Here is a 195814-nt window from a genome sequence, read left to right on the forward strand (position 1 = left end):
GAAGAGAGCTTGTAAAAGCTATGAAAGAAATAGTTCCTAGGCAGCTTTTTGAAGTGGCTATTCAAGCTAGCATTGGAAATAAAATCATAGCAAGAGAAAATGTAAAATCTATGGGAAAAAATGTTACTGCAAAATGTTATGGTGGAGATATTACAAGAAAAAGAAAACTGCTTGAAAAGCAAAAAGAAGGTAAAAAAAGAATGAAAGCTATTGGAAAAGTGCATCTACCACAAGAAGCATTTTTAAGTGTTCTAAAAATTGATTAATAATTAAAATATTTAATTTTATAAAAGTTTTTATTTTTTATATATTTAAAAAATGGCTTGAATTTTGCTTAGTTTTTAAATACAATTAAAATTATAGAAAGTTAAGGAGATATGATGTTTATTAGGCTTGTGATTTTTATAGCAAGTATTTTTATCTTAAGTGCTTGTGCAAATCGTCAAGATACTTTTGCTCAAGTAAATCAAATTTCTAAAAATTTAGACTGTAGTTCTTGTGAAAGTCCAAGTGGATTTGAAGCCAAAATCAAAGGACTTTTATATATTAGTGATGTAGGGATTGAGTGTTGTGCAAATAAAAGAACTCTTGATACTGGTGTAGCTTTAAAAAAAGTTTATTTACATAGATTTTATGATTTAAATGAGGATAAAAAAACCTTATTAGTCAATGATCAAAAATATTTTGTTGATGCTAAATTTAATGCTATTTTTTATATTTATCTAAAGCAAGAACTTGAATCTAGAGGAATTGTAGTATTAGAAAATAACAATGATAATTCCCCTTATGTAACAAAAGTTGATTTAGCTTTTATTGATTATAATTCTAAAAAAGATTCTACTGGACTTCATTCTAGATTAGTTGGTGTTTTATCCCTTTATGATGTAAATAAAAATAGAAAATTTACCATACGCACAAAACAGGATGTTCAAGGTTTTGATAATTTAAAAGAAATTACTTTTTATACCCATCTTTTAATTAAACAAATGGCTAATAAAGCTGCAAGTATTATTGCTTCGCTTTGAAATGTTTTAATTGCGGGGAATTTACTCTTTTAGGATTTTGCGATAAATGTAAAAATAACTTAAAAGAGTTTTCCTTAGGTGTGAGAGTCCTTGATAAAAACTTTAAAGTTTATTCTTTTTATAAATACGAACAGATTAAACATCTTTTATATTCTAAACATCATTTTTATGGGTATTTTGTTTTTAATATGCTCGCAAAATTAAGTTTTAAAAAATTTAAAAATTTTTTTAATCCAGATTTAAAAATTAATGCTATAGCCTTAGATGATAAGGTTGAAAATATGCTTTATTCTCATTCAGCAATTTTGCTTAGATATTTAAAAAGTAAAAGTATTCAGCCAATTTATAGTGCACTTCATGCTAAATCTAATGTAAAATATTCAGGAAAAAATATACAGTTTCGTCAAAAAAATAAAAGAAATTTTAAACTATTGAAAAAAATTAATCATCCTGTTATTTTAGTTGATGATATTGTAACTTCTGGCTCTAGTTTATTAGAAGCTAAAGAGCTTTTAGAAAAAAATAAAATTTTTGTTCTTTTTGCACTTGTTTTAGCTGATGCAAAAGAATAATTTGATACAATAGTGTTTTTTGGCTTTAAGGATTTTTATGGAAAATATTTTTAACAAAGATTCTGATATTGATCTTATTGATATAGAAAATTCTATCAAAAGTAGCTATCTTGATTATTCTATGAGTGTTATTATAGGTCGCGCTTTGCCTGATGCTAGAGATGGCTTAAAACCTGTTCATAGAAGAATTTTATACGCAATGAATGAACTTGGTGTGGGCAGCAAAAGCAAACATAAAAAATCAGCACGCATTGTAGGGGATGTAATCGGTAAGTATCATCCTCATGGAGATAGTGCCGTTTATGATGCTCTTGTAAGAATGGCTCAAGATTTTTCTATGCGTTATCCAACCATAGATGGACAAGGAAATTTTGGCTCTATTGACGGAGATAGTGCTGCTGCTATGCGTTATACTGAAGCTAAAATGACAATTTTAGCAGAAGAGCTTTTAAAAGATATTGATAAAGATACAGTTGATTTTATTCCAAATTATGATGGAACAACTAATGAACCAGATATACTGCCTTCTAGGGTTCCAAATTTATTACTCAATGGATCAAGCGGTATTGCAGTGGGTATGGCAACAAATATTCCTCCGCATAGTTTAAATGAGTTAATAGATGCAATTTTGTATTTAATTGATCACAAAGAAGCAAGTTTAGAAGAGTTAATGCAATTTATCAAAGGTCCTGATTTTCCAACTGGTGGTATTATTTATGGAAAAAAGGGGATTATAGAGGCTTATAAAACAGGTAGGGGTCGTGTTAAAATTCGTGCTAAAACGCATATAGAAAAAAAGGTTAATAAAGACATTATAGTTATTGATGAACTTCCTTATCAAACAAATAAAGCAAGACTTATAGAACAAATTGCTGACTTGGTTAAAGAAAAACAAATTGAAGGAATTTCAGAAGTTAGAGATGAAAGTGATAGAGAAGGGATACGTGTTGTTATAGAGCTTAAACGTGAAGCAATGAGTGAGATTGTTCTAAATAACCTTTTTAAATCTACAACAATGGAAAGTACTTTTGGTGTAATTATGTTAGCAATTCATAATAAAGAACCAAAAATATTTTCTTTAATAGACCTATTAAATTTATTTTTAACACATAGGAAAACAATTATCATTAGAAGAACAATTTTTGATCTTCAAAAAGCAAGAGCTAGAATGCATATCTTAGAAGGCTTAAAAATAGCATTAGATAATATTGATGAAATTATAGCGTTGATTAAAAATAGCCCTGATAATGCAAAAGCTAAAGAGGAATTGATTGCTAGATTTAATTTAAGCGAAATTCAAGCAAGTGCTATTTTAGATATGAAACTTGGACGCCTTACAGGACTTGAAAGAGAAAAAATTGAAAATGAGTTAAAAGAGCTTATTTTGGAAATAGATAAATTAGAAAAAATTCTAAAAAGCGAAGTTTTATTAGAAAATTTAATTAAAGAAGAACTCAAAGAAATAAGATCCAAATTTGATGTTCCAAGAATTACTCAGATTGAAGATGATTATGATGATATTGATATTGAAGATTTAATACCAAATGAAAATATGGTTGTAACTATAACTCATCGCGGTTACATTAAACGTGTGCCAAGTAAACAATATGAAAAGCAAAAGCGTGGCGGCAAAGGAAAACTTGCAGTTACCACTTATGATGATGATTTTATAGAAAATTTCTTTACAGCAAATACACACGATACATTGATGTTTGTAACTGATCGCGGTCAACTTTATTGGCTTAAAGTTTATAAAATTCCTGAAGGAAGTCGAACAGCAAAAGGAAAGGCTGTTGTAAATCTTATCAATCTTCAAGCTAATGAAAAAATTATGGCTATTATTCCTACTACAGATTTTGATGAAAGTAAATCTTTATGTTTCTTTACTAAAAATGGTATAGTAAAAAGAACAAATCTAAGCGAATATCAAAATATTAGAAGCGTTGGAGTAAGAGCTATTAATCTTGATGAAGATGATGAACTTGTTACTGCTATTATTGTTCAAAGAGATGAAAATGAAATTCTTGATAAAAATGATGAAAAAGCTATACAAGAAGAAATTAACACTTTAGAAGAGAATTCAGAATTAAGTGATAATATCCAAGGAAAAATGCTTTTTGCTGTGACTAAAAAAGGTATGTGTATTAAATTTCCTCTTGCTAAAGTTAGAGAAATTGGTCGCGTAAGTCGAGGTGTGACCGCAATTAAATTTAAAGAAAAAAATGACGAATTAGTTGGAGCTGTTGTTATAGAAAATAATGAGCAAGAAATTTTAAGTATAAGTGCAAAAGGTATAGGCAAAAGAACTACTGCTGGAGAATATAGACTTCAAAGCAGAGGTGGAAAAGGCGTTATCTGTATGAAACTTACAGATAAGACAAAAGACTTAATTAGCGTTGTAATTGTAGATGAGACCATGGATTTAATGGCTCTAACAAGTAGCGGAAAAATGATACGCGTAGATATGCAAAGCATACGAAAGGCTGGAAGAAATACAAGTGGAGTTATAGTTGTAAATGTAGAAAATGATGAAGTTGTTAGTATAGCAAAATGTCCAAAAGAAGAAAGTGAAGAAGAAGATATAAATTTAATTTTGGAATAGTTTTTGCTTTTTAATTTAGAATTACAATATATTGAAGGTGTATATATGAAAAATTTATTTTTTGTGCTTGTTATAGCAATGGTTTTTGGTGGATGCGTTCCTAATACAACAAAAATGAACAATACAGCTGCAACAAATAACACTGCTGCAAATAATAATCCAGATATTATTGTTCAAAAAGTAGATAAAGATGATGTAAGAAATATCATCAAGGAAGAAAAAATGCTAGCACCTGATGTTAGCGAAACAGAACTTAGTTTCACAGCTGTTGGAGAAGGAATAGCTCCTTTAAATACTGTATCATCAGCGCAAGCTTTAGCACTTGCTAAAAGAGCTGCAATTACAGATGCTTATAGACAACTTGCAAGCAAACTTTATGGAGTGAAAGTAAATGGTAAAGATACAGTAAAAGATGCTATGTTGAGAAGTTCAACAATTACTGCTCAAGTTAATGGACTTATAAAAAATGCAAGCGTAATTGATGAGAGCTTTAATCAAGGACTTTATCGAGTTAATGTAGAACTTAAAATAGACGCAGACAAGTGGAAAGAATTATTTGCTTATTAATTTTATTAAATTTAAGATTATTTGCCCAAGATGAATTTATATTTTGGGCTGAACTTTCTAGTAGAAATTTAGTTCTTTTTCATCAAAGTCAAAATATATCTTTGGCAATGACAAAAAGTGATAATTTTTTTAGTGATTTTGTGTGCGAGCTTCCTTATACTCAAAAAGACTATATTAAATTTCCAAAAAATTCTTTAGGACTAATCGATGAAGATATGCCAAAAAAAATTAAATTGGATTTTTTAAATTCTCATAAAAATGAATTAAGTGAATGCTTTATAGGGGCTAAAATTCAAATAAAAAGTTTTACTCAAACAAATCTTTTAAAAGCTCAAAATGAAATTTATATAAAAATTTTACCACTTCGCTTTAGTGTTGATTTTGGTTCAAATAGTGCACTGATTTATTATCTTAGAAAAAAATAAAACATATCAACAGATAAACTTTCTAAATCTTTAATTAAAATATAAAATAGTTAGCAAAAAGTATATTTTCTATATTTAAAAATATTGTTTTAAATATAGAAAATAATTAAAAAAATTAATAAAAACTTAATTTTACCTTTTTTAAAGTTCTATTTTGCTAATATCTAAAATAAAATTTATAAAGGTTGATTATGAATTTAGTTATAGTCGAAGATGATATCAATATGCGAAAATCTCTTGAAATTGCTTTGGCTGAATATAAAGAATTTACAATCAAATCTTATAAATCTGCTACCGAAGCTCTAAAAAAACTTGATGACAATGTAGATTTAATTATTACAGATATTAATATGCCTGGTATGGACGGACTTGAATTTATAAAAGCTTGTCAAAATAAATATGATTTCATCATAATGACGGGTAATGCTACCTTAAATCGTGCTATTGAGTCGGTAAGGCTTGGAGTGAAAGATTTTTTAACTAAACCTTTTGATGTCGAAACATTAATACAAGCCATCAAAAGAGCTAAGGTTATCCAAGAAAAAACAAAAAAAAATCCAAGAAAAAAAGAAAATTTAAATAATGACACTAAGGATTTTTTTGCTACTTCTAAAAATTTGGAGAAAGTTTTAGATTTGAGCTTAAAGGCAGCTAAAACAGATGCCTCTGTCATGCTTTTTGGAGAAAGTGGAGTTGGAAAAGAAGTATTTTCAAGATATATTCATAAAAATAGCAAAAGAGCTAATATGCCTTTTGTAGCCATTAATATGGCTGCTATTCCTTCAAATTTAATAGAAAGCGAACTATTTGGTTTTGAAAAAGGAGCATTTACTGATGCAAATGCATCTAAAATAGGACTCTTTGAGTCTGCTAATGGTGGAACACTTTTTTTAGATGAAATTGGAGAAATGCCTTATGAAATTCAAGCAAAACTTTTAAGAGCATTACAAGAAAAAGAAATTACAAGATTAGGATCTACTAAAAGCATTAAAATTGATATTAGAATTATTTGTGCAACAAATGCCAATCTAGAAGAAAAAATTCAAAAAGAAGAATTTAGATCTGATTTATATTATCGTTTAAATACCATTCCTATTAATATTCCTCCTTTAAGAGAAAGAAAAGAAGAAATACTTGATATTGCTAATAAAATTTTAGAAAATACTTGCAAGGAATATGATTTTAAAAATAAAAAATTTTGCAAAGAAGCCAAAGAAGCTTTGCTTAATTATGATTATCCAGGAAATATTAGAGAGCTAATTTCTATTGTTCAAAGAGCTTGTATTTTAAGTGAGGGTGATGAAATAATAGCTCAAGATCTTTTTTTAGAGGCTAGAAAAGTAAAAAAAGAAATTAAAAACCTTGAAAAAGATTTAATTAGCGAAGTTCTTCAGAGTGTTGATTTCAATGCACAAGAAGCTGCTGATATTTTAGGAATGAAAATTTGTATCTTAGAAGAAAAAATTCAAAAATATAATATAAAAAAAGGATAAAAAATGCTAAAAAAGCAAAGAATTGCTATAGTTGGTGCTACAGGTGCCGTTGGAGAAGAAATTTTAAATGTTTTAGATGAACTAGATTTTCCAGTAGAAAGCATATTGCCTTTAGCTAGTGCTAAAAGTGTTGGAAATGAAGTCGAATTTAGACAGAAATATTATAAAGTTCAAGAATTAAATGAAGAAGTTTTTAAAAATAATAAAATTGATATAGCTTTTTTTAGTGCAGGGGGTGAAATTTCTAAAAAATATGCTAAAATAGCAGCAAAAAACAAAGCCCTTGTAATAGATAATACAAGTTATTTTAGAATGGATGAAGATATCCCCTTGGTTGTTCCTGAATGCAATAGTGAAGATATAAAACTTTATAAAAAAACTGGGATTATAGCAAATCCAAACTGTTCTACTATTCAAATGGTGCATATTTTAAAGCCTTTAGATGATATCTTTGATTTGCAAAGAGTCGATGTAAGCACTTATCAAGCCGCAAGTGGTGCAGGCAAAGAAGGAATGAAAGAGTTAGTTGAAGCAATGCAAAGTTTTTTTGCTTTTAAATTAGACGAATTTCAAAGCAAAACTTTTCCTTACACTTTAGCCTTAAATTTGATACCTCAAATCGATGAATTTGTGGATAATGGCTATACAAAAGAAGAATTAAAAATGATCAATGAAACTCAAAAAATTCTACATAAAAAAATCGATATTTCTGCCACTTGCGTTAGAGTTCCAGTTCTTAGAAGTCATAGCGAATCTTTAACGTTACACTTTAAAAATGAAGTTAGTGCAAATAAAGCAAAAGAAATTTTAAAAAATGCCCCAAGTGTTGTTTTAATTGATGATATAAAAAATAAAAAATATCCTATGCCGCTTTTTACAAGTGATACTAATGAAACTTACGTTGGACGTATTAGAGAAGATATTAATCATAAAAATATTTTACATCTTTGGTGTGTAGCAGATCAAATTCGTGTAGGTGCAGCAACAAATGCTGTAAGAATTGCTCAAAAATATTTAGAATTAACCAAATGGAATTTTAAAGGAGTATAATGCTAGAAAAATTTTTTGAATCTTTGCTTGTCAAAAGTCGAGTTGTTACAATTTTGCCCGTTATTTTTGGGTTAATTGGATCTTTTGTTTTATTTATTATTGCAAGCTATGATATTTTAAAAGTTATTCTTTTTACATACCAGTATTTTTTTGTTGCAAATTCTCAAATTGATTTACATGATGATGTTATAGGGTTAATTATTGGAGCTGTTGACTTATATTTGATGGCACTTGTTTTATTTATTTTCTCCTTTGGAGTATATGAACTTTTTATAAGTGAAATAGAAGAATTTAAGCAAACAAAACAAAGTAGAGTTTTAGAAGTTCATAGTTTGGATCAACTTAAAGATAAACTTGCTAAAGTTATTATCATGGTTTTAGTGGTAAATTTCTTTCAAAGAGTATTGCAAATGAAATTTAGCTCTCCTCTTGATATGAGCTATCTTGCAGGTTCTATTTTAGCTTTATGTATCGGACTTTATTTTTTACATAAAGGTGGTCATTAATCAGTGGTTATTTTTTTTTGCTATAATCAAAACTTATTTTTAAAGTGATATTGATGAAAGTAATATTTATCTTAATAAATTTATTATCTTTTTGTTTTAGTGCTCCTTTAGATGAAATTTTTAAAGATATCAATGTTTCTGGAGTGGTGCGTTATAGATATGAATATCATAAGATGAAAGGTTTCGATCAACAACAGCAAAAATATCATAATAAAACAAATATTGAATTTTCTATAAAATAAAGGTTTTGTAATATGCTTAGATTGATATTGCTAGTATTGGTTTTTAAAGGTTTGCTTTTTGGTATTAGCTTAAAGTCTATTTTTGATTATACTTTTAGCACAAATAAAGAATATAATCCTGAAAAAGGAGAGGAAATTTATTTTCAAAAAAAATGCAATATTTGCCACGGTAACCAAGGAGAAAAGATTTTTTCTAATTCTAAAAAGTTAAAAGATATGACTCCAGAGCAGATAAAGGCTTCTTTAATAGCTTATACGCTTGAATCATCAAAAAAAAGTACTCAAATGGCTTTATATGCAAAAGAATTAAGTCATGATGATATAGATAATATAATTGCTTATCTTAAAGGCGGAGATTTTGCTTTTAAGCTTCAAGAAAAAGAATTACTAGAAGAGGAACCTGCCAAAAAAACTAAACACGGAACTTTTATAAAATAGTATTTAAGGAAATTAATTAATGAAAAAGAATATTTTTATATTATTTATTTTATTTTTTAACACTTGTATCAATGCAAAAGAAATTCGCTTAGGTGTTGCTTTGCCTCTTACAGGATCTGTTGCTGCTTATGGACAAGATATTTTATCTGGGATAGAAGTAGCAAGTAAATTAAATTCTAGACTTTCAAATGGAGATGAAATAAAAATTATTCTTGTCGATACCAAAGGAGATAAACTTGAAACATCAAATGGGCTCAATCGTCTTATCTCGCAAGATAAAGTTTTAGGACTAATTGGAGAAGCAACAACTCCAAATACCATTCAGGCTATTTCAATTGCTGAAGATAAAAAAATTCCTATTATTGCACCAGTAGCTTCTGGAGATAAGCTTTTAAATAAAAAACAATATGCAAGTAGGGTATGTTTTAAAGATAGCTTTCAAGGAGAAAAATTTGCTTCTTATGTTACTAATGAGCTAAATTTGAAAAATGTTGTAATTATCATTGATCAAGGAAATATTTATTCTTTAGGTCTTGCTAAAGCCTTTGAAAAAGCTTTTAAAGAGCATGGCGGAAAAGTAATTAAAAAACTAATTATCAATTCTGGAGACAAGGATTTTAGGGCTATAGCTTCTCAATTAAAAAGTTTAAATCCTGATTTTGTTTATATGCCTATTTATCACCCTGAAGCAGCTTTAATCGCAAGACAGGCCAAGCAAATTGGATTTAATAAAATCTTAACAGCTGGAGATGGGGTAGCAAATCAAACTTTTATAAAACTCGGGGGAAATTCTGTAGATGGAGTAATTTTTACCGATAGTTTTGATTTTAATAATCCTACAACAGAACTTGGAAAAAAATTTATATTAGCTTATGAAAAAGAAAAAGGAACTAAAGAAGTTCCAGCATTCTCGGCTATGGGCGCTGATGCTTATTTTGTAATGGTAAATGCTATGAATGAATGTATTGATAATCTTAATACAGAGTGTATTAATAATAAAATTCATCAAACTAAAGAATTCCAGGGTGTTAGTGGGATAATTAGTATTGATGAAAGTGGAAATGCAATTCGTTCTGTAGTGATTAAAGAAATTAAAAATCAAAAACAAGTTTATAAAACAAGTATAAACCCATAAATGTCAAAAGGTAAAATAATGAAAAAGATTTTAGTTTTAATAAGTTTTTTAACTTTATCTTTAAATGCAAAAGAAATCAACTTAGGAATTGTCCTCCCATTAAGTGGCTTAACGGCTGCTTATGGACAAAGCGCCCTAGAAGGTATCAAACTTGCTAATTCTTTAGAAAATACACTAAAAAATGGCGATAAAATAAATTTAATTATCATTGATACAAAAGGAGATAAAATAGAAGCTTCAAGTGGAACCAATCGTCTTATCTCGCAAGATAAAGTTTTAGGACTTATTGGAGAAATGGTTACAGCTAATACTTTACAAGTCATGAAAATAGCTGAAGATAATAAAATTCCACTTATTGCACCTGCTGCTACTGGAGATAGATTACTAGAAAAGAAAAAATATTCAAGTAGAGTTTGTTTTAGTGATAATCTTCAGGGCTCATCTATGGCTAAATACGTTTATAATACTTTAGGTTATAAAAATGCTGTAATTATAGTTGATCAAAGCAATGATTACTCTTTGGGTCTTGCTAAAGCTTTTGAAAAAGAATTTAATTTAAATAATGGTAAAATTTTAAGAATCATTAGAATTAATTCTGGAAATAAAGACTTTAAAGCTATTATTACTCAAATTAAAAGTATTAATCCTGAATTTATATTTTTACCTATTTATTATACAGAAGCATCCTTATTTGCAAGACAAGCTAGAAATTTAAACCTTAATACTCCAATGGGTTCTGGAGATGGGGTAGCAAATCAAACTTTTATTGATTTAGCTTTAGAAGCAAGTAATGGTTATATTTTTACCGATAGTTTTGATTTTAATAATCCTACAACAGAACTTGGAAAAAAATTTATATTAGCTTATGAAAAAGAAAAAGGAACTAAAGAAGTTCCAGCATTCTCGGCTATGGGCGCTGATGCTTATTTTGTAATGGTAAATGCTATGAATGAATGTATTGATAATCTTAATACAGAGTGTATTAATAATAAAATTCATCAAACTAAAGAATTCCAGGGTGTTAGTGGGATAATTAGTATTGATGAAAGTGGAAATGCAATTCGTTCTGTAGTGATTAAAGAAATTAAAAATCAAAAACAAGTTTATAAAGATATTATTAACCCTTAGGAATATTATGGATTTAACTTTATTTTTACAACAGCTTATTAATGGTTTAAGTTTAGGAAGTATGTATGCACTTATTGCAGTAGGTTATACTATGGTTTATGGTGTTTTAAGGCTTATTAATTTTGCTCATGGCGATATTATGATGGTAGGTGCATATATAGCACTATTTGGCATGTTAAATTTTCAAATCCCTTTTTTAGGAGCTTTATTTTTAGCAATGATTTTTGCTGCATGCGTAGGTATTGCAACTGATAAAATAGCTTATAAACCTTTAAGAAACGCACCAAAAATTTCATTACTCATAACAGCAATTGGTATAAGTTTTCTTTTACAAAATCTTTTTAATATGTTTTTTACATCAACCCCAAAGGCATTTCCAGTTCCAAGTATTTTTGAAGAAAATATCATTTTTTTTAATATTAGTATTACTTTTGGAAGTTTACTTGTTCCTATAATAACTTTCATCATCTTACTTGTACTTCTTTTTATCTTGCATAAAAGTAAGTATGGCATTGCTATAAGAGCTTTAGCTTTTGATATTCAAACTGTAAATTTAATGGGTATTAATGCAAATCGTATTATTGCAATTGTTTTTGCATTAGGTTCTTCTTTGGCAGCTGTTGGAGGAGTATTTTGGGCTACAACATACTATTCAATTGAACCTAGCATGGGAACTTTAATAGGTCTTAAAGCTTTTGCAGCTGCTGTATTAGGCGGTATTGGTTCGATTGTTGGCGCTGTACTTGGAGGACTTATCATAGGACTTACTGAAGTAATAGTTGTAGCCTTTTTTCCAGATCTTTCCGGTTTTAAAGATGCATTTGCTTTTATTTTTTTAGTTTTTATATTAATTTTTAAGCCAACAGGAATTTTGGGCATTAATTTTGAAAAAAGTAGGTTTTAATATGAGTAAGACTAAAAGTTTACATATATTATTTTTGATAATTTCAATTTTATTTGTATTTTTATCTCCGCAAATTTTTAATGATTATGGCATGAATATTGTTAATCAAATTGCTATTTTTATTATTTTTGCAGTAAGTTACAATCTTATCAACGGTGTAACAGGTCAATTTTCTCTTGAGCCCAATGGTTTTGTAGCAATAGGTGCTTATGTAACCGCATTAATGCTTTTAAGCGCTGAAGCTAAAAATGAACAATTTTTTCTTGATGGTCCTAATTCTTTTATTTTAATGATGCATACAAATTATTTTATTGTTGCTTTATTACTCTCTGGAATTTGCGCTTGTTTATTATCTTTAATTCTTTCTTTTGCTGTTTTTAGAGTAAGGGGAGATTATTTGGCAATTGTGACTTTGGGTTTTGGTATTATTATTAAATTATTAGCATTAAATTTTTATTCGATAACGAATGGATCGCGTGGTTTTGTTGATATACCGCAATTTTCAAATATCTTTTGGACAGGATCTATTGCAATAATTTCAGTTATTTTGATTTTAAATATAGTTTATTCTAAATACGGAAGAGCTATGAAAGCTATTAGAGATGATGAAGATGCAGCTAGCGCCATGGGAATTAATACTTTTTGGATTAAAACTTTAGCTTTTGGAACTTCAGCATTTTTAGAAGGCGTTGGTGGCGGATTATTGGTTTGTTTGCTTACAACTTTAACTCCAGATCAGTTTGATTTTTTATTTACTTTCCAACTTTTAATCATTATAGTACTAGGGGGTCTTGGATCTACAACAGGAGCTATAATAGGTGCTATTTTGGTTATTGGAGGAAGTGAATGGCTTAGATTTTTAGATGAAAGTATGAATATTTTTGGATATCAAATTGAAGCTATGCCAGGTTTTAGAATGGTTGTTTTCTCTCTTATTTTGATTCTAGTTATGCTTTTTGCTAGGAAAGGTATTATGGGAAATAAAGAATTAATTGATATTTTATTTTCATTTAAAAAATATCTAAAAAGGAGAAAGAAGTGATTTTAGAATTAAAACAAATTTCTAAAAATTTTGGCGGTGTTCAAGCTATAAATGAAACTTCTTTTAAACTTAAAGAGGGTGAAATTTTTGCACTAATTGGTCCCAATGGAGCTGGCAAAACAACTTTATTTAATATAATTACTGGAAATTATAAACCAACAAGTGGAGAAGTATATTTTCAAGGACAAAGAATTGACAAATTAAAACCTCACAAAATAGTACATTTAGGGATTGCAAGAACTTTTCAGAATATAAGACTTTTTTCGAGTATGAGTGTGCTTGAGAATGTTTTAATAGGCTTTAATCATAAAATGAAATATAGCATTTTAGAGGCTTTTTTACATCTTGGAAGGTTTAAAAAAGTAGAAAAAGAATTTAAAAATAAAGCTTATAAAATTTTAGAAGAACTTGGAATTGAAAAATTAGCTGAAGAAAAAGCTACAAATTTAAGCTATGGACAACAAAGAAAAGTTGAAATTGCAAGAGCTATGGCAACAGGACCTAGACTTCTTTTGCTTGATGAGCCTGTTGCTGGAATGAATAGCTCAGAAAGCGATGATTTAGCTGAAGTTATTTTTAAACTCAGGAATGATTATAAAATAAGCATTTTATTAATAGAGCATGATATGAAATTTGTTAACAAACTTTGTGATAAAGTTTTAGTTCTTGATTATGGAAAGACAATTTTTGAAGGAAAGCTAAATGATGCTGTTAATCATAAAGAAGTTATTGCGGCTTATTTAGGAGATTTTGATGCTAGTAGTTAAAGATTTACATGTTTATTATGGTTTAATTGAAGCAGTAAAAGGAATTGATTTTAAAGTTGAAACTGGTCATATAGTTTCTCTAATAGGATCTAATGGGGCTGGTAAAACTTCTACTCTAAATGCTTTGCTTAATTCTGTAAAAAAAACAGGAGAGGTGAATTTTTTAGGTTATGAAACTTCAAGACATTTAACTTATACTCTAGTTCAAAAAGGGATAGCTTTAGTTCCAGAGGGCAGAAGAGTTTTTATTAATCTTAGCGTAGAAGAAAATTTAAAAATAGGGGCATTTAACAATGCTGAAAATTATGAGCATTTACGAGAACAAATGTATAAGCTTTTTCCAAGACTTGCCAATAAAAAAAATACTTTAGCTGGAAATTTAAGCGGAGGAGAAGCTCAAATGTTAGCAATTTCAAGGGCTTTAATGAGTGAACCTAAACTTTTAATGCTTGACGAGCCTTCTTTGGGTCTTGCTCCTAAAATAGTAGCGGAAGTGTTTGACATTATTATTCGTTTAAAACAAGAAGGAATTACCATACTTTTAGTTGAACAAAATGCTTATTCTGCTTTAAAAATTAGTGATTATGCTTATGTTTTAGAAAATGGACAAATAGCTATGCAAGGAATTGCAAAGGATTTAATCGGAAATGATGAAATTCGTAAGAAATACTTGGGACTCTAAGGATAAAAATGAAAAATATTATTAAAAGCATTGGGGATTTAAAAATTTCTATTTTACTTTTTTTACTTTTTGCGCTTTTTTGCGCTTTAGCAACCTTTATTGAAAGTTCTTATGGAACTCCAACTGCTTGGGCTATGATTTATGGAACTCTTTGGTTTGGTTTAATTCAATTTCTATTGGGAATTAATTTATTTTTTGGAATGCTAAGATATAAAATGTTTCAAATTAAGAAAATACCTTTAATGGTATTTCATTTTTCTTTTTTATTTATCTTAATAGGCTCCATTATGACAAGATATGGAGGTTTTGAAGGTTTGCTTCATATTAGAGAAAATGATTCAAACTCATATATTGAAAGTTCTAAATCTTTTATTAAATTTTCAGCACTTAAAAATCAACAAGTTTATGGAATAGCATCCGATAAGGATATAGCTGTTTTGCCTTTTGCTAATTCTTTAAAGCTTGAATTAAATCTTGATAAAGATAAAGCAATATTACAATATAAAGATCTTATTTTAAATGCCAAAGTTTCTTATATAGAAGATCTCAATTCTTCTAATGCTTTATTAGTGTTAATGTTTGCAAAAGATGGACAAAATCAAGAAATTAAATTAAAACAAAATGAAGTTAAAAATATAGATGGTATTAATTTTTCTTTTATGAATGATGAAGTTAGAGCTCCTTTTGTTAAAATTAATAAAAATCTAGAATTAAGCTCTAGTGAAAGATTGAATTTTTTAAGTATGCAAGATAGAATCAATTCTCATCTTGAAGTTAACTCTAAAGCAAATGCTAAAGAAAAAAGGCTTTATGAAATTAATAATCTAAGTTTTGTTATAAAATTTGCTTCTTTACATGCAAAAGAAATTATAAATGGGGATAATAGACCGCAAGATGAAAGTTTTTTAATTTGGTTTAAAAATATTTGGCTTGAAATCTTTAGAACTTTAATTATTTCTTGGTTTGGAGAGCCTCATAATTGGAAAGCATCTTGGTTAGAAAATTTTAAATCCTTTGCCATGAGCACTCAATATCAAGCACTAAACTTAAATGGAAACAATGCTTTGAAACTTGAACTTTCATATCAAGGTCAAAAACAGGAATTTTACGTTTTTGAGTATGACAAACCAAAAGTTATTGAACTTAACGGACAAAAATTCTTTATTTCTTGGACAACCTCTTTTCAAGAATTACCTTTTTCGATTTATTTAAAAGATTTTATAATTGATAGATATCCAGGTTCTATGTCTCCAGCTTCTTACGCAAGTGAGATTAAAATTGAAGATAATAATATAAGTTTTGATTATAGGGTTTTCATGAATAATGTTTTAGATTACAGAGGTTATAGATTTTATCAAAGTTCTTATGATCAAGATGAAAAAGGAACAATACTTTCAGTTAATAAAGATCCTGGAAAAATTCCAACCTATATTGGATATTTTTTATTATGTTTAGGAATGTTTTTAAATTTTTTAAATCCTCATTCAAGATTTAGAACTTTAGCAAAACTTATCAATCAAGATGCTCTTAAAAATTCTGCAAAAATTTTATTGTTCGCTTTTTTATTTTTGGGTATTAATAAGCTAGAAGCTTTTGAAAATAATATAAGCAATATACCAGTTATCAATAAGGAACATGCTCAAAAATTAAGTCACCTTATAGTTCAAAAATCTGGTGGAAGAATGGTTCCATTTGATACTTTAGCTAAAGAAGTTTTAGAAAAAATTTATAAAAAAACAACTTACAAAAACCAAGATGCAAGTGCTGTTATGCTCTCTATGCTTATTGATGTGCAATCTTGGGCGAGAGAGCCTATTATCATTATGCCTAAAAACAAAGCAATTAATGAAGAAATTTCAAAAATATTAAATATTCCTAGTAAGCCATATATTAGCTATATGGACTTTTTTACAAAAGATAATAATTATGCTCTTTTAAAATATGTTGAAAATGCAAATCGTAAAAATCCAAATACTAGAGGAGTTTTAGATAAAGAAATTATCAAGCTTGACGAAAGAGCAAATATAGTAAATTTAATCTTTAGTGGAGAATTGTTTAAATTTATTCCTCTTCAAAATGATAAAAATAATACCTGGGTTGCGCCTTTTTCAGCAATGCAAGTTACCAAAGGAGAAGAAAATTTAATCGTTTTAAATTTGATAAAAAATTATTTCTTATCCGTTGAAGATAGTATTAAAACAAATGATTGGTCTAAGGCACATGAAGCTTTAGAATTAATTGAAAAATATCAAGAAAAATTTGGTGGAAGCATTATGCCAAATCAAACTAAAATTTCTATAGAAATTTTTACAAATCATTTACAATTATTTGTAAAATTGATCCCTGTGTACTTACTAGCGGGTCTTTTACTTTTAATCTTAGTTTTAACTAAAATGTTAAATTCTAATATTAAAATTAATTTAATATTTAAAATTGTATATATTTTAAATATTATAGTCTTTATTATTCATAGTATAGGATTATGTTTAAGAGCTTATTTAGCTGACCATGCTCCTTGGAGCAATGCTTATGAAAGTATGGTTTATATATCTTGGGCTTTAGCTTTATCTGGAATTTTCTTTTCTAAAAAAAGTCCTATAGCTCTTTCTTTAACTTCAATTTTAGCAGGTATAGTTCTTTTTGTGGCGCATTTAAGTGAAATGGATCCTCAAATTACTAATTTAGTGCCAGTCTTAAATTCTTATTGGCTTACAATTCATGTTTCTGTTATTACTGCAAGTTATGGATTTTTAGGACTCTGTGCTTTACTTGCTATTTTTACATTAGTTTTGATGTGTTTTTTAAAAGATGGAGGCAAATATAACGCAAATATCTTAAGAAATATTACAGAAGCAACAAGAATAAATGAAATGGCAATGATTTTAGGACTTTGCTTACTGACTGCTGGAAATTTTTTAGGTGCTATTTGGGCTAATGAAAGCTGGGGTAGATATTGGAGCTGGGATTCTAAAGAAACTTGGGCATTAATTAGCATACTCATTTACGCAGCTATACTTCATATTAGAATGATTCCAAAATTATGCAATCAGTATAATTTTGCAGTTAGCTCAATGTTTGCTTATTGGGTAATTATTATGACATATTTTGGGGTAAATTATTTTCTAGTTGGTATGCACTCTTATGCCGCTGGAGAGGCTGTTCAAATTCCAAGTTATGTTTATTGGGGATTTTTTATGATGATAGTTTTAAGTTTGTTAGCTTATAAAAAGCGTCATTTTGTTAGCAAATTATAATGCATCAAGTATTTTTTATTGTTTTAATAGCAGCTATTTTACTTTTGATTTTTTTAAGTATAATAGCTTATCTTATTATCAATGATGGCAAAAAAAATAAAAAACTCAAAACATCAAATAACAAAGTTGCAAAAAAAACTAAGGTATTTGATACAGATTTAGACAAAATGATAGCTACTGCTAAAGATGCCTCTTTAAGTGATGAAGATTTAAAAGCCCTTGCTCAATTATTTATGAGTGTACATAAACTCGGTAGCAAAAAATCCAAAGAGCTAGATGAAGCAACAAAAAAGAAATTAGATTTTATTGCAGCTCTTAGCTCCAATAATAGTGCAAGCCCTCAGACTATAAGTTTTTTAAATAAAGAGTTAAAGAAAGTATCTGCTTCTTATAAAAAAGAAATTGATGCTTATGAACAAATGGGTCTTGCTAAGAGAAAAATAAAAGAAGATAGTGGTGCCTCATAAATTAATAGTATTTTTAACATATAAAATTAATTCATCAGCACCATTTGGTTTTATTTTATCTGTTAAATTTGTAGATATTTTTTCTAAATTTAAATTTAGAATTGCTTGAAGTAATTTTTCTTCATCTAGATCTGATTGTAAAAAAATTTCACATAAATTTTGATCTTTTAAAAATTTAGCATTAAAAAATTGATGATCTTTAGCTGCATAAGGGTAGGGTATAAAAATAGCTGGAATAGTGCTAGCACAAAGTTCAAAAAGCGTACTTGCCCCAGATCTTGAAATAGCCAAATCCGCCTTTTCTATCTTAGCACTTATATTGTTATCAAAAGCAAAAAGATCAACTTTTATGTCTAATTGTTCATATTTTTTTTTACAAAGTTCTAATTCATTTTTTCCACACTGATGTATGATTTTAATACCTTTTTCGTTAAGTTTTATAGCTAAATTTAGAGCTAAAGAATTAATAAAGCTAGCTCCTTGAGAACCCCCTAAAAATATAATTGTTTTAAGTTCTTTTCTTATTCTTGCAGTTTGAAAAAATTTTTCATCAATAGGATAAGAACAAAATATAGGTTCAAAAGAGCTAAAAAAAGCTTTAGAAAAAGGTTTTAAAAGAGAATTTAATGCTCCTTTTTTAGAATTTTGCTCATGAATAAAAAGAGGAATATGATTTATAATTGCCCCAAAAGATGCTGGAGCAGAGCTATATCCACCTACACTAAAAACAGCTTTTATTTGATGTTCTTTAAAAATTTCACGACATTTTGTACTTAATTGCAAAATCTTAAATAAAGATTTAAATTTAGCCATTTTTTTTTGGTTTACAACACCTTTTGAGTCCAAAAAATATTTTGCCTTAAAATCTAACTCATTTTCAAACCAAAGTTTATCTTGTCCATGAGTACTTCCTATATAAATACATTCTATATTTTGTTTTTTAGCACTTTGCAATAAACATTTTGCTATATTTAAATGTCCTCCAGTGCCTCCACCTGTAATTGCTATCATAATTTTACCTTTTTAGAAATCATTAAAACATAACCAATTCCTATACAAATAGCCCACATAGAGCTTCCTCCATAACTAAGAAGTGGCACAGCAACACCTTTTAAGGGAGTTAAGGATATAATACCAAAGGCATTCATAAAAAAAGAAAATAAAAGAAGCAAAGCAATGCCTGAACAAAAAATAAAATCTTGTTTTTTATCACATCTTCCGGCAATTCTAAAAATTCTTAAAATCATCCAAAGATAAATGATACAGATACAACCCAATCCAAAGAGTCCAATTTCTTCAGTAATTCCAGACAAAACAAAGTCTGTATGAACTTCACTTAAAAAACCTAATTTAAAAATTCCAAGTCCAAGACCTTCTCCAAAAAATCCTCCATGTGCTATAGCATTTAATGAATGAGAGATTTGATAGGGCTCATTATTAACACTTACTCTTAAGCTAGAAGCAATCCAATTAGGCAATAGAGGTAAAAAAGCATCTTGTATATTTCCCCACCAGCTAATAATTCTCTGAATTCTTCTTTGATTGCTAAAAATTACCATAATGCCTATCATAATAATAATAATAGTGCTAAAAGCAAATAATCTTTTACTTGTTCCAGCAAAAAAAGCCAAAGCAAGAATAAGAAAAAATGAAATAACACTTTGTCCTAAATCATTTTGTGTTATGTAAATATAACCAATTACTATACTAGCAACAATACAATAAGGCAGTAAAATCAAAATTTCATGTTTAATAGCTTTTTTATTGTCATCTATTCTTCTTGTATAAGACCAAGCAAGAAAATAAATAAGTCCTATTTTAAAAAATTCGACTGGGGATACCGAAATAGGTCCTATTCTAATCCATCTTTTAGCCCCACCACTAGCCGTAGCTAAAGCAGTTGGTAAAAAAGGCAAAATAATTATACAAAGAAAAGAAACTATAAGTAGAGCTAAAATAATTCTTTTTGCATTATTAGAATTAGGATTAAGGCGTGAAATAAAAAACATAATCAAAATTCCACTTATCCCAAAGAAAAGTTGTCTTATAAAAAAATGAAATTCACTGTATTCAAAATAAAGCACAGTAAAAGCAGTTAATGAGTAAGAAAAGACTATGCCTATAATAATTAAAATAGAACTTAAATAAAATAATTTTTTATCAGCTAACATTGGTTACAGCTTTAAATATTAAAATATTTTTAATTTCTAATATCATTATTTATAGATATACTTTCATTGGAAATTTATTAAAACATTTATTATATAAAATTATTACTAATATTTTTATATAATAGATTTATTATTTTAATTAAAAGGCGAATAAATGATACATAAGATTTTAATTGCAAATCGAGCCGAAATCGCCGTAAGAGTTATAAGGGCTTGCAGGGATTTACACATTAAAAGTGTTGCTGTTTTTACAGAACCAGATAAAGAATGTCTACATGTTAAAATTGCAGATGAAGCATATCGTATCGGAACTGATGCCATAAGAGGATATTTAGACATCACAAGAATTATTGAAATTGCCAAAGCATGCAAAGCTGATGCCATACATCCAGGATATGGATTCTTAAGTGAAAATCATGAATTTGCTAAAGCATGTGAAGATGCTGGTATTATTTTTATAGGACCTAAATCAGAAGTGATATATAAAATGGGTAATAAAAATATTGCAAGAGCTTTAATGAACTCTAATGGAATTCCTATAATCCCAGGAACTGAAAAATTAAATAATTATTCTTTAGATGAAATTAAGACCCTTGCACTAAGAATAGGTTATCCAGTGATTTTAAAAGCTAGCGCAGGAGGAGGGGGACGAGGAATTCGTGTTGTATATAAAGAAGAGGAACTTGAAAGTGCTTTAGAATCTTGCAAAAGGGAAGCTTTTAATTTTTTTAAAAATGATGAAATTTTTATGGAAAAATATATCATTAATCCACGACATATTGAATTTCAAATTTTAGGGGATAATTACGGCAATATTATCCATCTTTGTGAAAGAGATTGTTCTATACAAAGACGCCATCAAAAAGTAATAGAAATAGCTCCTTGTCCAGGAATTTCAGATAATCTTAGAAAAACAATGGGTGTTACTGCTGTTGCTGCGGCTAAAGCAGTAGGATATACGAATGCAGGGACAATTGAATTTTTACTTGATGATTACAATCGTTTCTATTTTATGGAAATGAATACAAGAATTCAAGTAGAACATCCCATCACAGAAGAAATTACTGGGGTTGATTTAATAGTACGTCAGATTCGTATAGCTGGTGGAGAGATACTTGATATTGAGCAAAGTGATATTAAGCCTAGAGGATTTGCTATAGAAGCAAGAATTACTGCTGAAAATGTATGGAAAAATTTTATTCCAAACCCTGGAAAAATCAACGAATATTATCCAGCTCTTGGGCCTTCTGTAAGGGTTGATAGTCATATTTATAAAGACTATATTATTCCACCTTCTTATGATTCTTTGCTTGCAAAGCTTATCATTAAAGCAACAAGCTATGATTTGGCCGTTAATAAGCTTGAAAGAGCTCTTAAGGAATTTGTAATTGATGGAGTTAGAACTACTATCCCTTTTTTAATCGCCATAACCAAAACAAGAGAATTTAGAAGAGGATATTTTGATACATCTTTTATCAATACCCATATGCAAGAATTACTTGAAAAAACAGAAGATAGACATCAAAATAACAAAGAAGAGGTTATAGCTGCTATTGCTGCAACTCTTAAAAAAATTAGAGAAGAAAGGGAACATATATGAATTTTTTAGATGATTTAAAATGTATCAAAAAAGAAATGCAAAGAGAAAATAAAAATTCTGTTTTAAATCATAAAAATTTAAAAAGTACTCAAAATAATGAAAAAAAAATAGATAAACAAGATAAATTTCTAGAAGAGGTATTTTTAAAAGAAAAAAAGCTTATTAATGAATTTCAAGAATTTATTAATAATTCTGACATTAAGAAAATTTATTAATGGATGAAATAGCTTTTTGCACCTTAGAAGATCTTTGTCCATATCTTAATGATAGAAATTCAAGAACAGAATATAAATATATTTTCAATTGTTCAAAAGAACTAAATCAAGAATTAATTTCTAGAGGTTGGAGGCGTTTTGGTAAATATTTTTCAAGGCCAATTTGTCAAAATTGTAATGAATGTTTAAGTTTAAGAATTAAAGCCAATTTGTATAAATTTTCCAAAAATGAAAGAAGAATTATTTCTAAAAATTCTCAAACTAAAATTATACTAAGAAAGCCTGCCTTAAGCAATGAACACCTTTTCTTGTATGAAAAATATCATCGCTTTATGGAAAAAAAGAGATCTTGGAAAAGATATGATTTAAATTTCAGACAATATTACAATCTTTATGTTGATGGGGCATTTGATTTTGGCTATGAATTAGCTTTTTATCAAAACAATCAATTAATTTGTGTTGATCTAATAGATATTTTAAATGATGGAATTTCTAGTATTTATTGTTTTTATGATCCTGATTTTTCGCACTTATCTTTAGGAAAATTCTCCCTTTTTAATGAAATAAAACTTGCACAAAATGAAAATTTAAAATATATTTATTTGGGATATTTTGTAAGAGAGTGTCAATCTTTATCCTATAAAGTCGATTTTACACCAAATGAAATTTTAAAATCTACTAGCACACCCAATGAATGTGCTAATTTATGGGAGAGTGAAGATGCAAGTTGTTCAAACTTTAGAATCGATAAATGTTAATACTGACGATATTACCGTTTTTCATTATTTTAAAGATTTGATTACTAAAAATTTCTCAAAAGTAATAGGAAGAAAAAATAAAATTTTTTCTTTTTTTGAAGAAAATGAAATTCCACAAAGAAGATATTTTTTAAAAGTTCTTGACCAAAAATACAGAAAAAATACTAATGAAAGTATTCAAAATTTGGATAAAGCGCATTTTAAAACTTTTAGATTAAATTTTAAGCAAAATAATATGCTAAAGCCTATAATTTTCATAAAAATAGATTTTATACCAGGAAATATTCTTATGAAATTAAGCTCCAATGAAAAACTTTTCATTGTTTATGTTAAAAATTTTTTTAAAGATTTTAAAACAGAATACAATGAATTAAACTGCACACTAAGTCTTGAGTATAAAAATGAAAATACTTTAGAACTTTTTGAACTTTTTGTTAATGAAAATGAACACTTAAAATATTGTATAGATTTTTGCATCAATCAAGAAGAGTATAAGCAATTTCGTCAAAGTGTTAAAAATAAAGAAAATCTCAAATGGAAATTTAATGCATTGGCTAAGCTTTTTAATAACTATTTTGAAACTCTACAATGCACTCCGCAAAATGATTTGAGTGAAATCAGACAAAAATATTTAATGCTGGTTAAAATATACCATCCAGACTTCAATCAAAATAAAAGCAAAATAGAAAAATTCCATGCAAGAGAACAATTTGAAAAAATTCAGATAGCTTATGATAATTTAAAAGCGTTATATAAAAATAACGCTTAATTTAATCCATTTGTCTTCTTAAGAAAGTAGGAGTTTCTAAGGCATTGATCATTTCTTCATCATAACCCCCACTTGCTTTTCTAATAATATAAGAGTTTTTCTTAGGAGCATTTTCTTCGTTTATTTTATTGGTATTATTAGTATAAGTTTTATCCTCAAAGCCAGTAGCAATAATAGTAACTTCAACTCTATCTTCCATATTATCATCTGTTGTTGTACCAAAAATAATTTTTGCATTTTCATCAACAATTTCTTCTATACTACTTGCTGCAGCCGAGATTTCTATTAAAGAACAATTTGAACTAGTTCTAAAATGTAAAATAACCCCTTTAGCACCCTTAATATCCATACCATCTAATAATGGAGACTCGATTGCATTAGCTAAAGCTTCTTCTACAGCATTTTCACCCTGAGCACTTCCTACGCCCATTAATGCCAAACCTCTATGACTCATAATGGTTCTAACATCTGCAAAATCTACATTAATATCCCCATTATCTAAAAGTATAGAAACCATACCTTTAACAGCGCGAGCTAAAATATCATCAACGAGTTTAAAAGCATCTTTAATTCCAATTTTTTTATCTGCAATGCTTAAAAGTTTTTCATTTTGAATAACAAGAATAGAGTCGCTTTCCTTTTTAAGCTCCAAAAGACCACTTTCGGCTAATTTTTTTCTTTGTTTTCCTTCAAATTTAAAAGGCATAGTAACTACAGAGACAGTTAAAGCGCCAATTTCTTTTGCTGCTTGAGCTATTACAGGGGTTGCACCTGTTCCAGTTCCTCCACCAAAACCAGAAGCAATAAAAACAATATCACTTTGACTTAATGAAGTTTTAATTTCTTCAAAACTTTCTCTAGCGCTCTCAGCGCCAACCTCAGGAAGCATTCCTGCTCCAAGGCCTTTTGTCTTTTTTTCTCCTAACTGAATTTTAGTTTTTGCTAAAGAGTTTGATATTGCCTGTGCATCTGTATTTGCGGCGATTAAATCCAGATCATTTAAACCCATTTTTACCATGTGGTTGATCATATTTCCACCACCTCCACCGCAACCTATAACTTTTATTTTAGCACCTTTTGAATGTTGCATTTCCTCTACTAAATATTCACTCATAAAAGTTCTCCCTTAGAATTGATTAATAATTTTATGCCAAAGATTAGTAAAAATACTTGGTTTTTTTTCTTTTATATCTTTAGAATCATATTCTTGTTCTTGCATAAAAATTGTATCATTTTCTTGTAAATTTTTACTAAAATTTTCATCTTTTATTTCATCTATATCTTCAATAGCTATACTTTGTTTTATTTGTTTGTTAAAATTTTCAATTTCTCCTTTATATCTTAATTTTTCATTAGAATCTAATTCATAAGGTGTAAAATATCCAGCACCATAAAGACATAAACCTATAGCACAGGTATTTTCAGGATCAGAAAAAATTTCATTAAACCCACTAATAAGCTCTTTTCTAGCTGTTGCCAAACGCACTGATTTATTATCAAAAGTTGCTGGAGCAAGTTCATCAATTCCAGCTAGTTTTGTCATTCCTCCAGTTAAAACAATGCCACCACCTATTGAATTTATATAGCGATTATCACTTAAAATTTTTGCTAAAATCATTAAAGTTTCTTCAGCTCTTGCATAAATAACATTCGAAATTACATCTAAAGATACTTCATTAACTTTTCTTTCATCTCCCATAGAAGGAATTTGTATCAAAGCATTTGGTTGTTGACTTAAAGATATATAATTTAATTTTATCTTTTCAGCTTCTCTTAAAGGAGTGTGCAAGGCCATAGATAAATCTTGAGTTATATTAATCGATCCAATCTGCAAACAGCTATTGTATCTTATAGAATTTCCAGCATGGACAATCATATCACAAATTGCACCGCCCATATCAATAAGTACAGCCCCCAATTCTTTCTCGCTATCATCTAAACAAGCTATAGAAGATGCATAACCTGATAATACTATATTATCAACTCTTAAATCTGCTAATTCTACAACTTTTTTAAGATTTTTAATATGAGATTCTTGAGAAATTACTATATGAGTAGAAACTTCTAAACGGTTTCCATTCATTCCCAAAGGATCATCTACAAATTCATGATCATCTACTTTAAAATTATAAGGTAAAACATGAATTATTTCATAACCATTTGGCAAATTAGCAGTATGCTTGGCAGTACCAACAGCGCGATGAATCTCTTTAATAGTAATTTCACCTTTTGGAATATTAACAACCCCTGTGCTATCAACACTTTTAGTATAAGCTCCAGATATAGACACTACAACCTTATCATAATGCACTCCAGACATCATTTCGGCACTTTTTACCGCATCTTCTATCGATTTTGAAGCAAGTTCTATATTAGTAATCGCACCTTTTTTTACTCCATTAGTTTTTGCTTTTGCAAACCCTATAACTTTAAGCCCTTCATCGTCTTTTTGAGCAATAATTGCACAAGTTTGTGTTGAACCTAAATCAATTCCTAATATATTCAAAATTAATTCCCTTTATAATAAATTTTTATTGGATATTCTTTTTTTAATTGTTCCACTAGTTCTTTTTTAAGTTCGTTGCTTTTTAAAGTTTTTAAATTTTGTTCTAATATATTTTTATATTCTTTAAAATTTTCTTCATTAAATAATTTCTGTTTATTTATTTTATAAACAACAGCTTTTGTATCGCTTAAAATAACATATGAGCTATTTTGATCCGAATTAAAAACATTCATTAAAAAATAATTAAATTCTACATCATTTAAAGTATTTTCATCTAATTTTTGAGAATTTCTAGAAGAATCTCTACTTACAAAACCTATATTGCTACCTTTAAAATTACCTATTTTATTTTGAGCTATTTCTTGAATTTTCTTTCTTGACTCTTGATTTAAATATTGCTCTAAAACATCATTTCTTGCTTCTTCGAAAGTTTTTAATCTTATAGGATCTACTTTATTTAATCTAAGAATTATAAATCCGTCCTCAAATTCAAAAGGTCTAAGAATTTCATTTTTAGTTGCTTTTTTTAATTTTTCAATTGGATATTTTACATCATCTTTTGTAATATTTAAATCTGTTTGAAAAGAAATTTTTCCAGATTTTAAGTCTAAAAATTTTCTATTAGCAATATTTTTTAATTCGTTTAAACGATAATCTTCTAAAATTTTTTCTTTAGCATTATTAAAGTCTAATATTTTTCCATTAGTATCTTTATATTTGAATTTATTATCCTTATCGTTATAAAAATTATAAAGTTCTTCATCACTATATTGTTTCATATTTTCTTTTATATAGTAAGATGAAATTTCATATACTTTTTGCGTTTTATAATTTTCTTTTGATTCTTGCCAAAGCTTTTCAAGTTCATTTTCTTCAATTTTAATTTGATTTTTATCATAATTTATTATTTCAATACTCAATAAATCTTGCATAAAAAAACTTGAACTTAACATTTTTAACTCTTGATCTTGATTTGCTAAATTAAAAATATCATTAAGTTTATTAATAAGCAATTCATTATAAACACTTTGTTCATATTCTTTTGGAGAAAGATTATTTTGCCTTAAAATATTATAATAAAATGTTTTATTGAAATCTCCTTGTTCGTCTTGAAAAAATTTAGTTTTTATTAATTCTTGTATTATTTCTTCATTGCTAACATCCAAACCTATATTCTTTGCAAAATTAAGCAAAAGTTTATCTTCTATAAGGGTATTTAATGCAACAAGGTCAATCTGTAAATCTTTGGCTTTTTGCTCATTAAGAGTATTGTTACTAATTTGATTGTAATAATTATAAATTTGATTGTATTTAGTATTAAATTCGCTAAATGTAATCTTTTCATCTCCTACAACGGCAACAGACGAATTACGATTTAAATTAAAATCATAAGCACCCCAACCAACAAATCCAGCTCCAACAAAAGCAATAACACTAATCCATATAGTAACAACAAGATATTTTTTATGATGCTGCATCCAAGTAAGCATAAAACTCCTTGACAATTTTTATAGCTTGTAATTGTATCAAATTAGTGTTTAAGTGTAGTTTAATTTTGTAAATAATTTAGTATTTTAAAGTTTTTTTCGTTATAATTAATTTTAAAAATTATATATTTTATATTAATCAGGATCTAAAATTTGCATACACCTCATATACCTGTTTTACAAGAACCAATTAATAATATCTTTAACACTTTAACACAAGGTATATTTTTAGACTGCACTTTAGGATATGCTGGTCATAGCAAAATGATACTAGAAAAACATCCAGATATCTCTTTAATTGCCTGTGACCAAGATAAAACTGCCTTAGACTTTTCTTTTGATTCTTTAAAAGAATTTAAAAATAGAATTACACTATATCATTGTAATTTTAACGAAATTTTAAAAAAAGTTGATGCTAAAAATATTAAAAATATAAGAGGAATTTTGGCAGATATTGGAGTTTCTTCTTTGCAACTTGATCAAAATGAAAGAGGATTTTCTATAAATTCAGATTTTTTAGATATGCGTATGAATCAAGATGAAGCTTTGAGTGCATTTGATGTAGTCAATTTTTATCCACAAGATAAATTAGCCTTTATTTTTAAAGAGTATGGAGAATTAAATGATGCTTGGAATTTGGCGCAAAAAATTATCAAAGCAAGAAATAAAAAACAGATTACAAGTGCTAAAGAATTAAAAGAAATCATAGGTTTAAGTAAAATTAATTCAAGAAAAACTCAAAAGGTTATATTAGCCTTTCAAGCTATACGTATAGAAGTAAATAAAGAATTAGAAGTTTTAAAAGATTTCTTATTTCAAATTGAAAATTTAAAATTACAAAATTGTATTTTAGCTATAATTAGCTTCCATTCTTTAGAAGATAGGATTATTAAGAACTTTTTCAAAAAATGGGAAAAAGATTGCATTTGCAATGACAAACTTTTTAAATGTGAGTGTGGCAAAAAAAATAGTCTAGGTAAAACTATTAATAAAAAAGTAATTACAGCAAATCAAGATGAGATAAGATTAAACCCAAGATCAAGTTGTGCTAAATTACGAGCTTTTTATTTTAAATAATACGGATTTTTAATGATAGATGAAAATTTTTTAAAAGAAAAACAAAATATTCGTCAAAAAATGCTTAAATATTCAAGAGCTATTAATCAAGGAGTTCCCTTAGATGATGAATTAAAAGATGAGCTTAGCGATACTGATGATATTTTAAGACGTAGATTTAATAAAAAAAGACGTCTAAATATTTTAGAAAAATTTAACGAAGAAATTGAATCATCTTCTGTTAAACCCAAAAAAGAAAATATTTATTTAAAAGAAGACCTAATCAATGTTAAGCTCGAAGAAAAACCCTCTTTAACAAAAAAAATATTTTTACATTTTAAAGAAAAAAAATCAAAAAAAGATACACAAATCAAAGCTAAAAAAATATTATTTTCTAATTTTAAAAAAGACAAAAAGAAAGATATATTAGCACCAGAAAAACATTTCAATAAAGAACAAAAAAAACAAATAAAAAATGATAATAAAATATCAAATCAAATTTCAAAAACAAATTCTATAGCCAATGATATCAAAATTCAAAAAATACCCCCTATAAATAAAAATGACATAAATAAATCTTTATCTAAACAAGATCTAAACCTTAAAGAAGAAGACAATGAAAAAACAAAAAATACTCTCTTAGAAGGTTTTAGTGATGCAACTAAAGAAGATAGAAATTTAAATTTCAATCATTTATTTTTTGTAGCTTTATTTATTAGTATTGTTTTATTTATATTTATTCCTCAAATTTATATTAGAAATCAGATTTATTATTTAAGTAGAGAAATAGCCATTTTAAGAGCTGAAGAAAGCGTTCTTAATGAAGAAAATAAAGAGTTGAAAAGAAATTTGGAAAATATACGTTTTCAAAACCAAATTTTAGACTATTTAGAATAATTATTAAACAATTCGTTCAATAATATATTTTCTAAGTGAATTTTGAGAAATTTGTTCTTTTAAGGCTTGTTTGTATATATTTTCTATGATTTTTGAGTATTTTTCATAAGAAAAACAAGGAAAATGATTACTCCATGCTTTTTTAATTAATTTTTTAGTTATAATTTTTCTTATGTAAATTTTGAATAAATCAAAACCAATAAAAATACAAGAAGTTATAAAAACTGCACTAATAATGCTTATATGAAAATCAAGTAAAGTAAAAAAATAATGTGTTGTTAAAAGTAAAGGAAATAAAATCAAAATACATAAAATTCCATAATAACAATAACAATTTAAATTTTTTATTTTGTAATTTAATTTTGAACAATCAATCATCATTCCTTCATTAAATAAAACATTAGCTTCTAGCAAATCTTTAAAAAGTACAGGTTGATCTGAAACCTTAAAAAGAAAATTAAAACTAAATTGCTTAAATTTATCCATAGGTGCAAACCTTACTTTTAAGTAAAAATGCAAATATTATAATTGCTAATTGTAAATTTAAGCTGTAATTTTTAACAAAATTAATAATTTTTTGTATTTTTAATGAATTATTTAAGCCTTTATCTAGATTTTTTTATTATAATTAGCTTTTTAATATAATTATAAGGATAAATAGTGCTTCTTACAAAAGCTAGTGAGTATGCTTTACTTTCTTTAATTTATATTTCTCGTCAAAACAAGTCACAAGATGTAGATCATATGTCTAGTGAGCTTAACATTCCTAAAAGTTTTTTAGCTAAAATTTTACAAACCTTAGCTAAAGACGGACTTTTGATTTCTTTTAAAGGCGCTAAAGGAGGTTTTACTCTTGCAAAAAGCCCAAAAGAATATACTCTTAAAGAAATTATAAATAGTGTAGAAAAAAAGGAAATAAGTGTATTTGATTGCAGTGGCGGGATCTGTCCTAATAATAAAGAAGAAAATTGTTTTTTAATGCCTGTGCTTGTAAAACTTCAAAATAAAGTTGATGATTTTTTAGAATCTATTACTTTAGCAAGTATTATAGAAGATAATGGCAAAAAATAAAATTATTGATCTTGTTTTTCCTTTTTTAGGACCCTTAATTGGTCCTGTTATTAAGGCTAAAAGTCTTACTATTGTTGGATTTATAGTTTGTATTTTAGCAATTATTATAGTTCCTCTACCAGGACCTATACTTGATTTTTTTTTAGCTTTAAGTATTGCTTTATCTGTATTGATTATTTTAATTTCAATTTATATTCCAAAACCTACGGATTTAACAACATTTCCAACTCTTATTCTTATTATTACCCTTTTTAGACTTTCTTTAAATATCGCAACAACGCGTATGATTTTAAGCGAAGGTCAAAATGGCCCAGAAGCCGTAAGCGAAATTATAGCTGCTTTTGGAGAATTTGTTGTTGGTGGAAACTATGTCATAGGCGTAATAGTCTTTTGTATCTTGGTTTTAATTAATTTTATGGTTGTAACCAAAGGAAGTACAAGAGTTTCAGAAGTTCAAGCAAGGTTTACTCTTGATGCTATGCCAGGAAAACAAATGGCTATTGATGCTGATTTAAATGCTGGGTTAATTGATGAGCAAACCGCTAGAGCAAGAAGACAAGAGGTTATTGCAGAAGCAAATTTCTATGGCGCTATGGATGGTTCTTCCAAATTTATAAAAGGTGATGCTGTAGCTGGAATTATAATTACAATTATAAATTTAATAGGTGGCTTTTTAATTGGATCTTTTCAGCATGATTTATCTTTATCGCAAGCTGCTTCAACCTATACAATTTTAACCATAGGCGATGGACTTGTCTCTCAAATTCCAGGTCTTATAACTTCAACTGCTACTGCAATCATCATCACACGAGCAAGTAAAGATGAGGATAATTTTGCAGAAGGAACACTAAATCAACTTTTAAGCGAATATCGAACTCTTTTAATCGTTGGTTTTGTGCTTTTTATCTTTGCTTTAGTTCCAGGTTTGCCTCACTTTTCTTTAGGATTTATGGCATTTGTATTTTTGGGACTTGGATATCTAACAAAGCAGGTTAAAGAAGGAAAGATTGATGTAAAAATGACCAAAAAGCCTGCAACAAATAATACAAATAATACAGGTTCAGCTCCAATAGCAGCAGCACCTAAAAAAAGCGAAGAAGAAATTATAAAAGAAGAAGAACATAAAATTAACGATATACTAAAAGTAGAAATTTTAGAACTTGAACTTGGCTATGGTCTTATAAAACTTGCCGAAAATGAACTTACAGAAAGAATTCGCTCTATGAGACGTAATATTGCCCAAACTTTAGGTTTTTTAATGCCTAAAATCAGAATAAGAGATAATTTGCAGTTAAAACCTAATGAATATAGCTTCAAACTAAAAGGAGTTCCTATAGCTAGCGCAGAAATTTATCCTGATAAATATTTGGCCATGGATAGTGGTTTTATAACAGAAGAAGTTGAGGGTATAGCCACAAAAGAACCTGCTTTTAATTCCGATGCACTCTGGATTGATGCAAATTTAAAAGATGAGGCAACTTTAAATGGATATATAGTTATTGATCCAGCTAGTGTTATTTCAACACATATGAGCGAATTAATAAAATCTCACGCTTCAGAACTTCTTACAAGACAAGAAGTTCAAAATTTACTTGAAAAACTTAAAAATGATTATCCTGCTATTGTTGAAGGCGCTTTAGCTTTAGCTCCTGTAAGTTTAATACAAAAAGTTCTTAAGGATTTATTAAGAAACCAAATTCCTATTAAAGATATGCTAACTATTTTAGAATCAATGAGTGATATTGCAGAGGTGAGTAAAAGCTTTGATATGATTATAGAGCATGTAAGAGCATCTTTAGCTAGAATGATCACAAATATGTATCTTGATGATAAAGGAAATTTAGATATTTTTATTTTAGATTCTGCTACATCTAGCATATTGATGGAAAATGTCCAATTTAGAGACGGAAGCTATCATTTACCACTAAGCGTAGCTCAAACAGGTGCTCTAGTAGACACCTTAAGATCTGAGGTTGCTGCAGTAGCCAATGGAAGAATTAAACCTTTTATACTTTGCGTTGAACCACAGCTTAGAAAATTTATAGCTGATATTTGTTTTAATTTTAATATTAATATTGTTGTTTTAAGTTTTGCAGAAATCGCAGAAAATACAAACTTTAATACCGAAGGTATTATTAAAATAGAACTCTAAGGAAAATAATGAAAATTTATCATCTCTCTCATACAGACTTAGACGGTTATGCATGTCAATATATTGTTAATTTTTATTTTAAAAATGTAAATTTTTATAATTCAAATTATGGAAAAGAAATTAATGATAATTTTAATAATATTATAAAAGATATACAAGAAAATATGGGAGAGAATGAAAAAATACTTTTGCTTATTACTGATTTAAATTTAACTCTTTCACAATGTAAAGAATTTGATGAAGTATGCAAAGAAAAAGATATTAAAATTTTATTATTAGATCATCATCAAAGCGGTTTGGAATGTATGCAAAAATATTCATGGTATTTTTTAGATAATTCAAGATGTGCTGCAAAAATTGTTTATGACTTTTTTAGTAAAATCTGTTTTAATGATGAAAAAATGAAAGATTTCATTAATATAGTAAATGCTGTGGATATCTGGCTTAATAAAGATAAAGATTTCGAACTTGGAAAAGTTTGCTTAGGTCTTATTGCAAATGCAAAAGAGATTAATCGCGTAATGTTTAAAAAAGAACATATTTCTTATATGTTTTATCTTTTAGATCGTGCAAAAACTTTTATACAAAAAGAAAGATCTCATATCTTACTTGATAATGCTTTACATTTCATCAAAAAGGATTATTTTATAAAAGATAATGATGATACTTTAGCAAATTTAATTTCTAAATTTATTGTCGAAAAATTGCAAGATCACAAAGAAGAATTTACGATTTTTTATGAAAATCATAAAGGACTTTTAACTTCAAATATAGGCAATACCTCAATAATAGGAAATGAATTTTTAATTAATAATCCAGACTACGACTTTTTTCTTGATGTTAGCTCGAAAAAAACTTTGAGTATTAGAGCAAATGGGAGTTTAGACGTAAGTTTAATGGCTAAAAAATTAGTCGGAGGAGGTGGTCATAAAAATGCTAGTGGGGGTTTATTTGCTAGTTTTAAAGATAGTACAAATTATAATTATATTAAAGCTCAATTTATAGATTTAATTAAAAGCAAAGAGATTAAAAAGGAAGAAAATGCACAAAAATAATAAAGAACAAGAAATAGAGGATTTAACTTATGAACTTAACATTGTTTTAGAAGCAATGCTTTTATATGCCGGAGTAAAAAGAAATAAACTTGATAAAGCAATTGAAATTTATATAGAAAACATTGATACAATTTTAGAACATTCAATTAATGAAGGTGTAGATGAGATTTTAGAAGTTGTCGAATATCTTAGAGCGCACCATAAAGAACTTTTTATATAATGAAATATTTATTTTTTTTAATTGTATCTTATAATTTTATTTTTGCCAATATTTTTGAAAGTTTAAAAGATTTTGCTTACGATAAAAAGATTAATCAAAATATTAGCATTAAAAAAGCAGAGATTTTAAGTTTTTATGACAATAAAAATCCTTGTATTGAACTCTTAATTACAGACAATGAGGTAAGTATTTTAAAAACATTTGACTCTTGTAAAAAATTAAACAATGCCACTTTTTTAGAATTTTTAAATAAAGACTTTCTTTCTCTTTATCAAGACAAACAACTTACACTAAAAAAAGAATTAAAAAATTTAAAAAATGCTATGCAAGATATTATGATTTATTACAAATTACATTACTCATTTTCTAAAGATATTAAGGATATGAGCAAAAATCAAAATTTAACTATTTTAAATATAGATGAAAAAGAAGGCGGAGTTTTATTATATAAAATAAACAATCAAGCTTGCATTGGTATAGAACTTCAAAAAATAAACAATAGAATGGCTATGAAAGTCTATGGAATAGAAAATTTAGATAGACAATGTAAAATCTTAATTGATTCACCTTCTTTTAAAAATCTTTCTTACTCAAAGAAAGATTTTAATTTGTATTACTTAGAATAAAAAACACTTTTAATTTTTAAAAATAAAATTTGAAAAAAATTCATTTCTTTTTTTGATAAAACATTAAAAACACATTGATCTAAATCTTTTTTTTCTTGAAAACTTAAATTTTTCACATCTTTCCTTTATAAAATACTGCTTAATGTATTGTATCTAAATAAAACTTTGCTATATATAAAATGTATTGATTTATCTTAATTTTAATTGACTTTTTTTCTTTAAAGTTCTATACTTTATCTATTCACAAAAACAAAAAAAGGAGCTTTCCATGAAAAAAACTTCTATAGTATTAGCAGTTTTATTGGTTGGAAGTTGTGCTTTTGCACTTGATAAAAATTTAGCTAAAACCAAAGCTCAAACAGGTGTTAATTTACCAGAAGCTGAGTGGAAGCTACCCGAAGCCTTAAATGAAGATGGTACAATAGATGAAAGTAAAATGCCAAAGTCGAAATATTCTGAAATGGTAATTTTAGGAAATAAAGTTCTTAACGAAACTTCAAATTACTTAGGTCCACAAGCAAAAGATAAAAATAAACGTTTTGCTGGCAATAATCTTTCTTGCTCAAGTTGCCATGCTGCTGCAGGAACTGTTCAAAATCAATCAGGATTTGTAGGAATTTGGGCAAGATTTCCACAATATAATGCAAGAGCAGATAAGGTTATTACTTTAGCTGATCGTATTAATGGTTGCTTTGAAAGATCTATGAATGGTAAAAGAATGCCTGAAAATACCCTAGAAATGAAAGCAATGTTAACTTATATGCAATGGCTATCTCAAGGCATTCCAACTGGTGCAAAAACAAAAGGACAAGGACTAAAAAAAATAGATTTTATTGACAGGGCTGCTGATCCAAAAAAAGGTAAAATTGTATATAATGAAAAATGTATAGTTTGTCATCAAGAAAATGGACTTGGAGTTAAAAACGAAGACAAAGTAGGGGCTTATTATATTTATCCGCCTTTATGGGGAAAAGATAGTTATAATACTGGAGCCGGTATGTATCGCTTAATCAAGGCAGCATCTTATATTAAAGAAAATATGCCAAAAGGAAATGCTGATTTAACCTTGGAAGAATCCTATGATGTAGCAGCTTATATAAATTCTCAAATGCGTCCTATTAAAGCAAATAGAGATAAAGATTTTCCTGATAGAAAAGTAAAACCTCTAGATATGGATGTAGGACCTTATGATGATAGCTTTTCAACTACTCAACATAGATATGGACCTTATAAAACTATGATTAAAAATTGATAAACTTTCCTATTAAGTTTTAAAAAACTTAATAGGAACTTAAATTTATTTAGCATTAAAAGCTTTTTCTACATCAAAAGGCATAGCCTGATATCCTGTATTTGTTCCGCTAAATTGAATTTGAACAGAAGGATTTTTAGATCCCCAAATAAATTCATCAATTTCTGGTTTAGGATCGCCAATGCTTATACCCTTACTTAAATCAAAAGCCATTCCAGCAGTTGCACTATATACCATTATGGAATTTTTATCTTTTTGGTATTCTACCAAAGATGTTACAGGAGAAAACCATTCGTTGCCTCTTTCTTTTCCGTATTCCCAAATTTGCTCTACTGTTTTATTTTGTTGATCAATCTTATATATAACAGCACGAGAATATTTTTGTGATGCAAAAGGTGGTTGTTCAGCTCCTCTTGCATCACCATTATCAAAAACACTTAAATATAAATAACGCTTATTTGATTTTGAGTCAATTCTCCAAGCTGTATGCTGAGTCCAAGTAAAATCAAATCCACCTTTTTCATTTTCATATCCTGGACACTTAGAATACTCATCTTCACAAACTATTTTAGCGCCATTAGAATTTATAGGTTGTAAAAGATATTGTTGAAATTTTTTACCCCATCCCTTATGAGCTCCTAATATCCATTTGATTTTTTTATCTCTACCTATTTTAACAATAGCACTTTGATGGCGACTTGAGATGATAATACTATCATCACTTGGATCATAATCTACACTATTAACATGTGCCCAGTTTCTACCTACACCTGTTCCAGCTATATCGCCAAATTGATTATTTTCATCCATTTTTGCAAGCTCTTCATCACTTAAAGTCACTCCAGCCTTATTGGCATCTATATTTAAACACACGGCTCCTTGATCAAGGGCTTTTATGATAGTACTTCTATAAGGATCTAAAATATCATATAATCTCCAATCATCTACCACATTGCCATTTTGATCAACTTCAATTACAACATCTCTAACGCTTCTTACATTTTTACCATCAGCTCTTTTGACATTTGCAGATGCTACGCGTAAAAGATAATGTCCATTTTGCATATTGTCCATAGCATGAGAAAAATCAATATAACTTGAAGGTAAGGTTCTATTAAAAATTTCTCTTCCCATAACATCATATTTTACATATCTTTGACCAAATCCCCAGGTTAAAGCCCCATCGTTATTTTGCTTAAAACCCATCATAATGCCACGATTATAAATATTATTCCAATCCATAAGTTTATCATTATCAAAATACCATCTAATTTCACCTTTGGTATCAATAATAAAAACATTGGAATTTTCATCCCACTCTAAAGCTCCTCCAGCTGGATTATTCCAAACAGCTTGAGAGCCTTTTCCAGATTGTTTTCCTGGTGCATTATTTACAAGATATAATCTATCATTAAATTTTTTATCCATTTTTATAATTTTAACATTTGCAAAAGGCGAACCTGTTTGAGAAGTATTTCCACTTGGCATTATACTTACCCCTGGAGTAGTTATCTTATAAACTTCATCAATAATTTTTTCACTTTTATTATTGGATATCTTTGTATAACTTACTTTTACACTATTTAAATAAGAGGGATAAAGACCAAAAATTGGAATTCCTCCATAAGTTTTAGCCATATTTTCGCTCACACTATAAGAAATTGTTTGACCATTTGGCTTAGGAAGTATAGTAACTTTTATATCTTTTAAAATATATCCACCATCCATTATAACAGCAGTTAAAGGAGATAAATTATAAGGATTAAGCTTTACAGCACCAATTTTTCCTTGAATTTGCCAATCCATCTTTGCCCCGCTAGGACCACCCATTGCTAATGAAATATTTGGAATAATTAAAGTTATACCTGCTAAAACCATTACACAAAAAGATTTACTTAATTTCATTTTATATCCTTATTTTCTTAAAACAATGACACAAATTTATGCATTGTTTAAAAATAAACTTATCTTACAATTCTCATTTATGCTTACCAATTCAACTGGTGTTCTTGGTTTTCCAGTGATTTTTAATGTAACAATAAATATAAAAATAATTACCGCTAAAACTCTTGCTCTTTTTTTATTTAAAACAAAAGAAATAAACATCAAAAAAAGTATCAATAAACAACATATAAAAGCTATAAGACAACAAATTGCCATATTTAAAAATTGCCATTTTGGAATCAAATACCAACCATTACTATAAAATCCATCTTCAAAATTAGGTGGATTACCAACAAAAAATTTTTGGATAAAATCAAGATTAGCATAAGCTGACTCAGGGACAACCGGAGTATCCATTCCACACTCTCCAGTGGGTAAAAACCAACTTGGAAACCACTCATGCAAAGGTAAATTAAAAGGATAAATAGGAGTTTCCCTACACCCATCAACGCCAGCAAAAGGATTTTCAGAATGAACAACTTCATGTATATGATTGAGCAATAAACAATGCTCAAACCCAAGCCAAATTCCATAAAATCCAAAAGTGTAACCAAATATTTTAGCAATATCACTTTTAGGATTGATAAGAACTATAATGGCGCCAAGAGCCATAACAAACATATCAAAACGTATATAAACACATTGTTCACAAGGTTCCATAAAAAGGTATTCTTGGAAAAGAAAATGAGCTATAAATGTAAGACCTAATGTTACAAAAAGCATTATAGCCCAAGGAATCCTAGTATCTTGCCATTTATAAATTTTCTCCAATAAATTACAGGACATAATACACTCCTATAATTTACTAAGTTCTTCTATAGCCTTGATAAGAGCTTGTGGAGATGTAATTGCTTGTGGTGTAATTTGATATTTTCCATTTACTACAAAACCTGGAGTTCCATAATTTTTAGAAATATCATTTGCATATTCATATGATTTTAAAATTTGATTTGCCTCATCAGTTTTTAAAAAATTTTCTAAATCATTTTTACTTACATTCATAGCTTTTAATCCAACTTCATAAAAAGCCTCAGGATTTTTTCCATTTCCCCATCTTTCTTTCTTTTTAAAATAAGCATTAAAATATGCATCAGAAACTTTATAAGTAAAACTGTTTTTATCTGTTTGATCTATATTTTTTTCTTTGTCTTTAAAAGACGCAAAAGCAAAAATCTCATTAGCTTGTTTACCGTAATCTCCCATAGATCTTACAGGATAAAAACTATAATTTAAATTTGGAAGTTTTTCTTTAATTTTTTCAAGGGTGTTAAATTTGTGATGATCATAACAATGAGTGCAACGATAAGAAAAAACTTCTATAACAGAATTTGGAACATTAGGAATAGGGGAGTTTAATACTATATATTCCTTTCCTTCGGTAAGGGCATTAGCATTAAATGCAACTAAAAAAACCGTAATGGTAGAGAATTTAACAATCTTGCTAAAAATCTTCATACAATCTCCTTATCCTTGTAAATTTCAGTCTTAATAAATATATTTTAAACAAAAATAAAATAATAATTTAAAAAACTGTTAATATATATTTTAAAACTATTTACTTAATATAATATTAAAAATGATTTAAGAAAATTAAAAAAATATTTTTTTGAATAAAAATGTTAAAAAATATTTTAAAAATATTACATTATTTTTTATGGATAAATAATTTTACTCCAAAAAGTAAACTTTGCATAATCCCTAAAAAATAATATTTCATGTTATTAAAATAGAGTGTTATTTTATAATTATTATAAAAGTTTGAAAATTATAGTTTTCAATACAAAATAATAATTTTATAGTATTTTTACTTTTTATCATATTAATTTACATACTTAATGTCATTTACTTTAATATATTTTTAATTATCAAAGTAAAAAGAATTTATAAATAAAAATAAAATATATAAAATCCTAAAAATTTAAACTTTTTAAACTTTGCAAATTTAAAAATACTAGCTCTTATAAAATATATATGGAAAAATTTCAAAAAGAAAAAGATATAATAAAAACAACAATTTAAAATCATATCCTTAGGAAAAATCCATGAAATACCCTTTAGATTGTGAGGAAAATTTTGAAAAATCTTTTTTATTTTGGCTTTGCAAATATGTCAAATTTAAACTTAATTCTCTTTCTAATAAGGAGCTTAAAAATCCACAAAATTTAGCAGAAGTTAATTTTGCTCTTACTAGAGGGGTAAAAAATATACAAGAACTTGATGCTCTTGTTAAAAAAGCAAGAAATGCTGGACTTAGCGGAGTAAATACGTATTTTAATCCTTTAAAAAAATTCTTTGAATATATAAGTTTTTATAAACTTTACTCCTTAAAACAAATTGATGAGGAGCTTATAGTTGAGATTCTAGCAAGTATTACAGGAACACTTTCTGATGCAAGTAAAAAAAATTATCGTATTGCTATAATTAATTTTTTTGATTTTTTAGATAAGCAAAATGAAGAAGATTCAAAATCCCATATTTTTGATATAAATCTTAAAAACTGGGCAGGTATTAAAGGACTTAGCGGGGTTAAACTTCCTGAGTTTATGAGCGAAGAAGAAATTAAAAAATTTTTAAAAGCTATTGATACAACGGATTTTAAAAACAATACTATTCGCAATAGACTTATTATTAAAATTATTATTTTTACTGGTATACGCGTAAGCGAAGCTATTAATATAAAAATGGGTGATATTAGCGAAGAAAATGATTTATATCTTATAAGAATTCGCGCCAAAGGTAATAAATATCGCATAGTTATGATCAAAAAAGAACTTATAGAAGATTTGCTTAAAAATGTAAGCATTAATTATCTAAGCAAAGACGCCCTGCTCTTTGTCAATCGCAAAGGAACAGTCCTAACTCAAGCTTATGTAAGTCGTATAGTAGAACAAATTCTATTTAAGGCTGGAATTCGCAAGCAAAAAAATGGAGCTCATATGTTAAGACATACTTTTGCTACTTTACTTTATAAAAAACAAAAAGATTTAGTATTGGTTCAAGAAGCTTTAGGACATGCAAGTTTAAATACTTCAAGAATTTACACTCATTTTGACAATGACAAATTAAAACTTGCTGCACAAGTTGCAAAGGAACTTAGTGAAAAATAAAAAAGATTTTGCTGTTTTTGGGGATTTTTTATATTATGATTTAAAATACACCTTAAAAGCTTTCAATCAAAAACAAAGTAAAAAGATATTTGCTTTTGTAGAAAAACATAAAGATAAATTTTATTTTTTAGCTTTTTTTAGGTATGAGTTTTATAAATATTTAGAGGATAAACACTATAAAAGCACCATTCCTTACTGTTTATTTTTTGCTTACAAAAAAAGAAAGATATTTAAAGCTTTAAAGATAGATGAAGAAAAATATATGCCTAGTTTTATAAAAAAACTAGATAAAAAAGAATATTATAAAAAATTTAATAAAGTAAAAGAAATTATTGCAAAAGGACAAAGCTATCAAGTAAATCTTACTCAAGAACTAAAACTTTTTAGTCATCTTGATTCTTTTGATTTGTTTAATCTTTTGCTTAAAAAGCAAAATACGAAATATAAAGCTTATATAAAAAACGATCTTTTAGAACTACTTTGTTTCTCTCCTGAGCTTTTTTTTAAAACCGACAAAAGAAAAATTATTACAAAACCTATGAAAGGAACCATACAAAGAGGAAAAGACGAACAAGAAGATAATAAAAATAAACTATTTTTAAAAAATGATATTAAAAATTTAAGCGAAAATGTTATGATAGTAGATTTATTACGCAATGATCTTTCAAAACTTATCAAAAAACATAGCATGCAAAGCAAACTTTTTAATATAGAAAGCCACCCTACCCTTCACCAAATGACCTCTCTTATCAAAGGAAAACTGAAAAAAAATATTAATATTTATAAAATTTTCAAAGCGCTTTTTCCTTGTGGATCTATCACAGGTGCCCCAAAATTAGAAACTATTAAAGTTATAAATAAACTAGAAAAAAGACAAAGAGGAATTTATTGTGGGTCTATAGGTTTAATCCATAAGGATAAAAGTATTTTTAATGTAAGCATTAGAACCTTAGAAAAGGAAAAAAAATATTTTAAATATGGAGTTGGAAGCGGACTAGTTTGGGACTCTAATAAAGAAGAAGAATTTAAAGAACTTGAACTAAAAACCAAATTCTTAAACACCTATAATTTTTATCTTTTTGAAACTATGCTTTATAAAAATGGTAAAATTTTATTTTTACAAGAACACATAAAAAGACTATTAAAATCAGCACAAATTCTAAATTTTAACACTCAAAAACTAAAAAAAGATTTCCAGCAAACCTTAAATCAAGATCTAAATTTAAATATTTTTAAAAAATTAAAACTTTTGGAACTTGATAATAAAATTTTCAATGAAGATCATGTCTTTTTTCAATCTTTTACTCTTAATAATTTTCATCAAAATGAAGGAATTTTAAAACTTATTTTATATAAAGATGGGCGTTATAAACTAGATATAAAAAAATTAGATTATTCTTTAAATAATAAGCTTATTTTAAGTAAAGAAAAAATATTTTCTAAAAATGATACACTCTTTTTTAAAAGCTCTTTAAGAAAATTATACAATGAAAAATCTACCCTATGGAAAGAAAAAAAGTGTTATGATATAGCTTTTTTTAATGAGAATAATGAACTTTGCGAGGGTAGTAGAACTAACATACTAATAAAAAAAGATCAAATTTTTTACACCCCTACTCTAAAAAGCGGACTTCTTAATGGAATTTATAGAAAAATTTTACTTGATTTAAAAATAATAAAAGAAAAAAAACTCTTTAAAGAAGATTTAATAAATGCTGATGAAATTTATTGCATTAACTCTGTAAGAGGTTTAAAAAGAGTGGTATTATGAAGCGTATTTTAATTATTGATAATTATGATTCTTTCACTTATACTATAGTTTTTTACTTAAAAGAATTAGGCTTTAAATGCAAAGTAATTAAAAACGATGAATTTAAAAAAGTTAAAAAGCTTGATAAATTTCATTTTTCACACTTAATTATATCTCCTGGTCCAAACTCTCCCAAAGAATCAAAACTAAGTCTAAAAGCTATCAAATATTTTAAAAAAAAGAAAAAAATTCTAGGGATATGTTTAGGACATCAATGTATTGCAGAAGCCTTTGGAGGAACAATTGCTAAATTAAAAAATCCACAACATGGCAAAACCACTCTATTAAACCATAATCAAAAAGATTTATTTAAAGGTATTAAAAATGATTTTGAAATTTGTCTTTATCATTCTTTGTATGTTAAAAAGCTTTCTAAAGAATTAACTATCATAGCTAAAAGCAAAGAAGATATCATCATGGGAATAAAACATAAGCTTTATCCTATTTATGGCATTCAATTTCATCCTGAGGCTATATTAAGTAAAAAAGGTAAAAAAATTCTTAAGAATTTTATAAATCTTTAATGAAACTCCTTATAGACTTCAGAATTAATTTTTAAGGCAGGGAAATGAAAATATTATTTTCTCCAAGCGAAAGCAAGAATGAAAATTGTACTGATAAACCTTTTGATAAAGATTCTTTTATTTTTAAAGAATTATTTGATTATAGAATGCAAGCTTTAAATTCTTTTTTTGATTATATTAAAAATACTTCTATAGAAGATCTAAAAGAATTTTTTGGCATAAAAGATGAAAAAGAGATTAAAAAATTTATACAAAATTTATACAATCAACCCACAAAAAAAGCCGTAGAACTCTATAATGGTGTCTCATATGAGTATCTTGATTTTAATACTTTAGATAAAAAAGCTAAAGATTATATTTATAAAAATACTTTAATCTTTTCAAATCTTTTTGGTGTAGTAAGAGCTGATAATCTTTTGCCTTTTTATAAATTTAAACAAGGTGCTAAATTGCCTAGCTTATCTTTGGAAAAATTTTATAAACAGCATTTTTCAAAAGCTTTAGATGAATTTTTACAAGATGAAACAATTATTGATTTAAGGGCTGGATATTATGATAAATTTTATATTCCAAACAAACAATTTACCACTTATAAATTCATAAAAAATGGTAAAATTGTAAGTCATTTTGCAAAAGCTTATAGAGGAATGTTGTTGAGAATTTTAGCTCAAAATGATATACAAGATAATAATACGCTTTTATCTAAACTTCCTTTAAATTTAAAACTAAAAGAAATTAAATACATTAATCTAAAAGAAGAAATTCTATTAGAAATTATTGATTAAACAAGGAGAAAGAATGGGATTTTTATTAATTTTAATAGTGCTTATATTTTTATTTATACTTTTTATAATTATAAATCGCTATGAACGTAAAATTAAAATTTTCACAAAAAATATACAAAGTATTAAAGAAAAAATAAAAGAACTTGAAATAAAAATTGAAAATAATAGCTCACTAATAGAAAAAAATCGCTCAAACATAGAAGATATAAATAAAATCAATCAATCATCATAGCAATCAATTCCAAAGGATGTTTAAAAATAGTTTCAATTTTTTCTTTTTCTAAGGAATTTGAAATTTGCATTCTACAAGCAGAACATTCAGCGCTTACAAAATGAGCTTTTGTTTCCTTAATATCAAGAGCTTTTTTGCTTGCTATTTTTAGGCTTTCATTATATAGGTTAATTTGAGTATTTATCCCACCAAAACCGCAACATGAATCACTTTCATGCATTTCCTTTAAAATAAAATTATTTTTTAAAAGCTCTCTTGGCTCTTTAAAAATACCTTGAGTTTTTTTAGAATGACAAGGATCGTGATAAGTAACGATAAAATTTGTTTTCTTTTGTTTGTTTAATAACTCTTTTAAAGAAGTGTTGTGATAAAAATACTCCGTTGCAAGATAAATTTTAGAAGAAATTTTTTTTGCTCTTTTTGCCCACTCTTCTTGGTTGACAGAATTAAAAAAATATTCATAGTCTTTTCGAATCATCGAAGAACAAGTTGCTTCAGATATAATGATAGCATCTAAATTTTCAAATTTTTTTTCAAAATACTCTATATTTTTTTTCGCAAGTTTTTCTACGCTTTTAAAATCTCCGCTAAAAAAGTGTGCTACAGCGCAACAATTTTGTTCTTTTAATAAATCTATATTAATTTTTAATTTTTTAGCTATTTTAAGAACGGCTTTAGCGCTTTCATCATAAAAGTAATTTTGCAAACATCCTACAAAAAAACCTATGGTTTTTTCTCCTTGATTATCAATAAAATTTGTATTAGAATTTAAAAAACTTTTTTTGCCAAAAGAAGGGATTAGGCGATCCTTTTTAATAAAGGGTGTATTAATTTTAGACTTCATTCCTAAATTTTTATCCTGTATTTTAAAAATACAAGGTTCAAAAATATAACCTAATTTTGCAACAAAATCCAAAACTTTTCTATTTCTTAAAAAAAATAAAATTATTTTTTTATATAAGGATAATGATTTATGGAAATTTTTATGACGAAAATCCATTATGGCTTTATCAACCTTTAAATCAAAGGGGCAAATTTCAGTACAATTTGCGCATAAAAAACAAGAATCAAAAACATTTTTTAAATCATCATTATAAAGAATTTCCCCTTTATTATAGGCAGATAAAAGCTCCAAAAAACCTCTAGGATTGTGGAGCTCATCTTTTTTTATTTTATAAATTGGGCAAGTTGGAATACATTTACCACATTTAACACAAGCATTAGAAATTTCATTAAACATCATTATAAAGTTTTTGAAAAAACCTTTTTATCTTCATCTATTTTTTTCAAATAAGCATCAAAACACATTGCAATATTTCTTATAAGCAAAACGCCTGTTTCATTTATTTTAATCATTTTAGCATCCATTTGAATAAAATCCCTATATTCATCTAAATTTGCTAAATCTTCTTTAAAATATTTAAAAAAATCAATATTAAATTCTTTTTCAATCATTTCTATATCTAGATAAAAATTCGCCATTAAACTCATAATAACAGCTTTTCTTATTTTATCATCTTCGTTTAAAATAATACCTTTTTCAAAAGGCAATTTTTTATTATCAATAGCTTTTTGATAATTTAACATATCTTTATAATTTTGAGCATAATAATTCTCGCCTTCTCCTATACTCGTTAAACCAACACCAATCAAATTAGCACCTTTTTTAGTCGTATAACCTTGAAAATTTCTATGTAAAGTATTATTTTGCAAAGCTTTAAAAAGTTCATCATCACTTTTTGCAAAGTGATCCATTCCTATCATTTTATAGCCATTTTGGGTTAAAAATTTTTCACAATACTCTAAAATAGAAAGCTTGATATCAGGAGTTGGCAAAGTCGCTTCATCAAATTTTCTCATATTTTTCTTAAGCCAAGGAACATGGGCGTAATTAAAAATAGCTAAACGATCAGGGTTTAGCATAATGACTTTTTCCAAGGTTTTAGAAAAACTATTTAAGTCCTGATAAGGCAAACCATAAATAAGATCAACATTTACAGATTTAATCCCTCTTTTTCTTATCATATTAATAGCATTTTGCGTCAATTCGAAGGGTTGAATTCTATGAATTTCTTTTTGAACTCTTTCATCAAAATCTTGCACGCCAAAACTGATACGATTGAAATGATTTTGCGCCAAAATATCAGCTTGCTCCTCATTTAAAAATCTAGGATCAATCTCGCAACTAAGTTCTGCATTTTCATCAAAATTACTAAAAATACTTTTAATCTTTAAAATTAAATTCTCTAGTTGTTTGGCACTAAAAAAAGTAGGAGTTCCACCTCCAAAATGCATTTGAACAACTTTACGCTTAGTATCTATTATATCTTTTAATAATTCAAGTTCTTTAAAAAGATATATTAAATATTCTTCTTTGCTCTCTTCTTTTGCGGTATAAATTACATTACATCCACAAAAATAACAAGCACTTCTACAAAATGGTAAATGAAAGTATAAAGAGATATCTTGTTTTTGCTCCTTTAAAAATCGAATATATTCTTCATATTTAAAATTTGTACCAAATTCAACCGCAGTAGGATAAGAAGTATACCTAGGTCCAGCTTTAGAATATTTTGTAAAAGCTTTATAATCTCTCATTTTCTAACTCTTTCCATCATAGCTTCCATATCAACAAAAAGATTTGGATGATCTTTTTTTATATCAGCTATAAGTTTTTCTAGATCTATATTAATTTCTGTCAAACCTCCATTTTTTGCTCTTTTTTTAATTTCATCCATAGCAACTGTCCAAGCATCATTAAAATCAATTGGAATTTGCTGATAAATAGCTTTTTCAAGTTTTAATTCAAAATTTTCTTTTTGTGTTTGTTTTAAACTTTCTAAAATATTTTTTAAACTTTTTAAAGATATAAGAGTATGGATTTCATCGTTTTCATCTACCATAAACCAAGGCTCTGGATTCTCAAAGCTTCCATTTTTTAAAATTAAAATTTTTTCATTATTATCAGTTTCTTTAAGCTCTAAAATAGTTTGTTCTTCTTTTTTTAAGCCTAAATTTTGAGAAAACTCATCAATACGTTTTAAACAAATAGCATGTTTATTTGATTTCATTTAATTTCCTTTATCTTGTAGAAGTTTAGCTAATTCTTTTGCATGATAAGTAATAATAAGTTTTGCTCCAGCTCTTTTAAATGCAATCATGGTTTCTAAAACAATTTTATCATAATCAATCACTCCGGCTTTTTTACCTGCTTGTAATAAGGCATATTCGCCACTAACATTATAAACACAAATAGGCAGTTTTGAACTTAAGCTTAATTCTTTAACAATATCAAGATAAGCCAAAGCTGGTTTTATCATTAAAATATCTGCGCCCTGCTTTTCATCTTCTAAACTCTCTAACAAAGCTTCTTTAGCATTAGCATAATCCATTTGATAAGTTTTTCTATCTCCATAGCTTGGAGCTGATTGCGCAACATCTCTAAAAGGACCATAATAGCTAGAAGCAAATTTAGTAGAATATGCCATAATAGGTAAATTTTCAAAACCATTTTCATCTAAAGCTTTTCTTAAAGCATAAATAATACCATCCATCATACCACTTGGTGCTATCATATCTACCCCTGCTCTTGCATGCACTAAAGCTTGTTTAACCGAAATCTCTAATGTAGCATCATTATCTACACTTTTTGTTTTTATATCAATAATACCACAATGACCATGATCTGTATATTCGCAAAAGCAAAGATCGCTTATGACAATCAAATTAGGAAATTCTTTTTTAATAGCTCTAATACTTGTAGCAATTAATCCATTATCATCTAAAGCATCACTACCACAGCTATCTTTTTTGCTACTCTCTAAAACTCCAAAAAGTATAATAGCCTTAATGCCTAATTTTTCAATTTCTCCACACTCTTTTAAAATTTCATCTAAACTCATCTGAAAAACTCCTGGCATTGAAGGAATTTCTTTTTTTATACCTTTAGAATTTACAACAAAAAGCGGATAAATTAAATCATTAACACTTAAAAAATTTTCTCTCATCATCGATCTTATGTTTTCATTCACTCTTAATCTTCTAAATCTTTTAAACATAATTTTTCCTTTTTTTGATACAATATTAGCATAAAATTTATTACAGAAAGTATTATAAATGGATATAAAAATTTCAGAAATTGCAAACTTACCAACAAAATGGGGTTTATTTAAAATTCAAAGTTTCAAAGAAGATGACAAAGAGCATCTTTGCATTTTTAAAGATACTCCTAAAGATATTTTAAATTTAAGAATTCACTCAGAATGCTTAACAGGAGATGCTTTAGGAAGTTTAAAATGTGATTGTGGAGAACAGCTTGAATTCTCACTTAAATATATACAAGAATCAGGTGGAATGGTTATGTATCTAAGACAAGAAGGAAGAGGTATTGGACTTTTTAATAAAGTAAATGCTTATGCTTTACAAGATAAAGGGTTTAACACTATAGAAGCTAATCATCAATTAGGCTTTAAAGCAGATGAAAGAACCTATGACATTGTCAAATTTATTTTAAATTTTTATAAAATTTCAAAAGTAAATCTAATAACCAACAATCCACAAAAACTTGAATGCATTAAAGACAGTATAGTCGCAAGAGTTCCTATACTGATAGAAACCAATCGTTTTAATGAAGAGTATATTCATATTAAACAAACTCAAATGGGTCATCTTAAATAAATGAATTTATATTTAGAAAATTTAGATTTTTTAAAAGAATATGATATCAAAAACTTTGAAAACAGAATTCAAATTTATAAAGATCTCCTAAACAGATACAATCGTATTCACAATTTAACCCAATTTAAGACTATTGATGAAAATATTATCGATAGTCTTAAAATACTAGATTTTAAAGACTTAAATTTTGCTAAAAATATTATAGATATTGGAAGTGGAGCTGGATTTCCTGCCATTTTTTTAGCTTTTATTTTAAAATCTCAATTTTATCTTTTTGAACCAAGTGCCAAAAAAGCTGCTTTTTTAAGAAATGTTAAAATAGAATGCAAATTGGACAATGTTTTTATCATAAAAGAAAAAATACAAGATTATAAATCACAATTAATAGCAGATATTATAACCTCAAGGGCTCTTTGTGATATTTCTTCTTTGTTAGAACTTTGTAAAAATTTCTACAATAAACACACTCTTTTTTTACTTTATAAAGGAAGTAAAGCTTATGAGGAATGTAAAAATCTAAAAGAATATGAAATTATAGAAAGAGATTTTAGAAAATATTGCCTTTTTAAAGGAATTTCACCACAAAATTCCTTTAAAAGCTAAAGTTAAAAAATATCCTACTACAATCAAAGAAAAAGCTAAAATTAATGCTAAGGCAAATACCTTAAAACCACTTTTTAAAAATTTTTTAAAATCTATTTGAAGTCCTAAAGCAGCCATAGCATAAACAATGCAAAGAGTACATAATAACTTTCCAGTATTAATAATAAAATTTGTATCAATTCCTAAAAAATGCTCTTGTTTTGATAAAAAAGTATTTACAGCAATCATAATTAAAAAAGCAAAAGCAAAATAAGGGATAGTGATTGTTTTTGAAGTTTTCTTAGAATTTTCATGTCTAGTTTTTGTAAAAAAATATGTTACAATCAGCAAAAATGGAACAAGTAAAATAACTCTCATCATTTTAATAATAATAGCTAAATTTGCTGCACTTTGATTAAAATTCGACATATCCTTTGCCATTTCAGCAGCACCAACGACATTAGCAACTTCGTGCAAAGTAGCTCCCATATAAACACCCATAGCATTTTGATCAAAATAAGGAATCAAATCAAATGAAAACATTATAGGATATAAAAACATAAATATAAGGCCAAAAATTACAACTGTTCCAACAGCTAAAATTCCTTTAAAAGGATCAGATTTCAAAGAAGACTCAAGAGCCAAAACAGCAGCCGCACCACAAATTGAACTTCCAGCACCCACAAGCATAGAAGTTTCTTTATCAAGTTTAAAAATTTTTATCCCTATTAAAACAGAAAGTAAAAAAATAATTATAATAATTAAAAGAGAAAGTAAAAATCCCCATAAACCTACGCTTAAAAGTTCTGTTAAAGTTATATTAAAGCCATATAAAACAATACCAAGTCTTAATAATTTTTTAGCACTAAAATGCACACCTGATTGAAAAGTGTGTTGGTATTTAAAAAACCAAGGGGAGAGCAAAACCCCAATAATAATAGCAAAAGCAGTAGCAGCAAGATGTGTAGAATCTTTAATGCTTTGCAAATTAGAAAGATACATTGAACAACCGACTATACAAGAAACAAAAAATAGACCTTTAAAATTTGATCTTATTATTATTAAACTTTTTGTTAAAATATTAACTTTCATCAATATATTCCTTAATTAAATTTTTGACTATTATATTTTTTTTGTAATAATTGTAAAAATATATTATTTTAATATTTATAATAATTTTATTTAATCTTTAAAATTTTTATAAATATTTAATGGAGTTCTCAATGAAAATTAAAGATATGGAAATTTTTTTAGATCTTTTGAATACACAAAGTCCCACTTTGACTGCTAGTAATTTTTCTACTTCTCAGCCTAATGTTTCTATTATTGTTAAAAATTTAGAAGAAACTTTATCAACAACGCTTTTTGAACGCTTAGGAAAAAAATTACTTCCCACATCCAAAGCCTTACTTATAGGAAAAATATGGTTAAAACTCATTGAGGACTATTATAAAAGTTTAGAAATAGTCAATGATGATACAACTTTATTGGGTGAAATTAATATCGCATCAACTCAAAGTATATCAGAATATTTTATTAATGAAATATTGTTTAAATTTAAAGATAATTTTCCTAAAGTTAATTTACATCATCAAACCCAAAATACACAAAAGAGCCTTCATCTTTTAAAAAATGGTTTAATAGAAATGGCTATTATAGAAACAACTATAACACAAAGCTACATAGATCATGAATCTTTTGTAAAAAAAGAATGGTATGAAGATGAATTAATTATTGTAAGTGCTGATAAAAAATTAAGTAATAAAGAATTTTACATTGATGAGTTATTAAATAAAAAATGGATTTTCAGAGAAAAAGGTTCTGGTTTAAGAGATGCCTTTTTAAAAAAAATTGGGCATATATCTAAAAATTTTCCAATTTTTCTAGAACTTGATAGAACAAATGCCATTAAAGAGCTTATCCTAAAAGAAGACGCTATTTCATTTTTTTCTAAAAAAGCTATTGAAAGAGAGTTGCAAAATAACATACTTTATCCAATAAAAATAAAAAATATTGATTTAAAAAGAAAATTTTATGCAGTGAAAAGAAAAGATTATCATTTTAACAGGGCTTTAGATAAATTTGAAAATTTTTTATTTGAATATAAAAATTTATAGGCTTGGTTATGAAAATATAATATAATTATTTTACTATAAATTAATATCTAAGGTATAAAAGTGTTATTTTTTGGTCATAAACTTATAAAAACTAAATTTTTTTTTCATGTGAAAGAAACATATTTTCAAAATAATGCTATAAATTATTTTTTTTATAACGAAATTTTAATCGAAAAGGCTAAGAAAAATAATTATGAATTTGCAATTCTTGCTCAAAAAAAAGATGATTTTTTTCTTTCAAATGCACTTGGGGCAAAATACATTATTTGCAAAGATGAAAAATTAGCCAAATTTGGAGCTAAAGCAGCTGAATTTTATCTTTTTGACTCCAAAATTTTATTATTGGTTGATAGTTTTAAAAATCTTGATCAGGTATTTAAACTTAAAGTAGATGGTGTTATTTTAAAAACTTTAATAAATTTTTATTCCAAGGAAGATAATGACTTATTTAGAAATTGAAGGTGTTAATTATTTATCAGGTAATATAGAAATTAGTGGAGCTAAAAATGCTGCTTTACCTTTAATTGTCTCAAGTATTTTAGCAAAAAATGAAGTTAAAATATCTAATGTTCCTAATGTTGCTGATATTAAAACTTTATTTAACCTTCTTCAAAATTTAGGTGCTTATTGTGAATTTAAAAATAATAACGCCATTATCAATACCAAAACCCTTAAAAAAACTATAGCAAAATATGATATTGTAAGAAAGATGAGAGCTTCGATTCTTGCCTTAGGGCCATTGCTTGCTAGATTTGGAAATTGCGAAGTTTCTTTGCCAGGAGGATGTGCTATAGGACAAAGACCTATAGATTTGCATCTTTTAGCACTTGAAAAAATGGGAGCAAATATACAAATAAAACAAGGTTATGTTGTAGCAAGTGGCAATCTTAAAGGAAGTGAAATTATTTTTGATAAAATTACCGTTACAGGAAGTGAAAATATCATCATGGCAGCAGCACTTGCTAAAGGCAAAACAAGACTCATTAATGTTGCCAAAGAACCAGAAGTTATACAGCTTTGTGAAGTTTTAAAAGATAGTGGATTGGAGATTAATGGTATAGGAACTGATGAGATAGAAATTATAGGCACAGATAGAGAACTTTTAGAATTTAAAGATATACAAGTGATTCCAGACAGAATAGAAGCTGGAACTTATCTTTGTGCTGGAGCTATTGTAAATTCTCAAATTTCAATTTCTAAAAGCAATCCATCGCATCTAAGTTCTGTATTATCAAAACTTGATCAAATGGGTTTTAAAACTTTAATTGAAAAAGATGTTATAACCCTACTTCCAGCAAAACAAATTTATCCTATTGAAATTCTAACAAGCGAATATCCAGGTTTTCCAACAGATATGCAAGCACAATTTATGACTTTGGCTTTAAAAGCTAATGGGACAAGCATTATTGATGAGAGATTATTTGAAAATCGATTTATGCATGTTAGCGAACTTTTAAGAATGGGGGCTGATATAAAGCTAAATGGTCATATTGCTACTGTTGTTGGAGGAAAAGAACTTAATGCTGCTGATGTAATGGCAACTGATTTAAGAGCATCGTCTGCATTGATCTTAGCAGCACTTGCAGCAAAAGGAACAAGCAGAGTGCATAGAATTTATCATCTTGATAGAGGTTATGAGAACCTAGAAGAAAAATTTAAATCACTGGGTGCAAAAATTACAAGGCTAGAAGAATGAAAAATATTTTTCAAACTTTAGAAATTTTAGAAAAAAATATTAAAAGCATAAATGAATTTGAAATAGTATCTTTAGAAAATGCTAAAGATCGTTTTTTATTTGAAGATATTAAATCAAAAAAAAATCTTCCCTCTTTTGATAATGCAGCACTTGATGGATATGCTTTTAGATTTGAAGATAGGTTTAATGCACTAGATATAAAAGGCACGATTTTAGCAGGTGATAGAAATGATAAATTTATAAAAGAAAATGAATGTTATAAGATTATGACAGGGGCTAAAATTCCTAATAATGCTGATACTATCATTATGTTAGAAGATGCTCTTGTTGAAAATAACAAACTTATCATAAACAAAGATATTAAAAAATATAACGCTTATCGTTTTAAGGCAGAAGAGCTTAAAGAAGGTGAGATTATTTTAAAAAAAGGGGAAAAACTAAATAGTGCTAAAATTACCCTACTCGCTTCTCAAGGAATTTACAAAATCAAAGTTTTTAGAAAAATTAAAATAGGAATTTTTTCAAGCGGAAATGAACTTAAAGAACCTTGGCAAGAATGCGATAAAGATGCAATTTATAATGCAAATGCTCTTGGTGTTTTTTCACTTCTTTCATCCCCTAGTTCTGAGATTTCTTACCTTGGAATTATTAAGGATAATTTTTTAGATACAAAAGAAGCTTTAGAATTTAATGATTTTGATCTTTTATTAACAAGCGGTGGAGCAAGTATCGGAGAAGCTGATTTTATGGAAAAAACTTTAAAAGAGTTAAATTTTAATCCCATTTTTGAAGGGATAAAAGCAAGACCTGCTAAACCTAGTAAGCTTTATTGCAAAAATAAAAATTATATTTTAATCCTTCCTGGAAATCCTATGGCAGCTTATCTGTCTTGCTTTATTTTTGCTTTAAAAATAATACATCTTTTTTGCTCCAATTTTCAAAGTCATTTAAGCATCGAAGCTAAAATGGGAAAAGATTTAAAACTTAAATCCGGCAGAAATAATCTAATATTAGGAAATTTAGAAAAAAATTTATTCTATCCTATAGATCAAAATTTCGGATCAGGAATGATTACGCCACTTATAAAAAACAATTTTTTATTTATAAGTCATGAAGATCAAGAGTGCATTAAACAAAATGAAAAAGTTAAAATAATACTACTTTAATTTTTTCATTTCTTTGGTCTAAAAATCTTAATAACTTCTTCATTTGCTTCAATATAAGCTCCTCCTATTAAATCTATACAATAAGGAATAGCTGGAAAAACAGGCTCTAAACATTCTAAAATTGCCTTTGGGTTACCTGGTAAATTAAGTATAAAAGTTTTATTTCTAATTCCTGCAGTTTGTCTTGAAAGTATAGCCGTTGGAACATATTTTAAACTCTGCATTCTCATAAGCTCTCCAAAACCTGGCATCATCTTATCGCATACTGCTTCTGTAGCTTCAGGAGTTACATCTCTTATAGCAGGCCCTGTTCCACCACTTGTAACAATAAAATCACATTCTTTTTCATCGCTTAAAAAAAGTAATTTTTTTATAATTAAATCATAATCATCAGGAATCAATTCCTTATGAAAAATAATCTCATTTTTTATATACGAACTTAAAACTTTTTCAATTTGCATAGTTGCTTTATCTTCATAGATTCCACTACTTGCACGATCACTTAAAGTTAAAATTCCTATGTTAATTTTTTGCATTTTTTCTCCTATAACCAACCTTTTTTCTTAAAAAATACCACAGGCAAAATAATAGAAATAATCATAATAAATAAAACCATGGGATAAGCATATTCTAAATCAAGTTCTGGCATATTTTTGAAATTCATACCATAAATAGTTCCTATTAAAGTTGGTGGCATCATAGCTACCGTAGCAACTGTAAAAAGTTTAATAATTTTATTTTGCTCTATATTGATTTGGCTTGCTAAAATAGTCTGAATATTATCTAAGATATTTAATTGAGAAACGCTAAATTCAACTAAAGAATTCAAGTCTTTCAAAACTATTACTAAATTCTGTTTAATATCCTTATCTATTTTATCGCTCTTTAAAAGCGAAGTCATGGTTCGCCTTTTATCAAATAAAGAATCTCTTACTTCCATATTTAACTCTTGTAGATTAGAAATATCCTTTAACATTTTATCATAACTATACTCATCCTTTTTCTCCAATACACTAATTCTTAATTTTCTTGCTTCTTTATCAATCCATTCTAGTAAATCAGCATCTTTTTCAACCCTTACTTCAAAAATTTTATCAATAATATCAAAACCATCTTCAAAATTTTTAGGACTTGCTAATATCCTTGCTTGTATTTCTGTAAAAGTGCTAAATTCACTATATCTTATAGTAAATAAAATATTACTTCTAGTTATAAAAGTAACAATCTCTGTATTAAAATTTATATCTTTTCTTTTATTGTTATTTAATTCTTTTATTAAAAAATGTGCATTTATTGTAATTGTAGCACTATCTTCCCAATACTTTGCACTAAGCTCAATTTCTTCTCTTTCCTCTTTGCTTGGAAACTCAATATTAAATTTTGATGAAATATATTGCACTTCATCAATGCTTGGATAAATAAGATCAATCCATAAAATATTATTTGGTAATTCATCCTTGCTAAATTCAAAATCAATTCTTTTAACCAAGGTATTTTGCTTGATATAAATATGCAGCATCTTTTTTCCTAAAAATTTACAAAATAAAATAATTCCAAAAAAATATCATTATTTATACCCTTATTTAATTTAAATTTACATAAATAACATATCATTTTATTTCAATATTAAAGGAGTAATAATGAAAAAAGCAATACTAAAACTTTGCCTAATTGCCCCATTAAGTCTTTTAGCTAATGCTAAAACTATCGAAGTTTACGAAAGCCCAACTTGTGGTTGTTGTGATCTTTGGGCATCTTACATGCAAAAAAAAGGCTACAAAGTAAATATTCACAAAACAAATGATTTTCTAAATATTAAAGAAAAATATAAAATCAATCCATACTATCAAAGTTGTCATACAGGTATTATTGATGGTTATGCTATTGAAGGACATGTTCCAGAAGATGCTATATCTTGGCTTTTATCTCATAAACCAAAAGACGTTATAGGAATTTCTGCCCCTGGTATGCCGCAAGGAAGTCCAGGAATGGAGCAAGGCTATGAAGAAGAATATCCTGTTATTCTAATGCTTAAAGATGGGTCATATAAAATTTATGCATACTATAAAGGTGATAAAATCGTAAGAAAGGTAAAATAAGCTTAGCAAAAAATGCTAAGCTTATTTTTATGAAAGATTAGTAGCAAGTCCACCTAATGATGTTTCTTTATATCTATAATCCATATCTTTCCCTGTTTCATACATGGTCTTAATAACTTCATCAAGAGTAACCATAGGGGTGCTTTTTCTAGTCATAGACATTCTTGCAGCTGAAATTGCCTTAATCGCTCCAAATGCATTTCTTTCTATACAAGGAATTTGAACAAGTCCAGCAACAGGATCACAAGTAAGTCCTAAATGATGCTCCATTGCAACTTCTGCAGCATTGCAAGCTTTAAAAGCATTGGCTCCTAAAACTGTTGCCATAGCTCCAGCAGCCATAGAGCTAGCACTTCCTATTTCTGCTTGACAGCCAGCTTCAGCACCACTGATACTTGCATTTTTCTTATAAAAAGATCCAATCAACATAGCGGCAAGTAAAAATTCTATAGCTTTTTCATCATTAAAACCTATAGTATGGTTTTTAAGATAAAGCATAACAGCTGGAACAACAGCACATGCTCCATTAGTAGGAGCTGTTACAACTTTTGCTCCACTAGCATTTTCTTCTGCAATAGAAATGGCATATAAAGAAATAAAATCAATGATACCGATAGGATCAGTAGTCATTTTTACTCTTTCTTTTAAACCTTTAGCTCTCCTTCTTAAGTGAAGTTTTCCTGGTAAATATTCTTCTGTCGGATGCGTACCATTATAATATGCTTCTTGCATCACTTCCCAAATTTCTAAACAATATGTTCTTATTTCTTCTTTTGTATGAAATTGTAATTCATAATTGTAAGAAAGTTCATACAAATTCCAATTATTTTTTTCGCAAAGCTCTAGTGCTTCTTGAGCATTATTAATTTCTAAATCAAATTTCTGTTTTTGTGCTTGTATCCCAGAATTTCTTTTTTCTAGCTGTTCTTCGGTTAAAACAAAACCACCTCCGACAGAATAATAAATTTCTTCATCTACAAGTTTATTTTCTCCATCAAAAGCTTGTATTTTCATTCCATTTTCATGTAAAGGTAAAAATTCTTTTGAAAAAATTAAATCTTTATCATAAAAAAATTCAATTTCTTTTTTTCCGCAAAGATTGATTTTATTATTCTCTAGAGCATCTTTATTAACTTGATTTTGAATTTGAGAATTTATACTTTTTGCCTCTAAGGCATTCAATCCCCAGATTACAGCTTTATCACTTAAATGTCCTTTACCAGTTAAAGATAAAGAACCATAAAGAGTAATTTTAAGTTTTTGAATATTTTCTAATTTATGTTCAATTTTTTTACAAAATAAATTTCCTGCCAACATAGGTCCTAGAGTGTGAGATGATGATGGACCTACACCAATTTTAAAAATATCTAAATTACTCATGTGTTTTACCACCTAAGATAAGAGTCCATGAATTGCAGCTGAAATTGCAATAAGACCGATAATAACAATAAAAATATCTAAACCTTTACTTCTAAATTTTTTCAATAAATCAAAACGATAAATACAATAAACTGGCATTAAGAAAAGTAATATCGCTAAAACAGGTCCTCCAATAGACTCTATAATTCCAATAGCACTAGGATTTTTATAAGCTACAAACCAAGCAATAAGAAAAGTAAAAATACCTGTAATTGTATTAGCAATTTTTCCTTGAATCTTACCATCTGAAATTTTATATAATACCCCATTTAAACCCTCTTGGGATCCAAGATAATGGCCTAGAAAACTTTTACTCATCGCAACAAGTGCTATAATCGGCGCAATATACGCTAAAAATACTGCTTCAGGAAAACGGTTAGCTATGTAAGTTAAAATATTAACGTTTTGTGTTTTAGCTTGAGTAAAATCCTCAGGAGTCAAACATAAAGCACAAGAAAATACAAAAAACATTACCACTACAACCATTAACATAACAGAGCGTGAAATAATTTTAGAAGCTTTAGCTTCTGCTTGATCTCCATATTCTTTTTTACAAAAACAAGCTAAAGAAGAAATAATAGGAGAATGGTTAAAGCTAAAAACCATTACAGGAACTACTAACCATAAAGTAACCCAAAAATTTGCTTCACCTAAAGAACTAAAACTAATATTTTGAAAAATAGCGCCATTCCAATGAGGAATTAAAAATAAAGAAATCACAACAAGCATAAGAATAAAAGGGAAAACCAAAAGACTCATAGCTTTAGTTACAATTCCTTCACCAAGTATCGAAACAAGCATTAAACCAGCTACAATAAAAAATGAAATTACCAATCTTAAACCATTGATATATTCTGCTTCCATTCCAATTTGATTGATTAAAAATTCAATTAATGTGGTTGTTAAATTTGCACTATATACCAATAATATAGGTAAAATTGCAAAAAAGTATAAAAGAGTGATTAAAAAACCTCCGCCTTTTCCAAAATATGTTTCCGCAACAAATGTAATATCATCTCTAGGATTTGAGCTTGATAGTACAAAACGAGAAAGATTTCTATGAGCAAGATAAGTCATAGGATATGCCAAAACAAGTATAACAAGCAAAGGGAATAACCCACCTAAACCCGCATTAATAGGCAAAAATAAAACTCCTGCACCAATAGCAGTTCCAAATAAAGAAAGAATCCATCTTAGATCATGTCCTGTTAATTTACAAGAATTCATACTTAATTTCCTTTTTTGTTAAATATCATTTTATTCTATCAAATTATTAATAAATATAAAATGTTTTTTTGTATCATTTTATTAAAAAATGTAACTTTTTGAAACAAAATATATAAAATTTATATATTTTGTTTAAATTTATTTAATATATATTTATTAAATATTTAAAGATAAAATCTCAGCTTTATTATTAATTACAGCAATGCAGTGTTCATAATGCGCGGTATTAAGTTCATCTATGCTTCCAGCATCCCATTTCCCATTAAAATGTTTTGGCTCTCCTGCTTTTTGACAAATCATAGGTTCAATACAAAAAACCATGCCATTTTTAATTTTAGGACCACTTTTGGCATTAGCTCCATTTTCAAGATAATTTAATATTTCAGGTTCACTATGTGGCTTTTTTCCAATTCCATGCCCACAATATCCTCTTAATGGAACAAAACCTCTTTTTGTTATAAATTCCCCTAAAGCTGCAGAAAGCTCCTTAAAACGCATTCCCTGATAAATTATATCAATAGCATAATATAAAGCATCTTTGGCGCAAGAAATTAATTCTTCATCTTTTAAAGAAATTTTACCTATAGGGATAGTTCTAGCAGCATCTCCATAATATCCATCTAAAAAAGTTCCAACATCAATACCTAAAATATCCCCTTCTTTAAGAATTTTTTCATCAGGAATACCATGAATACAAACTTGATTCAAAGAAGTGCAAATTGCACCGGGAAAACCATAAAGTCCCTTAAATGAAGGTTTAGCTCCATTTGAAAGTATAAAATCCTCAGCTATTTTATCAATCTCTTTTAGGCTCATACCTGGTTTAATTTGTTCTTCTAGAAAATCTAATGTTTTAGCTACTATTTGATTTGCTTTTCTTAATTTCTCTATTTCTACAGGTTTTTTAATCTCTATCATCTTATTCCTTTTTTTAAAAATTAAGCCATTTTTTAGCAATAAATTTTAAATAATCGACATTACTAGAAGCATAAAATTCAATTTTAGTTTCTTTATAAATTTTCAAGGTATAATGATTTTTTAAAAACTCTACCATAGAGTCGCCAGAATGTATTAATTTTATATTATTTTCAAAATAATTTTCTAAAGGATTTGAAAGAAAAGGAAAATGAGTGCAGGCTAAAATAAGAGCATCTGGATTTTGAATATCTTTAAAATAATAATTAAATACACTATTTAAAACCTCTCTTTCAAAAATTCCTTCTTCTACTAAAGGCACAAAAAGTCCTGTTGCTAAAGCTTGAATTTGAGTAAAACCTTCCAATGTTAAACGTTTTTGATATTCTTTTGAATCAATTGTTGCTTTTGTTGCAATAACTAAAATTTTTTTATTTTTATCTTTAATCTGTTTTTTAGTCTCATTAATGCCAGCTTCAATCACTCCAAAAATAGGAAAAGAACAATTTTGACGTAAGGCATCTAAAGCATAAGCACTTGCTGTATTGCAAGCAATGACTAGAAAATCAACTTTATGCTGTTTAAAAAATTCAAGCGCCTCAAGACAAAATTTAATAATAGTATCTTTATCTTTTGTTCCATAAGGAACACGTGCTGTATCTCCATAATAAATTATTTTTTCAAATAATTTTGAATTATACAAAGATTTTAAAACGCTAAGACCTCCTATACCACTATCAAAAACTCCAATTTTCAAAACTAAAAAACCTTTAAATTGTATCGTCTAGCACCAATATAGCGTTTTTTCCAATATGCATTATTCAAAGAAGCTTCCTTAGCTCCACCTTTGGTTGATAAGTGAATAAATTTATCTTTACTCAAATAAATTCCCACATGCATTCCATTTGGCCCTCTACCTGTTTTAAAAAAAACTAGATCTCCAGCCCTAAGATTCTTTCTAAGAACACTTTTTCCTGATTGAAGTTGCATTTTTGTAGTTCTTGGTATATAAGCTTTAAATTCAAGCAAAACACTTTGAGTAAAACCCGAACAATCAGCACCTTTTTTCGTTGTTCCACCAAGCTTATAAGGAGTTTTTTTCCACTCTTTAGAGACTCTTTGAAGTTTAGTCTCAATGGTATTATGATTTACAAATCCTAAATTACTGCTACTAGTTTGATGAATACTACATCCAGAAATAAAAAACAATACCCCAAAAAGAAAGCTTAAAAATAAAGTTTTACCCATTAAATTTCTTTTTTAGAATTAGCAAAAAATTTTAAATATATAAAACCAAAAATTCCAGAACAAAAAGAAGCAATCAATATAGATAAATTATCAGCGTAATGAAAAATATCACTTACTTCATAGGCTAATCCATCGATAAATAAACTCATTGTAAAACCAATACCTGTTAAAATACAAACTCCATAAAGTTGTTTCAAATTAGCCTCATGAGGCAAAGTAGCTAACTTAAATTTTATAGCCAAATAAGAAAACAAAAACACACCGACTTGCTTTCCTAAAAAAAGTCCCAAGAATATACCTATACTCACTCCAGAAAAAATAGACCCCATAGTAATATTTGATAAATTTACTCCAGCATTAGCAAATGCAAATAAAGGTAATATAATAAAAATTAACCAAAATCTTAAACTTTCATCAATTTCTTTTAAGAAAGGTTGCCCTTCTTTTGTTTGCATTGGAATAAAAAAAGCCGTAATGATTCCAGCTAAAGTAGCATGAACTCCACTTTTTAAAACGCTTAACCAAAGAATAACTGAACATATAAAATAAAAAGATTTTCTCGTATTTCCTAATAAATTTAAAATAAACATAACAAAAATAGCAATAGCCGCTATAACAAAAGCAACAACAGAAAGTTCAGTTGTATAAAAAATAGCTATAATTAAAATGGCTCCAACATCATCAAAAATAGCTAAAGATAATAAAAACACCTTTAAAGATGGTGGAATTTTTTTACCAACCATCATTAAAATAGCCAAAGCAAAAGCAGTGTCAGTAGCAGTTGGTATAGCCCAACCCTTAAGAGTGTAAGGATCTGTTATGTTGATAAGAACAAAAATAGCTGCAGGAACTATAATACCACCCAAAGCAGCAAAAAATGGCAGAACAATATTTTTAGGATTTTTAAAATCTCCTTGGATAAATTCTTTTTTAAGTTCAAGTCCTATTGAAAAAAAGAATATAGATATTAATCCATCATTTATCCAAAGCAACAATGGTTTATCTAAAGCAAAATTCCCTACATTAAAACCAACATTTACATTAAGAAATTCTCTATAGTGTTCACTTAAAAAACTATTTTGGACACATAAAGCAAGAATAGTACAAATTATTAGTAAAAATCCGCCAAAAACTTCACTAGATACTATTTTTTTTATCTTATCCAAAGTTTCATTCATTATTTACTTACCATTTTTAAATAAATATAACCATATATAGCACTTAAAAAACTTGCAATCAATATGGCCAAACGATCACTATGCTCAAAAATATCACTATTTTTATAAGCTAGTCCATCTATAAATAAACTCATTGTAAAACCAATACCTGTTAAAATACAAATACCATAAAACTGTTTATAGCTTACATTATCTGGCATTGTTGCTACTTTAAATTTTATAGCCAAATAAGAAAACAAAAATACCCCAACTTGCTTACCTAAAAAAAGTCCTAGAATAATACCAAGGCTTACAGATGAGAAAATAGAAGATAAATGCATACTTCTTAGATCTACTCCTGCATTAACAAAAGCAAATAATGGCAAAATAAAATAGATTACCCAACAATTTAAACTTTCATAAACTTTATGCAAATAAGGTTTTTTATCTTTTGTATCTAAAGGGATAAATAAAGCTATAATAACTCCTGCTAAAGTAGCATGGACTCCACTTTTTAACATAGCTACCCAAAGAATAACTCCAATTAAAACATAAAAAGGAAGATGTGTAACATGAAAATAGTTTAAAAAAAATAGAGCAATAATACATATTAAACAAATAATAAGCGCAAACAAAGAAATTTGATCAGTATAAAATAAAGCAATGATAATTATTGCTCCTAAATCATCAAAAATAGCCAACGAAAGCAAAAAAAGTTTTAAACTAGAAGGAATTCTATTGCCCAAAAGCATTAAAATTCCTACCGCAAAAGCAATATCAGTAGCAGTTGGTATAGCCCAACCTTTCATTGCATATTCATGAGAATAATTGATTATTGTAAAAATTAAAGCTGGGACTATCATTCCACCCAATGCACCAAATATAGGCAAAGAAACAGATTTGATATTTTTAAGCTGTCCTCTTAAAATTTCATATTTTAATTCAAGTCCAATACATAAGAAAAAAATAGCAATCAAACCATCATTAATCCATAATACTATAGGCTTTGAAAGCTTAAACTCATTAAAACCTATGCTAAATTGTATAGACAAAAATTTATCATACAAGTCTATAAAAGAAATATTTTTACAAAATAATGCAAAAAAAGTGAAAAATATCAATAAAACTCCAGGAAATGTTTCACTTAAAATAAATCTTTTTATAGCCTGCATTTTATTTCCCAAAATAGCAATCAAGCATAAATATCAAGATTAGAATTTGAAATTGAGTTAGAACTACTTGAAGGAGCAGAACTTTGAGGATTTGCCATTTCTAAACCATCAATAAGTTCGGCCATTAAAGCTTCATTAGAATCCATTGTTTTTTTTAAAAGCGATGTATTAATCGTTGTCATTAAAGAAACATTACTCATATCTGAAATCATTTTTTCTCCTTTATTTGGACTTATAGACATATCGGAATTTTATCATATTTTTTAATTCTTTTTAAAAAATTATAACTATTTTTTTAAAAAAATATTTTTAAATTTCATATGCTTAAAAGCCTTATAATTATAATGTTACAATTTGTAAAATTATAATTATAATCTTTAAAATATAATTTTACAAAACTAAATATTCATCAAAAAATATTTAGTCTTTTAATGATTATTATTTATTATAAATTTTAATTTATTATTTTTTTCATTTAAATAAAAAATCATTTTTATTTATAAAAATTTAAAATAGTTTTTTACCTATTTTTTTCATTTAAAATAACTAAAATTTGCACAATCAAAGAAAAAACCATGGCAACATAAATATAAGCTTTATTAATATAAATATCAAAACTTTGAGCTATTAAAACAACCCCTATCATCACTAAAAAAGCTAAAGCTAAAATTTTAATACTTGGATATTTTTCTACAAAATCTGCAATAGGTTTTGATGCAAAAAGCATTACTAAAACAGCTATAATTACAGCTAAAATCATAATACTAATATCTTGAGCTATCCCAACAGCAGTTATAATACTATCAAGAGAAAAAATAATATCCATAATGGCTATTTCAGCAACTATAATCCAAAATTTTCCCGCTGTAACTTTTTGCGTCTTTTTATCATCTTCTTTGTGAGTACAAAAAATTTGTTCTTTGATTTCTTGAAAAGATTTAATAACTAAAAATAACCCTCCAAAAAATAAAATCAAATCTCTCCAAGAAATTTCTTGATTAAAAATACTAAATAAAGGATTTGTAAGTTTCATTATCCAAAAAAGAGATAAAAGCAATAATATTCTTGTAATCATTGCAAAAGCTAATCCAAAGATTCTTCCCTTATTTCTATATTCTTTAGGAAGCTTATTGACTAAAATTGTTAAAAAAATAACATTATCAATTCCTAAAACAATTTCTAACGCACTTAATGTAACAAGAGTTACCCAAGCATCAATACTAAAAATCCAATCAAACATTATTTTCCTTTAATATTTTTTCACTTGTTTCTATAATAGCCTGAATTAGAATTTGATGTTCAAGAATATGAATTTTATCTTCAAACTCTTTAAAACTCAAATTTTTCTTTTCAAATGCCTTTTGTGCAATAATCTCTCCTCCATCTAAGCTTTCATCAACCCAATGAACACTTACTCCAGCTACTTTCATATCGCTTTCATAGCTTTGTTTGATAGCATTTGCTCCTTTAAAAAGAGGAAGCAAAGAAGGATGAAGATTGATAGCTTTGATATTTTGAGTAAAAACAGGACTTAAAATTCTCATAAATCCAGCTAATATAGTCAAATCTATCTTACTTTTTTGTATTTCATTCACTAAAACTTCATCAAACTCTTCACGTTTAGTATAATCATTGTGATCAATAATTATACTCTTAAGATTATATTTTTCTACTCTTTGTATGCCAAATGCATTTTTATTATTGCAAATACAAAGTACAACTTCAAAATATATGCCTTTTACCTTTTTTTTGTGAAGTTTTTTTAAAATATTTTCTAAATTGCTCCCATTTCCACTAAAAAGAATAGCAAGTCTTATATGCATTTTAAACCTTTAATAAGTTTTAAAGCATCAAAGCTATTTTGATTAAATTTATATTTCTTAGCTACAAGTGCATGAGCTAAACAAGCATTTTTTGCTGCATCCAATGGAGAAAAATTAGCACCTAAAAGTGCCGCTATCATACCGCTTAAAACATCACCACTACCGCCTTTTGCTAAATTTGCATTTCCTAAATTTACAACAAAAAGCTGATCTTTTTGCATTATAATAGGATTGGCTCCTTTTAAAAGTAAAACACATTCAAAAGTATTAGTAAATTTTCTAGCATAAAAAAAACGATTTTTTTGAATTACACTTGTGCTGATGTCTTCTTTAAAGCAAAATTTTAAAAGTCTTGAAAATTCTTTAGGATGTGGTGTTAATATCACATCTTTTCTTTGCAAAAAATTTAATATATTTTCACTCAAAAAACAATTTGCATCTAAAACTAAAGGAATATTATCTAAAATATTATCTTTTAAAATATCTAGATTATTAAGACCCATACCTAAGGCTGCAACATTAGCTTTAGGTTCTATTTTATCTTTTAGCATTATAAGCGGAGAAAAAGTTTTTTTAGCTACTAAAGAAACAAGACCTGCTCCAAAATTTAAAGCTCCAAGTGCAGCTAATGTTCCAGCACTTTCATTACCTGCGATATAAATATGTCCAAAATTTGCCTTATTAGAATTTACTTTTCTTTTTATGATATTTAAATCTTTTTCTTTAAGTAAAAAACCTTGCGGGTCTTTAATAAATTTTTTATTTGAAATACCTAAATTAGCAATTTTAATTTTTCCAATAAATTCTTTAGCAAAATCTTCTAGTAATATCTCTTTTAAAGCACCCATACAAAGCGTAATATCTGCCTTAAAACAAAATTCCATACCCAAACCACTTGGGATATCGCAAGCAATTTTTAAAGCTTTGCTTGAATTGACTTTTTGAAAAATTTCAATAGTTTTTGTATTTAATTTTCCTTTAAATCCACTCCCGAAAACAGCATCAACTATAATATCAAATTTATTGAAATTTGGTTCTTTTTTTAAGAACTTAAAACCATAATTTCCTAAAATTCTACTTTGTTTTTTAAAATTCTCATTTTCCCTAAATTCAAGCTTAAAAGCCTTGCATTTTTTCAAATGTCTTATAGCCACAAGCGCATCACAAGCATTATTGCCTCCGCCTAATAAAAAAAGAACTTTAGCTTTATTGAATTTCTTTTGTTCTTTTTTTATAAGTTTAGCCAAAGAAATTCCAGCATTTTCTAATAAAATATCTTCATTTAAACCATTATTGATAGCATTTTGATCCAAAATTTGAGAGTTGTTATAAATAGCTTTCATTTATCTTTTTTAACCAAAAAATAAATATTTTTTTCTCTTTCTTCTTTAAATTTTTCCATTCTAGGAAGAAAATGTTGCATCAAAGCTCTAAAATTTTTAAAACCATAATTTTGCGGATTAAAGTCTGAATACTTGCGGTTCATATTCATTCTTATTTGAGCATACTCTGCTCTTGTTTTCTCTTCTATTAATTGTTCTATTATATTGATTAAGACTTTTAAATCATTTTTATCTAGAGTATTTTGATCTTTATTTTTATCCTTATCAAGATAAAAAAATTCATTAAAAGCATTTACATAAGATTTTATAGATTGTTTTAAGCCTATACCTATAACTTGTTTTTTATTTTCTCTTAATTTTTGTATCAAACTTGTATAATCACTATCACTAGAAACAATAATAAAAATATCAATATCTTTCTCGTAAAAAAAGCTTAAAATCTCTGTTATTAAATACATATCGCTTGAATTTTTTTGCGCCCTAAAGTTAAATTGTTGCATAGCTATAATAGAATGATCGCCTACTTTTTTCTTCCAATTTTGCACACTTTCTTTGGTCCAATCAGCATAAATTCTTTTAATTACCAACTCTCCATAATTTGAAGCTATATTAAAAATATCATCAGCATACTTTTCTGGAATATTTTCAGCATCAATAAAAACAGCAACACTTTTATTTTCCATTTTTATCCTCTCATTCTAAAACTTAAAGCTTCTAAAACATGATTTTTAAGAATTATTTCACTCTTTGCCAAATCAGCACAACTTCTTGCAACTTTTAAAGTTTTATTTACTCCTCTTTGAGAAAGATTATATCTTAAAGTTGCTTTATCAAGTATCTCTTTAGCTTCATCATCTAAAATGCAAAATTTCTTCAAATCTTCATCTTGTAGCTTTCCATTAAATTCTTTCTGACCTCTCTTCTTTTGAAATAAAAAAGCATCAAATATCATATCATTCATTTGCTTAGAGCTTAAATCTGCTTTATCATTAACATCTATTTCATCCATAGCTACATACAAATCTATCCTATCTAAAATAGGCCAAGAAATTTTATTTTTATACCTTTTAATTTCATTATCGCCACAAACACAACTTAAGTTTTTAGAGAATAAATTACCACAAGGACAAGGATTTAAAGCGGCAGCAAAAATAAATTTTGTTTCATAACTCATCTTAGAATTTACTCTTGAAATATGAATTTTGCAATCCTCTAAAGGCTCTCTTAAGCTTTCGATAATTTGCTTACTAAAATGCGGAAATTCATCAAAAAATAATACCCCTCGATTAGCTAAAGCAATTTCCCCTATCCTAGCTCCATTAGCCCCACCTCCAAATATACTTGCCCTAGTACTTGTATGATGTGGATTTCTAAAAATTCTTGTTTGATTTAAATCGCAATCTTTTGAATACAAGGATTTATAAGCACTTTGTATTAAAATTTCATCAAGGCTTTGTGGAGGCATTATATAAACAAGCCTTTTAGCACACATAGTTTTTCCACTCCCTGGACTTCCCTCAAATAAAATATTATGCATTCCCAAAGCAGCTATTAAACAGGCTCTTTTGGCTTGTTTTTGTCCTTTAATATCTTTAAAATCATACTCAAAAATTTCATTTCGAATATATATTTCTCCATTTAAAGAAAAAGAATTTTTAAACAAAGGATGTAATTCTTTAAATCTAAATTTTTCATATTGTTTTTCTTTAAAAAACTCTACTGCATCACTAATATGTTCTATGCCATAAATTTCTAAATTTGGGATCATAGAGGCTTTAGAGGCTATGCTTTTAGGAACAATAACCCTTGCTTTTTTAATTTTAGCACTTAAAAATAAGAGTAAAGAAAAAAGCTCATTTGTACTTTTAACACTTCCATCTAGTCCAAGTTCTCCAACAACAAAAAAATCATCTAAATTTTCATTTTGCAATAAGATAAGAATAGCTATCACCAAATCAAAATGTGAACCTTTTTTTGGTATACCTGAAGGGCTTAAATTGATTGTAATTTTCTTTGAAGGAAAAGCAAAATTACAAGTTACAAGGGAAGCTTTAATACGCTCAACACTCTCTTTAATTGCTGTATTTGCCAAACCAACTATAGTAAGATTTGGAATTCCTCTTGTAAAAGTTGATTCAACATCTATAATATCTAAATCTTCATTAAAGCTTATGCATTTTAAAAATTTCATTTAGATTTTTTTTGTTTTTTAAATTCTTTATCAAATTTTTGTCTTTTCAAAAAAGAAAGTTTTTCTATAAACAAATGTCCATCTAAATGATCATTTTCGTGCTGAATTGCTACAGCTAAAAAACCTTTAGCTTCAAGCTCTTTATAATCTCCATAACGATCTTGATATTTAAGTAAAATATGTTCATACCGCTCTACTTTTTCAAAAAAATCAGGAACACTAAGACAACCTTCTGTGCAAATAATTTTTTCTTCGCTTAAAAATGTAATTTTTGGATTTATAACTTCAATTAAATCTTCTTTTTTTTGCTCTTCATTTTCATCTAAAATATTTACAATAAAAACCCTTAAAGGAACATCTACTTGTATAGCTGCAAGTCCTACACCATTGCTTGCTATCATAGTTTCATACATATCATCAAGCAAACAGTGTAATTCTTTATCAAAATTTTCCACAGGTTTAGATTCTAAAAAAAGATTTTTATTGGGATAAGTTATAATTTTTCTTACCAAAATAACACCTTAATTTTTCTTTTCTAAAACTTTATCAATAAGCCCATATTCTTTAGCTTCGTTTGAGCTCATAAAAAAATCTCTCTCAGTGTCTTTAACAATTTTAGCTAATTTTTGTTTGGTGTTTTTAGCCAAAATCTCATTGAGTATAGATTTTAATCTTAAAATTTCTTTTGCTTGAATTTCTATATCACTTGCTTGCCCTCTAGCGCCCCCCAAAGGCTGATGTATCATAATCCTTGAATTTGGTAAAGCAAAACGCTTACCTTCTGCTCCACAACTTAATAAAAATGCTCCCATGGAAGCAGCTTGTCCTATACAAATAGTACAAATATCAGGTTTTATATAGTTCATAGTATCATAAATACTAAATCCGCTTGTTATTACCCCGCCTGGAGAGTTTATATAAAGATAAATATCTTTTTGAGGATCTTCAGCTTCTAAAAAAAGAAGTTGTGCAACTATAGAAGAGGCTAAATCATCATTAATCTCTCCGCTAAGCATAACAATTCTATCTTTTAAAAGTCTAGAATAAATATCATAGCTTCTCTCACCTCTACTTGTTTTTTCAATAACATAAGGTATATAAAGACTCATTATTTTTCAACCTCTTTTTTAACTTTTTTATTGCTTTTTGGTATAAAAATATCGCTAAAAAGTTTTTCTTCAATTAAGGCCATTTTAACAGCAGGCAAGGCACCTTGTTTTTTATAATTTTCTAAATGCTCTTTAGGATTCATGCCATAACGATAGGCTTCAAAATAAATCGCTTGAATAAGTTCTTGGTCGCTTACTTCAATTTTTCTAATCTTAGAAAGTTCATCGATAATAAAAGTAAGTTTAACGCTTTTTTTGGCTTCATCTTTAAAACTATCTCTTTTTTCTTTATATTTTTCTTTATCATTTTTAAGTTCTTCTATTTCTTTTTCACTGAATTTTGAAAAAGCACTTCTAAATTGCATATCTATTTCTTGCTCAACAATACCCTTTGGCAAATCAAACTCAAACTTCTCAATCAAAGCATCAGCAAATTTAGCTTTTAATTCATCATTGACTAATTTAAAAAGCTTTTCATTTTTAATTTGTTCTTTTAATTTTTCATCAAGCAACTCTTCTGTTGGTTCTTTTTCATTAGGAAGAAGAAGTTTAAGATTTTTCTCATCAAGCTTTGGTATATTTAATTCTTGAATTTCGTGAAGTTTTACCTTAAAAACAGCTTCTTTTCCTGCTAAATTAGGTGCACCATAATCTTGTGGAAAAGTAACTTTTATATCTTTTTCCTCTCCTGCTTTTAAGCCTATCATACCCTCTTCAAATCCTGGAATAAATTGCTTAGATCCAATTTCTAAAACATAATCTTGAGCCTTACCTCCATCAAAAGCTTTATCATCTACAAAACCCTCAAAATCAAATTTAGCAAAATCACCTTCTTTTAAGGCTCTCTTTGTTTTAATCGCTTCTGGGGTCGCAAATCTTTTTAAAAGTTCTATTTTTTTATCTTCGATCTCTTTTTTACTTACTTTTGGAGTTTGATATTCTGGTATTAATTTTTCATAGCCATCAAGTTTTAAAACAGGTTTAAATGAAAGCATTAATTCAGCTTCGATTTCACCATCTTTTCTATCAAATTTTTCAAAATATGGATCCCCAATAAGATCTTTATTTTCTTTTTGCAATTCTTTTAAAGCGCTATCAATAGCATATTTAAAGAGGTTTTGTTCAGCATCTTTTATTAATTCTTTTTCATAGCGTTTAAGCACAGCACTAACTGGGACATGACCTGGCCTAAATCCATCCATTTTAATATTTTTAGAAGCTTTTTTAGCTAAATTTTGAACTTCGTTTTTAATGCTTCCTAAAGGGATTTTTACATTAGCAATTGCATTAACAGAATCTAATTGCTTTGCTTTAATTTCCATAGTTATTCCTTCAAAAATAAAAAGTTAATTATTGAAATATAACAAATTTTTCCTTATTACTTGCATAAAAATTTCAATATATTTATGATAATATTATAATTAAATTTCAACATAAATTATATCATTTTAATTATTTTGGAGAAAAAATTGCAAAAAAAATTTGAAAATTGTATTACAACTATGTTAGAAATAATAGGCGAAAATCCGCAAAGAGAGGGTCTTTTAAAAACTCCGACAAGAGTTTTTAAGGCTTATGAATTTTTAACCAAGGGTTATAATGAAAACATTGACAATATTTTAAACGATGCTCTATTTGAAAGCTCAAATAATGAAATGGTTTTAGTAAAAGATATAGAATTTTATAGCCTTTGCGAACATCATCTTTTGCCTTTTTTTGGTAGAGTAAGTGTAGCTTATATTCCTGATAAAAAAGTTGTAGGTCTTAGTAAAATTCCGCGTCTAGTAGAAATGTTTGCAAGAAGACTTCAAATTCAAGAACAACTCACAGAACAAATCGCAGATGCTTTAATGAATAGCGTTAAAGCAAAAGGTGTTGGCGTTGTGATAGAAGCAAGACATATGTGCATTGAAATGCGTGGAGTGCAAAAAGCAAATTCTATTACTAGCACTTCAGCTTTAAGAGGCTTATTTCTTAAAAATGAAAAAACGAGAAAAGAGTTTTTTTCTTTGATTAATTCCCCAAAACAAGTAAGATTTTAATGGAACTTAATAAACTAAGACAAAAGCTAAAAAATGAAAATTTAAATTCTATTTTTGGAGAAATTACAAAAATTTCTGCTACGAGTATAGAAATCAAAGGATTAAAAACTGGTATTGGGGATATTATAAAACTTATTTCAAATGAAAATGAGCATCTTCAAACTTTAGCTATGGTAGTGGAAATTAAAGATAAATTTAGTTATTTAAGTCCCTTTAGTTTTATAGAAGGCTTTAAAATAGGCGATCGTGCATTTTTAAGTGATGCTGGTATGCAAATTGGGGTAAGCGATGAACTTTTAGGGCGCGTAGTAGATCCTTTTATGAGACCTAAAGACGGCAAAGGGGCTATTGAAGCAAGTAAATTTATGCCTATAATGAGAGCTCCTATTGATGCGATGAAAAGAGGGCTTATCGAGGAAGTTTTTCCTGTTGGGGTAAAAACTATTGATGCACTTTTAACTTGTGGTGTAGGACAAAAATTAGGAATTTTTGCAGGAAGTGGAGTTGGTAAATCCACTCTTATGGGTATGATAGTTAAAAACTCCAAAGCACCTATAAAAGTTGTTGCTCTTATTGGAGAAAGAGGACGCGAAATCCCAGAATTTATTCAAAAAAATTTGGGCGGAAAATTAGATGATACCGTTATCATCGTTGCAACAAGTGATGATAGTGCTTTAATGCGAAAATATGGTGCTTTTTGTGCAATGAGTGTAGCAGAATACTTCAAAGAACAAGGTAAAGATGTACTTTTTATAATGGATAGTGTAACGCGCTTTGCTATGGCGCAAAGAGAAATTGGATTAGCATTAGGGGAACCTCCTACAACCAAAGGCTATCCGCCAAGCGTTTTAAGTCTATTGCCTCAACTTATGGAAAGAGCTGGAAAAGAAGAGGGCAAAGGCACGATTACTGCATTTTTTACCGTTTTGGTTGATGGTGATGATATGAGTGATCCTATTGCAGATCAAAGTCGCTCTATCTTAGATGGACACATTGTTTTAAGCCGAGAACTTACGGACTTTGGAATTTATCCACCTATTAATATACAAAATTCAGCTTCAAGAGTTATGGGTGATATTATTACAAATGAACATAAGCTTTTGGCAAGAAAATTTAAAAGATTAAATTCATTACTTAAAGAAAATGAAGTTTTGCTACGTATTGGAGCCTATCAAAAAGGAAGCGATAAAGAACTTGACGAGGCTATAGCTAAAAAAGATTTTATGCAAAAATTTTTAGGGCAAAATCCTGAAGAAAGTTTTGAATTTAATGATACTATAGAACTTTTAAAACAAATAGATACTTCCATAGCTATGCCTAATAATCAAAATCTTGGTAGCTCAAATGCAACACTTCCAAACCCTAATCAAAAATAGTTTTTAATTTTGATGTAAAATTTTATGTGCATTTAAAGCTTGAAATAAATCATTATCATTTACCCAAATAAGTTTTTCATTAATAGAGCAATCCCATTCTAAAGGCAATGGCTTTAAAGTATCCCTAGAAAGAAATTTTTTCCAATATTTTCTAATTTCTTCGTTCTTTTTTTCATATAGTTGCCATATATCCCCATCATAAACATAGCTCTCCCATTCTATAAAAGGAACTAATTTCACAAAAAAATCATTCTCATATCTTTGAGAAAGTATCCCTTTGGAATTTATACTATTTAAATCTTGTTGATAATTTTTAATAATAACATTCATTCTAGAATCTAAAAGCTCATCTTTATCTAACAATGATAATACTTCTTTGGAATAATAATTGATAAAAAAATTTTTCCCATACTCGTTAATAGCATCAATCATTGTATCTTTATAAACTATGTCTTTAAAATTTTTTAAATAAGGATTTAAAATACTATTTTTAGAATCAATAGTATAATCATATCCTGAAAAAAAATAAGTAAAATCCATAAAAGCATAATCAGCATTCATTCCATTACAAAGCAATAAAAATATATCTTTAAGCTCCTCTAAAATTTTATTTTTATTATCCATTTGATCGCTAGGTTTTTTATGTAAAAATTGATTCTTAAATTTTGTATTATAATTTTTAACAAGATAATCAAGCATCTGCTTTGTAATATTATAATTTAACACCAAACAAGAATTAAAATAAACATCACTCGAATTAAAAAATGGGGCTAAGTTTTTATTGGAAATAAAAGTATTAATCTCACTTTGAGAAAAATTTTTTCCACTTGCATTCCAAAAAGGAAAATTAGGAGAAAAATTATATAAACTCCCTATTCTTAAAGATTTATCTTTTAATTTTTGATAAAGATGAAATTTGCTTTGATCTTGACACAATTTATCATAAATTTTAAGATATGATGCTTCATTAAAATCAAAATAATCATCCTCTCCATGCAAATTAATGGCTCTAAATTCATCAATTTTAAAGTATGAATTTAGTTGCATTAAAGCATTTAAAATTTTCTCCAAATTGACATTATAAAATTTTCCTAAATTTTGATTTTTAAATTCAAACCACTCTCTCATATCAAGGCGATGAGAATTTAAACTCCAAGCTTTAAGATTTTTTTCATCACTAAAAGAATTTTTTGAAAAAAATAAAAAAGAAATTTGATTGCTTGTTTGAAATTCTTCTAAGTATTTCATAAAAACTTAACTTTTATTTTTAGATTTCATAAATTTATCATTAATCATTTTAGCTATATTTATCATATCTTCACGCTCTAAATCATCTTCTTTTATACCTTTATTTTTTATATATTCATCTTGAAATTTAAAGATTTCATTTTCCATTTTTTTTAAACTTTTAGCCCCAAATTCTAATAAAATTTTTTTAATCTTAGAAATTTGACAAACTTCCATAATACAAATCAATCTTGGCCAACGAACGTGGTTTGGATTTGCTCCAAGCTCCAATAGAGCTTTAACAGTATTATAATTTTGCTCATCATCACTTTCTACAACATCCATTAAAGGAGTTGATCCTGCAAAATAAAATTCTTCCTCCCATTCTTTAGATTTTTCATTGAATTTTTGATAAATTTGACTTTGTATTTCTAAATTTGCGCCATATTTTAATGCAAGCTTTATTTCATCTATTTCCCCTCTTCTAGCCCAATTATGCAAAATACTATCTCCTAAGTGGTCAAAAACATTAAATGTTGCTCCTTTTGTTACAAAATATTTTATTACTCTTTCATCAAGTCCTACTTGATCCATATAAAAAGTCAATGCATTATAATTATCCTTTACATGTTCAAATTTAAAATTTGGATTTATACCACAAATATCTATAAGATAATCTAATAATCTTGTATCTTTTCCTTGTTCTATAGATCCAGCAGCAGCATTAGCAAGAATATTATCACAAGAAAATAAAGGAGTTTTTATACCCTCCTCTTCACACAATAATTCATAAAAACTTTGTTTTATAGGATAATCTTTTAAAAAATTTACAGTTTTTTCAAAATCATTCGCAAAAACCAAATCACAAAGCTCATCTCTTAAATTATCTATTTCTTCGCTACTTAAAGCACTGATTTTTTCTCTAGCTTCTAATTCTCTTTTAGATACTCCCTTAATACTCATCTACTCTCCTTAGCTTGGTATTTGCAATTGCTGATCTTTGTTTAATTCATCTTCTATGCTTAATGGATTATTTAAATTTAGTCTTTTAATTACTATTTTATTGGGAACATTATTTTTTAAATGATCCAAATAAATTTCTTTAAAAATAGTTTTTATACTCCTATGCATGTGTCTATGATAGATAAAACCTTTTCTACTTCCTAAATCCCCTTTCACAAAAGCCCTAAGATTTAAAAAAGAAAAATTAGAATTTTCTTGTTTGAGTTTATTAATAAATTTTTCATTTTTTTCTTTATCAATAGCTATGCTATCGCTTAATTTTGTATAATGATTGCATAAAAATATATAATCTAGTTCATATTCTTGTGCAAGTTTTAACTCAAAGCTTATTTGTTCTGTTAAATCTTGCTTTTGAACGTTTTTAACTTCGATAATACTCCTTTTATCATTTACAACAACCAAAAAATCAGGAATAGTAAAGTTATAACTATTTTGATTAAAATTTGCATCAAATTTTCTTCTATTGGATATATATCTTGTTGATCCTCTACTAAATAACATAGAAGCTGCATACTCTCCTAATTCTCCTATATCTTTTGAATTAGGGCTCTTCTCTTTTAAAGATTCATTTTTAGATTTCTTAATCTTTTTTTGAGTTTTATTTTCCTTTTTCTCTTCATAGTCTTTTATTTTTTTATCAAAACTTTTAGCATATTCATATTTTCCCATTTGAGAGCTTTCTCTTATGCTTTTGAATTTTTTCTTGCTTACTACTCTTTTTAGAACATCTACGCTATAAATTCTGTCTTTATTGATACTATCAAAAAGTTCTTCTTGTCTTTTTTTAGCATAAATTAATATACCTTTTTGTTGTTGTTTTTTAATCTCCTCTTGAGAAAGGTTTTCTTCCTGATTTAAAATTGTTAAAAATTCTTTTGGACTTTGAAGATTTAAAGCATCATTTTGAATTTGAGCTATTTTTCTTTGAAAAGTTAATGTTTTTTCTTTTGTTTTTCTAAGCTCTGTTAAAATAATAGCCCTATCTTCTAAAGGAATAGGATCAAAAACAAAACCTCTTTTATTTTTTTGTTTAGGAATCAATCTTACAATCAAACTTCTAATACCTTTTTCAAATTGTTCTGCTAAAAAACTACCAGGGATAATAGCCTTGCCATCTTTTACTTCAAAGCTTTTAATTTCTTTTTCTTCTTTAGTATATCTATCATAAAAAATATCAAATTCATTACCTTCATCAAATTTTGATTTTAAATCACTTCCCTTTTTTTCTTCGAAATTTTCATTTAATGATGTATCATTTATCTGAGAGTCTATCTTTTCTTTGTGCTTAATAACATCTTTAATATCGATGTCTAAATTTGCATTATCTTTAGCTTCTATAGAATCTTGTTTATAAAGTTCCATTTCTTTTAAAACAATACTATTTCCATCTTTTTTCCTAAATTCAAATTCTTTTATTTTTTTTGAATTTGTGCTTTTTCCTTTTTTTCTTTTTTGTACAGGCTCTTTTGCTTGCATCTCTTTTTCTTTAACCAAAAAATGCTTGGGTTCATAAAAAGCAAGTTTGCAATTTGATAGTATAAAAACTTTTCGAAACTCTTTAACTAAAAAAACGATATCATTAAATTCTATCAACTCAGGCATAAACAATTCCTAATTTAATCAATCCTTAAATCTCCACCTTTAATTCTAAGCCCTTTAGAATCTATAATTACTTCTACCCCATCTACTTTTATAATAATTTCTTTTTTGGTGTGAATAATAGCAGAACCATTTTCTATTTGCGTTATAGCTTTTTTCTTAGCAACTATAATATTTTCTTCATTAGCTAAAAAATTAACAAAATCAGCATTAAAAGAGCAATTTTTATTTGTTCTAAAACCCAAAGACTCCTCAGCTTGAATTTGCAAATGTTCCTTACTTAGCAAAAGTGTATCTTTTGAAGAATCTATTTTTATACTATCTCCAGTCATAAGAGTATAAGATCCTTGAATTGTTTCGTTTTTATTATTTCCCACTCTTTGTATATAATCATTTGAAATCTCTTTTTCAAAATTATTTTTTACTTCTACTTTTTTATCATTTTTTACATATTCTTCATAATCTTGACCTATATTAATTTTATGTGTAACGCCAACATTTAAAGTATTGCTAAGACCTACATTTGTATCTTTTGAAAGTAAGGTATTTTCTAAATACTCTGCGCCAACATTAACATTTTTAAATCCAGCAATATTTTGCATATGTCCTAAAATAATAAATTCGCTAAATAAACCTCCAACTTCTGAAGTTTTGTTGTTTTTTATAACCTGTTCGTGATTATTAATAATTTCTTCTTTATAATCTTTTTGTGCTAAAAGATAAATTTCTTCTTTACCTGCTTCATTTTTAAAAGTTAATTCATTTCTCTCATAAGATCTTAAATTTTCTTGTCCTAAGGTTGAGTTAGATATAGTTAAGAAATGATTATTTGTATAATTTAAATCATAATCTTTATTTTCTTGTATTTTAAGCTCTGGTAGCCCCTCATATCTTATTAATGGAATTTGTCTTAAATAATTTAAAGCATTATTGGCAATCTCTCTTTTAAACTTAGGATAAGAATAAAGAGGTAGAGCATTATTTTCATTATAAAAACTCCCACTTATAAAAGGCTTATCAATATCATTTTCTAAAAACGAAATTAACACCTCATCTCCAACTCTTGGTATTCTAAAAAAACCAGAATAGCTTGAAGCTATAGGAGAGCTTACTCTTAAAAAACAGCTATGGTGATATAAATGTTCTTTTTCATCAATTGTTTCTTGATTTACAAAAGCATCAAATCTTACCTTTACCCTACCGTATTTGTCTGTAAAAACTAAATTGCTTTCATTTGAAATTTCATTATTTTCTCCTATAACTATCCCCTTTGTTTGAGTAGGTGCTTTAGGTTTTGTTTTAAAACTTGGAACAAATGGTATATAACTTGGCAAAAGCGTAACTGTATTAAAATAAGATTTTGTAAAGTGAAAATCTTTGATTTTTTGATTATCATTTGTATTGATAGAGTTGGCTAAAATTGCATCATCAATTAAATACTGTTCTAAATTTATGATAATAAAGTCTTTTTTTTCTTTATTATCTAAATTTCTTTCATATGAAGAATTAAAATTTATATTAACTTTGTCGCTTAAGGATAAATTATAAATATTACTTTTTGCTTTAAAGCTTTCATTTAAAAGTTTATATCTTTTTTCTTTTAAATAAATAGGAGTCTTTAAATCTATATCTTCTGTAAAAGAATTCGCACTTTCATAAATATGCTCATTATAATATTGTAAATTTTTAAATTTTTCATCAATTGTATTAAGATTTAAAGAAGTTGCGCTTAAAGGATTACTAGCATTTGTGCTTGAATAGGTAAATTGATTAGAAAAAATAGATCTTTCTTTTATAAAAGAATAAATACAAGGTTCATGTAAAATATTGTTAATATTAGAATTAAATTGAATATTTTGACTTTTAGATGATACAAAAGTATCACAAAAATAAATTTTTTCATCATCTTCATAAAAATATATACCATTATTATGAGCAAGTCGTGTGATAAATTCCAAATCACTCTCATTATATTGAATAATGAGTTCTTTTTTAGAATAACTATGTTTAAGTTTTGAAAAATCAATTTCTTTATTGATAAATTTTCCTTGATAAAAATCCAAAGTTATTTTAATAACTTCCAAAATACTTAAGTCTGTATAGATCCTATTAGCTCTATTAAAAGACATTCTGGCAAGTACAGAACTAAGAGTAAATTTAAAAAAATGTTTATATGAAAGATGTTTTATTTCTGAATCAACTATATTATTTGCACTTTCATTGCTTAAACCCAAATAATTAACATAAGAAACAATACCTTTATAAATTTTATTTTCTTTATGTGTAAAATCAATTGTTGTATTTTCATAAGGATTTTTAATAATAAAATGAGCCTCCTTGTCAATCAAGGAATTAGGATGAAAATTAATATTTGCGTCATTAATTAAGTTTTCTTCTAAAATTTCAATATAGCCCTCACACTCGCAAGTAAATAAATCTTCTAAACTTTCTTTAATATAAGCCTTAGTGATTTTAAAAGAAACAGATGGATTAATAATATTTAAACTAAGATATGAATTCATAACTACCACCTTCTTTTAATCAATTTAGCCTGTGATTATAAATTATATCATAGTTTATGTCTTAAATAATAATTCTTACTAAATTAATAAAATTAATTTAGTGCTTTAGCTACTTCTTTAATCATAGCCTCCAATGATTCAAGCCCGCCACCTGAAAGATACCAATATTGTGGATCAAGATAAATAATTTTATTATTTTGTGCCGCTTTAGTTTTTAAAATCAAAGCATTATTTAGTATATCTTTAGCTTTTTCTTGATTGCCAACTATAACATTTCTATCTATAACGAAAATAAAATCTGGATTTTTTTCCAAAATATACTCTGAGTTAATACTTTTACCATGTGTTCCAACTTTTAAAGATTTATCTACAGGCTCAATGTCTAAAATATCATGTATTAAACCAAATCTTGAAGAAGAGCCAAAAGCTGAAATTTTATTGGAATTGGTAAGTATTATTAAAGCTTTCTTATCTTTGCTAATTTTGCTTTTTATTTCAGAAATTTCTTCTTTTATTTGCGATATTTTCTCTTTTGCTTCACTTTCCTTATTGTAAAGTTTTGCAATACTTAAAACATTATTTTCAAAAGAAAATAAAAAATCAGAATTGTTAATACCTAAATATATAGTAGGAGCAATTTGATTCAATTTATCATAAAACCTAGTTTGACGACCCGAAATGATGATTAAATCGGGCTTTAATGCGTTAATCGCTTCTAAATTTACTTGTTGAACACCTCCTATGTTACTTTTATTATCATATTGTTTTAAATAAGGAGGCAAATTTTTAAGAGGAACTCCAATAACTTTATCACTTAAATTTAAAGAATCAAAAGTATCCAAAGAACCAAAATCTAAAATCACAACTCTTGAAGGGTTTTTAACCACCCTACTCTCACCTAAAGAATGTTTAATCAAGAAAGAATCCCCCTTATCAGTCACGCTAATAGGGGTAACAACTAGAGTATTTTCGCTATTATTTTTAATCTTATTGTCAAAACAAGCACTAAAACCCAACAATAAAAATAAACAAAACCATACTAAAAAACTTTTCTTTTTCATATTTTTCTCCTTAAAATAAATTAAAAATAAAGACATACTTTTTTATTTTTAAATTCCACTAAAGGAATTTCCATATCATAAACCTCTTTTAACACCTCGCTATTAATGATTTTTTCCGTATGATCAAATTTCACAATTTTTCCATCTTTTAAGGCAAGAATTTCATCAGAGTAAATTGAAGCAAAATTAATATCATGCAACACTACTATAATAGATTTATTAAAATCTTTAATTAAATTTTTCATTAAATTCATAGTCTGGACACAATGTTTCATATCAAGATTATTTAAAGGCTCATCAAACAAAATAAATTCAGTATCTTGAGCAATAATCATTGCTATAAAGGCTCTTTGTTTTTGTCCACCACTTAAAGTATCTAAATATTTATCTTTTATCTCATAAAGTCCTGTATAATTTAAAGCTTCATTAATTTTTTCTTTATCTTGAGAATTTAATCTTCCTTGAGAATAAGGAAAGCGACCAAAAGATACCAACTCTTCAATACTTAATCTTAAATTTAAATTATTTTGCTGTTTGAGAATAGAAATTTTTTGGGCTAATATATTTTCTTTATAGGAATTAATATTTTTACCATCAATATATATTTCACCATTATCAGGCTTAAGTAAACGACTTATAAGAGAAAGTACAGTACTTTTGCCAGCTCCATTAGGGCCAATTAGTGAAATTAGTTTGTTTCTAGGAAAAGTCAAATTTAAATTTGAAACTATGCTTTTTTTATTATAACTTTTGCTTATATTTTTTAATTCTATCATAATTTACTCCCCTTAAAAACGAGATATAAAAAATAAATTCCTCCGAGAAAATTTATAATCACGCTTATAGTTGTGTTATACTCAAAAACCCTTGAAACAAAAAATACACCTATAATTAAAAATATTATTGCGATCAAAGAGCAAGCTAAAAGCAAAAATTTATGTTTAGAAGTTTTAAAAAGCTCATAAGTAATATTGCAAATTAAGAGTCCTAAAAATGTAATAGGACCAACTAAAGCTGTGCTTATAGAAGTTAATATAGCTACAATTATCATAAGATGTTTTATAATCTTATGATAATTAATTCCTAAATTTATACTTAAATCTTTACCTAAAACCAAAGGATCTAAAAATTTCAAGTATTTAACAACAAAGACCATACTAATTAAAGTGATAATACTTGCTAAAAATAAAACATCAATTGCAATATTATCAAAACTAGCAAACATCCTTCCTTGAATAATCATAAATTCATCAGGATCGATTAAAACTTCAAAAAAAGTTCCCAAAGTAGAAAAGAATGTTCCAAAAATAATTCCTAAAAGCATAATTAAATAGATATTTCTTTCATTTTTAAAAAGAAGTTTATATAAAAGCAAAGAAAAAATTACCATACAAAATAAAGAAAGTAAAAAATTAATATTTTCTTTATATACAATTAAATTAGTTGAGCCTAAAATAAAAACCAAGCAAGATTGTAAAAGCATATATAAAGAATCAAGACCTATAATACTTGGTGTAAGAATTTTATTATTGCTAATAGTTTGAAAAACAATACTTGAAACGGCAATACATATACCAACAATAACAATAGAAGCAATTTGCAAACTGCGATTTTTTAAAGCATAATTGCTAAATTCTCCCATAAAACCAAATAAATAAATACCTACACTAAACAAGGCAATAAAAATTAAAAAATATATTTTTTTATCCATTTTTTCTCTTTAATAAAATCCAAATAAATATCAAAGATCCAAAAACTCCTGCTACTATACTAATTGGCATTTCAAAAGGAAAAATAATTATTCTTGCAAAAATATCACATATAAGCAAAAATAAAGCTCCGCTTAATGCAATATAACTAAGATTTCTTTTAAGATTATCACCCTTATAAATAGAAATAATATTAGGAATAATAAGACCCAAAAAAGGTATAACTCCAACAGTTAAAACAATGACTGAAGTAATAATTGAAACAATAAATAAGCCAAGACCAAGGACAAAATTATAAGAAATACCAAGATTAATGCATACTTCTTTTCCCATACCTACAATAGTAATTTTATTGGCAAAAATATATGCAACAACTAACATAGGTAAACTTATATAAATTAGCTCATAATTTCCTTGCATAACATTAGCAAAACTCCCCTGTAGCCATCCTTGAATATTTTGGATATAATTTAAACTATAAGCAAAAAAAGTTGTTAAAGAATTAATAATCCCGCCAAACATTAATCCTACCAGAGGTATGAAAATACTATCTTTGAATTTAATTTTTCTTAAAATTTGTATAAAAACAATACTTCCAAGCATAGTAAAAATACAAGCAATTAAAGTTTGAAATAAAAAAGAATAAGTATTGAAAAATACTAAAGAGATTAAAATTCCAAATCTTGCACAATCCATAGTTCCAGCAGTGGTTGGAGAAACAAATTTATTTTGAGTAATCTGCTGCATAATAAGACCACAAATTCCCAAACTCATTCCTGTGATGATTATGGCTATAATTCTTGGAATTCTTGTTATAAACAAAAGTTCCAAATCTTCGTTATTTAAAGAGAATAAAGAAATATCTTTTACTCCTATAAAGACACTTACTATAGAAAAAATAAAAAGTAATGATAATAAAACCTTTAGTTTTATAAAGCAACTGAACAAAAATTTCCTTAATTAAATAATGATAATAATTATTAAAAATTATATACTATTTTTCTAAATTTTTTATAAAAATGATATTAATTTTCAAAAATATTACGATATTCAAATTAAACCAATAATTGGCGCAAATAAGATTAATAATTGCGATAAATTCAGCTTATTTTTTGATTTAATGGATATAATACTAGTTTTATTTTATACCAATCAGGAGGTCCAAAATGGCTTTAGATTCGGCTAAGAAAGCAGAAATTATTGCTAAATTTGCTAAGAAGTCAGGTGATACTGGCTCTACAGAAGTTCAAGTTGCGCTTTTAAGTGCTAGAATTTCAGAACTAACTGAACATTTAAAAATCTATAAAAAAGATTTTTCTTCACGCTTAGGTCTTTTAAAACTTGTAGGACAAAGAAAAAGACTTTTATCTTATCTTAAAAGAAAAGATCACAATAGCTATATAAAACTTATCAACGAACTTAAACTTAGAGATAAATAATCATTCATCTAGGGTTTTCTTAAAGCCCTAGGTTTCTTTTAAAACTTTTTTCTCTTCCAAAATATAAGGAATGTCATGAAAACAAAATCCTTAGAAAAACAAATGAAACAAAACCATTTATACAGCTTAATACAAAAAATTAAAAAAACAAATCTAAATTCAAAATTTTCCATTACAAGAAGCATAAATATAAAAACAAATTTAAAAGCAGAAAAACAAATTCAACAAATTGCAATGGAATTAAAACCATGGAGAAAAGGTCCTTTTAAAATTGATAATCTTTTTATAGATTCTGAATGGCAAAGTTTTATAAAATTTAATATTTTAAAACCCTTTATAAAAGAGATCAAAGATAAAGTTGTTGCCGATGTAGGATGCAACAATGGTTATTATATGTTTAAAATGTTAGAATTTAATCCAAAAAAGATCATAGGTTTTGATCCCTCTATAAAATATAAATTACAGTTTGAACTCATCAACGCTTTAGCCAAAACAAATATTAAATATGAGCTCTTAGGAGTTGAAGACTTACCAAATTATAAGCATAAATTTGATGTTATCTTTTGTTTGGGGGTTATTTATCATAGAAGCGATCCAATTAAAATGTTAAAACAACTAAAACAAAGCCTTAATAAAAATGGTGTTGTATTTTTAGATACTATGTTTATTAAAGATAAAAGAGAAATTGCTTTAATTCCTAGAAAAACTTATTCTAGAATATCAAATATTTTTTTTATTCCGTCGATATTGGGTTTAAGAAATTGGTGTGAACGTGCTGGATTTGAAGAATTTGAAATTTTAGCTATTAAAAAAACAACCAAAAGAGAACAAAGAAAAACAGAATGGATTGATTCTTATTCTTTGGAAGATTTTTTAGACCCAGATAACCAAAACTTAACTTATGAAGGTTATGAATCACCTAGAAGAATTTATGTAAAATTAAAGGTTTAATGATGGCAAAAAAAGATAATTTTGAAGAATACGCTCAACTAGAAGAATACGCATCTCAAGAAGATATATCGCGTATAAAATCAGAACTTGTAACATGCCCTGATTTAAATAATTCTCTTTCTGGAACTATTATTGAACTTTCAAAAAATTATGCTAAATCTATTTTAATAACTTCTCCAGAAATGATAGTAGATGATCAAGGGCTTATCTTTGATGCATTTATTTTTTCTGCAGCAAATTATGTTGCACAAGCTGCCATAAATAAAGAATATTCTGTTTTAATAGGATCAAAATGTTTTTTCTATGCCCCATTAAAACTAGGAGATGTTTTAGAACTTGAGGCTCATGCTTTATTTGATGACTCTTCTAAAAAAAGAGAAGTTAAAATTATAGGACACGTAAGCGAGATTAAAATTTTTGAAGCAAATTTACAAATCGTTACAATGGATGATCATATATTTAAGCTTAAACGACCTATATCAAATACAACAAAACAAGAAGCTCAAACAAATGAAAATGGAGCAAATGCAAATCCAGAAGCAATGGCTGCAACATTAATGGCTTCAATGAGAAAATAATTATTTTGGATTTAAAGGAATATCAACCCAATTATTAGGGCATTCTTTATGATAAATTCCACTTGCATCATAATACTCTTTGCAATCACTATAATATCTATTGGAAATTCCTCTTTCGTTTACAAAACATCCGGAAAATAAAATAAATATAAAAAAATACATATACTTCATAAGTCTTTATCCAAATTAGAATTTATTTTGCTTTCTCCATTTATAAGGCTCTATAGGATTTTGATCTTTCCAAAGACCCAAAGAATTTTTCTGTGCAAATTTTTGATCTTTTATATAAATATCACTATAAAAACTATAGGCCCAAGCATAACCCTTAGAAACCATTATTTGATTAATATCTAAATCATCAAATTTCACAATTGCTAAAATTCTACCATAAAGATCTTCATCTTTATAAATTATTTTTACTTTTTTATCCTTAATTATCGAGCTAAGATAATTTTTAGCTTCTGTTCCAAATTTTTGCTTAAGCTCTGGAGCATCAATTGCAAAAAATCTTATTTTATATTTACTTCCACTTGAATTTAAAACTTCTATAGTATCACCATCTATAACTTTTATAACCTTTGCATCAAAAGATTTTGTTTGGGCTATAAAACTCTCTATAAAAATTAACACAAATATCAAAATTAAAAAAGAAAAAAATTTTTTAGGATCACTTAAAATTTTTCTAAAATTCAATATTTTTCCGATATTTAATCTCATTTTAATTCCAAAAACTAAAAATTATGTATAATTTTATCTAATAAAAGGAGTTAGAATGCAAAATGTCATACAAAATTTTAAAAAATTATGTGAAATACCACATTGCAGTTATGAAACAGAACAAATGAAAGATTTTTTAAATGCTTATGCTAAAGAGAAAGAATTTGAAGTAAATATTGATTTAGCTGGAAATATTCATTGTATTAAAGGTAATCCTAAAATTTGTTTACAAAGTCATTATGATATGGTTTGTATGGGAAGCGCCCCAAAAATAGAAGTTTATGAAGAAAATGGATATTTAAAAGCTAAAAATTCATCCCTGGGAGCTGATAATGGCATCGGCATTGCTATAATGCTTGAAGCTATGCAAAAATTTCAAAATTTAGAATGCCTTTTTACTAATAATGAAGAAGTTGGACTTATGGGGGTTAATGATTTAGAGCATAAACTGTGCTCTAAAATGTTATTAAATTTAGATCATGAAAATGAAAATGAAATCATTATAGGCTGTGCTGGTGGAGTAGATATAGATGCTTTTTTAGAATATAACACAAAAGAGTATTTTGGAAAAGTTTATGAATTAAATGCGATTAATTTTAAAGGTGGGCACTCTGGTATTGATATCATTGATAACCCCAAAAGCTCTATAAAAGAAATGGCACGTTTTATCAAAGAAAATAAAGGGAAAATTATAAATTTTGAAGGCGGAGAAAGAATAAATTCTATACCAAAATATGCAAAAGCTTTAGTATTTTTTGATGATAATATTAAATCTAGCAAATATATTGATTGTAAATTTATAGGAGAAAAAAAAGAAAAAATATGTTTAGAATCTGATATTTTACTTGATGCTTTAAATTCTTTTTCTCAAGGAGTTCATAGTTTTAACAAGAAGCTAGATATAGTTCAAACAAGTATTAATTTAGGTATTTTAAAAATGAGTGAAAAAGAAATAAAAATAAATCTTTTTGCAAGATCGAATTTGCTAGAAGATTTAAAACAAATTGAATTTGAAACTCTGACACTTTTTAAAGCATTTAATTTTAAAACTCACTCTTTTAATTTTTATCCACCTTGGGAAGGAAAGGAAAATGAATTAAGCAGTGATTTATTAGAAATATTTAAAAAAGAAAATAAAAATATTAAAATTTCAGCTATACACGCAGGCTTAGAATGTGGTATTATTGAAAAAAAACAAGAACTTTTATGCTGTTCTATAGGGCCAAATATATATAATCCACATTCAACAGATGAAAGATGCGAAATAGCCTCTATTGAAAAAATCTCAAAAATTGTTTTTGAACTTCTAAAAAAATATCAATAATTAAAATATATTTCTTGCATCTTTTGCAAGAAAATATTTTAATATCAACACGCAACTTATAGCACTACATCCTACAAAAATAAAATAAAATTTCAAATAAGTATCAAAAAATAAATCCACTATAAAAGGAGTTACAAAACTTAAAATTGCATAAGAAATATTATAAGCAAAAGAAAGGCCACTAAATTTTAACTCACTTTTAAAAATTTGTGTCATAAATACAGGCGCAAAAGTAACAATTCCTTGAGAAAAACAAGTTATAAAATAAAATAAAACAAAATAATCATTATGCAAAGAAAGTAATAAAGAAGATAGCATAAATATCAAACTAAATATTATGCAAATTTTATAAGATCCATAAAATTTAGCCAAAATTCCTTGCACTAAAGAGCCTATCATTAAAATAAAAATTGCCCAATTTTGAATATAAAGAATTTCTATTTCATTTAAAGGTAAAATTTTATAAAAATATTTTGGCAATATCATTAAAGTAGCAATACCACTAGTTAATACAACACTCATTAAAAAACAAATAAGCATACTAGTTTTATGAGTTTTTAAAGCTTGTTTTAATGGGAATTTTAAAATTTGATTATTTTTCTTTATCTTCTCAAAAATAGGAGTTTCATCAAGATGTTTTCTTAAAAAAAGTGCTAAAAATCCAAAAATAGCACTTATTACAAAAGGTATTCTCCAAGCATAAAGCTCTAATTCCTCTTCATTAAAAGTATTTTTCAAGACAATAACTGTTAAACCACCCAATAATAAACCAAACGTTAAAGTCATAGAAATAAAACCTAAGGCCAAAGGAATTTGCCTGCCTTTAACAAATTCACTTACAAAAATCCAAGAACCGCTTACTTCAGCACCTACAGCTAGACCTTGTAAAATTCTCATAGAAAATAAAATAATAGGCGCTATAATTCCTATATTTTCATAACTAGGTAAAAAAGCAATAACAAAATTAGGTAAAATCATCAAAAGCATGCTAATATAAAAAATTTTTTTTCGTCCTATTTTATCGCCAAAATGTCCAATAAAAATAGCACCTAAAGGACGTATTAAATAAGCAATACCAAATAATAAATAAGAGCTAAATTTTAAAAAATTTTCATCTTGAGGAGGAAAAAATATTTTAATAAAAATATCAAGAAAAAAGACAAATAAAATAAAATCATAGAATTCTAAAATGCCTCCTAAAGAGGCATAAATAATATTTTTTATTTTTTTATTTTTCATTAAAAATTAAATTTTTCCACCTTCTATAACAACATCTTCAGCATTTATATCACTTGAGAAATGATCTTTTAATGTTGCTTCATAATCTTTATGAAAAAATTGCTCATTAGAGAGTTTTATAATTAAGTTATCAAGAAATTCTTTTAATTGTGTATCACCTTTCTTAATTGCTGGTGCTATTACATCGTGATTTCCTAAATCTTTAATAGCCATTTTAAAATCAGGATGATTTTTAACCCATGCAAAAAGCAAAGTATTATCGTGACTTAAAGCATCTCCCCTCTTATCAAGCAAAGCAGCAAAAGTTTCTGTATTTTGATCATATTTTAAAGTTTTAATATCAGGATAATTCTCTGTAAAATATGCATCAGCTGTTGTTCCTTTATTAAGTAATAAAGTTTTATCTTTTAAATCCTCAATTTTAGATATAGTAGAATCTTTAGGAACAACAACTCCAAGAGAAACTTTCATATAAGGTAAAGCAAAATCAACTTGCTCTTCTCTTTGTGGTGTTTTAGTAAAATTTGCTAATATAATATCAACTTTGTTGGATTTTAAAAATTCAACACGATTAGCTGCTTCAACAAGGACAAAATGAACTTTATTTTCATCTCCAAAAAGTTCTTTGGCAATACGTTTAGCAAAATAAATATCATAACCTTGATTCTCACCTTTTTCATCTATATAGCCAAAAGGCGGTTTATCGCCAAAAACCCCTATTCTTACAAAACCATTCTTCTTAATTTGCTCTAAAGAATTTGCATTATTAGAATCAAAACAGGCCGATAAAGCTAATGATGAAAATATCATTAAAAAATACAAAAATACTTTTTTCATAAATAAACCTTTCTCTCTTTATTAATAAAAATAGAAACTTACTATATAAAAAAAATATAAATAAAAATAAATTCAATTAATTTTTATTTAAAAGTAGTTCCTCCATCTACAATAAAAGTATGTCCACTTACCCAACTTGCCTTAGATGAACAAAGAAATAAACAAGCACCAGCTAAATCTTCTGGTTGACCCATACGATTTAAAGGGCTTAGATTAATTGTAGCTTGTTTTACTTCCTCATAGTTTGTAAAAGCTCTTAAAGCATCGGTTTCTATTGGACCACCGCTTACTATATTTACACGTATATTCTTTTCTCCTAATTCAGTAGCAGCATATCTTGCCATAGCTTCTACAGCAGCTTTTGCAGTACCATGTCCTGCATAATTTTCTATATAAACTAAATTTCCAGTTGATGAAATGGAAATAATGCTTCCTCCCCCTACTTTTTCCATTCTTTTAGCAGCTTCTTGTGAGCCAACGACAAAAGCATTTACAGTTGCTGTAAAAATATTATTAATTCCTCTTGGCTTAAGTTTCATAAATTTAGTATATCCACCAACTACTGCACGACCAGAAATAATAGCATTAGAAATGAAAAAATCTACTCTATCAAAATCTTGATCAATTTTCTCAAAAAGCTCTTTATAAGTTTCTGGCTCCAAAATATTAAATTCATAAGCTCTTGCTTTGATATTAAAATTATTCTCTAAATCTTTTACAATGTCTTTAGCTAACTCTGCATTGGAATTATAAGTAAAAGCTATATTTACACCCATTTTTGCAAATTCATATACTATAGCTTTTCCTATACCTCTCGTTCCACCACTAATCACTAAAGTTTTTCCTAAAAATTCATTATTCATTAAAATCCTTTAATACTGTATTTTTTTAATATATTTTCAATCTTTTTAAAATTTTCATCACTTGGAGAGCAAAGAGGCAAACGGAATTCCAAAGAATCTATAAGACCCATAATAAACATTGCTGTTTTAATTGGAATAGGATTACTCTCACAAAATAGCACTTTATTTATACAATAAAGCTCATCATTGATTTCTTTAGCTAAGCTATAATTTCCTTTTAATGCTTCATGAGTTAATAAAGAAATCTTATCTGGTAGCAAATTAGAACTTACAGAGATAACCCCTTTACCTCCATTAGCAAGAATAGGATAATTAATAACATCATCGCCGCTTATTAAAATAATATCTGGTTCCTTAGCTAGCAAATCAACGCATTTTTCGATATTTCCACTTGCTTCTTTAATGCCGAAAATATTTTTACAATCTCTAAAAAGATCTATTATAGTATCTGTTGCGATTTCACAACCTGTTCTACTTGGAACATTATACAATAATATAGGAATTTCTATACTATCTGCTATACTTTTATAATGTTCATAAAGTCCCTTTTGGGTTGGTTTATTATAATAAGGTGTAACGCTTAAAATACCATCAGCCCCGCACTCTTGTGCAAATTTAGCTAAATCTATGGCTTCATGAGTGGCATTGCTTCCTGCACCTGCTAAAACTTTAACAGAAGTATTCTTACAAGTTGCAACAGCAAGTTCTATACAAGTCTTATGCTCATTGTGGGTTAAAGTTGCACTTTCTCCTGTTGTTCCTACTGGAACTAAAACATCTATGCCGTTATTAATTTGCCTTTCAATAAGCTTAATATAATTTTGCTCATCAATTTTACCATTTTTAAAAGGGGTGATTAAAGCAGTCATGGCTCCAATTAAATTCATTATTTTTTCCTTAAAATTACCGTAGTGGAATTATTATCATTAAAATATTTTTTAGCACATTTTACCAAATCTTTAATAGTTAAATTTTCAATATCTTTTTCATAGCTTAACAATGGTTTTAAATCTCCTTTTACCAAATAAGAACCAAAAAGATTTGAAACATCACTTGCACTACTAAGTGAAAATATAAAATCACTCTTAGTATTGTTTTTTATTTTTTCTAAATCTTTGATTGAAATCTGCTCATTCTTAATACTGTTAATAATTTTCCATAATTCTTTTTCAACCTGTTCAGCTTTAACATTTAAATTACAATTACAAATAAAAATAAATAAATTTTCATCAATAGTATCATTAACAAAAGCGTAGTAATCATTAATTAAATTTAACTTATCAACAAGAATTTCATTCATTAAAGAGCTTTTTCCATTTCCTAAAAGTTCAGCTAAAGCATTAAGAGCTGGAATGTCTTTGTGTTTAAAATTAGGAATTTTAAAACCTAAAGCAAGAATTTGTGTTTGAGAATTTCTTCTGAGTATTACTCTTTTAGAACCATCTTGTTTTGGTTCTTTCATATAAACTTTTGGAATAATTTTTGTATTTTTTATATTTTCAAAATATTTTTTAGCGCCATTAAAAACCTCTTCGCTCTCAATATCACCACTTACAAGTAAAATAGCGTTTTTAGGCTGATAATAAGTCTTATGAAATTCCTTAATATCTTCTATTGTCCAATTTTCAATATCTCTTAAAAAACCAATAGGAGTCCAATGATAAGGATGATAAATAAAAGCGTGATTAAAAAGTCGAAAATACAAGTATCCTAAAGGATTATTATCTGTTCTCCATCTGCGTTCTTCTAAAACAACTTTTCTTTCGGGTTGAAATTCTTCATCTTTTAAGGTTAAATTTTGCATTAATTCTGCAAAAAGTTCCAAGGCTTTATTTAAATTTTTCTTAGCACATTTGATATAATAATGTGTATAGTCAAAACCTGTACTAGCATTATCTACGCCACCAAAACCTTTAATAATTTCATCAAATTCTCCAGCTTTTAAATTTTTAGTACTTTTAAAATTTAAATGCTCAAGCATATGAGCAATGCCACTTTTACCCATAACTTCATTTCTAGAACCTACCTTATAAAAGATATCAACGCTAATAACTTCGCTATTTTTATTAACAGGTAGTGCATAAACTTCAAGTTTATTTTTTAAACTTATCTTTTTAAATTCAATCATTTAATATTTACTCCAACCGCTTCACTAATATGCATAAATCCATCTTCTCTTAATAAAGTAAGTAACTCTTGATTGATATTTCTAACAAGAGCTGGCCCCTTATAAATAAGTGCTGTAAAAATTTGGATTAAATTGGCGCCATTTTTAATACGCTCATAAGCTTCTTTACCACTATCAATTCCTCCACAAGAAATTAAAATAGTATGAGAAAAAAGTTCTTTAGCTAATTCTTTAAAAAATTTACCATTCTTTTCTTGTATGAGCTTACCGCTAATTCCTCCAAAAGTTCTTCCATTATCTAGCAAAGAATAATCAGTGCTCGTATTAGCAATCACAAAACCACTAGCACCATTTTCTATGGCTTTTTGACATAAATCAATAGCTAAAGATATATCCAGATCTGGAGCTATTTTAATTAAAATTGGTTTTTGGGTAATCTTTTTTGCCTCACTTAATAAATCATTTAAAAAAGTATGATTTTGTAAAGATCTTAAATTTTTAGTATTAGGTGAAGAAATATTGATAATAAAATAATCACACAAATCTTTAAATTCCCTTAAAAGGATAAAATAATCTTCTAGTGCATTTTCGCTATTTTTATTTTTTCCTATATTAGCACCTAGAGGTAATACAAAAGGATAAATTTTAACTAAATTTGAACGAATCTCTTTAGCGCCCTTATTGTTAAATCCCATAGCATTTTGTATGCTTTCTTGTTTTACCAATCGAAATACTCTTGGTTTTTCATTACCTTCTTGTGCTTTTGGAGTAAAAGTTCCAAATTCCAAAAAACCAAACCCTAAAGCACTCAAAGGTCTTATCATGGTAGCATTTTTATCAAAACCTCCTGCCAAGCCAACAGGATTATCAAAACAAAGCCCTAAAAGATTTTGCCTTAAGCTCTCATCTTGTACTATAAAACGATGGGCCAAAAAACTAAGTGCACCCGGAAAAACAACATTCAGACTTCTCAAAGAATACTCAACTAAACTATGAGCTGATTCTGGATCCATTTTAAAAATTAAAGGCTTTATACGTTCATAAATCATTTTTATCCTTAAAAATTTTAACTTAAATTTTAACTAAATTAAAATAAAGTTAAGCTTTGATTTTGTGCTCTTTATTTTTAAATTTCTGATAAAGGTGACAATTTTGCATTAATTCTTGATCGGTTCCAATTGCCAAAACCTTTCCTTTATCTATCACTGCGATTTTATCAGCATTTTCTATAGTGCTAAGCCTATGAGCAATCATAACAATAAGCCTATCTTTTTTTAAACTTTCTATAGTATTAATAATAACTTTTTCACTTTCATTATCTAAAGCTGAAGTAGCCTCATCAAAAATTAGCATATCAGGATTCTTATATAAAGCTCTAGCAATAGCAATTCTTTGCTTTTGTCCGCCACTTAGATTCTTTCCGTTTTCATAAAGCTTTGAATGAATTCCTCCCATTTGCATACTAAATTCATAAGCATTAGCTAGTTTTAAAACCTCAATCACTTTATTTTCATTAAATTCTTCATTATATGCAACATTTTGAGCGATGGTATCGTTAAAAATATAAATATCTTGAGTCACTAAAGATATTTTAGATCTTAAAGATTGCAAGGAAAAATCGTCTATAGAATGATTATTGATAAAAATATCACCCGAATTTCTTCTAAAAAAATGGAGAATTAAACCCACAATGGAAGATTTCCCACCGCCACTAGGACCGACAAAAGCCAAAATCTCCCCTTTTTTTAAATAAAAATCAAGTCCTTTTAAAATTTCCTTTCCGCTTTCATATGAGAAATGAACATTTTTAAATAAAAGATCTGAAATATTTTCAAGTCTTTTATCTCCACCTTTAATCTCAGGTTTTAAATCTAAAAGATAAAAAGTTCTCTCACTTGCAACAATGGTAGTTTGCAACATACCATATAAATAAGATAATCTTTTTATTGGAGCATAAATCATAAAAAGTGCTGTAATAAAGCTGAAAAATGTTCCCACACTCATATTTCCATGTATAACCTCTCTTCCTCCAACTATGATAACTATAGATACTCCAAAAGAGCCTATAATCTCCATAATAGGACTTGTCAAAGAAGTTACACGAACACTTTTTAAAATAACCTTACTTAATTCATCATTTTCTTTAGAAAATCTTAGTTTTTCTTTATTTTCGGCATTATTAACTTTAATAATTTCTATATTAGAGAAAATTTCACTCAAACGAGATAAAAGATCTGAATTTTTTTCTTGAGTTATTTTTGCATATTTTTTAAGCTTCCTAGCAAACCAAACAAGCGGAAAAATGGCTACTGGTAAGACAATTAAAGCAAAAAAAGCTAAGGTTGGGCTTTGATAAATCACAACGCTTAAAAGTCCAATAGTAGTAATTAATTCTCTTAAAAAATCAGGAATAATATTAGCTACTATACTTTGCAAAGCATTGATATCGTTAGTGCAACGACTAATTAATTCCCCTTTTCTATAACGTTTAAAAAACATCATATCAAGTCTTAAAAGATTTTCAAGCACCCTAGATCTTAATATCCTTAATATATCAATCCCAATAAAGCTTGTATAATAGCTTTGCAAATAAGCTCCTAAATTTTTAAGAAAATAAACTATAAAAATAAAAAAAGGAGTTATATATAATAAATTAAGACTTTTATTTATAAAAATATCATCTAAAATAGGTTTAATAACATAAGCACTTGCAGCAGTACCCAAAGAGGCAAAAAGCATACCTATAATAGCAAATAAAAAATATTTCCAATACTGTTTATAAAAAGGCTTAAAGCGTATTAAGACATCAATTAAGGTCATTTTTTTCTGCATTATTTTTTTCCCATAAGGTTCCATTTTGAGTATCCATTAAAATAATATTATGTTTAAGTAAATTGGCACGAATTTCATCTGCCTTGACAAAATCCTTATTTTTTTTAGCTTCATTTCTTAAAAAAATTTGCTCTTCTATAAATTTTCTTTCTTCTAAGCTTACCCCAAATTGAAAATATTCACTAGGATCTAAAAAACCAAAACCAAAAATCAAGCAAAGCTCTTTAAGACTCCTAGAAAGTTCTTGTTTAAAAACTTTATTCTTGCCATCTTTATCAAGCTTTAAATTTACATTGACAATAAATTCATCAAGCAAAGATAAAGCTTTTGAAATATTTAAATCATCTTCTAAAACAAATAAAATTTCTTGACTTATTTTGCTTTGAAATTTTTCATTTTCAAATTTATTATCACATTTTTGAAGTGCTATTCTTTTTTTAAGTCTATAAAATTTATCAAGTCTTTTTTTACTCATTTGCAAATCTTCTAAAGAATAATTAAAATGAGCTCTATAATGGGTGCTTAAAAGATAAATTCTAAGAACTTCCGCAGGGAATAATTTTAAAGCATCTTTGATAAAAAAACTATTATTAAGGCTTTTGCTCATTTTTTCATTATTTATTTTTACAAAACCATTATGAAGCCAATAATTGCAAATTTCATAATTATAAGCACAACGACATTGGGTTGCCTCATTTTCATGATGTGGAAACAATAAATCAATTCCTCCAGCATGTATATCAAGTTTATCTTCAAAAATGCTTTGTATCATAGCTATACATTCGCTATGCCAACCTGGCCTTCCTTTACCAAAAGGACTATCGTAGAATTTTTCATCAAACTTCCATAAAACAAAATCACTTTCATTTTTTTTACAAACTTCATTTTCTAAACGACTTTGATTTTGAAAAATATCTCTTTTTGAAAGACTAAAATATTTCTCGTCCTTACTTGTATCAAAATATACCCCATCTTCTAAAATATAAGCATAATTTTCATTATAAAGTTTTTGAATAAGTTTTATCATATCTTTTATAAAATGAGTAGCTCTTGGCTTATGATCTGGTTCTAATACATTCAATGCTCTCATATCTTCTTCATAACTTTTGATATAAAATTCACTCAATTGTTCCAAACTTTGATTTTTCTCTTGCATTTTTTTTAAAATCTTATCATCAATATCAGTATAATTTCTCACAAAGCAAAGATTATAACCTTTAGCTTTAAAAACCCTTATTAAAAGATCAAAACATACACTACTTCTAGCGTGTCCTAAATGAGCATCATCATAAGTTGTAGGACCACAAAGATAAATATTTACTTTTCCTTTCTCTTTTGGAATAAATTCTTTTTTTTCTTTTGAAATACTATCTACTAATTTCATTGTATTATTCCTTTTATAAACTCAAATATATATACAAAAACAAAAATTATATTAGTTTTAAATTCTAATAATAAAATAACAACCAATGCAAATATTGCAAAAAATAAAATACAAAACTTCCAAGAAATTAAAGAGAAAAATTTCTTAAATCCAAACTCTTTGATATTAGCCAAAAGCAAATAAAATGCACTAATAGAAGAAGAAAGCGCAACGGCTAATATTTTATTTTTCTCATCTTGAATAAATAAAATAAAAACTATAGAACATAAAGCACTTAAAATCAAAGCCTTAAAAGCTATAAAAGCAGCTGTTTTTTGTTTAAATTTAGCATAAAGCCATAAAGATAATATTTTTTGCAAACCAAAAGGCAAAAGTCCTAAAAGATATGCTATTAAAACATAAGCTGTTATTAGAGCATCTTCATTGGAAAAATTTCCTCGTTCAAAAAGTATTTTAGTAATTTCTTTGGCAAAAATTATACCAATCATAGAAGAAAAAATAAGTAAAATACTTAAAAAAGCTAAAGCCTTTTTCATAAATTCTAAAGCTAATTCTTCTTGATTGCTTTTTAAATATTTTAAAATTTTAGGAAAAGCAACTTGCGTTAAAGCTATGGCAAAAAGAGCTAAGGGAAGTTGAAAAATACGATTTGCATAGTAAAGATAAGAAATGCTTCCAGTAATCAAAAAACTAGCTATAGTTGTATCCAGCAAAGAACTAAATTGTGTAGCAGAAGAACCTAAAATTCCATGAAAGAAATTTCCATAAAAAGATTTTAAATTCGTTTTTGTTTTTCTAAATTTTAAAGAAAGTTTCATAGCTTTCAAAATTCTATTGTTATAAAAAACAATTATATGTAAAATTAATTGTGCTATTCCGCTTAAAACTATAAAATAAGAAAAATAATAAAGCGTTTCATGGGGATTATTTTTATCCACAAAAAAAGCCGCTATAACAATACTAAGATTAAACAAAGAAGATGAAAATGAAGTAATAAAAAATTTTTGCCTATAATTTAATAAAGCTGCTATAAAAGTAACAATAAAGATAAAAAATAAATACCAAAAATTAATAGCCACTAAAGGAGAAGCAAGCTTTATGGTTTCTTCATCAAAGCCAAAAGCAAAAATTTTTGTAAAAAATGAAGAAAAAAAACTTACTAAAAGACAAAATAAAAATACAATAATACTAAATTGATAAAGCACGCCTACACAAAAGGCTCCCTTTTTTTTCACTTTGGTAAAATTGGGCAAAAAAGATTGGTTAAATGCACCCTCAGCAAAAATTCTCCTAAAAAAAGCAGGCATTTTGAGTGCTACAAAAAAAATATCACTATAAAGTCCTGCTCCCAAAAATAAAGCAATTAAAATATCTCTTATTAAACCTAAAACTCTAGAAAATAAAATTCCTAAAGCATTAATAATAAAATTTTTAAATACTAAATTTTTCATAATATTGCAAAACCAAGACTTTTAATAATTTTTCAAAATAAATATTTTAACCAAAATTGATTAAAAATTTACTATAATATATCTTTTCAATGAAAATTAGTGGAGAGTAACTTGTTAGAGAATGAAAAAATTATTTCTTATACCTCAAACCCCTACCAAGAATTACTAGCAGTCGCTTCACGAACAAATATAGATGTTAATGAACTTGATTACCACCTTCTCGCATTTTCAACTTGGTATCGCTTTGGAGATGAGGAATGGAAAAAAATTAGCGAAAAAGAATTGAATATTTTTGAGCAAGATGAGTTTTTTTTAAAAAATAATTTACAAGTTAAACAAGAGTATAAAATAGAAATCATTCATAACGCCAACAATAATGTCGCCAATGCTATTAAATTGATTGCAAATAAAAATTTGACCAAACTCATAGCAGAAATTGAACTTCAAAAAATAACCTATCATGAAAAAATAGCACTAGAACTACTTCAAAATATTTATAAAAAAATGATTAAACTTAAATTTTTAATTGGTATTCGCATTTTCGATTTTAAGAAACAACTTATTGAAACTGCTTCCAAAATCAAATCTTCTTCATCTAATTTTACCCAAGTCACCATTGCAAAAGGAATTTCGCCTATGCAAGCTCAAGATGAAGTATTGATTTTTAACTACAAAGAAAAGACTAAAAATTACACTCAAGATGAAAAAAGATCAGGCATTATTACGGTTGATGAAAATGAAGTGATTCTTACTCATATCAAAGCACGAAATGGAAAAGAAGGAAGAGATTTAAATTTGCATTTTTTAAAAGTGCTTGATCCTGTGCAAAATAAATTTAATATTTCTCATACAAATGCCATAGAAGCAAAAGAAAAAGAAGATCGCATAGAATATATAGCGCAAAAAAAAGGATTTGTTATAGAAGATGAGAATAAATATGACATCCAAAATACTTTAGATTTTAGAGAATTAGATTTTAAAAAAATAGGGACTATTAAAGCCGGACTTGATAAAGGAGTGGTTATTAATGTTAAATTCCCATCAGATATTCATGATGCTATTAATTCAGGGATTAAAATAGAATGCCAAGAATTAAATGTCGAAGGAAATATTGCTGCTAATACCTACTTAAATGCAATAAAAATTAACATTAAAGGAATTACACACAGCAAAAGCAAAATCAATGCTGAAGAAGTTTATGTTAAAACACATAGAGGTCATATTGATGCCAAAGAAGTAAACATTGATCTTTTAGAAGGCGGAAAAGTTAAAGCAGAAATTGTAAAAATCAAAAAAAGCTTAGGCGGAATTATAGAAGCTGATAAAATTTACATAGAAGAAGTTCTAACAAATAATGTTTTCACTTTTTATCAAAATATAGTTCTAGAAAAATGTCAAGGAGACAACAATAAATTTAATGCAAAAATAAAAAGTTTGGATAGAAACTATACTGAAGAACTTTTTATAACCAAAAATCAAATTTTACAAGCTGATCAAAAAATCGATCTTCTAAAACGAAGTATTAATTCAAGTCAACAAGAAGTATATGCTTTGAAAAAAAAGGTGCTTGAGCTTAAAAACTCAAATCAAACTATCCCTTTGCAATATGAAAAGATTATCAAAGATTTTGATCTTTATAATCAAGAATTTATAAAATGGCAAAATCAAAAAAATAAATTAGAATACGACAAAAATCAAATTTTGCAAGATTTAGATAATTTACAAAATGAACTTTTAAAAGCAAAACTTATTAATAAAAGTGGAAAATGGAGCAATATGAATGAAATTAAATTCGAATTTTTAAATCCAAGAGAAACATTTTTTTATGCAATTGAAGAACAAGAAGAAACACGAAGTATAGGGATTATAAAAAATTCTATAGATGATAAAGAAACAATTATAGAAATTGATAGAAAACTAGATTATGATGAAAAGGATATACAATGGTTGTTGGCATCGAAGGGATAATTACAAAAAAAGAACCTACTTTTATCATAGTAAAATGTATCAATGGTTTAAGCTATGGCGTATTTATTTCATTATTTTGTTCGGCAAAAGTTGAACTTGGACAAAAATACGAATTTTTAATCACTCAGATTATCAAAGAAGATTCTAATAAATTCTATGGTTTTTTAGACAAAGAAGAACAAAAAATTTTTGAAATGCTTTTAAAAGTAAATGGCATTGGTGCTAATACAGCAATGACCATATGTTCAAGCCTTGATGTAAATTCATTTTATAAAGCTTTAAGCCTTAATGATGAAAATGTTTTTAAAAAAGTACCAGGAATAGGACCAAAAAGCGCCAAACGTATACTTATAGAACTTAGTGATGCTAAAACTCATCTAGAACAAATTAGTGATGATAAGTCGCAAGCTTTAGCTGCTTTAATTTCTCTTGGTTTTAAACAAGAAAAAATCATTAAAGTTTTATCAAATTGCACATCAAATAATACAAGTGACTTAATTAAAGAAGCGCTTAAAAAATTAAGCTGAAGGAGAAAATAATGAATTACGCTATCATTTTTGGTGGAAATTCTTATGAACATGAAATTAGTATTGTCAGTGCGGTGGTTTTAAAAAAAATCTTAAAAGAAGTCATTTTTATATTTTGCGATTCAGAAAGAAATTTCTATCTTATTCCAAGTGAAAAAATGAATTCTAAAACCTTTTGCAAGGCTTTATATAAAAAAGAAAAACAAATTTTTCTCAAAAATGCAGGTTTTTATCAAAAAAATCTATTTAATGAAAAAAAAATAGAATTTGACTGTGCTATCAATCTTATACATGGAAAAGATGGAGAAGATGGAAAAATAGCAGCTCTATTTGATTTTTATAAAATTAATTATATAGGTGCAAGATTAGAAGCTAGTGTTTTATCATACAACAAAGAATTAACTAAACTTTATGCACAAAAAGTTGGAGTTAAAACTCTGCCTTATTTTATGATTAAAAAATATGATAATCAAAAACAAGATATTGAATTTCCTGTCATTTTAAAACCAGCAAGACTTGGAAGTAGCATAGGAATAAGTGTTGCAAAAAATGAAAAAGAATTTGAGTATGCTAAAGATGTAGCTTTTGAATTTGATGATGAAATTTTAGTAGAAAGTTTTAAAAACAATATCAAAGAATACAACCTAGCAGGTTGCATGATAGATGATGAGTTTATTTTTTCTATCATAGAAGAACCAAACAAGCAAGAATACTTAGATTTTAAACAAAAATACCTTAGCTTCTCTTCTCATACAACAATTAAAGAAGCACCATTAGAAGAAAAGCTTAAAGAAAAGCTTAAAGAAAATTTTAAGAAAATTTATAATCCTCTTTTCAAAGGAGCGTTAATTCGTTGTGATTTTTTTATTATTAATGATGAAGTTTACCTCAACGAAATAAATCCAAATCCAGGATCTTTAGCTAATTATCTTTTTAGCAATTTTACAGAAGTTTTGCAAAAATTAGCACAAAATTGCAAAAATGAAAAATCACTTCAAATTGAATATAAATTTTTAAATTCCATCAACGGACAAAAAGGTAAATTATAATTTTTAAGACAAAATATGTTAAATTTTACGTAAAATTTAACATATTTTAGGAATACATATGCTTTCTTTTAAAAAAGATGAAATTTATACTGCTACAGAAGTTGTAAGAAATTTCAGCCCCATTATAGACAAACTAAAAAAAAGCAAATCAGGAAAAATAGTCATTTTAAAAAATAATAAATTTGAAGCAGTTATGCTTAATATCGAAGAATATGAACGTTTGCAAAATGCTTTAGAACTTTTAGAAAAAATCTATACAGACCAAAAGGCTTAAAAATGGCATTAACTAGCATAACATTTAAAGAGAAAAAATACGAGCTCTCTTACGAACTTATTAATCAAGATAAAAAACTTAAGATTTTAATTCTTCATGGTTGGGGGGCCAATAAAGAACTTATGAAACAAGCTTTTGAAAAAAAACTAGATTCTTTTTGTCAAATTTATTTAGATTTACCTGGTTTTGGAAAATCTAGCATAGAAGAGGCTCTAAATTCTTACGATTATGCTTTAATTATCAAAGAATTTCTAATCCAAAAAAAACTAGATATTGATATTTTTTTAGGGCACTCTTTTGGAGGAAAATTAAGCACCCTGCTTTGTCAAGAAAATCAAATATTAATACTACTCTCAAGCGCTGGAATAGTTCCTAAAAAATCCCTAAAAATAAAAACAAAAATCTATATTTTTAAATTTTTTAAATCTTTAGGTTTAAATTCTTTTTATAAATTTTTTGCTAGTAAAGATGTAGCTCATATGGATAGTTTGATGTATGAAACTTTTAAAAAAGTTGTAGATGAAAATTATGAAGCCATTTTTAAAAATCAAAAAGCTAAAACATTGATTTTTTGGGGCAATGATGATAAAGACACTCCTTTAAAAAGTGGAGAACTTATCCACTCTCTCATAAAAAATAGCAAATTTTACCCTTTAGATGGAGATCATTTTTTCTTTTTACAACACTCTGATTTTATTGCTAAAAAAATAAAAGGGATTAACAATGCTTAATATAATTTACTATCTTAATACTTTAATTTTTAATTTTTGCATTGCTTTTTATCTTATTAGTGCTTTACAATGGTATTCTTATAAATTAAAACGCATTGTATTTCATTATCATAAGCCTTTATGGCATTTATATTTTTTGTTTTTGCCTTATTTTTTATTTTTAGCTTTTCCGCTTTATTCTTTATTTTATTTCATAGTTCATATTATTATCCTATATTTTTGGAATAAAAAAATAGACAAAAAACTTGTTTTTACTCAAAAAGTTAAAATATTTTTTATCCTTGTATTTATTTTTAATGCTTTATTTGCTTTACTATCTTTTCATCTATCATTTTTATTCAATCTTTTAAGCTTGCCTTGTGCCCTAATTGGCTTAAAAATTTATGATTTTTTCGGGGTAAAATATTTTTATTCTCAAGCAAAGAAAAAAATTGAAAACAATAAAAAACTTACCATAATACTTATTACAGCAAGTTTTGGAAAAACAAGTATTAAAAATTTTCTTTATACTTTATTAAAAGATGATTTTAAAGTATACAAAACCCCAAAAAGTGTCAATACTTTTATGGGTATAATACGCGATATTAATGAAAATCTTAATGAAACATTTGATATTTATATAGCAGAAGCAGGCGCTAGAAATCAAGGAGATATACAAGAAATTACCAAACTTTTAGAGCCACAAATTTGCATTATAGGAGAAATTGGAAATGCTCATTTAGAATATTTTAAAAATATAGAAAACACAAGAAAAACAAAACTAGAAGCTTTAAATTCTAAAAAACTTAAAAAAGCATTTTTACACACAAGCACTCAAAAAAGCGAAAATGAACTTATAAGCCTTTATGATCAAAAAATTTTAAAAGTCGATGCCTCTTTAGAAGGAATAAATTTTGATCTTTTATTAAATAATGAAAAACACTCTTTTAAAAGTATTATACTAGGCTCTTTTAATGCTCAAAATCTTTGCGCTTGCATACTTTGTGCTAATTTTTTAGGACTTAGCCTAGAAAAAATTAAGACACAAATTCTTAAAATAAAACCAGTTAAACATCGCTTGGAAGTACTCTCAAAAAAGCCTAAATTTATTATAGATGATGGATTTAATGGAAATTTTAAAGGAATGAGCGAAAGTTATAGACTTTGCAAGACATATAAAGGTCGTAAAATTTTAATAACACCTGGTATTATTGAAGTAGATAAAGAAGAAAATATAAAACTTGCAAAAATAATTAATGAATGTTTTGATTTAGTTATAATTAGTGCTAAAATAAATCAAGAAATTTTCAAAGATACGCTTACAATTCCAAGTATTTTTTTAAAAGAAAAATCAGAACTTATTGGAATTTTAGCTAAAGAAACAAAAGATAAAGACTTAATACTTTTTTCCAATGATGCGCCAAGTTATTTATAAGGATAAATATGGAAATTTTTTATAAAAATATCAATACTCTTAATAACCCCACTTTAAAAGAGAAACTCCTTAAGCTTAAAGAAGATGCTCATTTTAAAAATGAATTTTATATTTCACAAGGAAAGGATAATTTAGATATTAATCTTTATAATACAACGGGGGGGGGTATATATAAAAATCCTTTAGAAGAATTAAAAGAAAAATTAGAACTTTATAATCATAAATATTATCTATACCCTGTGCTTTATTTTTATGGCTTTGGAAATGGAATTTTATACAAAATTCTTTTACAAAATAAAAATCATCAAAAAATTGTTATTTTTGAACCTAATATCTCCCTACTCTTTGCTTTATTTAATGCTATCGATTTTTCTAAAGAGCTTTCTGGTTTAACCATACTCGATCCTTGCGAAAAAAATTTTTTTTATGATCTTTCACTCCTTAGTCAAACAGAGCCTTATTTTAAATTTCTAAGAGTATATTTTTTAGACATTCATTCTGAATTTTATGAACAAAATTATCAAGAAAATATTTTAAAAATAAACAAAAAATTTACAGGATTAATTAAAGATATATTTATGAAACAAGGAAATGATCCAGAAGATGGCTTAATTGGAATCAAACACAATCTCAAACATCTTTCTTCTATGCTTAGTAATTCCTCTTTATTAGATCTTATAAAAGCAAGAAAAGATAAAATGCAAAACGCCATTATAGTTTCAACAGGCCCTTCTCTCATAAAACAACTACCTTTGCTTAAAAAATATGCTTCTAAAGCTTCTATTTTTTGTGCTGATAGTTCTTATACAATTTTAGCAAAGCATGGTATTAAACCAGATTATGTTCTATCCACAGAAAGAGTTCTTGCAACTTCTAAATTTTTTGATAATGATTTTAAAGAATTTGATCAAGGAATTTTATTTATATTAAGCACACTTACTCATCCACAAACTCTAAATTTTATCCAAAGCAATCCTTATAGAAAATATATTTTAACTCCAAAAGATATGTTTTTTAACAATTTTCAATTTAAACAAATTTTAAGTCTTGGGCAAGGACATAGTGTTGCACATATGTGTTATGATTTAGCTTTGATGTTAAATCATAAAAATATTATTTTAATAGGACAGGATTTAGCTTATAGTAAAGAAGGAAATTCTCATCCTAAAGAGTATTTATATGGAGCTTATGATGAACAAGATCCTAACGATATAAAATTTGAACTTCAAACCACAGCTTATGGTGGAAAAGGTTTAGTCTATACACAAGAAATTTGGAATGTCTTTAGGATAACTTTTGAGAAAAATATAGCTAAAAATTTTCATATTAAAGTATATAACTGCACCGAAGGAGGTGCTAGGATAGAAGGAAGTATAGAACAAAGTTTTAAAACCACTTGCGAGAATTTATTAAAGGATACAAAAAATTTTAAAGAAATACCAACACCTAGTACAGCAAAACAAAATGAATACTTGCTAAAAGCTTACGTTAAGATAAAAGAACTTTTAAAACAATGTAATACTTTCACAGACTATCTAAACAAAGAACTAAAATTGCTTAATAATGATTTTTTAAATCTTAAATTAGAACATGATGAAAACTTATATCAAAAACTTATTCAAAATATCGATGAAGTTAAGCTAAAAATAGATGAGATTAGAAATAATCACTCTAGCATATACATGGCTTTTTACTCCACTATCAATCAATTTGAATTTAATCTAGCAAAAATCTTTGTATTTAATCCAATCAACAAAGAAGAAGTTTTAGCTAAAAAAAATCTATGGATAGAAGATCATTTGTATTTATTTACTCTTATACATTCTCAAATGGAAATTTTGAAAAATTTATTAGAACAAAGCATCAATGACTTAAAAAATGAGTTTACAATAAGAAATCTAGAAAAAAGAATCTTAAAAATTTAATTAAAGATTAAACCTTTTTTGGTTTAATCTTTTTAATTAAAATGGCCAAATAGCTTCTATAACTTTACTTCCCCAAGGTTTTCTTGTACTTCTATCTACTTCGCCTTCGGTTTTATAAAGAATTTTAGCATCAGCTATATAGCGACTGTCTATGGTATTATCTTGACCTATATCATAAGGACGTATAACTCCGCTAAGTTGTATAATTTGCTTTTCTCCATTTATCAATAATTCTCTTGAACCTTCTATAAAATAATTACCATTAGATAAAATTTTAATCACCCTTGTCGAAATAGTTGTATTAAAGCTCTCATTACGACTTTGCGATCCTGTTCCTTGGTAATTAGCCGTGCTATTGGTTTGAAAACCTATATTAGAGTAAGCATTAACTTTATTAATCGCATTACCAACAATACCAGTTCCACCTGTTAAAGTCCCTCCACCTAAATTTGCCGTATTGGTTCTACTAGTTGATTTATTAGCTTGTGTACTTTGCGTTGTGCTTTCTTGTATCACAACAGTTACAAGATCATTAACATTCATAGCTTTTTTATCAGAAAACAAAGGATTATCACCCTTGCCAAATAAAGAACCTGGAGCACTTTCTATATTGTTACTTTGTTTTGGGGCTAATTCTTCAACATATGCTGGCGGTTTCATAGAAATTTGTGGGTCTACAGTAGCACTACAGCCAAAAAATACAATTGGCAACATATAAATTATTTTCTTTTTCATTATCTGTCCTTTGAATATGAAATTTTCCAAATCAATTTTGATAAAACATTTCTTTCTGCAAAATAAAAGCAAATAAAGTTCCAAAAATAAAAATATTTTTATCGTTTAAATTAACTATTAAGTTAACATTTGTTAAATTAAGACTATTGATTTTAAAAATATAGGAGAAGAAAGATGATTGGAATTTACATCATTGGATCAAAAAATAAAGAATTAAATTCTAAAATTTTTTCACAAATTTTAGAAAAATACTCTAATAAAAAAATAGGAATTTTTTATCCTATTATCAATGAAAACGAAATTAAAGATACACAAGCCTTAATGCAAAAATTTAACATACAACAAGATCTTGATCAAGCTTATGCTTTTGAATTAACAAAAGCTATAGAACAATTTAAAAATGATGAATTTATCTTTTTTAATACTATTTTAGACAAATATGAAACATTAAAAAATAAATATGATATAGTTTTCATAATATCTTTTAATGAATTTGATATTTTGGATACTTTAGACTTAAATGTAAATTTAGCTAAAAATCTTAATACTCCTATTGCAATGATTACGCAAAATAATATACTTGCAAAAAAATATTTAGATCAAGTATTGAAAAATAAAAATTATGCGCTCATAGATGAAAATTCTACTTTAAATGAACTTGATTCTTTAAAGGCTTATGATTTCTTAACTCCTTATCGTTTCAAATATGAACTTATCAAAAAAAATATCAAAAATAAAAAAACTGTAGTGTTACCAGAAAGTGATGATCAAAGAATTTTACAAGCATGTGAAATTTTAATTAAAAATGACTTAGCTAATATTATTTTATTAGGCGATGAAGAACAAATCAAAAAAAATGCTAATTTTGATGTTAGTAAAATTCAAATCCTAAATCCTAAAAATTCTATATTTAATGAAGAGTTTGCTACTATGCTTTATGAAGCAAGAAAAGCTAAAGGTATGAGTCTAGAACAAGCTAAAGAACTAATAAAAGATAGAACTTATTTTGGCACCTTACTTGTTCATAGTCAAAAAGCTGATGCAATGGTAAGCGGGGCTTCTACAACTACAGCTGAAACCATACGCCCTGCTTTGCAAATCATTAAAACAAAAGAAGGAATTAGTTCGGTTTCTGGGATATTTTTTATGGGGCTAAAAGATGAAGTTTTAGCTTTTGCTGATTGCGCCGTAAATCCAAATCCTACCCCTCAAGAATTAGCACAAAGTGCTTACGTCAGTGCTTTAAGCGCTAAAGCATTTGGACTAGATCCAAAGATCGCTTTTCTTTCTTATTCTAGTGGAGATAGCGGAAAAGGTGTGAGTGTTGATTTAGTTAAAGAAGCGGTAAAAATCGCTAAAGAACAATATCCTGATTTAGCTATCGAAGGTCCTATACAATTTGATGCAGCATATGATCTTAGCACAGCAAAAAGTAAGATGCCTCATTCAAAAATAGCAGGATATGCTAATGTTTTCATCTTTCCTGATTTAAATGCTGCTAATATATGCTACAAAGCTGTTCAAAGAACTGCCAATGCTTTAGCTATAGGTCCGCTTTTGCAAGGTCTTAAAAAACCAGTTAATGATTTAAGCAGAGGTTGCTTAGTTGATGATATTGTAGACACAGTAATTTTAAGTGCAGTTCAAGCACAATAATAAATAAAGGAGAAAAAATGAAAATTCTAGTTTTAAATTCAGGTTCATCTTCTATCAAATTTAAACTTTTTGATAATGAAGTTGTAAAAGCGAGTGGATTAATAGAAAAAATAGGAGAAAATGGCTCAAGGGTTGAATTAAAAAATACTTTAACAGGCGAAGAGTTCGAAAAAAAGGTTGATATTAAAAATCATGAAGAAGGTTTAAAAATTACAAATGAACTTTTCAAAGAATCAGGAATTTTAACCGATCTTAGTGAGCTTGATGGTTGTGGTCATAGAATCGTTCATGGAGGAAAAGAACTTAGCGAACATTGTTTGATTGATGATAAAGTTTTAGAACAAATTGATAAAGTTAGCATTTTTGCACCTTTGCATAATCCTGCAAATTTAGCAGGAATCAAAACAATGATAAAAGCTGCTCCAAATGTTAAAAATGTAGCTGTTTTTGATACAGCTTTTCACTCACAAATGCCAGAATTTGCTTCAATGTATGCTTTGCCTTATGAGTATTATGAAAAATATAATATTAAAAAATATGGCTTTCACGGAACTTCTCATGCTTATGTAAGCAAAAAAGCTGCTTCGTTTTTAAATAAAGATTACAATAGTTTCAATGCTATAAGTGCTCATCTTGGAAATGGTGCAAGTGTTTGTGCTATAGAAAATGGAAAAAGTGTAGATACTTCAATGGGTTTTACTCCTTTAGAAGGTCTTATCATGGGAACAAGATGCGGGGATATTGATGCAGCTATTTTACCTTTTATAGCACAAACACAAAATCTTAGCATGCAAGAAATCGATACTTTAGTTAATAAAAAAAGCGGAGTTTATGGAATTTGTGGTTTTAACGACTTTAGAGATATAGAAAACCAAATCGAAAAAGGTGACAAAAGAGCCGAACTCGCTCTTAATATGTTTTGCTACCGTCTTATTAAATACATAGGCTCTTATTTGGCAATATTACCAAGAACAGATGCTTTAATTTTCACAGGTGGTATTGGAGAAAATGGAAATTTAGTAAGAAAACTTGTATGTGAAAAGCTTTCGCATTTAGGATTTGAACTTGATGAAAAACTAAATGATGAAAGATCAAAAAAAGAAAGAGACATTAGCAAAAATTCTTCTAAAATTAAAATTCTTGTTATCCCTACAGATGAAGAACTAGAAATAACAAAAATTACTCAAAAACTTATAACTAAGTAAAACCTTTAGGGTTTTGCTTAGTCAATAAATCTTTTACTAAGCTCACTAAAATATTCTATACGTCTATCTCTTAAAAAAGGCCACCATCGACGCACATTTTCACTTCTTTTTTGATCAATGTCTACAACTTTATACAATTCGCTTATTTCATCAGCTCTAAAGAGCTCTTCTCCTTGAGGCCCTATCACAAAAGAATTTCCCCAAAAATTTATACCCTCTTCTACTCCACTTTTATCTTTTTCAAAACCTACGCGATTAATTGCTACTACATACAAACCATTTGCAATAGCATGCCCTTTTTGAATACCTATCCAAGCATCAAGTTGTCTTTGTTTTTCTTCTGCATCATCTTTGTTAAACCAACCTATTGCCGTTGGATATATAAGAATTTGAGCTCCTTTTAAAGCCATTAATCTTGCTGCTTCTGGATACCATTGATCCCAACAAATCAATACTCCTAATTTTCCAATACTTGTATTTATAGGTTCAAATCCTAGATCTCCTGGAGTAAAATAAAACTTTTCATAAAAACAAGGATCATCTGGAATATGCATTTTTCTATACTTTCCAGCTATACTTCCATTTTTTTCAAAAACCACAGCTGTATTATGATAAAGTCCAGCACTGCGTTTTTCAAATAAAGAAGTTATTAAAACTATATTATTTTCTTTAGCTACCTTGGACCAAAATTCAAGATCTTTTTCATAATCATTGGCTAAATCAAAAAAATCAACATTTTCACTTTGGCAAAAATATTCACCTTGATGAAGCTCACAAAGACAAACAAGCTGAGCTCCTTCTTTAGCGCTTTTTTTTATAAGATCACAAGTTTTTTCTATGGTAGCTTGTTTATTTTGATGAAATTTTTGTTGTATTAAAGCTATTTTCATTTGTTTCCTCCTGTTCTTGATCATCATAAGGATCAAGATGAATTTGAATATCCCATTTTTCATCATTAAAAGTTTTTCTAATACTCATTTCAAGTTCATCTGAAATTTTATGCGCATTATATAAAGAAATTATAGGACAAAAAACTAGATGAACACTAAGATAATTCATATTTGGACTTTTACGGGTTTTTAAATGATGAAAACTTATAATTTCTTTATTCTTTTTAATTAATTCTCGGATCTTTTCAACTTTATTTTCTTCAAGTGCTACATCCATTAATAAACTTGTGCTCTTTTTTATAATTTTAAAGGCGCTAAAAGCTATATAAAAACTTGCAATTATACCAAACAAAGCATCTATAATAAAATAACCCGTTAAATAAATTAAAATAAGCGCCAAAAGTGTTGCAAAATTAGTTAACAAATCACTTTTATAATGCAAACAATCACTCTCTACAATCAAACTTTTCGTTTTTTTAGCTACATAACTTAAAAAAACAACTAAACAAAAAGTTAAAACCAAAGAAAAGAGCATAACAAAAATACCGATATTAATATTTTGTATCTCTTCTTGATAATAAATTTTTAAAACGCTTTGATAAAAAATAAAAATACCAATTCCAGCTACAAAACAGCCTTCAATAAAACCCATAATAGCTTCGAGTTTTCCGTAACCAAAATTATAATTTTCATTTGGTTTTTGAGCCACTTTACGTATAGCCAGAAAATTAAAAGCTGAGATAATAAAATCTACCATAGAGTCAATAGCACTAGAAAGAATGGCTATAGAACCACTCATTAAACCAATAATCAATTTACATAGGGCAAGAAAAAAAGCACAAAAACTTGCAATAATAGTTGCTTTTTTTTGTAAACTCATTTTAAATTCTTAAAATAATTTTGACAAGAACAATGCAAAGAGCCATTTTGTCTTAAAAATACCCTTGCATCAACTCCTATAATCTCTCTATTAGGCAATGCCTTGCTTAATCTTTTGGCAACAATTTCATCATTTTTATCTTTATAAAAAGGCACAATCAAGGCATTATTAATAAAAACAAAATTTGCATAAGTAGCACCAAGTCTTCTTCCATCATAAAACAAAGGCTTAGGCAAAGGAAGTTCCAAAAGGTTAAATTCCGTTCTTAAAAGTTCTTCTTTCATTTTTTTTAATGGTTGGTAATGGATATCTTTTTCATCTTCACAAGTGCAAAAAGCTATAGTTTTCTCATCAATAAAACGTGCTAAAGTATCAATATGGTGATCCGTATCATCACCTTGTATAAATCCATTTTCAAGCCATATAATTTTTTCAAGGCCAAAAATATTTTTTAATTTTTCATCCAATTTTTGTTTATCAAGATGAGAATTTCTATTTGAATTTAAAAGACAATTTGAAGTAGTAAGCATTACACCTTTACCATTAAAATCTATACTACCACCTTCTAAAATCAAATCAATTTTTTCTAATTTTTCTTTAAATTTTTCTAAAAAAAGTTTAGTATTTACTTGATTGTCTAAATAACTTTGAAATTTATTGCCCCATGCATTAAAAGTAAAATCAAAAGCCTTTAATTGATTATTTTCAACAACTCCAATAGGCCCATAATCTCTTATCCATGTATCATTAGTATCACAAATAAAAAATTCAACATTATCAAGAGATAAAAATGGGGTAAAATCTTCCTTAGAAGGAGCAATTAATAATACCTTTTGAAAAGGAATAACTGCTTTTATAAATTCTTCATAAGCTTTAAGGATATCGTCTAAATAAGGTTTCCAGTCTGTATTTTTATGAGGAAGTGCAAGAATTAGATACTCTTGCTCACTCCATTCAGCAATTGTTTTTATCATTTTTAACCTTTTTTAATAATCAAAGGTTTATTTTATCATTAATGAATAAAATATTTATTTAAAAAAGATTTTCATTGCTCCATTATCGTTAATTAAAATAAATTTTCCATTTTCATTAGAAATTTTGAATTTTCCCTTAAAATTAGACAAAAAGGTATTTTCAAAATCCATTACATCTTGAGGATGACAATACATTTGAGTAGAAGCTACACGATCTCCTTCAACTGTAAGAACTTTTCCATCACTTTGATAAGCTCCAAAAAAACGATTACAACCTGAATAACCATAAAATTTATTATTATCAAAGCTTATATTTGGATCTTCTTCTGTATTTTTAGGACTAAAGGTTTTACCATTTACAACTATTTTTTCAATTTTTAAAATTGTATTTTGAGGCAAATTTTCAACAGACATATTATTTTCCTTTGTTGATATCTTGCTTGATGCGCATCCAGCAAATAAAACCGCAGCTAAAGCCAATTGGAAAGTTTTTTTCATTAATTATCCTTTTAAATTTGAAATTGTTTTAATTCATTTTCGAGATTATGACATACTAGTTTTAATTCGTCTACAACTTGAAGTAAAATTTTAGAAATTTCTTCATTTTTTTCACTTGCTTCAACATTTTCTTGCATTCTCATTAATAAATCTTGTATGTTTTCTTGACAAGTTTTTATTTTATTTGCACATAAGATTGCAAGATTTTTAGAATCTTGATTACAAATTTTTACTTCATTGGCATCATTTACAAGTAAATTTGTATTTTCGTGTAAAGAATGTATACTTTGAGAATTATTTCTTAATTCGCTAGCTATTTCCTCTATACTATCTAAAAGTTCTTTTGTAATAGTTGCAACATTAGATAAAAACTCTTCGCTACTACTAGCAAGTGTTCTAATATCTTCAGCAATAACAGAAAATCCTCTACCAAAAACTCCTGCTCTTGCAGACTCAATTCCAGCATTTAAAGATAAAAGATTGGTTTTGTCTGCAATTTCATCCATCATTTGTGTAGTTTTTTGAATATTTTTTGCCTGTAAAACCATATTTTCAACTTTTTTGGCTAAATTATTTTCATTTTCTGCTACATCGGTAACTTTACGTGCTACTTCAAATAAAGATTGTAGCATCTGTTCTAAAAGTTTATAAGATTTATCATTTGCAGCATTTGCATCACCTGATAAGTTAGCCAACTCGGTTAAATCAGATCCAATACTCGCTCCCAATTGAAAACTAGAATCAATTTTTTGATGACTTAAAATAGAATTGTCATTGAGAGAAATGGCGTTTGAATTTAAAAGTTCACTTTGTTGTTCTACACTTTTAGAACTTAAATTTACACCACTTACTGTTTTATGTGTTTTTTCTATAAATTGATTAATATAATCACAAGCCTTTGCTATTTCATCTTGCCCTTTAACTTTAATCCTAGTTTTTAAATTTCCACTCCCTTGCGCAAGTTCTTTAGCATGTTTTAAAAGTTCTAATATAGGATTTCCAACAACCACTTTAAAAGTTACAAGTGCAATAATAAGCGTCAAAACTAAAGCTAAACCAAATATAACAATATAAGAACGACTAGTTTTAGCAATATCCTTTTCAATACCTTCTAAAGAATGGTACACATCCATAACACCTATAACACTACCCTCTTTAACATTAGCATGACATGTAACACAAGTTTGATCAGCTATTAAAGGGCGGATTAATCTTAAATGATTAATATTATTAATCTCCTCTTTTAAAGATTTTACTTGAGGGTTTTTAAATTGATCTAAAATAACTTTTTCATTTGAAGTAAGAGGATTCTTAATATTAAAAAGATCTATAGTGTCTTTAGATGGATAAATTTTAATATCACTAATTCCTTCTATTTTTTTTGCTTCTTTAATAGCATCTTGAATTTGCTCAGGATCTCCTAAATTCATTGCCATTCTCATTGTCTGAAAGACAGAAACACTAATACTTTTTAAATTAGCTTGACTCATTTTATTTGCAGTATTTTTAAAATCTAAATTTAAAACTACTTGTACAATAATAAAACTAATTAATAAAACAAAAAACATAGAAATTGAAACTTTAAAACCCATACTTTTAAACATTAATTATTTCTCCAAAATATTAATATAGTCTTTTAATTTTAATATTTTATAAATTTTTAATTAATAAAATATTAATGTAAAAAATGTCTTACTCCTGTAAAATAAAGCGCCATTTCATACTCATTAGCTGCTTTTATGACCTCATCATCTCTAATACTTCCACCTGGTTCAATTATAGCTTTTACTCCTATTTTACTAGCCTCATCTATACTATCTCTAAATGGAAAAAATGCCTCGCTAGCCAAAACACAACCTTTTAAATCAAGCTCCATTTCTTTAGCTTTAGCAATAGCGGCCTTACTCGCATCAATTCTACTTGTCATTCCCATACCAATAGCCACCATAGCACCATTTTTTACATAAACTACATTATTTGATTTTGTTAAAGCAGCAATTTTCATAGCAATTTCTAAATCTTTTAACTCGTTTTCGTTAGCTTTTCTTGAACTCACACATTTAGCATTTTTAAATTCATTTATATCTACTGCATCACTATTTTGATAAACAAAACCACCATTAATATGTTTAAAATCATATTTATCAAAACTACAAATTAAAAAAGGATTTTCTTGAGTAAAAATTTTAATACGCTTTTTATTATCAAAAACACTTAAAGCCTCATCATCAACATTGGCTGCTATAATCACTTCTATATAAATTTCACTAATTTTTTGGGCCAAAGCAAGATCTAAGGTTCCATTTATGGCCACTACTCCTCCATATGCACTTACGCTATCACATTTTAAAGCATAGATATAACTTTGAAGAAGATTTTCTTTTATAGCAAAACCACAAGGATTAGCATGTTTAACAATAGCAACCGCAGGAGATTTTCCAAAGCTACTTGCTAAATTTAAAGCCGCATTAATATCTGTTAAATTATTAAAACTTGCCTCTCCTTTTAAGGCTTTAAAATTGCTGCTAAAAAAATGATCAAATTCATATAGAGCGCCTTTTTGATGTGGATTTTCTCCATATTTTGTATCAAATACTTTTTGTCCTACAATAAATTTACTTTCCCCAAAACCACCATTAAAGCGTTCATTCATATAATTAGCAATATAAGAATCATAATCTGCAGTATGCTCATAAGCTTTAATCATCAAATTGCGTCTCATTATTTCATTATCTCTTTTTTCTTTTATACTTTCAATCACATTTTTATAATCTTTAACATCACAAACAATCAAAACATCTTTATAATTTTTAGCAGCACTCCTTATCATAGTAGGACCGCCAATATCAATATTTTCAATAATCTCATCAAAATCATCTGTTTTAAGCGTTGTTTCTTTAAAAGGGTATAAATTTACACAAACTAAGTCTATATTATTAATATCATATTTTTTTACTTCTTCTTGGTGCCTTAAATCAGCTCTTTTATATAAAATCCCACCATGTATTTTTGGATGTAAAGTTTTTATACGTCCTTCAAAAAGCTCTGGACTTTTGGTAAACTCACTTACTTCTGTAGTCTTGATACCTTGTTCTTTTAAAAGTTTAAAAGTTCCACCTGTTGAAAGAATTTCAAATTCTAAATTTTTAAGTTCTTTTGCAAATTCTACTATACCCTCTTTGTTGCTTACGCTTAATAATGCCCTTTTCATACTGTTTCCTTGTTTATTGTTCTAAATGTTTTTTAATTTTTTCATAAGCTTCGTTAATTTTTTGAAATTTTTGCACCCCTTTTTCTAATTCTTCTTTAGAAACATTATTAGCATTTAAAATATCAGGATGATATTTTTTAGCCAAAACTCGATATTGTTTTTTTACTTCATTAAGCGTTGCATTAGTATTAAGCTCTAAAATACTATAAGCTTCTTCTATGCTTATAGTTTTATTCTGACTTTTAAGATTATTAATGCCTTGAATAAACTCTTTAAGCTCTCTATCAGAAATTCCAAAAGCTCTAGCAATTTGATTTAAAATTTCTTGCTTTTTATTATTAAATTCTCCATCAATTAAAGCCATAAAAACAAGAACTCTAAGCACATTTAAACGCTCATTTTTTGGCAAAGGGAGTTCTTTTAAAAAATCCCTTGCCACTTCATAAGCGTCATTAAGATTATTTTTATGTTCATTAAAACAACTTTTTAAAAATTCTCTTTCTCTTTCATCTTTGGCATTGGCATCTAAAATTTGAGAAATCATATCAGCTTCACTCTGACTCACTCTACCATCGCTTTTTGCAATTTTTGCCAATAAAGCTATAACATAATAATTCATTTTTTTTCTAAATTCATCAATTCTTTCTTCCATAATCCCTTTAGCAAAACCTCGCATAAAACCTTTGGCACCACGAGCAGTAGAATTTAAAAAATCCTGTTTATTCCAAGTTTTATAATACCAATAAAATACCAAAATAACACATATTATAAGAATTAAAGTCATAATAACATTTCCCTAAAATTTGAAAAATAAATCTTTTTAAGTTCTTTAAGATCTAAAGAAATATCATCTAAAATAAATTTTTCCTCTTTAGTGGTTTGACCTAATTTAAAAAATGGAATTCCCATTGAATCTATAAGCTTTAAAAAATTTGCTTCATTTTTAACACCTACTATTGCCCTAGTTGGACTTTCTTCAAAAAGCAAAGCTTTGTCGTTAAAAGAAGTTTTTAAATTTAAACCTACACAAGAGATAGCGCACATTTTTGCTAAAGTCATTGCTATCCCACCCACACCGACACTATTTGCACATTCTAATATTTCTTGATCACAAGCTTGTTCTAAAAATTTCCAAAGTTTTAATTCAGCCTCAAAATCAAAATCTTTTAAATTCCCCTTAACTACATTATCTTGTATCTTAGAAACCAAAGATCCGCTAAATTCTTTATAGGTTTTACCTAATAAATAAATGCTTGTATTAGAATTTATAAAAGCACTTTTTAACAGCTTATTTGCATCTTTTAACAAACCTACATTTACTATAGTAGGACTTGGATAAATATTTAAATCCTTGCTTTGATTATATAAAGAAACATTACCACTTACAACAGGAGTATTTAAAGTTCTGCATGCTTCTTTAATACCCTCGCAACCTTTGGCAAATTGCCACATCACCTCTTCATTTTCTGGATTTCCATAATTTAAACAATCTGTGATAGCCAAAGGTTTAGCTCCTGTACAAGCTACTTTTCTTCCAGCATTTGCTACAGCTAAAACAGCACCTTTTTTAGGATCAATATAATTTAATCTTGAGTTGCATTCTATACCTATACTAAGAGCACTATTATTTTCTTTTATCCAAATAGCACTTGCCCCTAAAGCTCCATCTGCTTTTAAAGTATTAGTCTGCACACTTGAATCAAATTGTTCATAAATATAAGATTTATCATTAATATTTTCATTTTGTAACATTTTTATAAAAATATCTTGCACATTTTCTTTAAGCTTAAACTCATAATCTTTAATTTGATCTAAATACTTAGGTTTATTTATAGGACGATCCAAAATAGGTGCTTTCTCACTCAAAGGAGCAATGGGAATATCTCCTACTAGCTCATCATGCCAAAAAAGTTCCATTTTACCGCTATCATTCACCTCTCCAATAACAACAGCGTCTAAATTCCATTTTTTAAAAATCTCTAAAACTTTTTTCTCATAACCACGCTTAGCACAAATAAGCATCCTTTCTTGAGATTCGCTAAGCATTAATTCATAAGGATTCATACCCTTTTCTCTTGTTGGAACCTTATCAAGATAAAGCTTCATACCACTACCGCTTCTTCCAGCCATTTCAAAGGAACTAGAAGTAAGTCCGGCTGCTCCCATATCTTGAATTCCTATAATACAATCACTCTTAAAAAGTTCTAAACAAGCCTCCATTAGAAGTTTTTGAGAAAAAGGATCTCCAATTTGAACAGTAGGTCTTAAACTTTTATTTTCTTCATTAAAGCTATCACTAGCCATTACAGCGCCACCAAGACCGTCTCTACCTGTTTTTGAGCCAGCATAAATGATAAGATTGCCCTTACCTTCAGCTTTAGCATAAAAAATATCTTCTTTTTTACAAATTCCTAAAGCAAAAGCATTAACCAAGATATTTCCATTAAAGCATTCATCAAAACTACACTCACCTCCTATAGTTGGAATTCCCATGCAGTTTCCATAATGAGCAATACCGTTTACAACACCCTTAACAAGATATTTTTGATATTTGCCTGCTTCTTTATCATGTATGTTGCCAAATTTTAAAGAATTCATTAAAGCTACAACTCTTGCGCCCATTGTAAAAACATCTCTTACTATACCACCAACTCCAGTAGCAGCACCTGCAAAGGGTTCAATAAAACTTGGATGATTATGGCTTTCTATTTTAAATACAGCCGCTAAGTTATCACCTATATCAATAACCCCTGCATTTTCTCCAGGCCCTTGTATCACATAAGGGGCTTTAGTTGGAAAACCTTGCAAATATTTTTTACTCGACTTATAAGAACAATGCTCACTCCACATAGCACTAATAATACCAAGCTCTAAAAGATTTGGTTCTCTATTTAGAATTTTTAAAATTTCCTTATACTCATCTTGACTAATCTTATGGGCTTTTATAGTTTTTAAATCCATTTCATTCCTTCAATCATCATTTTCCTAAGCAAAAATTACTAAACATTTCATCTAAAATTTCACTCCTATCAAATTCCTTGCTAAATTTAGAAAGCTGGTTTATGGCTTCATTTAATTCAAAAGCAAAAAGTTCTAAACTTGCTTCCTTTAAAAGAAATTTAGCCCTACTAATAGCTTGACTTGCTTTTTTACAAGCCTCGATTAAACTTAAAGAACTGATCATTATTCCATCTGTGTCAAAACTATCTAAATATTTTTTTAATTCCTGTTTTAAAATATCGATATTATCTTGTGTGCTTAATTTTATAAAATCTTTTATCTCATTATTTTGAAATTTAAGCTCTAAATCAATTTTATTTAAAATATAAAAAACTTTTTTACCACTTTGTTTTGCTAAATTTAAAATCTCTAAATCTTCTTTTTCCATTTCTTTAGAAGCATCAAAAAGCGCTAAAATAATATCTGCTTCTTGTATACTCTTTTTACTTAATTCTATACCAATGCACTCTATTTCATCTTTACCTTGTCTTATACCTGCAGTATCAATGATGCGAAGCAAATGAGTTCCTAATTTAAAGCTTTCTTCTATGGTATCTCTTGTTGTTCCTTTGATATTTGAAACAATAGCTCTTTTATAGCCTAAAAATGCATTTAAAAGTGAACTTTTACCTACATTTGGCTTGCCTATAATAGCGATTTTAAAACCTTCAATTAAACCTTTTTTACTTTGAGAAAGTTCATAGATTTCAGACAAAATCCTTGCGTTTTCTTCGCACATCTTTTCAATTTGCAAAAGTAAATCTTGAGGTAAATCCTCATCTGCATAATCAATAGATGTTTCAACATAAGCTAAAGTTTTTACTAGATCTGTTCTTATTTTCTCTAAAAGATCTCCCAAATTTCCATTTAAATTTCTAGCTATAATTTTTGCAGCTAAAGCAGATTTTGAAAAAATCAAATCTTGTATACTCAAAGCCTTTACAATACTCATTTTATTATTTAAGCAGGCTCTTTTGCTAAATTCTCCTGGTTCAGCTAATCGTGCTCCTAAATTTAAAAGCTCTTCAAGCACAATCTCACTTACACTAAAACCACCATGAAGCTGAAATTCAACTATATCTTCTCCACTAAAGCTAAATGGGGCTTTAAAATAAATAACAATAGCCTCATCTATAAATTCATTATTTTTTGTATAAAGTTTACAAAAATGGGCATAACGTGCTTTAAGATCTTTTTTATTTGTTAAAATCAAAGCAAATTCTAAAGCTTTTTCTCCGCTCATTCTAACTATACTAATTGATCCTATGCCGTGTGCTGTAGCAATAGCTACTATTGTTTCATTCATGTTTTTTTAAAAAATCACTAATAATTATAAATTTTTGATCATTGTTTTGTTTGATAGCCACATACTTATCTGGAAATTGTTTTCTAAGTCTATCTAAGGCAATTTTAATCAAAATTCCATCTAATGGTTTAGTTTGCGCTCTTCCGTGAAGTTGCACCTTTTCTATAACTCCACATAAATAATGCTCTATAATCCTACTTTGATTTTCTAAAAACTGTGCTATTTCAAGACGAATATTAAGTTTATACTTATCATTAATCCAGCTATACAAAAGATAAGAAATTGCTTTATAGCGGTGTGCTTCTTTTCCTATCATTAACGCAGAATCTTCTCCATCTAATTTAATCAAGATACAATCTTTTTCATACATGTAAAGTTCTGTGAGTTCAATTTTAAAATCAAAGGTTTTAAGAAGGTTTATAAGCTGAATTCTAATTTCTTCTAAAATGCTATCTGTATTTTGCAAATCTATTTCTTCTTTATAAAAAGCATCAAAAATTTTTTCATTTCTTATTGCATAAGATGGCTTTTCTTGAGCTATTTGTTGTATTTTCTCTTGAGTGTACTCTATTTTCATAAACTCATCAATTTTTTTAAATGATTTCTCAAAACCATTATCATTATGAGATTTTTTATGCTTATGATCTTTTATTTTTTTTTTGATATTAGCTTCTATAATAGCATTCTTTCTTCCAATACCTAAAAAACCATTTTTAGGGTATTGTAGAATTTGATACTCAAGATTTATTACAGAGCAGTTTAAAGTTTGAGATGCTTTTGTTAAAGCACTTTGCAAATCTTTTGCTTCAATTATCATTTAACACTCTCTTTTTTAGAGTGCTCTTTTTGAAAAATTTTATTAATAATCCATTGTTGAATCAAAGAGCAAATATTGTTAATAAACCAATAAAGAGTAAGTCCCGCTGGAAAAGTTATAAAGAAAAAAGTAAAAATTAAAGGCAAAAATTTCATAATTTTAGCTTGCATAGGATCTTGAATGCTCATAGGCGTAATTAGTTGCTGTAAAAACATAGTTAAGCCCATTAAAATAGGTAAAATAAAATAAGGATCCATTACCGATAAATCATGAATCCAAAATGCCCAAGGAGCTGCCTTTAACTCTATAGCATTTAAAAGAACGCGATAAATAGCAAAAAAGATAGGAATTTGTAAAAGTATCGGTAAACACCCGCTCATAGGATTGGCCCCATGTTTTTTATAAAGTTCCATCATATGAATATTCATTTTTTGCGGATCACCTTTATAACGATCTCTAATTTCTTTCATTTTTGGAGCTAAGTCTTTTAATTTATTCATAGAAATCATTGATTTATAAGTTAAAGGAAAGAGTACAATACGCACAATTAAAGTCATAACAACAATAGCCCAACCCCAATTACCTATATAATTATGTAAAAAATCTAAGAATTCAAACATTGGTTTAGCAATAAAAGTAAACCAACCATACTCAACAACCGCCTCAAGTTTTGGATTAATAGATCTTAAAATTTTATGTTCTTTAGAACCTATATAAGCTCCTGCCTGAAATTCATTTTCGCTATATGCAAAGATAAGAGGATTATTCTTTGAATCTTTAGTTATGGTGATATTTAAAGGTTTGTCAAAATTATAAAAAAATGTTGCATAATATCTATCAAAAGCAGAAGTCATTAAAACATTTTTAAAATTCTCATCTTGTTTTACATCTCCATCTTCAAGGGTATGCAAAGTCTCTTTATCATCAAGCACTAAAGCTCCATGCACAGTATAGCTGTCTACTGCTATATTAGGACGATATCCAGGAGAAATAAAATAACTAGCATTTTTATTTAATTTTACTTCTATTTCATAATTTCCTTTAGAATAAAAAGTAATTTTTTTTGTTACTTCAATATCAGATAGTTTTTGAGTCAAATATAAAGTTTTACTCTCATTTTCATCTATAAAAAGTTCTTTCTTATCGGCAACATAAGCCACTTTAAAAGCTTCTTGATTAAGAGTGCTATCACTAAATCTTATTTCTAATGGATAAGGTGCTAATTCTTTTGACACAAGATTAATAAATTCGTTATTTTTATCTTGAAATTTTTTATCTTTCAAATAAAAAGCAGCTATCCTTCCCAAAGAATCAATTTGTGCTTCAAAATGACTACTTTTAACTATAGAAATAATTGAATTTTGATTGTCAGATTTTAAATCTAAATTTATATTTTTACTTTCTACATTTGGAGCAAGATTTTCTTGAATTTGATTTACGGTTTGATTTTGAGTTATATTTTTTTCAATGATATTATTATTTTTTGGGATAAAAAAATAATCATATATAACAAAAAATAAAAAAGATATAATTACCGCTAAAAGTATACGCTTTTGCTCGAAAATATTATTTGAATTATTCACTATTTATTCCTTTATATTATTTTAATAATAAAAAAACCCTTGTCTTTACAAGGAATATATAAAAAATTAAGTCTTTTTTTGGCTAAAAAAATAGGTTTAAAGCAGAAAGTTGAATGTTTAATTATTTTATAAATCTTAGGATAATCTATACCACCCTTAAAAAAAGGATTACATTTTAGAATTCTCAAAAATGAAAAATAACAAGCAAATAAAAAATAATTTTTTTGAAATTGCCAAGATGCATATTCTGAACAACTTGGATAATATCTACAAACCTTTGGTTTTAACGGGCTTATATTTTTTTGATAGAATTTTATTGTTACTAAGCAAATTCTTTTAAACATTGCAATTTTTTTAAACCCCATTTTAAATTTTTTTCTAGCTCAAAAAAAGAAAATTCTTTTATTTCTGCTTTAGCAACCATTATATATTTTCCATCTTCAAGCTTATCTTTTACACCAAAAAATAAAGCACGTAATATACGTTTAGATCTATTTCTTATTACAGCTTTTCCAACTTTTTTACTTGCAACGAAAGCAACCTTTTTTTCTGGGTTTTTAAGATAAAAAATAATAATACCTTTACAGTGCCATTTTTTACCTTTTTTATAAATAAGCGAGAATTCTTCAGACTGATTAAGTCTTAAAAATTCTTTTATACTGCTAATCTTTTTCTCCCTTTAGCACGTCTTGCATTGATAACTTTACGACCATTTTTAGTTTTCATACGCATACGAAAACCGTGAGTTCTTTTTCTTGGAGTATTGTGTGGTTGATAAGTTCTTTTCATAGTCTATTTTCCTTAAATTTTTAATAATATAATATAAATTTAGCATTGTATTTTAATCTTACTTAGAAATTGCTTTTAATTAAAGCTAGTTTTAATTTATTTTGATAAATTTTGTATGAAATTTTCCAAAATAAATAGGACATAAAAATGCAAAAGCTTGCAATACAAAGTTTAAAAGAAGAAAATTTAGATACTTTGATTGATTTAATTAAAGAATTTGCCCTGCATGAGAATATGCAAAATGAAATAAAATGCGATAAAAAAAAATTATATCATTCTATTTTCGAAACAAAAATAGCTAAAGCTTTTTTGTTAAAAGAAAATGATAAAAATATAGGTTATATGATCTACTTTTATACTTTTTCTTCATTTTTAGGAAGCAATGGAATTCATCTTGAAGATATATACTTAAAAGAAAAATACAGAAACAAAGGATATGGGAAACAAGTTTTTAATTTTTTGGCTGAAATTTGCCAAAAAGAAAATTTGCAAAGAATAGAATGGTTTTGTCTAAACAACAATAAAAAGGGGATTAAATTTTACGAAAGCCTATCTTCAATTCATTTAGATCAATGGAGAATATATCGTTTAAATAAAAATCAACTGGATAAAATTATCAAAGAATGATTAGAGATTTATATTATCTTAAAGCCATAGGTTATCATTTCTTAGAAGAACTTCCCCATAAAAGGGAATATAATATTAATTTTAAAAATTTAAATAATAATGTAAAACAATGCACTTTGTGTCACTTTTCTAAAAACAGAAAACATTCTCTAATGGAAAAAGAACAAAAAAATAATAATTTAATGATTTTGGCTTCTCATGCAGACAAAAGCGAAAATGAAAGCGGAATTTTATTAAATTCATCTAAAGGATCCTTGCTCAAAAAATATCTCAAGTTATATTTAAATTTAGAAGAGAAGGACTTTTATTTTTCCTATCTTTTTAAATGCTTTAGTTATGGAAAAAATGATGATTTTTCGCTACAATCTTGCTTGCCTTTTTTTTACGATGAATTAAATCTCATACAACCTAAAATTTTACTATGTCTTGGAGAATATGCTTTTAAAAGTTTAGGTTTAAAAGATTTTAATATTTTACGTGGTGAGATCTTTTCTTATCAAAATTTTTTTATCTTACCAAGTTTTGAACTTGAATTTATAGAAAAAAATCCAAGTTATGAAAAAAAATTTATTGAAGATTTAATAAAACTTAAAGGATTTTTATGAAAAAAATACTTTTAATTATCTCTTTTATGTTTTGTTTTTTATATTCAAAAGAACAAAAACTAATAGAAGGGAATTTGGTGCAAAATTTTTATCCTAAACTTGATACAAATTTTTGCGATTCTAGCTGTTTGCTTGAGCTTTTAGAAACAAGAATGTATCTTAGTTTTTTAAGCGAATTTGCAGACAATAAAGATAAATTTTTATTAAATATTTATTCTAAGCTTCTTAACTCAATTACTGATTTTGAAACTAATTTACAAAAAATCACTTCTGTAAAAATTGCTATCATTGTTCCAGAAAAAACAATTAAAAGCTATTCTAATACTATAATTAATGCAAGTATTGCCTATCTTTTAAAACAACGCGCCGAAATTAAAGTTAAGGTTTTTTTAATTGGCACAGAAGATGAAGCAAAAATCAAACAAACCTTATCACAAATTGAAAATCAAAACTATAAATATCTTATAGCAGGATTTACTTTAAAAGGTGTTAATGCATTAAATGATTATAAAGGAAATTTAAAGATATTTATACCAACAATTCATAAAAATAATACAAATATAGACAATGAAAATATTTATTTTGGAAGCATTGATTATAATGAACAAATTAAAAAATTATTAGAATATTCTAATTCTAACATAGCAATTTTTAGCGATAATTCCACTTTATCAAATAATTTAAACACTCAAATTCTAAAACAAAATGAGCAGGCTAGAATTTATAAAATTGAAGGAGATAAACTTGATTTTGCAAAACTTTTTAAATCTCAAGGCGGTTTAAATGATGCTTCAATATTTTTTAATACCCCTCTCATCAAAACAGCTTTAAGTAGCTCTCAATTAAGATTTTATGATATTCATCCTTTTGTTCTTTTATCTACTCAAATAAATTATAATCCAGTGTTTCTTAGCTTAACTCAACCTAATGATAGAAAAAATTTTATCATAGCTAATTCTATTAATAACAACGATGACAGTCTCTCTTATCTTAATGAAATTTTTAATCAAAATATTGATTACAATTGGATTGCCTATGCAACAAGTGTTGGAATAGATTATTTTTATACAAAATTTTTAAATCCAAAAAGTGAAAGAATTTTTGAAGAAAAATTAGAGAATTCCCAATTTATCTATAAAATAAAGCTTGTAAAAGGTTTAAAATCAAACTTTGAAGAATTACATTAATTCTTCAAAAATTTCTTTTAACTTTTTATCTATCTTAGAAATTTTAGAGTCTTTTAAAAAAGCCAAAGTAAAATCAGCATCAAAAATTTTTTCATTATCTCTAAAAATTTCTTGTTTTATAAGCACCGAAACATTTTTGATATCCAAAAGCTTTGTCTCAATCTTTAATATATCACCAAGTTTTGCTGATTTAAGAAAACGACAATTTATTTTAGTAACCAAAAAATGTCCTGTTTTTTCGCTAAAAATATCTATATTTTTTTTAAAAAATAATTCACTTCTTGCTCTTTCACAAAATTTTAAATAATTACTATGATAAACAACTCCTCCAGAATCTGTATCTTCATAATAAACACGAATTTGCATACTTGTCCTTTAAGTTAAATTTTTATCATATAAATATTATTTATATTTGTATAAAAAAATAATTATTATCTATGAAATATCAAAAAAATTTTATATAATTAAAATTATTTTAAAATTTTTAAAGGAGAAATATGAAAAAGCAAATTTTAGCTTTGTTCTTTTTTAGTATTGCTTTATTTTTTAGTGCTTGCGATTCTTCAAAATCTAAAAATACAGCCTCAAACCAAATCTTAAATGTTGGTATAGAACCAACTTATAAACCATTTGATTATAAAGAAAATTCTAAACTTACAGGTTTTGATGTAGATTTATTAGATGCTATTGCACAAGATCTAAATATTAGCATAAATTGGGTAGAGATGAATTTTGACGGTCTGATCCCTGCTTTAAAAACTGGTAAAATCGATATGATAGCTTCTGCTATGAGTGTCACAGAAGAAAGAAAGAAAAGTGTTGATTTTAGCAATACTTATTATATGACTAAAAATCTTTATATTAAGAGAAAAGACGATATTAGCTTAAAAACAAAAGATGATTTGGTAAACAAAAAAATAGGTGTTCAACTTGGAACTCTGCAAGAAAATGCTGCCAAAAATATTAAAAATGCAACAGTTGAAGCAAATGCCGATTTAAATGTGGCTATTTTAGCTCTTAAAAACAAAAAAATTGATGCTATTATTTTAGATAAAGATGTTGCTAAAGGATATTTAGAACAAAATCCTGAACTTAATTCTTTTTTTGAAGAAGATGATGGAAGCAGTGGATTTAGCTTTGCTTTTGACAAAGATAAACAAAAAGAACTGATAGAAAAAATTAATACAACATTAGAAAAACTTAAACAAAATGGCATATACGAAAATCTACTAATAAAATACCAATTAAAATAAAATTATCTCAATTTAAATAAGGCTTTTTCTAAAGCCTTAAAAAAATAATCAATATCTTCTTTTGTGTGCGTATAATGCAAACTAACCCTTAACCATCCTGGTTTTTGCGTAATTTTAGCATTATCTTTAAGACCCAATAAATCATGACCATAAGGCCCTGCACACGTACAACCTGCCCTTGTTTCAATGTGAAATTTTTTACTCAATTCAAAAGATAAATCAAAAGGAGAAATTTTTTTAATATTAAAAGAAAAAATAGGCAATCTTTTATATAAATTTTCAGCATAAAGTTTCAAACCGTCAATTTCTTTTAATCTTGAAAAAAAATATGTTTTTAAATTTTCTTCGGCTTTTTGTATTTGCTTTAATCCAACTTCATCTTTAATTTTAAAAGCTAAACTAGCTCTTATAAGTTGCAAAATTCCTGGAGTTCCGCCCTCTTCTAAAGCCTCTTCATTACAAAGATAACACTGGGTTGTTCTTGAAACATATCCAACAGTACCACCTGCTGCAAAAGATGGCTTATCACCACAAAGTTTTTTCTTAATGACTAAAATTCCGCATCCTCCAATACCTCCTATCAATTTATGAGAACTTATAAATAAAGCATCATAAAATTTACAAGGTATATTTTTATAGGGAATAAAACTTGTAGCATCAAAAGCAACTATACCTTTATAAGTTTTAACTAATTTAGAGATCTTTTCATAATCACTTAAAATTCCTGTAACATTAGAGGCTAAAGAAAAACTTGCAATAATTTGTCTTTTTTTATTTTTCTCTAAAAGCTCTTCTAAAAAAACAAAATCAATTTCTCCGTTTTTATCAAGAGGAACCCTTATACACTCACAAAGACCTTCCCTAAAAGACAATTCATTAGAATGATGCTCATAAGGGCCCACTATAACTAAAGGCAATTTTTTAATATCTATATTTTTAAAATATCTTTCTTTTACCTTTGGTGGAATATAAATTCCTAATAATTCTTGAAATTTTTTTATAGCACTAGAAGAGCCTGTGCCACAAGAAATTAAAGCAAAATCATTATCTAGTTTTAAACTTGTTTTAATATCCTGTCTAGCATTTTCATAATACATTTGAGTTTTAAAAGAATGCAAAGAACTATCAGAGTGAGTATTAGCATAAAAAGGCAAAATTTTTGAAATTTTTTTTTCTACGCTTTTTAAAGCTAGGGCGCTTGCTGCAAAATCAAAATAATAACTTCCCTTTTTCAAAATAATATCTTTTCTTAAATCTTCAATTTCCAAATGCAATCCTTTAAAAATTTGCTAAAATTATACAATAATAATTTTATACAAAGGAAAAATATTACTTTTAGTACGTTTGCAAAGACGCATTCTTATTTGCCAATTGATCAACTTTTTGACTTTTATAGCGTTTTTGATGGATTAAATATTTCTTATTTTTCTCTACCTTTTTTTGAAAGTATTGAAAATATACTTCTTAAAAATTATACTCTATTAAATCAACAATTTTCTTTTGATTTTTTAAGTTCTTATGCATTAAATCTTTTAACAAAAAATAGTAGAAAAATTTACTCTATCAATAGAAGAATCAATCACTTTAAAGCAAAAGCCATTAGTAATCATTTATTAAAAACAGGAATTTTAAAACTAGAAAAAAGCAAAGAAGAAAAGATAAAAAAAGATAAAAGAAATAAAATAAAAAAAGAATTAAGAGGATATGTTATACAAGATAAAATTATTTTTAAAAATCATTTTTTAAGATTCTTTTTCAGATTTTTAAAACCTTATGAACATTTAATTTTAGAAAAAAAATTTGATTTTATTTTAAATTTAATCAAAGAAGAATTAGAATATTATCAAGGATTTTGTTTTGAGCAACTATCAAGGGAATTTTTAGAGAAAAAATTTAACATCTATCCTGTTGAAAGCTACTGGGATAGAAAAGTAGAACTTGATTTGTATTATAAAGATAATAATTTAAGCTTTATTGGTGAAGTAAAATTTAAAAATAAAAAAATTTGCAAAAATATTCTTAATGAACTTCAAAGAAAGGCTAAAATTTTAAATATAGATGTTGATTATTATATTATTTTTTCAAAAAATGGTTTCAGCAAAGAATTAAATAAAAAACAAAACGAAAAACTGCTTTTATTTGATCTTAAAGATTTTGAATTCTTATTTAAGGATAATGTATGAATGAAAATATACTTAAAAGTCTTGACTCCAACGAAAAAGAAGTGTTACAAGAAGGATTAAAAAATTTAATCGAACAAACCTATGTAATAGAAAACGAATATAAAATTTTAAATGAAAGCTATAATTCTTTAAGAGCAATGGTAAGCGAGATTATAGAAGTTTTACCTACTTGCTTATGGGTGCTAGATCCCAAAAAAAATATTATCTTGCAAAATCATCAGGCTTTAAAAAATAAAAATTTACTAGAGCAAATTGATTTAGACAAAGAGCATTATGAATTAGAATTTGAGACAAAATTTTATACAATTAAAATCATTAAACAAAGTGATAAAACCATTATTAGTACTACAGATATAAGCGATGAAAAACGAAACGAAAGACTTGCTAGCATGGGAAGCGTTGCTGCTCATTTAGCACATGAAATCAGAAATCCTATAGGCTCTATTTCTTTACTTGCCTCCACTCTTTTTTCAAGAAGTGAATTAAAAAATAAACATATTGTATTAGAAATTCAAAAAGCCATTGCAAGGGTTGAACGCATAGTAAATTCTACTCTACTTTTCACCAAGGGCGTTCACATTAATCTTCATACTTTTAATCTTTTAGAATTAAAAGAAGAGTGTGAACAAGCTATAAATTCTTATAATTTTTATTCAAATATAGAATTTGATATTTCTTTTTTTGATTTAGAAATTCAAGCAGATAAAGCTCTTATTAGCTTAGTTTTACAAAATTTAATTTATAATAGTATAGATGCAATTGAAGAAAATGAAAGCAAAAATCCCAAAGTTCAAATCAAAGCTTCTCTAAAAAAAGAAAATTTAATTATAGAAGTCTTTGATAATGGGGTTCAAATCAAAGATGAAAATTTGGTCTTTGAAGCATTTAAAACTACTAAGCTTAAGGGCAATGGACTTGGACTTTGCCTTTGTAAACAAATTATAGAAACTCATAAAGGAGAAATCGGCTTTAAAAAAGAGCCTAAAAATTTTTATTTTACCCTACCTTTATGAGCTGCATTTATTAAGAATTTGTTCACTAATGCTATCAGAAATAATAAAGTCTGTATGATAAAGCAAACAAGAGCCAGAATTTATAACTCTTAAAACAAGCTTTTTATTTCCTTTTTCATTTGGATTGTGTGCATTTCTAGCAATTTCATGAATTTCATAAACAAGTTCACGATTTAACCTACTTAAATCAAGCTCTATAATATTGCTTTCAAATTCCTTTGGATCTTTAATAAAATCTTGTTTTTTATAATTATTTTTTGAATTTACTTTTAAAGCTTTATAGTCTATATTTTTTAACTCTTCTAATGTTTTTACATCTTTTAAAGAAAAACTTACCTTACCCTCATCATTTTTATAATTAAGAAAAAATCCATATGCCAAATTCTTACTTTTTTCATCCTTGAAAATTTTTTCTATTTTTTCAATACTTGACTCAAAAACAGTAGTTTCATAAGAAGAATAAAAATCTAAAATTTCAAGTTTTGCAAAACGTTTATTGTTTTTACTTACCATAGATTTAAAATCTTCCATTTTTCCAATATTTAAAAGTTCTCCACTTCCCTTTAACTCTGAAAAATCCATGCTTTTTGTATATTCAATATCTTTAATATCATCAAAAAAACTATCCAACGGGTGACCCGAAATATAAATTCCTAAAATTTCTTTTTCATAGTTTAATTTTTCCATTAAATCAAATTCCTCTGAATTTGAAACGATATTAATTTTCACATCTTGAGTTAACTCTTCTTCTCCAAATAAAGAATTAGCAATATTCCTTCTTATTTCTGCTACTTGCCTTGAAATATCACCTAAATTGTCAAGATTATTAAACAAACATTTTCTTGTATAACCAAATTCATCAAACGCGCCTGATTTGACTAAACTTTCTAATGTTCTTTTATTAATTTTAGTTGGATCAATTTTACTAAGAAAATCAGTAATATCTTCAAATTCTTTATCTTTCCTTGTCTCTAAAATATTTTCAACCGCAGGAATTCCAACGCTTTTAATTGCTCCAAGTCCATAAACAATAGCATCTTTGCCATCTTCAAGCTCTATGGCGCTAAATTCACGAATGGCTTTATTGATATTAGGAGGCAATAATTTTATATTCATTCTTTTCATTTCTTCGATATACACAGCAACTTTATCAACATTATTTTCCTCGCTTGTTAAAAGTGCTGCCATAAATTCACTTGGATAATAAGTTTTTAAGTAAGCTGTTTGAAATGTAATAAGCGCATAAGCAGCAGAATGGGATTTATTAAAACCATATCCTGCAAATTTTAAAATAAGCTCCCAAAGATCCTCTGCATCTTTTCTATTATAACCTTGATTTTGTGCCCCATCTGCAAATTCATCTTTAAGCTTTTTCATTTTTTCAGGATCTTTTTTTCCCATAGCGCGACGCACGACATCTGCACCTCCCAAAGAAAAACCTCCAATAACTTGAACAATTTGCATTACTTGTTCTTGATAAACTATAACTCCATAAGTTGGTTCTAAAATGTTTTTCAATACATCAAAAGGATATTTAATATCTTTTAAACCGTGCTTTCTATCAATGAAATCATCAAGCATACCTGATTCCATAGGGCCTGGACGATAAAGAGCTAAAACCGCAATTAAATCCTCAAATCTTTCTGGTTTTAATCTTGCATTTAAGCTTTGCATTCCATCTGATTCTATCTGAAAAATGCCTAAAGTATTTCCGCTTTGTATAGTTTTATAAACCTTAGGATCATTAACATCTATGCTTTCCCAAACAATATCTTTGTTATAGCGTTTTTTTATAAGATTAATAGCGTTATTAATCACTGTCAAAGTTTTTAGACCCAAGAAGTCAAATTTAATCAAATCAACATCTTCTAAATGATCCTTAGAATACTGAGTAACCAAATGTCTCTCATCATTTTTACTCTGTCTAAAAAGAGGAGTTTTTTTCCATAAAGACTCATTAGAGATAACCACACCAGCTGCGTGCATACCTGCATTACGATTTAATCCCTCTAAAGCCTTTGCATATTCCCAAACTTCCAATCCTTTAGGATGTTTTTCTATAAATTCTTTAATTTTTGGTTCTTTTTCATAGGCTGCTTCAAGAGTTATTTTAAGTTCTTCTGGAATAAGCTTAGCAAGTTCGTCTGCATCAGCTATACTCATATCGCAAACTCTAGCGACATCACGGATTACACCACGTGCTAAAAGCTTACCAAAGGTAATAACTTGTGCAACCTTATCAGATCCGTATTTATCAATTACATAATCAATAACTTCAGAACGTCTATCTTGACAAAAATCCACATCAATATCGGGCATAGATACGCGCTCAGGATTTAAAAATCTTTCAAAAAGTAAATTATAAGGCAAAGGATCAATGTCAGTGATTCTTAAACAATAAGAAACCAAACTTCCAGCCGCTGAACCCCTACCTGGACCAACTGGAATTCCTTTATCTTTGGCTACTTTTATAAAATCATGAACTATTAACATATAGCCTGAAAATTTCATACTTTTAATGATTTGTATTTCTAAATCTAATCTTTTTTTGTATTCTTCGTGCTTATTCTCATCAATAAATTTAAGTCTCTCATCAAGTCCTTTTTTACAAAGATACTCAAAAACCATGTCATCATTATCAAAACTAAATTCTTTTTCTTGATCTTTTAAGGTTAAATTATATTCTTTTGCATATTCACGTGTAAATTTAAAATTCGGAGGAGTAGGATTACCAAGATTTAATTCTAAATTACATTTATTAGCTATTTCTTGTGTATTTTCAATAGCTTCTGGAATATCAGCAAAAAGCTCACTCATTTGTTGTGGAGTTTTTACGTAAAATTCATGAACACTATGACGCATTCTATCAGGATCATTAAGCTTTTTTCCCATAGCTATACACATAAAAACTTCATGTGCTGCTGCTCTCTCTTTAAAGGTATAATGTGTATCATTGGTTGCTATAATTTTAATATCTAATTCTTTTGAAAGCCTAATAATATCATCATCTATAACCCTTTGATCATTAATACCATGACGCATAATCTCTAAATAAAAATCATCCTTAAAAACTTTTTTATACCAAAGAGCCGCTTCTTTTGCGCTTTCATATCCTTTTGCACCAAAACGAACATTTTTTTCATTTTGATTATTTAAGTGCCAATTAACCTCACCTTGCAAACAAGCAGAAGAGCAAATTAAACCTTCGCTATGTTTTTCTAAAATTTTCTTATTAATACGTGGGTAGTAATACAAACCTTTTATGTAGCTTTGAGAACTTAGATACATTAAATTCTGATAACCTATTTCGTTTTTAGCATACAAACAAAGATGAAATCTTTGTCTTGAGCTTTTATCACTAATATCATCGTTATTATGCAAATAAGCCTCAATTCCTATAATAGGCTTTATACCTTTTGCTTTCATTGTTTGATAAAAATCAATAGCCCCAAACATATTGCCATGATCTGTCATGGCAACACTCGTTGCACCTTGACTTTTTAATGTATCAGCAAGCTCTTTAAGCTTATTAGCTCCATCAAGCAAAGAATATTCAGTATGTAAATGAAGATGGGTAAATTGACTCATTAATTTCCTTAAAAATTAAATTCTTAAGGAAATTATAGAATTCTAATTCTAAATTTTTTTAAAATTTTCTATAAATTTAAACTAAAATTTTAATTTTCATTTCTAAGCAATGGGATAAGCATTGCCTTATATAAAGCTTCATAAATTTCTTCTCCACATAAAGATTTTACAAGCTCTAATCCAAATAAAATAGCAGTTGCTGGTCCTGCACTTGTAATAACATTTTTATTAACACACACAGCTTTATTAACCCAAACACCTTTAAGCATTTTTTCACAACCTGGATAACAAGTAAATTCTCCCTCTAAAACTCCTGCTTCATTAAGAACAATAGGCGAAGCACAAATAGCACCAATAATTTTTTTATTAGAATGTAATTTTTTAATAATACTTAAAATTGCAGTATTTGCCTTGAGATTACTCATGCCCTCAAAACCACCTGCTAAAGCAATGGCATCAAATTCTTTATCTTTAATATCATCAAGAACGAAATCAGCTTTAATTTTAATACCATGCGCCCCACTCACCAAAAGCTCTTTATCTAAAGAACTGATAAATATTTCAAGATTATCACTTAAGACACTAGCTCTTTTTAAAACATCGCTTATCCCTATAAATTCGGCCTCTTCAAAACCTTGAGCTAGTGGAATTAAAACTTTTTTAATCACTTTATTTCCTTTTATATTTTTCTAGTTTTTCTTTTCTTGATCTTGTTTTTTCTTGAATTTGATGGTTAAAACCTATAATTAAACATATCATAAAAATAAAAAATAAAATCATTATAATCCAGTCAAACATAGCTAAAACCACCTAAAAATTTATAAAAATTGTAACACAAAAATTTAAAATTAAAGAAAAAATCAAGACATTTTTTATAAAATAAATCCTTTGTATTTATTATTTTAAGGCTAAAAATTGACTCAAAAAAATATCAAAACATTTATTTTTTTTCTTATAATAACTCTTTGGGGATATTTCTCTTTTCCTATAGAAATTTTACAAATTAACACAAATAACGAAATTCAATACGCTTATACAGCTGATGCTAAAGCTTATGTTAAAAGCTATTTTACCACTTTGCTTTTAACTGTTTCTAGTATCATCATTGGTATAGTACTAGGCTTTTCTTTAGCCATTTTAAGATTTTCTAAAATTAAATTTTTAAATCTCATTATAGATGAATACATAGATATTATACGTGGCACTCCTGTGATTTTACAACTTATGATTTTCGCTTTTGTCATTTTTACTTTTATTGACAATCTTTACGCAGCTATTTTGGCCTTAGGTCTTAATAGTTCAGCTTATATTGCAGAAATTGTTCGTGCTGGGATTAATAGTGTTGATAAAGGACAAATGGAAGCTGCAAGAGCTATGGGACTAAGTTATAAAATCACTATGAAAGAAATTATTCTACCTCAAGCTATAAAAAGCACTCTGCCTGCTCTTGCTAATGAATTTATTTCTTTATTTAAAGAAACTTCTGCTGTTGGTTTTATAAGTGTTTTAGACATCACCATGCAAAGTAAAAGCTTACAAGCTTTACTTTATAATCCAAAACCTATTATATTTACAGGACTTGTATATTATGTTAATGTAAAAATATTCACCCTGATCGTAAAAAAACTTGAAAAGAGACTAAATAGCAATGATTAAAATAAAAAACTTATCAAAGAAATATGGAAATTTAAATGTTTTAAAAAATATTAACATTCAAATTAATAAAGGTGATATTATTGCTATTATTGGGCCTAGTGGTAGCGGTAAAAGCACATTTTTAAGATGTATTAATAAACTTGAAATAGCAACTAGCGGAGAAATCTACATAAAAAATCAAAATATTTTAGATCCAACAGTTAATATTGATCTTGTTAGACAAAAAGTAAGCATGGTTTTTCAACATTTTAATCTTTTTAATAATAAAAATATTTTAGAAAACTTATGTTTAGCGCCCATTAAAACAAAAATTTTAACCAAAGATGAAGCTATAAAAAAAGCTAGAATTTTACTTAAAAAAATAGGACTCAATGATAAAGAAAATGCTATGCCTCATCAATTATCTGGAGGACAAAAGCAACGTATAGCTATTGCAAGAAGCTTAATGATGAATCCTGATGTCATTTTATTTGATGAGCCAACTTCTGCACTTGATCCTGAAATGATAGGAGAGGTTTTAAATATCATGAAAGAGGTCGCTAAAGAAGGTTTAACCATGCTTGTAGTTACACATGAAATGGGTTTTGCTAAAAATGTAGCAAATAGAATACTTTTCATGGAACAAGGAAGTATCGTTGTAGATGAAAATCCTTATAATACTTTTGAAAATCCTGCAAATGAAAGACTAAAAGAATTTTTAAATAAAGTTTTAAACCATTAATTATTCAAAAAAGACTTTAATAAAAAAGTCTTTTATTATCAATCCCAACATTCTGCATTTTTAATGCCAAGTTTTGAAGCACTAAATTGAGGATCTTTTCCTTGTTTTTTTTGTAAGTTATAATCATTTAAAACCTTACTAACAATAGAACCTAAAAGCAATAAAGAAATAATATTTGTTGTCGCCATAAAAGCCATTGTTAAATCAGCCAAACTCCACGCTAATTTTAAATCCATTTGAGAACCTATAAAAATCATTAATACAGCAGAGATCCTAAAAATATTCATAACAACTTTAGAATCACTTAGATATTTTACATTAGCTTGAGCATAATAATAATTTCCTATTAAAGAAGTAATGGCAAATAATACAATAGAGATTGAAATAAAATGTATTCCTAATTTACCATAATACTCATCCATAGCATGCTGAACCAAAGGAAGAGCAGTTAAAATAGGCTTGCCATCTACGCCTATATTATTCAAATAGGTCAAAGAAAATAATACTAAAAATCCAGAGCTTGTACATATTATAACATCAATAAAAACAGAAAAAGACTGAATAATTCCTTGCTTTACAGGATGACTAGTAAGCGCTGCTGCTGCTGCATTAGGAGCTGAACCCATACCAGCTTCATTAGAAAAAAGCCCTCTTTTAATACCTATAACCAAAACAGATCCAGCAAAACCTCCAAATATAGCTTTAAAATCAAAAGCACTTTGAAAAATCATATGTAAAACCATAGGAATTTTCTCAAAGTTCATTAAAACTGCAATAATAGCAAGAAAAATATAAGCTAGCGCCATAAAAGGAACGATTAAAGAACTTATTTTCCCTATTTTAGTATGATGAGAAAAAAACATCCAAATACCAAACAAAGTTAAAATAGCTCCTATAATTAAAGGCCAATGACTCTGCATAAAAGAAATAGACGAATTTGGATTGGCCATATTGTAATAAACTTCAAATGCTGAAGTAATATTTTGACTTTGAAGACCATTAAAACCATAAGCATAAGTAATAATCAAAATAAAGGCAAAAAACGCTCCCAACAATTTTGAGCCTAATGCTTTTTTTATATAATATGCTGGACCGCCTTTATAACCTCCAGTACCATCTTTTGATTTATAAACCTGTGCTAAAGTGCTTTCAGCAAAGGCTGAAGCTCCTCCAAAAAAAGCCATAAGCCACATCCAAAATAAAGCACCAGGACCACCAGCAACAATAGCAATAGAAATACCTGTAATATTTCCTATGCCTACCCTTGAAGCTGTAGAAATCATTAATGCTTGAAAAGGAGAAATATGCTCTTTTTCATTAGATCTTTCTGTTAAAATTTTAAAAACACCACCTAACATTCTAAATTGAACAAAGCGAGTTTTAAAACTATAATAAAAGCCACAAATAATCAATAAAACAACCATTATAATATCTGTTTTAGGCAATACTTTATCTATAAAATTACTAACATCTATTAAATTCATTTATACTCCTAAAGTTAATAAAATATTTTACACAATTATTCTAAAAAATCAATGAGTAAAAAAAGAAAAATTTTGTCTTAATGCCTCATAAGTTACAATTCCCACACTGGTGGCCAAATTAAGACTTCTTCCATAAGCCTTCATTGGTATAGTAATTGCATTTTCCCAATTAAGCTGCATTAAATCTTGTGGCAAACCAAAACTTTCACTTCCAAAGAATAAAAAATCATCTCTTTGAAATTGCACCTTAAAATAAGGCTTATTGCTTTTTGTAGTTGCAAAGAAAAAACGATCTTTGTATTTTATATTTTCTTGCAAAAACTCATCAAGACTCTCCCATATGATGGGATTTAATCTATTCCAATAATCAAGACCAGCTCTTTTAAGTTTTTTTTCTTCTAAATCAAAAACAATAGGCTTTACAATATGCAAAGTAAAACCAGCATTAAAACACATTCTTCCAATACTTCCAGTATTTTGAGGAATTCTTGGAGAAACCAAAACTATATTAAACATTAAACTACTACTCTTTTGATATTAGGATGAAGCTTGACTAAAATTTCATAATCTATAGTATCGAAAAAATTTGCCCATAAGGTTGCATCATTAAAAACACAAACTTCATCTCCACTATCCTCACAAGAAAAACTATCCATAGACATTTTTCCAAGTATCTTTTTTCCATTTGCAAGTCTTAACTCTCTTTTTGCATTATAACGAAATAACCCATCTGCATAACCTAAATCATATGTTGCGACATTTAAATCTTTATTTGCTGTATAAGCATTAGAATAACCTATGCTTTGCCCTGTTTTTAAAATTCTTTGACTCAATTTATGTGCATAAAGACTTAAAACCTTTTTCAAATGTAAAGCCCCGTAGCCAAATTGAACAAGACCTACTCTGCAATACTCATCTTTAGGAATTTCAGAGTTAAATAAAGCCGCTGAATTAAAAGAATGAAAAATTAATTTTTTACTACAATTCTTATAAAACCATTCTTTTACTTTTTTAAAATTATTTCTTTGCGCCAAATAAAAATCATCAGCATTATCAGCACTAGAAAAATGTGTAAAAACACCTTCAAATTTTAAATTATATTTTAAAATATCATTATAAGCTTTGTTTAAATCTTGGAGTTCAATTCCATTTCTATGCATATTTGTATCAATCTTCAAATGAATTCTAGTTAAAGGTTTAAAACTTTTAATCAGATTTATATCATTTAGTGCATAAATAAAATTTGGATTTTCATTCCCATTTGGACGATGTGAGAGAATTAAAATAGAGTCAAAAAAATCTTTAAGTTCATCTGCTTCTTGTTCGTTTTTAACAGCAACAAAGTTAATACCTTTGCTTTTGGCAATAGGAGCCAAAAGAGTAGCTCCATGCCCATATGCATTATCTTTAAAAACACAAATAACACGATCAAAATTCCCTGCTTTATTGGCAATTTGATCTAAATTAAATTCATAAGCCTTTTGATTTAACCTAATTAAAGACATTATTGCTCTGCAAGAATTTTCATTTTGCCTTCTTTATCAAGCTTAACATAAAGAACTTTATTTCCCTTAAACTGATAATTTTTAGTATAGTAGTCTTCATAAAAAGAAATTCTATACATAATTCTTCCTTCTAAATTTGGATAAGGACTTATGCTAATATCTGAAAATTTAATATCTTTTTTTTCATTTCTTGAAAAAATATTTTTTTTCATAGTTGCAAATTGCTCAAAAGAAGTCTTATCGAATCTTTTAAATTCTTTTTCATCATAAAAATTTAAATATGCTTTAATATTATTGTTTTCCCAAGCATTTTTCCATTTGAATAAAGAAGACAATAAAGAAGCAACTTCATCTTTATTTGCAAAAACTTTATCTTTTTCCTCTGTTAAAACATAAACTTTTTTATCTTTAACTATCGCGGCAAAACTATCTAAATTTTTATTAAATAAAGCAATACAACCTCTGGTCTTATACTCGTCAATTCTAGTTCCATCTAAAGGATAGCCATGGATCCAAATTCCTCCTCCTGTTTTTCCCTGAACTTTATCAAGCAAATTAGGATAAGTCGTTGCAAAAGCAAAAGGACCATAATAAGGATCCCCTGGATTAAATTTTTTTCCTAATTCATAAAAACCAATAGGAGTTTTTAAATCGCCTTCTTTTTGCTTATCACCCATTAAACCAGTAATCACATCTTTTTGTTCAAATTTTTCTTCGATTTTTCCATTGCTATAAGAATAAACTTTAAGAATTTTATCTGTTTTATTTGTAACAACTATAACTACTTCATCTTTATAATAACCCAAAGAAATATTTTGGTCTTTAAGTTCTTCCAACCAAAAATCTTTATTGGATAACTTTTGTTCTATAGCTGTTTTAACCGCTTCTAAACCATTATCAAGATAAATTTTTACAAGATCTGAAGCATAAACACTTGAAATAAAAAATAATGCAGTAGTGATAATTTTAAACAACGATAATCCTTTAAAAAATTTTCGAAGTGAAATTATATATCAATTTTTCTTAAAAAACTATGTAAATGAAAATTTAAAAATAGATTAATTTGTAAAAACATTTTATTTACGATATACTAAATACTTCTTAAAAAATTCGTTTTTTAAGTTATAAATTTTAATTAATCATTGGATATTTATGAAAAAAAATATTTTTATATTTGCTTTTATTTTTAGCATTATTATTCTTTACGTTATTTTTGATTTTTATATATTAGATGGCACAAGATTAACAACTAAGGTATCTTCAGCGTCTGCAAAAAATGCTTGTGATTTAAATTTAAAAGATTGCATATACACTTTTAATAATGAAAAAATTTCAATTTCTATCAATCCAAAACCCATTAAAGCATTAAATACCAATAAAATAAAAATAACAATAAAATCAAATAAAATTTACAATGATTTAAAGTTAAGAGTTTATGGAATAAATATGTTTATGGGCATAACAGAAATTAACCTTTATAAAATAAAAGATAATACCTTTGAAGGAAATATTATACTAAGTTCTTGCACAAAAGATTTAATGCGTTTTAAAGCTGATGTATTAGAAAATAATAGATTGACGGATTTTTCTTTTGAGTTTGATGTTAAAAAACATTAAAAAAGGCTAGAAAACTAGCCTTAAAAAATTACTTTTTCTTTTTGTTAGCTCCTGCTTTTTTTGCAACAGCTTCTTTAAGATTTTTTCCTACTTTAAATTTAGCAACTTTAGTTGCAGGAACGGTAATTGTTTTACCTGTACTAGGAACTCTAGCTGTTCTAGCTGCTCTTTCAGTAGTTGAAAAAGTTCCAAAACCGATAAAACTAATGCTATCTCCTTTTGCTAATAAATCTGTAATTGCTGAAATAACAGCATCCGTAGCGGCACCTGCATCTTTTTTTGTTAGCCCAGAAAGTTGAGCAACTTGAGAAATAAAATCTGCTTTAGTCATGGAAAGCTCCTTTTTTAAATTAAAAAGCCTAATTCTAGCATATTTAAAAAGTAATAGCAAGAAAAAACATTATTTTTCCTTATCTTTTTTTATTTTTTTCTCTTTCTCTTTATATTTTTCAAATTCTTTGCTATCATCAAGCTCATTTCCAATCTGCTCGTATAAATCATAATAATATAAAACAAAATCTCTACATTCTTCATTAATAGGTAAGAATATTCCATTTTCTAAAGTGCAAAAAAGATTTAAAAATTCCTTGGCATCTTTTTTTTCTGTATAATGTTTAGCAAGATTATAATAATTCTGCAAAGTTAAGTTTTTAAACCTTTCATAGAATTCTAAAGTAAAATTAATAGATAATTTTTTATTTTTAAAACTTAAAACTCTACTCCTAAATAATAAATCAAGATGAATTAAACCTTCTGTATAGTAAGGTTTCACCTCTTCAGTCTTTTGCCAAGCAATTAAAGAAATAGCCCTTTTAATAAGCTCATGAAATACTGGCATTCTAAGCTCATCAACTTCATGGTAGAAAAAATTTACCAAACCTCCTGTAGTCGCTTTATATTCTTCTATATTTTTAAAATATCCACTTTGATTCATCAATTTTTCACTCTCTTGATCTATGAAAAAAATATGACCAAATTCATGTCCTATAGTTGAAATTTCATAAACTCTTTTCCAAACTTCTTCTTTAAAAAAAAGAATTTCTCTTCCATAATCTAAGAATTCTTTATTAAAAATAATATTTGAAAGTTTCATAAAAGGCTTACTTTTAGCGCTTTCATAAACAAAATTTAAAAAAGCAAATATTTTTTTACCTAATTTAGCACTTACAAACTCATCATTAGGAACTACCTGAGCAGAAAAAAGCCCTCTAAGTTCTGCTCCATAAAAAATCATAGGGGTGCATATATAAAGTTGTGTTTTATTAATATTATTAAAAACTTCAGTTTTTAAACTGTCATTATCTAAATCTATATTTTTGCAAATTTTTTCAAAACTAGTATTAATTTGATTAATAAATTTAGCAACATCAAAACAGCTTTCATCTTGTAATCTGATATCCCACTCTAATGCTACAGCATGAGTATAATTATCTTCGTAATACTCCAAAGGATGACCAATTTGCAAAGGTGATTTTACTTCCATCCAAGCAAGCTCAGCTTCTTGCCAAGCTTCTATAACTTTATCTTCTTGTCTTTCACAAAAAGCTGCTTTTAATTTAACCAAATACTTAATATAGGCAAATTCCTCATTTGTATTTGCAATTTTTTTAAGCTTATCAATCATCGAATCAAAAGCAAACTCAAGCCTTAAAATTTCATTTTCAAAAAATTTAGCATAGGGAACAAATCTCCAAATTTGACCAATTCTCACTAAAACCCCATAGCTTCTTTCGCAAATCTTACCCTCTCTATCGACTTGATAAAGCTTATTTTGTTTTAAAAAATCCAAAGCTAAGTCAAGATCCTTAAACATTGAAGATAAAATTTTATTATTTTTTTCTATAATCTCTTTAGTCCAAGAGCTCTCAAAATCATTCATAATCAAACCTATGTCATGAACCCCTTGAATAAGAGTCTGATAAAAATCATTTAAAAGTTTTTTACTTTTAATCTCATCAATAAGTTCTTGATGCTCTCTTTCATAAAATTTTCTTACCTCATTATAAAAAAGATGTTTTATTTGGATAATTTTTTCTTCGCTAAAATTATTTTTTTCTAATTCTTTTACTAAATTTTCCTCTTTTAAATCTACTAAGCGTCTCAATATCGCTAAAATAGTATTTTTTTCTTTTTTTAAACCGCTTAGATTAATTAAGGATTCAAAATAAGAACCGATATTATCTTTATCTACAATTTCATATAAAGAATTGATCTGATCTTTTCGTTTTTTTACAAGTTGTAACACTTCTGTGAAATTATTCATAATTTTACTCCTTATAATTTTAAATTCTATTATAATTAAACATTAAAAATCAAGGAGAAAAAATGAAAGATATGGGAGAACCAAAACTTAAAATTGTTGCAATGCCAAAAGATACAAATTCTGCAGGCAATATTTTTGGAGGATGGATTTTATCACAAATAGACAGTGCTGGAGTCATAGCTGCTAGAGAACTTTCTCCTGAAAGAGTTGTAACAATCTCTATGGAGCAAGTGGTTTTTAAGCAACCAGTTTTTATAGGAGATATCATCTCATGTTATGCGAAAATTTTAAAAGTTGGAACCACTTCAATCAAAGTTCAAGTAGAAGTTGTTGCTCAAAGAGTAGATAAGCTAGGTTGCATGGCTTGTATCCATGTAACCTCTGCTACTGTAACCTATGTAAGCGTTGATAGAGAAGGTAATAAAAAACCAATTAGTGAAGAATTAAAAAAAATTCATGGTTTTTTAAATTCTTAAATTGTATGATAAAACTTTATCCTAAAAAGTCTATCAACATTTACTTAATTTACTATTGTATTTATTTTCCAGACATTCCTTGAAAAACTCCGCTCTAGTTTTAGGAGTTTTTTCAGGATGTTTTTCTTTCATATGCTCTAAATACTTATTATAACTTGAAAGTCCTACTAAAGGATGAAAAAACCTTTCGGCTTTTTCATAATAAATTTTAATCTTCTTTAGCATTTAAAGAACTTATTTTGATATAAGGACTCTCTTTTAATGGAATTTTAATCCTACCCATACAAATTCCTATACAAGAAATAATAACAAGTAAAGTAGTTAGCATAAAAAAGATACATAAAATAGCATCTAAAATGTTTCCAAATATCACATGAGATAAATTAGAAATTTGTTGTTCTTTTTCTTCTATTTGTTTAATAAAATGACTTTCTTTTTTATTTAAATTCTCTTTTTGCGCTCTAAGTTCTGAAAGCTCATTTTCTAATTTTTCTATATTTTTACTAGCCATTTGAGCAGTAGCTATATGGCTTACCACATTTCTTACTTTAGCCCCTTCTTCATAAGGTAGTATTTTTTGCACTCCACCATAAAGAGTTACTAGTAAAACAAAACAAGCTGGGATTAAAGTCACCCAAAGAAATCGTTTTTTGCCCATTTTGACAAGTATTACACTTACTAAAAGCAAAGCCATTCCAGCCAACATTTGATTACTTACCCCAAAAAGTGGCCATAAAGTATAAATTCCGCCCTTAGGATCTATTGCACCTTGATATAAAAAATACCCCCAACAAGTTACACTTAAAATAGTAGCTAAAATTCCTGCAAAATAATTATGAGTATTTCCTAAAGGTTTGTATACATTGCCTAAAATATCTTGAACCATAAATTTGGAAGTTCTAGTTCCAGCATCAACAGCAGTTAAAATAAATAAAGCTTCAAATAAAATGGCAAAATGATACCAAAAACCCATAAATTCAACCCCACCAAAAATTTTATGCAAAATCAAAGTAACGCCCAAGGCAAATGTTGGAGCACCCCCTGTTCTTGATAATATAGTTTGCTCTCCTATGTCTTTGGTAAGTTGCATAATTTCTTGTGGTGTTACACTAAATCCCCAATCACTAATAATTTTTGCTGCATTAATTAAATCATTTCCTATCAAAGCCGAAGAAGAATTGACAGCAAAATAAATTCCAGGATGCAAAATACATGCACAAATTAAAGCCATAATAGCCACAGCACTTTCAGCAAGCATAGCGCCATAACCAACTAATAAAGCGTGTTCTTCATTTTCAAGCATTTTAGGGCTTGTTCCACTTGAAATTAATGCATGAAAACCACTAATAGCTCCACAAGCTATAGTAATAAATAAGAAAGGAAAAATCGATCCAGCAAAAACAGGTCCAGTCCCATCAAGGTATTGGTAATTTACTTTTGGCATCTGAAAATCAGGCATAACAATGACAATAGCTAAGGCCATTACAACTATAACACCGATTTTCAAAAAAGTAGCAAGATAATCTCTTGGCGCCAAGAAAAACCATACAGGTAAAAGCGATGAAATAAATCCATATCCCATAATCATAAAAGCTAAAGTTGGAGCATCAAAAGTAAAAATTTTAGACCAGTAAGGATCTGTCGCAACAACACTGCCATAATGAATCGCTAAAATTAAAAGTACAAAACCTATAATAGAAGTCTCACCCACCTTTCCAGGACGAATAAAACGCATATAAATACCCATAAATATAGCAATAGGAATGGTCATAGCAATGGTAAATAAACCCCAAGGAGAATTTGCCAAAGATTTTACTACAACCATAGCTAAAATAGCGATGATAATAATCATTATGCCAAAAATTGCTATCATAGCTACAGCACCAGTAAAATTTCCCATCTCGTCTTTTATCATTTCGCCAAGAGAGCGACCCTTTCTTCTCATAGAAATGAAAAGAACCAAAAAATCATGCACAGAGCCTGCTAAAACACCACCAATTAAAATCCAAATCATAGAAGGTAAATAACCCATTTGAGCAGCCAAAACAGGACCAACCAAAGGACCAGCTCCAGCAATAGCCGCAAATTGATGACTAAATAAAACAATTTTATTTGTTGGAACAAAATTTTGTCCATCATTCTCAACTCTTGCGGGTGTAGCGCGATTTTTATCAAGCTCTAAAACCTTATAAGCTACAAAACGTCCATAAAATCTATAAGCTATCATATAAATACATACAGCAGATACAACCAAATAAAGAGCTGAAACTTTTTCTCCATTTTGTAAAGCCAAATAGCAAAAACAACAAGCTCCAAACAAGGCGACAAAAAACCATAAAATTTTATTAACCATTTTACTCAACCTCCTTTATTGGATAATCATTAAATTATAATTAATAAAATATTAATTATAATTTAAAAATTATTTTTAATTTTTAAAAATTTTTAAAACTCTCAAACATTCATTATTTGCTTTTTTAAGCAGTATTAAAAAGATAAAAATTAAAAATTTATTTATTATTTATATTTTGAAAAGTTTAAAGAAAAATAAAAGTTTAAAGACTAAGAAAGGATTAAAAAACTTTTTACTTGATTGTATTTTAAATCAAAGTTTTTAATGTTTCAAGCTTTTATATCTATACTTTTTGGTGTAGAATTTAAAGAAAGGATTTTATTAAATTCTCCTGCATCATCATCACTAAATTTCATACCAAAAAGAAGTTCTAATTCTTTACTAGTGCTAAATTTATCTTCTAATAGTTTTTTTACAAGTTCGTTTCTTATATTATCATCTTTGTAAGTTTCTTTGTTTTTACTTTCTGTTTGTATAGGCTTAAAAGGCTTTTCTTTGTCTTCTTCTGAAGTTTCTTTGTTATTTGTATTTTTTAAAGGATTGCTATAATCTACACCTTTTGCCTTTTCTGCTTCTTCTAGTAATTTTACAAACTCATCGTGTCTTTGTTTAAAATCAAGATATTTGATTTTAAATTCTTCTAGGCTCATATTAGAATTAATAAGCTTATTGTATTCATCTTCTAAATTCTTAATAGTTTTTATTAGTTTATCATCTCCTAAATTTTTAGCTCTATTTATATAATTCCATATTGATAAACTATCTCCCATAGGATTGCCCCAGCCATCTTGCTCGTAGGAGTATTTTAAAGGATTTTTATTCATAAAGGACAAAAATTCTTTTATTTCATTGTTGTCCGTATCGCTATTAAGTCCAGCTAATTTGCCCAATAAGGTTGTTTGTCCTTTAATTGTGCTAAGATTATTTATAAAAAACGCAATTAAAGCACCACCTTTAGATATTTTGTTATCATGTATTTGATATTTGTTAGAACCCAAATCTGCTATATTTTCATCAGTAAGCTTCCAAATGAAAGCATTATCGCTTTGTAATTCTTGCCAATAATTTACCCCATCTTTTTGGGATAGATTTTTTAAATCCTGTTCTTGAAAGCTTTCTCCTAATCCCTTATCTTTAACAAAAGAAGAAAAAGAGTTATAAGCATTTTCTATTGTTTTAGCAATGTCTATTTGAGAGTAAAAAGGTTGTCTTTTAATAAAGTTATTTACAAAATTATTTAAACCATCTGCATAAATCTTATAATCTTTTGGCAAGCTTGCTGCTTCGTTAAAATCACTTGTAAAAAAGCCCTCTTTATCTACGCCATAGCCTAAAATTTTATCTACCGCTTGTGATTTATCACTTACAAGGTTATTATTTGCTATGACATTAGATGATTTTGTATTTGAGGTATTATTTGTGTAATTGTAGTTTGAATAAGAATTTATACCATTAATCATTTTTGCCATCTTGTAAGTAAAGTTTTATTTATAAGATAAATCGGCAAAAATGATTTTTTCATAAGTTTTTTATCTTCTAGCTCTAGCAGTCCAGCCACCAAGTTGGATTTCCATATATTCTTTATACTTATTAGCCATTTCTTTAATAATCATATTGTTATTTAACATTGAGCTAGAATTAAATTTATACATTTGATAAGTATTTGGATTATAAGCACCTATCCCATAAGTGAAAAGCACATAAGGTTGTCCTAAGTCAGAAACTTTTACTTGTCTTTTAACAATGTAAGTAGGAAGCAAAGAGAGCGAGTTTTGTGTTACTTGCAAAAATGCTATTAATCTATTTTTACTAGGATTTGAGCAAGATGTTTGATCTATGCCACAAAGTCCTTGTGGTGCATTAGTATTCCCTTTAAGATAATTTACTATATATTGTAATTCTCCTTGCTCATATTTTGCTATTGCATACATTTCTGTTCCATTTATGATAGGAACAACGCTATACCCACCCTTAACTTGTTTCATCTCATCTAAACTAAGAGCTTTAACACCTTGAGAATTATCACTTATTGCACCATTACTAACTTTTAGCTAAAAAATCATCTGCAAAAGCAGAACTTACTAACAAAGAAGTCAATATTAATAAATCTGTGATAGAATGCACCACCTACTATTTGCTTCATCTCATCTAAATTAAGAGCTTTAACTCCTTGAAAATTATCACTTATTGCACCATTACTCACTTTAGCTAAAAAATCATCTGCAAAAGCAGAACTTACTAACAAAGAAGTCAATATTAATAAATTTGAGAACTTTTTTAACATAACTTCTCCTTTTTTAGCTATTTTTAGTCTTTATTTACATAATATCACAAATTATATATTAAAATCAATTTTTTGCTTGTCTTGTAAAAAATTTTTTGAAAATAGTCAGAAAGGTAACAATGAAAAAGATTTGTTTAGCGTTTATAGTTTTAGTTAGTTGTGTTTTTGCTAGTGATGAGTTAAATATAGACAATTTATTTAAAAAGCAAATAGGTTTAAGAAGTATCACAAGTTTATCCTTGCTTAGCACAGGAAATGCTTATTCGTATTGTCTTTATCCAAATATAGGAGTAAATGGAGATTTAAACGTTTGGAATGATACTAAGCAACTTTATTTAAATCAAACTTTTATCTATACCATAACACCTAAATTCGATATTTTAATTTCAGGTGGCGGGAATTATTCAAGACAAGAATACAACAATATCATCTCAGGAGCATTCACAAGTAAAAATACCTTAAATTTTGATTCTTTATGGCTAGGTTTCATTTACACAGCAGATAGTATAGCTGATTTCATCCCTCAACTTAAATTTCAAACTGCTATTATTCAAAGAGAAAAAACAGTAATGTAAACTAAAAACTTTTATTTCCAATCTCAAAATTTAGAAGCTAGTTTAAGAGGTTATAGCGATCCAGTAGTTTATAGCATTTATACTGGCTTTGGCTATAATCAAACAAGAAAATTTAAAATTGCAAAAATAGCTTATGGAAATAGTATTTATATAGGTGGAAATTTATCCATTATTTTAAGTCCTAAAATTACTTTAGATTTAGGAGCAGAGCAAAGATTTCAAACAGCACAAAAAATCAATGGAATAAAAAATTCAGAATTAAGATCAATCCCTACAATTAGTGCCGGATCTACTTATAGTATAAATCAAGACACGGCTGTTTCAGTCAGCGCTAGTTTAGGCGGAAGTTCTGCTGCACCTGATGCAATTTTTGGTTTAAGTCTATGGAAAAAATTCTAAAAATAGTATTAATGGTTACTCTTTTGCCTTTATTTTTAAAGGCAGAATTTGTAGTTAAGTCTTACCAAGAAATTAAAAATGAAAAAGTAATAAGACAAAATTATGAAGAATCTTGCGGAGCTGCTTCTTTAGCTACACTTATCAATATACTTGATGATAACAATTTAACAGAATTGGATTTATTAAAAACTATGAGTGGACAAAAACTTTATACAGATATGGTAAGTTTTGCGGATTTAAATGATGCAGTAAAAAAGCTTGACTATGAAAGCAAATCATATAAAGTCGATAGAAAAATTTTAGAAAAACTTGTAAATATTCCACTGCTTGTAAAAATCGAAGATGATCCACGCTTCCCACATTTTGTGGTAATTATCAATCATAAAGGTAATTATTTACAAATACTTGATCCAAGCTATGGAAAATATATAAGCTCTAAAAGAGAATTTTTTAGTGTATGGGATAGATATAATAAAGGTGGCTACGCTTTAATAGTAGCACCTAAAAAGGGGTTAAAAAAATTTAAACTTAATATACCAAAATCTTTAAATTTTGACTTTAGACCTTTTAGCTTGTATTAAATAAATTATTTCGATTTTGATACCACTTTGGTGATATTAAAATCTTTGCTTTAATATTTTTTATACCCTAGTTTGCCCCAAAAGATTATTGAGTCTATCCATTATAGAATTTACAAAAGAATTTATACTTTCATTACTTGCTTTCCATCCATTATGTTTAGCATTATTAAATTCTCTATCAAACCAAGCTCCACCATAACCTATACTTGTATTTTGCCATTTAACTCCTTTTTCCATCGCATATATATCTGCATCAAGCCATCCATCTTGAGCATAACCTTTTAATAAACTTGCAAAATCAACTTTTCCTGTCATGATGTCATCTAAAGCTATTCTACTACCGCTAAAGCTTTCCTTAGCCATAGCTCTATTATAAGCTTCTATTGTCGGATTAAGTGTGGTTTTTAAACTCTCAACAGGTTGCCCACCTTGAGATTTTAAAAAGCTCATAAATAAAGCTTCTTTAGAATAACTTCCATCTTCATTTTGCGGATAAACTGACATATCAGGATTAAACTGCCAATCTCCACCCTTAGAAACATTTTTAATCTCTTCCAAAGATAAACCAAAGCTATGACTGCTTATACCTTCTATATAAACCCCTGATTGTACAAACAAGCTTTCAGCTTCTTTTACTTGTTCAGAAGTTTTATAAACATTTGAAATAGAAACTTTGGAAAAATCTCTTAAATGAGTAATATTCATTCTATTATTTAGGTCATTATAATCTGCAGCTTTTATTCCACTTACACTATACCCCTTAGGTATAGAATTTATATCTGCTTCACTAAAACTTGTTTTATCGTTTGGAAAACTTTGGCTTAAAGCATTAGAAAAAAGATTATAATATTGTTTTATGGTTTCAGCCATATCGATATTAGTATAATACTCGCTTACGCCTAAATATTCTTTTATACTTGAAGCAACAGGATCATTCTCAGCAGCTCTCTCTATCTCATCTAAAGTAGATTTATGTATCTTAAAATCTTTTGGTAATCCTGCAGCTTTATTAAAGTCTTCTCCCATATAACCATCTTTATCTACACTATAACCATAGGCTAAAGATGCAATATTATTTATATTAACTAAAGGATCAGCTTGTTTATATTTTAGAGTATAAATAGAGTTTTTAAATTCACTTGATATATCATAGTTAGGAGAACTTGTTTTACTACTTATACTAAAATTAGTGTTATTGCTAGTATTTGTTGTATTGGTAGAATTTAATACTTCACTTCTTATTAAAGTTTGTGAATTTGCACTTTGAATTTCATTTAATTTAGTGACATTTTGTTTTAAAAAAGTATTAGCAAAATTTATTTTAGAATTTTCTTTACTTTCTTTATTAGCTTTACTTTGTGAAAGTATAGAAGTATAACCTGAATTATCATTGATGCTAAAGATATTCATATTAACTCCTTGATTTAGATTCTGCCTTCAATCTAAATATAAATTAATATAAGCAAAATTTATTCCATTTTAGAATAAAATGGAATAAATTTAGAAAGAATTAGTATTGATTTTTAAATTGTTTTAAAATTTCATAAGCAGGACTATTTGCATAAGCCCAAATGTCTGTGCCAAATTTCGACCCACTTGTATAATATTGCAAATAATAATCTTTTTGATTATTTACATAACGGTATTTAGCTACGATATAGCCACTACTTGAATAACCAAGTTGTGCACTTACTGCTCCATGACTATGACCACTGTAATCATTGTCATTTAAAACAACATAACCATAAGAACTTAGAGAACCTGCATTATAATCAAAAGCACTATCTCTTTGAAACCAATATCCACCCTTAACCTCTTTCATCTCATCAAGGCTAAGAACTTTAACACCTACACTATTATCACTAATTGCACCATTACTAACTTTAGCTAAAAAATCATCTGCAAAAGCAGAACTTGAAACTAAAGCACCTAAAGCTACAACACTAAGGATTTTTTTAAACATTTTAGCTTCTTGTTTTAAAATATGATGCGAATTTGTTTTATTGCAGAAAATATTTTAAGTCAAATTTAATAAAACATTGTTTTATAGATATTTGAAGGATATTTATAATGATTTTATGGTAATGATGAGTGTTTTTATTTTTTAGAAAAAATATAACAAATTTGTTTAAATCTCAATATGATTAATATCATTTGAAAAATATTTAAATTTTGTTATAATGCAAAATATTCTATTAAATCAAGGACAACAATGCTAAAAATAATAATCATAGCTTTATTTTTTATTATTAATTTAAATGCAAAAATTCCTAAAGATACTATAATTATTGCAGTAGAGAATGAAATTTCAAGAATAAATCCTGCCTATAGTGAAGATCATGATGTAGCTATATCTTTGGTTTTTTCAGGACTTACACGTTTTGATGAAAATATGAATTTAAAACCCGATTTAGCCAAATCTTGGAAAATAAGTAGTGATGGCTTAAATTACGAATTTGATTTAAGAGAAGATGTGCTTTGGCATGATGGAGTTAAATTTAGTGCAAAGGATGTCGAGTTTAGCCTTAAATCTTTTATGAATAAAAAAAATAATTCTTCTATATATGTTAATTTTGAAGACATAAATAAAATAGAAATTTTAAATCCTTATAAAATTAAAATTAGTTTAAAAAAACCATACCCAGCTTTTTTAGATGCTTTGAGTATAGGTATTCTTCCTTATCATTTGTTAAAAGATGAAAATTTAAATACTAGTTCTTTTAACCAAAATCCTATTGGAACAGGGCCTTATAAATTTGCAAAGTGGAAAAAAGGTTCTTATATGATATTTAATGCTAATGAGCATTATTATCTTGCAAAAGTAAAAAGTAAAAAAATTATTTTAAAACATATAGCAGATCCAAATATTAGTGCAGTTGAGCTTAAAAATGGACAAATTGATGTTGCTTTGATCGACTCTTCTTTGCTTAAAACTTTTTTAAATGATAAAAATTTTAAAATTTTAAAGCAAAGCTCGGCTGATTATAGGGCTTTAATGTTTAATCTAAATAATGAATTTCTTAAAAATAAAAATATACGTTTAGCTTTAAATTACGCAGTTGATAAAGAAGGCATAGTAAAAAATATCTTGCATAATTACGGTTTCATAGCTTCTCATCCTTTAGAAAAATCTTGGGCTAATCCTAAGGAATTTCCAAGTTATAAATTTGATTTAAAAAAAGCACAAGGACTTTTGGAGAAAGAAGGCTTTAAAAAAAATAAACAAGGTTATTATGAAAAAGATGGAAAAGTCCTTGAATTTGATATTTATGCAATGAGTAATGATCCTTTAAGGGTTGTTTTAGCTGGTATCTTACAAAATGACTTTAAAAAACTTGGAGTGAAAACAAAAGTAGTTGCTAAAATAGCTGGAAGTTTTGACTATACTAAAGTAGATAGTTTTTTAGTGGGTTGGGGTAGTCCTTTTGATCCTGATTTGCACACTTTTAGAGTATTTGAAAGTTCTCAAGATAGTGATGTTAATGGTTCTGGATGGAATTTTGGACATTATCATAATGCTAAGGTTGATAAGGCTTTATTTTTGGCAAGAAATTCTCTTGATATAAATGAAAGAAAAAAATATTATTCTAATTTTATTCAAGCTTTATATGAAGATCCCCCTTTTATATTTTTGGCTTATTTAGATTTTGCTTTGGTTTATAAGGCAAATATTTTAGGTATAAAGCCTAGAATTTTAGGTCATCATGGAGTAGGATTTACTTGGAATGTTTATGAATGGAGTAAAAATTAGTATTTATAAGGTTTTTGCTACTTGTTTTTTAATGTTTCTTAGTTCATTTTTGTGTTTTGCTATGCTTTATTATAGTAAAGCAAGTGTTGTATTTGCTAGTGGAAATGATGTAGTGAGCCTAGAGACAAAAAATCGTATTGAAGCAAATTTAAATTTAGACAAGCCTTTGGTAGAGCAATACAAAATATGGTTATTAAAAGTTTTTAAAGGAGATTTTGGAACTTCTTTAATTAGCGGAGAAAAGGTGCTTTCTTTAATTGTAGAACCTTTAAAAAATACTTTTATTTTAACTATAATATCTTTATTTATTTTATTTTTTTTAAGTATTGTTTTGGCTTTATTTTGTGTGGTTTATCAAGATAGTTTTATAGATAAGATAATTAATTTTTTTACTCTTAGTTTTTTTGCTTTACCACCATTTGCTTTAGCTTTAATACATATTTTAATTTTTGGATTTTTTTTAAAAATTTTACCAATTTCGGGTGTGAGTGATATAGGTTTTGAAGATGATTTGCTTAATAGATTTGAGCATTTAATTTTACCTCTTAGTACTTTAGTTTTATCGCATTTAGCTATATTTTTGCGTATAGCAAGAGCAAGCTTTGTTGAAAGTCTTAATCAAGTATTTATTCTTAACGCTTTTGCAAGAGGTTTAAGCAAGATAAGAGTATATGGACATTTTATATTGAAGTATTCTTTGGGGGTAATTATTTCTTATTTTGGTGCTAGCGCTTTGAGTTTTATAATGGGTGCTTATGTGGTTGAAAGTATATTTTCTTATAATGGAATAGGTTTTTTAATGATACAAAGTATTATTTTTAAAGACTATCCTGTGGCAATGTTTTTAATTATGCTTAGTATTTTAATGGTTAATTTTTTTATTTTAATTAGCACTTTGCTTGTTAAAATTATAAATCCAAGATTAAATTATGCGTAAAATTGGTATTTTTTTATTTATTTTTATATCTTTATGTTTATATTTTAATTTTTTATTAAGTGGATACGATCCAAATTTAATACATCTTGATTCTATTTATCAAAGTCCTTCGAAAGAATATATTTTTGGGACAGATTCTTTAGGTAGGGACTTGTTTATTAGGCTTTTATTTGCTTTAAAAACTTCTTTTTTAATAGGTATTTTTGCTTCTTTTTTTACTATTTGTTTTGCTTGTTTTTATGTTTTTTTAATGCGTTTAGTTTTTTATAGTTTTTTTATACGTTTGTTAAATATTTTTTTATCTTTACCAATTTTACTTTTGCTTATGTTTTTTCAAAGTTTTTTACAAGGTGGATTTTGGAGTATGATTTTTATCATAGCTTTAGCCCACTTTCCATTTATAGCTAAAGTTTTAGAAGATGAGTTAAAGCGTCTTGAAAAACTTGAATTTTATGAGTGTGCTCTTGTTTTAGGTTGTTCTAAAATAAGGGCATTTTTTAAAGAGTTACTTCCTCCTTGTTTTTCGCTTTTAATGGTATTATTTGTTTTAAATGTGATTCATGCTATTAATACTGAATCTACTTTAAGCTTTTTTGGGCTTGGACTTGCTTTTGAAATTCCAAGCTTGGGTAATATTTTAAACGATGCAAGTAAAGCCATATTTCTTGGGGCTTGGTGGATGATTGTTTTTCCGCTTTTGTTTATTTTAGGGCTTATTTTACCTTTGCTTTTATTGGCTCGTTTTTGGCAAAATATTTTTGGTATAAGATTATGATAGAGATTGAGAATTTAAATTTAAGTTTTAAAAATAAGCCTTTGTTGCAAAATATTACTTTTACTTTAGAGGATAAAAAATCTTTAGCTATTATGGGAAAAAGTGGAAGCGGAAAAAGTCTTTTAGTTAAGTCCTTATTAAAACTTTTAAATCAAGATTATAAGCTCGATGCTAAAAAATTTAGAATTGATAATTTTGATGTTTTAAATTTAAAAGAAAAAGAACTAAGAAAATTAAGATCCTTTGCAGCTCTTGTTTTACAAGATGCACATTTAAGTCTTTATCCTTATTTGGACATTGGAGAATTATTTCATATTGTTTTAAAAACTCATACCAATTTAAATAAAGCATTAAGAAAACAAAAAGCTTTTTATTATCTTGATTTATTAGGATTAAAAAATTTAGATTTAATTTGGCATTCTTACCCTTATCAATTAAGTGTTGGTATGGCAAGACGTATTAGCTTTGCATTAGCTTTGGTTAGTGAGCCAAAATATTTAATTTGTGATGAGATTAATTCATCTCTTGATAAAGAAAATGAAGAAAAAATTATCAGACTTTTATATGAACTTAAAGATAAAATAAATCTTATTTTTATTACCCATAATTTAAAGATGATTTATGATTTATCTGATGAACTTTTAATACTGCATCAAGGTTTAATCTCTCAAAAAATAAGTAAGAATGATTTTTTTAAAGAAGAAAACGAATATACAAAAGCTTTTTGGAGTTTTTATGCTAGAGGTTAAAAACTTAACTCAAAGTTATTTATTAAAAAAGCATTGGTATTTAAAAAAAGAAGAAATATTTATATTTAAAGGATTAAATTTTAATCTTAAAAGTGGTGAAAATTTAATTATCACGGGAGAAAGCGGAAGTGGAAAAAGCACTTTAGCAAGAATTTTATGTATGCTTGAAGTTCCAAAATATGGAGAAGTATTATATAAAGGATTTAATTTACATTTACAAAATGATAAACAAAAAAGAAAATTAAGAACTAAAATCCAATACGTTTTTCAAGATCAAAAACTTGCTTTAAATCCTTATAAGAGTATAAAAAGACTATTGTTTGATGTATATGAGAATTTTTCTTTAAAAAAAAATAAGAATGAGATTTTATCTTTTTTTGAAATTTTTGGATTAAAAGAAGAAATATTTCATTTAAAATCTTTTAATTTAAGCGGCGGAGAAGCTCAGAAAATAGGTCTTATAAGAGCATTGATTTTAAAACCTAAAATTTTAATTTTAGACGAAGTGACCTCTTCTCTTGATATTTTAAATACACAAAAAATTTTAAATTTTTTAAAAAAATATCAGCAAAATCAAGAAATTTCATATATTTTTATCACACATCAACAAGAATTTTTTAATGATTTTTTATGTAAAAAAATACATTTATAATATGATTTTATAAGTTTCTATATAGAAAAAATTAAGTAATATTCACATATTATTTTAATAAATTTTAAAGAATTAAAAGTGTTATAATATATTTAATACTTCTTAAGGAGAATATATGTCTCATATGGAGATTTCTCATCCATATTTTGGTATATTTTTAATGCTAATATTAGCTAGTGTTATTTTTTTTGGCTTAGTTTTTATTGCTTCTAAAATAGGAAATTCGTTTGCTGCTAAAAATCGTAAAAAACTTGGACTTGGAATGTATGAGTGTGGTCCTATTCCTGTAAGACAAGCCAATAAAATGAATTCTCAGTTTTTTATAGTTGCTTTAGTTTTTATACTTTTAGATATTGAAGTAGTGTTTTTATTTCCTTGGGCATTAGTTTTTAAGTATCTTGGTTGGTTTGGACTTTTTGAAATTTTTATTTTCATTTTGCTTTTAGCAATAGGTTTTTTATATGCTTATAAAAAAGGGGCGTTTGAATGGCAGAGCATCAAGTAAATTATGCAAATGGACTTCCTGTAGTTTTAACTACAGTTGATAAGATTGTTCAATGGGGTAGGAGCAATTCCTTATGGGCTTTATCTTATGGTTTAGCTTGTTGTGCAATTGAAATGATGGCAGCGGGAGGTTCAAGATATGATTTTGATCGTTTTGGAACAATTTTTAGAGCAAGTCCTAGACATTCTGAAGTAATGATTATAGCAGGAACTTTATCTAAAAAACACGCTGAATTTACAAGAAGGCTTTATGATCAAATGCCAGATCCTAAATGGGTTATTTCTATGGGTAGTTGTGCAAATACAGGTGGAATGTTTAATACCTATTCAACTGTTCAAGGGGTTGATAGAATTATTCCTGTTGATATTTATGTTCCAGGATGTGCCCCAAGACCTGAAAGTTTTCAATTTGCCTTAATGATTTTGCAAAAAAAAATAAGAAAAGAAAAAGCAAGTCGTAAAATCGCTCCAAAAAGGCTAATATAATGAGAAAATATCAAGATAAGAAAAATGTTCAATTAAAAAATTATTATGAAGATGGGTTTTATCATGCTCCACAAAGTATTAAAACTGATCCTAAGGAAAGTATTTTTAAAGATGATTTTTTAATCTTGCAAGAAAAGATTGATCTTCAAGATGCTTTTATAGAATTTGATACACTTGTTCTTGATATTTTAAAAGAAGACAATGTGAAAACTTTAGCTTTACTTAAAGAATTAGGTTATGATTGTTTTATTGAAGCGAGTGCAATTGATTTTGTCGCACAACGCAATGGTTTTAGTGTCTTTTATCAACTCCTTAATATTAAAAAAAGCTTACGTGTAAGAATTAAAACTTTTGTAGTTTCAAAAGAGAGACTTCAAAGTGTTACAAGTGTTTTTAAAGGTGCTAATTGGAGCGAGAGAGAAATTTATGATATGTTTGGAATTTTTATCATTAATCATCCTAATTTAAAGCGTATTTTAATGCCAGATGATTGGTATGGACATCCTTTGTTAAAAACTTATCCTTTAGAAGGAGATGAATTTGCAAAATGGTATGAGATTGATAGAATTTTTGGAAAAGATTATAGAGAAGTGGTAGGACCTGAAAATAGGGATCCAGCTTTTATTGATGATAAGGATACTTTGAATTTTTCAAGATTATATCATCAAGTTGAAAAAGGAAAAACACCAGTTGAGAGTTCTTTGGCTTTAGAATATCAAGAAGAAGAGGGTGTAGCTTTTGTTAAAAAGATCAAGCGAGATAAAATTAAATTTTTAGATAAAAGGCGTTAAGATGCAAATTCCTACTAAGTTAAAACCTTATTATGAAAACATAGCTTTTGAACGTGAAGATTCTAAAATGATTATAAATTTAGGACCACAACACCCTTCAGCTCATGGGAATTTACGTCTTATTTTAGAACTTGATGGAGAGCAAGTTGTTAAGGCGCGTCCTTGTATAGGCTATATGCATCGTGGTATGGAAAAAATGGCTGAAAATATGATTTATCAAGAATTTATTCCTACTACTGATAGAATGGATTATGTCGCTGCTAGTGCTAATAATTACGCTTATTGTGCTGCAGTTGAAAAATTATGTGGTTTAGAAATTCCTCGTAGAGCTGCTGTGATTCGTATGATAATTTTAGAGTTAAATCGCTTAGCCTCTCATTTGCTTTGGCTTGCTACACATGCACTTGATATTGGTGCTATGAGTATATTTTTATATTGTTTTAGAGATAGAGAATATGTTCTTGATTTGATAGAAAAATATTGTGGAGCAAGGCTTACGCATTCTTCTATGAGAATAGGCGGGGTAATGCTTGATTTGCCTGAAGGTTTTTTAGATGAACTTTTGAGTTTTTGTAATAAATTTCCAAATGATATTAAAGACTATGAAGCTTTGCTTGATGATAATAGAATTTGGCGTTTAAGAACAGAAAATGTTGGTATTGTAAGTAAAGAGCAAGCTTTAAATTGGGGTTGTAGTGGAGTTATGCTAAGAGCAAGTGGAGTTTGTTATGATATACGCAAAGAAGAACCTTATTTGCTTTATAATGAGATTGATTTTAGAGTTCCTTATGCTACGCAAGGTGATTCTTATGCTAGATATAAAGTTTATATGCAAGAATTTAGAGAAAGTTTAAAAATCTTAAAACAATGTATCAAGCTTTATAAAGATACTCCTCCAGAAATTTTAGCTAATAATCCAGAATATGTTAGTGCTTCAAAAGAGCAAATTTTAACGCAAAATTATTCTTTACAACAACATTTTGTTTTAATTTCTCAAGGACTTAAACCCCCAAAAGGTGAGGTTTATGTTCCAACTGAAAGCCCAAAAGGTGAGCTTGGATTTTTTATACACTCAGATGGAAGTAGTAGGCCTTATAGACTTAAAGCTAGAACTCCTAGTTATTGGCATTGCTCTTTTTTTGAAGAAATGCTTGTGGGATCTTATTTGGCTGATGTTGTAGCAATTATGGGAAGTGTAAATATAGTTTTAGGCGAGATTGATAGATGAGAAGAGTTGATTTAAGAAAAAGCAAAGATTTATTTTTAAAGATGGGTGAAGTAATTGAAAATGCTGAATTTAATGAAGTTTTGGTTATACTCTTTGAAATCGGAGATTTTTCCGCAGTTGAGAGAAGCTTTTCTTTTATCAAAGAAAAAAAGTGTATTCTTTTAAATTCTTTAAAATTTAATCAAAAAGATTGGACTATAGTAATAAAAAAGGATAAAAATGCATTATAGAAGCGGTGATAATGCATTTTGTTTTGTAAATATGCTTAGTCTCAATAATGCGATTTTGTGTGAAAAATTGCAAAAAAGTTCCAATATTAATATTTCTTGTTTGCAAGATAAAGCTTTAAATGCCAAGTTTTATAAATGTGAGATAGCAAGTATTTCTTATGTTTTAGCATTGCTTTGTAAAATGCTTGATGGACAAAAATTTAAAGATTTAGATGAAGGATTTTTGAGTGCAGAATCTTGTATATCAGAAGAAGAGGCTTTAGAAATTTTAGATTTTTTAAAAAGTGCTAAAGTTTTAATTTTTGATAAGAATTTAAAATTTTATAAAGATTTTGAAAATATTAAGTATTTTATGTATATTTTAAGCAAAGAATTTAATTTGAGAATTTTAGATTCTTGCGAAAAAGAATATGATTTTTCTAAATCTAAACTAGGAGTTTTAAAAGAACTTGATAATTATGATGGACTCGTAGTTTTTAGATGTAAATTAAAGGATAATTTTTTATATTGTTCTAAACAATTTTTACAACTTGCTAAATTGAAACATTTGGATAAAGTAAATATTCAAGGTCAAAATTTAAATTTAAATACTAAGCTTTATTTAGATGAGAATTTAAGCGGAACGATAGGGTTTTTAAATGATGAAAGCAAAGGTTTAGATTTTGTTAAAATTTGCATAAAGGAAGCAAAATGACAATAACAATCAATGGCAAAGAGTGTTTCTTTGAAGAGGGTGAATATATATTAAATATTGCAAGAAGAAATAATATTTTTATTCCAGCGATTTGTTATCTTAGTGGTTGTAGTCCAACTTTGGCTTGTCGTATGTGTATGGTTGAAGCAGATGGTAAAAAAGTATATTCTTGTAATACCAAAGCTAAAGATCAAATGGTTGTTGAGAGTGATTTAAAAAATTTGTGGGATGAAAGAAATGAAATTATGCAAGCATATTGCATTAATCACCCTTTACAATGTGGAGTATGTGATAAATCAGGTGAATGCGAACTTCAAAATTTTACTCATAAAGCTAGAGTAAATGAACAAAAATATTGGATTAAAGATACTCATAAGCCTCATAAAAAATGGGGATTTATTAATTATGATCCAGCACTTTGTATAGTGTGCGAACGTTGTATTACGGTATGTAAAGATAAAATAGGAGAAAGTGCTTTAAAAACTGTCCCTAGAGGCGGAGATATGCCAGATAGCTCTTTTAAAGAGAGTATGGGAAAGGATGCTTATGCTATTTGGAGTAAATTTCAAAAAAGTTTGATAGGTCCTGCTAATGGGGATAAACTTGATTGTTCATTTTGCGGAGAATGCACTAGTGTTTGTCCTACAGGGGCGCTTATTGGTTCTTCATTTCAATATACTTCAAATATTTGGGAATTAAAAAGAATTCCTGCTTCAAATCCACATTCAAGTGATTGTGAGCTTATGTATTATGATGTTAAGCAAACAAGTATTAATGAACAAAAAGCAAAAATTTATAGAGTAAGTAATGATTTTTCCTTTGCTACTTTAAATAAAGCTGCAAGATATGGATTTGATACTCAAAGTGAAGGTAAAAAAGATAAAAAAGCTTTTGATTATTTAATTTCTTTAATAGAAAAAAAAGAAATTAAAAATATTAAATTTAATAGCTTTATAACAAATGAAGAAGCTTTAATTTTGCAGAATTTAAAAAAGAAGTTTGATCTTTGTTTGATTAATGATGAAGCTAAAGCCTTTAAAGAGTTTTTAAATGATTTTGTACAAAGTTCAGGAAGTATGTATAATGCAACGACTGAAGATATTGTTAAAGGTGATTTTTTAGTTGTTGTTGGAACTTTGTTAAGATATGATGCCCCAACATTAAGTTATAAGATTAATAATGCTTTGGTTATGAATAAGGGCTCAGGACTTTATTTTCATCCTTTAGAAGATGAAGGGGTAAAAAAATATTCTAAAAATTTTATTACTCATACTCACAAGGCAGGAGATGAGGAGCAAATTTTGTATTTTTTATTACAAAAATTTTCACAGGATGAAAATATAAAAAAAGCTTTAGAAGAATTTTTTATTCAAGAAAGTAAAGAAATAGAAGAAACTATCAATGAGGAAGTTGTAGAAAAAATTATAGAAAAAGATGAAGAAGGTAATGAAATTCAAAAAGAGGTAAAAAAACTTTTGCCTAAAAAGATAAAAAAAACCATAGAAGTAAAAAGATCTATTTTTGCTAAAAATTTAGGCATTGATGAGAATAAATTAGAGGATTTATTATTAAAGAAAAATAATTTTACTTTGGTTGTAGGAAGTGATTTTTATTTTCATAAAAATTCTAAAAAACTTGCTAAACTTCTTGCTCTTATTCAAAATACAACTCCTTTTAAAATTTTTTTAAATCCAACTCATACAAACACTTTGGGCGTTTCACTGATTTGTGATTTATCAGAAGCTCAAGAAGGAAAAACTTTAGGATATAATGAAAAAGGTGATTTTAGCTTTTCTTATGAAGAATATAACGATCTTAAAAGTTCTAGTTTAAATCAGCAAGAAGGAACTTTTGTAAATTATGATAAGAGAGTAGTTCCAACTAATGTAGCTTTAGAATTTGATGGCTATTTTTTAAATGATTTAGCAAATGCTTTAGGTTTTGATGAGAATTTTACCATTGGTTATACCAAAAGATTACCAATTAATAAAGGATTTTTACCAATAGAATTTGATCATTTGGAAAATTATTATACCAATGGTGGAGAGAATAAAAGAGGTTATATTTTAAATACAAAAGTTTTTGATAAAAATGCAGATTTAGAATGGATTTTGCCTGATTTTAATTCCTCTCTTACTTTGAAAGAAAATGAGTTTTTAGTTTATAGTGCCAATCCAAGTTATCAATTTGGAAGGTATTCTAATCTTGCTAGTGCTTTAAACGAAAGTATTTTTTTGGGTATAAGTGAAGACTTATGTGAAAAGCTTAATTTAAAAGATAAAGATCTGATTGAGTTTTTTATAGATGATAAAAAATTAATTCTTAGTATTAAAGTAGATAAAGACTTAAAAAATAGTATATTCTTGCCTTATTTTGATAGCAAGATTGATACTTTAAGTTTTTTTAAAGAAAGATTTATTGTGGCAAAAATTCAAAAATTAGGAGCAAATAATGAGTGAATTTGCTTATTTTGCATTAGAAACTTTAATCAAATGTATTGTGGTGCTTGCTGTATTTGCTACTTTAGCGGGTTTTGCAACTTATGCTGAGAGAAAAGTTTTAGCCTATTTTCAAAGGCGTATAGGCCCTGATATGGTGGGTCCTTTTGGGTTGATACAATTGGTTGCTGATATGATTAAACTTTTTACAAAAGAGGATATCATTCCTTCAAATTCACAAAAAGTTATTTTTGCAATTGCCCCTTTAATTGCCGCTATTAGTGCTTTTGTGTCTTTATCAGCTATTCCTATTTTGCCTGAGTTTGTTTTATTTGGTAAAGTAGTTCAGCCAATTATTGCTGATATTAATGTAGCATTGCTTTTTGTTATAGGAACTTCTGGACTTTGTTTTTATGCGGTATTTTTGGGAGGACTTGCTAGCAATAATAAATGGTCTATTTTGGGTGCAGCAAGAGCTTTGGTAGCTATTATTTCTTATGAAAGCGTAGGAGCTTTAGCTTTAATTGCTATTGTTATGATTGTTGGATCTTTTTCTCTTATAGATATTAATAATTATCAAGGTGATGGAATTCTTTCTTGGCTTATTTTTAAACAACCTTTGGCTTTTATTCTTTTTATTATTGCTTTATTTATAGAAACTAATAGAACTCCACTTTGTTTAACTGAAAATGATGCTGAGATTGTTGCTGGTTATGGAACAGAGTATTCAGGACTTCGTTGGGGTATGTTTTTTATAGGAGAATATGCTTCTATGATAGCAGGAGCTATTCTTGTATCGCTTTTATTTTTGGGTGGTTTTAATGACTTTTGGATTATTCCTGGTTGGATTATGATAATTTTAAAATCTGTTTTTATTTTCTTTTGGTATTTTTGGGCTAGGGCAGCATTTCCTCAATTGCGTCCTGATCAGGTGATGAGAATGTGTTATTTGATTTTGATTCCTTTGGCAGTTTTTAATCTTTTAATAACAGCTTTTGTAATTGTTTTTTAAGGATTTATAATGGAAAAACAATATTATTTAGTGGATGAGGAAAGAAAAAATCCTCAAACAGCTTGGCAGAAAATTTCTCAAACTATAAAAAGATCTATCAAATTAGAACTTTTTGTAGGACTTTTTGTCCTTTTAAGAGAATTGGTAAAGAAAAATAATAGTGCGACAATAAAATATCCTTTTGAAAAAATTAAGCTTGATTCTAGATATAGAGCTGTACATAGACTTATGCGTTTTATTGAAAGCGAAAATGAAAGATGCATAGGATGTGGTCTTTGTGAAAAAATTTGTATTAGTAATTGTATAAGAATGGAAACTTCTTTAGATGAAGAGGGTCGTAAAAAAGTAAATAATTATAGTATTAATTTAGGGCGTTGTATTTATTGTGGATTTTGTGCTGAGGTTTGCCCAGAGCTTGCTATAGTGCATACAAGTGAGTATGAAAATGCATCAGAACAAAGAGCTTATTTTGGTTATAAAAGTGATTTTTTAACTCCTATTGATAATCTTAAAACACAAAAAGAATTTGAAGGTTCTGGAAGCTTAAGAAAAGATGCAGATAACTTTGTGAAAAAAACTCCAAGCTATATGGATAGAGATAATTCTCAGCAAGGAGAAAGCAAATGATAGAACAGCTTGCTTTTTATTTTTTTTCAGTAATAGTTTTAGGATTTTTTTTGGTAGCTGTTTTGAGTAAAAATATTTTATATTCTCTTTCAGCTTTAGCTGCTGGAATGATTTTTTTATCAGGGTTTTACTTTTTATTAGATGCAGAATTTATTGGAGTGATACAAATTATCGTTTATAGCGGAGCAGTTTTAGGACTTTATAGTTTTGCTATAATGTTTTTTGATTCTTCTAAAGAATTAAAAGAAAAAATAAAATATAAAAAAATATTTTTTTCTTTAATTATTTTAAGTGCTTTGTTGCTTTTATTAATGATTAGTGGATTTAAATATCAAAATATTAGCACTGATTTAACTCTTAAAGATCCTTTAATTTTTGATTATAGTAAGCAACTAGCTTTTGCCATTTTTTCAAAATATCTTTTAGCTTTTGAATTTATAGCTGTTTTGCTTTTAATAGCTTTAGTATGCGCTATTGTTCTTACGCATAAAGAGTTTGGTAAGGAAAAATAATGATAGAAAAATATTTTATTGTTGCAATTTTAATGTTTGTAATTGGACTCATTGGTATATTAAAAAGACAAAATTTAATTATGCTTTTTATTTCTACTGAAATTTTACTTAATGCTGCGAATTTAATTTTAATTGCAGCTTCAAAAATGCATAATGATTTAAATGGTCAAGTTTTTGCTCTTTTTATTATGGGAGTAGCAGCATGCGAAGTAGCAGTAGGGGTGGCTTTTTGTGTTCTTTGGTATAGAAAGAAGGGAAGCTTAGAATTAAAAAGTTTAAAAGAAATAGAGGTGTGATATGCAAAATTTAGCTTTAATTTCTCTTTTTGCACCTTTTATATCATTTATTTTAGCTTCTTGTTTTTCTTTAAGTAAAAAAAAGATTATTATAGGCTTTTTATGTTCATTTTTGGTGACTTTAAGTGCATTAAGCTCTTTAATACTTCTTTTTGAAAATCAAAGTTTTAATATAACACTTTTTGAATGGATTCCTATTATCGGACTTTCTTTTGGATTTGATATTGATGCTATTTCTTTAACTATGATGAGTGTAGTGAGTATAGTTGCTACTTTGGTTCATTTTTATAGTATTTTTTATATGCAAGATGATGAAGGATTTAATAAATATTTTTCTTATTTAGGTCTTTTTGTTTTTTCTATGATGTTTTTGGTTATGAGTGATAATTTCTTAGGATTATTTATAGGATGGGAAGGAGTTGGTTTATGCTCTTGGCTTTTAATCGGTTTTTGGTATAAAAATAATAAATATTCTTTTGCAGCTAATGAAGCTTTTATTATGAATAGAATTAGCGATCTTGGAATGTTAATTGGAATTTTCTGGCTTTATTTGCAGGCAAATACTTTAAAATATGATGAAGTTTTTTCTTTGATTTCAAGTATTGATCATTCTGCCTTAGTTCTTATAGCAATTTGCTTATTTATAGGCGCTATGGGAAAATCTGCACAATTTCCATTTCATACTTGGTTAGCAGATGCTATGGCTGGACCTACTCCAGTTTCAGCTTTGATTCATGCAGCAACTATGGTTACTGCCGGAGTTTATTTGGTAATTCGTGCCAATATAATTTATGACTTGGTTCCAGAAGTAAGTTATATGATAGCTTTTATAGGAGCTTTTGTGGCTTTATTTGCTGCTTCTATGGCTTTGGTGGCAAATGATTTAAAGCGTATTATTGCTTATTCAACTCTTTCGCAGTTAGGTTATATGTTTGTTGCGGCAGGATTAGGAGCTTATAGTATAGCTTTATTTCATTTAGTAACCCATGCCTTTTTTAAGTCTTTATTATTTCTAGGCGCAGCAAATGTAATGCATGCTATGAATAATAATTTAGATATTAAGAAAATGGGAGGACTTTTTAATCCTATGAAAATAACAGCATTTTTTATGCTGATTGGATCTTTAGCTTTAGCAGGAATTTATCCTTTTGCTGGATTTTTTTCTAAAGATTTGATTTTAGGTTATTCTTTTATAACTTTTTATCATGGAATCTTTTTGGTACTTTTAATTGCAGCTTTTATGACAGCATTTTATAGCTTTAGACTTTTAATGCTTGTATTTTTTACTCCAAAAAGACATGATACTCATCCTCATGAAGCAAGTAAATTAGCACTTTTGTCAATGAGTCCTTTGGCAATTTTAGCTATTATTTTAGGATTTTTTGAGCATAAATTTTTTGATTTTATAAGTATTAAACTTGTTTATATTAATGCGCAAAATTCTCTTGTAATGATTCTTGCAAGTATTGCAGCTATTTTTGGAGTGCTTTTAGCTATTATTGCTTATAAAAAGTCTTGGTTTAAACAGAGTATAGAACAAAAAAGCATATATAAGCTTTTAAGCAATGAATACTATATTCCTAGGTTTTATCATAATTTTTTAGTAAAAAAATATATAAGCTTGTGTGCAGTGATGAAACATTGTGATATTTATATTTTTGATGCTTGTATAGAAAAAATCGTTTTATATTTTAATTTAATATCTAAAAAAATTATCATGCCTAACTCACTTTCTTTGATGCTTAAATTTTTAGTTGCTGCTTTTGTCATTTTACTTTTTTTAGTATGGATGGTTTAATATGTTAAATTATTTAATTTTTTCTCCTTTAGTTGCTGCTTTTGTCATTTTGCTTTTAAAGCGTGGTGGAATTAAAATTTTTAGTGTTTTAGCAAGCTTTATAATTTTAGTGCTTAATATAAAAGTTTTTTTTGATTTTTTATCAGGAACTGATTTTGAATATAAAGTTTCTTTTGAGATTTTAAAACTTTTTAATTATCATATTGGAGTAGATAGTATAGCTTTAATTTTAATGCTTCTTTGCTCTTTAATGGTTTTTCTTTCTTTCGTATTTTTAAAGCTAGAGCAAAAAGATATTGTATTGAATATATTTTTATTAGAATTTGCAATGTTAGGGCTTTTTAGTGCTTTAGATGCTTTACTCTTTTATGTTTTTTGGGAATTTTCTCTTTTGCCTTTAATTTATATCATGGGAATTTATTCTAAAGAATTTAAATATGGAATTAAATTTTTTATCTATGCTTTTATAGGTTCTATTTTGATGCTTGTTGCTATGATTTATTTGGCTTATTTAAATTATCAACTTTTAAATATTTGGACTTTTGATTTAGAAATTTGGAAAAATAATGTTTCAGGAGCAAATTTAAACGAACAACTTATTCTTTTTGCAGCTTTTTTTATAGCTTTTGCTATAAAATCACCTTTATTTCCTTTTCATACTTGGGCACCAAAAGTTTATGCAAAATCTCCAACAATTGTTTCTGTGATGCTTGTGAGCTTTAAAATGGCTCCTTTTGGTTTCTTAAAATTTTGTTTAGTGCTTTTTCCTGATGCTAGTGTTTATTATATGCCTTTAATTGCGGCTTTATGTATAGTAAGTATTATTTATTGTGCTTTAATTGCTTATAGAAGCGATGATTTAAAAGAACTAATTGCTTATAGTTCCTTATCTCATATCGGTGTTATTATTCTTGGTATCTTTTCTTTTAATACTTTAGGTATAAGCGGATCTGTATTTTATATGTTTGCACATGGACTTGTGACAGGGGTTTTATTTTTAATGGCACAAAGTTTATTCCAAAGATATAATACGTATGAAATTTCTTTTTATCATTCTTTGGCAAATAAAGCACCTTTATTTGCTATCTTTTTTGCTATTGTTTTATTATCTAGCATTTCTTTGCCTTTAACTTTATCTTTTATTGGTGAATTTTTGGTATTGCTAGGAATTGCTAAGATTAATCTTTTATATGCCTTTTTAGCTGGTTTGGTGATTATACTCGGTGCTATTTATATGCTTAATTTATTTAGAAAAATGTTTTTTATGCAAAAGGATAATGATATTATGGGCTTTAGGCTTTATTTTAGAGAGGTCTTTGTTTTAGGTATTGCTACAATTTTAATTTTTTATCTTGGAATTGCACCTAAGATTTTTTTAGAACCTTTACAAGAAAATAGCAAAGAGCTAATAAATACAATGAGTATTAAAGCTATTGAACAAAGTACTATAGAATTTTTATCTAATTTAAAAGGAGAAAATTATGCTAAATGAATTTATTGATTTTAAAACGCTTAATATAGCTTTAGCATATCCTTTTATTTTTTTAATCATTATTGCAATTATTCTTTTGTTTTGTTCAGCCTTTTATAAACTTCATAGAAGTTTTTATACAAGTATTAGTATTTTGTCTTTAATTTTTTCTTTTTTCTTAATCTTATCAAATATGAGTGCACAAGGTATAGAAGCTAAAGCATTTTTGGATACTTTAAGAAGTGATATTATATCTTTTTATGCATCTTGTATTATTTTATTCTTTTCCTTTTTATATCTTTTAATGGATAGAGAAAAAAATAAAAGTGAATTTTATCCTTTGTTTTTATTTATGGTTTCTTCATTACTGTTATTGGTCTCAAGTTCTAATTTGATTTTAATCTTTATAGCTCTTGAAGGTTCTTCTTTGGCACTTTATACACTAATTGCTATGAGAGGAACGCAAAATGCTATTTCTTCTAGTATTAAATATTTTAGTGTTGCGGCAGTTGGAGCGGGATTTTTCACTCTTGCTTGTGCATTATTTTATATGAAAACTGGTAGTTTGGACTTAAATTCTGGTCTTGCTTTAAAAAATGAATTCCAAAAGGATCCTTTATTTTTAAGTATAGGGGTTATTATATTTATTTTATGCGCCATTAAGCTTTCTTTAATCCCTTTTCATTTTTGGTTAAAAGATGTTTATTATGCAGCTCATACAAATTTAGTTGCTTTTATTTCGATTGTTCCAAAAGTTGCTATACTTGTCGTTATATTAAGAATTTTTAATTTTATGAGTAATTTAGGATTTGAATATATCATAATGATAATAGCAGTTTTTTCTATGATATTAGCAGCTATTAGTTCATTAAGTCAAAAAGATATTAAAAAAATGTTAGCTTATAGTTCTGTAGTTCATTCTTCTTTTGTGTTGTGTGCTTTGATTCCTTTATTACGATATAATCAAGAAGATTTTAGTTTAAGTTTAATTCCTATTTTTGGATATTGGGTATTATTTGCTTTTGCTAATTATGCTGTTTTTTTAATTTTAAGTCTTTTAAAGAAAAGTTCTTATGAAAATTTACAAGGAATCTTATCTAAAAGACCTTTAATAGCTATTTGTTTAGGAGTTTGTGTTCTTTCTTTGGCTGGAATTCCTCCTTTTGGAGTATTTTGGGGTAAAGTTATGATTTTAAAATCTGTTATAGAAAATGGATATGGATATTTAGCATTATTTATTGCTTTAAGTTCTATGATTATGTTTTATGCATATTTAAAGATTATTATTAATGCGTTTTTTATAAAGAAAGATAAAATTTATATGACTAAACTAAATTTTAGGCAAAATTTAGTTTTAATTTTGTGTATCGGTGTAAATATTTTTGCATTATTTTTTATGTTATAGGAGTTTTTATAATTAGTTGATGAGAATTTTAATATTAATTTTATTAAGTATTATAAAACTTTTTGCATTTGATCTAGTTTTAAATACAGGCCGTGAAAATAACCAGCCTTTTGCGATTTTGCATATTAATAATGATCAAGAATTTACATGTAAAAGTATTACTAAAGATACTAAAATTTATTATAAGTGTGAAATTTTAGGTACGGTTAATAATGAGCTAAAAGATCAAAATTTTGCTTTATTTGACCTTAAATTTATCAAGGAGGAACAAAAAATAAAAGTATTAATTTTTCCTAAAGTTGATACTAAAGTATATAATTTTTCACAAAATATTTTTACAGATACTAAAATTTGGATTGATGATTCTTTAAGATCAAAAAGTCTCACTTTTGTTTTTACGCCTTATATTGCTAATGCTAAAGAGTATGATGGTTTAGAATTTCCTATAGACTTTCCTCATGAAAGCTTTCCTTATATAGGAGCACTTGATTTAAATTCAGATCCAGTGTTTATTCCTCAAAGTGCAGATATTAATACTTTTTTACGCATAGAAAAGGAATATCAAAAACAAAATTATAAGCAAGTTATTATAGATGCAAGAAACGCTATTAATCGTTATAAAGGCAGTATTTTTATGGGTGAATTTGCTCTTTATAAATTAAGAGCAGAAAATAAAATTTACACTCAAAGTCCAGATAATAGAGATCAACAAGTTTTAGAAAGCATGATTGATGATGCTAAAAACTGGATGAGGACTTTTACGAGCGATAAGAATTTTCCAGAAGTTTTACATATTATGTTAAGAACATATATAGCACTTTCTCAAAAGGCTGATGTTGATTATATAATGTCAATTTTAAATAATGAACAAGCAGATAATTATTTTACAGATCTTGCAAGACTTGATTATGCTGATTATATTTATGATCTAGGAGATAAAGAAAAGGCTATTTCAATTTATGAAAACACTTTTTATAATAATAAAAATTTGGATCTTGCCGCAAGATCTGCTTTATCTTTATCTAAAGATCTAATATTAAATAATAAGTTAAATCAAGCAATTGATTTTATTAATATTGTTTTAAAAGCTGATCCAAAGTATTTTGGAAAGGATATTTCAAGAGCTTTAACGCTTGCTGAGCTTTTTTATAAAAATAAAAAATATAATATAAGTTCTTTAATTTATGAAAATACTTTTGAGCAAATGGATAAAATTGATCCTCGTTATGAAAGTGTATTAAAAAATTTAGCTCTTTCTTTGGTTCATACTAAAGAATCTTTAAAAGCAAAAAAATATATTAATTTATATATAAACGAATATGTAGATGGTCTTTATATTGATGAAATTAAAAAAGCTAATGATGAGGTTTTCTTAAAATTAGATGATAATAATGCAACTTTGCTTCATAAGCGTTATGAAGAATTGATAAAACAATATGAAAAAAGTGATCAAGGTATCAGCAATAAAGCTTTAGAAGAAAATATTAAGCTTTATTATAAAGAAAAAAATTATCCAGCAATTATTGCTTATAAAGATAAGATTGAACAAGTTAAAATTCCTTCAATTCTTAAAATTTTAGAAGATTCTGCTATCTTTTTATTAAGTAATGAACTAAAAGAGGATAACTGCATTAAAGCAAGTGAAATTTTTGAAGAATTTAAAACTTATGATATAGGACAAAAAATTGGCAATAAAAAACAGATGCTTGCTTGTTTTCAAAGAACGTCTAGATTTGACGAAGCTCTAAAATATATTGATAAAAACTATAATGAAGATAGTATTTTTTATGGATTGCAAAAAGCACAAATTTTATTTGACAATAAACAATATAATGAAGTGATTAAAATTACCAATGAAATTGCAAATTCAAGAATATTAAAAAGCGATGAGGAGAATTTTAAAGCTTATTATTTAGAGTTTTTATCTTATTTACGTTTGAATGATTATAATAAAGCAATAAATATTTTACAAATTTTAGAAAGTTTTCCTATGAATTTTAATATGGTGGAAATTTATGATGCCTTACTTACTTTTGCAAATGATCATAATATGCAAACAACTATTTTAACTTATGCGCCAAAGGCAATTGATTATCAAAATTTAAAAGGAATTAATCTTTTTAGTCCAAATCTAGAATTTATTTATTTAAATGCTTTGCAAAATACCAATCAAAACGAAAAAGCTTTAGAAGTTTTGGTTGATCTTTTAAAGCTAAAACTATCAGCATCTAATAGAGCTAGAGCTTTGTATATACAAAGTGGAATTTATGAAAATTTAAAAGATGTTAATGCACAAAAAGAAAGTTTAAGACAGTGTTTAGATATCAATGTAAGTTCTAGTTGGCAAAATTTATGTAATCAAAAAAATCAACTACTTCAATGATTGAAGCTTTTTTTGAAGATATAAAAAAGCTTCATCATAATTAAGATCTATTTTTTTAAATTGTTTATTAAAAGTTCTTTGTCTTTTTGCAAGTTGTGCTGTATGGATATTGATTAAATTTTCTAATTCTTGATAAGATATTTGATTATTTAAATAAGCTTTGCATTCTTTTAAACCTATGGAATTTAAGGGCTTTAAATTTGCATCATATTGATCAAAAAGATTTTTGGCTTCATCTATTAAACCAGAATCTAGCATGAATTTAGTACGTTTTTGTATATTTTTCCTTAGTTCTTCTTTGTCCCAAAATAAATTATAAATTTCTATTGTTTCTATTAAAGGTTTTTTTTTGGTTCTTTTTAAAAAAAGACTTGGTATTTCTTTGGTGCTTTCATAAATGTTAAACCACTTTCTTAAACGGTAGGTATCATTTTTTTCAATTTTAAAATCAGGATCTATTTTTTGCAAGAGTTTATAGATTTCATTATTGTCTATTAAAACTTCTTTTTCTTCTATTTTTTCGCTTAAACCTTGCATTAAAATTTTAAGATAAAAACTTGTTCCTCCTGTTATAATGAGAATTTTTTGTTTATCTTGTGCCCATTTTTTAGCTTTGTTGTATTCTTGTATAAATAAAGAAACATTAAAATGCTCATCAACATTTAAAAGATTTACCCCAAAATAATCAAGTTCTTTTAAAACTTTGTCCTCGCTTTTAGCATTTGCTATATTAATTTGCTTGTAAATACAAAGACTATCAAGACTTAAAACAACAGCTTTAAATTCGTAGGCTAAAGCATTTGCAATAGCTGTTTTTCCACTAGCTGTAGGGCCTATTAATGCAAATTCAAAAAACATTACTAAACTTTCTAAAAATTTATAAAATTTTAGTAAAATCATAACAAAAATTTATAAAAGAGTTGTAATGATTTTAATATGGAATAAATTTAAAGATATTTTAGATTTGATTGTATTTAAGCATTCTATTTTTGCTCTACCTTTTTTGTTAAGTTCTATGCTTGTTGCTTCTAAAATAGCAAATGATAGTGCTTGGTTTGGATTTAAAGCTTTAATTTTAGGGATTATTTGTGCTATTAGTGCTAGAAATTTTGCCATGGCTTCAAATCGTTTAATGGACGAAGATATCGATTTAAATAATCCTCGTTGTAAAGATAGACCTAATATCAATGGTCGTATTGGTAAAAAAAGTATGTGGATTTTTATTATTTTAAATGCTTTAATTTTTATTTTTTGTTCTTATTTAATTAATAATTTAGCTTTTATTCTTTCTTTTCCTGTGCTTTTTATTTTGGCATTTTATTCTGCTTTTAAACGCTTTAGCTCTTTTGTGCATTTAGTATTAGGTTTTTGTTTGGGTTTAGCTCCTATTGCAGGTAGTATTGTAGTGTTAGGAGAAATTCATATTTTTAGTATATTTTTGTGCTTAGGGGTTACTTTTTGGACCGCGGGTTTTGATCTTTTATATAGTCTTCAAGATATGGAGTATGATAAAAAAGCGGGGCTTTATTCTATACCTTCTAGATTTGGAAGTAAGACCACTCTTTTATTTTCGGCTTTCTTTCATATTTTAGCTGTATGTTTTTGGTTTATATTTGTTTTTGTTTCTCCTTTAGGAAATTTAGCTTTAATGGGTGTAATTATTAGTGCTTTGATCTTATTTTTTGAACATAAGATTGTTCGTAAGAATTTTTCTCATATTAATAAAGCTTTCTTTACTTTAAATGGATATTTAAGTATTATTTTTTTTATTTTTATATGGGTTGATTTATTATGGAATTAAATCTTTTTAAAGCAGATTTAAAAATAGAATTTGAAGCTTGTGATTTAAATGATAATTTATTTTTACAAGAATACTTGAGCATTAATACAAATCGTCAGTTGGCAAAATGGAAAAAATTAGCTTATAGGGTTGATTTTGAAGATTCTGAAAAGATAATTTTTGATTTGCTTTTGAGTTTAAAAGAAGATATTTCAAGGATTGAAAATCATTTATTTAAGAAAAATAAATTACTTGCTTTATCTCAATTAGATACTATTAATTTATTAAATTTTGAATATATAAATTTTAAAAATGAAAATTTAATTGAAAATCAGGAATATTATGCTAGATTTGAAATTAATGATCAAAAAATAGCTTTTTATTTTAAAGCTCTAAATAAAAAGTTGGCTAAAATTATTAAAATTAAATCAGAAGATCAAGATGTTTATAATGCTTTTGTAGTAGAAATTCAAAGAGATATCATTAAGACTTTTAAAGGAAAATAAAATGAGCGAAGAAGTGCTTTATTTAGTTTTTATGATTGTTTTATTGGTTGCTTTTTTAGCTTATATGAATATTAAAGATAAAGAAAATATGAGTAAAATTATAAAATTGCAAAATGCTATGGAAGATCTTACTAAGGAACTACATTATCTTAAAAAAAATTTAGACTTAAAGGATGATGAGGAGGAGAAATTCAATATAGATCTTTTAAAAGATGAAGTAAAAATAATGCTCGAACAAGAAGTTTCTAACAAAATTTATCCTATTTTACAAAGTTTGCAAAATGTTGAAAGTATTATAGAAGAATTTCAAAATGAGCAACAAAATAGAATTTTAACCTTGGAGCAAAAAACACAAAGTATAAGTAAACTTACGCCTAATTATGATACAGAGGAACAAAAAATTATAGAGTTGTTTCAGCAGGGTAAAAGTATAGAACAAATTGCAAAAGATCTAAGAGTTGGTATAGGTAATGTTGAGCTTGTCTTAAAATTTAAAAAAATGATTAAATAGGATTTGCAAAATGTTAATTGATAAATATGGAAGAAAAATTAACTATATGAGAATTTCAGTTACTCAAAGGTGTAATTTTCGTTGTCTTTATTGTATGCCAAAAATTCCTTTTGATTGGGTTCCAAAAGAAAATTTATTAACTTTTGAAGAGATGTTTTTATTTGTTAAGGTGGCTATTGATGAGGGAATTTCTAAGATTAGAATTACCGGCGGGGAGCCTTTATTAAGAAAAGATTTAGATGTATTTATTTCGATGATCCATAATTATAAAAAAGATATTGATTTAGCTATTACTACAAATGGATATTTTCTTAAAGATTATGCAAAAGATCTTAAAAAAGCTGGTTTAAAGCGTATTAATGTTTCTCTTGACACTCTTGATCCTAAAAAGGCGAAAATGATCTCTCAAAAAGAGGTTTTAAGTAATGTTTTAGCAGGGATTGAAGAAGCGATTAATTTGGGCTTTAAAGTAAAGATCAACACAGTAGCTCTTAAAAATTTAAATGATAATGAATTAATTTCTTTATTAGAATATGCAAAAAGCTTAAATATACAAATTCGTTTTATAGAATTTATGGAAAATTATCATGCTTATGGAAAACTTCAAGGTCTAAAATCTAATGAAATTCTTGAAATTTTAAAACAAAAATATAAAATTATTTCTTCAAGAAAAGCACAAAATTCACCAGTAACTTTATATGAGATTAATGATTATACATTTGGTATTATTGATCCACATTCTCATGAATTTTGCGATACTTGTAATCGTATAAGACTTAGTGCTGATGGGCTTTTGATACCTTGTTTGTATTATGATGAATCTTTAAGCATTAAAGAGGCGGTAAAAAGAAAAGATCTTAAAGCTGCGGTTGAAATTCTTAAAGAAGTTTTAAGAAATAAACCTGAAAAAAATAAATGGAGTATTGTAGATAATGAAACATCCTCTAGAGCTTTTTATCAAACCGGAGGGTAATTTTTGGATATTGTTGAGAGTTTTATAAGCATACAAGGTGAAGGAAAATTTAGCGGAAGATTAGCTATTTTTGTGCGATTTGCAGGATGTAATTTTAATTGCTATGGTTTTGGAGTGTCTAAAAAGAAAAATGATAAACAATTTTTAGGTTGTGATACCATTAGAGCGGTTTTTACAAAAGATTTTGCTGATTGTTATATCAAATTTACACCTTTAGAACTTTATGAGAGAGTACATATTTTAAAAGCAGATTTTAATCCTATTATAGTTATTACTGGTGGTGAACCTTTATTGCATCATAAAAATGAAGATTTTTTAAAATGGATTGAACTTTTATTAAAAGATAATTTTGAAATCCATTTTGAAACAAATGCAAGTATAATGATAGACTTTGAAAAATATCCTTTATATAAAAAGTGTGTTTTTGCTTTAAGTGTGAAGCTTAGTAATAGTAAAATACCCAAAGAAAAAAGATTAAATTTTGATGCTATAAGAGCTATTGTGCAAAATGCTAAAGGTAGTTTTTATAAATTTGTTTTAGATCAAGAAATGATAAAAAACCACAAAGCTCAAGAAGAAATTGATGAGATTTTGGCTAAAGTAAACAATGAAGTTTATTGTATGCCAATGGGCCATAACGAAGAGAGTTTAAAAACTAATGCTTTAGAGGTAGTTCATTTTTGCATAAAAAATGGTTATAATTATTCTGATAGAATGCATATAAGACTTTGGAATGATAAAGAGGGAATATGATTATTAGAAAAGAATTTGAATTTGAGAATGCTCATATTGTTCGTTTTTGTAGTTCTAAACGTTGTAAAAGTAGCATTCATGGCCATTCTTATAAGGTTGAGATATTGCTTGAAAGCAAGTATTTAGATAATGCTGGGATGGTATATGATTTTGGACTCTTAAAACAAGAGGTAAAACAGATTATTGATAGTTTTGATCATGCTATTACTCTTTTTAAGGATGATGATCAAGAGTATTTAAAACAAATGAAAAAATTTTCTAGTCGTTGGATTATCTTGCCGTTAAATGTTAGTGCTGAGAATTTTTGTCGTATTTTTTTTGTTCTTATTGATACTTTATTGAAACAAACTAAAATGATTAATGGTGAACAAGGGGTTTATTTAAAAAGCATTATAGTTCATGAAACAAAAACTGGTTATGCACAAGGATTTAAAGAGGACGCTTATAGTGAGTTTTTGCCTCCTATAAAACTAGAAGATATAGAATTTTCAAAAGCAATTCAAGAAGAGTGGAAAGATAAGGATTTTTATGAAAAATTAAAAAATTCTTACATTTTTGTTAATCCAAAGGAAGTTTAATGCCATATTTGGTAATCATTTTTTTATTTTTAATTGGATGTTCTAATAATGAAGATAATTCTTTTAAATCTAAATTGCCAGAGCAAGAGATAGTTCAAATAGAGCAAAATGATGAAAAAACCCAAGTCAATGATGATAATCTGCCATTGCCAGTTGGTGATGATTCTTTAGATGATACTCAAACTTTAAATATGAATTTAAGTATCATTGGTTCCTTGTATAAACAAAAATGTGCAAATTGTCATGGAAAAAATGGAGAATTAAAATTAAAAAATAATGTTAAGATTAAAAATTTAAGCAAAGAGAATTTTATCCAAAAATTTAGTTTTTGTGAAAAACAAAATGATAAAGATCATTGCATTAATTTAAATCAAGATCAAATTGAAAATTTGGCTAAATATATTTTAAATAAAGGAAAATAATAATGGATCAAAGTTATGAGTTTGTTTTGGCCTTACATCTATATAGTCTTTATGCAAGTGGTTTTTTGATATTTTTTTATTTAGTTTTAACTCAAGGAAATTTTAAAACTGAATTTATTTTTACAAGAAGAATCCGTTTGTTTTTACCTATTTATTATTTTTTTTTAATTCTAATTTTTTTTACAGGAATGTTACTTTTAGCATTTAATCATTTTGAAATGACTTTAAATTATTGGTTAATGATTTTATCTAATATTTTGATTTTTGTTTTGGCTATATTTCATTTTAAACAATTTAAAAAAGCTCGTGAAAATAGAAGATATATTTTTTTTAGATGGATTAGTTTTTTAATCTTGCCTATAGAAATTCTTTTATTATTTTTACCTTTTTTATTTAAAAAATTTTTTTAAATGCAATTTTTATTTTGTAAAGAAAGCGGTTTAGAGTTTTTATATTTAAAAGATGAAGATTTTTTACATCTTAAAGTGCGCCGTATCAAAGAAAAAGATGTTATTTGTTTAAGAAATTTAAAAGATGACTTTTTATATTTTTATGAAATTGTAGAAATAGCTAAAAAATTTTGCACTTTAAAATTAATTAAAAAAGAAGAAAAAATAACAATAAAAACAGATTTTGCTTTAGCCTTAGCAATCATTGATCCTAAAATTCTAGAAAAAACTTTGCCTTTTTTAAATGAACTTGGCGTAGATAAACTTATTTTAGTTTATACAAAATATTCTCAAAAAAATTTTAAAATTGATCTTAATCGTTGTGAAAGAATTATTATACAATCTTGTGAACAATGTGGAAGATCTTATATGATGAAAATTGAGATTTTTAATAATATTCAAGAATTTTTAAAAAAATACGAGAATGTTATTTTAGTTGATTTTTCTGGAGAAAAAAAGAAATTTACAAAAGATAATATTTATTTTATAGGACCTGAAGGTGGTTTTAGCGAGGAAGAAGTTAGAAACTTTAAAAATAAAATTTCTTTAAGCACTCAAAATATTCTAAAAGCTCATACCGCAGCTCTTGCTATAAGTTCTAAAATTTTACTTTAATTTATCTTTATTTTATTTATATTCTTATATAATTTAAACTTTAAAAATTTCAAGGAATTGTAATGAGAAAAGAAATTCATCCAGAATATGTAGAGTGTAAAGTAAGTTGTGCATGTGGTAATACTTTTATGACAAGATCAAATAAAAGTGAACTAAGAGTAGATATTTGCTCAAATTGTCATCCGTTTTTTACAGGAAGTGAAAAAATTGTTGATGCAGCTGGTCGTGTAGAGAAATTTAAGAAAAAATACGCAATGCAATAGCAATGCTTTATTTTATTCCTACTCCCATAGGAAATTTAAGCGATATTTCATTTCGTTCTTTAGAAATTTTAAAGATTTGCGAAATAATAATCTGCGAAGATACTAGAGTTTGCAAGTCTTTAATTTCTTTTTTAAACTCTAAATTTAATGTTCAAATTAAACCTAAGAAATTTATTTCACTTCATACTCACAATGAAACTCAATTTTTTAAAAATATTACTTTAGATTTTTTTGATAAAAATATAGCTTATATGAGTGATGCTGGTATGCCAGGTATTAGTGATCCTGGATCTTCTTTAATAAAATATGCCTTAAATCACAATTTATCTTATGAAGTTTTGCCTGGTGCTAATGCTGCTTTAGTTGCTTTAGTAAGTAGTGGTTTTTGTAAAAAAGAATTTATTTTTATGGGTTTTTTATCAAATAAAGGCAAAGAGCGCCAAAAAGATATAGAAAAACTTTTAAATAATCCTTATCCAAGTATCGTTTATGAATCTCCAAAGCGTATTTTATCTTTAATTGAAACGATAGTTAATTTAGAAGAAACAAGAGAAATTTTTATTATGAAAGAAATTAGTAAAAAATTTGAAACTAAATTAAGAGCTAATGCTAAAGATTTATTTGAAATTTTAAAAAATACTAATTTAAAAGGCGAATGGGTTGTAGTTTTAAAAGAAAAAGATCAAGAAGAACAAATGAATTTTTTATGTGAAAAAGATATTTTAGAACTTGATTTACCTTTAAAAACCAAAAGCAAGCTTTTATCAAAAATTTATGGTAAAAATTCAAAGGAACTTTATAAAAAACTGCTTTTAAGTCAAGATGGGATAAAATATTAAAATGTTAGTTTATGGTAAGCAGGTATTTTTTTATATTTTAGAGCATTATCCAGATATGATTAATGAAATCTATTTAGCTAAAGAATGTGATTTTAAAACTTTTAATAAAATTGCAAAATCTGGTTTTAAAATCAAAAAACTAGATTTTAAAACAGCTCAATCTTATGCCAGAGGTGGTAATCACCAAGGTTTTTTAATGGATATAAAAGATTTTGTGTTTGCTGACTTTAATGAAATGAAAAAAAATGATTTTTTAATTATACTTTGTGGTATAACTGATATGGGAAATATAGGAGCTATTATTAGAACTGCTTATGCTTTAGGTGTGCAAGGTTTAATTTTTTCTGGTAATCAGCTTGCAATGCAAAATGTAATAAGAACTAGCAGTGGGGCAGCTCTTGGTTTACCTATTGTGGTAAAAAACGATATTTTAGGATTAATCAATGAGCTTAAGCAAATGAATTTTACAATTTATGCTGCTGATAAGGAAGGAAAAGAAATTCATAGTTTAAAATTAAGTAATGTCAAAAAGAAAGCTTTAGTTTTAGGAAGCGAAGGTTTTGGCTTAAGTGCAAAAATAATTAAAAAATGTGATGAATCTATAGGCATAGCTATGAAAAATCAGTTTGATAGCTTAAATGTTAGTGCTGCTTTTGCAATACTTTGTGATAGGATGATAAATGAATAGTTGGAAAAAATTACAAGATTTAGATTTGAGAGAAGTTGCTGCTAGAACACAAATTGAAATTGATTTTCTAAAAGCTTTAATTAATCAAGATTTTGCCACTTTAAATCATTTTAATGTCCGTGGTTTTGTTAAAATTCTAAGTCGTGAATATGAACTTGATTTTACTGATTTTAATGAATTATATGAAAATTATTTAAATGAAAATAATCTTAATAACTCTTATAACCTATCAAAAGGAAAGATTATTACTCCAAAAATTGATATTTATACTAGTAAATCTTCTAGTTTTTGGATTTATATTGCTGCAATAATTATTGTAATTTTAATTTTTGGTTTTTATTATTTAAATGGGGTTAATTTTTTTTTAAAAACTGAAGAAAATAAATCAAGCACAGCAATTGTAAATATTATTGGAGAGGCTAAAACAAATTTAAAAGAAGTAACAAATAAAGTAAAAATTATTGATAATACAGAAGAGCTAACTGAAGAAAAAAATGAAGTAGAAGAAAATAATTTAACTAATCAAGATATCGTTTTGGATGAAAATATTACAATAAATCAAGATCAAAATATAAGCCAAGAGAACAATGTGACTTTTGCAAATGAAGAGGCTAGTATTACAGAAGAAAAAAAAACATTAGATGAAATTACTTTTAAGACGAATGGTAAAATATGGGTCGGCTTAATTGATTTAAAAACTTATAAAAAGAGTAGTTTTGTAAAAGATAAAGATTTTAATATTTCTTTAAAAGAAGATCAGCTCATTTTAATGGGGGCTTCTGCTTTAAGTTTTATAGATGAGAGTGGAAAGGAAAACAAATTTCCGTCTGGAGTTTCTAAACGTTTTTTAATTAAAGATGGAAAAATCTCAAATATAACTTTAAGTGATTTTATAAAGCTTAATAAGGGAAAAGAATGGTAAAAATCTTATTTTTGATAGTTTTTGTAAGTTTATCTTATGGTATTACTAGTTTAGAATTGGCTAAAAATATTGTAAATTCTTCAAATAAAAGAACTCAACTTGAACTTTTATTTACTAATCAAAACTATCAAGATTCAAAAGGTAATTTAGACATAGAAAAAATATCTAATATGTTAAAAGCAAATTCTTTACTTAATCTTATACTTCCAGCTCCAGAAACTTTGAGATTAAATTTCAAAGCACAAACGGATTTTATTTTATTTTTTGAGATTATCAATAATGCTTTAAACAATGCAGGTTATGTGTATTTTATTCCAACAGATTTAGTGCTAAGAGATGGAAACATTGATTATACTATACAAGTAGAATCTCAATACATCTTAGATCCAGGTGTATTTTATAGACTTTTAAAAGAAAATTCTGTCTATATCAATAATATAAAAAAAGTGGGTTTAAATGATTATGAGTATGATTTAAATTTTGATGAAGCGAGATTAAAAACAAACGCAAATGTTAATTTAAATACAACTACTTTTTTAGAGAAACCTTTGCAAGATTATATTATTTTGTTAAAAGGTGCAACTTTACTTAAAATTGATGCTAATGATACTGATGAATGGTTTCCTAAAATTCTATTTTTAGATAAAAATTTAAATTTAATTAAAAGTATTAAAAGTCAAGTAAAAAATAATCATTTTTCAGAATTTATTCCAGATGGTTCAATGTATGCCATAATTAGTGATGTGTATAGTCTTGATAATATCAAAAGAGGTTTAAAAATATATCTTAAAAAATAAGGAAAAAAATGTTTGATGAAATCCGTTTTCATACTATAGAAAGATTGCCAAATTATGTTTTTGCTGAAGTAAATGCGTTAAAAATGCTTGCTAGACACAAAGGAGCAGATATTATAGATTTTTCAATGGGAAATCCAGACGGCAAGACCCCACAACATATTATAGATAAGCTTTGTGAAAGTGCTAATAAAGATAAAACATCTGGATATTCTGCTTCTATAGGAATTTATAAATTAAGACTTGCTATTTGTAATTGGTATAAAAGAAAATATAATGTTATTTTAGATCCAGAAACTGAAGTTGTAGCTACTATGGGTTCTAAAGAAGGTTTTGTAAATCTTGCTCGTGCTATTATTAATCCTGGCGATACGGCTATTGTTCCAACTCCTGCTTATCCTATTCATACCCAAGCTTTTATTATAGCCGGAGGAAATGTCGTTAAAATGCCTATTTGCTATAATGAAAATTTTGAACTTAATGAAACTCAGTTTTTTAAAAATTTAGAACAAACTTTAATTGAAAGTGTGCCAAGAGCTAAATATTTAGTTGTTAATTTTCCTCATAATCCAACTACTACTACAGTGCAAAAAAGCTTTTATGAAAAACTTGTTCAGTTTGCAAAAAAAGAAAGATTTTATATTATTAGCGATATTGCTTATGCTGATTTAACTTATGGATCCTATCAAACTCCTTCAATTTTAGAAATTGATGGCGCAAAAGATGTTGCTGTGGAAACTTATACTCTTTCAAAATCTTACAATATGGCTGGCTGGAGAGTGGGTTTTGTAGTAGGAAATCAACGCCTTGTTAATGCTCTTAAAAAAATTAAATCTTGGTTTGATTATGGTATGTATACACCTATACAAGTTGCAGCCACTATAGCTCTTGATAGTGATCAAAGTTGTGTTGAAAATATTAGATTAAATTATGAAAGAAGAATGCAAGTTTTAGTAGAAGCTTTTGGTAATATAGGTTGGAATTTAATAAAACCAAATGCAAGTATGTTTATATGGGCGAAACTACCGTCTAGCAAAGCTCATTTAAAAAGTTTAGAATTTTCAAAACAACTTTTACAATATGCCAATGTTGCAGTAAGTCCAGGGGTTGGTTTTGGAGAGGCAGGAGATGAATATGTGCGTATTGCTTTAATAGAAAATGAAAATCGCATTCGTCAAGCTGCAAGAAATATTAAAAAATATTTTAAAGAAAATATATGAGAGTTGCTATTTTAGGTTATGGAACGGTAGGAAGTAATGTTGCAAAGGTTTTAATTGAAAATGAAAAAATTATAAAAGCAAGATGTGGTCAAAGTATTACTCCTGTGATAGCTTTAGCAAGACATGCTAAAAAAGATGCTCTTATTCCTATTACTTCAGATATAAATGAGATTTTAAATTTTAAAGATATTGATGTATTTGTAGAATTAATGGGCGGGATTGAGCTCCCTTTTCAAATTATTAGCGGATTATTAAAAAGAAAGAAAAATGTTGTAACCGCTAATAAAGCTTTGCTCGCTTATCATCGTTATGAGCTTGAAACATTAGCTAAGGACTTAGCTTTTGGCTATGAAGCAAGTGTTGCTGGAGGTATTCCTATTATTAAAGTTTTAAAAGAAGGTTTGAGTGCAAATAATATTATTAATATTAAGGGTATTTTAAATGGAACTTGTAATTATATTCTAACTTGTATGCAACAAGTTGGAATGGATTTTCACAATGCCTTACAAAAAGCACAAGAATTAGGTTATGCCGAGGCTGATCCTAGTTTTGATATAGAAGGACAAGATGCTGCACATAAACTTTTAATCTTAGCAAGTCTTGCTTACAATCTTGATATAAAACCTGAAGATATTTTAACGCAAGGTATCAAAGATATAAGTTCTGAAGATATGTATTTTGCTAATGAATTTGATTTTACTATAAAACTTTTGGGTATAGCTAAATTAAAAGATTCAAATATTGAATTAAGAGTGCACCCTACTATGATAAGTAAAAATAAAATGCTTTCTAAAGTTGATGGCGTTATGAATGCTATTTCTATAGTGGGTGATGTATTGGGAGAAAGTCTTTATTATGGTGCTGGTGCTGGAGGTTTGGCAACGGCTAGTGCTGTTGTTGCTGATCTGATAGATATAGCAAAGGGAAATTTTAAAACTCCTATGTTAGGTTTTAAGGAAAAATTAGAATTTAATTTATTAAAACCAGAAGAGATTTATACAAAATATTATTTAAGAATTAAAGTAGAAGATAAATTGGGAGTTTTGTCTAAGATTACTTTGCTTATGTCTCAAAATTTAATTTCTATTGAAAGTTTTTTACAAAAACCTAAAAAGAATAATGAAAATTATACTACTATATTTTTTACAACACATTTTACTTATGAAAAGAGTATACAAAATTTATTAAGAATTTTAAAAAAGCAAGAATTTGTTAAAGATGAACCTTTTATGATGCGCATAGAGGATTAATGGGGTTATCTTCATATATTCTTGGTATTAAAGGTGAAGACGAGGCTTGTAATTTTCTAAAAAAACAACAATTTAGTATTTTAGAAAGAAATTTTCATTCCAAATTCGGTGAAATAGATATTATTGCTTTAAAAGATAATATTTTACATTTTATTGAAGTAAAATTTACCCAAAATGATTATAATATCTATGAGCGTATTGATCATAAAAAGTATCAAAAAATTATTAAAACGATAGAATTTTATTTTATTAAAACACGAAAAAATAATGATTTCCAAATAGATCTAATTTGTGTTAAAAATAATGTAATAGAATTTATTGAAAATATAACTTTTTAAGTTAGTTTTTTATTTAGTTAAAATACAATAAATTAAAAAAAGGAGAAATTATGGGAAAATATATAGAACTTACTTCAGAGAATTTTTCTGAAATAAAAGAAGGTGTTGCCCTAGTTGACTTTTGGGCTCCTTGGTGTGGACCTTGTAGAATGCTATCACCAGTAATTGATGAACTTGCAAATGATTTTGAAGGTAAAGCGAAAATTTGTAAAGTTAATACAGATGAGCAAGGGGATTTAGCAGCTGAATATGGAGTAAGATCAATTCCTACTTTAATATTTTTTAAAAATGGCGAAGTAATAGATCAGCTAGTTGGAGCACAATCTAAGCAAGCTATTGCTGATAAAATTAATTCTTTACTTTAATCTTCTTAAAGTCGCTTTGGCGACTTTATTCTAACTATATTTTATATTAAATAATAATTTTTATTAACTGCTTATTAAGAAAAAATTCTATATTATAATAAAAATAATTTTTTTAGAAAAAGGAATTTAAATGTTAGATTTAGCAATTATAGGAGGAGGACCTGCTGGACTTAGTGCAGGACTTTATGCGACTAGAGGAGGCTTAAAAAATGTTGTTATGTTTGAAAAAGGTATGCCAGGCGGTCAAATAACTTCAAGCTCTGAAATAGAAAATTATCCTGGAGTTGCCACTGTAATGGATGGTATTTCTTTTATGGCTCCATGGAGTGAACAGTGTATGCGTTTTGGTTTAAAGCATGAGATGGTAGGAGTGGTTCAAATTGTAAAAAATAATAATGGTAGTTTTGATGTAAAGTTAGAAAATGGAAAAGTAGAGCAAGCTAAAGCAGTTATTGTTTGCACAGGTTCAACTCCACGTCGTGCAGGATTTAAAGGAGAAGATGAATTTTTTGGTAAAGGTGTAAGCACTTGTGCAACTTGTGATGGATTTTTTTATAAAAATAAAGAAGTTGCAGTTTTAGGAGGGGGCGATACAGCTTTAGAAGAAGCTTTGTATCTTGCCAATATTTGCTCCAAAGTTTATCTTATTCACAGAAGAGATGAATTTAGAGCTGCTCCTTCTACTATAGAAAAAGTGAAAAAAAATGAGAAAATAGAACTTATCACTAGTGCAAGCATTGATGAGGTTTATGGTGATAAAATGGGTGTTAGTGGTGTAAAAGTTAAATTAAGAGATGGAAGTATTAGGGATTTAAAAATTCCTGGAATTTTTACTTTTGTTGGACTTGATGTGCGTAATGAAATTTTAAAACAAGATGATGGAAAATTTTTATGCGATATGGAAGAAGGAGGTCAGGTTAGCGTTGATCTTAAGATGCAGACAAATATTAAAGGACTCTTTGCTGCAGGAGATTTAAGAAAAGATGCTCCAAAACAAGTTATTTGTGCTGCGAGTGATGGGGCGATTGCAGCGCTTAGCGCAATAGCATATGTAGAAAGTCTACACTAAAATTTCTACCTCGCAAGAGGTAGAAAAATTTAATGAAAATTAAGATAAGAACTTATAAATTTAATCCAAGGTATCCCAATAATAATATAAATTGCAAGATATACAAAAGCAAATATTCCACCAAGTAAGAAAAATTTAGCTCCCTTTACGTATCCGCTTCCAAACCATAAAGGCGAACATCCTGTTCCATAAGGAGTTATAATTCCCATAAATCCCATACTTAAAGCAAGGATTAACATTACTTCTTGAGCATTTGCTCCTTGAATTTGTCCTGCTAAACTTGCAAAAATAGCAATAATTGCAGTGACATAAGCTGTTCCAGATGCGAAAAAATATCTAAGCCATGAAAAAAGTAAAAGCAGTAATATACTTGCAAATAAAGGAGAAAATCCGAGTAAATGTTTACCTAAATTGTTTGTTAAAAAATCCAATATTCCCATATTTTTAAGACCGCTAGCTAGAGTAATAAGAGTAGCAAACCATATTAATGTATTCCAAGCACTTTTATTTGATAAAAAGTCTTGCCAAGTAATTATTTTAAGAGATATCATTAAAATAATCATTATTAAAGCTGTTGTTGTAGCATTGATCTTAAAAAAACTAGCTCCAACCCATAAAATTAAACCGATTAAAGCAACTATAATCATATAGATTTGTTTTTTATCCATTTTACCCAAAGCCTTATATTTTTCATTTGACCATTGTGCAATTTCTTTTGAGCCTTTGATTTCAGGTGGATATATAAAATATCCAAGTAAAGGTGTTAAAATAAATATAATAATTCCAACAGGTAAAAAAGATAAAAACCATCCAAGCCAATCTACTACTTCAATACCGTTTTTCGAAATTAAAGATAAGGCAAGAGGATTTGGTGCTTGTCCAGTTAAAAAAATAGAACTTGTTACACATGAGCTTGCTAAACCCATCCAAACTAAATATGATCCTATTTTTCTAGGATTTTTATCAGGATAACTTTCAAACATAGGAGCTATATTTGTTACTATAGGATAAACTGTTCCCCCGCTTCTTGCTGCATTACTTGGAATAAAAGGAGCCAAAATAAAATCAACTATGCAAATAGCGTATCCTAAACCCAAAGTTGATTTACCAAGTTTTGAAACAAGATAAAGAGCTATTCTTTCACCAAGTCCTGTTTTTGAAAAGCCAAGACCTATGGTAAAAGCAGAAAAGATTAACCAAACAACAGAGTCAGAAAAACCGCTTAATCCCCATTTTATAGCCATACCATCACTTATAATACTTTTATCGCTTCCTACTGGACCTATCTTAAAAATGACAACTAAAGTTATAGCAATGACTCCTATTAATGCTGGCGGAATAGGTTCTAGCATTAAACCTATAATCAGTCCAATAAAAATACTTAAATAAAGCCAAGAGTTATTACTTAGTCCTTCTGGAGTAGGAATAAAGTAAAATGCTATAGCTATAACAATAGGCAAAAATAGCTTCCACATTGTTTCTCCTTTAAAATGATTTGTATTATATTTTAACAGAAAGTTAAAATATTTAAAATATATTTTAAATATTTTAAAATAAATAATTTATTAATTTAATTTTATATAATTTTAGAATTAATTAAGAAGGATAAAAATGGTAGAAATTGGAATTTATGGAGCCTGTGGAAGAATGGGTAGACAAATACAAGAGTGTTTGGAATTTGATGATGAAGCAAGGGTGTCTGTGCTTTATGATAAAAATGGAAATTTAGAAGAACTTTTTAAAAAAAGTGATGTGATTATTGATTTTTCTTCTCCTTATGGAACAAATGAACTTTTAGAGTTTTCAAAAAATAATCATAAACCTTTAGTAATTGGCACAACAGGATTAGATGAGAAAGTGATGAAATTAATGTATAATCTAAGCAAATCGATGCCAATATTTTATGCAACAAATATGTCTTTAGGAGTTGCTGTATTAAACTATCTTGCAAGCAAGGCGAGTATTATGCTTAAAAATTTCGATATAGAAATCGTTGAAATGCATCATAGGCACAAAAAAGATTCTCCAAGTGGCACAGCTTTAACTTTGGCTGAAAATGTAGCTAAAACTAGAAATTTACAACTTCAAAATATCAGAATAAGTGGTAGAGATGGGATTAGTGGAGAAAGAAGCAAAGATGAGATTGCTGTAATGAGTTTAAGAGGTGGAGATATAGTAGGACGTCATACTATAGGTTTTTATGAAGAAGGAGAATATTTAGAATTAACTCATAATGCTACCTCAAGAGCTACTTTTGCTAAAGGTGCAATTAAAATTGCCAAATGGCTTATTCAAAAGGAGCCAAAATTATATTCAATGAATGATTTTTTAGGAATTTAAATGTGTGCAATTGTAGGGGTAATTAATTCTAAAAATGCAAGTACTTATGCTTATTATGCTTTATTTGCTATGCAGCATCGCGGACAAGAAGCAAGTGGAATAAGTGCAAGCGATGGTAAAGGTATAAAAACTATTAAGGCTAAAGGAGAAGTAAATCAAATTTTTAATCCTTTAAATTTAAAAAGTTTAAATGGTGAAATTGCTATAGGTCATAATCGCTATTCTACGGCTGGAAATTCAAGTATTGATGATGCACAACCTATTTATGCTAATTGTTCTTTTGGGGATATTTCTTTAGTGCATAATGGAAATTTAGTAAATAAAAATGAAGTAAGAGAATTTTTAATGCAATGTGGTGCAATTTTTCAAACAAATTTGGATACTGAAAATTTAATCCATTTAATTGCCCGTAGTAAAGAACAAGATTTAAAAGATCGTTTGATAGAGGGTTTAAAAAAATGTATAGGGGCTTATTGTTTTATGTTGGCTAGTAAAGATAAGCTTTATGTGATAAGAGATGCTTATGGAGTTAGACCTTTGTCTTTGGGGCGTTTAAAAGATGGCGGTTATATTATAGCTAGTGAAACTTGTGCTTTTGATTTGATTGAAGCAGAATTTATCCGAGATGTAAAAGCAGGAGAGATGCTTATTTTTACACAAGGAAATGATAATTTTGAAAGTATACAACTTTTTAATGAAAAGCCTAGAATTTGTGCTTTTGAATATATTTATTTTGCTAGACCTGATAGCATTATAGAAGGAAAAAGTGTTTACGAGGTGCGTAAAAAATTAGGTGAAACTTTAGCAAAAAAATTTGATCAAAAGATCGATTTTGTAGTGCCTGTCCCAGATAGTGGAGTAAGTGCTGCTATAGGTTTTTCTCAATATCTTAAAATCCCACTTGAAATGGCAATTGTTAGAAATCATTATGTAGGCAGAACTTTTATAGAACCAACCGAGGAGCTTAGAAATTTTAAAGTTAAATTAAAACTTAACCCCATGTCCAAGGTTTTAAAAGATAAAGAGATTGTAGTAATTGATGATAGTTTAGTGCGTGGAACAACTTCTAAAAAAATCATTTCTTTACTTAGGGCAGCTGGAGCAAGTAAAATTCATTTAGCTATTGCTTGTCCTGAAATTAAGTTTCCAGATATTTACGGTATAGATACACCTACTTTTGAAGAGTTAATCAGTGCTAATAAAAACATAAAACAAGTAAAAGAATTTATTGATGCTGATTCTCTTACTTTTTTAAGTATAGATGAACTAGTAAGTAGCATAGGAAATGAAAGATCTTATTCTTTAGTCAGTTTTGATGGAGATTATTTTATAAAATAAACCTTAGTTAGAATATTATTTTATTTTTATTTTAAAATATAAATAATTTATTAATATATAATTAATATTATATTGAATATAATAAAGATAATTTAATATTTATTTAAGGAAACATAATGAGGATTATTTTATCAATATTTTTTTTCATCACTTGCATGTGGTCTAAAAATATAGTTTATAGTGATGAGGTTGTATCACTTTATCTTTCTCAAGATGACACCAAAGTGGTTGGCAGATTGCTCCCTACAAATTCTTTTGAAATTTTAAAAGAGCAAGGTAATAAAGTTTATGTAAAAATTCAAGGTTTTGTCAATCCAAAAGCTCCTTTTGTTATTTATTATAATAATACTCAAAGAATTATTGTCGCTGCTTTTTCTAAAAATACTAAATTAAATTTCAGTAAAAAAGATATGACAAAAGATGATAAATGGGATAGAGTAAGTTTAGAAATTTGGGCAGAGAAAAAGAAATTTTTTAAAAATGATAAAGAAATGCTGAGTCGTGCAAAAGAACTTTTTGTTAATAATTGTGGGATTTGCCATGCTTTGCATAAAGAAAAAGAATTTAATGCAAATGCTTGGCCAGCAGTTTTTAGATCTATGGTTGATAGAACGGCAATTGAAAAGAAAGATCATTGGCTTGTTATAGAATATTTACAAAAAAATTCAAAAGATTTTAAAGCAAATTAAAGGAAATAAAATGTTAGATAGAAGAAATTTTTTAAAAGCAAGTGCAAGTTTGAGTGCTCTATCTTTTATGCCAACTTTTGGTATGACAAAGAGTATTGAAGCTTCAAAAGTAAGTCTTGGTATTGTAAAAAATGGAGAGATAGTTACTGCAGCCCACTGGGGAATTTTAAAACTTACTATAAAAGATGGAAAAGTTATAAAAAGTGAACCTTGGGAAAAAATAACTAAAATGGATAATCCTTTGCAACATTATACTTCTGATTTGATTTATAAATCTCGCATTAAGTATCCTTATGTTCGTAAGTCTTATCTTGAAAATCCTGATGATCCAAAAAGAGAATTAAGAGGAAAAGATGAATTTGTACGTGTAAGTTACAAGGAAGCTTTAAATTTAATTGCAAAAGAACTTAAAAAAACAAGAGAGCAAAAAGGGATAAGTTCTGTTTTTGGTGGAAGTTATGGTTGGAAATCAAGTGGAAATATGCAAAATTCTAGAACTTTACTTCATAGATTTTTAAATGTTACAGGAGGTTTTGTTGGAGCTAGTGGGGATTATTCAACAGGTGCCTCTCAGATTATTATGCCTTATGTAGTAGGCTCTATTGAAGTCTATGAGCAACAAACTTCTTGGGAAAATATTTTAAAATATTCTAAATATGTTGTTATTTGGGGAGCTGACCCATTAACTACATTGCGTATAGCTTGGACTTCAAATGATCAAAGAGGCTTAGCTTATTTTGAAAAATTAAGAGAAAGCAAAATAAAAGTAATTTGTATAGATCCTATAAGAACAGATACAGCTAAATTTTTAAATGCTAAATGGATTTCTCCGCGTCCAAATACTGATGTTGCTTTGATGATGGGCATGGCAAGTCATTTAATTTCTAAAAATAAAGTCAATTATATGTTTTTAGAAAATTATACAACGGGCTTTAATCAGTTTAAAGATTATTTAGAAGGTAAGAATGATGGCATAAAAAAAGATGTTAAATGGGCAAGTAAAATTTGTGGAGTGAATGAAAAAACTATCAAAGAATTAGCTGAAACATTTTATGATAATCCTACTATGATAATGAGTGGTTGGGGTATGCAAAGAGCTCATCATGGAGAACAACCGCATTGGATGCTAGTGACTTTATGTTCCATACTTGGACAAATTGGAACAAAAGGTGGAGGCTTTGGGCTTAGTTATCATTATAGCAATGGAGGCGTGCCTACTTGCAAAGGAGGTGTTATAGGAGGAATTAATGCTGGAGAAATAGGTATTTGGAAAAATGGTAAATTTAAAAGTCTTGCAAAATCAAAAGAAGATTTAAATTCTGCTGAGTGGTTACAAAATACGGCTAGTTTATCTTTTCCTGTGGCAAGGATAGCTGATGCCTTGCTTAATCCTGGAAAAACTATAGATCATAATGGGGCTAAGATTACTTATCCTGATATCGATTTTATTTACTGGGTAGGCGGAAATCCTTTAGTTCATCATCAAGACACAAATACTAATGTAAAAGCTTGGAAAAAACCACGAACCATTGTTGTAAATGAAATTTATTGGACTCCAACAGCAAAGATGGCAGATATTGTTATGCCAGTTACTTCATCTTATGAAAGAGATGATATTACTATGAGTGGTGATTATTCTAATATGCATATAGTTCCTATGAAACAAGCTGTTTTGCCAGTAGAGGAAAGCAAAGATGATTATGAAATTTTTTCTGATCTTTGTAGAATTTATGGTAAAGATGTATTTAATGCTTACACTCAAAATGGTAAAAAAGCAAAAGATTTAATTAAAGATTATTATAATATTGCATTAAAGCAAGTAAAAAATTATGGAGAAGCTTTTAATACACCTATGCCTAGTTTTGAAGAATTTTGGGCAAAAAATGAGCCTATCGTTTTTGAACCAACGAATGAAAGCTTAGAGTATGTTCGTTTTTCAGAATTTATCGAAGATCCTATTTTAAATGCTTTAGGCACCCCTTCAGGACTTATTGAAATTTATTCAAAAACAATTGAAAATTATAATTATGATGATTGTAAAGCACATCCTACTTGGTTTGAGCCTATTGAGTGGCTTGGGAATGCTACCAAAAAAATGCCATTTCATCTTATAACCTCTCATCCAAGTAAAAGACTTCATTCTCAACTTTGTCATACAGATTTAAGAAAAAAATATACTATTCAAGAAAGAGAACCTTTGCTTATGAATTTTAAAGATGCTAAAAAATTTGGCATTAAAAATGGTGATGTTGTAAGAGTATTTAATCAACGTGGAGAGATTTTAGCAGGGGTTTTAGTAAGTAAAGATATTATGCAAGGAGTTGTAAGAATTTGTGAAGGAGGTTGGTATGATCCTGATGAGAATGGTTTGTGTAAATATGGAAGTGCTAATGTTTTAACATTAGATTTGCCTACTTCAAAACTTGCTAATGGCAATATTTCTCATACAGGACTTGTAGGGATTGAAAAATTTAACAAAAGTCTCCCTGAGATTACAGCTTTTAGCATCCCTAAAATTGTGTAAGTTTTTTGATAAATTTTTGTTATAATTTTAATAACAAAAATTTATTTTAGGAGTTATTTAAATGCAAATGAAAGGTTCGAAGAATTCTTTTAAAGTATCTTCAAAATTAACTTTATATGTAGGTGTTTTGATAATATTAGTGTTAGCAGTAACTACTACAATAACTTATTATCAATCAAAATCAAATGCTTTTGAATTATTACAAGATAATCAGCTAAAAGTTATGGATGATGTTCAAATAACTTTTGATAATTATGCCAGCTCTAAAAGAAAAGCTTTAGAGGTTTTAGCAAATGAAATTTCTAATAATTCTGATACAAATGTGCACGAGATTATAACTTTACTTCATGCTTTTAAAGAGGCAAATGGATTTAATCTGGTTTTTATAGGCTTTGAAAACTCTGGAAAAACTTATTTATCAGATGGTTCGATGTTAGATTCTTCTAAAGGATTTGATACAAGAAATTCTATATGGTTTAAATTGGCAAAAGATAATGGAAAAATTAGCGTTACAAAACCTTATAGGTCAATTAATGGTCAAGCTACTATAACTTATGCAGCACCTATTTTTCAAAATGGAAAATTTATTGGTGTTGTGGGAGGAGATTATGATTTAAAAAATTTCTCTAAAGATGTTCTTGCTTTAGGTCGCACTACAAATTCTTATGCTGCTGTTTATGATGCAGAAGGAAGTATCATATTTCATGAGGATGCTGAAAAAATTTTAACTAAAAATACTTTAAGTGAAAATATTGCAATAGCTATTAGAAATAATCCAATATTAATAGATCCTAGACAAAGAGAAACTTTATTTTATGTTGATAATGATCAAGGTCAAACTCAAGCAGTTATGTGTAATCCAAGTTCAGTTAATCCAACATTTAGAGTTTGTAGTATAGTGGATAAAAGATCTTATGATGATGTTATCAATAGTATTTTATATAGCCAGCTTATAGTAGGCTTTGTGGCTTTGGTGATAGTTTTAGTGTTTGTTAGAATTTTAATTACTAGAAGTCTCTCCCCACTCACCACTATCCAAAATGGTCTTAACTCATTCTTTGATTTTATTAATCATAAAACAAATAATGTATCAACCATTAATATAAAAACAAATGATGAATTTGGTCAAATATCAAATGCCATCAATGAAAACATACTCCAAACTAAACAAGGTTTAGAACAAGATAATCAAGCAGTAAAAGAAAGCGTAGGAACAGTTCAAGTAGTAGAAAAAGGAGATTTAACTGCAAGAATTACTGCAAATCCTA

At 27.2% G+C, this 195814-nt stretch carries 197 protein-coding genes and 5 pseudogenes (1 of these 202 running past the window's edge); 115 read left to right on the plus strand and 87 right to left on the minus strand.

Going from position 1 to position 195814, the window contains the following annotated elements; translation table 11 throughout:
* From lepA to DU473_RS00345, 19 genes are all read left to right on the plus strand, one after another.
* Window positions 1-266, plus strand: partial view of a translation elongation factor 4 gene (gene lepA, locus DU473_RS00255; RefSeq protein WP_131166068.1) — the end only. The gene continues 1525 nt to the left of window position 1, outside the view; only the last 266 of its 1791 coding nucleotides appear in the window; its start codon lies off the left edge, out of view; its stop codon occupies window positions 264-266.
* A gap of 114 nt (window positions 267-380) precedes the next feature.
* Complete coding sequence (gene mapA / locus DU473_RS00260; protein ID WP_131166069.1) at window positions 381-1025, plus strand: outer membrane lipoprotein MapA; 645 nt, start codon at window positions 381-383, stop codon at window positions 1023-1025.
* Complete coding sequence (locus tag DU473_RS00265; protein WP_131166070.1) at window positions 1022-1597, plus strand: ComF family protein; 576 nt, start codon at window positions 1022-1024, stop codon at window positions 1595-1597. The genes mapA and DU473_RS00265 overlap by 4 nt, the downstream gene beginning before the upstream one ends.
* 37 nt (window positions 1598-1634) lie before the next feature.
* Window positions 1635-4199 carry a DNA gyrase subunit A gene (gene gyrA, locus DU473_RS00270; RefSeq protein ID WP_131166071.1) on the plus strand — a complete coding sequence of 855 codons (2565 nt, stop codon included), beginning with the start codon at window positions 1635-1637 and terminating at the stop codon, window positions 4197-4199.
* Between the two features lie 45 nt (window positions 4200-4244).
* Entirely contained in the window at window positions 4245-4766 is a 522-nt protein-coding gene (gene flgP / locus DU473_RS00275; RefSeq protein ID WP_131166072.1) for a flagellar assembly lipoprotein FlgP, read from the plus strand.
* Window positions 4742-5191: a hypothetical protein gene (locus DU473_RS00280; protein ID WP_131163298.1), complete on the plus strand. Its 450-nt coding sequence runs from the start codon at window positions 4742-4744 to the stop codon at window positions 5189-5191. The genes flgP and DU473_RS00280 overlap by 25 nt, the downstream gene beginning before the upstream one ends.
* Window positions 5192-5382: 191 nt before the next feature.
* A complete protein-coding gene (locus DU473_RS00285) occupies window positions 5383-6684 on the plus strand; it encodes a sigma-54-dependent transcriptional regulator (RefSeq protein WP_131163299.1) in 1302 nt (433 codons plus the stop codon).
* A gap of 3 nt (window positions 6685-6687) precedes the next feature.
* Entirely contained in the window at window positions 6688-7734 is a 1047-nt protein-coding gene (locus tag DU473_RS00290; protein ID WP_131186349.1) for an aspartate-semialdehyde dehydrogenase, read from the plus strand.
* The gene (locus DU473_RS00295; protein WP_131163301.1) at window positions 7734-8240 is read left to right on the plus strand and encodes a YqhA family protein; all 507 of its coding nucleotides are present in this window, start codon (window positions 7734-7736) and stop codon (window positions 8238-8240) included. Before DU473_RS00290 ends, DU473_RS00295 begins: the two co-directional genes overlap by 1 nt.
* A gap of 53 nt (window positions 8241-8293) precedes the next feature.
* On the plus strand, window positions 8294-8482 hold the full coding sequence (locus tag DU473_RS00300; protein WP_131163302.1) for a mini-MOMP protein: 189 nt from the start codon (window positions 8294-8296) through the stop codon (window positions 8480-8482).
* A gap of 12 nt (window positions 8483-8494) precedes the next feature.
* On the plus strand, window positions 8495-8920 hold the full coding sequence (locus tag DU473_RS00305; RefSeq protein WP_131163303.1) for a c-type cytochrome: 426 nt from the start codon (window positions 8495-8497) through the stop codon (window positions 8918-8920).
* A 19-nt stretch (window positions 8921-8939) separates the two neighbouring features.
* Window positions 8940-10055, plus strand: coding sequence for an ABC transporter substrate-binding protein (locus DU473_RS00310; protein WP_131163304.1), 1116 nt, complete (start codon window positions 8940-8942; stop codon window positions 10053-10055).
* 18 nt (window positions 10056-10073) lie between these two features.
* A complete protein-coding gene (locus tag DU473_RS00315) occupies window positions 10074-11183 on the plus strand; it encodes an ABC transporter substrate-binding protein (protein WP_131163305.1) in 1110 nt (369 codons plus the stop codon).
* 7 nt (window positions 11184-11190) lie between these two features.
* Window positions 11191-12087 carry a branched-chain amino acid ABC transporter permease gene (locus DU473_RS00320; RefSeq protein WP_131163306.1) on the plus strand — a complete coding sequence of 299 codons (897 nt, stop codon included), beginning with the start codon at window positions 11191-11193 and terminating at the stop codon, window positions 12085-12087.
* Between the two features lies 1 nt (window position 12088).
* Window positions 12089-13129, plus strand: a complete 1041-nt coding sequence (locus tag DU473_RS00325) for a branched-chain amino acid ABC transporter permease (protein ID WP_131163307.1) — start codon at window positions 12089-12091, stop codon at window positions 13127-13129.
* Window positions 13126-13896 (plus strand): ABC transporter ATP-binding protein, encoded by a 771-nt coding sequence (locus DU473_RS00330; protein ID WP_131163308.1) that lies wholly within the window; start codon window positions 13126-13128, stop codon window positions 13894-13896. Before DU473_RS00325 ends, DU473_RS00330 begins: the two co-directional genes overlap by 4 nt.
* A complete protein-coding gene (locus DU473_RS00335) occupies window positions 13883-14578 on the plus strand; it encodes an ABC transporter ATP-binding protein (RefSeq protein WP_131163309.1) in 696 nt (231 codons plus the stop codon). Before DU473_RS00330 ends, DU473_RS00335 begins: the two co-directional genes overlap by 14 nt.
* Window positions 14579-14586: 8 nt before the next feature.
* Entirely contained in the window at window positions 14587-17832 is a 3246-nt protein-coding gene (locus DU473_RS00340) for a cytochrome c biogenesis protein (protein ID WP_131163310.1), read from the plus strand.
* On the plus strand, window positions 17832-18299 hold the full coding sequence (locus DU473_RS00345; RefSeq protein ID WP_131163311.1) for a hypothetical protein: 468 nt from the start codon (window positions 17832-17834) through the stop codon (window positions 18297-18299). The genes DU473_RS00340 and DU473_RS00345 overlap by 1 nt, the downstream gene beginning before the upstream one ends.
* Here the strand turns inward: DU473_RS00345 and murG are convergent.
* A complete protein-coding gene (gene murG / locus DU473_RS00350; RefSeq protein ID WP_243830443.1) occupies window positions 18294-19313 on the minus strand; it encodes an undecaprenyldiphospho-muramoylpentapeptide beta-N-acetylglucosaminyltransferase in 1020 nt (339 codons plus the stop codon). The genes DU473_RS00345 and murG overlap by 6 nt on opposite strands.
* Window positions 19307-20470 (minus strand): putative lipid II flippase FtsW, encoded by a 1164-nt coding sequence (ftsW, locus tag DU473_RS00355; RefSeq protein WP_131166081.1) that lies wholly within the window; start codon window positions 20468-20470, stop codon window positions 19307-19309. Before ftsW ends, murG begins: the two co-directional genes overlap by 7 nt.
* Before the next feature lie 154 nt (window positions 20471-20624).
* On the opposite strand from ftsW, the gene DU473_RS00360 reads away from it, so the two are divergent.
* From DU473_RS00360 to DU473_RS00375, 4 genes are read left to right on the plus strand one after another with little or no spacing between them, the layout of a single operon-like run.
* Window positions 20625-22070, plus strand: a complete 1446-nt coding sequence (locus DU473_RS00360; RefSeq protein WP_131163314.1) for an acetyl-CoA carboxylase subunit A — start codon at window positions 20625-20627, stop codon at window positions 22068-22070.
* Window positions 22067-22285: a hypothetical protein gene (locus DU473_RS00365; protein WP_131186350.1), complete on the plus strand. Its 219-nt coding sequence runs from the start codon at window positions 22067-22069 to the stop codon at window positions 22283-22285. Before DU473_RS00360 ends, DU473_RS00365 begins: the two co-directional genes overlap by 4 nt.
* A complete protein-coding gene (locus DU473_RS00370) occupies window positions 22285-23043 on the plus strand; it encodes an arginyltransferase (protein WP_131163316.1) in 759 nt (252 codons plus the stop codon). Before DU473_RS00365 ends, DU473_RS00370 begins: the two co-directional genes overlap by 1 nt.
* The gene (locus DU473_RS00375; RefSeq protein ID WP_131163317.1) at window positions 23006-23812 is read left to right on the plus strand and encodes an adenylosuccinate lyase; all 807 of its coding nucleotides are present in this window, start codon (window positions 23006-23008) and stop codon (window positions 23810-23812) included. Before DU473_RS00370 ends, DU473_RS00375 begins: the two co-directional genes overlap by 38 nt.
* Window position 23813: 1 nt before the next feature.
* Here the strand turns inward: DU473_RS00375 and ftsZ are convergent, their stop codons facing one another.
* Genes ftsZ through DU473_RS00390 form a run of 3 tightly spaced genes read right to left on the minus strand, consistent with a single transcriptional unit; the run spans window position 23814 to window position 27808 of the window.
* Window positions 23814-24926, minus strand: a complete 1113-nt coding sequence (gene ftsZ, locus DU473_RS00380) for a cell division protein FtsZ (protein ID WP_131163318.1) — start codon at window positions 24924-24926, stop codon at window positions 23814-23816.
* A 12-nt stretch (window positions 24927-24938) separates the two neighbouring features.
* On the minus strand, window positions 24939-26318 hold the full coding sequence (ftsA, locus tag DU473_RS00385) for a cell division protein FtsA (RefSeq protein ID WP_131163319.1): 1380 nt from the start codon (window positions 26316-26318) through the stop codon (window positions 24939-24941).
* 2 nt (window positions 26319-26320) lie between these two features.
* Entirely contained in the window at window positions 26321-27808 is a 1488-nt protein-coding gene (locus DU473_RS00390; protein ID WP_131163320.1) for a peptidylprolyl isomerase, read from the minus strand.
* A 150-nt stretch (window positions 27809-27958) separates the two neighbouring features.
* Here DU473_RS00390 and rsmH point away from each other — a divergent pair, with 150 nt between their 5' ends.
* Window positions 27959-28882, plus strand: a complete 924-nt coding sequence (gene rsmH, locus DU473_RS00395) for a 16S rRNA (cytosine(1402)-N(4))-methyltransferase RsmH (RefSeq protein WP_131163321.1) — start codon at window positions 27959-27961, stop codon at window positions 28880-28882.
* 12 nt (window positions 28883-28894) lie between these two features.
* Window positions 28895-29758 (plus strand): hypothetical protein, encoded by an 864-nt coding sequence (locus DU473_RS00400; RefSeq protein ID WP_131163322.1) that lies wholly within the window; start codon window positions 28895-28897, stop codon window positions 29756-29758.
* A 3-nt stretch (window positions 29759-29761) separates the two neighbouring features.
* Here DU473_RS00400 and DU473_RS00405 read toward each other — a convergent pair whose 3' ends face one another.
* Window positions 29762-30244, minus strand: a complete 483-nt coding sequence (locus DU473_RS00405) for a hypothetical protein (RefSeq protein ID WP_131163323.1) — start codon at window positions 30242-30244, stop codon at window positions 29762-29764.
* 174 nt (window positions 30245-30418) lie between these two features.
* Between DU473_RS00405 and DU473_RS00410 the strand changes: the two genes are divergently transcribed.
* Genes DU473_RS00410 through DU473_RS00430 form a run of 5 tightly spaced genes read left to right on the plus strand, consistent with a single transcriptional unit; the run spans window position 30419 to window position 34882 of the window.
* The gene (locus DU473_RS00410; protein WP_131163324.1) at window positions 30419-30829 is read left to right on the plus strand and encodes an Rrf2 family transcriptional regulator; all 411 of its coding nucleotides are present in this window, start codon (window positions 30419-30421) and stop codon (window positions 30827-30829) included.
* Complete coding sequence (gene flhA, locus DU473_RS00415) at window positions 30816-32981, plus strand: flagellar biosynthesis protein FlhA (protein ID WP_131163325.1); 2166 nt, start codon at window positions 30816-30818, stop codon at window positions 32979-32981. The genes DU473_RS00410 and flhA overlap by 14 nt, the downstream gene beginning before the upstream one ends.
* Before the next feature lie 8 nt (window positions 32982-32989).
* Window positions 32990-34036 (plus strand): DHH family phosphoesterase, encoded by a 1047-nt coding sequence (locus DU473_RS00420; RefSeq protein ID WP_131163326.1) that lies wholly within the window; start codon window positions 32990-32992, stop codon window positions 34034-34036.
* Entirely contained in the window at window positions 34023-34256 is a 234-nt protein-coding gene (locus DU473_RS00425; protein ID WP_131163327.1) for a hypothetical protein, read from the plus strand. The genes DU473_RS00420 and DU473_RS00425 overlap by 14 nt, the downstream gene beginning before the upstream one ends.
* The gene (locus DU473_RS00430; RefSeq protein WP_131163328.1) at window positions 34256-34882 is read left to right on the plus strand and encodes a hypothetical protein; all 627 of its coding nucleotides are present in this window, start codon (window positions 34256-34258) and stop codon (window positions 34880-34882) included. Before DU473_RS00425 ends, DU473_RS00430 begins: the two co-directional genes overlap by 1 nt.
* On the opposite strand, the gene DU473_RS08365 is transcribed toward DU473_RS00430, so the two are convergent.
* A complete protein-coding gene (locus DU473_RS08365) occupies window positions 34870-34998 on the minus strand; it encodes a hypothetical protein (protein WP_262867651.1) in 129 nt (42 codons plus the stop codon). The two genes, DU473_RS00430 and DU473_RS08365, sit on opposite strands and share 13 nt — an antisense overlap.
* Window positions 34999-35150: 152 nt before the next feature.
* On the opposite strand from DU473_RS08365, the gene DU473_RS00435 reads away from it, so the two are divergent.
* Window positions 35151-36134, plus strand: a complete 984-nt coding sequence (locus DU473_RS00435) for a c-type cytochrome (RefSeq protein WP_131163329.1) — start codon at window positions 35151-35153, stop codon at window positions 36132-36134.
* 45 nt (window positions 36135-36179) lie between these two features.
* Here DU473_RS00435 and DU473_RS00440 read toward each other — a convergent pair whose 3' ends face one another.
* Genes DU473_RS00440 through DU473_RS00450 form a run of 3 tightly spaced genes read right to left on the minus strand, consistent with a single transcriptional unit; the run spans window position 36180 to window position 39533 of the window.
* Entirely contained in the window at window positions 36180-38039 is a 1860-nt protein-coding gene (locus DU473_RS00440; protein ID WP_131163330.1) for an aryl-sulfate sulfotransferase, read from the minus strand.
* A gap of 36 nt (window positions 38040-38075) precedes the next feature.
* Entirely contained in the window at window positions 38076-38864 is a 789-nt protein-coding gene (dsbI, locus tag DU473_RS00445) for a protein-disulfide oxidoreductase DsbI (RefSeq protein ID WP_131163331.1), read from the minus strand.
* A 9-nt stretch (window positions 38865-38873) separates the two neighbouring features.
* The gene (locus tag DU473_RS00450; RefSeq protein ID WP_131163332.1) at window positions 38874-39533 is read right to left on the minus strand and encodes a thiol:disulfide interchange protein DsbA/DsbL; all 660 of its coding nucleotides are present in this window, start codon (window positions 39531-39533) and stop codon (window positions 38874-38876) included.
* A 587-nt stretch (window positions 39534-40120) separates the two neighbouring features.
* Between DU473_RS00450 and DU473_RS00455 the strand changes: the two genes are divergently transcribed.
* From DU473_RS00455 to DU473_RS00475, 5 genes are read left to right on the plus strand one after another with little or no spacing between them, the layout of a single operon-like run.
* Window positions 40121-41185: a tyrosine-type recombinase/integrase gene (locus DU473_RS00455; RefSeq protein WP_131163333.1), complete on the plus strand. Its 1065-nt coding sequence runs from the start codon at window positions 40121-40123 to the stop codon at window positions 41183-41185.
* Window positions 41175-42956: a chorismate-binding protein gene (locus tag DU473_RS00460; RefSeq protein WP_131163334.1), complete on the plus strand. Its 1782-nt coding sequence runs from the start codon at window positions 41175-41177 to the stop codon at window positions 42954-42956. The genes DU473_RS00455 and DU473_RS00460 overlap by 11 nt, the downstream gene beginning before the upstream one ends.
* Complete coding sequence (locus tag DU473_RS00465) at window positions 42953-43519, plus strand: anthranilate synthase component II (protein WP_131163335.1); 567 nt, start codon at window positions 42953-42955, stop codon at window positions 43517-43519. Before DU473_RS00460 ends, DU473_RS00465 begins: the two co-directional genes overlap by 4 nt.
* Window positions 43520-43563: 44 nt before the next feature.
* The gene (locus DU473_RS00470; RefSeq protein WP_131163336.1) at window positions 43564-44304 is read left to right on the plus strand and encodes a YaaA family protein; all 741 of its coding nucleotides are present in this window, start codon (window positions 43564-43566) and stop codon (window positions 44302-44304) included.
* 13 nt (window positions 44305-44317) lie between these two features.
* Complete coding sequence (locus DU473_RS00475; protein WP_131163337.1) at window positions 44318-44536, plus strand: hypothetical protein; 219 nt, start codon at window positions 44318-44320, stop codon at window positions 44534-44536.
* Here the strand turns inward: DU473_RS00475 and DU473_RS00480 are convergent.
* The 4 genes and pseudogenes from DU473_RS00480 to hemB all read right to left on the minus strand — a co-directional run bounded on the left by DU473_RS00480 (window position 44520) and on the right by hemB (window position 48594).
* Window positions 44520-45779 carry a (Fe-S)-binding protein gene (locus DU473_RS00480; RefSeq protein ID WP_131163338.1) on the minus strand — a complete coding sequence of 420 codons (1260 nt, stop codon included), beginning with the start codon at window positions 45777-45779 and terminating at the stop codon, window positions 44520-44522. The genes DU473_RS00475 and DU473_RS00480 overlap by 17 nt on opposite strands.
* Window positions 45779-47134, minus strand: coding sequence for an oxygen-independent coproporphyrinogen III oxidase (hemN, locus tag DU473_RS00485; protein WP_131163339.1), 1356 nt, complete (start codon window positions 47132-47134; stop codon window positions 45779-45781). The genes DU473_RS00480 and hemN overlap by 1 nt, the downstream gene beginning before the upstream one ends.
* Window positions 47121-47607: pseudogene (locus DU473_RS00490) on the minus strand (DUF2603 domain-containing protein). Before DU473_RS00490 ends, hemN begins: the two are co-directional and overlap by 14 nt.
* The gene (gene hemB / locus DU473_RS00495) at window positions 47608-48594 is read right to left on the minus strand and encodes a porphobilinogen synthase (protein ID WP_131163341.1); all 987 of its coding nucleotides are present in this window, start codon (window positions 48592-48594) and stop codon (window positions 47608-47610) included.
* Between the two features lie 58 nt (window positions 48595-48652).
* Here hemB and ribA point away from each other — a divergent pair, with 58 nt between their 5' ends.
* Both ribA and rsmG read left to right on the plus strand, forming a co-directional pair.
* Window positions 48653-49213 carry a GTP cyclohydrolase II gene (ribA, locus tag DU473_RS00500; RefSeq protein WP_131186351.1) on the plus strand — a complete coding sequence of 187 codons (561 nt, stop codon included), beginning with the start codon at window positions 48653-48655 and terminating at the stop codon, window positions 49211-49213.
* A complete protein-coding gene (rsmG, locus tag DU473_RS00505; RefSeq protein ID WP_131186352.1) occupies window positions 49214-49816 on the plus strand; it encodes a 16S rRNA (guanine(527)-N(7))-methyltransferase RsmG in 603 nt (200 codons plus the stop codon). It begins immediately after the preceding gene.
* Here rsmG and DU473_RS00510 read toward each other — a convergent pair.
* Window positions 49790-50887 carry a YeiH family protein gene (locus DU473_RS00510; protein WP_131186353.1) on the minus strand — a complete coding sequence of 366 codons (1098 nt, stop codon included), beginning with the start codon at window positions 50885-50887 and terminating at the stop codon, window positions 49790-49792. The two genes, rsmG and DU473_RS00510, sit on opposite strands and share 27 nt — an antisense overlap.
* Before the next feature lie 131 nt (window positions 50888-51018).
* On the opposite strand from DU473_RS00510, the gene DU473_RS00515 reads away from it, so the two are divergent.
* The 4 genes from DU473_RS00515 to DU473_RS00530 are packed head-to-tail and all read left to right on the plus strand — an operon-like array spanning window position 51019 to window position 54774.
* The gene (locus tag DU473_RS00515) at window positions 51019-51912 is read left to right on the plus strand and encodes a LysR family transcriptional regulator (RefSeq protein WP_131163345.1); all 894 of its coding nucleotides are present in this window, start codon (window positions 51019-51021) and stop codon (window positions 51910-51912) included.
* Window positions 51913-51972: 60 nt separating this feature from the next.
* Window positions 51973-52371, plus strand: coding sequence for a hypothetical protein (locus DU473_RS00520; RefSeq protein ID WP_131163346.1), 399 nt, complete (start codon window positions 51973-51975; stop codon window positions 52369-52371).
* On the plus strand, window positions 52352-53608 hold the full coding sequence (gene murA / locus DU473_RS00525; RefSeq protein WP_131166106.1) for a UDP-N-acetylglucosamine 1-carboxyvinyltransferase: 1257 nt from the start codon (window positions 52352-52354) through the stop codon (window positions 53606-53608). Before DU473_RS00520 ends, murA begins: the two co-directional genes overlap by 20 nt.
* Window positions 53605-54774 (plus strand): molybdopterin molybdotransferase MoeA, encoded by a 1170-nt coding sequence (locus DU473_RS00530; RefSeq protein WP_131186354.1) that lies wholly within the window; start codon window positions 53605-53607, stop codon window positions 54772-54774. Before murA ends, DU473_RS00530 begins: the two co-directional genes overlap by 4 nt.
* A gap of 5 nt (window positions 54775-54779) precedes the next feature.
* On the opposite strand, the gene mog is transcribed toward DU473_RS00530, so the two are convergent.
* The gene (gene mog, locus DU473_RS00535; RefSeq protein WP_131163349.1) at window positions 54780-55310 is read right to left on the minus strand and encodes a molybdopterin adenylyltransferase; all 531 of its coding nucleotides are present in this window, start codon (window positions 55308-55310) and stop codon (window positions 54780-54782) included.
* 8 nt (window positions 55311-55318) lie between these two features.
* Window positions 55319-56293 carry a magnesium/cobalt transporter CorA gene (corA, locus tag DU473_RS00540; protein WP_131186355.1) on the minus strand — a complete coding sequence of 325 codons (975 nt, stop codon included), beginning with the start codon at window positions 56291-56293 and terminating at the stop codon, window positions 55319-55321.
* 121 nt (window positions 56294-56414) lie between these two features.
* Here corA and DU473_RS00545 point away from each other — a divergent pair, with 121 nt between their 5' ends.
* Entirely contained in the window at window positions 56415-56873 is a 459-nt protein-coding gene (locus DU473_RS00545) for a DUF411 domain-containing protein (protein WP_131166108.1), read from the plus strand.
* 27 nt (window positions 56874-56900) lie between these two features.
* Here the strand turns inward: DU473_RS00545 and DU473_RS00550 are convergent, their stop codons facing one another.
* The 16 genes from DU473_RS00550 to tig all read right to left on the minus strand — a co-directional run bounded on the left by DU473_RS00550 (window position 56901) and on the right by tig (window position 71799).
* Window positions 56901-58253 carry an L-serine ammonia-lyase gene (locus DU473_RS00550; RefSeq protein WP_131163352.1) on the minus strand — a complete coding sequence of 451 codons (1353 nt, stop codon included), beginning with the start codon at window positions 58251-58253 and terminating at the stop codon, window positions 56901-56903.
* 12 nt (window positions 58254-58265) lie between these two features.
* The gene (locus tag DU473_RS00555; RefSeq protein WP_131163353.1) at window positions 58266-59519 is read right to left on the minus strand and encodes an SLC5/6 family protein; all 1254 of its coding nucleotides are present in this window, start codon (window positions 59517-59519) and stop codon (window positions 58266-58268) included.
* A 156-nt stretch (window positions 59520-59675) separates the two neighbouring features.
* Window positions 59676-60437, minus strand: a complete 762-nt coding sequence (gene map / locus DU473_RS00560) for a type I methionyl aminopeptidase (protein ID WP_131186356.1) — start codon at window positions 60435-60437, stop codon at window positions 59676-59678.
* A gap of 13 nt (window positions 60438-60450) precedes the next feature.
* Window positions 60451-61191 carry a glutamate racemase gene (gene murI / locus DU473_RS00565; protein ID WP_131186357.1) on the minus strand — a complete coding sequence of 247 codons (741 nt, stop codon included), beginning with the start codon at window positions 61189-61191 and terminating at the stop codon, window positions 60451-60453.
* Window positions 61192-61193: 2 nt separating this feature from the next.
* The gene (locus DU473_RS00570; protein WP_131186358.1) at window positions 61194-61682 is read right to left on the minus strand and encodes a C40 family peptidase; all 489 of its coding nucleotides are present in this window, start codon (window positions 61680-61682) and stop codon (window positions 61194-61196) included.
* A complete protein-coding gene (gene nhaA / locus DU473_RS00575; RefSeq protein ID WP_131163357.1) occupies window positions 61682-62860 on the minus strand; it encodes a Na+/H+ antiporter NhaA in 1179 nt (392 codons plus the stop codon). Before nhaA (DU473_RS00575) ends, DU473_RS00570 begins: the two co-directional genes overlap by 1 nt.
* Window positions 62860-64011 carry a Na+/H+ antiporter NhaA gene (gene nhaA, locus DU473_RS00580; RefSeq protein WP_131163358.1) on the minus strand — a complete coding sequence of 384 codons (1152 nt, stop codon included), beginning with the start codon at window positions 64009-64011 and terminating at the stop codon, window positions 62860-62862. The genes nhaA (DU473_RS00575) and nhaA (DU473_RS00580) overlap by 1 nt, the downstream gene beginning before the upstream one ends.
* Window positions 64012-64031: 20 nt before the next feature.
* Window positions 64032-64223 carry a putative motility protein gene (locus DU473_RS00585; RefSeq protein ID WP_131163359.1) on the minus strand — a complete coding sequence of 64 codons (192 nt, stop codon included), beginning with the start codon at window positions 64221-64223 and terminating at the stop codon, window positions 64032-64034.
* 308 nt (window positions 64224-64531) lie between these two features.
* Complete coding sequence (locus DU473_RS00590) at window positions 64532-65251, minus strand: TerC family protein (protein WP_131186359.1); 720 nt, start codon at window positions 65249-65251, stop codon at window positions 64532-64534.
* The gene (purN, locus tag DU473_RS00595; RefSeq protein WP_131186360.1) at window positions 65244-65834 is read right to left on the minus strand and encodes a phosphoribosylglycinamide formyltransferase; all 591 of its coding nucleotides are present in this window, start codon (window positions 65832-65834) and stop codon (window positions 65244-65246) included. Before purN ends, DU473_RS00590 begins: the two co-directional genes overlap by 8 nt.
* Complete coding sequence (locus tag DU473_RS00600) at window positions 65825-67177, minus strand: NAD(P)H-hydrate dehydratase (RefSeq protein WP_131186361.1); 1353 nt, start codon at window positions 67175-67177, stop codon at window positions 65825-65827. The genes purN and DU473_RS00600 overlap by 10 nt, the downstream gene beginning before the upstream one ends.
* On the minus strand, window positions 67174-67860 hold the full coding sequence (locus tag DU473_RS00605; RefSeq protein WP_131163363.1) for an NYN domain-containing protein: 687 nt from the start codon (window positions 67858-67860) through the stop codon (window positions 67174-67176). The genes DU473_RS00600 and DU473_RS00605 overlap by 4 nt, the downstream gene beginning before the upstream one ends.
* Before the next feature lie 2 nt (window positions 67861-67862).
* Window positions 67863-69368: a YifB family Mg chelatase-like AAA ATPase gene (locus tag DU473_RS00610; protein ID WP_131186362.1), complete on the minus strand. Its 1506-nt coding sequence runs from the start codon at window positions 69366-69368 to the stop codon at window positions 67863-67865.
* The gene (gene def, locus DU473_RS00615; RefSeq protein WP_131163365.1) at window positions 69365-69880 is read right to left on the minus strand and encodes a peptide deformylase; all 516 of its coding nucleotides are present in this window, start codon (window positions 69878-69880) and stop codon (window positions 69365-69367) included. Before def ends, DU473_RS00610 begins: the two co-directional genes overlap by 4 nt.
* A gap of 9 nt (window positions 69881-69889) precedes the next feature.
* Entirely contained in the window at window positions 69890-70477 is a 588-nt protein-coding gene (gene clpP, locus DU473_RS00620) for an ATP-dependent Clp endopeptidase proteolytic subunit ClpP (RefSeq protein ID WP_131163366.1), read from the minus strand.
* Window positions 70477-71799 carry a trigger factor gene (gene tig / locus DU473_RS00625; protein WP_131163367.1) on the minus strand — a complete coding sequence of 441 codons (1323 nt, stop codon included), beginning with the start codon at window positions 71797-71799 and terminating at the stop codon, window positions 70477-70479. Before tig ends, clpP begins: the two co-directional genes overlap by 1 nt.
* A 147-nt stretch (window positions 71800-71946) precedes the next feature.
* On the opposite strand from tig, the gene folE reads away from it, so the two are divergent.
* Together folE and fliI are read left to right on the plus strand one after the other, a co-directional pair.
* Complete coding sequence (gene folE / locus DU473_RS00630; protein WP_131163368.1) at window positions 71947-72519, plus strand: GTP cyclohydrolase I FolE; 573 nt, start codon at window positions 71947-71949, stop codon at window positions 72517-72519.
* Entirely contained in the window at window positions 72519-73895 is a 1377-nt protein-coding gene (gene fliI, locus DU473_RS00635) for a flagellar protein export ATPase FliI (protein ID WP_131163369.1), read from the plus strand. Before folE ends, fliI begins: the two co-directional genes overlap by 1 nt.
* Before the next feature lie 3 nt (window positions 73896-73898).
* Here fliI and DU473_RS00640 read toward each other — a convergent pair whose 3' ends face one another.
* The 8 genes from DU473_RS00640 to ceuB form a co-directional block, all read right to left on the minus strand.
* A complete protein-coding gene (locus tag DU473_RS00640) occupies window positions 73899-75143 on the minus strand; it encodes a hypothetical protein (RefSeq protein WP_131163370.1) in 1245 nt (414 codons plus the stop codon).
* 6 nt (window positions 75144-75149) lie between these two features.
* The gene (locus DU473_RS00645) at window positions 75150-76085 is read right to left on the minus strand and encodes an ankyrin repeat domain-containing protein (RefSeq protein WP_131163371.1); all 936 of its coding nucleotides are present in this window, start codon (window positions 76083-76085) and stop codon (window positions 75150-75152) included.
* Window positions 76086-76094: 9 nt separating this feature from the next.
* A complete protein-coding gene (locus tag DU473_RS00650) occupies window positions 76095-77747 on the minus strand; it encodes a putative toxin (RefSeq protein WP_131163372.1) in 1653 nt (550 codons plus the stop codon).
* Between the two features lie 14 nt (window positions 77748-77761).
* Complete coding sequence (locus DU473_RS00655; RefSeq protein WP_131163373.1) at window positions 77762-80266, minus strand: type VI secretion system Vgr family protein; 2505 nt, start codon at window positions 80264-80266, stop codon at window positions 77762-77764.
* A gap of 92 nt (window positions 80267-80358) precedes the next feature.
* Window positions 80359-81327 (minus strand): siderophore ABC transporter substrate-binding protein, encoded by a 969-nt coding sequence (locus DU473_RS00660; RefSeq protein WP_131163374.1) that lies wholly within the window; start codon window positions 81325-81327, stop codon window positions 80359-80361.
* 20 nt (window positions 81328-81347) lie between these two features.
* A complete protein-coding gene (locus tag DU473_RS00665; protein ID WP_131163375.1) occupies window positions 81348-82103 on the minus strand; it encodes an iron ABC transporter ATP-binding protein in 756 nt (251 codons plus the stop codon).
* Window positions 82100-83038, minus strand: coding sequence for an enterochelin ABC transporter permease CeuC (ceuC, locus tag DU473_RS00670; RefSeq protein WP_131163376.1), 939 nt, complete (start codon window positions 83036-83038; stop codon window positions 82100-82102). The genes DU473_RS00665 and ceuC overlap by 4 nt, the downstream gene beginning before the upstream one ends.
* Complete coding sequence (gene ceuB / locus DU473_RS00675) at window positions 83031-83984, minus strand: enterochelin ABC transporter permease CeuB (RefSeq protein WP_279586054.1); 954 nt, start codon at window positions 83982-83984, stop codon at window positions 83031-83033. The genes ceuC and ceuB overlap by 8 nt, the downstream gene beginning before the upstream one ends.
* A 218-nt stretch (window positions 83985-84202) precedes the next feature.
* Here ceuB and rpsO point away from each other — a divergent pair, with 218 nt between their 5' ends.
* The 3 genes from rpsO (at window position 84203) to DU473_RS00690 (ending at window position 86004) form a co-directional block, all read left to right on the plus strand.
* Entirely contained in the window at window positions 84203-84475 is a 273-nt protein-coding gene (gene rpsO, locus DU473_RS00680; protein WP_131163377.1) for a 30S ribosomal protein S15, read from the plus strand.
* 75 nt (window positions 84476-84550) lie between these two features.
* Window positions 84551-85426, plus strand: coding sequence for a tRNA 5-methoxyuridine(34)/uridine 5-oxyacetic acid(34) synthase CmoB (gene cmoB, locus DU473_RS00685; RefSeq protein WP_131166124.1), 876 nt, complete (start codon window positions 84551-84553; stop codon window positions 85424-85426).
* Window positions 85427-85428: 2 nt separating this feature from the next.
* The gene (locus tag DU473_RS00690; protein WP_131166125.1) at window positions 85429-86004 is read left to right on the plus strand and encodes a hypothetical protein; all 576 of its coding nucleotides are present in this window, start codon (window positions 85429-85431) and stop codon (window positions 86002-86004) included.
* Here the strand turns inward: DU473_RS00690 and DU473_RS08215 are convergent, their stop codons facing one another.
* Window positions 86005-86175, minus strand: coding sequence for a hypothetical protein (locus tag DU473_RS08215; protein ID WP_166683066.1), 171 nt, complete (start codon window positions 86173-86175; stop codon window positions 86005-86007).
* A 15-nt stretch (window positions 86176-86190) separates the two neighbouring features.
* Window positions 86191-86721, minus strand: coding sequence for a thermonuclease family protein (locus tag DU473_RS00695; RefSeq protein ID WP_131166126.1), 531 nt, complete (start codon window positions 86719-86721; stop codon window positions 86191-86193).
* Between the two features lie 55 nt (window positions 86722-86776).
* Between DU473_RS00695 and DU473_RS00700 the strand changes: the two genes are divergently transcribed.
* Window positions 86777-88045: a M20/M25/M40 family metallo-hydrolase gene (locus DU473_RS00700; protein ID WP_131186363.1), complete on the plus strand. Its 1269-nt coding sequence runs from the start codon at window positions 86777-86779 to the stop codon at window positions 88043-88045.
* On the opposite strand, the gene DU473_RS00705 is transcribed toward DU473_RS00700, so the two are convergent.
* The 9 genes from DU473_RS00705 to murJ form a co-directional block, all read right to left on the minus strand.
* Entirely contained in the window at window positions 88046-89284 is a 1239-nt protein-coding gene (locus tag DU473_RS00705; RefSeq protein WP_131163382.1) for an MFS transporter, read from the minus strand.
* Window positions 89285-89290: 6 nt separating this feature from the next.
* The gene (locus tag DU473_RS00710) at window positions 89291-90121 is read right to left on the minus strand and encodes a cysteine ABC transporter substrate-binding protein (RefSeq protein ID WP_131163383.1); all 831 of its coding nucleotides are present in this window, start codon (window positions 90119-90121) and stop codon (window positions 89291-89293) included.
* A gap of 83 nt (window positions 90122-90204) precedes the next feature.
* Entirely contained in the window at window positions 90205-90984 is a 780-nt protein-coding gene (locus DU473_RS00715; protein WP_131163384.1) for an enoyl-ACP reductase, read from the minus strand.
* Window positions 90984-91871: a 4-hydroxy-tetrahydrodipicolinate synthase gene (gene dapA / locus DU473_RS00720; protein WP_131163385.1), complete on the minus strand. Its 888-nt coding sequence runs from the start codon at window positions 91869-91871 to the stop codon at window positions 90984-90986. Before dapA ends, DU473_RS00715 begins: the two co-directional genes overlap by 1 nt.
* Window positions 91871-93112, minus strand: a complete 1242-nt coding sequence (locus DU473_RS00725) for a M16 family metallopeptidase (protein ID WP_131163386.1) — start codon at window positions 93110-93112, stop codon at window positions 91871-91873. The genes dapA and DU473_RS00725 overlap by 1 nt, the downstream gene beginning before the upstream one ends.
* Window positions 93109-94161: a quinone-dependent dihydroorotate dehydrogenase gene (locus DU473_RS00730; RefSeq protein WP_131186364.1), complete on the minus strand. Its 1053-nt coding sequence runs from the start codon at window positions 94159-94161 to the stop codon at window positions 93109-93111. The genes DU473_RS00725 and DU473_RS00730 overlap by 4 nt, the downstream gene beginning before the upstream one ends.
* Before the next feature lie 49 nt (window positions 94162-94210).
* Window positions 94211-95944, minus strand: coding sequence for an ABC transporter ATP-binding protein (locus tag DU473_RS00735; RefSeq protein ID WP_131186365.1), 1734 nt, complete (start codon window positions 95942-95944; stop codon window positions 94211-94213).
* Window positions 95919-97328, minus strand: a complete 1410-nt coding sequence (gene cysS, locus DU473_RS00740) for a cysteine--tRNA ligase (RefSeq protein ID WP_131163389.1) — start codon at window positions 97326-97328, stop codon at window positions 95919-95921. The genes DU473_RS00735 and cysS overlap by 26 nt, the downstream gene beginning before the upstream one ends.
* Entirely contained in the window at window positions 97325-98779 is a 1455-nt protein-coding gene (murJ, locus tag DU473_RS00745; protein ID WP_131186366.1) for a murein biosynthesis integral membrane protein MurJ, read from the minus strand. Before murJ ends, cysS begins: the two co-directional genes overlap by 4 nt.
* Window positions 98780-98878: 99 nt before the next feature.
* Here murJ and DU473_RS00750 point away from each other — a divergent pair, with 99 nt between their 5' ends.
* Genes DU473_RS00750 through DU473_RS00785 form a run of 7 tightly spaced genes read left to right on the plus strand, consistent with a single transcriptional unit; the run spans window position 98879 to window position 106667 of the window.
* Window positions 98879-100747: a flagellar assembly protein A gene (locus DU473_RS00750; protein ID WP_438830687.1), complete on the plus strand. Its 1869-nt coding sequence runs from the start codon at window positions 98879-98881 to the stop codon at window positions 100745-100747.
* Complete coding sequence (ruvA, locus tag DU473_RS00755) at window positions 100723-101274, plus strand: Holliday junction branch migration protein RuvA (RefSeq protein ID WP_131163392.1); 552 nt, start codon at window positions 100723-100725, stop codon at window positions 101272-101274. The genes DU473_RS00750 and ruvA overlap by 25 nt, the downstream gene beginning before the upstream one ends.
* A gap of 11 nt (window positions 101275-101285) precedes the next feature.
* Complete coding sequence (locus DU473_RS00760; protein ID WP_131163393.1) at window positions 101286-102323, plus strand: D-alanine--D-alanine ligase; 1038 nt, start codon at window positions 101286-101288, stop codon at window positions 102321-102323.
* Window positions 102324-102381: 58 nt separating this feature from the next.
* Entirely contained in the window at window positions 102382-102597 is a 216-nt protein-coding gene (locus tag DU473_RS00765) for a type II toxin-antitoxin system Phd/YefM family antitoxin (RefSeq protein ID WP_131163394.1), read from the plus strand.
* A 2-nt stretch (window positions 102598-102599) separates the two neighbouring features.
* Complete coding sequence (gene estV / locus DU473_RS00770; RefSeq protein ID WP_131166136.1) at window positions 102600-103328, plus strand: EstV family lipase; 729 nt, start codon at window positions 102600-102602, stop codon at window positions 103326-103328.
* Complete coding sequence (locus DU473_RS00775; RefSeq protein WP_131166137.1) at window positions 103321-104742, plus strand: Mur ligase family protein; 1422 nt, start codon at window positions 103321-103323, stop codon at window positions 104740-104742. The genes estV and DU473_RS00775 overlap by 8 nt, the downstream gene beginning before the upstream one ends.
* A gap of 8 nt (window positions 104743-104750) precedes the next feature.
* Complete coding sequence (locus DU473_RS00785; RefSeq protein ID WP_187347513.1) at window positions 104751-106667, plus strand: motility associated factor glycosyltransferase family protein; 1917 nt, start codon at window positions 104751-104753, stop codon at window positions 106665-106667.
* A 36-nt stretch (window positions 106668-106703) separates the two neighbouring features.
* Here DU473_RS00785 and flgH read toward each other — a convergent pair whose 3' ends face one another.
* Entirely contained in the window at window positions 106704-107402 is a 699-nt protein-coding gene (gene flgH, locus DU473_RS00790; RefSeq protein WP_131186367.1) for a flagellar basal body L-ring protein FlgH, read from the minus strand.
* Between the two features lie 174 nt (window positions 107403-107576).
* On the opposite strand from flgH, the gene pta reads away from it, so the two are divergent.
* Together pta and DU473_RS00800 are read left to right on the plus strand one after the other, a co-directional pair.
* Complete coding sequence (pta, locus tag DU473_RS00795; protein WP_131186368.1) at window positions 107577-109058, plus strand: phosphate acetyltransferase; 1482 nt, start codon at window positions 107577-107579, stop codon at window positions 109056-109058.
* A gap of 17 nt (window positions 109059-109075) precedes the next feature.
* On the plus strand, window positions 109076-110263 hold the full coding sequence (locus DU473_RS00800) for an acetate kinase (protein WP_131163400.1): 1188 nt from the start codon (window positions 109076-109078) through the stop codon (window positions 110261-110263).
* Between the two features lie 17 nt (window positions 110264-110280).
* Here DU473_RS00800 and DU473_RS00805 read toward each other — a convergent pair whose 3' ends face one another.
* From DU473_RS00805 to rpmH, 14 genes are all read right to left on the minus strand, one after another.
* Window positions 110281-111153 (minus strand): N-carbamoylputrescine amidohydrolase, encoded by an 873-nt coding sequence (locus tag DU473_RS00805; RefSeq protein ID WP_131186369.1) that lies wholly within the window; start codon window positions 111151-111153, stop codon window positions 110281-110283.
* The gene (locus tag DU473_RS00810) at window positions 111113-112033 is read right to left on the minus strand and encodes a cation diffusion facilitator family transporter (protein WP_131163402.1); all 921 of its coding nucleotides are present in this window, start codon (window positions 112031-112033) and stop codon (window positions 111113-111115) included. Before DU473_RS00810 ends, DU473_RS00805 begins: the two co-directional genes overlap by 41 nt.
* Window positions 112030-113007, minus strand: coding sequence for an agmatine deiminase family protein (locus tag DU473_RS00815; RefSeq protein WP_131163403.1), 978 nt, complete (start codon window positions 113005-113007; stop codon window positions 112030-112032). Before DU473_RS00815 ends, DU473_RS00810 begins: the two co-directional genes overlap by 4 nt.
* 54 nt (window positions 113008-113061) lie before the next feature.
* Window positions 113062-113505 carry an META domain-containing protein gene (locus DU473_RS00820; RefSeq protein ID WP_131163404.1) on the minus strand — a complete coding sequence of 148 codons (444 nt, stop codon included), beginning with the start codon at window positions 113503-113505 and terminating at the stop codon, window positions 113062-113064.
* A gap of 11 nt (window positions 113506-113516) precedes the next feature.
* Window positions 113517-115109, minus strand: a complete 1593-nt coding sequence (locus DU473_RS00825; protein ID WP_131186370.1) for a methyl-accepting chemotaxis protein — start codon at window positions 115107-115109, stop codon at window positions 113517-113519.
* A gap of 71 nt (window positions 115110-115180) precedes the next feature.
* Complete coding sequence (gene purH, locus DU473_RS00830) at window positions 115181-116716, minus strand: bifunctional phosphoribosylaminoimidazolecarboxamide formyltransferase/IMP cyclohydrolase (protein WP_131186371.1); 1536 nt, start codon at window positions 116714-116716, stop codon at window positions 115181-115183.
* A 13-nt stretch (window positions 116717-116729) separates the two neighbouring features.
* Entirely contained in the window at window positions 116730-117500 is a 771-nt protein-coding gene (locus tag DU473_RS00835) for a molecular chaperone DjiA (protein WP_131186372.1), read from the minus strand.
* Window positions 117497-119677 (minus strand): phosphoribosylformylglycinamidine synthase subunit PurL, encoded by a 2181-nt coding sequence (purL, locus tag DU473_RS00840; protein ID WP_131186373.1) that lies wholly within the window; start codon window positions 119675-119677, stop codon window positions 117497-117499. The genes DU473_RS00835 and purL overlap by 4 nt, the downstream gene beginning before the upstream one ends.
* A 16-nt stretch (window positions 119678-119693) precedes the next feature.
* On the minus strand, window positions 119694-121022 hold the full coding sequence (gene mnmE, locus DU473_RS00845; protein WP_131186374.1) for a tRNA uridine-5-carboxymethylaminomethyl(34) synthesis GTPase MnmE: 1329 nt from the start codon (window positions 121020-121022) through the stop codon (window positions 119694-119696).
* Window positions 121015-121839 carry a Jag N-terminal domain-containing protein gene (locus DU473_RS00850; protein ID WP_131186375.1) on the minus strand — a complete coding sequence of 275 codons (825 nt, stop codon included), beginning with the start codon at window positions 121837-121839 and terminating at the stop codon, window positions 121015-121017. The genes mnmE and DU473_RS00850 overlap by 8 nt, the downstream gene beginning before the upstream one ends.
* Window positions 121836-123422 (minus strand): membrane protein insertase YidC, encoded by a 1587-nt coding sequence (yidC, locus tag DU473_RS00855; protein ID WP_131186376.1) that lies wholly within the window; start codon window positions 123420-123422, stop codon window positions 121836-121838. Before yidC ends, DU473_RS00850 begins: the two co-directional genes overlap by 4 nt.
* 11 nt (window positions 123423-123433) lie before the next feature.
* Window positions 123434-123766 (minus strand): membrane protein insertion efficiency factor YidD, encoded by a 333-nt coding sequence (gene yidD / locus DU473_RS00860; RefSeq protein ID WP_131163440.1) that lies wholly within the window; start codon window positions 123764-123766, stop codon window positions 123434-123436.
* A complete protein-coding gene (gene rnpA, locus DU473_RS00865; RefSeq protein WP_131186404.1) occupies window positions 123745-124080 on the minus strand; it encodes a ribonuclease P protein component in 336 nt (111 codons plus the stop codon). Before rnpA ends, yidD begins: the two co-directional genes overlap by 22 nt.
* Window positions 124077-124211, minus strand: coding sequence for a 50S ribosomal protein L34 (gene rpmH, locus DU473_RS00870; protein ID WP_131163412.1), 135 nt, complete (start codon window positions 124209-124211; stop codon window positions 124077-124079). Before rpmH ends, rnpA begins: the two co-directional genes overlap by 4 nt.
* Before the next feature lie 147 nt (window positions 124212-124358).
* On the opposite strand from rpmH, the gene DU473_RS00875 reads away from it, so the two are divergent.
* From DU473_RS00875 to DU473_RS00880, 3 genes are read left to right on the plus strand one after another with little or no spacing between them, the layout of a single operon-like run.
* Window positions 124359-124838 (plus strand): GNAT family N-acetyltransferase, encoded by a 480-nt coding sequence (locus DU473_RS00875; protein WP_131186377.1) that lies wholly within the window; start codon window positions 124359-124361, stop codon window positions 124836-124838.
* Window positions 124835-125443, plus strand: coding sequence for a uracil-DNA glycosylase family protein (locus DU473_RS08310; protein ID WP_187347514.1), 609 nt, complete (start codon window positions 124835-124837; stop codon window positions 125441-125443). The genes DU473_RS00875 and DU473_RS08310 overlap by 4 nt, the downstream gene beginning before the upstream one ends.
* A complete protein-coding gene (locus tag DU473_RS00880) occupies window positions 125440-126630 on the plus strand; it encodes a hypothetical protein (protein ID WP_187347515.1) in 1191 nt (396 codons plus the stop codon). The genes DU473_RS08310 and DU473_RS00880 overlap by 4 nt, the downstream gene beginning before the upstream one ends.
* Here the strand turns inward: DU473_RS00880 and DU473_RS00885 are convergent.
* Window positions 126622-126996 (minus strand): YbgC/FadM family acyl-CoA thioesterase, encoded by a 375-nt coding sequence (locus tag DU473_RS00885; protein WP_131166147.1) that lies wholly within the window; start codon window positions 126994-126996, stop codon window positions 126622-126624. The two genes, DU473_RS00880 and DU473_RS00885, sit on opposite strands and share 9 nt — an antisense overlap.
* Window positions 126997-127127: 131 nt before the next feature.
* Between DU473_RS00885 and DU473_RS00890 the strand changes: the two genes are divergently transcribed.
* Window positions 127128-127883 (plus strand): transporter substrate-binding domain-containing protein, encoded by a 756-nt coding sequence (locus DU473_RS00890; RefSeq protein ID WP_131186378.1) that lies wholly within the window; start codon window positions 127128-127130, stop codon window positions 127881-127883.
* Window positions 127884-127885: 2 nt separating this feature from the next.
* On the opposite strand, the gene DU473_RS00895 is transcribed toward DU473_RS00890, so the two are convergent.
* Window positions 127886-129157, minus strand: a complete 1272-nt coding sequence (locus DU473_RS00895) for an aminotransferase class V-fold PLP-dependent enzyme (protein WP_131186379.1) — start codon at window positions 129155-129157, stop codon at window positions 127886-127888.
* A gap of 90 nt (window positions 129158-129247) precedes the next feature.
* Between DU473_RS00895 and DU473_RS00900 the strand changes: the two genes are divergently transcribed.
* Complete coding sequence (locus DU473_RS00900; protein WP_243830439.1) at window positions 129248-130066, plus strand: DUF234 domain-containing protein; 819 nt, start codon at window positions 129248-129250, stop codon at window positions 130064-130066.
* The gene (locus DU473_RS00905) at window positions 130063-131079 is read left to right on the plus strand and encodes a fla regulon two-component system sensor histidine kinase FlgS (protein WP_131186380.1); all 1017 of its coding nucleotides are present in this window, start codon (window positions 130063-130065) and stop codon (window positions 131077-131079) included. Before DU473_RS00900 ends, DU473_RS00905 begins: the two co-directional genes overlap by 4 nt.
* Here DU473_RS00905 and dnaE read toward each other — a convergent pair.
* From dnaE to DU473_RS08370, 3 genes are all read right to left on the minus strand, one after another.
* Window positions 131074-134667, minus strand: a complete 3594-nt coding sequence (dnaE, locus tag DU473_RS00910; RefSeq protein ID WP_131163419.1) for a DNA polymerase III subunit alpha — start codon at window positions 134665-134667, stop codon at window positions 131074-131076. The two genes, DU473_RS00905 and dnaE, sit on opposite strands and share 6 nt — an antisense overlap.
* An 89-nt stretch (window positions 134668-134756) precedes the next feature.
* Window positions 134757-135335: a DJ-1 family glyoxalase III gene (locus tag DU473_RS00915; protein ID WP_131163420.1), complete on the minus strand. Its 579-nt coding sequence runs from the start codon at window positions 135333-135335 to the stop codon at window positions 134757-134759.
* Window position 135336: 1 nt separating this feature from the next.
* Window positions 135337-135465 carry a hypothetical protein gene (locus tag DU473_RS08370; RefSeq protein ID WP_262867652.1) on the minus strand — a complete coding sequence of 43 codons (129 nt, stop codon included), beginning with the start codon at window positions 135463-135465 and terminating at the stop codon, window positions 135337-135339.
* Window positions 135466-135582: 117 nt separating this feature from the next.
* On the opposite strand from DU473_RS08370, the gene DU473_RS00920 reads away from it, so the two are divergent.
* Together DU473_RS00920 and DU473_RS00925 are read left to right on the plus strand one after the other, a co-directional pair.
* Window positions 135583-136323: an amino acid ABC transporter permease gene (locus DU473_RS00920; RefSeq protein WP_131166151.1), complete on the plus strand. Its 741-nt coding sequence runs from the start codon at window positions 135583-135585 to the stop codon at window positions 136321-136323.
* Entirely contained in the window at window positions 136316-137044 is a 729-nt protein-coding gene (locus DU473_RS00925; RefSeq protein ID WP_131186381.1) for an amino acid ABC transporter ATP-binding protein, read from the plus strand. Before DU473_RS00920 ends, DU473_RS00925 begins: the two co-directional genes overlap by 8 nt.
* A gap of 38 nt (window positions 137045-137082) precedes the next feature.
* Here DU473_RS00925 and DU473_RS00930 read toward each other — a convergent pair whose 3' ends face one another.
* The 4 genes from DU473_RS00930 to pgp2 are packed head-to-tail and all read right to left on the minus strand — an operon-like array spanning window position 137083 to window position 141007.
* Window positions 137083-138528 (minus strand): alanine/glycine:cation symporter family protein, encoded by a 1446-nt coding sequence (locus DU473_RS00930; protein ID WP_131163423.1) that lies wholly within the window; start codon window positions 138526-138528, stop codon window positions 137083-137085.
* A gap of 48 nt (window positions 138529-138576) precedes the next feature.
* Entirely contained in the window at window positions 138577-139044 is a 468-nt protein-coding gene (locus tag DU473_RS00935) for a tRNA (cytidine(34)-2'-O)-methyltransferase (protein ID WP_131166152.1), read from the minus strand.
* Window positions 139044-140033: an alanine racemase gene (locus DU473_RS00940; protein WP_131186382.1), complete on the minus strand. Its 990-nt coding sequence runs from the start codon at window positions 140031-140033 to the stop codon at window positions 139044-139046. The genes DU473_RS00935 and DU473_RS00940 overlap by 1 nt, the downstream gene beginning before the upstream one ends.
* A complete protein-coding gene (gene pgp2, locus DU473_RS00945) occupies window positions 140033-141007 on the minus strand; it encodes a cell shape-determining L,D-carboxypeptidase Pgp2 (protein ID WP_131186383.1) in 975 nt (324 codons plus the stop codon). Before pgp2 ends, DU473_RS00940 begins: the two co-directional genes overlap by 1 nt.
* A 178-nt stretch (window positions 141008-141185) precedes the next feature.
* Here pgp2 and DU473_RS00950 point away from each other — a divergent pair, with 178 nt between their 5' ends.
* The gene (locus tag DU473_RS00950) at window positions 141186-141650 is read left to right on the plus strand and encodes a hypothetical protein (RefSeq protein ID WP_131186384.1); all 465 of its coding nucleotides are present in this window, start codon (window positions 141186-141188) and stop codon (window positions 141648-141650) included.
* A 28-nt stretch (window positions 141651-141678) separates the two neighbouring features.
* Here the strand turns inward: DU473_RS00950 and DU473_RS00955 are convergent, their stop codons facing one another.
* Both DU473_RS00955 and ciaB read right to left on the minus strand, forming a co-directional pair.
* Window positions 141679-141981, minus strand: a complete 303-nt coding sequence (locus DU473_RS00955) for an HU family DNA-binding protein (RefSeq protein ID WP_131186385.1) — start codon at window positions 141979-141981, stop codon at window positions 141679-141681.
* A 69-nt stretch (window positions 141982-142050) separates the two neighbouring features.
* A complete protein-coding gene (gene ciaB / locus DU473_RS00960) occupies window positions 142051-143913 on the minus strand; it encodes an invasion protein CiaB (protein WP_131186386.1) in 1863 nt (620 codons plus the stop codon).
* 62 nt (window positions 143914-143975) lie between these two features.
* Here ciaB and DU473_RS00965 point away from each other — a divergent pair, with 62 nt between their 5' ends.
* Complete coding sequence (locus DU473_RS00965; RefSeq protein WP_131163430.1) at window positions 143976-144389, plus strand: acyl-CoA thioesterase; 414 nt, start codon at window positions 143976-143978, stop codon at window positions 144387-144389.
* Window positions 144390-144422: 33 nt separating this feature from the next.
* Here the strand turns inward: DU473_RS00965 and kcuS are convergent, their stop codons facing one another.
* From kcuS to DU473_RS00990, 5 genes and pseudogenes are all read right to left on the minus strand, one after another.
* Window positions 144423-144614, minus strand: coding sequence for a KCU-star family selenoprotein (gene kcuS / locus DU473_RS00970; protein ID WP_131163431.1), 192 nt, complete (start codon window positions 144612-144614; stop codon window positions 144423-144425).
* Window positions 144598-146742 (minus strand): carbon starvation CstA family protein, encoded by a 2145-nt coding sequence (locus tag DU473_RS00975; RefSeq protein ID WP_424944984.1) that lies wholly within the window; start codon window positions 146740-146742, stop codon window positions 144598-144600. The genes kcuS and DU473_RS00975 overlap by 17 nt, the downstream gene beginning before the upstream one ends.
* Before the next feature lie 269 nt (window positions 146743-147011).
* Window positions 147012-148211 (minus strand): Cj0814 family flagellar-dependent secreted protein, encoded by a 1200-nt coding sequence (locus DU473_RS08605; RefSeq protein WP_498365873.1) that lies wholly within the window; start codon window positions 148209-148211, stop codon window positions 147012-147014.
* A 60-nt stretch (window positions 148212-148271) separates the two neighbouring features.
* Window positions 148272-148869, minus strand: a pseudogene (locus DU473_RS00985) (bacteriocin).
* Complete coding sequence (locus DU473_RS00990) at window positions 148802-149026, minus strand: hypothetical protein (RefSeq protein ID WP_131186387.1); 225 nt, start codon at window positions 149024-149026, stop codon at window positions 148802-148804. The pseudogene DU473_RS00985 and the gene DU473_RS00990 overlap by 68 nt, the downstream one beginning before the upstream one ends.
* A gap of 119 nt (window positions 149027-149145) precedes the next feature.
* Between DU473_RS00990 and DU473_RS08315 the strand changes: the two are divergent.
* Window positions 149146-150000, plus strand: a pseudogene (locus tag DU473_RS08315) (hypothetical protein).
* On the plus strand, window positions 149985-150581 hold the full coding sequence (locus DU473_RS01005; RefSeq protein WP_131163436.1) for a cysteine peptidase family C39 domain-containing protein: 597 nt from the start codon (window positions 149985-149987) through the stop codon (window positions 150579-150581). Before DU473_RS08315 ends, DU473_RS01005 begins: the two are co-directional and overlap by 16 nt.
* A gap of 60 nt (window positions 150582-150641) precedes the next feature.
* Here DU473_RS01005 and DU473_RS01010 read toward each other — a convergent pair whose 3' ends face one another.
* On the minus strand, window positions 150642-151991 hold the full coding sequence (locus DU473_RS01010; RefSeq protein WP_131186388.1) for a Cj0814 family flagellar-dependent secreted protein: 1350 nt from the start codon (window positions 151989-151991) through the stop codon (window positions 150642-150644).
* 100 nt (window positions 151992-152091) lie between these two features.
* Window positions 152092-152544, minus strand: a complete 453-nt coding sequence (locus tag DU473_RS01015; protein WP_131186389.1) for a hypothetical protein — start codon at window positions 152542-152544, stop codon at window positions 152092-152094.
* 249 nt (window positions 152545-152793) lie between these two features.
* On the opposite strand from DU473_RS01015, the gene DU473_RS01020 reads away from it, so the two are divergent.
* The 20 genes from DU473_RS01020 (at window position 152794) to DU473_RS01115 (ending at window position 173320) form a co-directional block, all read left to right on the plus strand.
* Window positions 152794-154332 (plus strand): ABC transporter substrate-binding protein, encoded by a 1539-nt coding sequence (locus tag DU473_RS01020; RefSeq protein ID WP_131186390.1) that lies wholly within the window; start codon window positions 152794-152796, stop codon window positions 154330-154332.
* Entirely contained in the window at window positions 154313-155269 is a 957-nt protein-coding gene (locus DU473_RS01025) for an ABC transporter permease (RefSeq protein WP_131186391.1), read from the plus strand. The genes DU473_RS01020 and DU473_RS01025 overlap by 20 nt, the downstream gene beginning before the upstream one ends.
* Window positions 155262-156044, plus strand: a complete 783-nt coding sequence (locus DU473_RS01030; protein ID WP_131163932.1) for an ABC transporter permease — start codon at window positions 155262-155264, stop codon at window positions 156042-156044. The genes DU473_RS01025 and DU473_RS01030 overlap by 8 nt, the downstream gene beginning before the upstream one ends.
* The gene (locus tag DU473_RS01035) at window positions 156044-156793 is read left to right on the plus strand and encodes an ATP-binding cassette domain-containing protein (RefSeq protein ID WP_243830459.1); all 750 of its coding nucleotides are present in this window, start codon (window positions 156044-156046) and stop codon (window positions 156791-156793) included. Before DU473_RS01030 ends, DU473_RS01035 begins: the two co-directional genes overlap by 1 nt.
* The gene (locus DU473_RS01040) at window positions 156780-157445 is read left to right on the plus strand and encodes an ATP-binding cassette domain-containing protein (RefSeq protein ID WP_131163931.1); all 666 of its coding nucleotides are present in this window, start codon (window positions 156780-156782) and stop codon (window positions 157443-157445) included. The genes DU473_RS01035 and DU473_RS01040 overlap by 14 nt, the downstream gene beginning before the upstream one ends.
* A gap of 115 nt (window positions 157446-157560) precedes the next feature.
* Window positions 157561-157950, plus strand: coding sequence for an NAD(P)H-quinone oxidoreductase subunit 3 (locus DU473_RS01045; protein ID WP_131163930.1), 390 nt, complete (start codon window positions 157561-157563; stop codon window positions 157948-157950).
* Window positions 157932-158435 (plus strand): NuoB/complex I 20 kDa subunit family protein, encoded by a 504-nt coding sequence (locus DU473_RS01050; RefSeq protein WP_131163929.1) that lies wholly within the window; start codon window positions 157932-157934, stop codon window positions 158433-158435. Before DU473_RS01045 ends, DU473_RS01050 begins: the two co-directional genes overlap by 19 nt.
* A complete protein-coding gene (locus tag DU473_RS01055) occupies window positions 158435-159226 on the plus strand; it encodes an NADH-quinone oxidoreductase subunit C (protein ID WP_166683073.1) in 792 nt (263 codons plus the stop codon). Before DU473_RS01050 ends, DU473_RS01055 begins: the two co-directional genes overlap by 1 nt.
* Window position 159227: 1 nt before the next feature.
* Complete coding sequence (gene nuoD / locus DU473_RS01060; RefSeq protein WP_131163927.1) at window positions 159228-160454, plus strand: NADH dehydrogenase (quinone) subunit D; 1227 nt, start codon at window positions 159228-159230, stop codon at window positions 160452-160454.
* Window positions 160451-160684, plus strand: coding sequence for an NADH-ubiquinone oxidoreductase subunit E family protein (locus DU473_RS01065; RefSeq protein WP_131186392.1), 234 nt, complete (start codon window positions 160451-160453; stop codon window positions 160682-160684). Before nuoD ends, DU473_RS01065 begins: the two co-directional genes overlap by 4 nt.
* Window positions 160674-161378, plus strand: coding sequence for a hypothetical protein (locus tag DU473_RS01070; RefSeq protein ID WP_131163925.1), 705 nt, complete (start codon window positions 160674-160676; stop codon window positions 161376-161378). The genes DU473_RS01065 and DU473_RS01070 overlap by 11 nt, the downstream gene beginning before the upstream one ends.
* Window positions 161375-163837: an NADH-quinone oxidoreductase subunit G gene (locus tag DU473_RS01075; RefSeq protein WP_131186393.1), complete on the plus strand. Its 2463-nt coding sequence runs from the start codon at window positions 161375-161377 to the stop codon at window positions 163835-163837. Before DU473_RS01070 ends, DU473_RS01075 begins: the two co-directional genes overlap by 4 nt.
* A complete protein-coding gene (gene nuoH, locus DU473_RS01080) occupies window positions 163830-164828 on the plus strand; it encodes an NADH-quinone oxidoreductase subunit NuoH (RefSeq protein WP_131163923.1) in 999 nt (332 codons plus the stop codon). The genes DU473_RS01075 and nuoH overlap by 8 nt, the downstream gene beginning before the upstream one ends.
* 9 nt (window positions 164829-164837) lie before the next feature.
* Complete coding sequence (nuoI, locus tag DU473_RS01085; RefSeq protein WP_131186394.1) at window positions 164838-165455, plus strand: NADH-quinone oxidoreductase subunit NuoI; 618 nt, start codon at window positions 164838-164840, stop codon at window positions 165453-165455.
* A complete protein-coding gene (locus DU473_RS01090) occupies window positions 165452-165967 on the plus strand; it encodes an NADH-quinone oxidoreductase subunit J (protein WP_131163921.1) in 516 nt (171 codons plus the stop codon). Before nuoI ends, DU473_RS01090 begins: the two co-directional genes overlap by 4 nt.
* Window positions 165967-166263, plus strand: coding sequence for an NADH-quinone oxidoreductase subunit NuoK (nuoK, locus tag DU473_RS01095; protein WP_131163920.1), 297 nt, complete (start codon window positions 165967-165969; stop codon window positions 166261-166263). The genes DU473_RS01090 and nuoK overlap by 1 nt, the downstream gene beginning before the upstream one ends.
* Window position 166264: 1 nt before the next feature.
* Window positions 166265-168061, plus strand: coding sequence for an NADH-quinone oxidoreductase subunit L (gene nuoL / locus DU473_RS01100; RefSeq protein ID WP_131163919.1), 1797 nt, complete (start codon window positions 166265-166267; stop codon window positions 168059-168061).
* 1 nt (window position 168062) lies between these two features.
* Entirely contained in the window at window positions 168063-169553 is a 1491-nt protein-coding gene (locus tag DU473_RS01105; protein WP_131186395.1) for an NADH-quinone oxidoreductase subunit M, read from the plus strand.
* Window positions 169543-170937: an NADH-quinone oxidoreductase subunit N gene (locus DU473_RS01110; RefSeq protein WP_131186396.1), complete on the plus strand. Its 1395-nt coding sequence runs from the start codon at window positions 169543-169545 to the stop codon at window positions 170935-170937. The genes DU473_RS01105 and DU473_RS01110 overlap by 11 nt, the downstream gene beginning before the upstream one ends.
* Window positions 170938-170956: 19 nt before the next feature.
* Window positions 170957-173320 carry a DUF7494 domain-containing protein gene (locus tag DU473_RS01115; RefSeq protein ID WP_131186405.1) on the plus strand — a complete coding sequence of 788 codons (2364 nt, stop codon included), beginning with the start codon at window positions 170957-170959 and terminating at the stop codon, window positions 173318-173320.
* On the opposite strand, the gene miaA is transcribed toward DU473_RS01115, so the two are convergent.
* Window positions 173309-174178 (minus strand): tRNA (adenosine(37)-N6)-dimethylallyltransferase MiaA, encoded by an 870-nt coding sequence (miaA, locus tag DU473_RS01120; RefSeq protein ID WP_131163916.1) that lies wholly within the window; start codon window positions 174176-174178, stop codon window positions 173309-173311. The genes DU473_RS01115 and miaA overlap by 12 nt on opposite strands.
* Window positions 174179-174245: 67 nt before the next feature.
* Here miaA and mqnP point away from each other — a divergent pair, with 67 nt between their 5' ends.
* The 19 genes from mqnP (at window position 174246) to trxB (ending at window position 187655) form a co-directional block, all read left to right on the plus strand.
* Window positions 174246-175121 carry a menaquinone biosynthesis prenyltransferase MqnP gene (gene mqnP, locus DU473_RS01125; RefSeq protein WP_131186397.1) on the plus strand — a complete coding sequence of 292 codons (876 nt, stop codon included), beginning with the start codon at window positions 174246-174248 and terminating at the stop codon, window positions 175119-175121.
* Window positions 175112-175606 carry a hypothetical protein gene (locus DU473_RS01130; RefSeq protein ID WP_131163914.1) on the plus strand — a complete coding sequence of 165 codons (495 nt, stop codon included), beginning with the start codon at window positions 175112-175114 and terminating at the stop codon, window positions 175604-175606. Before mqnP ends, DU473_RS01130 begins: the two co-directional genes overlap by 10 nt.
* A 1-nt stretch (window position 175607) precedes the next feature.
* Entirely contained in the window at window positions 175608-176117 is a 510-nt protein-coding gene (locus DU473_RS01135) for a DUF6115 domain-containing protein (protein ID WP_131163913.1), read from the plus strand.
* Window positions 176118-176127: 10 nt separating this feature from the next.
* On the plus strand, window positions 176128-177090 hold the full coding sequence (gene moaA / locus DU473_RS01140; RefSeq protein ID WP_131163912.1) for a GTP 3',8-cyclase MoaA: 963 nt from the start codon (window positions 176128-176130) through the stop codon (window positions 177088-177090).
* A gap of 3 nt (window positions 177091-177093) precedes the next feature.
* Window positions 177094-177843, plus strand: coding sequence for a 7-carboxy-7-deazaguanine synthase QueE (locus tag DU473_RS01145; protein ID WP_131163911.1), 750 nt, complete (start codon window positions 177094-177096; stop codon window positions 177841-177843).
* Complete coding sequence (locus DU473_RS01150; RefSeq protein WP_131186398.1) at window positions 177840-178421, plus strand: 6-pyruvoyl trahydropterin synthase family protein; 582 nt, start codon at window positions 177840-177842, stop codon at window positions 178419-178421. The genes DU473_RS01145 and DU473_RS01150 overlap by 4 nt, the downstream gene beginning before the upstream one ends.
* Window positions 178421-178843, plus strand: coding sequence for a c-type cytochrome (locus tag DU473_RS01155; protein WP_131163909.1), 423 nt, complete (start codon window positions 178421-178423; stop codon window positions 178841-178843). The genes DU473_RS01150 and DU473_RS01155 overlap by 1 nt, the downstream gene beginning before the upstream one ends.
* Before the next feature lie 2 nt (window positions 178844-178845).
* Complete coding sequence (locus tag DU473_RS01160; RefSeq protein WP_131163908.1) at window positions 178846-179253, plus strand: hypothetical protein; 408 nt, start codon at window positions 178846-178848, stop codon at window positions 179251-179253.
* Complete coding sequence (locus DU473_RS01165; protein WP_131186399.1) at window positions 179254-179907, plus strand: 16S rRNA (uracil(1498)-N(3))-methyltransferase; 654 nt, start codon at window positions 179254-179256, stop codon at window positions 179905-179907.
* A 62-nt stretch (window positions 179908-179969) separates the two neighbouring features.
* Window positions 179970-180170 carry a 50S ribosomal protein L31 gene (gene rpmE, locus DU473_RS01170; RefSeq protein ID WP_131163906.1) on the plus strand — a complete coding sequence of 67 codons (201 nt, stop codon included), beginning with the start codon at window positions 179970-179972 and terminating at the stop codon, window positions 180168-180170.
* Window positions 180171-180172: 2 nt separating this feature from the next.
* On the plus strand, window positions 180173-181009 hold the full coding sequence (gene rsmI / locus DU473_RS01175; protein WP_131163905.1) for a 16S rRNA (cytidine(1402)-2'-O)-methyltransferase: 837 nt from the start codon (window positions 180173-180175) through the stop codon (window positions 181007-181009).
* Window position 181010: 1 nt separating this feature from the next.
* Window positions 181011-181697 (plus strand): 23S rRNA (guanosine(2251)-2'-O)-methyltransferase RlmB, encoded by a 687-nt coding sequence (gene rlmB, locus DU473_RS01180; RefSeq protein ID WP_131163904.1) that lies wholly within the window; start codon window positions 181011-181013, stop codon window positions 181695-181697.
* Window positions 181690-182619, plus strand: a complete 930-nt coding sequence (locus tag DU473_RS01185) for a helix-turn-helix domain-containing protein (protein WP_131186400.1) — start codon at window positions 181690-181692, stop codon at window positions 182617-182619. Before rlmB ends, DU473_RS01185 begins: the two co-directional genes overlap by 8 nt.
* Complete coding sequence (locus DU473_RS01190; RefSeq protein ID WP_131163902.1) at window positions 182613-183416, plus strand: hypothetical protein; 804 nt, start codon at window positions 182613-182615, stop codon at window positions 183414-183416. The genes DU473_RS01185 and DU473_RS01190 overlap by 7 nt, the downstream gene beginning before the upstream one ends.
* A gap of 8 nt (window positions 183417-183424) precedes the next feature.
* Window positions 183425-184633: an LL-diaminopimelate aminotransferase gene (locus DU473_RS01195; protein ID WP_131163901.1), complete on the plus strand. Its 1209-nt coding sequence runs from the start codon at window positions 183425-183427 to the stop codon at window positions 184631-184633.
* Entirely contained in the window at window positions 184630-185883 is a 1254-nt protein-coding gene (locus DU473_RS01200) for a homoserine dehydrogenase (protein ID WP_131163900.1), read from the plus strand. The genes DU473_RS01195 and DU473_RS01200 overlap by 4 nt, the downstream gene beginning before the upstream one ends.
* Entirely contained in the window at window positions 185883-186221 is a 339-nt protein-coding gene (locus DU473_RS01205) for a YraN family protein (protein WP_131163899.1), read from the plus strand. Before DU473_RS01200 ends, DU473_RS01205 begins: the two co-directional genes overlap by 1 nt.
* A gap of 50 nt (window positions 186222-186271) precedes the next feature.
* Window positions 186272-186586, plus strand: a complete 315-nt coding sequence (gene trxA, locus DU473_RS01210; protein ID WP_131163898.1) for a thioredoxin — start codon at window positions 186272-186274, stop codon at window positions 186584-186586.
* A gap of 130 nt (window positions 186587-186716) precedes the next feature.
* Complete coding sequence (gene trxB / locus DU473_RS01215; protein ID WP_131163897.1) at window positions 186717-187655, plus strand: thioredoxin-disulfide reductase; 939 nt, start codon at window positions 186717-186719, stop codon at window positions 187653-187655.
* A 29-nt stretch (window positions 187656-187684) separates the two neighbouring features.
* On the opposite strand, the gene DU473_RS01220 is transcribed toward trxB, so the two are convergent.
* Window positions 187685-189130 (minus strand): DASS family sodium-coupled anion symporter, encoded by a 1446-nt coding sequence (locus DU473_RS01220; protein ID WP_131186401.1) that lies wholly within the window; start codon window positions 189128-189130, stop codon window positions 187685-187687.
* A 136-nt stretch (window positions 189131-189266) separates the two neighbouring features.
* On the opposite strand from DU473_RS01220, the gene dapB reads away from it, so the two are divergent.
* From dapB to DU473_RS08570, 6 genes and pseudogenes are all read left to right on the plus strand, one after another.
* Window positions 189267-189995, plus strand: coding sequence for a 4-hydroxy-tetrahydrodipicolinate reductase (dapB, locus tag DU473_RS01225; protein ID WP_131163895.1), 729 nt, complete (start codon window positions 189267-189269; stop codon window positions 189993-189995).
* Entirely contained in the window at window positions 189996-191333 is a 1338-nt protein-coding gene (gene purF, locus DU473_RS01230; protein WP_131163894.1) for an amidophosphoribosyltransferase, read from the plus strand.
* A gap of 116 nt (window positions 191334-191449) precedes the next feature.
* Complete coding sequence (locus tag DU473_RS01235; protein ID WP_131163893.1) at window positions 191450-192022, plus strand: cytochrome c3 family protein; 573 nt, start codon at window positions 191450-191452, stop codon at window positions 192020-192022.
* Between the two features lie 10 nt (window positions 192023-192032).
* Window positions 192033-194546: a molybdopterin guanine dinucleotide-containing S/N-oxide reductase gene (locus DU473_RS01240; protein ID WP_131163892.1), complete on the plus strand. Its 2514-nt coding sequence runs from the start codon at window positions 192033-192035 to the stop codon at window positions 194544-194546.
* 223 nt (window positions 194547-194769) lie between these two features.
* Window positions 194770-195348 (plus strand): annotated as a pseudogene (locus DU473_RS08565) (cache domain-containing protein); the annotation flags it as partial.
* A 210-nt stretch (window positions 195349-195558) separates the two neighbouring features.
* Window positions 195559-195814 (plus strand): annotated as a pseudogene (locus DU473_RS08570) (methyl-accepting chemotaxis protein); the annotation flags it as partial.

Origin of the sequence: Campylobacter novaezeelandiae (assembly GCF_004323845.1) — a bacterium.
GTDB classification, from domain to species: Bacteria; Campylobacterota; Campylobacteria; order Campylobacterales; family Campylobacteraceae; genus Campylobacter_D; species Campylobacter_D novaezeelandiae.

Bases quoted from the DNA above. Each gene is read 5' to 3' on its own strand.
- mapA (WP_131166069.1), top strand. From the start codon at position 381: ATGTTTATTAGGCTTGTGATTTTTATAGCAAGTATTTTTATCTTAAGT.
- gyrA (WP_131166071.1), top strand. From the start codon at position 1,635: ATGGAAAATATTTTTAACAAAGATTCTGATATTGATCTTATTGATATA.
- flgP (WP_131166072.1), top strand. From the start codon at position 4,245: ATGAAAAATTTATTTTTTGTGCTTGTTATAGCAATGGTTTTTGGTGGA.
- DU473_RS00285 (WP_131163299.1), top strand. From the start codon at position 5,383: ATGAATTTAGTTATAGTCGAAGATGATATCAATATGCGAAAATCTCTT.
- DU473_RS00290 (WP_131186349.1), top strand. From the start codon at position 6,688: ATGCTAAAAAAGCAAAGAATTGCTATAGTTGGTGCTACAGGTGCCGTT.
- DU473_RS00295 (WP_131163301.1), top strand. From the start codon at position 7,734: ATGCTAGAAAAATTTTTTGAATCTTTGCTTGTCAAAAGTCGAGTTGTT.
- DU473_RS00300 (WP_131163302.1), top strand. From the start codon at position 8,294: ATGAAAGTAATATTTATCTTAATAAATTTATTATCTTTTTGTTTTAGT.
- DU473_RS00305 (WP_131163303.1), top strand. From the start codon at position 8,495: ATGCTTAGATTGATATTGCTAGTATTGGTTTTTAAAGGTTTGCTTTTT.
- DU473_RS00310 (WP_131163304.1), top strand. From the start codon at position 8,940: ATGAAAAAGAATATTTTTATATTATTTATTTTATTTTTTAACACTTGT.
- DU473_RS00315 (WP_131163305.1), top strand. From the start codon at position 10,074: ATGAAAAAGATTTTAGTTTTAATAAGTTTTTTAACTTTATCTTTAAAT.
- DU473_RS00320 (WP_131163306.1), top strand. From the start codon at position 11,191: ATGGATTTAACTTTATTTTTACAACAGCTTATTAATGGTTTAAGTTTA.
- DU473_RS00325 (WP_131163307.1), top strand. From the start codon at position 12,089: ATGAGTAAGACTAAAAGTTTACATATATTATTTTTGATAATTTCAATT.
- DU473_RS00335 (WP_131163309.1), top strand. From the start codon at position 13,883: ATGCTAGTAGTTAAAGATTTACATGTTTATTATGGTTTAATTGAAGCA.
- DU473_RS00340 (WP_131163310.1), top strand. From the start codon at position 14,587: ATGAAAAATATTATTAAAAGCATTGGGGATTTAAAAATTTCTATTTTA.
- DU473_RS00345 (WP_131163311.1), top strand. From the start codon at position 17,832: ATGCATCAAGTATTTTTTATTGTTTTAATAGCAGCTATTTTACTTTTG.
- ftsW (WP_131166081.1), bottom strand. From the start codon at position 20,470: ATGTTAGCTGATAAAAAATTATTTTATTTAAGTTCTATTTTAATTATT.
- DU473_RS00360 (WP_131163314.1), top strand. From the start codon at position 20,625: ATGATACATAAGATTTTAATTGCAAATCGAGCCGAAATCGCCGTAAGA.
- DU473_RS00365 (WP_131186350.1), top strand. From the start codon at position 22,067: ATGAATTTTTTAGATGATTTAAAATGTATCAAAAAAGAAATGCAAAGA.
- DU473_RS00370 (WP_131163316.1), top strand. From the start codon at position 22,285: ATGGATGAAATAGCTTTTTGCACCTTAGAAGATCTTTGTCCATATCTT.
- DU473_RS00375 (WP_131163317.1), top strand. From the start codon at position 23,006: ATGCAAGTTGTTCAAACTTTAGAATCGATAAATGTTAATACTGACGAT.
- ftsZ (WP_131163318.1), bottom strand. From the start codon at position 24,926: ATGAGTGAATATTTAGTAGAGGAAATGCAACATTCAAAAGGTGCTAAA.
- DU473_RS00390 (WP_131163320.1), bottom strand. From the start codon at position 27,808: ATGCTTACTTGGATGCAGCATCATAAAAAATATCTTGTTGTTACTATA.
- DU473_RS00400 (WP_131163322.1), top strand. From the start codon at position 28,895: ATGATAGATGAAAATTTTTTAAAAGAAAAACAAAATATTCGTCAAAAA.
- DU473_RS00405 (WP_131163323.1), bottom strand. From the start codon at position 30,244: ATGGATAAATTTAAGCAATTTAGTTTTAATTTTCTTTTTAAGGTTTCA.
- flhA (WP_131163325.1), top strand. From the start codon at position 30,816: ATGGCAAAAAATAAAATTATTGATCTTGTTTTTCCTTTTTTAGGACCC.
- DU473_RS00420 (WP_131163326.1), top strand. From the start codon at position 32,990: ATGAAAATTTATCATCTCTCTCATACAGACTTAGACGGTTATGCATGT.
- DU473_RS00425 (WP_131163327.1), top strand. From the start codon at position 34,023: ATGCACAAAAATAATAAAGAACAAGAAATAGAGGATTTAACTTATGAA.
- DU473_RS00430 (WP_131163328.1), top strand. From the start codon at position 34,256: ATGAAATATTTATTTTTTTTAATTGTATCTTATAATTTTATTTTTGCC.
- DU473_RS00435 (WP_131163329.1), top strand. From the start codon at position 35,151: ATGAAAAAAACTTCTATAGTATTAGCAGTTTTATTGGTTGGAAGTTGT.
- DU473_RS00440 (WP_131163330.1), bottom strand. From the start codon at position 38,039: ATGAAATTAAGTAAATCTTTTTGTGTAATGGTTTTAGCAGGTATAACT.
- dsbI (WP_131163331.1), bottom strand. From the start codon at position 38,864: ATGTCCTGTAATTTATTGGAGAAAATTTATAAATGGCAAGATACTAGG.
- DU473_RS00450 (WP_131163332.1), bottom strand. From the start codon at position 39,533: ATGAAGATTTTTAGCAAGATTGTTAAATTCTCTACCATTACGGTTTTT.
- DU473_RS00455 (WP_131163333.1), top strand. From the start codon at position 40,121: ATGAAATACCCTTTAGATTGTGAGGAAAATTTTGAAAAATCTTTTTTA.
- DU473_RS00465 (WP_131163335.1), top strand. From the start codon at position 42,953: ATGAAGCGTATTTTAATTATTGATAATTATGATTCTTTCACTTATACT.
- DU473_RS00470 (WP_131163336.1), top strand. From the start codon at position 43,564: ATGAAAATATTATTTTCTCCAAGCGAAAGCAAGAATGAAAATTGTACT.
- DU473_RS00475 (WP_131163337.1), top strand. From the start codon at position 44,318: ATGGGATTTTTATTAATTTTAATAGTGCTTATATTTTTATTTATACTT.
- DU473_RS00480 (WP_131163338.1), bottom strand. From the start codon at position 45,779: ATGATGTTTAATGAAATTTCTAATGCTTGTGTTAAATGTGGTAAATGT.
- hemN (WP_131163339.1), bottom strand. From the start codon at position 47,134: ATGAGAGATTATAAAGCTTTTACAAAATATTCTAAAGCTGGACCTAGG.
- hemB (WP_131163341.1), bottom strand. From the start codon at position 48,594: ATGTTTAAAAGATTTAGAAGATTAAGAGTGAATGAAAACATAAGATCG.
- ribA (WP_131186351.1), top strand. From the start codon at position 48,653: ATGGATATAAAAATTTCAGAAATTGCAAACTTACCAACAAAATGGGGT.
- rsmG (WP_131186352.1), top strand. From the start codon at position 49,214: ATGAATTTATATTTAGAAAATTTAGATTTTTTAAAAGAATATGATATC.
- DU473_RS00510 (WP_131186353.1), bottom strand. From the start codon at position 50,887: ATGAAAGTTAATATTTTAACAAAAAGTTTAATAATAATAAGATCAAAT.
- DU473_RS00515 (WP_131163345.1), top strand. From the start codon at position 51,019: ATGAAAATTAAAGATATGGAAATTTTTTTAGATCTTTTGAATACACAA.
- murA (WP_131166106.1), top strand. From the start codon at position 52,352: ATGACTTATTTAGAAATTGAAGGTGTTAATTATTTATCAGGTAATATA.
- DU473_RS00530 (WP_131186354.1), top strand. From the start codon at position 53,605: ATGAAAAATATTTTTCAAACTTTAGAAATTTTAGAAAAAAATATTAAA.
- mog (WP_131163349.1), bottom strand. From the start codon at position 55,310: ATGCAAAAAATTAACATAGGAATTTTAACTTTAAGTGATCGTGCAAGT.
- corA (WP_131186355.1), bottom strand. From the start codon at position 56,293: ATGCTGCATATTTATATCAAGCAAAATACCTTGGTTAAAAGAATTGAT.
- DU473_RS00545 (WP_131166108.1), top strand. From the start codon at position 56,415: ATGAAAAAAGCAATACTAAAACTTTGCCTAATTGCCCCATTAAGTCTT.
- DU473_RS00550 (WP_131163352.1), bottom strand. From the start codon at position 58,253: ATGAGTAATTTAGATATTTTTAAAATTGGTGTAGGTCCATCATCATCT.
- DU473_RS00555 (WP_131163353.1), bottom strand. From the start codon at position 59,519: ATGAATTCTTGTAAATTAACAGGACATGATCTAAGATGGATTCTTTCT.
- map (WP_131186356.1), bottom strand. From the start codon at position 60,437: ATGATAGAGATTAAAAAACCTGTAGAAATAGAGAAATTAAGAAAAGCA.
- DU473_RS00570 (WP_131186358.1), bottom strand. From the start codon at position 61,682: ATGGGTAAAACTTTATTTTTAAGCTTTCTTTTTGGGGTATTGTTTTTT.
- nhaA (WP_131163357.1), bottom strand. From the start codon at position 62,860: ATGAATGAAACTTTGGATAAGATAAAAAAAATAGTATCTAGTGAAGTT.
- nhaA (WP_131163358.1), bottom strand. From the start codon at position 64,011: ATGCAGGCTATAAAAAGATTTATTTTAAGTGAAACATTTCCTGGAGTT.
- DU473_RS00585 (WP_131163359.1), bottom strand. From the start codon at position 64,223: ATGATTTCAGATATGAGTAATGTTTCTTTAATGACAACGATTAATACA.
- DU473_RS00590 (WP_131186359.1), bottom strand. From the start codon at position 65,251: ATGTTTGATTGGATTTTTAGTATTGATGCTTGGGTAACTCTTGTTACA.
- purN (WP_131186360.1), bottom strand. From the start codon at position 65,834: ATGCATATAAGACTTGCTATTCTTTTTAGTGGAAATGGGAGCAATTTA.
- DU473_RS00600 (WP_131186361.1), bottom strand. From the start codon at position 67,177: ATGAAAGCTATTTATAACAACTCTCAAATTTTGGATCAAAATGCTATC.
- DU473_RS00605 (WP_131163363.1), bottom strand. From the start codon at position 67,860: ATGGAAAATAAAAGTGTTGCTGTTTTTATTGATGCTGAAAATATTCCA.
- DU473_RS00610 (WP_131186362.1), bottom strand. From the start codon at position 69,368: ATGAAATTTTTAAAATGCATAAGCTTTAATGAAGATTTAGATATTATA.
- clpP (WP_131163366.1), bottom strand. From the start codon at position 70,477: ATGAGTCTTTATATACCTTATGTTATTGAAAAAACAAGTAGAGGTGAG.
- tig (WP_131163367.1), bottom strand. From the start codon at position 71,799: ATGGAAATTAAAGCAAAGCAATTAGATTCTGTTAATGCAATTGCTAAT.
- fliI (WP_131163369.1), top strand. From the start codon at position 72,519: ATGGAACTTAATAAACTAAGACAAAAGCTAAAAAATGAAAATTTAAAT.
- DU473_RS00640 (WP_131163370.1), bottom strand. From the start codon at position 75,143: ATGAAATACTTAGAAGAATTTCAAACAAGCAATCAAATTTCTTTTTTA.
- DU473_RS00645 (WP_131163371.1), bottom strand. From the start codon at position 76,085: ATGAGTATTAAGGGAGTATCTAAAAGAGAATTAGAAGCTAGAGAAAAA.
- DU473_RS00650 (WP_131163372.1), bottom strand. From the start codon at position 77,747: ATGCCTGAGTTGATAGAATTTAATGATATCGTTTTTTTAGTTAAAGAG.
- DU473_RS00655 (WP_131163373.1), bottom strand. From the start codon at position 80,266: ATGAATTCATATCTTAGTTTAAATATTATTAATCCATCTGTTTCTTTT.
- DU473_RS00660 (WP_131163374.1), bottom strand. From the start codon at position 81,327: ATGAAAAAGAAAAGTTTTTTAGTATGGTTTTGTTTATTTTTATTGTTG.
- DU473_RS00665 (WP_131163375.1), bottom strand. From the start codon at position 82,103: ATGATAGAATTAAAAAATATAAGCAAAAGTTATAATAAAAAAAGCATA.
- ceuC (WP_131163376.1), bottom strand. From the start codon at position 83,038: ATGGATAAAAAAATATATTTTTTAATTTTTATTGCCTTGTTTAGTGTA.
- rpsO (WP_131163377.1), top strand. From the start codon at position 84,203: ATGGCTTTAGATTCGGCTAAGAAAGCAGAAATTATTGCTAAATTTGCT.
- cmoB (WP_131166124.1), top strand. From the start codon at position 84,551: ATGAAAACAAAATCCTTAGAAAAACAAATGAAACAAAACCATTTATAC.
- DU473_RS00690 (WP_131166125.1), top strand. From the start codon at position 85,429: ATGGCAAAAAAAGATAATTTTGAAGAATACGCTCAACTAGAAGAATAC.
- DU473_RS08215 (WP_166683066.1), bottom strand. From the start codon at position 86,175: ATGAAGTATATGTATTTTTTTATATTTATTTTATTTTCCGGATGTTTT.
- DU473_RS00695 (WP_131166126.1), bottom strand. From the start codon at position 86,721: ATGAGATTAAATATCGGAAAAATATTGAATTTTAGAAAAATTTTAAGT.
- DU473_RS00700 (WP_131186363.1), top strand. From the start codon at position 86,777: ATGCAAAATGTCATACAAAATTTTAAAAAATTATGTGAAATACCACAT.
- DU473_RS00705 (WP_131163382.1), bottom strand. From the start codon at position 89,284: ATGAAAAATAAAAAAATAAAAAATATTATTTATGCCTCTTTAGGAGGC.
- DU473_RS00710 (WP_131163383.1), bottom strand. From the start codon at position 90,121: ATGAAAAAAGTATTTTTGTATTTTTTAATGATATTTTCATCATTAGCT.
- DU473_RS00715 (WP_131163384.1), bottom strand. From the start codon at position 90,984: ATGAATAATGAATTTTTAGGAAAAACTTTAGTGATTAGTGGTGGAACG.
- dapA (WP_131163385.1), bottom strand. From the start codon at position 91,871: ATGAATTTAATTGGAGCCATGACTGCTTTAATCACCCCTTTTAAAAAT.
- DU473_RS00725 (WP_131163386.1), bottom strand. From the start codon at position 93,112: ATGATTGAATTTAAAAAGATAAGTTTAAAAAATAAACTTGAAGTTTAT.
- DU473_RS00730 (WP_131186364.1), bottom strand. From the start codon at position 94,161: ATGATTTATGAACGTATAAAGCCTTTAATTTTTAAAATGGATCCAGAA.
- DU473_RS00735 (WP_131186365.1), bottom strand. From the start codon at position 95,944: ATGCAGAAAAAAATGACCTTAATTGATGTCTTAATACGCTTTAAGCCT.
- cysS (WP_131163389.1), bottom strand. From the start codon at position 97,328: ATGAAATTAGTAGATAGTATTTCAAAAGAAAAAAAAGAATTTATTCCA.
- murJ (WP_131186366.1), bottom strand. From the start codon at position 98,779: ATGAAAAATTTAGTATTTAAAAATTTTATTATTAATGCTTTAGGAATT.
- ruvA (WP_131163392.1), top strand. From the start codon at position 100,723: ATGGTTGTTGGCATCGAAGGGATAATTACAAAAAAAGAACCTACTTTT.
- DU473_RS00760 (WP_131163393.1), top strand. From the start codon at position 101,286: ATGAATTACGCTATCATTTTTGGTGGAAATTCTTATGAACATGAAATT.
- DU473_RS00765 (WP_131163394.1), top strand. From the start codon at position 102,382: ATGCTTTCTTTTAAAAAAGATGAAATTTATACTGCTACAGAAGTTGTA.
- estV (WP_131166136.1), top strand. From the start codon at position 102,600: ATGGCATTAACTAGCATAACATTTAAAGAGAAAAAATACGAGCTCTCT.
- DU473_RS00775 (WP_131166137.1), top strand. From the start codon at position 103,321: ATGCTTAATATAATTTACTATCTTAATACTTTAATTTTTAATTTTTGC.
- DU473_RS00785 (WP_187347513.1), top strand. From the start codon at position 104,751: ATGGAAATTTTTTATAAAAATATCAATACTCTTAATAACCCCACTTTA.
- flgH (WP_131186367.1), bottom strand. From the start codon at position 107,402: ATGAAAAAGAAAATAATTTATATGTTGCCAATTGTATTTTTTGGCTGT.
- pta (WP_131186368.1), top strand. From the start codon at position 107,577: ATGATTGGAATTTACATCATTGGATCAAAAAATAAAGAATTAAATTCT.
- DU473_RS00800 (WP_131163400.1), top strand. From the start codon at position 109,076: ATGAAAATTCTAGTTTTAAATTCAGGTTCATCTTCTATCAAATTTAAA.
- DU473_RS00805 (WP_131186369.1), bottom strand. From the start codon at position 111,153: ATGAAAATAGCTTTAATACAACAAAAATTTCATCAAAATAAACAAGCT.
- DU473_RS00810 (WP_131163402.1), bottom strand. From the start codon at position 112,033: ATGAGTTTACAAAAAAAAGCAACTATTATTGCAAGTTTTTGTGCTTTT.
- DU473_RS00815 (WP_131163403.1), bottom strand. From the start codon at position 113,007: ATGATAAAAACAATTGCTGAATGGAGTGAGCAAGAGTATCTAATTCTT.
- DU473_RS00820 (WP_131163404.1), bottom strand. From the start codon at position 113,505: ATGAAAAAAACTTTCCAATTGGCTTTAGCTGCGGTTTTATTTGCTGGA.
- DU473_RS00825 (WP_131186370.1), bottom strand. From the start codon at position 115,109: ATGTTTAAAAGTATGGGTTTTAAAGTTTCAATTTCTATGTTTTTTGTT.
- purH (WP_131186371.1), bottom strand. From the start codon at position 116,716: ATGAAAAGGGCATTATTAAGCGTAAGCAACAAAGAGGGTATAGTAGAA.
- DU473_RS00835 (WP_131186372.1), bottom strand. From the start codon at position 117,500: ATGACTTTAATTCTTATAATATGTGTTATTTTGGTATTTTATTGGTAT.
- purL (WP_131186373.1), bottom strand. From the start codon at position 119,677: ATGGATTTAAAAACTATAAAAGCCCATAAGATTAGTCAAGATGAGTAT.
- mnmE (WP_131186374.1), bottom strand. From the start codon at position 121,022: ATGAATGAAACAATAGTAGCTATTGCTACAGCACACGGCATAGGATCA.
- DU473_RS00850 (WP_131186375.1), bottom strand. From the start codon at position 121,839: ATGATAATTGAAGCAAAAGATTTGCAAAGTGCTTTAACAAAAGCATCT.
- yidD (WP_131163440.1), bottom strand. From the start codon at position 123,766: ATGTTTAAAAGAATTTGCTTAGTAACAATAAAATTCTATCAAAAAAAT.
- rpmH (WP_131163412.1), bottom strand. From the start codon at position 124,211: ATGAAAAGAACTTATCAACCACACAATACTCCAAGAAAAAGAACTCAC.
- DU473_RS00875 (WP_131186377.1), top strand. From the start codon at position 124,359: ATGCAAAAGCTTGCAATACAAAGTTTAAAAGAAGAAAATTTAGATACT.
- DU473_RS08310 (WP_187347514.1), top strand. From the start codon at position 124,835: ATGATTAGAGATTTATATTATCTTAAAGCCATAGGTTATCATTTCTTA.
- DU473_RS00880 (WP_187347515.1), top strand. From the start codon at position 125,440: ATGAAAAAAATACTTTTAATTATCTCTTTTATGTTTTGTTTTTTATAT.
- DU473_RS00885 (WP_131166147.1), bottom strand. From the start codon at position 126,996: ATGCAAATTCGTGTTTATTATGAAGATACAGATTCTGGAGGAGTTGTT.
- DU473_RS00890 (WP_131186378.1), top strand. From the start codon at position 127,128: ATGAAAAAGCAAATTTTAGCTTTGTTCTTTTTTAGTATTGCTTTATTT.
- DU473_RS00905 (WP_131186380.1), top strand. From the start codon at position 130,063: ATGAATGAAAATATACTTAAAAGTCTTGACTCCAACGAAAAAGAAGTG.
- dnaE (WP_131163419.1), bottom strand. From the start codon at position 134,667: ATGAGTCAATTTACCCATCTTCATTTACATACTGAATATTCTTTGCTT.
- DU473_RS08370 (WP_262867652.1), bottom strand. From the start codon at position 135,465: ATGTTTGACTGGATTATAATGATTTTATTTTTTATTTTTATGATATGT.
- DU473_RS00925 (WP_131186381.1), top strand. From the start codon at position 136,316: ATGATTAAAATAAAAAACTTATCAAAGAAATATGGAAATTTAAATGTT.
- DU473_RS00930 (WP_131163423.1), bottom strand. From the start codon at position 138,528: ATGAATTTAATAGATGTTAGTAATTTTATAGATAAAGTATTGCCTAAA.
- DU473_RS00935 (WP_131166152.1), bottom strand. From the start codon at position 139,044: ATGTTTAATATAGTTTTGGTTTCTCCAAGAATTCCTCAAAATACTGGA.
- DU473_RS00940 (WP_131186382.1), bottom strand. From the start codon at position 140,033: ATGTCTTTAATTAGGTTAAATCAAAAGGCTTATGAATTTAATTTAGAT.
- DU473_RS00950 (WP_131186384.1), top strand. From the start codon at position 141,186: ATGAAAAAAAATATTTTTATATTTGCTTTTATTTTTAGCATTATTATT.
- DU473_RS00955 (WP_131186385.1), bottom strand. From the start codon at position 141,981: ATGACTAAAGCAGATTTTATTTCTCAAGTTGCTCAACTTTCTGGGCTA.
- ciaB (WP_131186386.1), bottom strand. From the start codon at position 143,913: ATGAATAATTTCACAGAAGTGTTACAACTTGTAAAAAAACGAAAAGAT.
- DU473_RS00965 (WP_131163430.1), top strand. From the start codon at position 143,976: ATGAAAGATATGGGAGAACCAAAACTTAAAATTGTTGCAATGCCAAAA.
- kcuS (WP_131163431.1), bottom strand. From the start codon at position 144,614: ATGCTAAAGAAGATTAAAATTTATTATGAAAAAGCCGAAAGGTTTTTT.
- DU473_RS00975 (WP_424944984.1), bottom strand. From the start codon at position 146,742: ATGGTTAATAAAATTTTATGGTTTTTTGTCGCCTTGTTTGGAGCTTGT.
- DU473_RS08605 (WP_498365873.1), bottom strand. From the start codon at position 148,211: ATGGCAAAAATGATTAATGGTATAAATTCTTATTCAAACTACAATTAC.
- DU473_RS00990 (WP_131186387.1), bottom strand. From the start codon at position 149,026: ATGTTAAAAAAGTTCTCAAATTTATTAATATTGACTTCTTTGTTAGTA.
- DU473_RS01005 (WP_131163436.1), top strand. From the start codon at position 149,985: ATGGAAAAAATTCTAAAAATAGTATTAATGGTTACTCTTTTGCCTTTA.
- DU473_RS01010 (WP_131186388.1), bottom strand. From the start codon at position 151,991: ATGAATATCTTTAGCATCAATGATAATTCAGGTTATACTTCTATACTT.
- DU473_RS01015 (WP_131186389.1), bottom strand. From the start codon at position 152,544: ATGTTTAAAAAAATCCTTAGTGTTGTAGCTTTAGGTGCTTTAGTTTCA.
- DU473_RS01020 (WP_131186390.1), top strand. From the start codon at position 152,794: ATGCTAAAAATAATAATCATAGCTTTATTTTTTATTATTAATTTAAAT.
- DU473_RS01025 (WP_131186391.1), top strand. From the start codon at position 154,313: ATGAATGGAGTAAAAATTAGTATTTATAAGGTTTTTGCTACTTGTTTT.
- DU473_RS01030 (WP_131163932.1), top strand. From the start codon at position 155,262: ATGCGTAAAATTGGTATTTTTTTATTTATTTTTATATCTTTATGTTTA.
- DU473_RS01040 (WP_131163931.1), top strand. From the start codon at position 156,780: ATGCTAGAGGTTAAAAACTTAACTCAAAGTTATTTATTAAAAAAGCAT.
- DU473_RS01045 (WP_131163930.1), top strand. From the start codon at position 157,561: ATGTCTCATATGGAGATTTCTCATCCATATTTTGGTATATTTTTAATG.
- DU473_RS01050 (WP_131163929.1), top strand. From the start codon at position 157,932: ATGGCAGAGCATCAAGTAAATTATGCAAATGGACTTCCTGTAGTTTTA.
- DU473_RS01055 (WP_166683073.1), top strand. From the start codon at position 158,435: ATGAGAAAATATCAAGATAAGAAAAATGTTCAATTAAAAAATTATTAT.
- nuoD (WP_131163927.1), top strand. From the start codon at position 159,228: ATGCAAATTCCTACTAAGTTAAAACCTTATTATGAAAACATAGCTTTT.
- DU473_RS01065 (WP_131186392.1), top strand. From the start codon at position 160,451: ATGAGAAGAGTTGATTTAAGAAAAAGCAAAGATTTATTTTTAAAGATG.
- DU473_RS01070 (WP_131163925.1), top strand. From the start codon at position 160,674: ATGCATTATAGAAGCGGTGATAATGCATTTTGTTTTGTAAATATGCTT.
- DU473_RS01075 (WP_131186393.1), top strand. From the start codon at position 161,375: ATGACAATAACAATCAATGGCAAAGAGTGTTTCTTTGAAGAGGGTGAA.
- nuoH (WP_131163923.1), top strand. From the start codon at position 163,830: ATGAGTGAATTTGCTTATTTTGCATTAGAAACTTTAATCAAATGTATT.
- nuoI (WP_131186394.1), top strand. From the start codon at position 164,838: ATGGAAAAACAATATTATTTAGTGGATGAGGAAAGAAAAAATCCTCAA.
- DU473_RS01090 (WP_131163921.1), top strand. From the start codon at position 165,452: ATGATAGAACAGCTTGCTTTTTATTTTTTTTCAGTAATAGTTTTAGGA.
- nuoK (WP_131163920.1), top strand. From the start codon at position 165,967: ATGATAGAAAAATATTTTATTGTTGCAATTTTAATGTTTGTAATTGGA.
- nuoL (WP_131163919.1), top strand. From the start codon at position 166,265: ATGCAAAATTTAGCTTTAATTTCTCTTTTTGCACCTTTTATATCATTT.
- DU473_RS01105 (WP_131186395.1), top strand. From the start codon at position 168,063: ATGTTAAATTATTTAATTTTTTCTCCTTTAGTTGCTGCTTTTGTCATT.
- DU473_RS01110 (WP_131186396.1), top strand. From the start codon at position 169,543: ATGCTAAATGAATTTATTGATTTTAAAACGCTTAATATAGCTTTAGCA.
- DU473_RS01115 (WP_131186405.1), top strand. From the start codon at position 170,957: ATGAGAATTTTAATATTAATTTTATTAAGTATTATAAAACTTTTTGCA.
- miaA (WP_131163916.1), bottom strand. From the start codon at position 174,178: ATGTTTTTTGAATTTGCATTAATAGGCCCTACAGCTAGTGGAAAAACA.
- mqnP (WP_131186397.1), top strand. From the start codon at position 174,246: ATGATTTTAATATGGAATAAATTTAAAGATATTTTAGATTTGATTGTA.
- DU473_RS01130 (WP_131163914.1), top strand. From the start codon at position 175,112: ATGGAATTAAATCTTTTTAAAGCAGATTTAAAAATAGAATTTGAAGCT.
- DU473_RS01135 (WP_131163913.1), top strand. From the start codon at position 175,608: ATGAGCGAAGAAGTGCTTTATTTAGTTTTTATGATTGTTTTATTGGTT.
- moaA (WP_131163912.1), top strand. From the start codon at position 176,128: ATGTTAATTGATAAATATGGAAGAAAAATTAACTATATGAGAATTTCA.
- DU473_RS01150 (WP_131186398.1), top strand. From the start codon at position 177,840: ATGATTATTAGAAAAGAATTTGAATTTGAGAATGCTCATATTGTTCGT.
- DU473_RS01155 (WP_131163909.1), top strand. From the start codon at position 178,421: ATGCCATATTTGGTAATCATTTTTTTATTTTTAATTGGATGTTCTAAT.
- DU473_RS01160 (WP_131163908.1), top strand. From the start codon at position 178,846: ATGGATCAAAGTTATGAGTTTGTTTTGGCCTTACATCTATATAGTCTT.
- DU473_RS01165 (WP_131186399.1), top strand. From the start codon at position 179,254: ATGCAATTTTTATTTTGTAAAGAAAGCGGTTTAGAGTTTTTATATTTA.
- rpmE (WP_131163906.1), top strand. From the start codon at position 179,970: ATGAGAAAAGAAATTCATCCAGAATATGTAGAGTGTAAAGTAAGTTGT.
- rsmI (WP_131163905.1), top strand. From the start codon at position 180,173: ATGCTTTATTTTATTCCTACTCCCATAGGAAATTTAAGCGATATTTCA.
- rlmB (WP_131163904.1), top strand. From the start codon at position 181,011: ATGTTAGTTTATGGTAAGCAGGTATTTTTTTATATTTTAGAGCATTAT.
- DU473_RS01185 (WP_131186400.1), top strand. From the start codon at position 181,690: ATGAATAGTTGGAAAAAATTACAAGATTTAGATTTGAGAGAAGTTGCT.
- DU473_RS01190 (WP_131163902.1), top strand. From the start codon at position 182,613: ATGGTAAAAATCTTATTTTTGATAGTTTTTGTAAGTTTATCTTATGGT.
- DU473_RS01195 (WP_131163901.1), top strand. From the start codon at position 183,425: ATGTTTGATGAAATCCGTTTTCATACTATAGAAAGATTGCCAAATTAT.
- DU473_RS01200 (WP_131163900.1), top strand. From the start codon at position 184,630: ATGAGAGTTGCTATTTTAGGTTATGGAACGGTAGGAAGTAATGTTGCA.
- DU473_RS01205 (WP_131163899.1), top strand. From the start codon at position 185,883: ATGGGGTTATCTTCATATATTCTTGGTATTAAAGGTGAAGACGAGGCT.
- trxA (WP_131163898.1), top strand. From the start codon at position 186,272: ATGGGAAAATATATAGAACTTACTTCAGAGAATTTTTCTGAAATAAAA.
- trxB (WP_131163897.1), top strand. From the start codon at position 186,717: ATGTTAGATTTAGCAATTATAGGAGGAGGACCTGCTGGACTTAGTGCA.
- DU473_RS01220 (WP_131186401.1), bottom strand. From the start codon at position 189,130: ATGTGGAAGCTATTTTTGCCTATTGTTATAGCTATAGCATTTTACTTT.
- dapB (WP_131163895.1), top strand. From the start codon at position 189,267: ATGGTAGAAATTGGAATTTATGGAGCCTGTGGAAGAATGGGTAGACAA.
- purF (WP_131163894.1), top strand. From the start codon at position 189,996: ATGTGTGCAATTGTAGGGGTAATTAATTCTAAAAATGCAAGTACTTAT.
- DU473_RS01235 (WP_131163893.1), top strand. From the start codon at position 191,450: ATGAGGATTATTTTATCAATATTTTTTTTCATCACTTGCATGTGGTCT.
- DU473_RS01240 (WP_131163892.1), top strand. From the start codon at position 192,033: ATGTTAGATAGAAGAAATTTTTTAAAAGCAAGTGCAAGTTTGAGTGCT.